At 59.8% G+C, this 230,686-nt stretch carries 189 protein-coding genes and 6 pseudogenes (1 of these 195 cut by a window edge); 92 read left to right on the top strand and 103 right to left on the bottom strand.

Annotated features, from left to right (window positions below; translation table 11 throughout):
• The 11 genes from O9X91_RS18745 to O9X91_RS18695 form a co-directional block, all read left to right on the top strand.
• A protein-coding gene (locus O9X91_RS18745) for an ABC transporter substrate-binding protein (protein ID WP_142913123.1) crosses the window boundary here: on the top strand, positions 1-667 show its 3' portion. Its footprint begins 506 nt before the window's first position; only the last 667 of its 1,173 coding nucleotides appear in the window; its start codon lies off the left edge, out of view; the stop codon is at positions 665-667.
• Between the two features lie 89 nt (positions 668-756).
• Complete coding sequence (locus O9X91_RS18740) at positions 757-1,620, top strand: branched-chain amino acid ABC transporter permease (protein WP_077984042.1); 864 nt, start codon at positions 757-759, stop codon at positions 1,618-1,620.
• A gap of 1 nt (position 1,621) precedes the next feature.
• A complete protein-coding gene (locus tag O9X91_RS18735) occupies positions 1,622-2,629 on the top strand; it encodes a branched-chain amino acid ABC transporter permease (protein WP_269833808.1) in 1,008 nt (335 codons plus the stop codon).
• A complete protein-coding gene (locus O9X91_RS18730; RefSeq protein ID WP_080793880.1) occupies positions 2,626-3,390 on the top strand; it encodes an ABC transporter ATP-binding protein in 765 nt (254 codons plus the stop codon). The genes O9X91_RS18735 and O9X91_RS18730 overlap by 4 nt, the downstream gene beginning before the upstream one ends.
• Positions 3,371-4,087 carry an ABC transporter ATP-binding protein gene (locus O9X91_RS18725; RefSeq protein WP_142913126.1) on the top strand — a complete coding sequence of 239 codons (717 nt, stop codon included), beginning with the start codon at positions 3,371-3,373 and terminating at the stop codon, positions 4,085-4,087. The genes O9X91_RS18730 and O9X91_RS18725 overlap by 20 nt, the downstream gene beginning before the upstream one ends.
• A 173-nt stretch (positions 4,088-4,260) precedes the next feature.
• Positions 4,261-5,076 (top strand): MurR/RpiR family transcriptional regulator, encoded by an 816-nt coding sequence (locus O9X91_RS18720; RefSeq protein ID WP_142913128.1) that lies wholly within the window; start codon positions 4,261-4,263, stop codon positions 5,074-5,076.
• Positions 5,077-5,280: 204 nt separating this feature from the next.
• Positions 5,281-7,197: a bifunctional 5-dehydro-2-deoxygluconokinase/5-dehydro-2-deoxyphosphogluconate aldolase gene (locus tag O9X91_RS18715; RefSeq protein ID WP_142913130.1), complete on the top strand. Its 1,917-nt coding sequence runs from the start codon at positions 5,281-5,283 to the stop codon at positions 7,195-7,197.
• Positions 7,194-9,020: a 3D-(3,5/4)-trihydroxycyclohexane-1,2-dione acylhydrolase (decyclizing) gene (gene iolD / locus O9X91_RS18710; protein ID WP_142913132.1), complete on the top strand. Its 1,827-nt coding sequence runs from the start codon at positions 7,194-7,196 to the stop codon at positions 9,018-9,020. The genes O9X91_RS18715 and iolD overlap by 4 nt, the downstream gene beginning before the upstream one ends.
• Before the next feature lies 1 nt (position 9,021).
• A complete protein-coding gene (gene iolE, locus O9X91_RS18705) occupies positions 9,022-9,930 on the top strand; it encodes a myo-inosose-2 dehydratase (RefSeq protein ID WP_142913134.1) in 909 nt (302 codons plus the stop codon).
• Between the two features lie 101 nt (positions 9,931-10,031).
• Positions 10,032-10,844: a 5-deoxy-glucuronate isomerase gene (gene iolB, locus O9X91_RS18700; RefSeq protein ID WP_077984050.1), complete on the top strand. Its 813-nt coding sequence runs from the start codon at positions 10,032-10,034 to the stop codon at positions 10,842-10,844.
• Positions 10,845-10,880: 36 nt separating this feature from the next.
• A complete protein-coding gene (locus O9X91_RS18695) occupies positions 10,881-12,008 on the top strand; it encodes a Gfo/Idh/MocA family protein (RefSeq protein ID WP_142913136.1) in 1,128 nt (375 codons plus the stop codon).
• 134 nt (positions 12,009-12,142) lie between these two features.
• Here O9X91_RS18695 and O9X91_RS18690 read toward each other — a convergent pair whose 3' ends face one another.
• The 3 genes from O9X91_RS18690 to O9X91_RS18680 form a co-directional block, all read right to left on the bottom strand.
• Positions 12,143-13,105, bottom strand: coding sequence for a 2-hydroxyacid dehydrogenase (locus tag O9X91_RS18690; RefSeq protein ID WP_142913138.1), 963 nt, complete (start codon positions 13,103-13,105; stop codon positions 12,143-12,145).
• Positions 13,106-13,512: 407 nt separating this feature from the next.
• Entirely contained in the window at positions 13,513-14,535 is a 1,023-nt protein-coding gene (locus tag O9X91_RS18685) for a LacI family DNA-binding transcriptional regulator (protein ID WP_142913140.1), read from the bottom strand.
• Between the two features lie 134 nt (positions 14,536-14,669).
• Positions 14,670-15,179, bottom strand: a complete 510-nt coding sequence (locus O9X91_RS18680; RefSeq protein ID WP_142913142.1) for a MarR family winged helix-turn-helix transcriptional regulator — start codon at positions 15,177-15,179, stop codon at positions 14,670-14,672.
• A gap of 79 nt (positions 15,180-15,258) precedes the next feature.
• Between O9X91_RS18680 and O9X91_RS18675 the strand changes: the two genes are divergently transcribed.
• The 3 genes from O9X91_RS18675 (at position 15,259) to O9X91_RS18665 (ending at position 18,500) form a co-directional block, all read left to right on the top strand.
• Positions 15,259-16,062 (top strand): creatininase family protein, encoded by an 804-nt coding sequence (locus tag O9X91_RS18675; RefSeq protein ID WP_142913144.1) that lies wholly within the window; start codon positions 15,259-15,261, stop codon positions 16,060-16,062.
• Between the two features lie 109 nt (positions 16,063-16,171).
• Positions 16,172-17,284, top strand: coding sequence for a CobW family GTP-binding protein (locus tag O9X91_RS18670; protein WP_142913146.1), 1,113 nt, complete (start codon positions 16,172-16,174; stop codon positions 17,282-17,284).
• A gap of 223 nt (positions 17,285-17,507) precedes the next feature.
• Positions 17,508-18,500 (top strand): WD40 repeat domain-containing protein, encoded by a 993-nt coding sequence (locus O9X91_RS18665; RefSeq protein ID WP_142913148.1) that lies wholly within the window; start codon positions 17,508-17,510, stop codon positions 18,498-18,500.
• A 42-nt stretch (positions 18,501-18,542) separates the two neighbouring features.
• Here O9X91_RS18665 and O9X91_RS18660 read toward each other — a convergent pair whose 3' ends face one another.
• Complete coding sequence (locus tag O9X91_RS18660) at positions 18,543-19,724, bottom strand: MFS transporter (protein WP_142913150.1); 1,182 nt, start codon at positions 19,722-19,724, stop codon at positions 18,543-18,545.
• A 33-nt stretch (positions 19,725-19,757) separates the two neighbouring features.
• On the opposite strand from O9X91_RS18660, the gene O9X91_RS18655 reads away from it, so the two are divergent.
• Complete coding sequence (locus O9X91_RS18655; protein WP_269833807.1) at positions 19,758-20,162, top strand: hypothetical protein; 405 nt, start codon at positions 19,758-19,760, stop codon at positions 20,160-20,162.
• Here the strand turns inward: O9X91_RS18655 and O9X91_RS18650 are convergent.
• Positions 20,119-20,406, bottom strand: coding sequence for a hypothetical protein (locus O9X91_RS18650; protein WP_077984058.1), 288 nt, complete (start codon positions 20,404-20,406; stop codon positions 20,119-20,121). The two genes, O9X91_RS18655 and O9X91_RS18650, sit on opposite strands and share 44 nt — an antisense overlap.
• A gap of 270 nt (positions 20,407-20,676) precedes the next feature.
• Here O9X91_RS18650 and O9X91_RS18645 point away from each other — a divergent pair, with 270 nt between their 5' ends.
• From O9X91_RS18645 to O9X91_RS18635, 3 genes are all read left to right on the top strand, one after another.
• Positions 20,677-21,855, top strand: coding sequence for a hypothetical protein (locus O9X91_RS18645; RefSeq protein ID WP_137411967.1), 1,179 nt, complete (start codon positions 20,677-20,679; stop codon positions 21,853-21,855).
• A 107-nt stretch (positions 21,856-21,962) separates the two neighbouring features.
• Positions 21,963-22,604 (top strand): DUF1007 family protein, encoded by a 642-nt coding sequence (locus tag O9X91_RS18640; RefSeq protein WP_165691265.1) that lies wholly within the window; start codon positions 21,963-21,965, stop codon positions 22,602-22,604.
• Complete coding sequence (locus O9X91_RS18635; protein WP_077984061.1) at positions 22,598-23,647, top strand: nickel/cobalt transporter; 1,050 nt, start codon at positions 22,598-22,600, stop codon at positions 23,645-23,647. Before O9X91_RS18640 ends, O9X91_RS18635 begins: the two co-directional genes overlap by 7 nt.
• On the opposite strand, the gene O9X91_RS18630 is transcribed toward O9X91_RS18635, so the two are convergent.
• From O9X91_RS18630 to O9X91_RS18615, 4 genes are all read right to left on the bottom strand, one after another.
• Positions 23,644-23,889 (bottom strand): hypothetical protein, encoded by a 246-nt coding sequence (locus O9X91_RS18630; protein ID WP_269833805.1) that lies wholly within the window; start codon positions 23,887-23,889, stop codon positions 23,644-23,646. The genes O9X91_RS18635 and O9X91_RS18630 overlap by 4 nt on opposite strands.
• Complete coding sequence (locus O9X91_RS18625) at positions 23,876-24,568, bottom strand: GNAT family N-acetyltransferase (protein ID WP_269833804.1); 693 nt, start codon at positions 24,566-24,568, stop codon at positions 23,876-23,878. Before O9X91_RS18625 ends, O9X91_RS18630 begins: the two co-directional genes overlap by 14 nt.
• Before the next feature lie 292 nt (positions 24,569-24,860).
• Positions 24,861-25,556, bottom strand: coding sequence for a tellurite resistance TerB family protein (locus O9X91_RS18620; RefSeq protein WP_077984064.1), 696 nt, complete (start codon positions 25,554-25,556; stop codon positions 24,861-24,863).
• A 108-nt stretch (positions 25,557-25,664) separates the two neighbouring features.
• Complete coding sequence (locus O9X91_RS18615; protein ID WP_080819086.1) at positions 25,665-26,303, bottom strand: 2-dehydro-3-deoxy-phosphogluconate aldolase; 639 nt, start codon at positions 26,301-26,303, stop codon at positions 25,665-25,667.
• A gap of 171 nt (positions 26,304-26,474) precedes the next feature.
• Here O9X91_RS18615 and O9X91_RS18610 point away from each other — a divergent pair, with 171 nt between their 5' ends.
• The 3 genes from O9X91_RS18610 (at position 26,475) to trhO (ending at position 28,964) form a co-directional block, all read left to right on the top strand.
• Complete coding sequence (locus O9X91_RS18610) at positions 26,475-26,963, top strand: CYTH domain-containing protein (protein ID WP_077984066.1); 489 nt, start codon at positions 26,475-26,477, stop codon at positions 26,961-26,963.
• Entirely contained in the window at positions 26,947-27,855 is a 909-nt protein-coding gene (locus tag O9X91_RS18605) for a CHAD domain-containing protein (RefSeq protein ID WP_269833803.1), read from the top strand. The genes O9X91_RS18610 and O9X91_RS18605 overlap by 17 nt, the downstream gene beginning before the upstream one ends.
• A 164-nt stretch (positions 27,856-28,019) precedes the next feature.
• Positions 28,020-28,964: an oxygen-dependent tRNA uridine(34) hydroxylase TrhO gene (gene trhO, locus O9X91_RS18600; RefSeq protein WP_173991517.1), complete on the top strand. Its 945-nt coding sequence runs from the start codon at positions 28,020-28,022 to the stop codon at positions 28,962-28,964.
• A gap of 112 nt (positions 28,965-29,076) precedes the next feature.
• On the opposite strand, the gene O9X91_RS18595 is transcribed toward trhO, so the two are convergent.
• From O9X91_RS18595 to O9X91_RS18560, 8 genes are all read right to left on the bottom strand, one after another.
• Positions 29,077-31,320, bottom strand: a complete 2,244-nt coding sequence (locus O9X91_RS18595) for a bifunctional diguanylate cyclase/phosphodiesterase (protein WP_269833802.1) — start codon at positions 31,318-31,320, stop codon at positions 29,077-29,079.
• 196 nt (positions 31,321-31,516) lie between these two features.
• Positions 31,517-32,296 (bottom strand): MetQ/NlpA family ABC transporter substrate-binding protein, encoded by a 780-nt coding sequence (locus O9X91_RS18590; RefSeq protein WP_077984069.1) that lies wholly within the window; start codon positions 32,294-32,296, stop codon positions 31,517-31,519.
• A gap of 33 nt (positions 32,297-32,329) precedes the next feature.
• Positions 32,330-32,998 (bottom strand): methionine ABC transporter permease, encoded by a 669-nt coding sequence (locus tag O9X91_RS18585; protein ID WP_077984070.1) that lies wholly within the window; start codon positions 32,996-32,998, stop codon positions 32,330-32,332.
• A complete protein-coding gene (locus O9X91_RS18580) occupies positions 32,988-34,028 on the bottom strand; it encodes a methionine ABC transporter ATP-binding protein (protein WP_077984071.1) in 1,041 nt (346 codons plus the stop codon). The genes O9X91_RS18585 and O9X91_RS18580 overlap by 11 nt, the downstream gene beginning before the upstream one ends.
• A 368-nt stretch (positions 34,029-34,396) precedes the next feature.
• Positions 34,397-35,026, bottom strand: coding sequence for an NAD(P)H-dependent oxidoreductase (locus tag O9X91_RS18575; RefSeq protein ID WP_269833801.1), 630 nt, complete (start codon positions 35,024-35,026; stop codon positions 34,397-34,399).
• A gap of 364 nt (positions 35,027-35,390) precedes the next feature.
• The gene (locus O9X91_RS18570) at positions 35,391-36,770 is read right to left on the bottom strand and encodes a GH1 family beta-glucosidase (protein WP_269833800.1); all 1,380 of its coding nucleotides are present in this window, start codon (positions 36,768-36,770) and stop codon (positions 35,391-35,393) included.
• A gap of 655 nt (positions 36,771-37,425) precedes the next feature.
• Entirely contained in the window at positions 37,426-39,276 is a 1,851-nt protein-coding gene (locus O9X91_RS18565) for an ABC transporter ATP-binding protein (RefSeq protein WP_142913167.1), read from the bottom strand.
• A gap of 48 nt (positions 39,277-39,324) precedes the next feature.
• On the bottom strand, positions 39,325-40,488 hold the full coding sequence (locus O9X91_RS18560) for a M20 aminoacylase family protein (RefSeq protein ID WP_077984141.1): 1,164 nt from the start codon (positions 40,486-40,488) through the stop codon (positions 39,325-39,327).
• A gap of 305 nt (positions 40,489-40,793) precedes the next feature.
• Here O9X91_RS18560 and O9X91_RS18555 point away from each other — a divergent pair, with 305 nt between their 5' ends.
• From O9X91_RS18555 to O9X91_RS18545, 3 genes are all read left to right on the top strand, one after another.
• Complete coding sequence (locus O9X91_RS18555) at positions 40,794-42,503, top strand: peptide ABC transporter substrate-binding protein (protein ID WP_077984076.1); 1,710 nt, start codon at positions 40,794-40,796, stop codon at positions 42,501-42,503.
• A 144-nt stretch (positions 42,504-42,647) separates the two neighbouring features.
• Entirely contained in the window at positions 42,648-43,658 is a 1,011-nt protein-coding gene (locus O9X91_RS18550) for an ABC transporter permease (RefSeq protein ID WP_077984077.1), read from the top strand.
• Positions 43,651-44,571, top strand: a complete 921-nt coding sequence (locus O9X91_RS18545) for an ABC transporter permease (RefSeq protein ID WP_077984078.1) — start codon at positions 43,651-43,653, stop codon at positions 44,569-44,571. Before O9X91_RS18550 ends, O9X91_RS18545 begins: the two co-directional genes overlap by 8 nt.
• Positions 44,572-44,700: 129 nt before the next feature.
• Here the strand turns inward: O9X91_RS18545 and O9X91_RS18540 are convergent, their stop codons facing one another.
• The 14 genes from O9X91_RS18540 to O9X91_RS18475 form a co-directional block, all read right to left on the bottom strand.
• Complete coding sequence (locus O9X91_RS18540; RefSeq protein ID WP_142913171.1) at positions 44,701-45,051, bottom strand: ribbon-helix-helix domain-containing protein; 351 nt, start codon at positions 45,049-45,051, stop codon at positions 44,701-44,703.
• A gap of 70 nt (positions 45,052-45,121) precedes the next feature.
• A complete protein-coding gene (locus O9X91_RS18535; protein ID WP_003523156.1) occupies positions 45,122-45,688 on the bottom strand; it encodes a DJ-1/PfpI family protein in 567 nt (188 codons plus the stop codon).
• Positions 45,689-45,785: 97 nt separating this feature from the next.
• Positions 45,786-47,183 (bottom strand): amidase, encoded by a 1,398-nt coding sequence (locus tag O9X91_RS18530; protein WP_142913173.1) that lies wholly within the window; start codon positions 47,181-47,183, stop codon positions 45,786-45,788.
• 52 nt (positions 47,184-47,235) lie between these two features.
• Positions 47,236-48,057 (bottom strand): ABC transporter permease, encoded by an 822-nt coding sequence (locus O9X91_RS18525; RefSeq protein ID WP_003499034.1) that lies wholly within the window; start codon positions 48,055-48,057, stop codon positions 47,236-47,238.
• Positions 48,054-49,004, bottom strand: a complete 951-nt coding sequence (locus O9X91_RS18520; RefSeq protein ID WP_142913174.1) for an ABC transporter permease — start codon at positions 49,002-49,004, stop codon at positions 48,054-48,056. Before O9X91_RS18520 ends, O9X91_RS18525 begins: the two co-directional genes overlap by 4 nt.
• Positions 49,005-49,250: 246 nt before the next feature.
• Entirely contained in the window at positions 49,251-50,786 is a 1,536-nt protein-coding gene (locus O9X91_RS18515) for an ABC transporter substrate-binding protein (protein WP_269834362.1), read from the bottom strand.
• Between the two features lie 208 nt (positions 50,787-50,994).
• Complete coding sequence (locus tag O9X91_RS18510) at positions 50,995-51,897, bottom strand: LysR family transcriptional regulator (protein ID WP_077984146.1); 903 nt, start codon at positions 51,895-51,897, stop codon at positions 50,995-50,997.
• Positions 51,898-52,164: 267 nt separating this feature from the next.
• Positions 52,165-52,914 carry an ABC transporter ATP-binding protein gene (locus O9X91_RS18505; RefSeq protein ID WP_142913178.1) on the bottom strand — a complete coding sequence of 250 codons (750 nt, stop codon included), beginning with the start codon at positions 52,912-52,914 and terminating at the stop codon, positions 52,165-52,167.
• Positions 52,911-53,747: an ABC transporter ATP-binding protein gene (locus O9X91_RS18500; protein ID WP_020813225.1), complete on the bottom strand. Its 837-nt coding sequence runs from the start codon at positions 53,745-53,747 to the stop codon at positions 52,911-52,913. The genes O9X91_RS18505 and O9X91_RS18500 overlap by 4 nt, the downstream gene beginning before the upstream one ends.
• Positions 53,744-54,676, bottom strand: a complete 933-nt coding sequence (locus O9X91_RS18495; protein WP_142913180.1) for an ABC transporter permease — start codon at positions 54,674-54,676, stop codon at positions 53,744-53,746. Before O9X91_RS18495 ends, O9X91_RS18500 begins: the two co-directional genes overlap by 4 nt.
• The gene (locus O9X91_RS18490; protein ID WP_077984083.1) at positions 54,673-55,740 is read right to left on the bottom strand and encodes an ABC transporter permease; all 1,068 of its coding nucleotides are present in this window, start codon (positions 55,738-55,740) and stop codon (positions 54,673-54,675) included. Before O9X91_RS18490 ends, O9X91_RS18495 begins: the two co-directional genes overlap by 4 nt.
• A gap of 18 nt (positions 55,741-55,758) precedes the next feature.
• Positions 55,759-57,399 carry an ABC transporter substrate-binding protein gene (locus O9X91_RS18485; protein ID WP_269833797.1) on the bottom strand — a complete coding sequence of 547 codons (1,641 nt, stop codon included), beginning with the start codon at positions 57,397-57,399 and terminating at the stop codon, positions 55,759-55,761.
• Between the two features lie 50 nt (positions 57,400-57,449).
• Complete coding sequence (locus O9X91_RS18480; protein WP_269833796.1) at positions 57,450-58,505, bottom strand: dipeptidase; 1,056 nt, start codon at positions 58,503-58,505, stop codon at positions 57,450-57,452.
• Positions 58,506-58,710: 205 nt separating this feature from the next.
• Positions 58,711-59,418, bottom strand: coding sequence for a phosphoribosyltransferase (locus O9X91_RS18475; protein ID WP_077984086.1), 708 nt, complete (start codon positions 59,416-59,418; stop codon positions 58,711-58,713).
• Between the two features lie 210 nt (positions 59,419-59,628).
• On the opposite strand from O9X91_RS18475, the gene O9X91_RS18470 reads away from it, so the two are divergent.
• The gene (locus O9X91_RS18470) at positions 59,629-60,801 is read left to right on the top strand and encodes a M20 aminoacylase family protein (RefSeq protein WP_162520523.1); all 1,173 of its coding nucleotides are present in this window, start codon (positions 59,629-59,631) and stop codon (positions 60,799-60,801) included.
• Between the two features lie 134 nt (positions 60,802-60,935).
• Positions 60,936-61,484, top strand: a complete 549-nt coding sequence (locus O9X91_RS18465; protein WP_269824837.1) for a Panacea domain-containing protein — start codon at positions 60,936-60,938, stop codon at positions 61,482-61,484.
• 412 nt (positions 61,485-61,896) lie between these two features.
• Here the strand turns inward: O9X91_RS18465 and O9X91_RS18460 are convergent, their stop codons facing one another.
• From O9X91_RS18460 to O9X91_RS18420, 9 genes are all read right to left on the bottom strand, one after another.
• Positions 61,897-63,687: an adenine deaminase gene (locus O9X91_RS18460; protein WP_269833795.1), complete on the bottom strand. Its 1,791-nt coding sequence runs from the start codon at positions 63,685-63,687 to the stop codon at positions 61,897-61,899.
• The gene (locus O9X91_RS18455) at positions 63,684-64,604 is read right to left on the bottom strand and encodes a nucleoside hydrolase (RefSeq protein WP_142913194.1); all 921 of its coding nucleotides are present in this window, start codon (positions 64,602-64,604) and stop codon (positions 63,684-63,686) included. The genes O9X91_RS18460 and O9X91_RS18455 overlap by 4 nt, the downstream gene beginning before the upstream one ends.
• 2 nt (positions 64,605-64,606) lie before the next feature.
• Positions 64,607-65,632 carry an ABC transporter ATP-binding protein gene (locus tag O9X91_RS18450; RefSeq protein ID WP_142913196.1) on the bottom strand — a complete coding sequence of 342 codons (1,026 nt, stop codon included), beginning with the start codon at positions 65,630-65,632 and terminating at the stop codon, positions 64,607-64,609.
• Positions 65,625-66,404 (bottom strand): ABC transporter permease, encoded by a 780-nt coding sequence (locus O9X91_RS18445; RefSeq protein ID WP_065655279.1) that lies wholly within the window; start codon positions 66,402-66,404, stop codon positions 65,625-65,627. Before O9X91_RS18445 ends, O9X91_RS18450 begins: the two co-directional genes overlap by 8 nt.
• Complete coding sequence (locus O9X91_RS18440; protein WP_142913198.1) at positions 66,401-67,228, bottom strand: ABC transporter permease; 828 nt, start codon at positions 67,226-67,228, stop codon at positions 66,401-66,403. Before O9X91_RS18440 ends, O9X91_RS18445 begins: the two co-directional genes overlap by 4 nt.
• Before the next feature lie 161 nt (positions 67,229-67,389).
• Positions 67,390-68,412, bottom strand: coding sequence for an ABC transporter substrate-binding protein (locus O9X91_RS18435; RefSeq protein WP_269833794.1), 1,023 nt, complete (start codon positions 68,410-68,412; stop codon positions 67,390-67,392).
• Positions 68,409-69,470: a LacI family DNA-binding transcriptional regulator gene (locus O9X91_RS18430; protein ID WP_269833793.1), complete on the bottom strand. Its 1,062-nt coding sequence runs from the start codon at positions 69,468-69,470 to the stop codon at positions 68,409-68,411. The genes O9X91_RS18435 and O9X91_RS18430 overlap by 4 nt, the downstream gene beginning before the upstream one ends.
• A gap of 127 nt (positions 69,471-69,597) precedes the next feature.
• Complete coding sequence (locus tag O9X91_RS18425; protein ID WP_269827371.1) at positions 69,598-70,524, bottom strand: LysR family transcriptional regulator; 927 nt, start codon at positions 70,522-70,524, stop codon at positions 69,598-69,600.
• A 188-nt stretch (positions 70,525-70,712) separates the two neighbouring features.
• Positions 70,713-71,585 (bottom strand): hypothetical protein, encoded by an 873-nt coding sequence (locus O9X91_RS18420; RefSeq protein ID WP_269833792.1) that lies wholly within the window; start codon positions 71,583-71,585, stop codon positions 70,713-70,715.
• Positions 71,586-71,962: 377 nt separating this feature from the next.
• Here O9X91_RS18420 and O9X91_RS18415 point away from each other — a divergent pair, with 377 nt between their 5' ends.
• Positions 71,963-73,078, top strand: coding sequence for an acyl-CoA dehydrogenase (locus O9X91_RS18415; protein WP_236760909.1), 1,116 nt, complete (start codon positions 71,963-71,965; stop codon positions 73,076-73,078).
• A gap of 81 nt (positions 73,079-73,159) precedes the next feature.
• Here O9X91_RS18415 and O9X91_RS18410 read toward each other — a convergent pair whose 3' ends face one another.
• On the bottom strand, positions 73,160-75,259 hold the full coding sequence (locus tag O9X91_RS18410; RefSeq protein WP_269833791.1) for a TonB-dependent receptor: 2,100 nt from the start codon (positions 75,257-75,259) through the stop codon (positions 73,160-73,162).
• 270 nt (positions 75,260-75,529) lie between these two features.
• On the opposite strand from O9X91_RS18410, the gene O9X91_RS18405 reads away from it, so the two are divergent.
• The gene (locus O9X91_RS18405; RefSeq protein ID WP_077984098.1) at positions 75,530-76,306 is read left to right on the top strand and encodes an IclR family transcriptional regulator; all 777 of its coding nucleotides are present in this window, start codon (positions 75,530-75,532) and stop codon (positions 76,304-76,306) included.
• A gap of 2 nt (positions 76,307-76,308) precedes the next feature.
• On the opposite strand, the gene O9X91_RS18400 is transcribed toward O9X91_RS18405, so the two are convergent.
• The gene (locus tag O9X91_RS18400; protein ID WP_142913203.1) at positions 76,309-77,610 is read right to left on the bottom strand and encodes an NtaA/DmoA family FMN-dependent monooxygenase; all 1,302 of its coding nucleotides are present in this window, start codon (positions 77,608-77,610) and stop codon (positions 76,309-76,311) included.
• Positions 77,611-77,824: 214 nt separating this feature from the next.
• On the opposite strand from O9X91_RS18400, the gene O9X91_RS18395 reads away from it, so the two are divergent.
• From O9X91_RS18395 to O9X91_RS18365, 7 genes are all read left to right on the top strand, one after another.
• On the top strand, positions 77,825-78,625 hold the full coding sequence (locus O9X91_RS18395) for an ABC transporter ATP-binding protein (protein ID WP_142913205.1): 801 nt from the start codon (positions 77,825-77,827) through the stop codon (positions 78,623-78,625).
• Positions 78,622-79,635, top strand: a complete 1,014-nt coding sequence (locus tag O9X91_RS18390) for a FecCD family ABC transporter permease (protein WP_142913207.1) — start codon at positions 78,622-78,624, stop codon at positions 79,633-79,635. The genes O9X91_RS18395 and O9X91_RS18390 overlap by 4 nt, the downstream gene beginning before the upstream one ends.
• Positions 79,632-80,696: a FecCD family ABC transporter permease gene (locus O9X91_RS18385; RefSeq protein ID WP_142913209.1), complete on the top strand. Its 1,065-nt coding sequence runs from the start codon at positions 79,632-79,634 to the stop codon at positions 80,694-80,696. Before O9X91_RS18390 ends, O9X91_RS18385 begins: the two co-directional genes overlap by 4 nt.
• A 23-nt stretch (positions 80,697-80,719) precedes the next feature.
• Positions 80,720-81,673, top strand: coding sequence for an ABC transporter substrate-binding protein (locus tag O9X91_RS18380; protein WP_142913211.1), 954 nt, complete (start codon positions 80,720-80,722; stop codon positions 81,671-81,673).
• A 235-nt stretch (positions 81,674-81,908) separates the two neighbouring features.
• Entirely contained in the window at positions 81,909-82,748 is an 840-nt protein-coding gene (locus tag O9X91_RS18375; protein WP_142913212.1) for a siderophore-interacting protein, read from the top strand.
• Positions 82,741-83,019, top strand: coding sequence for a phosphopantetheine-binding protein (locus O9X91_RS18370; RefSeq protein ID WP_142913214.1), 279 nt, complete (start codon positions 82,741-82,743; stop codon positions 83,017-83,019). Before O9X91_RS18375 ends, O9X91_RS18370 begins: the two co-directional genes overlap by 8 nt.
• 61 nt (positions 83,020-83,080) lie before the next feature.
• A complete protein-coding gene (locus O9X91_RS18365) occupies positions 83,081-85,918 on the top strand; it encodes a condensation domain-containing protein (RefSeq protein ID WP_142913216.1) in 2,838 nt (945 codons plus the stop codon).
• A 79-nt stretch (positions 85,919-85,997) separates the two neighbouring features.
• Here the strand turns inward: O9X91_RS18365 and O9X91_RS18360 are convergent, their stop codons facing one another.
• Positions 85,998-87,344 (bottom strand): condensation domain-containing protein, encoded by a 1,347-nt coding sequence (locus O9X91_RS18360; RefSeq protein WP_142913217.1) that lies wholly within the window; start codon positions 87,342-87,344, stop codon positions 85,998-86,000.
• 60 nt (positions 87,345-87,404) lie between these two features.
• Positions 87,405-91,853, bottom strand: a complete 4,449-nt coding sequence (locus tag O9X91_RS18355) for an amino acid adenylation domain-containing protein (protein WP_142913219.1) — start codon at positions 91,851-91,853, stop codon at positions 87,405-87,407.
• Positions 91,854-91,934: 81 nt separating this feature from the next.
• Between O9X91_RS18355 and O9X91_RS18350 the strand changes: the two genes are divergently transcribed.
• From O9X91_RS18350 to O9X91_RS18325, 6 genes are all read left to right on the top strand, one after another.
• Positions 91,935-93,110: an isochorismate synthase gene (locus O9X91_RS18350; protein WP_142913221.1), complete on the top strand. Its 1,176-nt coding sequence runs from the start codon at positions 91,935-91,937 to the stop codon at positions 93,108-93,110.
• Between the two features lie 18 nt (positions 93,111-93,128).
• Positions 93,129-94,754: a (2,3-dihydroxybenzoyl)adenylate synthase gene (locus O9X91_RS18345; RefSeq protein WP_142913223.1), complete on the top strand. Its 1,626-nt coding sequence runs from the start codon at positions 93,129-93,131 to the stop codon at positions 94,752-94,754.
• Between the two features lie 95 nt (positions 94,755-94,849).
• Positions 94,850-95,719 (top strand): isochorismatase, encoded by an 870-nt coding sequence (locus tag O9X91_RS18340; protein ID WP_142913225.1) that lies wholly within the window; start codon positions 94,850-94,852, stop codon positions 95,717-95,719.
• Positions 95,720-95,732: 13 nt separating this feature from the next.
• Positions 95,733-96,488 carry a 2,3-dihydro-2,3-dihydroxybenzoate dehydrogenase gene (gene dhbA, locus O9X91_RS18335; RefSeq protein ID WP_142913227.1) on the top strand — a complete coding sequence of 252 codons (756 nt, stop codon included), beginning with the start codon at positions 95,733-95,735 and terminating at the stop codon, positions 96,486-96,488.
• 30 nt (positions 96,489-96,518) lie between these two features.
• On the top strand, positions 96,519-97,232 hold the full coding sequence (locus O9X91_RS18330) for a 4'-phosphopantetheinyl transferase family protein (RefSeq protein WP_269824822.1): 714 nt from the start codon (positions 96,519-96,521) through the stop codon (positions 97,230-97,232).
• 126 nt (positions 97,233-97,358) lie between these two features.
• Positions 97,359-99,272 (top strand): PhoX family protein, encoded by a 1,914-nt coding sequence (locus O9X91_RS18325; RefSeq protein WP_269833997.1) that lies wholly within the window; start codon positions 97,359-97,361, stop codon positions 99,270-99,272.
• 202 nt (positions 99,273-99,474) lie between these two features.
• Here O9X91_RS18325 and O9X91_RS18320 read toward each other — a convergent pair whose 3' ends face one another.
• From O9X91_RS18320 to O9X91_RS18310, 3 genes are all read right to left on the bottom strand, one after another.
• Positions 99,475-100,779, bottom strand: a complete 1,305-nt coding sequence (locus tag O9X91_RS18320; RefSeq protein ID WP_077984114.1) for an HlyD family type I secretion periplasmic adaptor subunit — start codon at positions 100,777-100,779, stop codon at positions 99,475-99,477.
• 2 nt (positions 100,780-100,781) lie between these two features.
• Positions 100,782-102,533, bottom strand: a complete 1,752-nt coding sequence (locus O9X91_RS18315) for a type I secretion system permease/ATPase (protein ID WP_269833998.1) — start codon at positions 102,531-102,533, stop codon at positions 100,782-100,784.
• Between the two features lie 107 nt (positions 102,534-102,640).
• Positions 102,641-108,562, bottom strand: a complete 5,922-nt coding sequence (locus tag O9X91_RS18310) for an Ig-like domain-containing protein (RefSeq protein ID WP_269833999.1) — start codon at positions 108,560-108,562, stop codon at positions 102,641-102,643.
• A gap of 263 nt (positions 108,563-108,825) precedes the next feature.
• Between O9X91_RS18310 and O9X91_RS18305 the strand changes: the two genes are divergently transcribed.
• Positions 108,826-109,686, top strand: a complete 861-nt coding sequence (locus tag O9X91_RS18305) for a LysR substrate-binding domain-containing protein (RefSeq protein WP_269834000.1) — start codon at positions 108,826-108,828, stop codon at positions 109,684-109,686.
• Between the two features lie 346 nt (positions 109,687-110,032).
• Here O9X91_RS18305 and O9X91_RS18300 read toward each other — a convergent pair whose 3' ends face one another.
• Positions 110,033-111,061, bottom strand: a complete 1,029-nt coding sequence (locus O9X91_RS18300; RefSeq protein WP_031234048.1) for a LacI family DNA-binding transcriptional regulator — start codon at positions 111,059-111,061, stop codon at positions 110,033-110,035.
• A gap of 140 nt (positions 111,062-111,201) precedes the next feature.
• Here O9X91_RS18300 and O9X91_RS18295 point away from each other — a divergent pair, with 140 nt between their 5' ends.
• From O9X91_RS18295 to O9X91_RS18260, 8 genes are all read left to right on the top strand, one after another.
• Positions 111,202-112,236, top strand: a complete 1,035-nt coding sequence (locus O9X91_RS18295) for a Gfo/Idh/MocA family protein (RefSeq protein ID WP_269834001.1) — start codon at positions 111,202-111,204, stop codon at positions 112,234-112,236.
• Between the two features lie 12 nt (positions 112,237-112,248).
• Positions 112,249-113,151, top strand: a complete 903-nt coding sequence (locus tag O9X91_RS18290) for a sugar phosphate isomerase/epimerase family protein (protein WP_077984119.1) — start codon at positions 112,249-112,251, stop codon at positions 113,149-113,151.
• A gap of 62 nt (positions 113,152-113,213) precedes the next feature.
• Positions 113,214-114,446, top strand: coding sequence for an ABC transporter substrate-binding protein (locus O9X91_RS18285; RefSeq protein WP_142913236.1), 1,233 nt, complete (start codon positions 113,214-113,216; stop codon positions 114,444-114,446).
• Between the two features lie 111 nt (positions 114,447-114,557).
• The gene (locus O9X91_RS18280; RefSeq protein ID WP_137411885.1) at positions 114,558-115,460 is read left to right on the top strand and encodes a carbohydrate ABC transporter permease; all 903 of its coding nucleotides are present in this window, start codon (positions 114,558-114,560) and stop codon (positions 115,458-115,460) included.
• A complete protein-coding gene (locus O9X91_RS18275; protein ID WP_077984122.1) occupies positions 115,457-116,284 on the top strand; it encodes a carbohydrate ABC transporter permease in 828 nt (275 codons plus the stop codon). The genes O9X91_RS18280 and O9X91_RS18275 overlap by 4 nt, the downstream gene beginning before the upstream one ends.
• The gene (locus tag O9X91_RS18270) at positions 116,281-117,366 is read left to right on the top strand and encodes an ABC transporter ATP-binding protein (protein WP_137411884.1); all 1,086 of its coding nucleotides are present in this window, start codon (positions 116,281-116,283) and stop codon (positions 117,364-117,366) included. Before O9X91_RS18275 ends, O9X91_RS18270 begins: the two co-directional genes overlap by 4 nt.
• 54 nt (positions 117,367-117,420) lie before the next feature.
• Positions 117,421-117,642, top strand: a complete 222-nt coding sequence (locus tag O9X91_RS18265; protein ID WP_142913238.1) for a hypothetical protein — start codon at positions 117,421-117,423, stop codon at positions 117,640-117,642.
• A gap of 92 nt (positions 117,643-117,734) precedes the next feature.
• Positions 117,735-118,721, top strand: coding sequence for a LacI family DNA-binding transcriptional regulator (locus O9X91_RS18260; RefSeq protein WP_142913240.1), 987 nt, complete (start codon positions 117,735-117,737; stop codon positions 118,719-118,721).
• A gap of 31 nt (positions 118,722-118,752) precedes the next feature.
• On the opposite strand, the gene O9X91_RS18255 is transcribed toward O9X91_RS18260, so the two are convergent.
• A complete protein-coding gene (locus O9X91_RS18255; protein ID WP_142913242.1) occupies positions 118,753-120,438 on the bottom strand; it encodes a metallophosphoesterase family protein in 1,686 nt (561 codons plus the stop codon).
• A 155-nt stretch (positions 120,439-120,593) separates the two neighbouring features.
• On the bottom strand, positions 120,594-121,433 hold the full coding sequence (locus O9X91_RS18250) for an inositol monophosphatase family protein (protein ID WP_142913244.1): 840 nt from the start codon (positions 121,431-121,433) through the stop codon (positions 120,594-120,596).
• Positions 121,434-121,774: 341 nt separating this feature from the next.
• Between O9X91_RS18250 and O9X91_RS18245 the strand changes: the two genes are divergently transcribed.
• Positions 121,775-123,748, top strand: a complete 1,974-nt coding sequence (locus O9X91_RS18245; protein ID WP_269834002.1) for a putative bifunctional diguanylate cyclase/phosphodiesterase — start codon at positions 121,775-121,777, stop codon at positions 123,746-123,748.
• A gap of 157 nt (positions 123,749-123,905) precedes the next feature.
• Here O9X91_RS18245 and O9X91_RS18240 read toward each other — a convergent pair whose 3' ends face one another.
• The 8 genes from O9X91_RS18240 to tssH all read right to left on the bottom strand — a co-directional run bounded on the left by O9X91_RS18240 (position 123,906) and on the right by tssH (position 133,724).
• Positions 123,906-124,343, bottom strand: a complete 438-nt coding sequence (locus O9X91_RS18240) for a tetratricopeptide repeat protein (protein ID WP_077984127.1) — start codon at positions 124,341-124,343, stop codon at positions 123,906-123,908.
• Entirely contained in the window at positions 124,336-124,785 is a 450-nt protein-coding gene (locus O9X91_RS18235; protein WP_162854291.1) for a hypothetical protein, read from the bottom strand. Before O9X91_RS18235 ends, O9X91_RS18240 begins: the two co-directional genes overlap by 8 nt.
• A gap of 8 nt (positions 124,786-124,793) precedes the next feature.
• Positions 124,794-126,365: a PAAR-like domain-containing protein gene (locus O9X91_RS18230; protein ID WP_142913246.1), complete on the bottom strand. Its 1,572-nt coding sequence runs from the start codon at positions 126,363-126,365 to the stop codon at positions 124,794-124,796.
• Positions 126,362-127,423, bottom strand: coding sequence for a DUF2169 family type VI secretion system accessory protein (locus O9X91_RS18225; protein WP_077984129.1), 1,062 nt, complete (start codon positions 127,421-127,423; stop codon positions 126,362-126,364). The genes O9X91_RS18230 and O9X91_RS18225 overlap by 4 nt, the downstream gene beginning before the upstream one ends.
• Before the next feature lie 6 nt (positions 127,424-127,429).
• Positions 127,430-129,757: a type VI secretion system tip protein TssI/VgrG gene (gene tssI / locus O9X91_RS18220; RefSeq protein WP_269834003.1), complete on the bottom strand. Its 2,328-nt coding sequence runs from the start codon at positions 129,755-129,757 to the stop codon at positions 127,430-127,432.
• 158 nt (positions 129,758-129,915) lie between these two features.
• Complete coding sequence (locus O9X91_RS18215; protein WP_142913250.1) at positions 129,916-130,416, bottom strand: hypothetical protein; 501 nt, start codon at positions 130,414-130,416, stop codon at positions 129,916-129,918.
• Positions 130,417-130,535: 119 nt separating this feature from the next.
• Complete coding sequence (locus O9X91_RS18210) at positions 130,536-131,012, bottom strand: Hcp family type VI secretion system effector (protein ID WP_003504561.1); 477 nt, start codon at positions 131,010-131,012, stop codon at positions 130,536-130,538.
• A gap of 57 nt (positions 131,013-131,069) precedes the next feature.
• On the bottom strand, positions 131,070-133,724 hold the full coding sequence (gene tssH, locus O9X91_RS18205) for a type VI secretion system ATPase TssH (RefSeq protein ID WP_077983121.1): 2,655 nt from the start codon (positions 133,722-133,724) through the stop codon (positions 131,070-131,072).
• Between the two features lie 220 nt (positions 133,725-133,944).
• On the opposite strand from tssH, the gene tssA reads away from it, so the two are divergent.
• The 14 genes from tssA (at position 133,945) to O9X91_RS18135 (ending at position 152,614) form a co-directional block, all read left to right on the top strand.
• The gene (tssA, locus tag O9X91_RS18200; protein WP_269834004.1) at positions 133,945-135,000 is read left to right on the top strand and encodes a type VI secretion system protein TssA; all 1,056 of its coding nucleotides are present in this window, start codon (positions 133,945-133,947) and stop codon (positions 134,998-135,000) included.
• 67 nt (positions 135,001-135,067) lie between these two features.
• Positions 135,068-135,577, top strand: coding sequence for a type VI secretion system contractile sheath small subunit (gene tssB, locus O9X91_RS18195; RefSeq protein WP_077983123.1), 510 nt, complete (start codon positions 135,068-135,070; stop codon positions 135,575-135,577).
• 95 nt (positions 135,578-135,672) lie between these two features.
• Positions 135,673-137,154 carry a type VI secretion system contractile sheath large subunit gene (gene tssC, locus O9X91_RS18190; protein ID WP_077983124.1) on the top strand — a complete coding sequence of 494 codons (1,482 nt, stop codon included), beginning with the start codon at positions 135,673-135,675 and terminating at the stop codon, positions 137,152-137,154.
• A 55-nt stretch (positions 137,155-137,209) separates the two neighbouring features.
• The gene (gene tssC / locus O9X91_RS18185; protein WP_142913256.1) at positions 137,210-138,604 is read left to right on the top strand and encodes a type VI secretion system contractile sheath large subunit; all 1,395 of its coding nucleotides are present in this window, start codon (positions 137,210-137,212) and stop codon (positions 138,602-138,604) included.
• Complete coding sequence (locus tag O9X91_RS18180; protein WP_269834360.1) at positions 138,601-139,425, top strand: type VI secretion system accessory protein TagJ; 825 nt, start codon at positions 138,601-138,603, stop codon at positions 139,423-139,425. The genes tssC (O9X91_RS18185) and O9X91_RS18180 overlap by 4 nt, the downstream gene beginning before the upstream one ends.
• A complete protein-coding gene (gene tssE / locus O9X91_RS18175; protein ID WP_077983194.1) occupies positions 139,418-139,927 on the top strand; it encodes a type VI secretion system baseplate subunit TssE in 510 nt (169 codons plus the stop codon). The genes O9X91_RS18180 and tssE overlap by 8 nt, the downstream gene beginning before the upstream one ends.
• Positions 139,920-141,701, top strand: a complete 1,782-nt coding sequence (gene tssF / locus O9X91_RS18170; protein ID WP_142913260.1) for a type VI secretion system baseplate subunit TssF — start codon at positions 139,920-139,922, stop codon at positions 141,699-141,701. Before tssE ends, tssF begins: the two co-directional genes overlap by 8 nt.
• Before the next feature lie 9 nt (positions 141,702-141,710).
• Complete coding sequence (tssG, locus tag O9X91_RS18165; RefSeq protein WP_142913262.1) at positions 141,711-142,715, top strand: type VI secretion system baseplate subunit TssG; 1,005 nt, start codon at positions 141,711-141,713, stop codon at positions 142,713-142,715.
• Between the two features lie 4 nt (positions 142,716-142,719).
• Positions 142,720-143,925: a type VI secretion system-associated FHA domain protein gene (locus O9X91_RS18160; RefSeq protein WP_162520526.1), complete on the top strand. Its 1,206-nt coding sequence runs from the start codon at positions 142,720-142,722 to the stop codon at positions 143,923-143,925.
• Positions 143,915-145,255, top strand: a complete 1,341-nt coding sequence (gene tssK / locus O9X91_RS18155; RefSeq protein ID WP_142913266.1) for a type VI secretion system baseplate subunit TssK — start codon at positions 143,915-143,917, stop codon at positions 145,253-145,255. The genes O9X91_RS18160 and tssK overlap by 11 nt, the downstream gene beginning before the upstream one ends.
• Complete coding sequence (gene tssL, locus O9X91_RS18150) at positions 145,252-146,754, top strand: type VI secretion system protein TssL, long form (protein ID WP_269834005.1); 1,503 nt, start codon at positions 145,252-145,254, stop codon at positions 146,752-146,754. Before tssK ends, tssL begins: the two co-directional genes overlap by 4 nt.
• On the top strand, positions 146,751-150,230 hold the full coding sequence (gene tssM / locus O9X91_RS18145) for a type VI secretion system membrane subunit TssM (RefSeq protein WP_269834006.1): 3,480 nt from the start codon (positions 146,751-146,753) through the stop codon (positions 150,228-150,230). The genes tssL and tssM overlap by 4 nt, the downstream gene beginning before the upstream one ends.
• Positions 150,231-150,312: 82 nt before the next feature.
• Positions 150,313-151,716 (top strand): type VI secretion system-associated protein TagF, encoded by a 1,404-nt coding sequence (tagF, locus tag O9X91_RS18140; RefSeq protein WP_269834007.1) that lies wholly within the window; start codon positions 150,313-150,315, stop codon positions 151,714-151,716.
• Positions 151,709-152,614 (top strand): protein kinase domain-containing protein, encoded by a 906-nt coding sequence (locus O9X91_RS18135; protein ID WP_269834008.1) that lies wholly within the window; start codon positions 151,709-151,711, stop codon positions 152,612-152,614. The genes tagF and O9X91_RS18135 overlap by 8 nt, the downstream gene beginning before the upstream one ends.
• 11 nt (positions 152,615-152,625) lie before the next feature.
• Here the strand turns inward: O9X91_RS18135 and O9X91_RS18130 are convergent, their stop codons facing one another.
• The gene (locus O9X91_RS18130; RefSeq protein ID WP_077983134.1) at positions 152,626-153,762 is read right to left on the bottom strand and encodes a polysaccharide biosynthesis/export family protein; all 1,137 of its coding nucleotides are present in this window, start codon (positions 153,760-153,762) and stop codon (positions 152,626-152,628) included.
• 274 nt (positions 153,763-154,036) lie between these two features.
• Here O9X91_RS18130 and O9X91_RS18125 point away from each other — a divergent pair, with 274 nt between their 5' ends.
• Entirely contained in the window at positions 154,037-154,333 is a 297-nt protein-coding gene (locus tag O9X91_RS18125) for a PRC-barrel domain-containing protein (RefSeq protein WP_003522015.1), read from the top strand.
• A 95-nt stretch (positions 154,334-154,428) separates the two neighbouring features.
• On the opposite strand, the gene O9X91_RS18120 is transcribed toward O9X91_RS18125, so the two are convergent.
• The 9 genes from O9X91_RS18120 to O9X91_RS18080 all read right to left on the bottom strand — a co-directional run bounded on the left by O9X91_RS18120 (position 154,429) and on the right by O9X91_RS18080 (position 164,378).
• The gene (locus O9X91_RS18120) at positions 154,429-155,154 is read right to left on the bottom strand and encodes an SDR family oxidoreductase (RefSeq protein WP_173991466.1); all 726 of its coding nucleotides are present in this window, start codon (positions 155,152-155,154) and stop codon (positions 154,429-154,431) included.
• 59 nt (positions 155,155-155,213) lie between these two features.
• Complete coding sequence (locus tag O9X91_RS18115; protein WP_269834009.1) at positions 155,214-156,824, bottom strand: FGGY-family carbohydrate kinase; 1,611 nt, start codon at positions 156,822-156,824, stop codon at positions 155,214-155,216.
• Positions 156,825-156,912: 88 nt separating this feature from the next.
• Positions 156,913-157,644 (bottom strand): SDR family oxidoreductase, encoded by a 732-nt coding sequence (locus O9X91_RS18110; protein WP_269834010.1) that lies wholly within the window; start codon positions 157,642-157,644, stop codon positions 156,913-156,915.
• 39 nt (positions 157,645-157,683) lie between these two features.
• Positions 157,684-158,661, bottom strand: coding sequence for an ABC transporter permease (locus O9X91_RS18105; protein ID WP_269834011.1), 978 nt, complete (start codon positions 158,659-158,661; stop codon positions 157,684-157,686).
• On the bottom strand, positions 158,651-160,153 hold the full coding sequence (locus O9X91_RS18100; RefSeq protein WP_269834012.1) for a sugar ABC transporter ATP-binding protein: 1,503 nt from the start codon (positions 160,151-160,153) through the stop codon (positions 158,651-158,653). Before O9X91_RS18100 ends, O9X91_RS18105 begins: the two co-directional genes overlap by 11 nt.
• A 69-nt stretch (positions 160,154-160,222) precedes the next feature.
• A complete protein-coding gene (locus O9X91_RS18095) occupies positions 160,223-161,134 on the bottom strand; it encodes an ABC transporter substrate-binding protein (RefSeq protein ID WP_077983139.1) in 912 nt (303 codons plus the stop codon).
• A 97-nt stretch (positions 161,135-161,231) separates the two neighbouring features.
• Complete coding sequence (locus tag O9X91_RS18090) at positions 161,232-162,116, bottom strand: AraC family transcriptional regulator (RefSeq protein ID WP_077983140.1); 885 nt, start codon at positions 162,114-162,116, stop codon at positions 161,232-161,234.
• Positions 162,117-162,485: 369 nt separating this feature from the next.
• A complete protein-coding gene (locus tag O9X91_RS18085) occupies positions 162,486-163,538 on the bottom strand; it encodes an NAD(P)-dependent alcohol dehydrogenase (RefSeq protein WP_269834359.1) in 1,053 nt (350 codons plus the stop codon).
• A 246-nt stretch (positions 163,539-163,784) separates the two neighbouring features.
• Positions 163,785-164,378, bottom strand: coding sequence for a TetR/AcrR family transcriptional regulator (locus O9X91_RS18080; RefSeq protein ID WP_162520527.1), 594 nt, complete (start codon positions 164,376-164,378; stop codon positions 163,785-163,787).
• A gap of 121 nt (positions 164,379-164,499) precedes the next feature.
• Between O9X91_RS18080 and O9X91_RS18075 the strand changes: the two genes are divergently transcribed.
• Positions 164,500-165,729 carry an MFS transporter gene (locus tag O9X91_RS18075; protein WP_269834013.1) on the top strand — a complete coding sequence of 410 codons (1,230 nt, stop codon included), beginning with the start codon at positions 164,500-164,502 and terminating at the stop codon, positions 165,727-165,729.
• A 76-nt stretch (positions 165,730-165,805) separates the two neighbouring features.
• Here O9X91_RS18075 and purU read toward each other — a convergent pair whose 3' ends face one another.
• From purU to O9X91_RS18045, 6 genes are all read right to left on the bottom strand, one after another.
• On the bottom strand, positions 165,806-166,690 hold the full coding sequence (purU, locus tag O9X91_RS18070; protein ID WP_269834014.1) for a formyltetrahydrofolate deformylase: 885 nt from the start codon (positions 166,688-166,690) through the stop codon (positions 165,806-165,808).
• A 121-nt stretch (positions 166,691-166,811) separates the two neighbouring features.
• Positions 166,812-168,080: a serine hydroxymethyltransferase gene (gene glyA / locus O9X91_RS18065; protein WP_269834015.1), complete on the bottom strand. Its 1,269-nt coding sequence runs from the start codon at positions 168,078-168,080 to the stop codon at positions 166,812-166,814.
• 15 nt (positions 168,081-168,095) lie between these two features.
• Positions 168,096-168,650, bottom strand: coding sequence for a sarcosine oxidase subunit gamma (locus tag O9X91_RS18060; RefSeq protein WP_269834016.1), 555 nt, complete (start codon positions 168,648-168,650; stop codon positions 168,096-168,098).
• Between the two features lie 13 nt (positions 168,651-168,663).
• Positions 168,664-171,654, bottom strand: coding sequence for a sarcosine oxidase subunit alpha (locus O9X91_RS18055; RefSeq protein WP_269834017.1), 2,991 nt, complete (start codon positions 171,652-171,654; stop codon positions 168,664-168,666).
• On the bottom strand, positions 171,651-171,971 hold the full coding sequence (locus tag O9X91_RS18050; RefSeq protein ID WP_269834018.1) for a sarcosine oxidase subunit delta: 321 nt from the start codon (positions 171,969-171,971) through the stop codon (positions 171,651-171,653). Before O9X91_RS18050 ends, O9X91_RS18055 begins: the two co-directional genes overlap by 4 nt.
• A gap of 40 nt (positions 171,972-172,011) precedes the next feature.
• Complete coding sequence (locus O9X91_RS18045) at positions 172,012-173,265, bottom strand: sarcosine oxidase subunit beta family protein (RefSeq protein ID WP_077983148.1); 1,254 nt, start codon at positions 173,263-173,265, stop codon at positions 172,012-172,014.
• A gap of 86 nt (positions 173,266-173,351) precedes the next feature.
• On the opposite strand from O9X91_RS18045, the gene O9X91_RS18040 reads away from it, so the two are divergent.
• Positions 173,352-174,398 carry a GlxA family transcriptional regulator gene (locus O9X91_RS18040; protein WP_162520529.1) on the top strand — a complete coding sequence of 349 codons (1,047 nt, stop codon included), beginning with the start codon at positions 173,352-173,354 and terminating at the stop codon, positions 174,396-174,398.
• A 16-nt stretch (positions 174,399-174,414) separates the two neighbouring features.
• On the opposite strand, the gene O9X91_RS18035 is transcribed toward O9X91_RS18040, so the two are convergent.
• The 10 genes from O9X91_RS18035 to O9X91_RS17990 form a co-directional block, all read right to left on the bottom strand.
• Positions 174,415-174,747, bottom strand: a complete 333-nt coding sequence (locus O9X91_RS18035) for a cytochrome C oxidase subunit IV family protein (RefSeq protein ID WP_173991455.1) — start codon at positions 174,745-174,747, stop codon at positions 174,415-174,417.
• A 14-nt stretch (positions 174,748-174,761) separates the two neighbouring features.
• Positions 174,762-175,487 carry a heme-copper oxidase subunit III family protein gene (locus tag O9X91_RS18030; protein WP_269834019.1) on the bottom strand — a complete coding sequence of 242 codons (726 nt, stop codon included), beginning with the start codon at positions 175,485-175,487 and terminating at the stop codon, positions 174,762-174,764.
• A 12-nt stretch (positions 175,488-175,499) separates the two neighbouring features.
• Positions 175,500-176,204 carry a cytochrome c oxidase subunit 3 gene (locus tag O9X91_RS18025; RefSeq protein WP_077983149.1) on the bottom strand — a complete coding sequence of 235 codons (705 nt, stop codon included), beginning with the start codon at positions 176,202-176,204 and terminating at the stop codon, positions 175,500-175,502.
• Positions 176,201-177,979 carry a cytochrome c oxidase subunit I gene (locus O9X91_RS18020; RefSeq protein WP_077983150.1) on the bottom strand — a complete coding sequence of 593 codons (1,779 nt, stop codon included), beginning with the start codon at positions 177,977-177,979 and terminating at the stop codon, positions 176,201-176,203. Before O9X91_RS18020 ends, O9X91_RS18025 begins: the two co-directional genes overlap by 4 nt.
• A gap of 55 nt (positions 177,980-178,034) precedes the next feature.
• A complete protein-coding gene (locus tag O9X91_RS18015; protein ID WP_269834020.1) occupies positions 178,035-178,850 on the bottom strand; it encodes a cytochrome c oxidase subunit II in 816 nt (271 codons plus the stop codon).
• Between the two features lie 278 nt (positions 178,851-179,128).
• Entirely contained in the window at positions 179,129-179,944 is an 816-nt protein-coding gene (locus O9X91_RS18010; protein WP_077983152.1) for a DUF2189 domain-containing protein, read from the bottom strand.
• A gap of 170 nt (positions 179,945-180,114) precedes the next feature.
• A complete protein-coding gene (locus O9X91_RS18005) occupies positions 180,115-181,077 on the bottom strand; it encodes a hypothetical protein (protein WP_269834021.1) in 963 nt (320 codons plus the stop codon).
• 81 nt (positions 181,078-181,158) lie between these two features.
• On the bottom strand, positions 181,159-182,844 hold the full coding sequence (locus O9X91_RS18000; protein ID WP_142913302.1) for an ABC transporter permease: 1,686 nt from the start codon (positions 182,842-182,844) through the stop codon (positions 181,159-181,161).
• On the bottom strand, positions 182,841-183,926 hold the full coding sequence (locus tag O9X91_RS17995; RefSeq protein WP_269834358.1) for an ABC transporter ATP-binding protein: 1,086 nt from the start codon (positions 183,924-183,926) through the stop codon (positions 182,841-182,843). Before O9X91_RS17995 ends, O9X91_RS18000 begins: the two co-directional genes overlap by 4 nt.
• 114 nt (positions 183,927-184,040) lie before the next feature.
• Complete coding sequence (locus O9X91_RS17990; RefSeq protein ID WP_077983154.1) at positions 184,041-185,033, bottom strand: ABC transporter substrate-binding protein; 993 nt, start codon at positions 185,031-185,033, stop codon at positions 184,041-184,043.
• A gap of 290 nt (positions 185,034-185,323) precedes the next feature.
• On the opposite strand from O9X91_RS17990, the gene O9X91_RS17985 reads away from it, so the two are divergent.
• The 5 genes from O9X91_RS17985 to O9X91_RS17965 all read left to right on the top strand — a co-directional run bounded on the left by O9X91_RS17985 (position 185,324) and on the right by O9X91_RS17965 (position 191,209).
• Complete coding sequence (locus tag O9X91_RS17985; RefSeq protein ID WP_269825282.1) at positions 185,324-186,457, top strand: ROK family transcriptional regulator; 1,134 nt, start codon at positions 185,324-185,326, stop codon at positions 186,455-186,457.
• A gap of 327 nt (positions 186,458-186,784) precedes the next feature.
• A complete protein-coding gene (locus tag O9X91_RS17980) occupies positions 186,785-187,711 on the top strand; it encodes an MYG1 family protein (RefSeq protein ID WP_173991577.1) in 927 nt (308 codons plus the stop codon).
• Positions 187,712-187,955: 244 nt separating this feature from the next.
• On the top strand, positions 187,956-188,504 hold the full coding sequence (locus O9X91_RS17975; protein WP_077983156.1) for a TRAP transporter small permease subunit: 549 nt from the start codon (positions 187,956-187,958) through the stop codon (positions 188,502-188,504).
• 18 nt (positions 188,505-188,522) lie between these two features.
• Entirely contained in the window at positions 188,523-190,028 is a 1,506-nt protein-coding gene (locus O9X91_RS17970) for a TRAP transporter large permease (protein WP_162520530.1), read from the top strand.
• 68 nt (positions 190,029-190,096) lie between these two features.
• A complete protein-coding gene (locus tag O9X91_RS17965; RefSeq protein ID WP_077983157.1) occupies positions 190,097-191,209 on the top strand; it encodes a TRAP transporter substrate-binding protein in 1,113 nt (370 codons plus the stop codon).
• A 62-nt stretch (positions 191,210-191,271) separates the two neighbouring features.
• On the opposite strand, the gene mctR is transcribed toward O9X91_RS17965, so the two are convergent.
• From mctR to O9X91_RS17950, 3 genes are all read right to left on the bottom strand, one after another.
• Complete coding sequence (gene mctR, locus O9X91_RS17960; RefSeq protein ID WP_077983158.1) at positions 191,272-191,904, bottom strand: two-component system response regulator MctR; 633 nt, start codon at positions 191,902-191,904, stop codon at positions 191,272-191,274.
• Positions 191,901-193,298, bottom strand: a complete 1,398-nt coding sequence (gene mctS / locus O9X91_RS17955; protein ID WP_077983203.1) for a two-component system sensor histidine kinase MctS — start codon at positions 193,296-193,298, stop codon at positions 191,901-191,903. The genes mctR and mctS overlap by 4 nt, the downstream gene beginning before the upstream one ends.
• A 179-nt stretch (positions 193,299-193,477) precedes the next feature.
• A complete protein-coding gene (locus O9X91_RS17950) occupies positions 193,478-194,761 on the bottom strand; it encodes a cystathionine gamma-synthase family protein (RefSeq protein ID WP_077983159.1) in 1,284 nt (427 codons plus the stop codon).
• 123 nt (positions 194,762-194,884) lie between these two features.
• On the opposite strand from O9X91_RS17950, the gene O9X91_RS17945 reads away from it, so the two are divergent.
• The gene (locus O9X91_RS17945) at positions 194,885-195,343 is read left to right on the top strand and encodes an Lrp/AsnC family transcriptional regulator (RefSeq protein ID WP_080794082.1); all 459 of its coding nucleotides are present in this window, start codon (positions 194,885-194,887) and stop codon (positions 195,341-195,343) included.
• Positions 195,344-195,398: 55 nt separating this feature from the next.
• Here the strand turns inward: O9X91_RS17945 and O9X91_RS17940 are convergent, their stop codons facing one another.
• Positions 195,399-197,087: a dihydroxyacetone kinase family protein gene (locus tag O9X91_RS17940; RefSeq protein ID WP_142913305.1), complete on the bottom strand. Its 1,689-nt coding sequence runs from the start codon at positions 197,085-197,087 to the stop codon at positions 195,399-195,401.
• 236 nt (positions 197,088-197,323) lie between these two features.
• Between O9X91_RS17940 and O9X91_RS17935 the strand changes: the two genes are divergently transcribed.
• The 3 genes from O9X91_RS17935 (at position 197,324) to O9X91_RS17925 (ending at position 199,150) form a co-directional block, all read left to right on the top strand.
• On the top strand, positions 197,324-197,686 hold the full coding sequence (locus O9X91_RS17935) for a hypothetical protein (protein ID WP_142913306.1): 363 nt from the start codon (positions 197,324-197,326) through the stop codon (positions 197,684-197,686).
• 76 nt (positions 197,687-197,762) lie between these two features.
• Entirely contained in the window at positions 197,763-198,068 is a 306-nt protein-coding gene (locus tag O9X91_RS17930; protein ID WP_077983164.1) for a hypothetical protein, read from the top strand.
• 269 nt (positions 198,069-198,337) lie between these two features.
• The gene (locus tag O9X91_RS17925; RefSeq protein ID WP_137411836.1) at positions 198,338-199,150 is read left to right on the top strand and encodes an alpha/beta fold hydrolase; all 813 of its coding nucleotides are present in this window, start codon (positions 198,338-198,340) and stop codon (positions 199,148-199,150) included.
• 80 nt (positions 199,151-199,230) lie between these two features.
• On the opposite strand, the gene O9X91_RS17920 is transcribed toward O9X91_RS17925, so the two are convergent.
• On the bottom strand, positions 199,231-200,604 hold the full coding sequence (locus tag O9X91_RS17920; RefSeq protein ID WP_142913307.1) for an FAD-containing oxidoreductase: 1,374 nt from the start codon (positions 200,602-200,604) through the stop codon (positions 199,231-199,233).
• Positions 200,601-200,819, bottom strand: coding sequence for a hypothetical protein (locus O9X91_RS17915; protein WP_269834357.1), 219 nt, complete (start codon positions 200,817-200,819; stop codon positions 200,601-200,603). The genes O9X91_RS17920 and O9X91_RS17915 overlap by 4 nt, the downstream gene beginning before the upstream one ends.
• A 1,252-nt stretch (positions 200,820-202,071) precedes the next feature.
• Between O9X91_RS17915 and O9X91_RS17910 the strand changes: the two genes are divergently transcribed.
• The gene (locus O9X91_RS17910; RefSeq protein WP_142913325.1) at positions 202,072-203,685 is read left to right on the top strand and encodes a BCCT family transporter; all 1,614 of its coding nucleotides are present in this window, start codon (positions 202,072-202,074) and stop codon (positions 203,683-203,685) included.
• 84 nt (positions 203,686-203,769) lie between these two features.
• On the opposite strand, the pseudogene O9X91_RS17905 reads toward O9X91_RS17910, so the two are convergent.
• Together O9X91_RS17905 and O9X91_RS17900 are read right to left on the bottom strand one after the other, a co-directional pair.
• A pseudogene (locus tag O9X91_RS17905) lies at positions 203,770-203,935 on the bottom strand (IS3 family transposase); the annotation flags it as partial.
• Positions 203,936-203,949: 14 nt separating this feature from the next.
• Complete coding sequence (locus O9X91_RS17900; RefSeq protein WP_077983168.1) at positions 203,950-205,275, bottom strand: aminotransferase-like domain-containing protein; 1,326 nt, start codon at positions 205,273-205,275, stop codon at positions 203,950-203,952.
• A gap of 100 nt (positions 205,276-205,375) precedes the next feature.
• Here O9X91_RS17900 and O9X91_RS17895 point away from each other — a divergent pair, with 100 nt between their 5' ends.
• From O9X91_RS17895 to O9X91_RS17875, 5 genes are all read left to right on the top strand, one after another.
• Positions 205,376-206,338: an ABC transporter substrate-binding protein gene (locus O9X91_RS17895; protein ID WP_142913309.1), complete on the top strand. Its 963-nt coding sequence runs from the start codon at positions 205,376-205,378 to the stop codon at positions 206,336-206,338.
• 57 nt (positions 206,339-206,395) lie between these two features.
• A complete protein-coding gene (locus O9X91_RS17890; RefSeq protein ID WP_077983170.1) occupies positions 206,396-207,286 on the top strand; it encodes an ABC transporter substrate-binding protein in 891 nt (296 codons plus the stop codon).
• Positions 207,283-208,206 (top strand): amino acid ABC transporter permease, encoded by a 924-nt coding sequence (locus O9X91_RS17885; protein WP_137411816.1) that lies wholly within the window; start codon positions 207,283-207,285, stop codon positions 208,204-208,206. Before O9X91_RS17890 ends, O9X91_RS17885 begins: the two co-directional genes overlap by 4 nt.
• Positions 208,206-208,982 carry an amino acid ABC transporter ATP-binding protein gene (locus tag O9X91_RS17880; RefSeq protein ID WP_162520532.1) on the top strand — a complete coding sequence of 259 codons (777 nt, stop codon included), beginning with the start codon at positions 208,206-208,208 and terminating at the stop codon, positions 208,980-208,982. The genes O9X91_RS17885 and O9X91_RS17880 overlap by 1 nt, the downstream gene beginning before the upstream one ends.
• Before the next feature lie 69 nt (positions 208,983-209,051).
• Positions 209,052-210,233: a M20 aminoacylase family protein gene (locus tag O9X91_RS17875; protein ID WP_142913311.1), complete on the top strand. Its 1,182-nt coding sequence runs from the start codon at positions 209,052-209,054 to the stop codon at positions 210,231-210,233.
• Positions 210,234-210,611: 378 nt separating this feature from the next.
• Here the strand turns inward: O9X91_RS17875 and O9X91_RS17870 are convergent.
• A pseudogene (locus tag O9X91_RS17870) lies at positions 210,612-212,537 on the bottom strand (efflux RND transporter permease subunit); the annotation flags it as partial.
• A pseudogene (locus O9X91_RS17865) lies at positions 212,503-212,975 on the bottom strand (transposase family protein); the annotation flags it as partial. The pseudogenes O9X91_RS17870 and O9X91_RS17865, both read right to left, overlap by 35 nt.
• Positions 212,976-213,028: 53 nt before the next feature.
• On the opposite strand from O9X91_RS17865, the pseudogene O9X91_RS17860 reads away from it, so the two are divergent.
• A pseudogene (locus O9X91_RS17860) lies at positions 213,029-213,241 on the top strand (hypothetical protein); the annotation flags it as partial.
• A 181-nt stretch (positions 213,242-213,422) separates the two neighbouring features.
• Here O9X91_RS17860 and O9X91_RS17855 read toward each other — a convergent pair.
• From O9X91_RS17855 to O9X91_RS17820, 8 genes are all read right to left on the bottom strand, one after another.
• On the bottom strand, positions 213,423-213,875 hold the full coding sequence (locus O9X91_RS17855) for a Wadjet anti-phage system protein JetD domain-containing protein (RefSeq protein WP_161596363.1): 453 nt from the start codon (positions 213,873-213,875) through the stop codon (positions 213,423-213,425).
• Complete coding sequence (locus tag O9X91_RS17850) at positions 213,862-215,028, bottom strand: acetyl-CoA C-acetyltransferase (protein WP_142913313.1); 1,167 nt, start codon at positions 215,026-215,028, stop codon at positions 213,862-213,864. Before O9X91_RS17850 ends, O9X91_RS17855 begins: the two co-directional genes overlap by 14 nt.
• A 37-nt stretch (positions 215,029-215,065) precedes the next feature.
• Complete coding sequence (locus tag O9X91_RS17845; protein WP_269834023.1) at positions 215,066-215,752, bottom strand: hypothetical protein; 687 nt, start codon at positions 215,750-215,752, stop codon at positions 215,066-215,068.
• Positions 215,753-215,766: 14 nt separating this feature from the next.
• Positions 215,767-216,918, bottom strand: a complete 1,152-nt coding sequence (locus O9X91_RS17840) for an MFS transporter (RefSeq protein ID WP_142913314.1) — start codon at positions 216,916-216,918, stop codon at positions 215,767-215,769.
• A gap of 91 nt (positions 216,919-217,009) precedes the next feature.
• Positions 217,010-217,396, bottom strand: a complete 387-nt coding sequence (locus O9X91_RS17835; RefSeq protein WP_204814848.1) for a MerR family transcriptional regulator — start codon at positions 217,394-217,396, stop codon at positions 217,010-217,012.
• An 81-nt stretch (positions 217,397-217,477) separates the two neighbouring features.
• Complete coding sequence (locus tag O9X91_RS17830) at positions 217,478-217,993, bottom strand: DUF2165 family protein (RefSeq protein WP_142913315.1); 516 nt, start codon at positions 217,991-217,993, stop codon at positions 217,478-217,480.
• Entirely contained in the window at positions 217,990-218,682 is a 693-nt protein-coding gene (locus tag O9X91_RS17825) for an HAD family hydrolase (protein WP_161596364.1), read from the bottom strand. Before O9X91_RS17825 ends, O9X91_RS17830 begins: the two co-directional genes overlap by 4 nt.
• A 5-nt stretch (positions 218,683-218,687) precedes the next feature.
• Positions 218,688-219,452 carry an AfsA-related hotdog domain-containing protein gene (locus O9X91_RS17820; RefSeq protein ID WP_142913317.1) on the bottom strand — a complete coding sequence of 255 codons (765 nt, stop codon included), beginning with the start codon at positions 219,450-219,452 and terminating at the stop codon, positions 218,688-218,690.
• Positions 219,453-219,667: 215 nt separating this feature from the next.
• Between O9X91_RS17820 and O9X91_RS17815 the strand changes: the two genes are divergently transcribed.
• Both O9X91_RS17815 and O9X91_RS23905 read left to right on the top strand, forming a co-directional pair.
• Positions 219,668-221,206, top strand: a complete 1,539-nt coding sequence (locus tag O9X91_RS17815; RefSeq protein ID WP_142914332.1) for an IS3 family transposase — start codon at positions 219,668-219,670, stop codon at positions 221,204-221,206.
• Between the two features lie 628 nt (positions 221,207-221,834).
• A pseudogene (locus tag O9X91_RS23905) lies at positions 221,835-221,936 on the top strand (chemotaxis protein CheW); the annotation flags it as partial.
• A gap of 431 nt (positions 221,937-222,367) precedes the next feature.
• On the opposite strand, the gene O9X91_RS17805 reads toward O9X91_RS23905, so the two are convergent.
• Complete coding sequence (locus O9X91_RS17805; protein WP_142914321.1) at positions 222,368-222,574, bottom strand: hypothetical protein; 207 nt, start codon at positions 222,572-222,574, stop codon at positions 222,368-222,370.
• A 268-nt stretch (positions 222,575-222,842) separates the two neighbouring features.
• Here O9X91_RS17805 and O9X91_RS17800 point away from each other — a divergent pair, with 268 nt between their 5' ends.
• The 6 genes and pseudogenes from O9X91_RS17800 (at position 222,843) to O9X91_RS17775 (ending at position 230,573) form a co-directional block, all read left to right on the top strand.
• Positions 222,843-223,835, top strand: coding sequence for a helix-turn-helix transcriptional regulator (locus O9X91_RS17800; protein ID WP_142914320.1), 993 nt, complete (start codon positions 222,843-222,845; stop codon positions 223,833-223,835).
• Positions 223,836-224,402: 567 nt separating this feature from the next.
• Positions 224,403-225,068 (top strand): annotated as a pseudogene (locus tag O9X91_RS17795) (EAL domain-containing protein); the annotation flags it as partial.
• Entirely contained in the window at positions 225,065-227,158 is a 2,094-nt protein-coding gene (locus O9X91_RS17790; protein WP_244614311.1) for a pilus assembly protein TadG-related protein, read from the top strand. The pseudogene O9X91_RS17795 and the gene O9X91_RS17790, both read left to right, overlap by 4 nt.
• 29 nt (positions 227,159-227,187) lie before the next feature.
• Positions 227,188-227,757: a TadE/TadG family type IV pilus assembly protein gene (locus O9X91_RS17785; protein ID WP_142914318.1), complete on the top strand. Its 570-nt coding sequence runs from the start codon at positions 227,188-227,190 to the stop codon at positions 227,755-227,757.
• Positions 227,754-228,191 carry a TadE/TadG family type IV pilus assembly protein gene (locus O9X91_RS17780; RefSeq protein ID WP_142914317.1) on the top strand — a complete coding sequence of 146 codons (438 nt, stop codon included), beginning with the start codon at positions 227,754-227,756 and terminating at the stop codon, positions 228,189-228,191. Before O9X91_RS17785 ends, O9X91_RS17780 begins: the two co-directional genes overlap by 4 nt.
• A 414-nt stretch (positions 228,192-228,605) precedes the next feature.
• Positions 228,606-230,573 carry a HAMP domain-containing methyl-accepting chemotaxis protein gene (locus tag O9X91_RS17775; RefSeq protein WP_142914316.1) on the top strand — a complete coding sequence of 656 codons (1,968 nt, stop codon included), beginning with the start codon at positions 228,606-228,608 and terminating at the stop codon, positions 230,571-230,573.
• Positions 230,574-230,686: the final 113 nt, after the last annotated feature.

Here is a 230,686-nt window from a genome sequence, read left to right as displayed (position 1 = left end):
CGTCGACGCCGAAAACGCCTTCAAGGCAGCCTTCACCGCCGCTGGCGGCGAAGTGGTGGAAACCATCCGCATGCCGCTTTCCACCAATGATTTCAGCCCGATCATGCAGCGCGTGAAGGATTCCGGCGCTCAAGGCGTCTTCGCCTTCCTGCCGTCGGGCCCGACCACGCTCGGCTTCGTCAAGGCCTTCAACGATAACGGCCTGAAATCTTCAGGCGTCAAACTTTTCGCACCGGGTGATCTGACACAGGAATCCGATCTGCCGGCGCTCGGCGAGGCAGCACTCGGCATGCAGACGACCTTCCATTACGCTGTCTCGCATGATTCCGCTGAGAACAAGACCTTCGTGGAAGCCGCCACCAAGGCGATCGGCAATCCGAAGGAACTGTCCTTCCCTTCCGTTGGCGCCTTTGACGGCATGTACGTCATCAGCAAGATGATCGAGGCCACCGGCGGCAAGCAGGATGCGGAAAAGGCGGTGGACGCGGTAAAGGGTCTTTCCTGGACAAGCCCGCGTGGCCCGGTCAGCATCGATCCGGAAAGCCGCCACATCACGCAGAACATCTATCTGCGCGAAGTGGCCAAGGGCGATGACGGCAATTATTACAACAAGGAAGTCCAGACCTTCGAAAAACAGGGTGATCCGGGCCTCGCCGCCGCGAAGTAAAGAACAGTTTTGACGACGTTGTCGGGTCGCCAATAGCGGCCCGTCTCCGGCCCGGATGGGCATTGCAGCACCGGGAGGAGCTTTTCAGCATGCAGACGGTCTTCAGCATCCTTGTCGATGCGCTTGCCTATGGCATGGTCCTGTTCATCATCTCCATCGGCCTTTCGGTCACGATGGGGCTGATGCGGGTGGTCAATCTGGCGCATGGCGCTTTCGCCATGATCGGCGGTTACCTCGCCTCCTATGCCGCCCACGGCCTCGGTCTCGGTTACGCCGTGGCGATCCTCGTCGCCATCGTCGGCACCATCGTCATCGCCATTCCGCTCGAACGTTTCCTCTATCGCCGCATCTATGGCGCGCCGGAGCTGACGCAGGTGCTAATGACCATCGGCATCACGTTTTGCATCATCGGCATCGCCAATTTCGTCTTTGGCCCAACGCTGAAGACCATTCCCTTGCCGCAGCAACTAGCCGGCCCCACCGATCTCGGCTTCCGCACCATCGCCACGCACCGCATCTTCGCCATTGCCTGTGGGCTGGCCGTGGCCGGAGCATTGTGGTTCACCTTCGAAAAGACGGCCTTCGGCATCAAGCTGCGCGCAGCCGTCGATAATGCCGCCATGGCGGCCGCACTCGGCGTGCGCACCGAAATCATCTACGCCGTCAGCTTTGCCATCGCCGTCGGCCTTGCCGCCATGGGCGGCGTCATCGGCGCGGAACTTTTGCCGGTCGAACCCTATTATGCGCTGCGCTACATGGTGACCTTCCTAGTGGTGGTCTCGGTTGGTGGCGCAGGCTCCATTCCCGGCGCGCTGATCGCCTGTCTTCTGCTCGGCGCGATCGACACGACCGGGCGGTATCTTGCTCCTGAATATGGCGAATTCTTCTTTTACCTGGCGGTCATCGTGATCATCACGCTGTTCCCGCGCGGCCTTCTTGGAAGGGCGAAATGAGATGGCGGTGCTCATGAACGACGTGACTGAAACGGCAGAGATCCCGAAGGCGCGCTCACCGCTGCGCACGCTTGCGGGACCGCTCCTCATCATTATGGCCGCGATTGCCGGTTATTATCTGTTTCCGGATAACCTGGCGCTTCTGACCCGCATCATCGCCATCGCGCTGCTGGTGCTGTCGATTGATCTTGTTACCGGCTATTGCGGCGTCGCGACACTTGGCCATGCCGCGCTCTTCGGCGCGGGCGCCTATGCCGCCGGCATTGCCGCGGCCCATTTCGAGATCACCGATCCGCTACTGATGACCTTGGTCGGCGCAGGCGCGGGCGGCGTGGCCGGGTTGGTCTCCGGCACCGTTCTCTTGCGCGCCCACGGCCTGCCGCAGCTCGTTCTTTCCATCGCCGTCATTCACCTGTTCCACGAGGCCGCCAACAAAGCCTCCGGCTGGACCGGCGGCAGCGACGGGCTATCGGGCGTCTCTCCCGACGCCCTGTTCGGCACTTTCGAATTCGATCTTTTTGGCCGCACCGCCTATATCTATGGCGTCTGTCTGCTGCTCCTCGTGTTCCTCGCCCTCAAGGTGGTGGTCAATTCGCCCTTCGGCATGCTGTGCCGCGGCGTCAAGCAGGACAGCATCCGCATCCAGGCCATGGGCGGTTCGGTCAATGGCACTATTTTGAAGATGTTCGTCATATCGGGCATCGTCGCCGGCATTGGCGGCGCGCTGAACGCCATCTCCACCCAGGTCGTCGGTCTCGACAGCCTCAGCTTCACGCTTTCAGCCGAAGGGCTGGTCATGCTGGTGCTCGGTGGCGCAGGTTCGCTTTACGGGGCGCTGATCGGCACCGTCACATTCATGTGGTTCGAGGATGTGGTTTCCGCCGCCAACCCGTTCCACTGGCTCACCATTGTCGGCCTGCTGCTGATTGCCGTCGTGCTGTTTGCGCCGCGCGGGCTTTATGGCGCGGGTGAAGACATCATTGCGCGCATTCGTGGAGGTCGCAAATGAGCGCCATTTTCGAAGTCTCCGGCCTCAAGAAAAATTTCGGCGGCCTCGTCGTTACCAATAATGTGTCGATGTCGCTTTCGCCGGGAGACCGCACGGTGCTGATCGGCCCCAATGGCGCCGGCAAGACCACCTTCGTCAATCTTGTCACCGGCAATATCAAGCCCTCGGCCGGAACGGTGCGCATCGCCGGCGAGGATGTGACCGGCCTCAGCGCCAGCCAGCGGGTGAAGCGCGGCCTCGTCCGTTCGTTCCAGGTCACAAGGTTGTTTCAGGACATGACGCCGGAGGAACATGTGGCGCTTGCCATTCTCCAGCGCGAAGGCAAGACGGGCCGGATTTTCGGCCGATACCGCGCCATGCCCTCGGTCATGAGCGAAGCCCGCGACATTCTCGGCACGCTCGGCCTTTTGGCGCTTGCCGAAACTCGGGTGCGCGAAATCGCCTATGGCCAGCAGCGTCTGATCGAGATCGCGCTTGCCATGGCGCTTCGCCCGAAAATCCTGCTGCTCGACGAACCCGCCGCCGGCGTGCCTTCCACGGAAACGGCGCGCATCGAACAGGCGCTCGACCGGCTGCCGGCTGATCTCGCCATATTGATGATCGAACACGACATGGATCTGGTTTTCCGGTTTGCCAAACGTGTGGTGGTGCTCGCCGCAGGCGCCGTCATCTTCGACGGCTCGCCTGATGACGTCACCAGCAATGCGGAAGTCCGCCAAGCCTATCTGGGAAGTTACGCCGATGCCCGCAGCGCCGCTTGAAATCACCAATCTCACCGCCGGTTACGGCCCGACAAGGGTCATCGAGGGCCTGTCGCTTTCCGTGCCGTCGGGCTCGCGTTTTGCCGTGCTCGGCCGCAATGGCGTCGGCAAGACCAGCCTCTTTGCCACGCTGGCCGGCCAGACGAAACGCTTCACCGGCGATATCCGCATCGGTGGGCAGGACATCGCCGCTTTGCCGAGTGCCGCCCGCGCCAAAGCCGGCCTCGGTTACGTGCCGCAGACGCGGGATGTATTCCCGACGCTTACCGTCGAGGAGAACCTGTTTGTTGGCCTCAAGTCTCGGCCAAAATCGGCCATCGAGGAAGCCTACACGCTGTTTCCGCGCCTCAAAGAGCGCCGCCGCAATCTCGGCTCGCAGCTCTCCGGCGGCGAACAGCAGATGCTTTCCACGGCCCGCAGCATTCTTGGCCAGCCGCGCGTGCTGCTGCTCGACGAACCGCTCGAAGGTCTCGCTCCCGTCATCTGCGAGGAGCTGATGGCGGCCTTCTCCAAGCTCGCCCAATCCGGCGAAATGACCATCCTCCTCGTCGAACAGCGCATCCAGATGGCCATCGACTTCGCCGACCACGCCATCATCATGGAACGCGGCCGCATCGTCTGGGAAGGGCCATCCAGCGATCTTGCGGAAAACCCGGATATTATCGATACGCATCTCGGAGTTGGCGGGCTGCACTAATTTGAAACGCTATTCACCCTCAGCCCGTCACTCCGGCTTTGCATCGGAATGACGGAAGCAATGCCACGCGAGCACCACCCGGCCTCATTTACCGTTTCCTAAAAAACCCAATGGAATAAAAATTCCACTGCAGTTAAAGTGCACACGATTTCAGTCCGCACGAAGGAACGACAATGACGGCAATCGAGGCGCCAGAATCCGTAAAGGCTTTTGAGGAGCGGCTGCTCCAGGTCGCGGAGGGTTTGCCGAAACGATTGCGGCAATGCGCCGATTATGTCGCTTCCAATCAGGATCGCATCGCCGTTTCCACCGTCGCCGAAATGGCGGAAGGGGCGGGCGTGCAGCCTTCAGCCTTCATGCGGTTTTGCCAGATCATGGGCTTTTCCGGCTTTTCTGAAATGCAACGGCTGTTCCGTGATTCCTATGTCGGCGGTTGGCCGGATTACGCCACGCGGCTCGACCATCTGCGTGAAAAGGGCGATGAAAGCGCTTCCGGCCTGCTGGCGGAATTCGTGGAGGCCGGCCGTTCCTCGCTGGAAATGCTGCTCAAATCGGTCGACACGAAGCAGCTTGATGAGGCGGTTTCAGCGCTCTCCCAGGCGCGCACCGTACATATCATCGGTTTGCGCCGCTCCTTCCCCATCGCCAGCTATCTGGCCTACGCCTTCGAGAAGATGAAGGTGCCGGCGGTTCTGCACAGTGCGGTTGGCGGGCTCGGCAACATCAGCGCCATTTCCCGCGACGACGCGCTGATCGCCATCACCTTCTCGCCCTATTCCACTGAGACGCTGGAGCTTGCGGAAAACGCCCGCGCCAACGGTATTCCGGTCGTGGCGCTTTCCGATTCCGCGGTCAATCCGCTCCGGAAATCCGGTGCAACACTTCTGACGGTGACGGAAATCGATTTCGGCGCATTCCGATCGCTTTCGGCCACGCTCTGTCTCGCCATCACGCTGGCGGTTGCTGTCGGAACACGCAAGACGGCCTGAATATTTTTATTGAAAATGGAAAAAATAGAATTTATGATCCAAATCCATGAAACGGGCATTCCACGACTGTCCGTCTCGTGACGGGACAAGTGAGCGGAGGAGGCTCACCCGAGCGGGATGGCGACAACTGGCGGCATGGTTGCCTGATCCGCTCGACACATATGAGGCAGACCGCGCCAGCGTGCGGTGCTAAGGAGGAACCTTTTGAAAAAACTTGATCTTATCACGATCGGGCGCTCGTCTGTCGACCTTTACGGTTCGCAGGTCGGCGGCCGTCTGGAGGACATGGCCTCCTTTGCCAAATATATCGGCGGCTCTCCCACCAACATTGCAGCCGGTGCTGCACGCCTTGGATTGAACAGCGCGGTCATTACGCGTGTGGGTGACGAACATATGGGCCGTTTCATCCGCGAACAGCTGGTGCGCGAAGGCGTCGATGTGCGCGGCGTGAAGACGGACCCGGAGCGGCTGACGGCGCTCGTGCTGCTCGGCATTCGCGACCAGAACCAGTTTCCGCTGATTTTCTATCGTGAGAACTGTGCCGACATGGCGCTCAGCGAAGACGACATCGATCCCGCCTTCATTGCCGAGGCTGGCTGCATCTGCGCCACCGGCACGCATCTGTCGCATCCGAAGACGGAAGCAGCCGTGCTGAAGGCGCTGAAACTCGCCCGCGAAAATGGCGCGAAGACCGCGCTCGATATCGATTACCGGCCCAACCTCTGGGGTGTCGCCGGCCATGGCGATGGCGAAAGCCGCTTTGTGGAATCGCAGAAGGTCACCGCCAAGCTGCAATCCACCCTACATCTCTTCGATCTGATCGTCGGCACCGAGGAAGAATTCCACATTGCCGGCGGCTCCACCGATACGCTGACCGCACTGAACGCCGTGCGCAAGGTGTCCAACGCGACGCTGGTATGCAAGCGCGGTCCGATGGGGGCTTCAGTCTTCACCGGCGATATTCCCGCAAGCCTGGACGATGGCGAGACGGGCGAAGGTTTTCCGATCGAGGTCTTTAACGTTCTCGGCGCGGGCGATGGTTTCATGGCCGGGCTGTTCCGCGGCTGGCTGCGCGGCGAGGATTGGCCGACGACGCTGAAATACGCCAATGCCTGTGGCGCCTTTGCCGTTTCCCGCCACGGCTGCACGCCCGCCTATCCGAGCTGGGAAGAGCTGCAATATTTCTTCAAGGCCGGCATTCGCAACAAGGCGCTGCGCAAGGACGAGGCGCTGGAGCAGGTGCATTGGTCGACCAACCGCAAGGGCGACTGGGACACGATGCGCGTCTTCGCCTTCGATCACCGCATGCAACTGGAGGCCATCGCCGACGAGCTTGGCGTCAAGCACGAGCAGATCGGCGCTTTCAAGAAGCTATGCCTTCAGTCCGCGCAGCAGGTTGCCGGCGACAGGCCGGGTTACGGCATTCTCTGCGATGGCCGCCTCGGGCGCGATGCACTCTTTGCCGCCAGCGGCTCCGGCCTGTGGATCGGTCGCCCGGTGGAATGGCCGGGTTCGCGCCCGCTGACGCTGGAACCCGAACTCGGCAAGGATTTCGGCGGGCTTTCCGAATGGCCGCTGGAAAATGTCGTCAAGGTTCTGTGCTTCTATCACCCGGATGATACCGACGAGATGCGTGCCGCGCAGGAGGAGACGGTAATGCGTCTGTTCCAGGCGACCCGCCGCAACCGGTTGGAAATGCTGCTCGAGGTCATTCCCTCCAAGGTCGGCCCGACAGATGATCTGACCGCCGCGCGCATCATCGAACGCTTCTACGAGATCGGCATCTACCCCGACTGGTGGAAGCTGGAGCCGATGAAGACTCGCGCGGCATGGAAAAATGCCTGCGACGCCGTGCACAGCAACGATCCTTACGTGCGGGGCATCGTCGTTCTCGGCCTTGACGCACCGCAAAGCGAGTTGGAGGAGAGCTTCCGCCTTGCCGCCGGTTTCGATCTGGTCAAGGGTTTCGCCGTTGGCCGCACGATTTTCGCCGACGCCGCGCGGGGTTGGCTCGGTGGCAAGATCACCGATGAGGAAGCGGTGAAGGACATGGCGCAGCGCTATACCAGCCTGTGCCGTATATGGGATGAGGCGCGCGCCAAAAAGGGAGAGGCAGCGTGAAGACAATCAGATTGACGGCTGCGCAGGCTATGGTTCGTTACCTCGCCGCGCAGATGAATGAACATGGCGAGACCTATATTGCCGGTGTCTGGGCCATCTTCGGCCATGGCAATGTCGCCGGCATCGGCGAGGCACTTTATGGCATTCGCGAGGAACTGCCGACTTATCGCGGCCAGAACGAGCAATCGATGGCCCATGCGGCCATCGCCTATTCCAAGCAGCTGCGCCGCCGGCGCGCCATGGCGGTCACCTCCTCCATCGGCCCCGGCGCTGCCAACATGGTAACGGCAGCAGCGCTTGCGCATGTCAACCGCCTGCCGGTTCTGCTGATCCCCGGCGATGTTTTCGCCAATCGCGGTCCCGATCCGGTCTTGCAGCAGCTCGAAGATTTCGGCGACGGCACGATGACGGTCAATGACTGCTTCCGCCCGGTCAGCCGTTATTTCGACCGCATCATGCGCCCGGAACAGTTGCTGACGGCGCTTCCCCGCGCCATGCGCACCATGACGGACCCGGCCGATTGCGGCCCCGTCACGCTCGCGTTCTGCCAGGATGTGCAGGCGGAAGCCTATGATTACCCTGTCAGCTTCTTCGAAAAGCGAGTCTGGCGTCAGCGCCGCCCCGAGCCGGATATGGTGGAATTCGAAGAGGCCGTCGCCGCGCTGAGGGCCGCGAAGAACCCGATCATCGTTGCCGGCGGCGGCGTGCATTTTGCCGGCGCAACCGACACGTTGAAGCGCTTTGCCGAAACCCACTCCATTCCTGTCGTCGAAACGCAGGCCGGTAAATCGGCATTGGCGTGGGATCACGATCTCAATTTCGGTCCCGTCGGCGTGACCGGTGCGGAAAGCGCTAATATCATCAGCGAAAAAGCCGATCTGGTCTTTGGCGTCGGAACGCGTTTTCAGGATTTCACCACCGGCTCCTGGGCGCTGTTCAAGAATCCGAACCGCAAAATCCTGGCGCTCAACGTTCAGCCCTATGACAGCGCCAAGCACGATGCGATCAGCCTGACGGCCGATGCCAAAATCGGGCTTGAAAAACTCTCCGCAGCGCTCGGTAGCCATCGTTTTGCGGCGCCCGATGCGGGCCTCAAGGCAGCATGGTTCGAAAAGGCCGATGCCGATACCGCCGCACCGGGCGAGGACCATGCCAACAGCCTGCCCACCGACATGCAGGTGATCGGCGCCGTCCAGCGCCAGTCGCGTGACAATACCGTCGTCATGTGCGCGGCCGGCACCATGCCGGGCGAGCTGCACCAACTGTGGAAATCCAAGCTGCCGCTTTCCTATCACATGGAATACGGCTTCTCCTGCATGGGTTACGAGGTGGCTGGCGGCCTTGGCATCAAGATGGCGGAACCGGACCGCGACGTGATCGTCATGGTCGGCGACGGTTCCTACATGATGATGAATTCCGAGCTTGCGACATCGGTTGCCATGGGCGTGAAGATCACGCTCGTCATCACCGACAACAGGGGCTATGGCTGTATCAACCGGCTGCAGATGGAAACCGGCGGCGCGGAGTTCAACAATCTCTACGCCCACACCAACGTCAATCCGATCGCTATCGACTTTGCCGCCCATGCCGGCTCGATGGGAGCGGATGCGCGCAAGGTTTCCACCATCGCGGAGCTGGAAGACGCGCTCGCAGCCGCGCGCGCCTCCACCCGCACGACTGTCATCGTCATCGATACCGACCCTTATCCGACCCCGCAGGCCGGCGGTCACTGGTGGGATGTGGCGGTACCCGAAGTTTCTGACCGCGCCGAAATCGGACCGGCGCGCGCGCGCTACGAAAACCATATCAAGGAAAGACAGTAAGATGATCCGTTACGGCACCAACCCGATTGCCTGGTCCAATGACGACGACCGGACGCTGGGTGCGCATATCAGCCTGGAACAATGCCTCGATGAAACCGCAAAGATCGGCTTTGACGGCATCGAAAAGGGCCACAAGTTTCCGACCGACCCGGAGGGTCTGAAGGGCGTGCTTTCGCCGCGCGGCCTCTCCTTCGTCTCCGGTTGGCATTCGCTGAACCTCCTGACCGACGACATCGAATCCGAAAAGAAGGCAATGCAGCCGGCGCTCGATCTCCTGAAGGCCATGGGCTCGAAGGTCATCATCGTCTGCGAAACCTCCAACGCCATCCACGGCGCCGATGACACGGCGCTGGTCGACCGTCCGCGCCTTGCCGCTGAAGATTGGGCCAAGTTCGGCGCGGGTGTCGAGGCGCTGGCCACCTTTGCCGCGGAACAGGGCATCACCCTCGTCTATCATCACCACATGGGAACCGTGGTCGAGAGCGAAGAGGAGATCGATCTCCTGATGAAGCATACCGGTCCGAAGACCCATCTGCTGCTCGATACCGGCCATTGCCTGTTCGGCGGCGGCGACCCCGTCCGCGTCGCGCAGAAATACATGGGCCGCGTCGGCCATATCCACGCCAAGAACGTGCGCCCAGTCATTGCCGAGCAGGTTCGGAACGAGCGGCTTTCCTTCCTCGAAGGCGTTCGCCGCGGCGTATTCACCGTGCCAGGTGACAGCGAGGGCGGCGTGAACTTCTCAGCCGTGCTGAAAATTGCCGCCGAGCACAATTACAGCGGCTGGCTGGTGATCGAGGCCGAACAGGACCCTGATGTGCGCAATCCATTTGAATATCAGAGCCTCGGGCTGAAATCGCTGAAGGCTTTTGCACGCGAGGCGGGGCTGGACAAGGCAGAGGCTGCTTGAAGCCTTTTCTCCCTCATTCCTGTGCTCGTCACCGGGATGAGCGAAACGCGGGAATAGCCGCCCGATAAATTGAACGACTGACCAAAAAAGGGAACACCACCATGACCTCACTTCTGCGCAAGCCGGTCGCGACCAGCGGCAAGGTGCACGATATCACGCCCCAAAGCGCGGATTGGGGTTATGTCGGTTTCGGCCTTTACCGCCTGAAGCCGGGCGAAACGGCGGCGGAAAACACCGGCGATACGGAAGTCATCCTCGTGCTGGTCGAAGGCAAGGCGACGATTTCCGCAGGCGGTAAGGACTTCGGCGAACTCGGCGACCGCATGAATGTATTCGAGCGCAAGCCGCCGCACTGCGTTTATGTTCCCGCCGGCTCCGAATGGTCGCTGACCGCCACGACGGACTGCACAATCGGTGTCTGCACCGCGCCCGGCGAAAAAGGCAACCGCGAGGCGCAGCAGATTGGCCCCAATGGCGTGCAGCTGACCGAGCGCGGCAAGGGCGCCAACACGCGTTACATTTTCCCCATCGCCATGGAAGAGCGCGATGTGGCCGACAGCCTGCTGGTGACGGAAGTTTTCACCCCGTCGGGCAACTGGTCGTCCTATCCGCCGCACCGGCATGATGAGGATAATTACCCCGACATGACCTATCTGGAAGAAACCTATTATCACCGGCTCAACCCGGCGCAGGGTTTCGGCTTCCAGCGCGTCTTCACCGAAGACGGCTCGCTTGATGAGACCATGGCGGTATCGGATGGCGATGTCGTGCTCGTTCCCAAGGGCCATCACCCCTGTGGTGCACCCTATGGTTACGAGATGTATTACCTGAACGTGATGGCCGGGCCGATGCGCAAATGGCGGTTCAAGAACCATCCCGATCATGACTGGATTTTCAAGCGCGATAATCCCTGACCGCTATTTTCACTTTAAATTTTGGGAGGAATGACCATGGCCGCTCTTGGCGTGGGCCTTATCGGCACCGGTTACATGGGCAAATGCCACGCGCTTGCGTGGAACAACGTCACCAGCGTCTTCGGCGATGTGGAACGCCCCCGCCTCGTGACGCTCGCGGAAGTCAACCCGGAGCTTGCTGCCAAAAAAGCAGCGGAGTTCGGTTTCGTCCGTTCCACGGGCAACTGGCGCGATCTGCTGGCAGACCCGGAGATCGACGTCATCTCCGTCACCACACCGAACGCCTTCCACCCCGAAATGGCGATTGCCGCCCTTGAGGCTGGCAAACATGTCTGGTGCGAAAAGCCGATGGCGCCTGCCTTTACTGACGCGGTGAAGATGCGCGATGCCGCTCGCCGGTCCGGCAAGGCAGCGGCGATGGGCTACAACTACATCCAGAACCCCGTCATCCGCCATATCCGCCGCCTGATCGACGAAGGCGCCATCGGCAAGGTCTATCACGTCCGGGCCGAAATGGACGAGGACTTCATGGCAGACGCGACCCAGACCTTCTACTGGAAGAGCGAGGCATCCTCCGGTTACGGTGCGCTGGATGATTTCGCCGTGCATCCGTTGTCACTGCTCTTCGCCCTCTTCGGCCACGCGCAAAGCGCCATCACCGACATGGTCAAACCTTACGAAACCCGCCCGCTTGCCGGCGGTGGCGAACGTGCGGTCGAGACGCATGATCTTGCCAGCGTTCTCTTGAAGCTGGAAGGCGGCATTTCAGCCGTGCTGATCGCCAACCGCTCCGCGTGGGGCCGCAAGGGCCGCATCGCCATCCAGATTTACGGCTCCACCGGCTCCATCCTGTTCGATCAGGAGCGAATGAACGAATTCCAGCTCTACACCACGGACGGACGCCCGGAAGAACAGGGCTTTAGAACCATTCTCACCGCCCCCCACCACAAGCCCTACGACCGCTTCATCCCAGCCCCCGGCCACGGCCTCGGCTTCAACGATCTGAAAGTGATCGAATGCCGGGAACTGATAGCGTCCATAGAAGGCAAGAAGGCCCATATCATCGATTTCGACGAAGGGCTGAAGATCGAGCGCAGCATTCACGCCATGGCCCGGTCATTTGCAGAAGGGCGCTGGGTGGCGACGGAGGAAATTGCGGAATAGGGGCAGATAGGGGGTGAGCGCTACGCTCACCTCCTTCGTCATGCTCGGACCTGTCTCGAGCATCTGCAACATCTTGATTTTATTCGACGTGATTAGATCCTCGGCACAAGGCCGAGGATGGCACTGGAAAAGGATTACGCCTTGACCGGCGTCTCCGGCACCGGCGTCAGCACCTTGCGGTCCCTGAACCAGCCGAGAATATTGTCGGCCACCAGATCGGCCATGGCGTTGCGGGTGGGAACCGAGGCGGAGGCGACATGCGGCAGCAGGGAGACATTCGGCAGCGACAGGAAAGCTTCCGGCACCTTCGGCTCGGCATAGAACACGTCGAGACCGGCAGCCCCCAAAGCGCCACTTTTAAGCGCCTCAAGCAGTGCGTCCTCATCGACGCTGGAACCGCGGCCTACATTGATGAACACGCCCTCAGGCCCGAGCGCGGTCAGCACGTCGGCATTGATCGCCTTGTGTGTCTCTGGTGTGCCCGGCACGATACAGATCAGCGTATCGACGGTCTCTGCCATTTCCTTCAGCGAGCCATAATAGGTGTAGGAGAGTTCGTCGCGCTTGCTGCGGGTGTGATAGCCGATCTCCACCTTGAAGGGTTCAAGCCGCTTGGCGATTTCCTGGCCGATGCGGCCCATGCCGAACAGGCCGACCTTGCGGCCGCGCAGCGAAAACGGCGACAGTGCGAACGGGCCTTCGCCAACCCATTTGCCATCCCGCAGCCAGGTCTCGGCCTGATAAAGACGGCGCACGGTGTTAATCAACAGCGCAATCGTCGTATCGGCCACTTCGTCATTCAGCACATCAGGCGTATTCGTCACCACGACGCCACGGGTGGCGGCGTGTTTGGCGTCGACACCATCATAACCCACGCCGAAATTGGCGATGATCTCGAGCTTCGGCAGCGCATCGATCCACTTTGCGTTGACGACGCCGGAAACGGCTATGGCATTGATGCGCTCCGCCGCACCCTCAGGCAGAACCGGCTCGGCGCCGGCAGGCACGGTCACGATCTCGACCTTGCCTTCAAGGCGTTCGAGAACGCGTGGGTTTATCTTGCCGGGGACGAGAACGACGGCCTTTTTGTCAGACATGAGCGGATATTCCTCCAGATAACATTCCGATATCAGGAGTGGTCGTCAAGCGAACCGCTTGCCATCCCACTCCTCATGGCGGCGATCTTTTCAAACAACGACCGCCGTGAAAAGGCCAATAAGGGGATGTTGTGGGGGCAGAGGGAGGTTTCATGCCGATTTTTTGCCGGCGCCTCGCACCGTCGTGCCGGGCTGTTTCATCGCTGCAGGGTGTGACTTTCTAAAAAGAGCACACATCACGGCATTGAGCGCGATGGATACAGCTTTTCGCAACGTCACCCTTGGGCTTGTCCAAGGGTCTAACCATGCCAACAAAATCAATAGGTTGCGGATCCTCGGGACAGGCCCGAGGATTGACCTCGGCGCGGCTGGCGTCGCCAAGACCACTTCCTGACGTAGGGTCAAGCTCACACCCGCGGCCGCACCGGCCCAGTCGATTGCCGGATGCGCATTTCCGGTTTGATGAGGTGAATACCATCAGGTTCATGGCTGCCCGCCAGCCTGTCCAGCAGCGCGCGGGCCGCCAAGCGCCCCACCTCGGCCTGGCCGTTGGAAACGGTGGTCAGCGCCGGGGTGGCGATGGCAGCTTCCTCCAGATCGTCGTAGCCCGTTACCGAAATATCGACACCCGGCACCAGACCGGCGCGGGAAATGCCGTTCATGAGACCGATGGCGACGAGATCGTTCCAGCACACGGCGGCGGTCGGCTTCTGCGGCAGCGAGAGGAAATGCACCGCCGCCTCGAAGCCGCCCTGTTTGGAGCGCGGGCCGGGAATGCGCAGGTTCGGATCGACCTCGATGCCCGCCTTGCGCAGCGCATTGACATAACCCTGATAACGGTCACGCCCCGTCGAGGTCTGGTCGGTACCGCCAACCATGGCGATGGTGCGGTGGCCGAGGCTGATGAGGTGGTTGGTGGCGAGCGAAATGCCGTAGCTGTCATCGCCGCGATAGGTTGGCATGTCAACGCCGTCCATGGAGCGGGCCACCAGAATGGCGGGCATGCCGTTTTCTTCGGCGAGCGTCATATCCTCGACCGGCGTGCCGATCGCCGGAGACATGATGATGCCGTCAGAGCCGAGCTGCAGCAGCGTTTCAATGAAGGTGCGCTGTTTTTCCACCGAATCGTAGTGGTTGGACAGGATGAACGTCTGTCGGCTGCGGTCCAGCTCGCTTTCAATGGCTTTCAGGATTTCGCCATAGAAGGGGTTCATCACATCGTGGAACACCACGCCGACAATACCGGAGCGGGAGGTGCGCAGGCTGGCGGCGCGGCGGTTATAGATATAACCCAGCGCCCGCGCCTGTTCCTTGATCTTTTCCCGCGTATCGGCGGCGACCAGCGGGCTATCGCGCAATGCAAGAGAAATGGTGGCGGTCGAAAGTCCGAGGCTTTCGGCAATCGTGGACAATTTGACCTTTTGGGCCACGGCATTCCTCCCCAAACGCACGTCGATGACGGATAGCCCCGTTTAAATTGCAATTAAACAATTTAAACAAAATCCGCAACCCGTTTAAGGAATACCCACAAAACAGATGGTTCTTTTAAAAATTTCAGCAAAAATTATTGAAGATTGGCGTCTATCGCCTTCAAGAGTTTAACGATGTTACGCACATCCTTGGCCGAAAGCCCCTCGACGGCTCTTGCGCCGCAATTGGCGATGGAAACATTGATGTGTTCAACGCTTTTCAGACCCGCTTCCGTCAGCTTCACCAGCGTCACACGGCCATCCTCGTCGTCACCGCTGCGCTCCACGAAGCCCTGGGCTTCCATGCGGCCGATCGTGCGCGTCATGGTGGGCGCCTTGACGCCGAGTTTCTGGGCGATCTGCCCGGGTGTCAGGCTGCCTTCCTGCGCCAGCGCCAGGATAACGCCGTCCTGTCCGGCATAAAGGCCGCTTTCGGCAAGACTGTGGCTCAGCGCCGTGCGCATGGAGCGGGCGGCCTGAGTGATGGATTGCGCCAGTTCCTCGGGGTTGAAATTCTCATCCCTTTTTTTGGCGTCCTTGGCCTTCTTGCCGCCCTTTTCCTTCTTGGCGGTTTTGTCCTTGTTCCCGGATTTGTCCTTGCTCATATGCGAGTGCCTTTTACCCTGTGGCGGAACCGATATATGTTGCTGGAAATCCTTATCGAATGCACGCGCGGACTGCCAGATGCCAAACTCATACACGCATTATCACGACGAAAACGTAACAGAGCCTCATCTTCGCGCAACAGGAGCAATCTCCGTCCTGCCGCTCGGTGCGCACGAGCAGCATGGTCCGCACCTGCCCTTCGAGACCGATACGCTGATTGCCGAAGGCATCGTCTCCCGCCTCGCCGCCGTTTTGCCGGCCCATCTGCCGGTCTCGTTCCTGCCGGTCGAGCCGGTCGGTTATTCCATCGAACACATGGACGTGCCGGGCACGAAGACACTGCGTTACGATGAAGCCATCGAGCGCTGGCTCGGCATCGCCGAGGCGGAATATAAAAAGGGCGTGCGCAAATTCGTGATGCTGAACGCTCATGGCGGCAATTCACCGCTGATGACCGTCGTCGCCACCGAGGCCCGCGTCCGTTTCGGCATGCTGGCGGTCGCCACAAGCTGGACCCGTTTCGGCGTGCCTGCCGATATCGTGAAGCCGCAGGACAAGGCAATCGACATTCATGGCGGCGATATAGAGACATCCGTCATGCTGGCGCTTCACCCCGAACGGGTGGCGATGCAAAAGGCCAAAAACTTTCCCTCCCGGCAGAGCGATTTCGCCAGCCGCTTCAAACACCTGCGCGCCTATGGCCCGCATGCCTTCGGCTGGCTGATGAGCGATCTGAACCCCGACGGCGTGGCCGGAAACGCCACCGCCGCCACCGCAGAAAAGGGCGAAAGGCTGATGTCCCATGCGGTCAACGGCCTTGTCGAACTGCTTGAAGATGTCCACGCTTTCGACATAACGTTATTTCATAACAAAATTGAGTGACCTGGCCGAATTCGGCCAAAATCTCTTTGAACTGCCCGAGCGTCGCGCCTATATGGACGACGACACATCTTCCTGAGGCTTGATAGCCTCTCTCCACGCGGGGTTTTTCATGACCGAAACAGCTATAGCCAAGCCCATTCCAGTCACCGTCCTGACGGGATATCTCGGCGCCGGCAAGACGACGCTTCTCAACCGCATTCTCTCCGAGAACCACGGCAAGAAATACGCTGTCATCGTCAATGAATTCGGCGAGATCGGCATCGACAACGATCTGATCGTCGAATCCGACGAGGAAATCTACGAAATGAACAATGGTTGCGTGTGCTGCACGGTGCGCGGAGACCTTATCCGCGTCGTGGAAGGCCTGATGCGCCGTCCGGGCCGTTTCGACGGTATCATCGTCGAGACCACAGGTCTTGCCGATCCCGTTCCCGTCGCCCAGACCTTCTTCATGGATGACGACGTGCGCGCCAAGACTGAGCTAGATGCTGTCGTTGCCCTCGTTGACGCCAAGCATCTGCCGCTGCGCCTGAAGGACAGCCGCGAGGCCGAAGACCAGATCGCCTTTGCCGACGTCGTTGTCGTCAACAAGACCGATCTCGTTTCGCCGGAGGAAGTCGCCCGCATCGAAGATATCGTGCGCGCCATCAATCCTTCCGCCCGTATCTACAAGACCACCCGTTCCGGCGTCGATCTCGCCCGGGTTCTCGATCAGGGCGCCTTCAACCTGGAACGCGCGCTGGAAAACGACCCGCATTTCCTCGAGCACGGCCATGACGACCACGTTTGCGGCCCCGATTGCGATCATCATCATCACGACCACGGCCATGATCACCATCATCATGACCACGATCACGATCATGACCATGCGCACGACCATGGCCACGATCACCACCATGGCGCGGTCTCCCCGATCCATGACGTGACGGTACAGTCGGTTTCGCTGCGCGGCGGCGAGATGAACCCCGAGCGGTTCTTCCCGTGGATCCAGAAAGTCACCCAGACAGACGGCCCGAACATCCTGCGCCTCAAGGGCATCATCGCCTTCAAGGGCGATGCGGAACGTTACGTGGTGCAGGGCGTGCACATGATCATCGAGGGCGATCACCAGCGCCCGTGGAAGGAAGACGAAAAGCGCGAAAGCCGCCTCGTCTTCATCGGCCGCGAACTGGACCGCGAGAAGCTGGAAAAGAGTTTTAACGCCTGCCTCGCGACGGCCTGAGGTTTTCAAGGGAAGGCACCGAGACGCTCATGCTCGGTGCCTCCCCACGCGCGACGTCATCCTCGGGCTTGACCCGAGGACCCATTGCCGCCAGCATGTGGATGGCCGGGTCAAGCCCGACCATGACGCAACGGGTTGAAACCGCACCAACGGGTCTTCCCGACCTTTGTCAGCGACCGAAATCCACCAAACAAAAAACACTGATACGAAAGACCGATGCCCCATGCCGACTGTTGCCCCGCTTGATATCGAAGGCCACGTGGTCTCGACCCATTTTCTCGGCGACATTCCCCTGTTTGCCACCGCCGCCGGCACCATTCACCGGCTGGATGGCGGCGAGAAGGTGACCGAGGCGCATGACGGTCTTTTGACCTGCATTCGTGACCCCTATAGCGCCACGCTGCTTTCCGGCGGCGAAGACGGGCGCGTGCTGCGCATCGGCCATGATGGCAGCATCAGCGAGATCGCCAATGTACCGCGCAAATGGGTGGGCGTCGTTGCCGGCGGCCCGCAGAAGGCGGTCGCTTATGGCGTCGGCAAATCCAGCTTCGTGCGGCTGTCGGACGGCACGGTCAAGGAATTCAAGGAAGAACGCACGGTGGAGGCAATCGCCTTTGCCCCCAAGGGCCTGCGCATCGCGGTGGCGCGTTATAACGGCGTGACACTGCACTGGGTGGGAACATCGGGCGATCCCGTCGATCTGGAATGGAAGGGTGCGCATACCGGCGTCACCTTCTCGCCCGATGGCAAGTTCCTTGTGACCACCATGCAGGAAAACGCCCTGCACGGCTGGAAGATGGAAGCCACCAAGGGCGGCATGGAAGCCCGCCACATGCGCATGACGGGTTATCCCGCCAAGGTCAAATCCGTGTCATGGTCGGCAAAGGGCAAGTGGCTCGCCTCATCGGGCGCCCCCGCCGCAATCGTCTGGCCCTTCTCCGGCAAGGATGGCCCGATGGGCAAGGCCCCGGAAGAACTCGGTAGCCGCGCCAATATCATGGCCACCAATGTCGCCTTCCATCCGGTGGAAGATGTACTCGCCATCGGCTTCATCGACGGCATGATCCTCGGCGTGCGCCTCGCCGACGGCAAGGAAGCCCTGCTGCGCCGCCCCGGCAAGGGCGCTATTACGTCCATGGACTGGAGCGCTACCGGCAAACTGCTCGCCTTTGCGTCCGAAGCGGGCGATTGCGGGATCATCGATATTTCGGCTTGAGGGATGGCGTAATGGGTTGCTCCGCACTTTCGCCGGAACGCCCTATTCCGCCACCTGCCGCCGCGTCAGAAACAGCAGCAGCAGCGCCGCACCCGCCCCGACTGAAGCAAGGCGAATAGAGGTGCCGAAGCTGGCATATTGCGATACGAACCCCATTAGCGGCACCGCAAACAGCGCGGCGAGAAAAATCGAATTCATATAGAGCGCCGTCGCCCGGGCCGTGCGTCCGCGGGCAAAGCCCTGCACGAAGGTGAGGCAGGTGCCGGCAAAAAGGCCGTAATAGGCGCCCTCCATCGCAGCGCCCAGCAGCATTGCGGGCAGGGTCGTGACGGAAGCGATGATGTTGAAGGCGATTATCGCCGTTATCGCCGCGCCGCTCAGCAGCAGCCGTGCGCTGATCAGGCGCATGATGCGCGGCGCAAGAAGAATGAGCAGGACTTCCATGGCGCATTTGACGCTGAGCGAAAGGCCCGGCGCATAGTCCGGCAAGCCCACCTCACGCACCAGAAACACCGGCAGGGCCGAGGCGCAAAGAGCGTGGGCGAAAGACATGCAGAAACTCGCTGCCGCCGCCATCAATAACGGCAAGTTGCGCCCCGTATCGACCCCGCCTTCATCTCGCCGCTCCATCGGGCAGGTCTGGCCACGCGGCACGATTGTAAACGCAAGCGCTCCCCAGGTGGCCGCCATCAGCATCGCGTTCACGAAGACGGCCTTTGCACCGGCGAGATCGACAATCAGAAAGGCGGCAGCCGGCAACAACATCCATGCCAGCGATACCATCATCCTGAGGAAAGCATTATAAGAGATGGTATCGAGCGCCTCGATCCGGCCATGATAACGGCCGTAACTGAAGACAAGTGTGGTGGCCGCGTTGGAAAGCCCCATGCCTGTCGCCGTGACCGCCACCAGCAGCGCCAGATGTCCGAAGCTCGCCGCCGCCGCCGCCACGAAAGCCCCGGCGACGGAAAGCAGCAGCAACGGCCTCACCCGCACACCGGCATCCACCCGCTCGCCATAGATACGGCTGGCGATGATGGAGGCAAGCGCTGCCGTCACGCTGTAAAGGCCGAGCGTTGCCGGCGGATGGCCAAGCACCTGGATGATGTAGAAACCGATAAACGGCACAATGGCAGCATTGGTGCTGCCGGCGATGAAAACCAGCAGCGCGATCATATAGGCCTGACGATCGAAAGCGCCCGGCAAAGTGCTTTTCTGTGGCATGGGAATCGAGTGAAGGCTGGGAGGCGGCACGGGATGACGGCGACCACCATCACACCAAAATGCTCTGTGGTTCAAGCCCGTCCGAAAGAACGAATGCGGTTTCGCTTCTCGAAGAAAACAAGTCGTCTTCCCCATCCGGTACACCGGCTCGGTTTCAATGTTGTGAAGAAACCGGACAAAAAAGAGGGCCGCGAGGCCCTCTTCCAGTCATGCGATGCGCCGTTTGTTCTTGCCGGAAACGCCATGCGTCAAACACACGCAACTCGAGGATCGTTGCCGGCTTATATGCTGCGCGCATCGTCTGCGTCGAAAATCCCTGATGATTTTCGAGCTGTTCCTTTGGAGCGGGATGGGGAAAAGCCCGATGGTTTCGCCATCCCGTTCCACGGTTCAGTTAGTGCCGGCGCTTTTTGCCGCCGCCGTTCTTGTTGTCGATGACATCGACGGACGTCTTGTTGCCGTTCAGCACACCGTTCAGAATGCCGGTCTTGTTGCCATTCAGAATCCCGTTATTGGACAGGATGCCGTTGACACCGAGATCGATGCTGGGCGAGACGACGACAAGGGCGCCGCCCTTGTTGCTGTTGCCGGACAGGATGCCTCCCAGAAGACCGCCCGCATTGGCCTGACCAACGGAAGCGACAGTAAGAATAGCGGCTACACAAGCGAACTTTGCAATCATTTCTCTCTCCTCTTTTGTTTGATCACGCCATCTGGCGTAACTGAACTGTATATTTAGAGGATTCTAATTCAAGCATATGCTAATATTACAATGAAAAATTAACTTTAATACTGGTGATTTTAATAGAATTTTACACATCATCTTTTCGAGCCCACCATCTCTACTTCGGCATAGACGCCATGAATTTCGGCTCCGAACGTAAAATGGTGCGGGAGACTTTATTAACCATCCAAATATAAGATATTGCTTAATTAGCGACCGGAGATGCGAATGCGGCTGGGGGGATATATCGCGCTTGTTCTCGGGCTTGCCTGCGCCTGCGGCGCGCAGGCGCAGCAAAAGGCCGAGGAGCACAATGTCACCTATAAATCCGGCATTGCTTATGACAGCAATTATTTCGCCGACACCAACCGGCTGAGCGCGATATCGCTGCGCACCGGCTTCGGGCTCAATGGCAAGATAACGCTGGAGGGGGCGGAGCTGCGTTATTCGCTCGAGCAGGAAGAGGTTCGCCTACCCCGCTATCGTTTCGCCAATGAACATAACACCATCGCTACACTGGGTCTGACGAAGCGCTTTTCCGACAAGCTGGAATGGGCTGTTGAGCTGCGCGGTACCCGCAGCGATGCCGGCGATATTTTCCTGCATCTGCCGGAAGAAGACATTGGTTACCGACAGCTGGATCACAAGCTGGAAGCGTCTTCCCAGCTCGGCATCCTCGCCCTTGGCGGCAAGAACACGCTGACGGCAAGCATCGCCAGCCTGATGAAAGGCAAGGCGCGGTTCCGCCCGGCCTATTTCCTGCCCACCCGACTGGAAGCCAACGAGGCGCTTTTATCGCTGAAGGCCGAACATGCACGATCGCTCGGCGGTGGCGAGGCGGGGCTGACGCTTGTTTACGACCGTATCGCCGTGCCTGAGGGGCAGCAGGAAAAATATGAACGTTTCCCGGCCCAAACGCTGCGCGGCTCTCTGGCCTATGGTTACAGGTTCTCCGACCGTTTCGCGGTTCTGGCCGAAGCGGGTTTCACATCCATTTCCGGCGATGAGATCAGCGACAAGGTAAAGCACACCCGCCCCTATCTGCGGGCCGAGGCCGAGGTGAAGGCCACCGATCGCATCGCCTTCGGCGTCGGCTTTTCGCAGGACTATGCGCTTTTCGATCCGGATGATCCGATTGCGGAATTCCATCGCCGCTTTCAATTCGTCATGAAAAGCAGGCTCACCGAAAAGGTGGGGCTCGATCTTGCGCTGCATCGCGTCCACAAGGACTGGATCTATTATAATTACGATACCAGCGAGCGCAGGCTGGTCGCAACGCTGTCCTTCGATACCGGCAAGAACAGCAAGCTGGAGCTGGAGTTCAACCGCCTGCTGCATGGCGAACGCGACACCGATCTTGCCTATAGCGGCTCCAGCATCACCTCGCGCTTCAGCGGCACCTTTTGAAATTCCTTGGCGGCCCGCGCGAAGGATCAAACCCATCAGGTCGAAATTCGGTCCCAATTTCTGCTAGAGTCGGGCCTTCAAGATTCGAAGGCAGGACAGACCGGATAATGAACAGACGCATTTTGCTCCTCGCGGTCGGCCTCGCCTGCGTTCCAGTCGCGGCGGTTGCGCATCCGCATATCTTTGCCGAAGCCCGCATGGAAATCGTTGAGGGGCCGAACGGCACCGTTCAGGAAGTGCGCAACATCTGGCGTTTCGACGAGATGTTTTCCGCAAGCGTGGTGATGGATTACGACAAGAACAGCGATCTGAAGCTCGACAAGGACGAGCTGGCGGAAATCGGCAATACGGTCAAGGAATCGCTTGCCGAATATTCCTACTACACCTTCATCACCGCCAATGGAAAACCGGTGGAGTTTGGGAAGCCCGACGCCATTCACGTGGACTACAAGGACAACCAGATCCTGATGTTCTTCTCCGTGAAGCCGACCAAACCGCTCGCAGTCAAGGGCAAGCTCTCCTTCGGCGCCTGGGATCCGACCATGTACACGGCGATCGATTTCGCAAAGGACGGCGATATCGCGACCGAGGGCAAGGACCTGAATGCCTGCAAGCATCATGTCGTCCGACCCGATCCGGACGAGGTGATCTCGCAAAACCAGAGTTCGCTGACCGATGCCTTCTTCAACGATCCGACCGGAACCGACATGACCAAACTCTTCGCCACCCGGCTGGAGATATCATGCTGAGCCGCAGGGCAAGCCTCGTCGCTGTCGCCATCGGCCTCGTTGCCGTGGCCGGTGCGGCCCATGCGCAGTCGCCGCTCGGCATCGGTTCGGCCGAGCCTTCCTTTTCCGTTGGCGGGCCCTTCGCACCGCTGATGCAATGGATCAACGTGCACCAGCAGATGTTCTACCGTGCGCTGACCGGCGCGTTGAAGGCCATGCGCGAGGATGGCTGGGCGCTCAGCTCGCTGATCGGCCTCTCCTTTGCTTATGGCGTTTTTCATGCCGCCGGCCCCGGCCACGGCAAGGCGGTCATTTCGTCCTACATGATCGCCAATGAAACGCAGTTGAAACGCGGCATTCTCATTTCTTTCGTTTCGGCGCTCATTCAGGGTTTGATGGCCATCGGCCTTGTCGGTGCCGCGTGGCTGGTGCTGCGTGGCACCTCCATCACCATGACGAAGGCCACGCAGGCGATGGAAATCGCCAGCTTCGCCATGGTGGCGCTGTTCGGCGCCTGGCTGCTTGTGCGAAAGCTCTGGTCGCTGCGCATCCGGCGCGAACCCGTTCCCGTTTTCGCCACGGCAGGTGAAACCGCCATGCCGCGAACGACCGGCATGGGCACGGGCCTGCGCTTCCAGGGTAAGCCGGTTTTCGCAGATCATGAGCATAATGGCGCGGGCGACCTGTGCACCGCCTGCGGCAAATCCCACGCGCCCGACCCGATGTTGCTGAAGGGCAAGAACTTCAGCCTGCACGAGGCGTGGTCCGCCATTATCGCAGTCGGGCTCAGACCCTGCTCGGGCGCGATCATCGTCATGAGCTTTGCACTTCTGAACGGGCTTTATCTCGGCGGCGTGCTCTCCGTGCTCGCCATGTCGCTCGGCACGGCCATTACGGTATCGGCTCTCGCCATCATGGCCGTCTCGGCAAAGGGCCTCGCCGTGCGTTTCGCCGGCCCCGGCAGCCGCAGGGCGGCCGGCATCAGCCATGCGATAGAGATCGCCGGTGCGCTGTTCGTGCTGATCATGGGACTGCTGCTGCTCGGTGCGTCGCTTCAGCTCTAACCGTCACGGCGGCGCTGGTAACGGGCGCGCAGCCAAAATAGCAGGAAGAAACACAGCACAGCCACCGAACCGAAGGCAGCGGCGAGCCAGGGCGAATAATCGCCCAGCCACAGCATGATCTTCGGCATGACGAAGAAGACCAGCCCGAAACCGACGATGATGAGGGCGGCGGCGAGGGCCGGAGACCAATCCTTCTTACCGTGGCTCGGCTTTTCAGGCGCCTGGTTTTCAGGCAATGGCATCGGCAAACTCCGCACGGATATCCTCAAGCTTGCGTTTCTGCGCGCCATCGGCCGCGAAATTCTCCGGCGAAAGCCAGGCTTCGAAGGCCTTGCCGATCAGCGGCCATTCGCCGTCGATCATGGAAAACCACGCCGTATCGCGGTTCCGGCCCTTCGAGACCATATGCTGGCGGAAAACGCCCTCGAAGGTGAAGCCATAACGCTTCGCCGTTATCTTGGAGGGCTCGTTTTCATTGTGGCATTTCCACTCGTAACGGCGATACCCCAGATCCTCGAAAACATGTTTCGCCATCAGGTAATGCGCCTCGGTGGAAAGAGGCGAGCGTTTCATCTTCGCGCCATGGGCGACGGAGCCGACCTCGACCACCCCGTTGGCGGGATCGGGCCGCATATAGCTCGCCATGCCGACGATATCGCCGGTGGCGTTTTCAACGAAGACCAGCGTGACCCAGTTAAGCTTCTGCCCTGCGCCGACAAGCCAGTCGCCGAAAGCGCTGGCATCGGGAAAGGCGCTTTGCGGGAAATATTTGAGCAGCGCATTCACGCCCTCGCCGCCAAGGGCGGTCCAGAGTTTTTCCAGATGCTTTTCGCGGTCGAACGGCTCGGCGGTCACATAACGACCCTTCAACACCACCGGCTGCGGCGGCGGACATCCCTTGAAATCACTCAGATCGCGCATTCTCTTCCCCATTTGCTGGGAGAAGGATTAGGGCAAGCGGGGCGGGATGACAACAGGGGATGTGGGGCGGGATGCGGTGGTCTAGGGTGGGTGCTTACTACCCTTAGCGGGTGTGGCTCACCCCCCTCTGCCCTGCCGGGCATCTCCCCCTCAAGGGGGGAGATCGGCAAGACACTCTTTTGCCACTTCCTTCTCAAAAGTTGAGATGGGCGGAACCTAGCCGCAAGTCGATCTCCCCCCTTGAGGGGGAGATGCCCGGCAGGGCAGAGGGGGGTGAACCCCAAACTCCGACTTACACCTTCGCCGCCACCACCGTCGCCTCGATATGATCCACCAGCGCATCCGGCAGCCCAAGCCGCCCGGCAAGAAGATCGAGATAGCCCCGCTCCGCTCGCGTATCGGCCTCGATGGCCAGCCGCGAGGCGGTGTAAAGCTCCACTTTCTGCTCTTCCGTGCGGGCGGCTGCCACCAGCGCGTCGATGTCGAGAGGATCGGCCAGTTCCTTTTCGAGGAACCGCTCGGCTTCGCTATCGAGGCCGGAGACCTGCACCTTGTCCATGATATTGGCGCGCTCCTTCTCATCGATATGACCGTCAGCCTTGGCGGCGGCGATCATCGCCTGGATGAGCTTCAGCGCAAAATCATTGGAAAGGGCGGGAGATTGCGGATGGAAGGCGGAATCGGCGGGCGGTGCGAGCAGCTCCGGCTCGGGTTTCGGCGCGACTTCAGGCGCCTGGCCGGACTTGTAATTCTTGTAGGCAAGGTACCCGAGACCGGCGATGGCGGCCACGCCGCCGATGGTGGCGACATTGCCGGCAAGCTTGCGGCCGGTCTTGGTGCCCAGAATGGCGGCGGCGAGCGCACCGGCTTTCAGGGGATTGTTCCTGGCGATATCGGCGGCCTGCCCGGCTCTGTCACGGACGCTTCCCGAAAGGCCCGGCACCTGCGAGCCGAGGAATTGTTCAAGAAGCTTCTTGGCGTCGAACATCAAAATCTCCTGTAGAGGTCAAATCTACAGGGGAGATAGGGAGCCGTGGCCCGAATACAAATGTCAAACCCGCTCACGCCTTCGTGAACGGGTTTGACCGATTGCAAATCAGGCGCGCAATGCGGCGGCTTCGGCCGCAAGCCTGGTGATACCCGCCCAGTCGCCGGTCGCCACCAGCTCGCGCGGGGCGACCCAGGAACCGCCGACGCAAACCACGTTCGGCAGGGAAAGGTAATCATTGGCGTTCTTGAGCGACACGCTGCCCGTCGGGCAGAAGACGGTGCCGGCGAGCGGCGAGGACAGCGCCTTGAGATAGGGTGCGCCGCCGGCCTGTTCGGCGGGGAAGAACTTCAGCACCTTGTAACCCTCGTCACGCAGCGCCATGACTTCACTGGCGGTGGCAGCACCCGGAAGCAGCGGCACCTTTGAACCGCGTGCGGCTTCCAGCACGCTTTTGTTGATGCCGGGGCTGACGATGAAGGTGGAGCCGGCTTCCGCCGCCGCTTCGAAATCCCGGGCGTTGAGAATGGTGCCGGCGCCGACATTGGCGCCTTCGACTTCCGCCGCAACCGCGCGGATGGCGTCCAGCGCCGCCGGCGTGCGCATGGTGATCTCAATCGCCTTCAGGCCGCCCGCGACCAAAGCGCGCGCAAGCGGCACGGCGGAAGCGGCATCATCCACGATCAGCACCGGCACGACCGGCTGGAGCTTGAGGATGGAGAGCAGTTTTTCGGAGTCCTGGGCCAAGATGAGCCTCCCTTGCGCAATTGAAACGATTGAAATTCCGTCTACCGATTAGCCTGCCTCGGCATTTATGTCGAGGCGCGCCAGCCGCATTTTTATCCAGATACTTCAATCAATTCGCTTCATCACACTATCATATTGCGATACTCTAGCGCCCCAGTTCGCGGAGACAGCATGGCCAAGGAAATCGAACGGAAGTTTCTTGTTGCAGGCGGTGAATGGCGCAATGAGGTCACGCATAGCATGGCTTTCCGGCAGGCATATGTCGCCTCGATGGAAAACCGCTCGGTCCGGGTCAGGATCGTCGATGAGCGCGATGCGACCCTGACCATTAAGATCGGCGCAAGCGCGCTTGTCCGCGACGAATATGAATATTCCATACCCCTCAAGGACGCCGAAGAGCTGATGGCAAGCGCGCCGGGCGTGGTCATCGAAAAAACCCGCCACACCGTCGATCATGGCGGCTTCACCTGGGAAGTGGATGTTTTCGAAGGGAAATATCACGGGCTGGTGGTGGCGGAAGTGGAAATGAACGACGAAAATGCCGACCCCGATCTGCCGTCCTGGCTGGGTCGGGAAGTCACCGGAGACAAGCGCTTCTCCAACCAGTCACTCGCCATGGACTGTCCCAGCGGAGACCTGTCGGATGCCCTTCAGAATTGACCCGAAAAAGCCCTTCGACGATGAAATCCGCCGGGCCGGGCTGGAGCTGATCGACGATACAGTCACAATCCTTCGCGACCAGCCGTCCGGATCGCACGAGGCCGTGCACGACGCCCGCAAGCGGTTCAAGCGGTTGCGCGCCCTCTATCGCCTTATCCGCAAGGCGGCGCCGGATTTCGGCCGCGGGGAAAACGCCCGTATTCGCGATATCGCCCGCTCCCTCGCCTTTGCGCGGGACGCAACGGCACTTGTGGAGACGGCGGAATATCTCGAGGCCTTCGCCCGTTCCGATGCGCAGGGAGAAGCGCTGCGGTCGATCACCGCGATGCTGCGCGCGCGCCGCGACGACGCCATAGAACACGAGGCCGGTCTCGATGAGGCCATTGCCGCCGCCATTACCGGCTGCGGGGAAGCGCGCAGGGCGCTTGAGACCCTGTCGTTGCCGGATGCGTTGAAGGACACGGCGCGGCTGCTAAAAAGCGCCTGGGCGAAACAGAGAAAAAGGGCGCGCAAGGCGCTCGCCGATTGCCACGCGCAGGCCGACGTCGAGCATTTCCATGAATTGCGCAAGTCCGGGCAGGCCTATTGGATGCATCTTGGCCTGATGCGCCGGCTCTGGCCTTCCGCCATGCGCGCCAAGCGCGCCGATACCAAGCGGCTGGTGGATATTCTCGGCCACGAGCACGATCTATCGGTTCTCGCCGCCGTCGCCGACCGCGAGCCGGACCGTTTCGGCAATGGCGAGCGGCTGGCCCTGCTGCTCGATGCCATTATCGAAAGGCAGCAGGCGCTGCGTGCCGAAGCACTTGCGCTGGCGAACGAGGTGTTTTCCGAATCCGCTCGAACCGAAAGCCGCATCGTCGGCCTGTTGTGGCGGCAGGCGGCGAAATAGGTGGGATGACGAAAGAAAGGTCTTGCGGTCGCGCCAAGGCCGGTTTTGTAGCACGAACCTCTTCGCCTTTTGCGCCCTTCCGTCAGATATTTGACGATTTGCAAAATACACGGAACCGCCGATAAATATTGCTTTGCGACCGCCGTCCCTGTATTTCAGCGCCCATGACCGACACGACCATTCTCCCCCGCCCGGAAGTCTCTGGTGATTTCCTTGTGGCCGCGCTTTATCATTTCGCCCGCCTGCCGCGGTTCGAGAGCCTGCGCGAGCCGTTGTACGCACTCTGCCAGGAAAACGGGGTCAAGGGCACGCTGCTGCTGGCCGCCGAAGGCATCAACGGCACCATTGCCGGGCCGGATGCGGGCATTCACGCCGTGCTCTCCTTCCTGCGCGCCCAGCCGGAATTTACCGCGCTGGAGCACAAGGAAAGCCGTGCCTCGCACATGCCTTTCGTGCGCCTGAAGGTGAAGCTCAAGAAAGAGATCGTCACCATGGGCGTGCCGGATATCGACCCGAACCGCATCGTCGGCACCTATGTCGAGGCGCGCGACTGGAACGAGCTGATCTCCGATCCGGATACAATCGTCATTGACACCCGCAACGATTACGAGACGGCCATCGGCGTCTTCAAGGGTGCAGTCGATCCGCAGACGAAAACCTTCCGCGAATTTCCCGACTGGGTGAAGAACAATCCCGGCCTGCACAACAAGCCGAAGATCGCCATGTATTGCACCGGCGGCATTCGCTGCGAAAAGGCCACCGCCTTCATGAAGGAACAGGGTTTCGACGAGGTCTATCACCTCAAGGGCGGCATCCTGAAATATCTGGAAGAGGTCCCGAAAGAAGAGAGCCTGTGGGAAGGCGCCTGTTTCGTGTTCGATGAGCGCGTCTCCGTGGTGCACGGCCTTGCCGAAGGCGACCACCAACTCTGCCACGCCTGCCGCAACCCGATTACACCGGAAGTGCGCCTGTCTCCTAAATTCGAGGAAGGCGTGTCCTGCCCGAGCTGTTACGACGAGCGCAGCGAAGAGGACCGCCAACGGTTTCGCGACCGGCAGCAGCAGATCGAACTGGCAAAGAAGCGCGGCGAGCGGCATCTGGGGCGGTAATACCGGCCGGCTATCGGACTGCATTTGCATTTGGATCGAGCGGGTGCCGCATCTTTCTTCTCCCCGCCGGGGAGAAGAAACAGGCCGCGGCGGCGGCAATCCACTGTGACATTCACGCCCCTGCCCGCAACGCAAAAAGCGGCGCGTCCTGCCCGTCCAGCAGGGCAGTGATCTCTTCCGCCGCGACCGGTTTCGAGAACAGGTAACCCTGCAATTCATCGCAGCCGCACAGATGCAGGATGGCCGCCTGCTCTTCCGTTTCCACGCCTTCGGCCGTCACCGGAATATCGAGCGATTTCGCCAGCGCCACGGTGGCCTGCAGCATTTCCAGCGACCGGCCGCCCTTATCGAGCGCGATGATCAGCGAACGGTCGATCTTCATGCGGTCGAAACCGAAACGGCGCAGATACCCGACGCTGGCGAAACCGGCGCCGAAATCGTCGAGCGCTATGTGCAGGCCAAGCTGTTTCAGCTTGTCGATGGCCGCACTCGCCCGTTCCGGATGCTGGATGAAATAACCTTCCGTCATTTCCAGCCGCAGCCTTTCAGGCGGCGTCTGCGTCATCTCGAGAATATCCGCCACATAGCCGGAGAAGGCCGGGTTGCGGAATTGCACGGGTGAGATATTCACCGAGAGCTTGATGGACGGCCATTGCTGGGCCGTCTCGCAGGCCTTGTGCAGGACGAGAAGGCCTAGCCGGTCGATTAGGCCGCTGGTTTCGGCAGCCGCAATGAAGATATCCGGCGGCACAAAGCCATATCCCGGCCGCTGCCAGCGGGCCAGCGCCTCCACCCCGGTAATACATCGTGTGGCGGCGCTGACGACCGGCTGATAAACCACCTGTATCTCATCGTTCACGATGGCGGAGCGAAGATCGGCTTCGAGTTGCAGCTTTTCCTCGCGCAATTCATCCATCTTCAGTTCATAGGACACGTAACGCCCGCGTCCGTTTTCCTTGGCCTGATACATGGCCATATCGGCGCGCCGCAGGAGCTCCTCGCCACTGATGTCGCCGGCGCGGGAAACAGAAGTGCCGATGCTGCAACCGATGCTCGCCACCCTCTCACCGATGCTGAAAGGCTCGGTAAAGAGTTCCAGCAGCGCCAGACAGAGCTTGCGGCCTTCGGCCCATACGTCATTGCCCCGAATGGCGATAGCAAATTCGTCACCGCCGAGCCGCGCCAGAACAGCGCCTTCCGGCGCCAGCACCCGGAGCGCTGCTGCCACGCCCTTGATCAGCCGGTCGCCGGCGGCGTGGCCGTAGGAATCGTTGATTTCCTTGAAACCGTCGAGATCGAGATAGAGCAGCTTGATATCCGTCTTGTCATGGCGGCCTCTTTCGACCATGCGGTTCAGTCTGGCGAAGAGCCCGGCGCGGTTGCTGAGCCCGCTCAGACGGTCGCGCAGCGCCTCCTCCCGCGCGGCCGCCTCATCCGCCTTCAGGCGGTCGAGCGTGGCCGAACCGATGATGAGCAGCACCAGAAAAAACGTGCCGGCGATACCGAGCGCGGTGAAGACCACCGGCCGCGCCTCATGAAAGCTGACGTCTCCCGGCAGGTGCGAGCGCCAGACAAGCCGGGCCAGCACCTCCCCCATCGGATTGACGATATCCACATGGTTGGCCGCAGGCGTGTCGCCATATTGCAGCTCGAGACCATCGATGACGTAATTGCGGGCAAGCTTGTCAACCGTCGCCTGCTTGAGATGGCGGGCAAAAACTAGGTAACGCCGCTCCTCACCGACCGGCGGCAGTGCGCCGGATTTCATCCGCACGAGCGCGACACCCGCGGCGGCGATACCATCGGCGGTTTTGGCAAAACCGGTCACCTGCGAAGTGATGCCCGGGCGCATGGACCGCACGCGCTCGATCATTTCCCTGAGGCCGCCGGCAAAATAGGCCTCCGGCTTCCACTTTACAGGCTTGCCGTCCTGATAGGCCATGCGGACGTTGCCATCCTCATCGATGACCACGGCCGTATCGAAGAGATCGTTATTGACCGTCATCTCGCCATAATTGCTTGCCACCCAGTCAAAACGATCAGGGGCATAAACATATTCGGCAGCGTCGTCCCAGGCGGCGTAGTCGTTCAGGGTCGCGCCAAGCTGTTCTCGAAAAGTGACAAGGGCGCCCGCCGTCGTCTCGCGCGAACGCGCGTTGTCGAGCAGGTTCGCCTTTTCGCGGACCTGGCTCAAGGCGGACAAAACCAGCGCGGTGACGATGACAAGCACCAGGGCGAAGGTGGACAAGACCACGCCCACGGCGGTTCTGCGCCCGACCGGCAAATAGTCCCCAATGTTGCGCGGCGCAATCCGCATAAAATCCCCTTCGAAAGCATCATCTTCCGCAGGAAACATTCAGAAGCCGTTAAGCCGCCTTGTGGCCTTACCCCAAAAAACCACGGGTATAAAACGATAGCCTGACAAAGGTCCTGAAAAATTCTTCCCGAAAACGCCTGGGGTTTTTCAGAAAAGGCGGATGCGCCCGCCTTCAAAACAAAAAAACCTCCCCCGCGAGCGGGAGAGGTCGTTATTTTCGCCATATGGCGGTCTCTTACCAGGACGGGATGACCGTGCCGTTGTACTTTTCCAGAATGAAGGCCTTCACTTCCGGGCTCTGGTAGGATTCAACCAGCGTCTTTACCCACGGCTTGTCCTTGTCCTGCGTACGAACGGCAATGACGTTCGCGTAAGGGGATTTTTCGCTTTCGATGGCGATGGCGTCCTTCTTCGGGTTGAGGCCGGCAGCCGTCGCATAGTTGGTGTTGATGACAGACGCGTCAGTGTCGTCAAGCGAGCGCGGCAGCTGGGCGGCGTCGAGTTCGACGATCTGGATGTTCTTCGGGTTTTCGGTGATGTCGGCAGGTGTCACTTTGAGGCCGGCCTCTTCCTTGACCTTGATCACGCCCTTGGAAGCGAGAACCAGCAGCGCGCGGCCACCATTGGTCGGGTCGTTCGGAATGCCGACGGTTGCGCCGTCCTTCAGCTCGTCAAGGTTCTTCACCTTCTTCGAATAAACACCCATCGGGGTGGTGATGGTGGTGCCGACGCTGACGAGATCGAACTTGCGGTCAGCGATCTGGTTGTCGAGATAAGGCTGGTGCTGGAAGGAGTTGGCCTGCAGCTCGCCATCGGCCAGCGCCTGGTTCGGCACGACATAGTCGGAGAACTCGACGATATCGATATCAAGACCCTTGGCGGCCGCGATCTTCTTCACCTGCTCCATGATCTGCGCATGCTCGGCAGGGGTGACGCCGATCTTGATGGTCTCGGCCAGCGCCTGACCGGCGGTGAAGAGAGCGGCGAGCGAAGCCGCGAGAATGAGTTTCTTCATGGGTGTCTCCTTGGGTTGTTATTATAAAGGCAGTTAATTCTTGCGGGTCCGCTTGTCGAAGCTGCGGGCCAGCCTGTCGCCCGCGCTCTGCACCAGCTGCACCAGCACGATGAGCACCAGAACCACGGCCAGCATCACATCCGGCATGAAGCGCTGGTAACCGTAACGGATGCCGAGATCGCCCAACCCGCCGCCGCCGACCGCGCCGACCATGGCCGAATAACCGATGAGGCTGACCAGCGTGAGCGTGAGCGCCAGCGTGATGCCGGGCTTCGCCTCCGCCAGCAGAACTTTCGTGACGATCTGCAACGGCGTGGCGCCCATGGCGCGGGCAGCCTCGATCAGCCCCTTGTCCACTTCGCGGATCGCCGCTTCCACCAGCCTTGCGATGAAGGGAACGGTGGCGACCGTCAGCGGCACGATCGCCGCGCTGGTGCCGATGGAGGTGCCGGCGACGAGGCGGGTGAAGGGAATGATCGCCACCACCAGAATGATGAAGGGCGTAGAGCGCGCGGCGTTCACAACGAGGCCGAGAATGCGGTTGGTCATCGGCGCGGAAAACAGCTCGCCCTTGCCGCTGGTGGCAAGGAAAACGCCCATGGGCACGCCGATCAGCGAGCCGACGATACCGGCAACGGCGACCATGTGAAGGGTTTGCAGCAGGCCCTTCAGCAGAAGGTTGAAGATCATATCAGGCGACATAACCGAGCACCTCCGTGTGAAGACCGGTCTCAGCATAAAAGCGATTGGCGCGGGCGGTGACATCCGCAGACGCCGGATAGGAGACGACCAGCGAGCCGAAGGGCTGGCCGGAGATTTCCTCGATTGTGCCGGCAAGGATGTTCACGTCCGGGCCGATTTCAGCGACGAGACGAGCCGTCAGCGGCTGGAAGGCCGTCTCGCCGAAAAACACGAGACGCACCAGGACACGGTCGCCTTCCGCCGCCTGCGGTTTCAGGCCCGAAGTGACCCAATGCGGCAGCTTCACACCAACAGAGGATGACAGCAGGCTGCGGGTCGTCTCGTGTTTCGGCGCAGTGAAGATATCGAACGTCGTGCCTTCCTCAACGATCAGCCCCCTGTCGATGACGGCCACCTGCGAGGCGATGGTCTTCACCACTTCCATCTCATGGGTGATGAGCAGCACGGTCAGGCCCAGTTCGGCATTGATGCGCTTCAACAATTCGAGAATGGATTGCGTCGTTTCCGGATCGAGCGCCGATGTCGCCTCGTCGGAAAGGAGCAGCTTCGGCTGGGTGGCGAGCGCACGGGCAATGCCGACACGCTGCTTCTGGCCGCCGGAGAGTTCCGCCGGATAACGCTTCGCCTTGTCGGAAAGGCCGACGAGATCGAGCAGCGGCGCAACGCGGCTTTCGATCTCCTTTTTGCCCATGCCTGATATTTCGAGCGGCAGAGCCACATTGTCGAAAGCGGTGCGCGACGACAAAAGATTGAAGTGCTGGAAGATCATGCCGACGGAACGGCGCAGCGTGCGCAGGCTCTTTTCATCGAGCGCCGCGACATCGACGCCGTCGACGACCACACGGCCGGTCGAGGGCTTTTCAAGGCCGTTGGCGAGGCGGATGAGCGTGGACTTGCCGGCGCCGGAGCGGCCAATGATGCCGGTGATGGAGCCTTTCGGCACGGCGTAGTCGATACCGGCAAGGGCTGCGAAGCCGGGCTTGCCGCCCGTGCCGCCAAAGGTCTTGGTCACGCCTTCAAACGTGACCATAGGCTCCTTTACCGACCCTTCAGGGACCGCCTGTTCTTGGCGTGCGGGGGATGCCGCACTGGATGGAAAACTCATTGTAAACTCTGGGAATGCGTGACGGATCGGGTCTCAAAAAATCCTGTTGCGGTGCTGAACCGCTCTCTTCATGCAGCCTTCGGGCACATTCGATGACAGCTGATTTTCCGGGTCATTTCGTCAGGCTTTCACTCAGAAATGCCGGGTATCGGCAATTCGATGGCGCATACTTGCCCGCACACGCCACCTTTTAACAGGGATGTTTTTTCAATTATCTGAAAAGAGAGAAAAAATCTACCGCAAAGCCGCCACGGCGGCCCTGCGGCAGTCAAGATTTCGCGACGATATGAGAATCAGACGCGGCTGACGAATTCTTTCGCCGGACGGCGCACCTTCTTCAGGTTCACCAGCCAGTCGCCTTCCGGCTGGCGATAGCCAAGCGGCAGGATGGTGACCGAGCGCAGGCCCTTCTCGCGCAGGCCGAGGATTTCATCGAGCTTTGCCGGATCGAAACCTTCCATCGGGGTGGAATCCACGCCCTCGAAAGCGGCCTGCGCCACGGCCATGCCGAAGCCGATATAGGCCTGACGGGCGGCGTGCTCAAAATTCACCTGCTGATCGCGCTGCGGATAGGTGGAAAGCAACATCTGGCGATAGGCTTCCCAGCCTTCATTCTTGATGCCGCGTTCCTCGTTGACAAGATCGAACATGTGGTTGATCCGCTCTTCGGTGTAATTGTCCCACGCCGCAAAGACCAAAAGATGCGAGCCTTCGGTCACCTGCGCCTGGTTCCAGGCGATCTCCTGAATTTTTGCACGGACTTCAGGATCGGTGACGACGATGACTTCAAAGGGCTGAAGACCGCTGGAGGTGGGGGCAAGCCGCGCCGCCTCGACAATGCGCTCGACCTTGTCTTCGGACACCGTCTTGGAAGGGTCCATTTTCTTGGTGGCGTAACGCCAGTTGAGTTTTTCGATAAGCATGTTCGTTTTCCCTGGGAGGACCAACCCGCCCTGCCCCTTGACGGCAGAATGGGCGCTACGCTTCGTAGCCCGTCTGACATAGGGGGCGGCACAGCGGGCGCAAGCAGGCACCACGGGGTAACCGACAAAAAAGTTTGGAAAACTGATAATAAGTGGAGAAAACTTTCTCCGCGCACCCTGACGTCCGTGCTCCTAGCAGGACACGGGACCCGAATTTCACTCGCGGCGGCCTCCCCACCCTCGTTCCTGTGCTCGTCACAGGAATCCAGCCGACACGCGTCCGCGTGGCGGAAAGACTCCCTCAGCCCAAGGACTTGGGCTGGCTGGATCCGTGTGACAAGCACAGGGATGAGAGAGGTAACCGTTACGGTTTCACCAAACCGTGATTGCCCGTGGGAAAGCCCGAAGCCAGCGCGCTGTACCATTTGCCGCTGTTCTTCAGCGTGCGCACCTGCGTATCATAATCCACATGCACAAGACCGAAGCGCATGCGATAGCCCTCGGCCCATTCGAAATTATCCATCAGGCTCCAGGCGAAATAACCGCGCATCGGATAACCGTCGCGGATGAGATCGGCGACGATGCCGAGATGTTCGGCGTAATAATCGAGACGCGGCTGGTCATCCACCTCGCCGTTTTCGACGCCCATATTATAGCAGGCACCGTTTTCGGTGATGTAGCATTCCGGCAGGTCGTAACGTTTATAGAGCGTTTCCACCAGCGACTGGAGCGCCGGGGCATAGACCTCCCAGCCGATATCGGTCTTCACATCGCTGACGGCCGGGGCGGGTGCAGTGGCGGGGAATTCTGCGCCCGGTGACGCATCGTCGGCGACGCGCATCGGCGTGTAATAATTCAGGCCCCACCAGTCCAGCTTCTGGCTGATGATGGAAAGGTCTTCCGCCTCCACGACGGGCATACGATCACCCAGAGCTTCCATCATCTCGACCGGATATTCACCCTTGAAGACCGGATCGAAAAACGCGCCATTGTGGAACTGGAAGGCCCGTTCGGCGGCCTTGAGATCGGCCTCGCTGTCGGTAGCCGGGATGACGGAATGGGCATTCAGCACCAGCCCCACTGGCACCTTCGGCGCGACATGGCGGGAGGCTTCCACGCCGAAACCATGAGCGAGATTGATGTGATGCATGGCGGCAAGGGCCGCCTCCATGTTGCGCTCACCCGGCGCATGAATGCCATACAGATGGCTGAGCCACACCGCGCACCAGGGTTCGTTGAAGGTCGCCACCGCATCCAGCCGGTCGCCGAGGCGGGCCATGACGGTCTTGGCATATCGCTGGAAGGCGTGCGCGGTGGAGCGCGAAGCCCAGCCGCCATCGCCCATCAGAGTCAGCGGCAAATCCCAGTGGTAAAGCGTCGCATAGGTCTTGATGCCGCGCGCCTTGCAGCCATCCACGAGGCGGTCGTAGAAATCGAGCCCCTTCTCGTTGATCGGCCCGAAACCATCGGGGATGATGCGCGGCCAGGCGATGGAGAAACGATAGGCTTCGACACCCATTTCCTTGATGAGATCGAGGTCCTCTTCCCAGCGATTATAGTGGTCGCAGGCAATATCGCCATTGTGCCGTCCGAAGACGTGACCCGGCATGTTGCAGAAGGCATCCCATATGGATGGCTTGCGGCCGTCCGCCCGGGTGGCGCCTTCGATCTGGAACGAGGCGGTCGCGACGCCGAACAGGAAATCGCCGGGGAAACGGGCGGCTAGCGTTTTGGGATCGGTCATATGCGAGGCCCTTCTCTGTCCGTCGAGCTTGAAAAGATCAGCAGCGGTTTAGACCATGTCGGCCGACAGGTACAGTCGTGGGCGGCAGGAATCTACAACGTTTCAGGACAGGCAACTTACAAGTTCAAAGCGCTTTGCATGGGGGATTGCCGCCGCAGCGGTTTGCCGGCGGCGCAAGGCATCGACCCGGCGAATGCGGGTGGGAGATGGGAGATGGCGGAGGTTGTTGCATTCACCGGGCCGTATCGTCAGGGCAGCCAGAGCAGCCCATGGGTTATAGCCTTTTCACGGCACCTATCTGATCGGTCCTTCCCGCCTCTGGCCCGGCGGAACGCCTTTCAAAAACACGGCCTGCCAGAACCATGCTTGTCGATGCCGGCCTCCGGTTCGCGAAAGGCGCCGCGCGTATCGCCCTTCCGTTCCGGTTGCGGGAGGAATGATGCGGCCAAAATGCGGTGATGGGGATGAGAGAGGAAGGATTTTTTCGGAAGTGACTGAAAAAGAAACCGGGGCGGCGCCGAATTGTCCTCGCCATTCAGGCAGATCGCGAGCAGCCCCCCTCACCCGACCCTTCGGGCCGCCTTTTCCCCGAAGGGTAGAAGACAACAAAGGGCAACCGCTCGCTCCGCATCAGCCTGAAGCCGACATTGCTCGATCAAGCCGCTTCCTGCACCAGATGCCCCGCCGAAACCTCGCGGTAACGCCGCTCAGGCGGGACATAGTCCACCGGCCGGATCGGGCTTTTGATCTCGTCCGTCGACATGTTGCGCCGGATCTGCCGGCGCGCCGGATCCGGCACCGGAACGGCGGACATGAGCTTTTTCGTGTAGGGATGCTGCGGATTGTCGAAAACCGCCGCACGCGGCCCGATCTCCACGATCTCCCCGAGATACATCACCGCCACACGATGGCTGACGCGCTCCACCACCGCCATGTCATGGCTGATGAACAGGAAAGCGAGGTTGAGGCTCTGTTGCAGGTCGAGCAGCAGATTGCAGACCTGCGCCTTGATCGAAACATCGAGCGCCGAGACCGCCTCGTCGGCGACGATGACCTTGGGGTCGAGCATCAGCGAGCGGGCAATAGCGATGCGCTGGCGCTGGCCGCCGGAAAATTCATGCGGGAAGCGCCGCATCATATCCGGGCTCAAGCCCACCTTTTCCAGAAGATCGGCCGCCTTTTCACGGGCCTGCTGCTTGCTTCCAAGGCGATGCTCGATAAAGGGCTCCATGATCGCCGTGCCGATACTCATGCGCGGATCGAGCGAGGCGAAAGGGTCCTGGAAGATCATCTGCACGCTGCGGCGCATGGTGCGCAATGTTGTCTTGTCTAGCTTCAGCACCTCGTAGCCGTCGAGCATGACATTGCCGGATGTCGGCTCGATCAGCCGGGTGATGGAGCGGCCCGTGGTGGACTTGCCGCACCCCGATTCGCCCACGAGAGAAAGAGTTTCGCCCTCGGCGAGATCGAAGGATACCTTTTCCACCGCATGCACGGCGCCGGATTTGCGGCCGAAAAGGCCGGATCGAATATCGAAACGGGTGGTGAGGTCCTTTACCGAAAGAATGGGCGTGCGGCCTCCGGAGACCGTGTCCTTCACCTCGGCGACAGGCTGGCTTTCGCCGGTCTTGATATCGATGATCGGGAACCGGGCCGGCAGCACGCGCTCCTTCATCGAGCCGAGCTTCGGCACCGCCGAAAGCAGCGCCCGCGTATAAGGGTGGCGGCCGCGATGGAAGATGTCGTCGGTGGCGCCGGTTTCCACCACATCGCCGCGGAACATGACGATGGTGCGGTCCGAAACTTCCGCCACAACACCCATATCATGGGTGATGAAGAGGACGGACATGCCCTCCTCTTCCTGCAATTGCTTGATCAGGTCGAGAATCTGGCCCTGAATTGTCACATCGAGCGCCGTTGTCGGCTCGTCGGCGATCAGCAGCTTCGGTTTGGAGGCGAGCGCCATGGCGATCATCACGCGTTGCCGCATGCCGCCGGAAAACTGGTGCGGATAATCGTCGAAACGGTTCTTCGCATTGGGAATACGGACCTTCTCCAGCAGGCGGATGACCTCTGCCTTCGCAGCGGATGAGGAAATATCCTGATGCACGGTCAGCGCCTCGGCGATCTGCTTGCCGATGGGGAAGATCGGGTTGAGGCTGGTCATCGGCTCCTGGAAGATCATTGAGATGTCCTTGCCGCGAACCTTGCGCATCTCCTCTTCCGGCAGCGCCAGCAGGTCGCGCCCGCCGAGCATGACCTTGCCTTCGATACGGCTCGTCTTTTTATCGAGGAGCCGCATGATGGAGAGCGAAGTGACGCTTTTGCCCGACCCGCTCTCGCCGACGATCGCCACCGTTTCGCGCGGCGCGATCTCGAAACTCATGTTGCGGACCACCGATTTCCAGCCGCCATCGACGCGGAAGGATGTGGTGAGATTTTGAACCGATAAAACCGGGCTTACCGAACCGCCGGTCTGTTCCATGGACGTCGCCGCCAAAAGCATGCCAATCTCCTGAAAAGCAGAAGGCGGCCATGAAGGCCGCCGGGTGTCTTACGCAGCAAGCGCGGTTTCGGCCATCGAAACCCAGTAGCTGATGCCGTAAGGCAGCGCATCGTCGTTGAAATCATAGGCCGCATTGTGCAGCCCGGCGGTATCGCCGTTGCCGATGAAGATGAAGGCGCCAGGACGCGCTTCCAGCATGTAGGAAAAATCCTCCGCCCCCATATGCGGGTTGGGGTTGGTGTTGACGGCGTTCGCACCGGCCACGCCCATCGCCACGCCGGTCGCGAATTCGGTTTCGTCACTGTGGTTGAAGGTGACGGGATAACCGCGATGATATTTCACTTCGACGGTCGCGCCATGTGCCATGGCGGTGGCGGTCGCCACTTCCTTCAGGCGCTTTTCGGCGAAATCGCGGGTTTCCGGCAACAGCGTGCGCACCGTTCCCGTCAACGTAACGGCGCCTGGAATGACATTGACGGCCGTGCCGCCATGGGTGGTGGCGACGGTGACGACCAGCGATTTCAAAGGGTCCGTCTCCCGCGAAACGATGGATTGCAGGGCGATGATGACATGCGCCGAGGTCAAAACCGGATCGATGGAAAGATGCGGCGCGGCCGCATGGCTGCCCTTGCCGGTGATGACGATTTCGAAACTATCCGCCGCCGCCATGGTCGACCCCTTGCGGATGGCGAATTGCCCGACCGGAATGCCCGGCTCGTTATGCATGCCATAGACCTGCGAAATGCCGAATTTCTCCATCATTCCGTCGTTCAGCATGGCGAGCGCGCCCGCGCCGCCCTCTTCCGCCGGCTGGAAGATCACCGCCACGGAGCCCTTGAAATTGCGGGTCTCTGCCAGATATTGCGCCGCACCCAAAAGCATGGCGGTATGCCCGTCATGACCGCAGGAATGGGCCTTGCCGGGCGTCTTCGAAGCCCAGGGCTTTCCGCTCGTCTCGAGGATCGGCAGTGCGTCCATGTCGGAGCGGAAACCGATGGTCGGGCCATCCCCGTGCCGGCCCTTGATGATGCCGACCACGCCGGTCTGGCCGATGCCGGTCTCGACCACGTCGCAGCCGAAGGATTTCAGCTTTTCCGCCACGAATTTCGATGTTTCGAAGACATCGTAGAGGAGTTCCGGGTGTTCATGCAGATGGCGCCTCCAGCCGGCAACTTCTTCCTGCATTTCAGCCACACGGTTCAATATCGGCATTCTCTTTTTCCCTTTTTTTGTTCCCCGCCGGGTTGTCGGACGCCATATTGCGTTTGGAATTTCTCGTTTTGCAAGCATGAAATTTGCTGCATGAGCGAAAAATAGGCCCAAAACTGAATGGCTCAAAATTTGTTCACCAAAGAGACATTGGGACTTGCATTTCAAAAAAACTGACAATAGCATCGTCGGGAATGGAGGAATATTCCTTAGCAAAGTCAAATAGTTAGCAAAATAGACCTTGCGTGCGACGACGGGAAAAGCGTCAAACATTCAAACAGATAAAATCCAAAAAGGGGAAAACCACAATGAAGAAGCGCAGCGTTCTCTTTGCCAGCACGGTGGCGGCCATGGCCTTTGCAGGCTCTGTCGCCCATGCCGAGCGCGGCAGTGACGGCGAACTGAAAATCCTGTTCTGGCAGGCCGTATCGACACTTAACCCTTATCTTTCCGGTGGCACGAAGGAAGTCTACAGCTCGTCCATGGTGATTGAGCCGCTGGCGCGCTACGACGAAAAGGGCGAGCTGGTACCGATGCTGGTCACCGAAATTCCGACGATCGAAAATGGCGGCGTCGCGAAGGATCTGCTCAGCATGACCTGGAAGCTGAAGAGCGATGTGAAATGGTCGGATGGCACGCCGTTCACCGCCGAGGACGTCATTTTCACCTGGAAATATTGCACCGCACCGGATGGCGGCTGCGCGCAGGCGGCGCAATATGAGGGCGTGAAGAATGTCGAGGCCATCGACGACCACACCGTCAAGGTCAGCTTCACCGAACCGAAACCTTATCCCTACTCCGCATTCGTGGGCGCACAGTCGCCGGTCATCCAGAAAAAGCAGTTCGAAAACTGCGTCGGCGCCGCAGCTCCCGGCTGCACATCCGCCAATTTCGGCCCCATCGGCACCGGACCCTTCGTGGTCAAGGATTTCAAGCCGAATGACGTGATCAGCTTCGTCGCCAACACCAATTACCGCGACCCCGCCAAGCCCGCCTTCGCCACAGCGACGCTGAAGGGCGGCGGTGACGCCGCTTCCGCCGCACGCGCCGTGCTTGAAACCGGCGAATTCGATTATGCCTGGAACATGCAGGTGGAGCCGGAAATCCTCGCCACCATGGTGGCCGCCGGCAAGGGCAAGCTGGAGACCGCCTTCGGTACCCAGGTCGAGCGTATCAATCTCAACTGGTACAATGCCGATCCTTCGCTGGGCGACAAGCGCTCCACCAAGCAGGCCGGCCCGCACCCAGCCCTTTCCGATCCCGCCGTGCGCCGTGCGCTTTCGCTCGCCATCGACCGCGATATCATCGACGAAGCGGGTTATGGCGAAGCGGGCAAGCCGACCTGCAACATCGTACCGGCTCCGGAAGCCGTCGCTTCCACCAAGAATGACAGCTGGTGCCTGAAGCAGGATGTGGAAGGCGCAAACAAGCTGCTCGACGACGCCGGCTGGGTAAAGGGCGCAGACGGCATCCGCGCCAAGGATGGCGTGAAGCTTTCTTTCCTCTACCAGACCTCCACCAACTCGGTTCGCCAGGCCACGCAGGAACTGGTGAAGGATATGTGGTCGCAGATCGGCGTCGCTGCGGAACTGCGCAATGTCAGCGCCTCGGTCTTCTTCGGCGGTGACCCGGCAAGCCCGGACACCTTCCAAAAATTTTATGCCGATGTCGAAATGTACACCAACAATTTCGACGGCACGGACCCGGAAAAATATCTGGCGGAATGGCTGTGCGACAAGATCCCGGCCCCGGAAAACGGCTGGCAGGGCCAGAATATTCCGCGTTATTGCAACCCGGAATTCGACAAGCTGGTGGGCGAACTCTCCAAGACCGCCGAGCTTGACAAGCGCGCCGAGCTCTCCAAGCAGCTGAACGACATGCTGACGGAAGAAGGCGCGCATATTCCGCTCATTCACCGCGGCAGCGTTTCCTCGCATTCGCTGACGCTGGAAGGCGTTCGCATGAATGCCTGGGACTCGGAACTCTGGAACGTCGCGGACTGGTCCCGCAAGAAGTAACACGCGGATGCGCCGGCTTCTCCCCCGGGAGAGGCCGGCCTTCTGCATGCCCCAGGACCATGATCTGAAGACACATTTGCCGCGTTCATGGCGAAAACGATCCCGGTTTTCGTCGCGCCGCGCTCTGGGTCTGGAGAGTTTCAGATGTTTACCTTTACGCTCCGGCGGCTGGCCTTTGCCGTACCGACGCTGCTTGTCATCAGCTTCGTCATCTTCGCGCTACTCGATCTTGCGCCGAACGATCCGACCGGCGACCTGCCGCTCACCATCCCGCCGGAAGTGCGCGAACAGATCCGCGCCTCGCTCGGCCTCGATCAGCCTTTCTTCATCCGCTATCTGATGTGGCTGCAGCAATTCTTCATCAACGAACCGCTGAACCTCCTGGAAAAGCTGACCGGCTGGCAGATCGGCGATGGCAGCCGCATGCGGGTGCTCTCCTGGGCGACACGCAGCCCGGTGGTCGATCTCGTCATTCAGCGCATGCCGCAGACGCTGTGGGTGGTGGGCCTCGCCTATCTTTTCGGTGCGCTGCTGGCGATCCCGATCGGCGTCGTCTCCGCCTACAAGCAATATTCGATCTTCGACCAGATCGGCACCTTCGTTTCCATGGTCGGTTATTCGGTGCCGACCTTCTTTACCGGCGTGCTGCTGGTCGTCATCTTCAGCTCCTACCTGCAATGGTTCCCGTCGGTCTACGACACCAATCTGCAAGTCAGGGACTGGGCGAGCTTCGTGGCACAGGTGAAGCAGATGTTCCTGCCGGTGTTGGTGCTGACGCTCTATAATGTCTCGCAGATCAGCCGCTTCGTGCGCGCCTCCATGCTCGACAATCTGCATCAGGATTATGTGCGCACCGCACGCGCCAAGGGCGTGAAGGAAAAATCCGTGCTGCTCATCCACGTGCTGCGCAACAGCCTGATTCCGGTTGTGACGGTGATTGCGCTCGGTGTGCCGACCATCTTTTCGGGCGCCATCATCACCGAGCAGATATTTCGCGTGAACGGGCTTGGCCAGTTGCTGATCACCGCGGTTCAGGGCGCAGATATTCCGCTGGTGCAAACGCTGACCTTCATTTTCGCGGTGCTGATCGTGCTCTTCAACCTGATTGCCGACGTGCTGTACGGCATTCTCGACCCGAGGATCCGCTATGACTGACGCCACTATAGAAGGGCCGACGGTTGCGGCCACCCCCACACAATCCGCCCTTGCCGACATGTGGAAACAGTTCCGCGTTCACAAGGGCGGGGTGGCGGGCCTCTTCGTCTTCATCTTCATCCTGCTGGCGGTCTATGTCGGCCCCTATATCCACACCGTGGCACCCAACGCCATCAATGTGAAGGCGCGCAACCAGTGGCCGTCGCTCGCACATCCTTTCGGCACCGATAATCTCGGCAAGGACATGCTGGCGCAGGTTCTGGCCGGCGGGCGTATCTCGCTTGCCGTCGGCATCACCGCCATGCTGCTGGCGCTGTTCCTCGGGACGCTGGTGGGTGTTCTATCGGGTTACTTCCGCAGGCTGGACGGCCCCTTGATGCGGCTGACCGACCTGTTCCTGGCCCTGCCGCTTTTGCCGCTGCTGCTTGTCATCCTGATGCTGTTTCGCGATACGCTGCGCGCGGCCTTCGGGCCGGAAACAGGCATCTTCATCCTGATCGTGTTCGTGATCGGGATAACCAGCTGGATGCATACGGCCCGCATCGTGCGCGGCGATGTGCTGACGATCAAAAGCCAGGAATTCATCATCGCGGCGAAATCGAGCGGCATGCGCGAATACCGCATCATTCTCAGGCATATATTGCCGAATGTGCTGAGTTCGATCATGGTCTCGGCCACGCTCGGCATTGCCGCCGCCATCATCACGGAATCGGCGCTGTCCTTCCTCGGCCTCGGCTTCCCCTCCGATTTCCCGACCTGGGGACGGCTGCTATTCGATGGCGCGAACTTCCTGCAATTGACGCCCTCGCGCGTGCTGTGGCCGGGCCTGGCGATTTCGCTGACTGTTCTGAGTGTCAACTATATCGGTGATGCGGTGCGCGATGCGCTCGACCCGCGCTCGCTGAAGAGCTGAGGGGAATCGTCTAACCATTACCACGTCATCCTCGGGCTTGTCCCGAGGATCTAATCACGTCGAAAAAAACGATACGTCGGCAGATCCTCGGGACAAGCCCGAGGATGACGTCGAGTGTACTGTGACCAACTAGTGATAATTCACCTGCTCCGCCTCAAGGATGCTGTCGGCATCCAGTGCCGCAATCGGAACATCTGTCCGTGCCGGAATATCGCCGGAAAGCTGAAGCGCCAGATAACGCCCGCAGCAGACCCGCAGGAACGAGGTGAAGTTGCCGAGATCGTGCCCGGCATCGATCGATTCATTATAAAGCTTGGCGATGAGCTGCACGCTGTTCATGCCGTCACGCCGCGCGATCTCGTCCAGCGTCGCCCAGAAGAAATTCTCGAGCCGCACGCTGGTGACCATGCCATCGATCCTGAGCGACCGCGTATGGCTCTCCCAAAGCGCCGGGTCTGCCTTGATGAAAAGCTTGCACATGGTTTCCTCCCTCACCACGCTTGAAAGATAGGCGGAAAACGGGACCGGAAAAAGCCCCGTCTCCCCGTTCTCATTTGCCAAGCACGGCCATGAATTGCGAAAGCCAGGCCGGATGCGCCGGCCATGCGGGCGCCGTCACCAGTTTGCCGTCGGTAACGGCCGCATCGATGGCGATATCGGCATAGGTGCCGCCCGCCAGTTCCACTTCGGGGCGGCAGGCGGGATATGCCGAACAGGTGCGGCCCTTCAGGACGCCGGCGGCCGCGAGCAATTGCGCGCCATGGCAGACGGCGGCCACCGGCTTGTCGGCCTCGAAGAAATGTTTCACCGCCGAAAGCACATCCGCATTGAGCCGCAGATATTCCGGCGCACGGCCGCCCGGAATGACCAGCGCATCGTAATCCGCAACCTTGATATCGGCGAAGGTGGCGTTGAGCGCAAAATTATGGCCGCGTTTTTCCGAATAGGTCTGGTCGCCCTCGAAATCATGGATGGCCGTGGCGATGGTCTGGCCCGCCTTCTTGCCGGGGCAGACGGCGTGCACCGTGTGGCCGACCGCCAGCAGCGTCTGGAACGGAACCATCGTCTCATAATCCTCGGCGAAATCGCCGGCGATCATCAAAATCTTCTTCGGCATGTCTTTTCCTCCCGTTTTCGAATGCCTTTGGGCACCCTAACAGGCGGGATCGAGATGCGGGTATTATGGCAATACTACAGGACCGATAAAGCTTGGATCAACGGACCTGCGGCGGCTGTGGCCAGCGCCGCACGCCGCCGCCCCAATTCTCGAAGGCTTTTGAAAGCTTCAGCACGAACAAATCCTCGTAACGCGGCCCGACGATCTGCAAGCCGATGGGCATGCCCGATCTGGAGAAGCCGCAATTGATCGAGGATGCCGGCTGTTCCGACATGTTCCACGGGACCGTGAAGGCGATATGTTCGAAGGGACGTTGGGGATCGTTGGTGGGCGAGGCCCAGTCGGCCGGATAGGACACAATAGGATTGACCGGTGAAATCACCGCATCCACCTGCTGCATCAACCGCCCGCACGCCTTACGCATTTCCATGGTCTGGTTGAAACCGAAAACGGCGCGCGCGCCGGAGACATCCGCGCCCTTCTGCGCCCATTCATGAATATAGGGAAGGATAGCGGCGCGACGGTCTGCGCTCAGCGCCGCCATGTCGCCCCAGAACTTCGCCCGCCAGAAATCGTCCAGCCCGTCCAGCATCTCGCGTGTCAGCACCGGCTCGACCGGGATGACGATGGCGCCCGCCGCCTCGAACAGTTTCGCGGCGGAAAGCACGGCGTCGCGCACCTCATTTTCCAGCGGCAGGCCGCAGCCGGCATCCAGCATCAGGCCGATTTTCCGGCCCTTCACATTAATATCGAGGTTCATCCAGTCGATATCGTTGGGCGGCAGCGCCGTGCCGTCGCGCCAGTCGGGCCGCGAAAGCGTCGCCATGGCATAGGCGGCGTCGGCAACGCTGCGGGTCATCGGCCCGGCGCAGCGGCCGGTATAAAAGGGATCGACCGGGATACGGCCTTGGCTCGGCTTGAAACCGAAGAGGCCGGTCCACCCCGCCGGCAGCCGCACCGAGCCGCCAATATCCGTGCCGATATGCAGCGTGCCGTAACCCGCAGCCCCGGCCGAGGCCGCACCGGCGCTGGAACCGCCGGGGTTCTGGGTGGGGTCCCACGGATTGCGGCTGAGCTTGTGGAAACTGGAAAGGCCGGAGGAAAGCATGCCGTAATCCGGGCAGGTCGTCTTGGCGTAAATAATCGCGCCATCCTCACGGCAGCGGGCGGCCACCGGCGCGTCCTCAACCGCCGGCACCAGTTCCACCGCTTTGGTGCCAAGCGGCACGGGATGGCCTTTCGTGGCGATCAATTCCTTGAGCGAGACCGGAATGCCATCGAGGGCCCCGAGCGTTTCGCCCTTTTGCCAGCGCTCCGTCGAGGCCAGCGCCTGCCTTCGTGCATCCTCTGGATCATAGGCGTAAAGCGCGTTCACCACCGGTTCGAAAGCATCGATACGCGCTTCCACCGCCTGCCAATATTCGGATGGTGAAAGCTTCTTATCCGAGTAAAGCGCCAGGATTTCGAGCGTGTTGAGGTCTATGAGATCGGTCATGGCATCGTCTCGTCAGAAAACAGGAAATAGGGGCGATATCGGCTTGAAACGGTCAGCTTGTATCGCGCGGGTCCAGCAGGTCGCGCAGGCCATCGCCGAGAAGATTGAGGCCGAAGACGGCGAGCGCAATCGCAAGGCCGGGCATGATGGCAAGCCAGGGTGCTGTTCCGAGATAGGTCTGGGCATCGGCCAGCATCCGCCCCCAGGTAGCGGCGGGCGGCGGCATGCCGAGACCGAGGAAAGAAAGGCCGGCTTCCGTCAATATCGCAAGACCGAGCTGGATCGTCACCTGCACGATGATCTGGTTGGAAATATTCGGCACGATATGGAAAAGCGTGATCTTGGCGCGGTTCTGGCCAATGCTGGTGGCGGCGGTGACATATTCCCGCGACCATATCTGCAACGCCGCCCCCAGCGTCAGCCGGGCAAACACAGGCACCATGAAGGTGGCGATGGCGATGATGGCGGTGAAACGGCCCGTGCCGATGAAAGCGCCGAGCATCATCGCCGACAGGATGGGCGGCACGGCGAAGATGATGTCGCAGATGCGCATGACCACGGTTTCGGTGAAACCGCGCAGCGCCGCAACCGCAACGCCGATGGTCGTGCCGATAAATGCGCCGATGGCGACGGCGGCGATGGAGGTCGACAGCGAGTTCCACGCACCGGCCATCAGCATCGACAACACGTCGCGGCCGAAATGATCCGTGCCGAGACCCCCGTAAACGAAGGGCGATTTCAGCTTCTGAACGATCTGCATCTTTGTTGGGGACACCGGCGTCCAGACCAGCGACAGCAGGGCGACTGCGACCAGAAAGACCGTGACGGCGATGCCGACGGCAAAGGCGGGGCGGCGGCGGATCAATCGCATCATCGCGCACCTGCCCGCAGTCTCGGATCGATGAAGAGATAGGCGATATCGACCACGAAATTCATGACGATCACCAACGCCGAGAAGAACAGCACGACGGATTGCATGACGACGATGTCGCGCTGGGTCAGCGCCTGATAGGCAAGCCGCCCGAGGCCCGGCAGGTTGAAGACATTCTCCACCAGCACCGCGCCGGCAATGAGGAAGGTGAATTGCAGGCCGATCATGGTGACGACAGGGATCATTGCATTCGGCACCGCATGCCGCCACAGCGCCACCCGCTCGCTCAGGCCCTTGGCGCGTGCGGTGCGCACGAAATCCTCATTCATCACTTCCAGCACGGCGGAGCGGCACACACGCGTGAGAACTCCGGCCTGCGACAGCGCCAGCGCGACCGCCGGAAGGATGAGCGCCGTGAGACCCGCTGAAAAGTTCGGCGTCCAGCCGGGAAAACCGCCGGCCGGCATCCAGCCGAGCGTGGTGGAAAAGACGATGATGAGCAGCAGCCCGACCCAGAAGCCGGGCACGGCAATGCCCACATGCGAAAATAGCCCGGCCGCAAAATCCAGCGCCCCGTTGCGGCTCCTCGCCGCGGCCACGCCGAGCGGAATGGCGGTGGCCACCGAAAGGCAGACTGCCAGCAGCGCAAGCGGCAGGGTAACGGCCAGCCGCTCCAGGATCAGCCCCGCAACCGGCACGCCATAGGTATAGGATTGCCCGAGATCGCCATGAAACACGCCGGCCAACCAGTGGAGATAACGCAGCGGCAGCGGCTGATCGAGGCCCATCTGCTTCTGCAGCGCCGCGAGCGTATCGGGGCTCGCCGAGGTTCCGAGCATGATGGCCGCCGGATCGCCCGGCAGCAGGCCCATGACGATATAGATGATGAGGGAAACGGCAAACAGCGTGATGACGAGGCTTAAAAGACGCCGGATGAGGACGGCTAACATCTGGCATCTTCTCCTTGCTTGGTTTTGTAGCCGGATATCGTGGAGAGATTTGCTGTCATCCCGCGCATTCCTCCCTCATCCCTGTTCCCCGGAACATGCCCGAGGATGTCACAAGGATCCAGTCGACGCGCGTCCGTGCGGTGGAAAAACTCCCCTCAGCCCAAGGACTTGGGCTGGCTGGATTCCTGTGACGAGCACAGGAGTGAGGTGGATGGGGAAACTGCGCCCTACCCCTCACAACAAACCCTATTCTTCCCAATGCACATCCGTCAGCACATTCGAGGGAATCGGCTCGTTTTCCCAAAGCCCCTTCACCTTCTTGTCCCAGACGCCGAGTTTCGGCATGACGAAAAGAAAAAGAGCGGGCACATCTTCCGCGAGGATTTTCTGGGCTTCGCCATAGAGCTTCTCCTGCTCGCCGGCATCCGCCGTCTTTTCGACATTCGCCACGACCTCATTGAAGGCCGGGTTCTTGTAATTGAAGTAGTACGGGTCGCGCGCGTAGATATCGATATCCATCGGCTCCGCATGGGCAACAATGGTCATGTCGTAATCCGCGCCTTTGAGAACATCCGCAACCCATTTCGCCGGAAATTCGGTGGTCTCGATGGTCATGGTCACGCCGATTTCGGCAAACATAGCCTGCAGGATCTGCGAGGTGCGCTGGGCATAGGCCATTTGCGGCGCCTTGATGGTGAAGCTAAACCCATCCGGATAGCCGGCTTCGGCAAGCAGCGCCCTGGCCTTGTCGATATCGTAGGGATGTACCCCGGTCGTATCGATATAGCCGCGATCATTCGGCGTGTAATGACTGCCGATGGCCGTGCCGAAGCCGGACCAGGCGCCTTCGATCACCGTGCCGCGATCCACCGCCATCATCAGCGCCTGACGCACGCGCTTGTCGTCGAAGGGCTTGCGGGCATTGTTCATGCCCGCCACGACCTTGAGTTCGGTATTGCCGACGAAGGTGCCAAGGCGCGCATCGCCATCGAAGGAGGTCATCAGTTCCGGTGCGCCGAATTCCGGGAAGGCATCGATATCGCCGGACTTCAGTGCCGCGGCCTGCGCCTGCGGGTCGGAGACGAAACGGAAGGTCGCTTTCTCCAGCTTCACCGCCACGGCCTTGTCCCAATAGGCGTCGTTCTTCTGCAACTCGACCTTGTCGCCCTTGGCCCAGTTCACGAATTTGAACGGGCCGGTGCCGACCGGCGTGGTGCGGTTATTCTCGGCGCTTTTCGGCGCCACCATCATGGAGGCCGGCCAGCCGAGCCAGTAGAGAAGGCTGCCGGCCGGCTGCTTCAGCTTCAGCACCAGCGTTGCGGCATCCGGCGTCTCGATACTGTCAATGGCAGCGAAGAAGCGTTTCTGCGGATTGACCGAGCTTTCGCCACGCGCCCGATCCAGCGAAAATTTCGCGACAGAGGAATCGAAAGCCGCGCCATCATGGAAGGTAACGCCCTTGCGCAGCTTGAATGTATAGGTCTTGCCATCAGGGGAAATTTCCCAGCTTTCGGCAAGCTGAGGCCTCACCTTGCCTTCGCGGTCGATCTTCACCAGACCTTCAAAGACATTCTGCCAGGTGACCTGGCCGATGGCCACGGGCGCGGCGATGGTTGGATCGAGGCCGGCCGGCTCGACGGCCATGCCAAGCGTCAGCGTGGTTTTTGGCGCGGCTTCGGCCACCGTTACCGAAAGCGGCAACCAGAGCGCCGTGCCTAATGCGAGGGTCAGCGCGGCGCGGCGCGAAAACGTTGCCGCCTGCGAAAGATAAGTGCGTGGCATCATTGTCCCCTGTCTGGCGGCCGGGGCATTTTTGCCCTTCCGAAGACCGCCCGTTGCAAAAAGAGTGTCATGTTGCAGGCGCACACACAATCTCGATTTTTGTGTGCTCCGTGTAGCTGAAATGGCTACACGGAAATGCGGATGGAAATCAACCTTGGTGGGCAATTCTCCATGCTGGCTAATTCCTCTCCCCGGCGGGGAGAAGAAACTACCCTGCCGTCGCCTCGCGCATGAAGCGCTCAATGAAGTCCGCAAGCTTGGAGGCGGCGAAGGACAATTGCCGGTCCGGCGCAACGCAGAGATCGATCTGGGTGTGGATACCTTTCTTGCCGGAGAGCGGAACGGCGACCATCTGTCCGCTGCGGATTTCACGCGCCACCGAAAGCGCCGGCAAAAGCGTGGCGGCGGCGTGGCCCAGCACCAGTTCCTTCAGCATTTCCAAAGAGCTGGTGATGAAGACGGGATCAAGCTCGATGCCGGCATCGGCAAACATCGTGTCGAAGGCCTGACGCGCAGCGAAACTCTTGTCCGGCAGGGCGAGCGGCAGCCCGACCAGCTCTTTGAGCGAAACTTCCGCCTGCCCGGCAAGCGCATGACCGGCGGGAAAGATCGCGTCATAGCTGATACGGGTGCGCGAGCGCACTTTCACACCGGAGACTTTCGGCGCGAACAGGCTGACGACCAGGTCCGCTTCCGCCGCCCCCAGCGCCTCCATTGCCTGGCGGGCGCTGGTAATATGCACCTCGAAACGCAGCTTCGGATATTTCAGGCTGAACTGCGCCAGCACCGGCGCCAGAAGGTTCGCCACCGTCGCACCATTGGCATAGACCGTGACCCGGCCGCGTTGCAGGCCTTTCAGATCGTCTATCAGTTGGTGCACATGGTCGAGTTCCCGCAGCGTCTTGCCGGCGCGGGCGGCGAGCAGCTCCCCCGCAGCGGTCAACTTCACGCCACGGCTGGAACGCTCCACCAGAGGCGAGCCGAAATAATATTCGAGGTTCTCTATCTGCCGGCTCACCGCTGTCGGCGCCACATTCAGGTTTTCCGCCGCGGCGCGCATGGAATTGGTGCGGACCAGTTCGTCGAAATACATCAGTGCGCGCAATTGCATGGGGTGGGTACCTTTTTCGGGTGGGTCGGCGTTGGCGGCCAGCATACCACCGCGGCGGGGAGAGAGAATACATCGGCCGGGACGTTGACGGCGCATAAGAAGCGAGAGGTTGCAGGTCGTTTCTTCTCCCCGCCGGGGAGAAGGTGGCGCGTAGCGCCGGATGAGGGGGCGACGGCAGAGAGATGCGGAGAGCTGGCCCCCTCATCTGCCCCTTCGGGGCATCTTCTCCCCGGGCGGGGAGAAGAAAGGGAGGCAACGCCTCGCCAATCAAACGCGCTTGAAACCCTCGCTCGCCACAAGCAGCTGGCGGGTATAATCCGCGCTGAATTCCCGGCTTTCCAGCGCCTTAGCCTCCAGCATTTCCACCACCTTGCCACTTTTCATCACAGCAAGGCGATCGCACATGTGGCTGATGACGCCGAGATCGTGGCTGACCATGACGAAGGTGAGATTGCGGTCCTTGCGGGCCTGTTCCAACAGGTTAAGAATTTCCGCCTGAATGGAGGCGTCGAGCGCCGAAGTCGGCTCGTCCAAAAGCAGGATTTTCGGCTCGACGATCAGCGCACGCGCAATGGCGATGCGCTGGCGCTGGCCGCCGGAAAGCTGGTGCGAATACCGAAAGCGGAAGCCGGAACCGAGCCCCACCTCGTCCAGTGCGCGGGCAATGCGCTGTTCGCGATTGTCGAGACCGTGGATGACCAGCGGTTCGAGCAGCAGCGCATCCACCGTCTGGCGCGGGTGCAGCGAACCATAGGGGTCCTGGAATACCATCTGCACATCGCTATAAAAGCTCTTGTCGCGGTGCTTCCCGGCATAGGAGCGCCCTGCCACCATCAGCGAGCCTTCGTCGAAATGGTTTAGGCCGGCAATGGCGCGCAGCAGGGTCGACTTGCCGGAGCCGGACTCGCCGACGATGCCGAAGGATTCACCCTCGGCCACATCGATGCTGACGCTGTCGAGCGCGATGTAACCGTCGAAATCGACCACCATGTCTCTGATAGAAAGAACCGTGCTCATGCGCGCCACTCCGGCTTACGTTCCAGAACCGGCAGCGGATGCCGGTGACCGCCAATTTCCGGCAGGCAGTTCAGCAGGCCCTGCGTATAGGGATGTTTCGCTTCCTTCAGATTGGCGGAAGCAAGCTCTTCCACCACCTTGCCGGCATACATGACGAGAACACGGTCGCAGAACGAAGAGACGAGGCGCAGATCGTGGCTGACGAAAATCAGTCCCATGCCGCGATCCCGCACCAGTTTGTCAAGGATATCGAGCACTTCCAGCTGCACCGTGACGTCCAGCGCCGACGTGGGTTCGTCGGCGATCAGAAGCTCCGGGCCGCAGACCAGCATCATGGCGATCATGACACGCTGGCCCATGCCGCCGGAAACCTCGTGCGGGTAAAGATCGAAGACGCGCTCGGGATCGCGTATCTGCACCGCTTCGAGCATGGCAAGCGTGCGCTGGCGCGCCTCGCTGCCGCCGATCTTTTCGTGGGTACGCAGCGTTTCCATGATCTGGCGACCGATGGTCATGACCGGGTTCAGCGAATATTTCGGGTCTTGCAGGATCATGGCCATGCGCTTGCCGCGCATGATCCTTCGCTCTTTTGCAGAGGCCTTGAGCAGATCGATATCGCCGAAGCGAAGGGCGTCCGCCTCGATACGCGCGTTTTTCGGGGTCAAGCCCATGATGGCGCGGCCGGTCTGCGATTTGCCCGAGCCGGATTCGCCGACGATGCCGAGACGCTCGCGGCCGAGCGTGAAGGAAACCCCGCGCACAGCCTCCACCAGCCCGGTGCGGGTGGGGAAGGATACGCGCAGGTTCTCAACGGTCAGAAGCGGCGCGCTCATTGGCCCGCCTCCTTCGGATCCAGCGCATCGCGCAGGCCGTCGCCCAGAAGGTTGAAACCGAGGCTGACGATGAGGATCGCGATACCCGGCATGGCAGCAACCCACCATTGATCGAGAATGAACCGGCGGCCGGATGCGATCATCGCGCCCCATTCCGGCAACGGCGGCTGGGCACCGAGGCCAAGGAAGCCGAGACCGGCTGCGGTGAGGATGATGCCGGCCATATCCAGTGTCACGCGCACGATCAGCGACGACATGCACAGCGGCATGACATGTTTTAGCACGATACGGAACGGCGACGCGCCCATGAGTTTGACCGCCGCGATGAAATCGGAATTGCGGAAGGTCATGGTTTCGGCGCGCGCGATGCGCGCATAGGGCGGCCATGAGGTGACCGCGATGGCGAGCACCGCATTTTCAATGCCCGGCCCGAGGGCCGCGACCAGCGCCAGCGCCAGAACAAGCTTCGGGAAGGCAAGGAAAATATCGGTGATGCGCATCAGAACCGCATCCACCCATCCCCCGGCATAACCCGAAACGGTGCCGACGATCAGTCCGATAGGAGCGGCGATGATGGCAACCAAGAGCACAACGAACAGGGTCAGCCGCGAACCGTGGATGAGGCGCGAAAGAATATCACGCCCCTGATCATCGGTGCCAAGCAGATAACCGGCCGTGCCGGGTGGCAGAAGCCGGGCATTACGCAGGTCCCCCTGCACCGGGTTATGCGGGGCCAGAACATCGGCAAACAGCGCCACGAATAGCAGCGCGATGATGATGCCGAGCCCGAGCAGCGCCAGCCGGTTTTCTGAAAAGCGCCGCCATATGACATAGGCGCGCCCAAGCCGCGCCTGCCTGCGCGAGGCCGGCCGGTCAGAGAGCAGCCATTCGCGGCTATAGGGTTTGATCGTATCGGTCGAAAGGGTCATCGGCTGCGCGTCCTTGGATCGAGCGTCCGGTAAAGCAGATCGGAGAAGAGATTGATGCCGACGAAGATGGCGCCGATCACGATCGTGCCGCCGAGAACAGCATTCATATCCGCATTCTGCAACGAATTGGTGATGTAGAGGCCGAGCCCCGGCCAGGCGAAGATGGTTTCGGTCAGCACCGAACCTTCCAGCAGACCGGCATAGGAGAGCGCAATCACCGTCACCAGCGGAACGGCGGCATTGCGCAGCGCGTGGAACCAGATGATGCGCGTTTCCGAAAGCCCCTTGGCGCGGGCCGCGACGATATATTCCTGGGCAAGCTCGTTCAGCATGAAGGAACGCGTCATGCGGCTGATATAGGCCAGCGAGAAATAACCGAGCAGAGAGGCCGGCAGGATGATGTGGCGGAAGAGATCCCACAACACGTCCCATTGCCGCTGCCAGATGGCGTCGATCAGGAAGAAGCCCGTGACCGGCGTGAAGGTGAATTCATAGACAATGTCCATTCGCCCGGGATAAGCCACCCATTGCAGCCGGGCGTAAAACACCAACAGCGCCAGAAGGCCAAGCCAGAAGATCGGCACGGAATAACCGATAAGGCCGATGACGCGCACCACCTGATCGGCAAAGCTGCCGCGTTTCACGGCGGCAAGCACGCCAAGCGGAATACCGAAGACGGCTCCGATGATCGTGCCGATGGTGGCAAGCTCTATCGTCGCCGGGAACACCCGCTTGATATCCTCCATGACAGGATTGGTGGTGAGGACAGAGGTGCCGAAATCACCGGACAACGCCTGCTTCAGATAAAGGAAGAACTGCTGCCAGAGCGGCAGGTTGAGGCCGAGCTGCTCACGCACGCGCTCGACCACATGCGCAGGCGCGCGGTCGCCGACGATCGCCAGCGCGGGATCGATCGGCACCACACGGCCAATGAAAAATGTGACCGCCATCAACCCCAGGAAGGTGGTGATGACGGTGACGGCGAAGCCGAGAACGGCTTTCACGCGGGCGTTGGCACGGCGTTTGCCCTGCCTCGCCCGGCTGTTTGCTTCAACGATGCTCAAGAGACCGATCCTTCCGGATCATTCCTTGGAGATGTTGTAGACATAGTTGGTGTCGAAGCTCGGACCGAGCTTCAGGCCTTTGAGCTTTGCGGAATAACCGGCAACTTCCGTCTGCTGGAAGATGATGACGAAGGGACCCTTCGCCAGGACTTCTTTCTGCAGGTTCTGGTAGATCGCCGCGCGTTTGGCACTGTCCTTCTCCAAAAGCGCCGATTGCGTTTCCTTGGTCAGCTCCGGAACGTCCCACGCGTTGCGCCAGGCGAGCGTCTTGTTCTTGCCTTCATCGGAATTATCGTAGTTGATCGTGAAGGTTTCGGCATTCGAGTTCGGGTCGAAATAGTCCGAACCCCACTGGCCGATGTAGATGTCATGCGTGCGGGCGCGATATTTGGTCAGCGTCTGCTTACCGTCGCCGGGGATGATTTCGAGCTTGATGCCGGCCTGTGCCAGCGTCTGCTGCACGCTTTCGGCAATGCCGGTCACCGGCTGGGTGTTGCGCACATCCATGGTCACCGTGAAGCCGTCCTTCAGACCGGCCTTGGCGAGAAGTTCCTTGGCCTTGGCGACGTCGAGCTTGTAGGGGTTCTCGTCCAGCGCACCCAGCTGGCCCTTCGGCAGGAACGTCTGGTGGACTTCGCCGATGCCCTTGATGATGGTCGCGCCGATCGCGTCATAATCGACGAGATATTTGAAGGCTTCGACGACTTCGGGCTTCTTCAGGTTCTCGTTCTTCTGGTTGAGGCTGAAGTAATAAACGGTGCCCTTGGGCGCGGAGGTAATCGCGAGACCTTCCTTCTTGGAAACGGCTTCCATGTCACCCGGCTCAAGGTTGCGGGCCACGTCGATATCGCCGTTTTCAAGCGCCAGACGCTGGCCGGAGCTTTCCTTCATATGGCGATAGACGACACGCTTCAGCTTCGGCTTTTCACCGTAATAATTCGGATTGGCTTCCATGATCACGGCCTCATTGGCCTTCCAGCCGAGGATCTTGTAAGGGCCGGAACCGGCATAACCGGTCTTCAGGTAGTCGTTGCCAAAATCCGTATCATATTTGTAATCGGCGCTCGGGGTTACGGATTTCGCCTTCTCCATGACCAGTTTCTTATCGACCACCGAAGCGACGGTCGCGGTCAGCACGTTCAGCACGAAGCTCGGCGCATAGGGCTTGTCGACCGTCAGAACGAAGGTATTCGCATCTGCAGCCTTCGCCTTCTCGGTGACGTTGTCACCGCTGAGGCCGAACTGCGTCAGCAGGAATGCCGGCGACTTGTCGAGCTTCACGGCGCGTTCGAAAGAGAAAGCCACATCATCGGCCGTGACCGGATTGCCGGAGGCGAATTTCAGGTCGGATTTCAGCTTGAACGTATAGGTCAGGCCATCGTCGGATGTCGTCCAGCTTTCGGCCAGATCGCCGACAACCTTGGATGTGTCGTTGATATCGATGGAAACCAGCTTGCTGTAGGTATTGCCGGTGACTTCGGCGGCGGAGAGTTCGAAAGCCTCACCCGGATCGAGCGTGATGATGTCGTCGATGGCAAAACCTTCGACCAGCGTATCGGCCGGCGTGGCGGCAAAGGCATGCGGTGCAGACAGCATCATCAGCGACAAGGCGGCACTGGTGCTGAGAATACGCATGGATTTGTTGAGCGATTTGATCATAGGATCTCCCCTTTTGTTATAAGATTGATTTGGTTCGCTTAAAACTGTTCTCAGGCCGCCTCGCGCCAGGCCTCAGACAAAACACGCAGCCAGTTTTCCCGGCATATTTTAGCAAGTTCTCCATCACCGTAGCCCGCCGATTTCAGCGCCGCAACCAGATTGTGGTTGCCGCTGGCATCCGCAATACCAACGGGTACAGTCGCGCCGTCGAAGTCCGATCCAAGCGCCACGCAGTCGATGCCCATACGTTCCACCATGTAATCGATATGGCGCACCATGTCGGAGAGCGGCGTATCGGCAATGTCACGCCCATCGGGCCTGAGCATTGTCACGGCATAGTTGAGGCCGACCAGACCGCCGCTTTCCCTGATAGCGTCCATCTGCCTGTCGGTGAGATTGCGGGCGACGGGAGTGAGCGAATGTGCGTTGGAGTGGCTGGCGATCAAAGGCTGGTTGGTGGTCTTCGCCACATCCCAGAAGCCTTTTTCGGTGATATGCGCGAGATCGATGAGAATGCCGAGCCTGTTACATTCCTTCACCAGCGCGAAACCGGCATCGGTGAGACCGGGCGCGGTATCGGGCGACATGGGATAAGAGAAAGGAACACCGTGGCCGAATATATTGTGCCGGCTCCAGACCGGGCCGAGCGAACGCAGGCCGGCGGCGTAAAAAACCTCCAGCGCGTCGAGATCGGCCCCGATAGCCTCGCAGCCCTCCATATGCAGCACGGCAGCGAAAATATCGTCGGCAAAGGCCTTGCGGATATCAGCCGTGGAGCGACAAAGCCGCCAGGCGCCGGCGCGGTCCAGCCTCAGCGCAATCGCCGCCTTTTCCATGGCGATATCCAGTGAGGGCTGGCGCTCCAGCGGTGAAGCGAGCGGCGTGTTGTAATGGCCGCTGTCGTCCGGTTCCTGAAGAATGAGATCGCCGGAGGGAATATAGATGGCGCAGATACCGCCGCCAAGACCGCCTGCCCTTGCACGCGGACCGTCTATATGGCCTTCGCGTGTTCCGTTCTTGAATTCGGCCACCGGATCGGCGCCGGCCTTGCTGTTGCGCCACAACCGAAGCAGCACATCATTATGACCGTCGAACACTGCATGCATGGGAAGAAATTCCAGTAACCGGCAAGAACAAAGGGAGCGGGCAGACGCCGGGATGACACCGAGCGAAAGCAAACCGACGCACCATTCGCCGACCGCTATTGTCTGTCGGCGTTGATCTTAGGCCGATCTCACAAAGCTTCGCAAGACACAAATTAGGCAGCGGTGAAATTATCACCACTTGCCTTTTGGCGGAATTTGCGTTTCGTCAGGCGCGCCAGCCGCCTTCCGCTTTGGTGAGCAGCGGCGTCGAAAAAACACCCCTCACCCGCTCCGGCCACTCCGGCCCGAAAGCGGCGATTTTTTCCCGCCAGCGATCCGATTGCAGCATGGCTGCGCCGATGACGGCAGGCCGAATGCCGGAGGCGGCGAGAAGCGAAAGACCCGATATGATGGAACTGCCGCTGGAGATCACGTCATCCACCAGCGCCACGCGCCGGTTCTCGATGAGCGGCAGCATGCGCGGATCGATATAGAGCCGTTTTTCCTGCCTTGTGGTGATGGAGGACATCGGCACCGACAGTTCCTCCAGATACCAGAATTTGCGCGAGGTGCCGAGCGGCACGTAACGGGAATGGCCGAGATGCCTGGCGACAGCGGCGGCAAGCGTCAGCCCCAGCGTCGGCAGGCCGATGACGACATCGGGCTTGAAGGGAAGAAGTTTTGCAGCCAGATCGGCCGCCAGCACCTCCAGCACCTCAAAAGAAGCCTGATTGACGATGAGCGAGGCAAGCGCATGTTCGCCATCCGCCAGCGGCCTTATCGGCAGGCAGATCTGCCGGCCGTCATCCAGCTCCGCCGGAAAGAAGGTGGAATGCGGACCGGCCGTATCGAAGGTGGCGGGCGGAAGTATATCCTGCCAGAACTCATGAGGCGCGGCGGGGGATGGGACGACGGGCGACGCGGATGACGGCATCGTTCTGTTCCTTTCAGGAGCGGGGCGGCGAAAAGCGCTCACATTTTTCAGCCACGCCAACCCGGTTCTTCACATCAGGCATTTTAACAACCGCAACATGCTGCGGGTTCATTTCATTGGCTTTTTCAGCTAGAAGGAAACAAAGCAACAGGCATTCGGACGAACCCACCTATGACGCGGGTTTTTCCCATATTCAAGGACAAGCCGCCCATGAGACTGCTGGACCGCATCGGCGAGGACCTGCCATTCCTGACGGAGCTTCGCCACGACCTGCACGCGCACCCGGAACTGGGCTTCGAAGAGGAAAGAACCAGCGCCATCGTCGCCGATCTTCTCGAAAGGGCCGGGTTGAAGGTGCATCGCGGTCTTGGCGGTACCGGCGTGGTCGGCACATTGCAGGTGGGCAACGGCACCCGCAGCATCGGCCTGCGCGCCGACATGGATGCCCTTGCCATGCCGGAAGTTCCCGACCGGCCCTACAAATCGAAATTTCCCGGCAAGATGCACGCCTGCGGGCATGACGGCCACACCGCCATGCTGCTGGGTGCGGCGCGTTACCTCGCAAAGACCCGTGATTTTTCCGGCGCCGTACATTTCATTTTCCAGCCCGCCGAAGAAGGCCGCGGCGGCGCGAAGAAGATGGTGGAGGACGGGCTTTTCACCCTGTTTCCCTGCGATGCGGTCTATGGCCTGCACAACATGCCGGGGCTGGGCGTTGACGAAATGGCCGTGGTGGAAGGCCCGCAGCTCGCCTCTTCCGATAGCTGGCGCGTCACCTTCAAGGGCATCGGCACCCACGGCGCCAAGCCGCATCTCGGCCGCGACCCGGTAACGGCGGCCGGCGCCTTCCTCGCCTCGCTGCAAACCATCGTCGGCCGCGTCGTCGATCCGCTGCAGCCGGCCGTCGTCAGCGCCTGTTCGGTGCAGGCGGGTGACCCGAAGGCGCTCAACGTCATTCCCGATCTCGTCGAAATCGGCGGCACCGCGCGTGCTTATGCGGCTGATGTGCGCGACCAGCTCGAAGCGGAAATCGGCCGGCTGGCAAAGGGCACGGCGGCAATGTTCGGCATCGAGGCGCATTACGAATTCATCCGCCGTATTCCACCCGTCATCAACGAGGCGGACGCGACGAAACGGGCGCTGCGCGCCGCAAAAACCGTCTTCGGCAACAAGACCCGCACCGCCTTCCCGCCTTCGACCGCCGGCGACGACTTCGCCTTTTTCGCGGGCGAAGCCCCTGGCTGCTACGTCTGGCTCGGCAATGGCCCGGCCGTGGACGGCGCGCTGCACCACAACACTTCCTACGACTTCAACGATGCGGCCATCGTGCCGGGCGTGGCGTTCTGGGCGACGCTGGTGGAGCAGGAACTGGCGGCGGAGTGAGATTTGTTGAAATTCTCTCACGTCTTCTAGACCGTACCATTCGTCACGAATACATTGCTGGAAAGTTCGTGCTTTGGTCACAAATTTCATATAATAATCGGCCTGGCGCATGATCTGCGTTATCAGGTGGAAAAATGATACGTTTTAATTTCGACTGGCAAAAAACAGTTGATGCAATTGAGTTTCTGGCCCAGCAAAAGCCAGGAATGACGCAATATTACATCGGCAAGCTTCTGTTTTTTGCAGATCGCGAACACATCATGGATTATGGACGTCCCATAACTGGGGACAGATACGTAGCGATGGAACACGGTCCCGTTCCATCTGCCGTGCGTAATCTATTGAATGGCGAATATCCAGATGAAGTTGCAGATCGCCTAGAAGAGCGAGTCGTCATTGAAGTAAATGGCAACAAGCAGCATGTGTATCCTAAAGGAACAGAGCCGTCACCTCTACTATCTGGAAGTGATCGTGAATATCTTGCCGATGCAGTCAACAAATACGGCCATCTGTCTTTTGGCGAGCTTAAAGAAATTTCACACGAAGATCCCGCATATATCGAGGCTTGGGAACGGGTCGGCACAGCAGCGAACGAGATGAATGTGGAAATCTGGCTAAACGACCTAGACAATCCAGAAATCGCAAAAAAACACCTGATTGCAACTTCGAGTTGCACAGGTTGAGATATGCAGAAATGGGACGTTTTACGTATATATTGCGATTTTATACCCAATCCCCATGATAAGTTTTGCATATGCATTTGTCCGGCAACGAACCGGTTTTATTTTGTAAATAGTGAACCGCCTCAATTCCGCAAAGCGCGCGAACTCGCCGTATCTATTACGAATTTCGAAGCGCATTTTCTGAATCACACCTCGTTTGTTGACACAACGAATCTGTTGACAATCCGTTCGACGCTGGTGAGTGGAGCACTGTTAGATGAAGAGCGACATCATGGGAGTATCGCTCCGTCGCTACGACAGAGGATTAAAGACGCCGCTCAAAGCCATAACGTTTTGACATCCGATGATTTGGCACTTGTAGTTGATTAGGCTCCAAAATCAGCTTTGAAATCTAACTCGAACAGCCAAAAGGTCATCGCACCTGTATCACCGGACTCTCCATCACCCTGCCCGTCAACACATCGGCAATGCCCATATCCGTCTGGTGCGGGCCGATATTGCAGGCGAGCGTGGCGCCGAAGCAGGCCTTGAAGACAAGATAGGGTGGCTGCCATTCCACGACCCTGCCGACGGCTTCGCGCAATACTTCGAAAGCCTTTGCCACGTCTTCAAGCGGGGCGTCGGAAACGAGGCCTGAAAGCGGCAACGGGAGAACTGCGGTGACCTTGCCTTCGGAAGCGACAGCCATGCCGCCACCTGCCGTTATCACCGCATTGGCGGCGAGCGCCATGTCATCGGCATTGCCGCCGAAAACGGTGAGGTTGTGGCTGTCATGCGAGACGGTGGTGGCGAAGGCACCGTTCCAGTTTCCCCAGCCGGTGAGGAAGCCGGTTCTGGTTATCGGCTCGGCCATGCCGTGGCGATGGGTGACGGAAATCATCGTCGCGCCTTCGGGCGGAACGATGAAACCGTCCTTCACTTCGGCATCCGCCTCGCCCCACTGCGTAAAGCGCGGGCGGTCGATGGTGGCGAGGCGCACCTTTGCCCCTTCCGAGGCGACCCGGAAATCATCGGCCTTGCGCAGCAGCAGCTTCATCGAACCTTTGAGGGCTGTCGCATCGCAGGCCTGGACATCGGCGAGCATGTGGCCACCTGCCGCAACTGCTTGGCCATTGGCGAGAACATGACGGGCTGAAAAGCCGCTCAAATCCTCAAAGACGGCGATATCGGCACGGCGACCGGCGGCGATGAGGCCGAGATCGGGGCGGCCCAGCCGTTGGGCGGCATTGAGGGTGGCAGCACGCAGCGCCCATTCGGGCCTCAGCCCGTAACCGACAAGGCGGCGCACCACATCATCAAGCCCGCCGCCCTTCAGCAGATCGTCAGGGAAAACATCGTCGGTGCAGAGCGTTACCGTCTGCGGAAGATGCCCGAGCGCATTCAACGCTTCCACGAATTCCGGAAGCAGGTGATCGTGCGAGCCACGCAGCTCGATGGTCAGCCCTGCCCGCAGCTTCGCCAGAAGGTCTTCAGCGGAGACAAGCTCGTGATCGGAGGAGACGCCCGCCGCCATGAAGGCGTTGAGATCCGCATCTTTCAGGCCACGCGCATGGCCACAGAGCAGCTTTTGCGAGACAAGCCCGGCCTGCACGATGCCGCTCATGCGCGGATCGCGCTCGATGACACCGCGCATGTTCATGATTTCCGCGACACCGCCGACCTGCGGCCATGTCAGGATATCGGCAAGAATGGCAGCATCGAAATCCGCCCCGCTACATTCCAGACCGGGCGCAGACGGCACTGAAGACGGGGCAAGCAGAATGGCGCGCAGCGGCAGGTTCTCGATTGATTTCGCCGCCCAGCGCACGCCATCGACACCATGCACATTGCCAAATTCATGTGGGTCCCAGACGATGGTGGTAACGCCGCGGGCGACAACCGCCGTCGCATAGGCGGCCGGCGTGATCATCGAGCTTTCGATGTGCATATGTGTGTCGATGAGGCCGGGCGAGACATAGGCCCCTGCCGCATCGATGATCCCAGCGGCGTCGCTTCGGCTTGCCCGCTCGTGCACGCTGGCAATCAGCGGGCCGACGATGCCGATATCGGCGGCGCGAAGCTCTCCCGTCACCACATCCACCAGAGTTCCACCGGTGACGAGAATGTCGAAAGGCGCATCACCGCGTGCGGCGCCGACCGCACGGGCGCGCAGCGTGTCGTCGTTGAGATCGGCAGGCTCGGATGTCAAAGAGTTCGCACTCATCGGGCGGCCTCCCGGCGCAGCGCCTCGAGAACCGCCGTCTTCGTACCTTCGGCATCCACCGTCTCGGCGAAATGCGCGTTGAAGGCCTGAGCTTTCTGAGCGCGCGTCTCGACCACGGTTCGCCCGCGCGTCAGCGCCGCCTGAAGCTCGACATCAATCCGCGCATGACGCCAACCGATGAGACCGGAGGTAAAGCCGACGGCGGCCACGGGATCGTAGAGCGCCATGGCGGCTCTGCCACGGCTGGCGGCGATGCCGATGAAACCTTCCAGCAAATCGGCGATCAGCCCGGCATTCTTGCCGCCGGCGTTACGGATCGGCGCTACATCGGCCGCTCCCGCGGTGACTTTGCGACAGGCGTCCAGATCGACCATGCGCAACGGCAGGCCGTGCGAAAGAACGATGGCCAGCGCTTCCGGATCGGCAAAGGCGTTGAATTCGGCCGAGGCCGTGTGGTTGCCGCTCGTCACGCCACCGCCCATCCAGGTGAGTTCGGAAATTCTGGCGGCAAGATCCGGCCGGGCAAGGCACAGGGCGGCGATATTGGTGAGCGGGCCAAGCGCGAGAATACGCTTCTCGCCTGTCCCCTCCAGCCAGCCGCAGAGTGCTGCAAAGGCATCGCTTTTCGGCAGAGCCGGCGCCTCCGGCAGGCTTTGCCCGACGGTCGGAATGCCGCTTTCGCCCAGGATCGATTGCGCTGTTTCCAGCGCACCCAGCACCGGCATGGCGCGGCCCTGATGGAACGGCATCGACCAGCCGAAGGCCGCAACCGCACCCGCGGCATTGCCGGAGACCGCTTCCAGCGTGGCATTGCCGAAGACCAGCGAGATGCCGTCGATGGCAAGACCTGCCGACTGCACCACCATGATGGCAGCGATGTCGTCAAAGCCCATATCGGTATCGATCCACACACCCATGGTCAGCTGAACACCTTGAGGCTCGCCGCCTTGTCAACCGGCAGGTCGAAGGCGAGCGTATCGCCGATGGCGTGGGCGGCCAAGGCGGCGTCCGTTTCCGCCTTGATGGGGCCGAGCGGCGTATCGAGCAGATATTCGCGGCTGTTGCCGGCAAAGGAGGTGCCGCGCACGGTTCCCTGGAAAGGACCTGAACCGAGGGTGACCATGCGCGGCCGCCAGGCCAGTCCAGATGCTGAAGGGACTGGTCCGGTAAGCGGTGTTGTGCCGTTTGCGGTTTTCAACGCGCCGCCATCAAGCGCGAAGATGTTTTCAAAGCCGACGAAATCCGCCACGAAGGACGAAACCGGCGCGTTATAAATCTCTTCCGGCGTGCCGATCTGCTCAATCTTGCCGCCCTTCATGACGACAATACGGTCGGCAAGCGCGAGCGCCTCGATCTGGTCATGGGTGACGAAGATCATCGTCACGCCGGTTTCCTTTTGCACGCGCTGCAATTCGGTGCGCATTTCAAGGCGCAGGCGGGCATCGAGGTTGGAGAGCGGCTCATCGAGCAGAAGCACCTTTGGTTCCATGACCATGGAGCGCGCCAGCGCAACGCGCTGCTGCTGGCCACCGGAAAGCTCCGCCGGCTTGCGCGACGCGAAGCTGGACAAGCCCACCGATTTCAGGCCGGAGGCGACCTTGTCTTCCAGCGCCTTGCCGCTCATGCCCTTGAGTTTCAGGCCGAAGGCGACGTTTTCGTAAACCGTCAGATGCGGGAAGAGCGCATAGGACTGAAACACCAGCCCGACGGCGCGCTTGTTTGCGGCAACGCGAGTGATATCGGCGCCATCGAGATCGATGCGTCCGCCGGCCACCGGCATCAGCCCGGCAATGGCGCGCATCGTCGTGGTCTTGCCGCAGCCGGAAGGTCCCAGAAGCGCGAGCAGCTCGCCCTTGCGGATATCGAGATCGAGGTCCTTGACGGCGACATTGCCGCCATAGGCGAGCGAGACTTTTTGGAGCGAAAGATAATTTGCGTCAGACATAACGGGAGAACCCCAGAAAACGTTCGGCCATGAAGACGATGCCGATGGAAAGGAAGGCGAGCAGCGAGGAGAGTGCGGCCACCGAAGGATCGAAGACGATTTCCATGTAACCGAGCATGTCGATGGGCAGCGTGCGCACACCGGGACCCGACAGGAACAGCGACACCGGCACCTGATTGAAACTCGTTACGAAACCGAGAATAAAGGCTGAGAGAATGCCGCCGCGAATATTCGGCAGCACGACGCGGAAAAACGCCCCCACCCGCGACGAGCCGAGCAGCACCGCCGCCTCTTCGATATCGGAGCGCAGATTGTTGAGGCTGGCCGATACCACCCGCACCGCATAAGGCAGGATGAGCGCTGTGTGGGCGAGAAACAGGGCAAGCGTGATGCCGATGCCGAAGGGCACGACGAAATAACGCAGCAGGGCCAGACCCACGATGATGCCGGGCACGATGATCGGCGCGGAAACGATGGTGCGCACTGTCTCGGCAAAAGGCAGCTTGTAGCGCGACATGGCGTAGGACGCCGGAATGCCGAGGATGAGCGCCGCAAAGGTGCCGCCGATGGCAAGGAACATCGACATGGCGAAACTTTCGCGGAAGCTTTCGACGGTGAAGACCTTGGCGATCCATTTCAGCGAAAAGCCCTGCGGCGGAAAGGCGAGCGTATCGCCGGCCGAAAACGAGGCCGCAACGATGATGAGAAACGGCCCGATCAGGAAACCGACGACAAGAAGGAGCGTGAGCGGAATGAAGAGCTGCCGGGTCATTTCTTATTCCTCGCGGTGGCGATGCGCTTCAAGAGGATATTGGCGGCAAAGCTCATGACGATCAGGATGAGGGCGATGACGCTGGCGGCAACGAAATTGTTGGAGACCGTCACCTGCTGGTAAAGCAGGGTCTCCAGCATCAGCACCTTGGAGCCGCCGAGAATGGCGGGCGTGATATAGGCCGTCAGCGAACCGGTAAAGACCAGCGTACCGCCAACGACCAGCCCTTCCTTGGTGAGGGGCAGGATAACCTTCCAGAACACCTGAAACCAGTTCGCGCCGAGAACGCGGGCGGCCGAGATCGTATCCTTCGGCATATTCTCCAGCGCGCTGATGAGCGAGATGATCATCAACGGCAGGAAGAGTTGCAGAAGGCCGATGAAGACAGCCGTTTCGGAAAACAGGATGCGGATCGGCGCATCGCTCAGCCCCACCGCCTGCAGCGCCTGATTGACGATGCCGGTTCTGCCGAGAATGACGATCCAGGCATAGGTGCGGGCGACCGGCGAGATCATCAGCGGCAGCACGACGAGATTGACCACATGGCCCTTCTTGCCCGACGACAGGTTGACGATGGCAAAAGCCGCCGCATAACCCACCACCGCCGACACGACGGTGACAAGCGCGCCGAGCTTCAGCGTGCGCAGGAAAACCGTCTGGTTCAGCGGATCGGAAAAGAAGGCGGCATAGGCCGACAATGTCCAGCCGTCAGTGGTGCGAAACCCCTCAGACAGCAGGATGAAGACCGGCACGAGAAAGACCGCCGCCGCGAAAATTGCGGCGGGCAAGGCAAGCGCCAGCGCTTCGGCCCGGTTCTGAAACATTGGTTTATTCCCTGAACGGCCTCAAAGCCGGTTGTTACGGCAGCCGGACGCACCGGCCTGAGAAATTGGAAGGTGGAAAAGCGGTCAGGGGACGACCGAACCGCTTTTCCGGGAATGGAGCCGCCCTTCCGGACGATGCCCCATTCCAAACGGTGAAGGCCTTACTGACCGACCTTCGCGTTCCACTCCGACAGCCACTTGTCGCGGTTATCGAGCGTTACGTCGGAAGGAATGAGCTGCAGGCTTTTTGCTGTTTCGTCGCCATAGGTGATGTTGTTCGCCACCTCGTCGGAAACCTTGACTTCCCTGTTGGTCGGGCTGTCCACCAGCTTTTCGGCCAGCGCCTTCTGAATATCGGTCGAGAGCCAGAAATCCATGAACTGCAACGCTAAATCTTCGTTCTTCGTGCCCTTCGGCACCACGAGCACATTCATGCCGCCGGTCTGGCCTTCCTTGGGTGTTGCCCAGGCAAGCGGCAGATCGAGCTTGGTGAAAGGCGCCCAGGAGAAGCGGCCGATGGGGGCTGCCCAGATTTCTTCCTGCTGCATCAGCTGCACGAGCTGCGACGACTTGACGTAGAAGGTGACGATATCGTCCTTCTTTTCACCCACGGCCTCGATAGCGCCGGAAAGATCGGCCGTATCCTTGCCGATGGCCTTGCCGAGCATATAGAGCGCCGGCGGGCCCTGGTTGGTGGTGACATTCGGGAAAGCGACGTGGTCGACGATATCGTCCTTCAAAAGATCGGCCCAGCTGTCGATCTTCATCTTGTCGGTGCGGTAAACGATTGACGTGGCGTAGAAATTGACGCCGACGCTCATGCCGTCGCCATTCGGATCCTTGGCGATGTCATAGAGCTTTTCGATATTCGGAACCTTGGACGCGTCGATCTTCTGGATCAGGTCCTTGCGGGCGGCCGACAGCGCATCCGCCATGGAAACGATGGCGAGATCGACCACCGGATTGGCCTTGTTGGCCTCCATCTTGGCCAGACGCTCAACGCTGTTGCCGGTCTCGACGACCAGCTTGCAGCCGCATTGCTTTTCGAACGGCGTATAGACCAGTTCCTTGAATTCGTCCTGCGCGAAGGCGTAGACGGAAATCGTCAGCGCCTTGTCCTGCGCCTGCGCGGCGCCCATCGTAAACATTAGGGCGGCGCCCGATGCAAAAATGATCTTTTTCATGGTGTGAGTTCTCCTGCTGTCGTTTTTTTGGCTTCAATCGCATCATGCTTTGCCTTGCCGGTGGAGCCGCGCATGATCAGCGCCATCGGTACTTTCGAGATGTCCGCCGCCACATCGACGGCGACGCCGTTTTCGCCCGCGCCGTCGATCGCGCGCAGCAGCGCGCCGACAGCGAGATCGGCGATGCGGCCCATATCCATGCGCATGGTCGTGAGCGGCGGGGTGACAACGGCGGAAAAGATGAGATCGTCGAAGCCGGTGACACTGGCCTCTTCCGGCACCTCGATGCCCTCGCGCTGCAATTCGGTGAGCACGCGCAGCGCATGCAGATCGGAGACGGCGGCAAAGGCGGTGAACCCTTCGGCAACCTTCTTTGCAAGACCAAGCCGGCAACCCGCACCGTCAGCCTTTTCAATAGCGTCCACCCAGAGCGTCTGCGTCACGCAAGCCTTGCCAAGACCATCGCGAATGCCGCCGAGACGGTCGTTCTGCACGTTGGAATCGCGGTTCTTGCCCACCAGCACCACCTTGCGATGGCCAAGCCCGGCCAGATAGTCGCCGACCTGCCAGCCGCCATCCCAATGGTCGGCGGCGACCGTGTTGCCGGGCGTCGAGGGGCTGTCGATCACCGCGACGGGGCAATCGACATCGGCAATGCGGGTGCCGCGGCGGGGAACGATAACCATGCCATCCACACCGCGTTCGACCAGCCGGTTGATCGCATCCGTCTGCATGGCGATTTCACCGCGCGAGTCGGCGATCAGCACACCGTAACCGGCAGTGACGGCCGCCTTCTCGATGGCCTGCGCGATCTGCGGAAAGAGAGGATTGGCAATATCCGGCAGCACCAGCCCCAGAACACCGCTTTTGCCGGTGCGAAGCGCCCTGCCCGCTGAACTCGGCACGTAGCCCAGCTCGCTTGCCGTCTTGCGAATGCGCTCCACCAACTCCGGCGAAACGCGGCCCTTGCCCGACAGCGCATTGGACACGGTTGCCGCCGACACGCCGAGTGCCGCTGCTATCGCGCTCAGATTGGTGGCAGGCCGTGACGACGCCATAATGTTCCGGAAAGGCTGATTAAACGTTTAATCACGATAATAGAGCAAGGCCGCCCTGTCGAGTCCGGTGGAGGACAAAATCGGCGAAAACCCGGGCATAAAGTCTAACTGCCCGAAAAAAGTGCGATTATTTTTGTGGGTCGTCGCTATTCGCTGTGCGGTAAGCTTCCACCTGCCGCACCAGCCAGTCACGAAACAGCACGACCGGAACGTGATTGGCGCGCGAAAGCGGCGCCACCGCATAATAGGAGCTGGGGCTTCTGGCCTGATGATCGAAGGCTTTCACCAGTTGTTTCGATTTCAGCTCGTTATCGATCAGGAAAAGCGGCATCAGCGCCACGCCCAGTCCGGCGATACAGGCCTGCGCCACGCTGGAAAACTGTTCGAACCGCATGCCCTGCGGCAAGGCGAGTGACAGGCCGAGGCTTTCGAACCAGTGGCCCCATGCGCCCGGCCGCGAGGCCATGTGCAAAAGCGGCAGGGCGGCGATATCCTCTCCCTTTTCCACGGGATGGGCGCTGAGGAATTGCGGGCTGCACACCGGCGCGACCATTTCATGCATCAGAAAGGTGCTTTCCGCCCCCGGCCAGTCGGCCTGACCGATATGGATCGCCATATCCAGCTGCTCGCGCTCGAAGTCGAACTGGCCGATGCGTGTGGCGAAATTGATGGTGATTTCGGGGTGGCTCGTCACGAAATCCGGGATACGCGGCAAAAGCCAGCGGGTGCCGAAGGTGGGCAGCATGGCAAGATTCAGCGTATTGCCATGCGTTTTGGTCATGATGTGCAACGATGCGGAGCGTATCTCGCCAAGGGCTGCGGCAATCGATTTTGCATAGGCGCGGCCCTCGGTCGTCAGTGCAACCCCGCGTGCGCCGCGTTCGAACAGGCGCACGCCAAGCTGTTCTTCCAGTGACATAACCTGCCGGCTGATCGCCCCTTGCGTCAGGGCAAGCTCATCGGCGGCGGCGGAAAAGCTGCCGAGCCGGGCCACGGAATCGAAGGCGGCGAGCGCGCTGGTGGAGGGCAGGAGTTTACGGCTGAGAGACGTCATGAGCCATTACTATATGTAATGTAGATAATATTCCACTTCGGAGCATGAGGTCCGCAGAATCTTTTTTTAAAACCGAACAATCATCACCTCAACACCCCCCTAAGGACAACGACATCAACTATGCATGAAGCAAGCCGCAACCTGAAGAGAGCTGTGGCGCAATTGTCCCCAGCGAAATAATGTAACGTCTATCGCGTTAAAAATATTCCGGCGATCTGCCCAATGAAGGGAATATCCAATACGCTTGCTGTAAAAGTACTAATAACAAACACACCGACGCCACCCAAAATTGTACGATGTGTTTTTGACGGAGTAGCTTGATCGACAAGCTCGACTTTGGGAAATGCCCATCGAACATAAGCGAAAGCTATCCTGTATAACCACAGCGAACAAAATGCGATGTATATATAGGCACCGCCAACGACGACGGAATTCATGCCGCTGAAGACTTTCTCGACGAGAGGGGCAAGACGCCAGCAAGCGTAAAGAGCAAAAGGAAGGCCTATAACCGCCAGAAATAGATCATAGGTGAATCGTCCGTGGAACCACGTCCACAACCTATTTCGCTCCTTAATGTGCTTTCTTACTGCACTATCAATACCCGCGCGCCAACCGGATCGATTACCACCTAAATGAAATCCGCTCGCGTTGGCAGTGGGTTCAGAATGAGACGCGGAAACCTCAACGAGACTCGGCGTCGTGAAGTCGAGAAGTATCTCAAATTGATGGAACGGCTCTCCTCCGTTCATCCGTTGGCGATAGGGTAGAATGTTGGTAAGTATAATCTGAGAAATCTGAGCACCCTCATGCGGCGTAGACAACTCGTCGGTGCTATAAAATATTTCTCGAGCGTTATCAGAGTAGTTTACAATACACGCCACCCGATACGCTTCGTCCAATTCCGGCGAACTTTCACCCACTGGGATGTGAACATTTGCGTCGTGCTGCTCAATCTTTCTCTGCTCTTGGACCTCAGCATTCAAGTCAAGCCAAAGGCGCCGTACCGCGCTGAGAGTTATTTTTACAGAACCGAATTGAACGCGAATGGGTAGTGCGGCCATGACTCACTCTTCGAGTTGATACACAATCTATAAGGCAAGACATTGGAACTTTCTCTCGCGCAGTACATGAATCCACAGCAATACCGGCAGAACTCCTTTATTAACCTCCAAACACAGTCAACACCTCGCGTTCATCGCGTAAACAAACGCGGCCTTCTGGAGCCACTATACATTGTCAAGCTATTGAAAAATAACATTTCTGATATTTTCAGTTATTACTATATGTAATGCAAAAATGAGTAAACATGGCTTGTGCCGACTGGCTCGAATACCAATAATCCGGCCAGCAAATCCGGAGGCATCACGTGAGCGAACACGCAGCATTCAATTGGCAGGACCCTTTTCTGCTCGAAGACCAACTGAACGACAACGAGCGGATGATCCGCGACGCCGCGGCCGCCTTCGGCAAATCAGAACTCTTGCCGCGTGTCTCCGAAGCCTATCTTTCCGAGACCACCGAACCGGAACTGTTCCGCCTGATGGGCCGCACCGGCCTTCTCGGCGTCACCCTGCCGGAAGAATACGGCGCGGCCAATGCAAGTTACGTGGCCTATGGTCTCGTCGCCCGTGAAGTTGAGCGGATCGACAGCGGATACCGCTCTATGATGAGCGTGCAGTCCTCGCTCGTCATCCATCCGATCTTCGCCTATGGCTCGGACGAGCAGAAGAAGAAATATCTGCCCGGCCTCGTCTCCGGCGAGCTGATCGGCTGTTTCGGCCTCACCGAGCCGGATGCCGGCTCCGATCCCGGTGGCATGAAGACCCGGGCTGAAAAGATTGCCGGTGGCTATCGCCTGCGCGGTTCGAAAATGTGGATTTCCAACGCGCCAATCGCCGATGTCTTCGTCGTCTGGGCGAAATCGGAAGCCCATGACAATCAGATCAGGGGCTTCGTGCTCGAAAAGGGCATGAAGGGCCTCTCGGCGCCCAAGATCGGCGGCAAGCTGTCGCTGCGCGCCTCCATCACCGGCGAGATCGTTCTGGACGGTGTGGAAGTGGGCGAAGACGCGCTGCTGCCCAATGTTTCTGGCCTGAAAGGCCCGTTCGGCTGCCTCAACCGTGCGCGTTACGGCATTTCCTGGGGTGTCATGGGTGCGGCGGAAGATTGCTGGTTCCGCGCCCGGCAATATGGTCTCGACCGCAAGCAGTTCGGCAAGCCGCTCGCCGGCATGCAGCTTTACCAGAAGAAGCTCGCCGACATGCAGACCGAGATTGCGCTCGGCCTTCAGGCGTCGCTGCGCGTCGGCCAACTGATGGACGAACACAAGATGGCGCCGGAAATGATCTCCATCGTCAAGCGCAACAATTGCGGCAAGGCGCTGGATATCGCACGCCAGGCGCGCGACATGCATGGCGGCAACGGCATCCAGATCGAATATCACGTCATGCGCCACGCCCAGAACCTAGAGACGGTCAACACCTATGAGGGGACCCATGACGTCCACGCGCTGATCCTCGGCAGGGCGCAGACGGGCATTCAGGCGTTTTTCTAAGGCTTTCTCCGCGTCGTTTCATCAAAAAAAGGCCTTCGAAGATCACTTCGAAGGCCTTTTGCTTTCAAATCCGGCAATCGCTCAGAACGTGCCGCGAATACCGACGCCGAACATGCGCGGTTCGGTCATGCTGGCCTCGATGCCGCCAATGCCGCGGTTCTGCTGCATATAGGTGGGCGCACGCTCGTCGAAGATGTTCTTGACATAGGCATAAACCTCCATCTCTTCCTGGAACCTGTAGCTCGCGCGCACATCGGCGATCGTATAGGGATCGATGGCATAGGCAGCCGTATTGGCCGTGTCGGAATAATAGCCGTCAATATGGCGCACCTGTCCCGAGACGGTGAACTTGTCTGTCACATCCCAACTCGCGCCGACGCTGAACATGAAGCCGGGCGATTTCGCGAATTCATTTCCGGCATAGCTGTTATTGCTGGAAATCTCATCAATCTCGGTCTTCAGCACGCCCGCGCTCGCCTTCAGCGTCAGATTGTCGAGAACGTGATAGTCGGCGCCGAGTTCCAGACCATAAGCATGCGCCTTCTGCGCATTGATGGTGTAGGACTGGGTGATGCCGGATGAGATGACGACCGGAATATTGTACTGGGCGTTCTTGTAGTCCATGTAGAACAGGTTGCCGTTGAGCGTCAGCCGGTCATCCAGTATTTTCGCACGTGTATAAAGCTCGTAATTCCATATGGTTTCCTTCTCGAACGGCAACCATTGTCCCGACGAGATGTTCAGCGAAATACCGCCGGGATTATAACCACGGCTGATCATGCCGCCGACGGTCCAGTCGTCATTGATCGCATAAGCGAGAGATGCCTTGGGCAGCAGTTCGGAAAAGGTCTCGTCAAAATCCACCGCACGGGCTGAATAAACCGAGCGACCCGAACGCTGGATGCGGTCGGTCTGGTAACGCAGGCCGCCGGTCATTGTCCACTGGTCCGTAAGACGATAGCTCAGCTCGCTGAAGATGCCGAGATTGTCCTTGGTGTCGTCGAACGTCGAAAGACTATTGTTAAATCGCCCTGTAAGTCGAAGAAGCTCGTCAGCCTGACTATGCGCGTAATAAATACCCGCGACACCGCTCAGCACGTCTTCCTGGTCACCGAAGGTCACGCGTGTTTCGTGAGAAGCGTTCGTCTGGTCGATATCCGCATCGCCGTTGTTCACGACACCAACCCGGCGTCTGGCGTCCGAAGCGGAGAACTGCGTCTGGTTGAAGAGTTTCACGCCGTTCTCGAAATCATAATTGATGTCGAGAATACCGGTGTGGGTGTTCTGGCTCCAGCTTGGCATGGTGGTGGTGACGTGATTGAGATCCTCGAAAGGACGCGACGCCGCTTCCTGGCTCGGTCGGTTGGCGGCATTATAGGAATAGGTAAGCTTGGTCGTCAGCCCGGGAATCTCCGGCGGTTCCCACAGAAGCTTGAAACGCGCGTTGAACTCCTTGAAGTCCTGATCCGTGCCCGCATGCGCGAATCCCGAATTGATATAGTCGATGAAAGTGTCGCGGCCGGAATAATCAACCGCCAGACGCGCCGCCAGCTGATCCTCGACGAGCGGACCCGAAAGCGCAAATGAGGCCCGCTTCTGGTGGTAATTTCCGATTTCTGCCTGATAGGAGGCTTCCGGCGTGAATGTCGGATCCTTCGTGTTGACGACGATCGCGCCGGCAATGGCGTTGGCGCCCTGCGAGGTGGTTTGTGGGCCACGGAAAACTTCGATGCTTTCAACGTCCCAGATGGAAGTCGCGCCATAGATGAATTCGTTATAACCGAGATAGTGGCCGTCCACATTGATGGTGGCGCGTGGCACGGTGCCGGCGAAAAATGCCGTCGCGCCCGTATTCGGGCCCTGCGTATCCAGACCGCGAATGATCGGGGCGCTGACATTGTCGGTGTAAACGACGTTCGGAATATCCTTGATCGCTTCCGATACGGTCGGGTCGCCGGTCTTTTCTTTTCTGATTTCCTCGGCGGATTTGACAGAGACGGACGACGCCGTGTTCTTCATGTCGCGCGCCACTTTTTCACCGGTCACCACGATCGGCTTCAAGACGGTGGTGCCCGCCGCATCAGCCTGCTGATCCTGACCGAGAACCGGCGTCACAAATAATGTCGCCAGCGTCAGAGCGCTGACCCCGCTCATCAAACGACCGTTAGAACTGAACCCCATCACAAACCCCTAATAAACATGAGTATTAAAGTCATCTTCAAGTAACGGAAGCGTTATCCGTTTCGCAATAGAGAATGCGTTCTGTATTGCGGACAAAAAGGCTTCCGTAACGGGATGTGCCATATTTACAACAAAGTTTACCCGCCGCCGCTTGTGCACCCGCAGCGTTTCGAAAGGGAACAGCATAATTCCGTCCGCAGAAATCGATTCCGATTTCCGGCCCGATGCGTTAGGCATGCTCAACAAAACGGGGGAACGGGCTTGAACGCCATGGATGACGATACGGACAATCTGCCGGAAAACGAGGGCGAAAAGCGCTCGGCCCTCATCCAGTCAGTGTCGATCGCGGCGCGTTTTCTCAATCTGCTTGCCAGATCGGATACGGCGCTTGCCCTGGGCGAACTGGCCAAACGCGCCGGCACCGGCCGCTCCACGGCGCATCGCTATATGCAGAGCCTCGTGCGGGAAGGACTAGTGATACAGGATCCCGCAAGCGGTAGTTACGATCTCGGACCCGCGGCGCTCGGAATAGGCATCAGCGCGCTCAGGCGAATCAATCCGGTCGAAACCGCCGGCCGCCAGATGAATGCGCTTGCCTCCAGGATCGGCGCCAGCTGCGGCGTGGCGATCTGGACCGAACGCGGCCCGACCGTGGTGCGATGGGCGAGAAGCGCTAGCTTTTCCATCAGCACCGTGGCGCTCGGCGATGTTCTGCCGCTCGACAACAGCGCCTGCGGGCTGGTTTTCCAGGCCTACCTGCCGCCGGACAGGATCGCCGCCGTGCGCAGGTTGCAACCGGCCGCTTTTCGCGGCTCCCGTCCCGATGCCGGCATTCTGGAAACCATCCGTGAAGCGGGTGGCGCGGAACTCAATGAACATCTGTTCTCCGCCCTGACGGGCAAGGCCGCGCCGGTTTTCGACGCACAGGGCGAACTCTGTTGTGTCGTCACCACCGTATCCTTTGTCGCAACCGCTGAGACCGAACGGCATTTTTCCCGGCTGATCGAAGCCGCCGGACAGGCGACGGCCGAATCCGGCGGCGCGTAAGCCTATTCGGCCAGATGTTCCGCAAAGGTGCGGCCGGAATAGGCCGTGCGGAAAAGCCCGGCATCGGCGAGCTTCGGCAACAGCCGCTCCAGCACCAGCCGCATGGACGCCACCGAACCTCCGGGCACCGCGACGAAACCGTCGATCGCCCCGGCAGCCGCCCATTCACGGATGGCCTCAAAGGCATCTTCAACGGTGCCGATGATCTGCCAATGGCCCGACCCCATCACTTCCGGACGCCGCAATAATTCCGCAACACTCAGCGTCTCCCGCTCGATCAGCCGGCGCAGCAGGCCGGCATGGGTGCGGCTTCGCGGTGTCTCGGGCGGCGGCGGCAGGTCGGAGGCGGTAACGATCCGCGTGAGCGGCCAGTCCGTGAGATCAAGACCCGTCATATCGCGAATGGAGGCAAAGGCGCGGGAGCGGTTGGCGCGGGCGTGGGTCTCCGTAAAGAGTTCCAGCGCCTCCCTGCCGGTCTCCGCCAGATAGAGGCTGAGGCCCGGCATCATCTTCACCCCGTCGGGGTTGCGGCCGTGGCCCTCGGCACGCCGCCGCAAATCCGCCCTGAGTTCGATGGCCGCCTGCATGTCCGGTGTGGAGGCAAAGACAGCATCGGCCACCGACGAAGCGAAATCGCGGCCCTCGGGAGAGGCGCCCGCCTGCACGAGCGGAATACGGCTGGCATGGGCCGGCAGGTTGAGCGGGCCTTTGACGCTGAAATGCCTGCCCTCATGCGCCACCGGATGCACCAGCGAAGAATCGGCGAACCGCCCGCTTTCCCGGTCGAGTTTGAGAGCTTCGTTCGGAAAACTCGCCCATAGCGCTTTCACCACCTGCGTGAATTCGGCGGCGCGCTCGTAACGCTCCTGCGGCGAAGGCATCTCTGTCAGACCGAAATTTTCGTGCCCGTCAAGCGCCGTGACGATATTCCACCCCGCCCTGCCATTGCTCAGCCAGTTCAGCGACTGGATCTGGCGGGCGACCACATAGGGCGGCAGAAATGTGGTCGAAACGGTGGACAACAACCCGACATGGCTGGTTTCCCGTGCAATGGCCGCAAGAAGCATGGTCGGGTCCATGCTGGCAAATCCTCCGCCGGTCTCCAGCCCCTCGGTGCGCAGAAAAAGCGTATCTGGCCGAAACACGAAATCCACATGCGCGGCTTCAGCGCGCTGCGCCAGATCGACGAAATAATCGCTGGAAAACACCCCGCTTATATCACTGTCCGCGCGCCGCCAGGCTTCGCCGCTGAGCCATGTTGGGGCCAGCGACATGCCGACATGAAGCTTGGCTGTGACTGACATGATGCACCTCGACTGAAATAACCGGCAGGAAATCCGCGCGTTGAATCGGCAAATTTCGATTTGTGGAGAGTTTTACTATAGTTTAGTGTCGCTTCAAGACCACACCGTCGCGCCCGCTGGAAAGAAATGCTTTTTCCACGGGTTCGATATTGAAATTCAAATACTTATAACGACCGTGCGGCGTCTCGACGCATGGGCGCATGAATAACAGGAGTTGTATCCGGTGCTTGACGCCACGGACCTTCACGCCAGCTATGGACATGTTTCCGCCCTGCGGGGGCTTTCCGCCCGTTTCAGAGCAGGCCGCGTCACCGCGCTGGTCGGCCCCAATGGCTGCGGCAAGTCGACGCTGTTGAAGACCATCATGGGTTTCGTGCCTTTGTCGTCGGGGGCAATAAGACTTGGCGAGCGCTCGATCGGCGAGATCGGACGCCGGAAACTGGCGCGGCGCGTCGCCTATCTGCCGCAGGAGTGCCATTGCCCTGACTATATGACGCTCGGTGAGCTGATCGAGCTTGCCGGTTACGCCCGTTACGGGCTTGCGGGCGGACCGACCGAACGCGACCGCGCGCTTTTTGCCGAGGCGCTGAAGACCGTCGGGCTGGAAGACAAGGCGAAAGCGCAGGTCAACACGCTGTCCGGCGGCCAGCGCCAGCGCGCCTTCATCGCCATGGTGCTGGCGCAGGATACGGACGTGATCCTGATGGACGAGCCGGTCAATCATCTCGACATGAAATATCAATATGCCGTTCTCGGCCTCGTGCGCGAACTGTCGGACAGGCATGGCAAGACCGTCATCGTCGTGCTGCACGATCTCAACCTCGCCGCCACTTTCGCCGACGATGTCATCATGCTGAAAGCCGGGCGGGTTGTGGCGTCGGGGCCGGTGGAAAGAACGGTCACGCCCGAAAATGTCGCCGAGGTCTTCGATCTCGAAGCCGATATCTTCTCCCGGCAGGGGCGGCTCATCTGCGTGCCCCGGCTGGAGCGGCAGGAACAGGCCATTCCGGCATGACCCCGAAAATAACGCTGATTTTCGCCGCCGCGCTGCTGCTGGCCGCCATCCTCGCCATCAATCTGCTGGTCATGTCTGGCGACATGCCGCCGGCCGAAATCGTGGCGACGCTCTGGCGCGGCGAGGCCGATACCTATGAGCAGTCGGTGCTTCTCTATCAGCAGATCCCACGCTCGTTGATTGCGATCTATGTGGGGGCGACGACGGCCGTCAGCGGCTGTGTGCTGCAGGGGCTTGCACGCAATCCCCTCGCCTCGCCCTCCACCTTGGGACTGAATGCCGGCGCGACGCTCTTTGTGATTGCCGGCGCGCTGGTGTTCGATGTCTCTCCGGAAATACAGGGCCTTGCGGCGCTTGTTGGCGCCGGCTTCGGTTTTGCCGCCTGCTTCGTCGTCGCGCGTCTCGCCGGGCGGGCAAACGATCCGCGCGGCCTGTCGCTCATCCTTTCCGGCGCGCTGGTTTCCATGCTGCTGATCGGCGTGACCAACGCCCTTCTTCTTTCCAACCCCACACGCCGTGCCGAATTCCTGAGCTGGGTAGGCGGCAATATCAACCACGTCTATGCCGAGCGGCTCACCGATTTCTGGTGGGTCGGTGCGATTGCGCTCGTCATGTTGTGGGCGATCGCCCGGCCGCTGACGCTGGTTCTGCTGGGCACCGAAAAGGCCGCTTCCGCCGGTGTGAATGTCACGCGCATTTCCCGGGTCGCGCTCTTCGCCACCATGCTGGCCTCGGGTTCGGCGGTGGCGATCTGCGGCCCCATCGGTTTCGTCGGCCTCATCGTGCCGCATATGATCCGGCCGCTGGTCGGCGTGAATTTCACGCTTGCCCTGCCGGCCTCCGCGCTTGTCGGCGCGGGCCTCTGCATGCTGGCCGATCTTGGCGCGCAAACCCTTTTTGCACCCTATGTGGTCAATACCGGGCTGTTCATGGACCTGCTCGGCGGCCTCGTCTTCATCGTCATAGTCAAGCGCTTCTATCTGTCGCCTTCGGCAAGGGGGCTGTCATGAAACGGCATTTCGCCACCGACGGCAAAGCGGTGCTGCGGCTGCCGAGTGGCCTGCAGATCAGGATCGGCAATCTGAAAGTCGGCCTTGCGCTGATGGTGCTGGCACTGGCGCTGGCCGCCCTGTCCGTCAGCCTCGGCAATACCGAAACGGGCCTCGCCGATCTCCTGCGCGGATTGGTAGGCGGGCATCTCGGCGACGATCAGGCCTATGCGCTGTGGACGGTGCGGCTGCCGCGGATCCTCATCGGTTTCATGGCCGGCTGGAGCGTGGCGCTGGCGGGCGCGATGCTGCAATCCGTCGCCCGCAATCCGCTCGCCGATCCCGGCCTGTTCGGTCTGAGCCAGGGGTCGATGACCACCATCATGCTGCTTCTGGTGCTGGTGCCGACGGCCCCCAAGACGCTGGTGGCGCTTGCGGCGGTCGGTGGCGGTCTGGCTGTCGCCTTCCTTCTCATCGCGCTCGTCGGGCGGGAACGCTCAAGCGGCCTTGCCATATTGCTGATGGGCATTGCAATTGAATCGGCGCTCTCCTCCGTCTCCTCCGTGCTTCTGCTCTACACGCCGGCCGAAACCTCGCTGTCGCTGGCCGACTGGATGGCGGGTTCGCTGTTTCAGGCAAGCTGGCCGACCATCACCGTTTTCGCGCCGCTCTTTGCCGCAAGCCTTGCCGGCATTTTCCTCATCGGGCGCGCACTTGCCGTCTTCGATCTCGGAAATGAAATGGCCATGGCACTGGGGGAAACGGTCAGGCACTCGCGTCCGCTCGTCATTGTTTTTGCGGTGATCCTCAGCGCTTCCTCCGTTACCGCGGTTGGCCCGCTGACCTTTCTCGGTGTCATCGCCCCGCATCTCGCCACTTTCGTTTCGCCCGCCGTCGGCCGCGCCAGGCTTTTCCTGTCGGGGCTGACCGGCGGCATTCTGGTCGTCACCGCCGATACGCTGTCGCGCGGGCTTGTCGCCGATACACCGATGCCGATCGGCCTTGCGCTGACGCTGATCGGCGTGCCGCTTTTCATCCTCACGCTGCGCCTACAGGCGCTGCGCAGAACCGATAGCCACTGAAGACATTAAATAAAGGGAATGCCATGCGAATTGCCATCCTCATCGCCGCACTTCTGGCCGCCGGAACGAGTCTCGCCGCCGAGCGCAGCGTGACCGATGCCGCCGGCCGCACCGTCTCCGTTCCGGAAAAGCCGCAGCGTATCGTCGTCATGCACGAGCCGCTGCTCGGCGTGCCGCTGATGGATCTCGGCGCCAATGTGGTTGGCGCCTATGGCCGCAACAGCGACGGCAAATTCGCCACCGCCGTCGATTTCGTCGACACCGTTCTCGGTGAAGGCCGCACGAAACCGAAGGGTTTCGGCGCTGTCGGCCAGATCGATCTCGAGAAGCTGCGGGCGCTGCAACCGGACCTGATCGTCGCCACGGAAATGGATGGCGGCAAGGCCGAACAGCTTTCCACCGTCGCACCCGTCTATCTGCAAAAGGCAAGCGCCGGTAAAGCCTATGGCTTCAGCGTGGAGGAGGATCTTGCGGGTCTGGTCGGGCGAAGCGATGTCTTTGCCGAGCGCCGGAAGACCTATGACACGAAGCTTGCCACGGTCAAAAAGACGCTGGGCGACGATATCAAGGGCAAGACCTATCTCGCGATCCTGCTGACCGACCAGATCAATGCGGTGGGTGACATGTCCGGCGCGGTGCAGGCGCTGGAGGATCTGGGATATACCCGCCTGAAGATCGACAACGCCGCCTCTTCGGGCGGAATGGGCTCGACCCTGATGATGCCGCTCAGCGCCGATGCCTTCGGCAAGCTCAATCCCGACTTGCTGGTGGTGATGAACAGCTATACCAGCCCCGCCCGCGGTGAGGCCGGAACGCGCGCCGCCCTTGAAAAGATCATTCCCGGCTGGGAGCGTTTCGTAAAACCCGCGCGCGAGAAAAGGATCGTTTTCCTCGATTCCACCAAGGTCACGACGCCTTCCATTCCGAGCGCCCTGCGCACATTGGATGAAGTGGAAAGCTGGGCCAGCCGCCGCTGAACGGCGTTATCCAAAGCCAATCCCGGCACGATTTATGTGCCGGGTATAAACTTGAGTTTTTCGAGAAAGTTATATTGCCGGGGCCGAAACCGCCTGTTATGGTTCGCGCATCTTGACGCAACGACGCCGGAATATCGCGCCGGGCGAGACTCCCCAATGCGCGATCGTCCGGCACGCCGACCCGGGACAGCGATACCGCCGACCCCGTCGGCGATATCCCAGGAAAGACAACAGCATGAGCATGCCAGAAACGATAGGTTCCGCAGCACCGGACCGCACGCCAAAACGCCATCGCCACGCCGTCGCGCTGCGCGCACTCAATGTCGCGCGCGTCGAAAAGCTCAGCCGGTCCATGGTCCGCATCGTCCTGATCGGGCCGGAACTGGAGGGCTTTGTGAGCCTCGGTTTTGACGACCACGTCAAGATGTTCTTCCCCCAGCCCGGTGAAACCGAACCGAGCCTGCCGGTGATCGGCCCGAACGGCCTTGAGTTCCCGCAAGGCGCGCCGCGCCCGCTGGCGCGTGACTACACGCCGCGCAGCTTCGATGCCGAAAAAGGCGAACTCGCCATCGATTTCGCCACCCATCACGACGGCCCCGCCAGCAATTGGGCGAAAGCCGCCAAAGCGGGTGACAAAGCGTGGATCGCCGGTCCGCGCGGCTCTTTCACCGTTCCCTTCACCTACGACTGGCACCTGCTGATCGCCGACGATACCGGCCTTCCGGCGCTGGCGCGGCGGCTGGAGGAAATGCCTGAAGGCACCCGCGTCGTGGCGCTGATCGAGGTCGAAACGGATGCCGACCGGCTGGAGCTCGCGACGAAGGCGGATGCGTCTATCGTCTGGGTGACACAAAAGACGGAGAACGGAACCGACCACGACGCGCTGGCGGGCGCTCTGCGCAAGCTTGACCTGCCGAAGGGCGATTTTTTCAGCTGGGTCGCCTGCGAATCGAAGGCTGCTAAGGAGGTTCGCGCCCTTCTGGTTGAAGAATTCGGCGCCAACCCAAAATGGACCCGCGCTTCCGGTTACTGGCGGCGCGGCGCCAGCGGCGTTCACGATCATTTCGATGAATGAACCGGTAATCGCGGCGGACGCCATGCCGGAGGCGGAAACGATGATGACGGAACTCAAGGCCCTTATCGCCAGGGTTCTCGACGATGAGGTGCGCGACATCGAACCGGAGGACAACCTGTTCGGTCGCGGGCTTCATTCGCTTGCCCTCATGCGGCTGATGCCGCCGCTTTCACAACTTGCGGGAACACGGCTCGATTATGAGGATCTGACCCGGCGGCCCACGCTTGCCGCATGGCAGGCGCTCATCGAACGGTCGCGCGCGGGACGTTGATCTCACGACACAGCACGTTTCGCGCCGGAGCGCGATTCCCGTATATTCCAAGGAGAGGACCATGGCAGCAGACAATACGCGTATGCTCGCACGTCGCATCGAAGAGAGTTTCGACAGGGGGGATGCAGCCCCGCCGAGCCAATACGAAGAACGGGTCTGGTTCGAGCAGTTTCAGGATCCCGATCAGGTCTTCCGCGCCCTTCTCGCCTATCGCATCGGTGAAGAGTGCGATCTGCTGCGTCTGACCTCGGCGCTGAAGACGGTTTGCGAGGTCTGGCCCGAGCTTCGTGCACGCTTTGCCTTCGGCGAGGACGGCACTCTGGCGAAGAGCATCGAAGCCCCGTCCGCATCCATCGTGCAACTGCTGCATGTTCCATCGGCGGGCGAGGCCCTGACCTTGCTGCACGACCTGCAGGCAAGGCCCTTCGATGCCGAAACCGATCCGCCGTTTCAGGCCGTCGTGCTTTTAAGCGAGGGAGAAATCCTGCTGGCTTTTCTGGTCCACGGCCTGCTCGGCGAAGTCCTCTCGCCGCAAATCCTTCTGGAAGGTATTTCCGCCGCCTACGCCGGGGAAGCGCCTAAGCCGCTTTCGCCGCGCGCGGTCGAAAGTGACAGCGTCGACCCGCTTCCGCTCCACTGGCTGCAACGTCCGGCCTCCGGCTCGACCGTCGTGGCGCTGCGGCAAAACGGGATCGACAGGCCGGTGAGCCACAGCCACGGCGTCGATCTTCCCGCCACCCTGCTCGGCCTCAACAGCTCCACGGCGACGAACGCGCTTCTGGCCCGCGCCGGATCGCGTTTTGCCCTTTTCCTGGCAAAAACCGGCGGTCCCGAGACAGTGACCCTGCGCCTGCAGCCCGGCGTCGGCACTTCAATGCCGATGTCAGCCGAGGCTGCGGCACGGGTAGCTGTCTCGCGCGACCAAACGCCCGAACGGGCTGAAAAAGCCGTGCTGTCCGGTCTGGAGCAGCGAAACGACAATGAAGGCGGAACTGCCACCTTCACGCTGCACGCGCTTGCGACACCCGTTCAGGCCACATCGGAGCATGGGATCCAGTTTGAGCACCTGCCCCTGCCCTCCCTGCAATCCGGTCTCGGCCTGACGCTTGCCGCCGGTCCGACAGCCGCCGGCGATATCCGCCTCGAATTGACAGGCGGCAGGGAGACGTCGCCGCATGCGACGGCCTTCCTGCTGGAGCGTTTCGTCAGCCATCTCGAAGGTGGGGCGGATTTTTCCGGCATCGTCCCTCAAAACGCCGCGGCGACACCGCAGCAGGCGACCCTTTCGCCCGCTGCTTCCGGTGAGAACGACGACGACACCGTCGCAACGATCCTTGCGGAATTCCGTGAAGCGCTCGTCTCGCCCGAGATGGGGCCGGATGACGATTTCTTCGATTTCGGCGGCCATTCGCTGATTGCGACGCGCATCATCGGACGTCTTCTCAGCAATCACGGCATCGAACTGCGCTTCAACGACCTGTTCAGCTACCCGACCGCCGCCTCTCTCGCAAGACAGGCGACCCGGCTCGAAACCGCAGCACCCGCGCAGGCGCAGGCAACGGCGAGTGGCTCGCTCACCGCACCGCTTTCGCTGGCGCAGATGTCGCTCTGGAAGGCCTATGCCGCCTTCGGTTTCGGCGAAATCTTCAACATTCCCTTCGCGCTCGATTTCCTCGATCCCGTGGATGAGAATGCCTTCGAATGCGCCTTCCTCGACATTATCGAGCGCCATCCCGGCCTGCGGACCCATTTCTACGTCGAAGAAGATACGGTTCTGCAGAAGATCGTGCCGATGCACGACCTGCCCGGTTACAAATGGTTCTGGACTAGCGAAGAAAGCCAAGGTGTGGACCGGCACGCGGAAGCCGGCTGGCGCTTCGATCTTGCGCGCGAACTGCCGATGCGGCTGCGTTTCCTGCGCGATGCGCAAACCGGCCGCCAGGTGCTTTCCTTCCTCTTCCATCACATCGTGCTCGACGAATGGTCTGTGAACCTGATGATGGACGAGCTGACCGAGGCCTACCGGGCAAGGGCGGCGGGCAAGGCTCCGGTCTTTGCCACCAGGCCGGCACCTTTCCATGAATTTGCGAGAAAACAGGTCGCCTCAGGCGTCAATGCCGGCCACCTTGCCTATTGGACCGATATGCTGCGGGATGCGCCAAAAGGCCTTACCCTCAAGGAACAGGGCGGCACGCCGCACGCGGCATCGCAGGACGAAGCACCGGCAGGCGGCTGGATCGAGTTCAAGCTGGAAAAACATGTTAGCGACGGGCTTTACGCCATTGCCAAGCAGAACAGCGCCTCGCTGTTCAACGTGGTCTATGCCGCCATCGCCGCATCGCTGCGCCATCTCGGCGGGCTGAGCGATCTCGTGGTCGGCACCTCGGCTTCGGGCCGCACCGATAGCGGCTATTTCGATACGATCGGCTATTTCACCACGGTTGTCGCCCATCGCGTGCGTTTCGGCGAGACCATGACCGTCGGCGACCTGATTTCTTCGGTGAAGAACACCATCAACGGCTCGCTGGAGCATAGCGAAATCCCGATCGATCTCGTCGAGGAGGCACTGGGCATGACACCCGGCCGCGACCATCTGTTCGAGGTCTTCATCCAGATTCACGCCAAAAACAAGCTGAATGGCACCCTTGCCGGGCCGGATGGCAAGCCGGTGGAGTTCCGCCAGATCGACCCCGACAAGCATGAATCCATGCTGGGGCTGCAATTCGAGGTGATGGAAGAGACGATCGGCGGCGAGCGTTCCATTCGCGTCTTGATGAGCTACCGTTCGGACCGCTACGGCCCTGACGATGTCGAGCGGCTGCGCCACACCACCAGCCGCATCTTTGGCCGTTTCGCTGAAAACGGCGCTTCGAACCGTGTGTTGACGACACTCGCCTGAGCTGGACTTGGGGCAACGAAAACCCGGCTTTGCGTCGCAGAGCCGGGTTCAGATTGTTGACAAAGTCCGTTGTCTGCCCTCAAACCGCCAGACGCAATGCCGTGGACACCTGAGCCGCCGCAAGCGTCAGCGCCTCCTCGCGCAGCATGGCATCGAGGAACAATGGCAACTCCTCGCGGTAGCGGGCGAAATCCTCCGCTTGCGTCAGCGCTGAATCCGCATCGATATGCAGGTTCAACTCGCTGCCGTCATCCTCGCCACGGAAGGTCAGGTTGAACCCGTCGCCGGGACCGTTAGCAAGGATGTGCCTGATAACGGTAAGCCCGGCAAATACCGGCGCACTGAAGGGCAGGACATTGATAAGCGGCGAGAAGAAGAAGCGCCGACCCTTCGGGATTTCGCGGTCGGCGGCGATCTGCTCGATGCGGTAGCGGCCATGCAGGCGCTGCTTTCGCAGATTGGCGGCGTTGCGCGTCAAAAATGCGCCGAGGCTCTCCCCCGGTTCGATGGTGAGATGGAAGGGCAAAATATTGACGAGCATGGCCGGCATATGCGCGCCGACGCTGCCCCAGCGGCTCATGAAAGGCAACCACAAGGTCAGCACATCGCAGTCCGGCCGCGGCAGAACACGGTGGAGATAAAGGCCGGAAAGCAGCACCAGAAGGTCCGGCCAGCCGATCTCCATTGCGCCCGCCACCTGTTGCAACCGTGTGCTGAAACCCTGCGGCAAGGCCGCATCCGTATGCAGGCCGCCGCCGCCATAGTCCTCGCAATCCTTGTCCAGCACCGGCAGATCGGCGGGTGCGGCAAGATAGGCCGCCCAGAAATCGCGATCCTTTTCAAAACGCCGGCTTTGCTTGTAAGCTTCCTCTTCGGCAAGGAAATCACCGAAGGGGTGGAAATCCGGACCCGCTTCGCCCTTGCCGCAATAGTGCCCGTAAAGCAGCCCGCAGCGCTGTTCGACCAACGTCAGGCCATAACCATCAACAACAATATGATGGGCGCGGATGTACCAGAGATAGCGGTCATCGGCGATACGGTAGAGTAGCTGCGCCGAAAGCCTGTCGGTTCTGAGATCGAGCCTTGCTTCCACATCCGCGTTCATGCGCCGCAGCGCCTCTTCCAGAGGAGCGGAATCGCCACGGAGATCGACGAGCTCCACCACCGGGGCATGGCTTGGATCGCAGCGTTGCTGTGGCGTCTCGCCATCGTCGCCGATGCGGAAACGGATCGACAGGACTTCGGATTCGCGCACGGTGCGTTTGATCGCCTGGAGGAGCGCGCTTTCATTCACCGCACCGGAAAGATCGATGTAATGGGCGACGGTGGAAACCGGCTCGTCGGGATGGAAGGAAAACTCCTCCCAGAAATCGAGTTGCGGCTGCGTCAGTGGAAGCCAGCCGCCGGCAGGATCGATATGCGCCATCTGTTTTTCCTTGCACAATTTCCGTTATCGGGCGCGAAGTGCCACCCGAAATGATTGGGTTCACACCGCCCGGGCGGCCAGCAGCGAAGTCACCTGTCTGGCGTTGCGGCACCGCAAAAGCTGCTGCGGTGTCAAGTCCACGCCGAAGGCAGTGCGGATTTCAGCCGAGACGATTTTCAGATGCGAAGGCAGAAGACCGAGCGCCAACAGGTCGCTGTTCGCATCCACATTCGCCGGTTTTTTACCCAGCACGCCGAGATAGATATCCAGCACCCGGCGGTCGCCTTGATCGACGGCAGGAGCCGCAGGGGCGGAGATTTTTGCCGGCTCCATAGCACCGTTCAGCAATTCACGGGCGCGACGGCGATCCGGCTTGCCATTGGCCGAAAGCGGCAGATCGTCGACCTTGAGAAACCGGCCGGGCACATGCGATTCCGGCAGATGGCTCCGTGCAAAATTGCGCAGATCGGCGGTCGGGAGTTCAAGGCCCGGCGCCACGACGTAAAGCACGCCGATAGCCGCCTCGCCCTTTTGTTCGACGCCGTAATCCACCACCAGAACCCGCTGGATGGAAGGATGGCGGATAAGCTCGTTTTCCACATCCGGCAACGAAACGCGCACGCCGCGCACCTTGACGTAACCATTGACGCGGCTGGCAAACATGATCTTGCCATCCGGCCGGTAACGGCCCCGGTCTCCGGTGCGGAAGGCCCGCACGGGGTTTCCTTCCGGATCGGCAACCGTTACGAAATCCGTCTGGGAAATCGCGCCATCTTCGAGATAGCCGATTGCCACATTCACGCCGGCCGTATGGATGCGGCCGACGACACCGGCCGGGCAATGGCCGCCCTGATCGTTGAGGACGAAATATCGATTGGCGGGCAGAGGGTGGCCATAGGGCACGGCCGCCACATCTTCCGCAACGATCTCGTGCCAGATGCTCCAGATCGTCGTTTCCGTCGGTCCACCGAGCGATATCAGCCGCAGGTCGGGCTTCAGCCTGCGAAGCTCTTCGATGATCATCGGCTTGATGTAATCGCCGCCCTGTGCCACGAGCCGCAGCGATGAGAGCTGGTCACCACGGCGGCAGGAGAGAAGCATTTCGAGGATGGCCGGCACCGAGCACCAGAGCGTGACGCCATGTTCGGCCACCAGCTCGTTCCAGCGCACCGCATCCTTTTCCTCGCCCGGTTCCGGCAACACCAGCGTCGCCCCTGCGACGAGCGCGCCGAAAACATCGAAGACGGACATGTCGTGATGCAGCGGCGTGACGGAGATGAACACATCGCTATCCGTCACCGCCCATTCCGCAAGCGTGCTGCCGATGACATTGGCCGTTGCGCGGTTGGAAAGCACGACGCATTTAGGTTTGCCAGTCGTACCCGACGTGTAGAGATAAAAGGCGGGCTCTTCGCTTTGGGAAAGCGCCGCCACCTCCGCCATGGTAACGGGTGTGCCAGCCGGTGCGGGCGCGGACATAAGCTCTGCCGGATCGACGGCGTCGAAACCCTGCGGAACGCTGCGGGCGACGATGATCGCCGGGCGGCAATTGGTCAGCAGATAGCGCAGGCGATCTTCCGGCGAGCCAGCATCGACAGGCACCCAGACCGCACCCATCAGCGCTGCGGCGAGCGTGATGGCCGTATGGTCCGGGCTGCGTGGCAGGCACACGGCAACGACATCGCCACGCCCGATGCCGCGCGCCTTAAGGCCCGCCATCGCCCCTGCCACCATCTGACCGAGTTCGCCATAAGCGATGCGCCGCCTGCCGCTGACGAGCGCCGTGCACGACGGGTCGCCCTCGAAAAGATGGCCGGCGATCCGTTCCAGAAATGGCGGGCAGACGAAGTTTTCTTCGTCGCCGTTCAGCCGATAGTGAGACAGCTCGACAATGTCGCGTGCATTGACGGAGAAAGCGCCGCTATTGGCGATCCCGGCAATCGCGCGTTCGATTGCCGCGAGAATATCCGCCACCGTCGCCGCATCGATCGCCTGCTCGGCATAGTCGATATCGAGCACGAGATCGCCCTGCGGATTCTGCGAAAAGCGGAAATCCAGCGCCACCTGCGGCGTCTGCGTAAGCCCGCCGGTCCATTGCATCGTCGAGCCGGATGAAAGCGTCGGCCAGGTCAGACCGTTGGTAATCACCACCGGCAAGGCGAGCCCGCCCGGATTGGCATTGAGAAGCACACGATTGAGATCGATACCCGAAAAGGCGAGATGGTTCAGCCCTTCCAGCACATCCGTCTGGAGACCCGCCGCCCGCTCCGCAAAGCAGTTCCTGGCCGCATCCCATTGGACGGCGATGAAGCTGGAGCGGTTGGCGAAGGCACCTTCCACCTGCGGTGCGACGGGAATGCCGACGACGAGCGCACCGTCGTTGAGCCAGAGCGAGAGCACATCGAGGATAACAGCCGTCAGCGCCGAATTCTTGAACAGCCGCTCTTTCGCACCGATGCGTGAAAAGGTGGTGAAGTGCTGTTTTTCCACGATCACGCTCTGGCGGCTGTAACGCGAGGTGGGAATGGTTTCGAGCGGTGCTTTCCACGGCAGTTGCGAGGGCACCTCGGCATCTTTCAACTTTTCAACCCAATAGGCGGCATCACTGACGCGGGCAGCCGAGATATCCTCCTTCGGCGTTCCGATCGTAGCGGCGGATTCCGGCGGCACGACACCATCGAAGAGTTCCGCCGCGAGGCTCGCAATGGCCCGCCCGTCAAGGATGAGCGCGTCGAAACGCAGAAAGACCACGACCGTATGTCCCGTCGGCCCTGCATCCGGCATAAGAAACACAGTGACCTGCCATGGAGAGGTTGCAAGATCGAAATGCGCATGGGAAAAATCCCGTCGCACCGCGTCGATCCTTGCCTCGGCTTGCGGATTAGACAGGGCCGAAAGATCGACGAGATCGAGATTGATCTTCGCTTCGTCGGAGACCACCTGCACCAGCCGTCGCTCATCAATGCGGGTGCGCAGGCTTTCATGTCTGCCGACCATTGCGGCAAGCCGCGACCGCAGCAGTTCCGGGTCGATATCGCCGCGATATTCGCGAAACTCCTGCATCGCAACGCCGCTCAGCGGCAGATGGGTGCCGCGCCCGAGCAGATAGGCCTGTTGCAGCGGAGAGAGAGGACGTTCCATGGGTTTTCCTTTTGCCTTGGCCATCGCTTCCGACTGCCGTGCGACAAATCGCTCCACGCTTTCACAAGCGAGATGGGGGGTTTCGGCGAGCCGGCGGAGAAGAGCGACATAGGTTTCGAACAAAGTGTGCAGCCAGCTTTCCGGCAACGCATCGAGCCGCACATCCCAGTTGATCAGCAAGCCGCCATCCACCGCCGCCACCTGCGCATCCAGCGCCACCCCCGGCCCCTGCGAGACGGTGTGGACCATCGGACCGAACACCCGCCCGACCCGTTCCGAAAACAGATCCCCCCCCGGAAGATCGACCCCCGCGGTGAAAACCACCGGCGAGGTCTGCAAACCACCGCGCTGGCGGGAGAGATCGCGCATGACGCTGACGCCCGGATAGGACTGATGTGCGAGAAGCCCGTTCATCTCATCGAACAGCCTGCCAAGCAGCGCCTCGAGCGTTTCTTCAGGCCTGATATCGACGCCGAGCACGAGCACGTTGGAAAATTCGCCGACGATCTCATCGACCCATTCCACCAGCGGCGCGCGCCAGAAACCCGGCACGGAAAGCCGGAATTTTTCCGCCCCCGCCGCCTGCGACAGCGCCAGTGCGAAAACACCGAGCAGAAGGGTCGATGTCGTCACGGAAAAACGCCGCGCTGTCCGCTCCAGGCTGCTACGCTCGGCCGCTGAAAGCAGCGTGGCGAGCCGGTCCGTGTGAACGGCGCGCGGGGGGGCATCGGACAGAAACGGCAGCGGCGGCGCGTCCGGAACATCGGCAAGCCGTTGCCGCCACCACAGGCGGTCCCTTTCGCGCAAGCCCCTCAAGTCCGGATCGGACATGAGACGTTCCGCCCAGTTGAAAAACGACGGCCTCACTGATTCGAAAGTCCGGGTTTCGTATGCGCCTGACTCCGTCTCGTAAAAGCGGGCAAGGTCTTCCATCACGATCCGCATGCTGGCCGGATCGATAGCCAGCATGTCCGTGTCCACATGCAGACGGCAACGCCCTTCCGGCAACAGGCTGAGCGAGATCGCCGCCGGTGCGGCAACGCGAAGATCGGCCCGGCGATGGCTCCAGTCCTCGCGCTTCGCCTCAAGACGGCGTGCCAGCGCCTCCGAATCGAGCGCGGCCATGTCCTCCACATCGAGACGGAGCGGCCGGGCGGCAGGATCGACGGACTGATGGCCTTCAGCATCGATCCTGAGGCTCAGCATGGGATGACGCCGGCAGAGCCTTTCCACGGCAACGGCCAGTTTTTCCGCATCCACCGCCTGCCCGTCGAATTCGAGGTAGAGATGCGGCGTAACTTTCCCGAGTATTCCATCCGCCTCGCGGCCGACCCAATAGGCCACCTGCATGGGGGTTAAATTTAGCATGTGAATTTGAACCGGTTGACAAAACATGATTAGCATACTCAAGTATAAGCCATCGTCAACCACTCGCACAGGAGGCATCCCATGAAAACGGGAGCACTCAGGACGAATGACGTCGAATCCGACGAAATTACTGAATTTAATAGAGAATTTCTGTTTACTTCCGGCAGCGGGCAATTGCGCGCCAAGGGCATTCGCGAAAAGATAGCGATTCCCGCCCGCGGCGGCGAAGACATTGCCAGCCCACTGCAGCAGGCACTGGCCGGCGCCTTTGAGCGTGCGCAGCGGGAGGGCGAGCAGAACCCCATCGCCATCGGCGCGATCCCCTTCGATGTCAGCGAACCTTCATGCCTGTATATTCCATACAACCATGAATGGAACTCCAAGGATGCGGAACCGATCGTCGCCGATTCGGCCATGCCCGCCCTTGTCGGCCAGAACAGCCTGCCGGACGAGAGCGGTTTCAAGCGCGCCGTCGAACATGCCATCGTCAATTTCCGCCATTCCGAAGTCCGCAAAGCGGTGCTTTCCGTCATGCGTGAACTGACTTTCGCCTCCGAGGTCAATGTCGAAAGATTGCTGGCGAGTCTGGCCAAACAGAACCGCGAAGGTTACCAGTTCCGCATCCCACTGCCCGATGGCGGCGACCTGATCGGCGTCAGCCCGGAACTCCTGATCCGCAAGCAGGGCGAGAACATCATCTCGAACCCGCTGGCGGGATCGGCAAAACGCATGGTCGATCCGGCAGCGGACAAGGCCAATGCGGATCGGCTGTCGGCTTCTGAAAAGGATCATTACGAACATAGCCTCGTCATTGAGGATATCCGCTCGCTGCTTTCGCCGGTCTGCGCCGAACTCGATGTTCCAGAGAAACCCTCCCTCATCAGCACGGCGGCGCTCTGGCATCTTTCGACCCGCATCGAAGGCCGTCTCGCCGATCCGGTAACCAATGCGCTGCAGCTGGCCTGCCTGCTGCACCCGACGCCAGCCGTCTGCGGTTTCCCTACCGAGCGCGCCCATCGCCTCATCCGCTTCGTCGAGCCTTTCGAGCGCGGCCTCTTCACCGGCATGGTCGGCTGGACGGATTCTGAAGGCAATGGCGAATGGGTGGTGACCATCCGTTGCGGCACCGTGCAGCGAGAAACCGTGCGGCTCTTCGCCGGCGCCGGCATCGTGGAGGCCTCCGAGCCCGAATCCGAATGGGCCGAGGTGCAGACCAAGCTCAAGACCATGCTGAACGCCTGCGGTCTTTCTGCCTAATTTTTCCAGGGACAAACCATGACAATCGAATTTGAACGCTGGCCCGAGGATTTCGTTCGCCGATACCGCGAACGCGGCTACTGGATCGACCGGCCGCTGAGCGGCATTCTCGCCGAACAGGTGCAGCGCCGGCCGGATGCGACGGCGCTGATCTGCGGCGACCGTCGCTTCAGCTATGCCGATCTCGACAGGCAATCCTCCAATCTGGCTGGACATCTCTCCGCCGCAGGCATCGGCAGGGGTGATACGGTGCTGGTGCAATTGCCGAACATAGCCGAGTTCTATCTCGTCTTTTTCGCGCTCATCAAAATTGGCGCCGCCCCCGTCAATGCGCTTTTCAGCCATCGCCGGCTGGAAATGACCTCCTATGCGGAACAGATCGCGCCGAAGCTGGTGATCGCCTCGCGCGGCCACGAGCTTTTCGCCGATGACACATTTGTGGAGGCGCTGAAGGCGGTCTCTCCAAAGCTTGCCGTGACCCTGCTGCTCGGCGAAACCGATCCGCAGCGCAGCCTGGAGCAGAAGCTGGCCGCCCCGGCGGAAAATCCACCGGCTTACGCCCCTTCCGCCGCCGATGAGGTGGCGCTGTTCCAGCTTTCCGGCGGCAGCACCGGAACGCCGAAACTGATCCCCCGGACGCATAACGACTATGACTACAGCGTCCGGGCCAGCGCGGAGATCTGCGAACTTTCACCGCAGACCCGTTTCCTCTGCGCCATTCCGGTGGCGCATAATTACCCGATGAGCTCGCCCGGCGCGCTCGGCGTGTTCCACGCCGGCGGTGCTGTGGTCATGGCCGCCAATCCCGAGCCGCTTGCCTGCTTCGACCTCATCGAAAGACACGGCGTCGATATCGTGCCGCTTGTGCCGCCGGCGGTGGCCCTGTGGCTGCAGGCAGCTCCCGCCCATCGCGAAAAGCTGAAGTCGCTCAAGCTTCTACAGGTCGGCGGCGCAAGCTTCGCCGAAGCGCTCGCCCGCCAGGTGCCTGAGGTCTTGGGCTGCGACCTGCAGCAGGTGTTCGGCATGGCGGAAGGTCTGGTGAACTATACCCGCTTCGGTGATCCCGACCATATCGTCTTCACCACGCAAGGCAGGCCGATCAGCCCGGACGACGAGATCCGCATCGTTGACGAGGACGGCAACGACGTGCCGGAAGGTGAAGCCGGCATGCTGGCGACCCGTGGTCCCTATACGTTCCGGGGCTATTACCGCGCGCCCGACCACAGCGCCCGGGTCTTCGATAAGGATGGCTTCTATTATTCCGGCGACGTCGTGCAGCGCACGCCCGAAGGTTATCTCAGGGTCGTTGGCCGGGTGAAGGATCAGATCAATCGCGGCGGCGAAAAAGTCGCTTCGGAGGAGGTGGAAAACCTGATCCTGCGGCATCCCGATATCACCCACGCCGCACTGGTGGCGATGCAGGACGAGCTTCTCGGAGAAAAGAGTTGCGTCTTCGTCGTGTCGCGTAATCCCGCGCTCAAGGCGCCAGCTATCCGCCAGCATCTCGCCGGTCTCGGCGTTGCGGATTACAAACTGCCGGACCGGGTGCGCTTCATCGAGGCCATGCCGCTCACCGCCGTCGGCAAGATCGACAAGAAGCGCCTGCGCGACCTGCTGACAGTCCCCGTCGCCATCAGCGCCTGACAAGCAGCACCAATCGAAAGGGACGTTCAAAAGAGCGTCCCCATTCCAAAGATTACGCGCCGCCCGAGCCGGCGCAGCAAGAAACCGAGGTCATCATGACGATCCCCACCATTTCCGACTATCCGATGCCGGTCGCCGCAAGCTTTCCGGCCAACAAGACAAAATGGCAGCCCGATGCGAAACGCGCCGTGCTTCTCATCCACGACATGCAGCGTTATTTCCTGCGGTTCTACGAAGCCGACGGCAAGTTGATGACCACCCTCATCGACAATCTCGCCAAGGTGAAGGCATGGGCCGTTCAGAACGGCGTGCCGGTCATCTATACCGCCCAGCCGCATAACCAGCCGCCCGGCGACCGTGCGCTGCTGAATGACATGTGGGGACCGGGGCTTACGGTCGTCGATCCCGAATTGCAGAAGGTGGTGGACAAACTTGTGCCGACACCTGACGACGTGGTGCTGACCAAATGGCGTTACAGCGCCTTCCAGCGTTCCGACCTTGCGGAGCGGATGAAAGGCTGGGGCCGCGACCAGATCATCGTCGGCGGCGTTTACGCCCATATCGGCTGCATGATGACGGCGGTGGAAGCCTTCATGAAGGATATTCAACCCTTCATGATCGGTGACGGCGTCGCCGATTTTTCCGAGGCCGAGCACCGCATGGCACTGCAATATGTGGCGACGCGCTGCGGCGTGGTGATCGACACCGCAAGCCTTGTCGGCGCGGGCGAAGCCACCGGCACCCGCGAGTGGCTGAAAGCCCGTGTCCTGCAAATGGTGGAGGATGAAAGCGATATCGACCCCGACGAGAACCTCATTTTCTATGGCCTCGATTCCCTGCAGGTGATGAAGCTCGCCGGCGAGCTGAAGGAACGCGGTGTCACGGTCGGCTTCGATGAGCTTGCGCGTGTACCGACACTCTCCGCCTGGTGGGCGCTGATCGACCAGAAGCGGCTCGCAGCCTGAGCGGACGGACAAGATGACGCAACAGAGATTTACCGGGCGGCGTGCGCTGGTGACGGGCGCGGCCCGGGGCATCGGCCGCCGTATCGCCGAACGCTTCATCGAGGAAGGGGCCGAGGTCATAGGCCTCGACCTTCTGGCCGACACAGTGGAGTCCCCCTTCCGCCAGATCGCACTCGACATCACCCAAGCGGAAGCAGTGGAGACGACCTGCAAGGCAATCGAAAGCGAATGGGGCGGGCTCGATATTCTGGTCAATGCCGCCGGCATATTGCGGCTCGGTGACAGCGAAAGCCTGACGCCAGCGGACTGGAAAACCTGCATGGACGTCAACGCGGCCGGGCCGTTCTATATGCTGCGGCAATGGAGCGGCACCTTCAAACGGCAGCGGCGCGGCGCGATCGTCAACATCGGCTCCAATGCCGCCGTCGTGCCGCGCATCGGCATGATGGCCTATTGCGCTTCCAAGGCGGCGCTGGTCAGCCTCAGCCATTGCGCCGCCCTTGAGCTTGCGCCCTATGGCGTGCGCTGCAATGTCGTTTCACCGGGCTCCACCGATACGCCGATGCTTGCCGGCATGCTGAGCGACCCCGCCGGCAAGGACCGGCTGGTCGCCGGCCTGCCCGAACAGTTCAAGCTCGGCATCCCGCTCGGCAAGATCGCAAGGCCGGACGATATCGCCGATACGGTGCTGTTCCTCGCCTCCGATCAGGCCGGTCATGTGACGATGCAGCAGATCGTCGTCGATGGCGGCGCAACGCTCGCGGCTTAAATTCGAGCCGTTGGATTGAAGGTGAAAAATATGGCCGTCGCAACGGCGTTTCATCGCAAAGCCTTCTCCGGCGATCCACCGGAGGCCATCTGGCCTTGGCCGGACGACAGTTGCGATTGCCATTGCCTCACCCTTCGTTACAACGCCGATGAAGGCTGCGGCGGAAAGGTCCCTCCCTTGCCGCCGCAGCTTTTGCGCGCAACGCCAAAACGCAAGGCGGAGTTCATCGCCGGGCGCAGATGCGCGGCAGAAGCCATCCGCCACCTCACCGGCCGTTCCACCTTTCCCGGTATGGGTAAGGACCGCGCGCCCCTCTGGCCCGAAGGCGTGATCGGCGCGATTTCCCACAGCCATGAACGCGCGATTGCGATTGCCGGCTCTTGCGAGCGGTTCCGCGGCATCGGCATCGATATTGAAAAGCTCCTGAGCGAGGAGGAAGCCCGCGATATCGCCACACAGGCCCTAACCGCTCGTGAACGCCACAGCCTCGGCAACACCATCGACCCCTTCATGACCGGCCTGATTTTCTCGGCAAAGGAGAGCCTGTTCAAGGCGCTTTATCCGACAGTGAAACGGTTTTTCTTTTTCGAGGCGGCGGAATTATCCGGCTTCGACGACAACGGCTCGGCCTCGCTGCGGCTGACCGCAGACATTGGCGGCAAATGGCGCAGGGGAACGGAGATTCCCTTCCGTTTCTGCCGCTTCGACGGCTTTCTCGTCACCCGCATCCTGATCGGGCGCTGACGAAAAAGCCGCCCTGGCACAGGGAAAATGACCGCCGATACTGCCCTTTCCGTCATCCTCATGAAATATTGGGACGGTAGGCACCTTGCTGGAATGATTCCAAACAAGCAACGGTGGAGACAGACTATGACCGACATCGATACGAGCAAATTGTCCTGGGACGAATGGGACGAACTGCAGAACCCGCCGCCGGCCGAAACCGATTTCGACCGCGTGGTCGAAACCGCGATTTCCCGCCGCGGCTTTCTGGGCGGCGTGCTTGCCTTCGGTTCGGCCGCGGCCGCCATGGGCACGCTCGGCAACCTGATGAGCAGCACCTCGGCCGAGGCACAGGAAGCCGCCATCGGCCGTTTCCCCTTCAAGCCGGTTGCCGCCGCCACCGACCACACCATCCATGTCCCGGAAGGTTATAACTGGAAGCCGCTGGCGAAATGGGGCCAGCCGCTGTTCTCCAACGTTCCCGATCTCGACCCCACCAAGGGCGTCAGCGTTGAAAACTCCGACAAGGTCTTCGGCGAAAACACCGACGGCATGGAACTCTTCGTCGTCGGCAGCCACCAGCTGATCGCCGTCAACCATGAATATGTGAACCCGGAAACCAACCTGCCGCACACTGACAAGGGCAACCCGAAGACGGCCGACGATGTGAAAATCCTGCAGAACATGCAGGGCGTCACCGTCATGGAAGTCGCGGAAGATGAGGACGGCTGGAAGATCGTTCTCGACAGCCCCTTCAACCGCCGTATCCACCACAATACGCCGATGAAGCTTTCCGGCCCGGCCGCAGGCTCCGATCTCGTCAAGACCGCCGCCGACCCTGATGGTGTCGACTGTCTCGGAACCTTCAACAATTGCGGCGCCGGCCGCACGCCCTGGGGCACCTACCTCACCTGCGAAGAAAACTTCAACGGCTATTTCGGCACCACCGACGCCGCCTTCAAGCTGCCTGACGATTACAAGCGTTACGGCATCGTCGCCGAGACGCGCTATGCCTATGAGAAGTTCGACGAGCGTTTCGACGTTGCGAAGAACCCCAACGAACCGCGCCGCGCCGGTTACGTGGTCGAGATCGATCCTTCGGACGCCTCCTCCACCCCGATCAAGCGCACCGCGCTTGGCCGCGTCAAGCACGAAAACGCCGCCGTGGTCATCGCCCGCGACGGCCGTGTCGTCGTTTACATGGGTGACGACGAGCGTGGCGAGTTCCTCTATAAATTCGTCTCCAACGGCATCTACGTGCCGGGCGGCGACACCTCCAAGCTGCTTGACGAAGGCACGCTTTACGTCGCCAAGTTCTCTGACGACGGCGCCGGCGAATGGCTCGCCCTGACGCCTGAAACCACCGGCATGAAGATCGACGAAATCTGCGTCTTCACCCGGCAGGCCGCTTCCAAGGTGGGCGCGACGACCATGGACCGCCCGGAATGGGTCGCCATCAACCCGGTCGCCATCGAAGCCTATTGCGCGCTGACCAACAACAGCCGCCGCGGCGAAATGAAGGACGGCAAGCTGCGCGCAAACGCCGGCGGCGACGCCATGGCGATCAACGCCGCCAACCCGCGCGAAAAGAACGAATACGGCCAGATCGTGCGCTGGTATCCGGAAAATGACGACCATGCGGACGGCAAGTTCAAGTGGGACCTGTTTTGCATGGCCGGCAACCCCACCGTCCACAAGGACGCCTATGCGGGTTCTTCGAATATCAACGAAGGCAATATGTTCAATTCGCCTGACGGCATGATGTTCGATAGCACCGGCCTGCTCTGGATCCAGACCGACGGAGAGGACAGCAACGAAGGCGCCTTCGCCGGCCAAGGCAACAACCAGATGCTGGCGGGCGACCCGGCCACCGGCCGCATCGAGCGCTTCCTCACCGCCCCGAAGGGTTCCGAAGTCACCGGCCAGACATGGTCCGGCGACAAGCGCACCCACTTCGTCGGCATCCAGCACCCCGACGCCCCCTTCCCGGATGGCGAAGGCAAGCTGCCGCGTTCGACGATCATCGCCATCAAGCGCGATGACAATGTGAAGATCGGCTGATCTCCCGTAAAGACTCCGGGCCGCGGAAAGTCGCGGTCCGGTTCGATAAAGAAAATGCCGTGCGTGAAGACGCACGGCATTTTCTTTTGCGATAATCGGAGCGGCGTTTTTCAGGCAGTTCCGGCCCGCCGCAACAGCTGTTTCGGCCCGCCCTGAAACACAGGGCGGGCCTTGGCAACCGGCAGGCCGGAATATGAAAATCTCAAACCGCGCGGAAGGAGCGGCTGGCCTGATCCATCAGCGGTTTGAGGAAATAGGAAAGGACGCTTCTTTCTCCTGTCGTGATGAAGGCTTCCACCGGCATGCCCGGCATCAGGTGGAATTCACCCAGCCGCTTTATCTGCTCCTGCGAGGTGGCGACACGCACGAGGTAATAGCTGGCGCCCGTGCGCTGATCCACCGTCACGTCAGCCGAAATCCGCTCCACCGTGCCGGTGATTTCCGGTGTCGTTTTCTGATTGAAGGCGGAAAAACGCAGGTTTGTCGCCTGGCCATAATAGATCTGGTCGATATCCTGCGGCGCGACCTTGGCCTCCACCACCAGCTTGTCCACCTCCGGCACGATCATCATGATCTGTTCGCCCGGTGCGATGACACCGCCGACAGTGTGCACGGCAAGTTGATGCACCACGCCATCCTGTGGCGCGAGAATATCGACACGTTTCAGCTGGTCTTCTGCCGCCACCCGCCGTTCGACATATTCGCCGATGCGGGCGTCCATCTCACGCAGATCGGAACCGACCTCCTCCGACCATTGTTCATCGATCTGAAGGATTTGCAGCGCGGTTTCGCTGATCTTCGCCTCGACCCCGGCAATACCCGCCATCAGCCGGCCGATATCGCCATCAATATCCGTGGCCTGACGCTCCAGCGTGCTAAGGCGGCTTTTTTCCATCAGGCCCCTTTCGTGCAGGGATCGAAAACGGATCAACTCCTCATCGACCATGCCCTGTTCGCGAAAATTCGCCGCACGCTCGGCTTCCATGCCGGCGATCTCGTCGCGAAGCTGGCGCACGCGCTGTTCGAGCTGACGCTTCTTACTTTCACGAACGGCACTGCGGGTTTCGAAAAGACGCTGTTCGGCATCCAGCATCGCGACGATATCGGTGTCGTTGCTCCGGTCGAGCAAAGCCTTCGGAAACACAACCTTGCCCGCCCGGTCACGCTCGCTCTCCAGCCGCGCCTTGCGGGCGGTGAATTGATCGAGGCTTTTGACGATGATGGCGAGGTTGGCCCGCGTCATCGTCGCATCGATGCGCATGACGATGTCGCCGGCCTTCACCCGGTCGCCATCGCGCACCATCAATTCGCTGACAACGCCGCCGACCGGATGCTGGACCTTTTTCAGGCTGGTTTCCACCACCAGCGAACCCTGCGCGATGACCGCGCCGACGATCTCGGTGCCCACCGCCCAGCCGCCAAGCAGGCCCGTCAGCGTGAGAAAGCCGAGCCCGCCAACGAGAAGGTGGCTGCGGATCGAGCGTTTGAGTGTCTGCCATTCGTCCATCTTCATGCCTTTCCTGTTTCCACGGCCTGCACGACCTTGAGGGCGCCCGCCGCGCCGCCGACCGGCCGCAGCACCTTGGCGAGAACCTCTTCCTTCGGACCGAAAGCCTGCTGGCGGCCATCGGCGAGCATCAGCACCTTGTCCACAGCCAGAAGCGCGCTCGGGCGGTGGGCGATGATGACGGCCACCCCGCCGCGTTCGCGAACGCCGAGAATCGCCGCCGTCAGCGCATCCTCACCTTCGGAATCGAGGTTGGAATTCGGCTCGTCGAGCACGACGAGGAAGGGGTCGCCATAAAGTGCCCGCGCAAGGGCGATCCTCTGTTTTTGCCCCGCCGATAATTGCCGCCCCGTCTCGCCGACTTCGGTGGAATAACCATCCGGCAGGCTGACGACGAGATCGTGAATGCGCGCCGCGCGCGCCGCCGCGATGATCTTGTCCGAACTCGCCTGCCGGTCGAAGGAAGCGATGTTTTCGGCAATGGTGCCGTCCAGCAATTCGATCGCCTGCGGCATATAACCGATGTGGCGCGCCAGCGCCTCGGCAGGCCATTGCTCCAGCGTCGCGCCGTCCAGCCGGATGGAGCCTTTGAGCGGCCGCCACAGGCCAACAAGCAAGCGCGCCAGCGAACTCTTGCCGGAACCGCTCGCCCCGATCACGCCAAGGCCGCTGCCGGCCGAAAGCGTGAAGGCGATGTCCTGCAGCACCGGCTCCGCCATCTCCGGCGGAATGGCGCTGACGCGCTCGACCGACAGGAGCGCCTGCGGCGCGGGCAGGTCCATGCGCATTGCTGTCTCGGGCAGCAGCGCCAAAGTTTTTTCAAGCCGGCGGCGGCTTTGCCGGGCCGCGATGAAACCTTTCCAGTTGGCGATGGCGAGATCGACCGGCGCAAGCGCCCGCGCTGACAGGATGGAGCCGGCGATGATGATGCCGGGCGTCGCCTGCTCGTTGATGACCACCCAGGCCCCGACAGCCAGAATGCCGGATTGCAGAACCATGCGCAGCACCTTGCTCGCTACGCCGAAGCCGGAAGCGATATCGCTTGCGGAGCGCTGCTCGCGCACATAAGCGCGATTATCCGCCTGCCAGCGATCCCGCAGCGGCGCGCCCATGCCCATGACGGCGATGATATCGGCGTTGCGCCGGGTGGCTTCGATCAGTCTGTTGCGCCTGGAAACATGTTGCGCAGCCTCTTCGACGGGACGCTTGGAGACCAGCTCCGTCATCAGCGTGAACACGGTGAGAATGACAGCGCCGGTAAGCGCCGTGACGCCTAGCCAGAAATGAAAAGCGAAACAGATGGCAATGTAGAAAGGCAGCCAGGGCAGGTCGAACAGCGCGGTTGGCCCGCTTCCCGACAGGAAAGAACGGATCGTGTCGAGATCGCGAAGCGGCTGCGCCTGGCGACCGCTCACCGGCATGCGCAATTGCAGGCCGATCACCGCATCGTAAACCCGTGAGGACAAAAGCTGATCGAGCCGATCGGCGATGCGCACCAGCAGACGCCCGCGCACCGCATCGAACAGGCCCTGAAACGCATAAAGCACCACAACGATTGCGAACAGCGCCACAAGCGTCGGCAGGCTGCGGCTCGGCAGAACGCGGTCATAGACCTCCATCATGAACAACGAGCCGGTGAGATATAGAATATTGACCAGAGCGCTCATCAGGCCGATGCCGATGAAAGCGCCGGCGCAGCCGGCGAAAACGCCCTTGATCTGGCGAACATTATTATTGGCGGAACGATGACGCATTTTACTATCCGTTGAGATCGTGGCGACAGCACCCGGCGATGACATGCCGGTGACAACCGCCCGCGAACGAAAAAAGGGCGCATCCCGGAGAATGCGCCCTTTGCGGGTCAGGCGAAGCGGAAGTCGTCGATGACGAACTGCTCGGTCTTGACGCCGTCGAAGGTGATGGTCGAGCCGTCCTTGAAGGCGATCTCGGCGCCGTTCACACCGTCGGTAAAGGCGCCGGAGGCGATCAGCGTCTGGTAATCGGCAAAGACATCCTTCGAGAGCTGGACGACATCCTTGCCGTCAACGCCGGCCTGGAAATCCGTCACCACGTCCTGACCGCTGCCGGCCGCGAAGACGAAGGTATCCGCACCGCTGCCGCCGGTCAGGACATCGTTGCCTGCCCCGCCGCTCAGCGTGTCGTCACCGGAACCGCCGCTGATCTCGTCGTTACCGTCGCCGCCATAAAGCACGTCATTGCCGGCACCGCCCATCAACACGTCATTGCCGGGGCCACCGTCGACCACGTCGTTGCCCTCGCCGGCAATCACACGGTCGTTGCCGGAGCCGGCATCCACCATGTCGTTGCCGGAGCCAGCCGACAGCCGGTCATCACCAGCGCCGCCTTCGATCATGTCCTTACGGCTTGTCCCGATCAGCACATCGGCGCCATCGCTGCCTTCTACGATGTTGTATTCTGTATAACCATCGACAGTGACGGTGGTCGTGCCCGTCGATTCACCGCCATTGGCGTCGCGCACGGTATAGGTGAGTGTGACAGTCGCCTGCTGATCGTCTTCCAGCCTTGCAAAGGCGGAGGAGGGATCGACCACCAGCTTGCCATCGACCACCGAGAAGGCAGCAGCAGCCTGCTCGTTCGTCAGGGAGAGACCGGCAACCGCCGTCACCGCAAAACCGACCAGCGCCAGACGGTCACCCTCGATATCCGTATCGTTGGCAACGAGATCAAAGACGCCCTTGTCCTTTTCCCCGATGGCAATCAAGTCGGCAACCGCGACCGGAGCGTCGTTGACCGCCTTGATGGCGACGGTAACAGTACTCTCGGTCGCGGCTCCCTTACCGTCGGAGACGACGACGGTAAAACTGCCGGTTCCGTTGACGTTTGCATTCGGCGTATAGGTCCAGGCGCCGGTTTCCGCGTCGATCCGGGCGACGCCGTTAGTGGCATCGGCCTTCAGCGCGAAGGAGAGCGTGTCACCGTCGACATCGGCCGCAACCATCCTGCCGCTGACGGCCGTGTCTTCGTCCGTTTCGACATTGACCGACGAGGCCACCGGCGCATCGTTGACCGGCTTGACGGTGAAGGCGGCCGTCGCTTCGCTTACGCCGCCGCGACCATCGGCGATGGTGTAGCGGAAAGCCGCCTCGCCATTAAAATCGGCCGAGAGAGTGAAGCGAATGCCGGTTTCCTCCAGCACCGCCGTGCCGCCGACCGGGGCCGAGACGCCAGTGACCGTCAGGTCGTCGAGATCAGCGTCGCGATCATTGCCAAGCAGCGTGGCGAAGGAGATCACGAAGGACGGCGCGTCCTCGTTTACCGCCGCAAGCCCGTCATCCACTGCGGCCGGGCCGCGATTGACGAGACCCTTGACGATATCGTCGCGGTTCAAAACCTTGCCATCGGCGAAAGACAGCCTCTCAATGCCGCCATCGGCCAGTTGGTTGCTCAGCGTCAGCGTCTCACCATCGGCCAGTTCGACCACAACGGACTGGCCGTATTTTCGCAGAACCGCTTCGCTGCGGGCGATGTCATAGAGAGAAAGGCGGTCAACCGAACCGGTTGCCGATGCCGTCTCCACGATGACATCAGACCCGTCGCCACGCCCATAACGATAGCGGTCCGATCCGTCGCCGCCGATCAACAGGTCATTGCCCCGGCCGCCTTCGATGAAATCATCGCCGAGACCGCCGGCGATCATGTCGTCGCCATCATCGCCCCACAGCTCGTCATTGCCGGCGCCGCCGGAAAGGGCGTCATTGCCCTCACCGCCCGAAAGCGCATCGTCACCCGCGCCGCCATCCAGCCGGTCATCGCCGCCAAAACCCTGCAGCTCATCATTACCGTCAAGGCCAAGGATGGTGTCCGCGGCTGCAGTACCCACGAGCATGTCCGCACCGCTGGTTCCGACGATCCGGTGTGCCTCGAGACCGGATTTGAGATCGACCACGGTCAAATTGTCGAAGGTCAGGCCGGCATTACCCCAGGAATAGAGGCCGAATGTACCGGCAGCGAGCCCACGATCACCGATCGGATAGGCAAACAGCGCTTCGTCATTGAGGAAGGCTGTGATCTTGTCGCCGATAACCTCGACGCGCAGCTTCATCTCCTGCCCCTGTTCATATTTGCCCGGCACCTGCGCCAGAATTTCTTCGATCCCGTTTTTCATGCGCACGAGATTAAAAATACTGCCAGCACCGTTGCCGGGGTTGCGATCGAGAATACCGTCAGCGTCGAGTTCGAGCTTGTAGTAGTTCTTGCTGTCCTTGTAACGGAACAGGAAGCCGAGACCATCCTTGTCCGGCGTCTGGAAATTCGCCTCGATGGCATAATCCGTCCACGCCAGCGCCGCCGGATCGTTGAACAGGGCATAGGTTCCGAGACGCAGCACGTTGACGCCGTCGCCCATCGGGCTCCATCCGCGCTTGTACTTGTCGGAATTGGTTGCACCGCTCCACGTCAGTTCGCGGCTCATAAGTCCCGTCGTCTGGAGAAGCTTGCCATCGGAAATCAGCCATTCCGACGACTTGCCGTCCGCACCGATGCCACCGAATTCGCCTTCATCGACGATCTTGAACCGCGCCATCGCTTCGGCTGTCGAGAAGTCCTCGGCAACGAGGATCTTCGTCTTGTCGACCACTGTCACGTCAATCCGGTCCGTCGAAACCGAGCCTTTAGCATCGGTAACCTTCAGAAGCAGCCTGTTGATGCCGACATTCAGATCGACATCAACTTTCTTGCCCGTCGCAACGACGTTGCCCTCAAGGTCTGTCCAGACGAAATCGTTCAATTGCCCTGCCGCAAACGAACTTGAGGCATCGAGCCTGACGGACGCCTTGCCATCGCCGTCAAAGTCATAGACCCGCTGATCGATACCCGCTTTCGCGGTGGTGCCGACCTTCGTTACGACAATATCATCGAAAACCGATGCGCGTTGGCCGCTTGAATATAAACCGATCGTACCGCCGGAAAGCGGCGACGTCGCATCCACCACCGGTCCGCCGAAAACGTTCTTGTCTCCCACGAAAACATTGATCGCGCCACCAACGATGGCAACGGTCAACGGAATATCCATATTGTAAGGCGAACCTTCATTCACCGAGGCAAGAAGCGTCTCGACACCATTCGAAACCTTGACCAGTTGACGACGGTTAGTCTCGCCATCCATCGTAAAGCGGTAATAATTCTGCGCATCGCTATAATAGAAATAGACACCGATCGCGTCGTTATCGAGTTGCGTCAGCGTCGCCTCGAAGACGTAATCGCTCCAGCCGGATGACTGAGCGCCGACATAAACCAGCTTGTTATTGTTTGCATCGCTCTGGTCGAAAAGGGCAGCTTCAGGCGCAGCAAGGCCGTCGCCCGTTGTAGACCGCGAAAACACCGTGCCCTTCAGCAGGAAATTTCCAGTGTTGCCGTCGGTCGCGCCAAAGTCTGTCGCCCAACCATCCGCCTTGCCGTCGTTGAAATTTTCAACTAGCAGCGTGCGGTCGCCACGAACCAGTACATCGAGTTTGTCGCTGGTCTTGACACCGTCTACGTCCGTCGTGGTCAGGGTCAGCTTATGTTTGCCAAGCGAAAGATCGGCGATCGCTTCCTTGCCTTCGGCGACGACATCACCGTTGCTGTCTGTCCAGACGAAACTCCGGATGTCCTGCGAACGCAGCGATTTTGCGGCTGAAAGAGCGACATTGGCGAATGACGCGCCGCTTTCGGCGCTGGCGACGATATCGTCACCGGCATCGGCCATGGCGCGGGCCTTCCCCTGCCCGACATAGATGTTCTCGAACACTTCCTGATGGCCGCGATAATAACCGGTGAGACCATCGCGATCGAGTTCCGGCTTCGTTCGGTAACCATCGAGGTAATCGTCAAAGGCCGTGAAGTAGGTTTCAGTGGTGATGCGATTGTTGTCCGGATCGATGGTGATCAAGCGGATTGCACCGTTGCCGCCATTATTGCCACGCGACTCGACGCCATTTCCGGTGATTTCACGCGACACGCCGTTCTGGTAGTTGACCAGAAACTGGAAGACCGGTTCGCCGTACTGGTTATAGGTGATGTCCGTTTCCGCACCGTCGCCGAAAATATGGCCGGAGAAGGTCATGACGATGTTGGGATAACGTGCAAGAAGGGCACGGGCAACATATTCGCCGTCATTTGCGCCGCGCTGGTCTGTGCGCATGCCGTAATCGTAGCCCGCACCCTCGTCATAAAGCGGCAGGGCCAGATTGTCCTGACGTGTTGCGTAGCTTGTCAGCGAATGAGTGGCGAGCATGACACGATGATCGGGGAACTTCTCGATGACGTCACCCGCCCAGCGGATCACGTCGTCGCGCGGGCCGAATTCCAGCGAGATTGACAACCATTTCGTGCCATCGGGTGCGGTAAAGGTGCTGTAGGTGTTGCGGGCGGCAGCCTGTTCCTGATCGTAAGCGCCACCAAAGGTGCCGGCATTGGTCGCGGCCTGTTTTGCAGCCGAAAAACGGCTGTCCAGCTGGTCGGAAGAATGGTTTGCGGCGTTGCCATAGGCGCCCTGGTCGTGATTGCCGGGAAGCAGTGCATAGGGCAGCTTGCCATCGAGCTTGCGGAGCGCAGCTTCGGCAATATCCCATTCGGAAGGCTGGTTGTTCTGGGTGATATCGCCCACATGGCTCATGAAGACGATGTTATGGCTCTGACGATTGTCGACCAGCCACTGCGTCATTTCGCCGAACAGATGCTTGATGCCGTCGTTCGAGGTGTAGTCCTGTGTGTCGGGGAAAACGGCGATCGTATAGGCATTCGGACCGGCCACGCGCACGCGGAAGTCATCGGCGATGCTTTTGCCGGCGGCGTCCGTTGCAGTGACACGGACATCGGAGTGCCCGAGCTCGGCGAAGTCGAGCGTCAGCTTGTTATCGACGAGCACCGCATTGACGACCTTGTTTTCGCTGTTCTGCACGGTGAAGGTAAGCTTTTCACCGGAGAAGTGCTTCGACAGATCAATCGTCACATTGTCCGCTTCGGGCGTCACCATCATGTCCTTGATGGCGGACGTCTTGACGACGGCGACCGGATCGACGACGGGTTTTTCACCAATGGCGAGAATGCCGGCCTGGGCCGGAGTCAGGAATTCGAGTGCCGTACCGTTGCCGGTGACTTTGCCGGAACCCATGACCGGCGCGGCCGAACCCTGGGCAAAGCCGACTTCGAGGACGCCGACCTTTTCGGCCGCGGACTTCATCTCGACCGGCAAAATGCCGGAGGCCTTGGCCTCGCCAAGATAGGACATTTCCTCACTTGTCAGAGCCTGTTTGAGGAACAGGAAATTGCTGAGATAGCCGGGTGAGGTTTCACCGTTCTCATCGGAAAAGATCAGGAAGCCCTTGGCCATGTCGATGGCGAAGCGGCTCGCGCCGCCATTGATCTTCTGGTTGGCGACGAATTCGCCGTTGATGTATTTATTCATCGAAACCGCGCCATCGGCGTCCGTTTCGATCGTCAGGCCGATGCGGTTCCAGGCGTCCAGCTTCGCCGCACCGCGATAATTGCCGCTGATGCCGACGCCATAGCTGTCGCCGCTCGCCTTGCCGAAAATATCGCCGTCGCTGAGGTTGGTCAGGTCGGTCTGCAAAAAGGGCATCCAGCCGGTGGAGCCGTTTTTCGGGAAATAAACGTCGTAGACGAGGCTGTAGGAGGTCGCCATGCCGGTACCGTTCGGCGCAACGAGAATGCCCTGATTTTGCGACAGGCGCGGAATGGTCAGCAGCCAGTCGGAAGAGGTTTCGATGGGATTGGCGATCGCGTTTTGGGTGGTCGTCATCTCTTTGGCCTTTACAAAAAATTTTTACAAGAAATGGAGTGGCCGATGGGCCATGGCGGCACGACTAGAGACTGGAACTAACGCCCCGATGACGAATTCCTAACAAATCGTAAACACGCCATAGCGATTTCCGATGTCGCCCATCGGTTTTGTCGCATGGTTAATGAAGCTGTCCCGCTAACGTCATGGAATTGTCAGCTTTTTCGCCGATAATCCAATCGCACCGGCGCCTTTCGTGTCGGCCGGCGGCAGAACAGGATCCCATGTCGACCACGCAGCTGAAGGCCTTCCACATCGTCGCGCAATCGGGCGGCTTTTCTCAGGCCGCGCGCGACATGGCGATCAGCCAATCGACCCTTTCGGCCCATGTGCGGGAGCTGGAAGCCGTCAGCGGCGTCAACCTTCTGGAACGAAAACCGCGCGGGGTGAGCCTCAGCCCGCAGGGTGAGCGCCTGTTCGAAATTACCGCACGCCTGTTTCAGGCAGAGAACGAGGCCAAGGCCTTCCTGCGCGGCGATACGGGTTTTGCCGGCGGGCATTTGCGGGTCGCGGCGGACGGTCCCGTCTTGCCGCTGCCGATCCTTTCGCGGCTGAAGGCCGAGCGGCCGCAACTCACCTTCTCCCTTTCTGTCGATAATTCGGCACGCGTGGTGGAACAGATCATCGACTACCGCGCCGACGTCGCCATCACCGCCCGCACTCCGGACGATCCGCGTCTTTACGGCGTCAAATTTCTCAGCATGCGGCTTGGCCTGTGCGTGCCCGCCGCCCACCCGCTGGCGGAACGTGAGGGCGTCTTCATGACCGAACTGGAGGGCTTATCCTTCGTCATGCGCGAGCGGGGATCGCGCACCCGCGAAATCTTCGAAAAGAACCTTGCCGATCACGGCATTTCTATCCAGCCGGCAATCGAGATTTCCTCACGCGAGGGCGTGCGCGAAGCTATCGCCAACGGCGTCGGATGCGGCGTGGTGGCCGATCTGGAATTCGGCCACGATGCGCGCCTTTCCTTCGTGCCGCTGCGCGACGCCAACGAACTCATCGACGAATATGCGATCTGCCTTGCCGAAAGACGGCATCTGCCGCTGGTGCGCCGGTTCATCGAAGAAGCGGGCGGGGTCTGATTGCAGCATTGCAGGCTGTCACCGGCCTTCGGCCAACGCAAAGACATGATGATTTCCGGCGCGAAGTCGTAAAAATGTATACATATCAAATACTTACCAGAGAATGAGGCCATCGGTGTCCGATATAAGGATCAAACGGATTTCTGAACCCGCCAGCGACGATGAAGGCGCGCGCATTGTGGTAGGCGCGGCATTCGCAAGCAAGCCGCACAGCTTTCCATCCGGCTGAAGGAAATCGCGCCGAGCAACGAATTGCGCACGAGTTTTTCCCATATGCCGTCGCGCTTTACGAAGTGCGCCGCCATTATGACGCGGAGTTCTCAGCCCGTCGCGCCACCCTGCTGTCTTATGGGGCGGGGTCACTCTCGCCGGCCACCAGAAGCATGGGCCAAACGCAATGGCGGGCCTGATCGGGATAAAACGGCGCGTAGGCCGGCATGGTCGATAACAGTGTCTGAGCCACAGTCACGCCGAGATCATGCAGGGACATGCGGAAACTCGTCAGCCGTGGTTCCAGAAATTGGCCACGCGGGCCATCGCGGAAGCCGATGACGGCGAGATCGCGCCCCGGTTTTAGGCCCACTTCCGCAAGCCGGCGATAAAGACCGACCGCCATCAGTTCGTAGATCAGCACGATCGCCGTTGGCCGGGGCCGCATCTGCAGCCATTCGCTGGCGGCGTGATAACCGCCCTGCTCGCTGGATTTCGCGCGGATGACCAGTGAGGAATCGTAAGCAATGCCATTGTCTTCCAGCGCGCGCCTGTATCCTTCCAGAAAAACATAACCGAGATTGATGTCGCTGTCGGGTACCGCCACCGCAATCGAACGATGCCCGGCAGCGGCAAGGCGGTCGACCGCGTTTTTCGCGACGCCCTCGAAATCGAGGTCGATCCAGGCGTGGGTGTCGCTGGAAGCGGTCCGACCGAGCGCCACGAAAGGCAGGCGGGTCTGCTTCAGGAAATCCACACGTTTGTCTATCCGCCGCGTCGCGGAAATGATCATCGCATCCACCATGCGGCGCGCCACCATGCGCTTTAAATATTCATCCGGATCCTCTTCCCCCGGGCAGGGCAGAACGATGAGATCGAGATTATGCCCGGAAAACACGCTTTGCAGACCGTCCGTAACACCCAGGAAGAAGTTGTCGGAGTTCTCCACGGTCTGCGCGTCGCTGCCGGTCATGAGGCCGATGACATTGGTGGTTCCCTGCCTGAGGCTGCGGCCGGACTGGTTGGCGACATAACCCAGCTTTTCCGCCGCTTCGAGAACACGCCGCCGCGTTTCTTCGTTCACATCCGGCTTACCGTTCAGGGCACGGGAAACAGTGCCTATCGATATCTCCAGATAATCGGCAAGCTGACGAATTCCTTTCATTCATTCCCCTCCCAGGCCCGGCGCGCAGTCAACGCGTCCCTTAACGGTCTTGACATATCTAACACCATTGGCATAGTCTCGTAAACGTTTACGACGCTCTGCGCAAAGAGGAGTTTGCAAAAGAGCCCCGGGGAGATGAGATGACATTTAATGCCGTTTTATGCGGATGCGGAGCAATGGCCAAGGGCTGGTTACGCGCCATTCAATCCACGCCGGAAATCGCCGGCGCGATCAGGATCGCCGGTCTGGTCGACCTGAACGAGAACACAGCCCGCGCGCTTGCCGAAGAATTCGCCCTCACGGATGCGGTCATCGGCACCGATCTGCGCGAGGTTCTCGCTAAAACGAAAGCCGACATCCTTTTTGATATCGTCATCCCGCAGGCGCGCTTTGCCGTGGTTGAAGCCGGTCTCGAGGCGGGGTGCCATGTGCTGAGCGAAAAGCCGCTTGCCGCCTCGATGGAGGAAGCCGCCAGGCTGGTGGAACTGGCAAAAAAAGCCGGCAAAATTCATGCCGTAGTGCAAAACCGGCGGTTTGTGGTGGGTATCCGGCGGCTGCGCCGCGCGCTGGAAGACGGCGCCATCGGCGATTTGACGGCCATCCATTGCGATTTCTTTCTTGGGCCGCATTTCGGCGGCTTCCGTGAAGAAATGAAGAACGTCCTGCTTCTCGACATGGCGATCCACACCTTCGATGCGGCCCGTTTCGTCGCCAATGAAAAACCCCTCTCCGTCTTTTGCGTGGAAAAGAACCCGGCCGGCTCATGGTATGCCCATGGGGCGAGCGCCAATGCCATTTTCGAGTTCTCAAATGATGTCGTCTTTACCTATCGTGGTTCCTGGTGCGCCGAAGGTGAGCGGACCAGCTGGGAAGCGCGCTGGCGGCTGATCGGCTCGAAGGGCATGATCCTCTGGGACGGTGAAGACAATTTCTCCGCCTCCGTGGCCGGTGACGAGCAGGGACTTTTGCGTGGATTTAAAACCGTAAACGTTTCCGATGCCGTTTCCGAGAAGGATACGCGTGGCCATGCCAGCGTCATTCTCTCGTTCCTTCATTCCATCCGCACGGGTGAGATGCCGGAAACTGCCTCCTTCGACAACATCAACAGCCTTGCCATGGTGATCGGCGCGATTGAAAGCGCCCGCCTCGGCCAGCGTGTTTCCATTGCAGCATAAGGACTGAAAGACGTGAGCAATCCGGCAACATCCATCCGCATCGGCACCATGGTCAGCGCCACCAAGGGACAGGCGGCCGAACGCATCGGCCAGATCGCCGATCTCGGCTTTGAAAGCTTCGAGCCGTTCTTCTGGCAGACCACCAACGGTCAGGACCTTGCCGAACTCGGCAAGCGCTGCCTTGACGCGATTGGCGACCGCGACATCACCGTCAGTACGCTCGGCATGTTCGGCAATCCGCTGGAGGAGACGGACATTGACCTTGAGACACTGCAAGGCTGGAAAGACTGCATCGACAATGCTCACCATTTCGGCGCGACCTGCGTTGCAGGTTTCACCGGCAGGCTTCGTGGCAGGCCGCTGCCGGAAAGCCTGCCGCGGTACAAAGAAATCTGGAGCGAGCTTGCCAAGCGCGCCGCCGACAAGGGCGTGAAGATCGCCTTTGAAAACTGCGCCATGGACGGCAACTGGCAGACCGGCGACTGGAACATCGCGCACAATCCCGATGCCTGGGAGATGATGTTCAACGAAACGCCGGATGACAATATCGGCATCGAATGGGAACCCTGCCACCAGATGGTCTATCTCATCGATCCGCTGCCGCAGATCCGCAAATGGGCGGACAAGATTTTCCACGTTCACGGCAAGGACGCGACCATCCGCTGGGATGTCATTCGCGAGCACGGCATTTTCGGCAAGGAAAAATTCGTCTTCATGCGTACGCCGGGTTTCGGCGACAGCAACTGGACGGACATTATTTCCGAACTACGCCTCGCCGGCTGGTCCGGCTCCATCGACATCGAAGGCTGGCATGACCCTGTCTACCGCGATGCGCTGGAAATGACGGGACAGGTGCATGGCCTGAATTATCTGAAAAAATGCCGCGGCGGCGATTTCGTCGTCGACCCCGCATAACGGAAGCCTTTTGGGAGAAGGTTTTTGAAAATTGCAGAGACGATAACCAAGAGGAGGAGATTATGGGTATCGCGAAATGCATGATGGCCGGCGCATTTCTGCTGGCGGGCGTGTCCGCCGGCGCTATTGCGGCGCAGGCAGAAGATGTGACGTTGACGCTGTGGTCGCTGGATCGCGATATCCAGCCGGCACCGAACCTCATCAAGGAGTTCAACGCGCTCAATACCGGCATCAAGATCGAATACCGGCAATTGCAGTTCGATGATGTGGTGAGCGAATCCATGCGCGCCTATTCCACCGGCAACGCGCCCGACATCATCGCCATCGACAACCCCAACCACGCCATGTTCGCCGCACGCGGGGCCTTTCTCGACGTGACGGACATGATTGCGAAGTCGGATGTCATCAAGACGGAGAATTATTTTCCGGGACCGCTGAAATCGGTGATGTGGGACGGCAAATATTTCGGCGTGCCCAAGGCCACGAACACGATTGCGCTTTATTACAACAAGGACCTGTTCAAGTCCGCTGGGCTGGACGCGGCAAAACCGCCGCAGACCTGGGATGAGCTGGTGGATGCTGCCCGCAAGCTGACCGACCCCTCGAAGAACATCTATGGTATCAGCTTCAGCGCCAAGGCGAATGAGGAAGGCACCTTCCAGTTCCTGCCCTGGGCGCAGATGGCGGGCGCGACCTACAAGAACATCAATACCGAGGGCGCCGTCAAAGCGCTCGAAACGTGGAAGCTGATGCTGGATGAAAAGCTGGCATCGCCCGATACGCTGACGCGCAGCCAGTGGGACTCCACCGCCACCTTCAACGCCGGCAACGCCGCCATGGTCATTTCCGGCCCTTGGGAAATCGACCGCATGCTGAAGGACGCCAAGTTCGACTGGGGTGTGGCTTTGCTGCCGGTGCCCACGCCCGACGCTCCGCGGTCTTCAGCCATGGGCGACTATAACTGGGCGATCTTCTCCAAGACGAAACATCCGGAAGAAGCCTTCAAGGCAATCGAGTTCTTCGCCTCAAAGGACAAGGACATGTTCAAGAACTTCGGCCAGTTGCCGGCGCGCTCGGATATCCCCGTTCCGCCGACCGGCAATGCGTTGAAGGATGAGGCGCTGAAGACCTTTGTGGAACAGCTGAAATATGCGCAGCCGCGCGGCCCCTCGCCCGAATGGCCGAAGATTTCCAAGGCTATTCAGGATGCCATTCAGGGCGCGCTTTCGGGTCAGATGACGCCGAAAGCCGCGCTCGACCAGGCCGCTGAAAAGATAAAGCTGGTCGAAGGCTGATCCGGGCGGGCGGCCGGCTTTCTCCGGCCTCCACCCAAGGGGTTCCTCCCGGTGGGGCTGCCTGCCGCGACAAGCGGCGGCGGCCCCGACTGGAGCTTGCGAGGATGTTTCATGAAAAAACTGTTTTCCAGCGTCAGTGACGGTCGCGGTTTCGATATCGTCCTTGTCGCCTTTCCTTTGGGCTTCCTGTTCGTCATGGCGGGGCTGCCGCTCATCTACAACATCGTCATGAGCTTTCAGGAAGTCGACATGTTCAGCCTGGGCACCTTCGTGCGCCCCTTCGTCGGCTTCAAGAATTATATCGACCTGTTCCGGCAACCGGAAACATTGCCGATCCTTTTCAACACGGTCACCTTTGTCGTGGCCTCGATTGCCGGGCAATTCGCCATCGGCTTCGGTCTGGCGCTGTTCTTCTGGGTCAATTTTCCCGGCGCAACCTGGATGCGCGGCCTTTTTCTCGTGTCCTGGGTCATGCCCGGCCTCGTGGTGGGCGCGATCTGGAACTGGATCCTCTCGGGCGATTTCGGTGTGTTGAATTTCTTCCTGCGGGAAAGCGGCCTGATATCGGGCAATATCTTCTGGCGCTCAGATGCGAATTTTTCGCTCTGGGCCGTCGTCATTGCCAATATCTGGCTCGGCACTTCCTTCAACATGATCCTGCTTTCCGTCGGCCTCGCCTCCATTCCCGGCGACCTGTACGAGGCCGCGGAACTGGACGGGGCGAACGCCTGGCAGCGCTTCTACACCATCACCCTGCCGATGATGCGCTCCACCATCGGCGCCATCGTCTCGCTCGGGCTGATTTTCACGCTGCAGCAATTCGATCTTTTCGCCGCCATTACCGATGGCGGGCCGAATAACAGCTCCAACGTGGCGCAATATTGGGCCTGGGATCTGTCCTTCCGGCAATATGATTTCGGCAAGGGCGCCACGATCTCCGTCATCATGATCGTGTTCGTCATGCTGGCTTCCATCGTTTATGTGCGTTCCACTCGGCATGAGGTGCGCGGATGAGCATCACGACCCGCAACCGCCTGATGCTGGCCATCGCCATCGTACTCGCCATCATCTACCTCTTCCCGCTTTACTGGATGTATCTGACCTCGCTCAAGAGCGGCTCGGAAATGTTCGCCAATCCGCCCTCCTTCTGGCCCAGCGATCCGCAATGGCAGACCTATGCCTATGTCTGGAACAGCCGCAATATGGGGCGCTACCTGTGGAATTCGGTGCTGATCGCCTCCAGCGCGGTGCTGCTGATCACCATTCTCGGCGTCGGCTGTGCCTATGTCCTGGCGCGGTATCGCAATGTCTGGGTGGATATCGGCCTGTTCCTCATCCTTATGCTGCAGGTTCTGCCGGCATCTTTGATGATCACGCCGATCTTCGTCGGTTTCTCGCAATTTGGGCTTCTGGATTATCCGCGCTTGTCGGTCATCCTCGCCATTGCGGCGAAAAGCATGCCCTTCTTCGTGGTGCTTGTGCGCGCCACCTTCATGGCAGTGCCGCAGGAGCTGGAAGAGGCCGCACTTGTTGATGGCAATTCCCGGGTTGGCGCCTTTTTCAACATCGTGCTGCCGCTTGCCAGAAACGGCATTCTCGTCAGCGCCATCCTCATCTTCATGCAGGCCTTCGGCGAGTTCGTCTACTCGAAATCGATGATACAGGCGGCCGATTTGCAGCCGGCGAGCGTCGGCCTCAATTCCTTCATGGGCCCCAACACCAGCGAATGGAACAACATCATGGCCTATGCGACCATGTATGTGACGCCCATTCTTGCCCTTTTCATTCTCTTGCAGCGCCGCATCGTATCCGGCCTGACCTCAGGAGCGCTCAAATGACCCTTCAGATCGAACTTTCCGGCGTCAACAAATATTACGGCGCCTTTCATGCGCTGAAGAACATCAACCTTTCCATCGAGAAGGGCACTTTCGTCGCGCTTGTCGGCCCGTCGGGCTGCGGCAAATCCACACTTCTGCGCTCGCTCGCCGGGCTGGAAACCATATCGGCCGGCGACATGCGCATTGCCGGCACACTCATGAACGGTGTGCCGCCGCGCAAGCGCGACGTGGCCATGGTGTTCCAGTCCTATGCGCTCTACCCGCATATGACCGTGGAGGAGAACCTCACCTATTCGCTGCGCATGCGCGGCGTCGCCAAGGCGGAAGCCCGCAAGGCGGCGGAAGAAGTCGCCGCCACGACGGGACTTTCAAAGCTGATGAAGCGCTATCCCCGCGAACTCTCCGGTGGCCAGCGCCAGCGTGTGGCCATGAGCCGGGCGATCATCCGCAACCCGCAGGCGTTTCTGTTCGATGAGCCGCTTTCCAATCTCGATGCGGCGCTGCGCGTCCACATGCGCAAGGAAATCCGCGCGCTACACGATCGCCTGCATGCAACCTCGGTCTATGTCACCCATGACCAGATCGAAGCGATGACCATGGCCGACCATGTCGTCGTCATGCGCGATGGCGTGATCGAGCAGCAGGGCACGCCGCTGGAACTATACGACCGCCCGGTCAATCGTTTCGTTGCGGGCTTCATCGGCTCGCCGGCCATGAATTTCATTCCGGCGACCGTCAGCCCGGATGGCGCGTCCCTTCAGCTCAGCTTCGGCGAAGGCGAGCCGCAGCAATCGATTGGGAATCCGGCCTCTCTGCCGCCCGGCAAAGATGTGATTGTCGGCATCAGGCCGGAACATATCCGGCCGGTCGCAGCAGCCGGAGCGACATTGGCGCTGCCGGTTTCCGCGGTGGAAACAACCGGTTCGGCGACCTTCCTCACGACGGGAACCTCCACCGAACTGGTCATCGCGGTGCAGGGACGCAGCGCAGTCAAGGCCGGTGAAACGATCGGCCTCGACATCGACCCGTCCGATATGCATTTGTTCGATGCGGAAACAGGCGTCGGCCTCCTGACCCGCTGAGCGGCGGTTTTGCCGGCTGTTTCCTCCGCCGGCAAGCACGAAGCGTGGAGTCGAATGACCATAAACGGGAAAACAGCATTCCTTATCGGCGCGGCCATCCTCGCCGGTCTTGTCATCGTCCAGCTCAAGGATGTCCGCATCGCCATCGGGGAACGCGCCATGGGAGGTTATGACGGTTTGAGCAACCCGGAAGCGGCCTCCCGCGCCGAGCGAGAAGCAAATCAGGCAGCCGCGCGTGCCGAGGCTTCGGCAAGCGCGCTTGGGCCGCAAAACTGACCGCGACCACAGAAGCTGAAATATTTCGATTGGAATAGTCGCTGCAATCTGACCTGTGCTATCAGACATGTGGATTGGCAACGGGGGATTGAATGGCGAAAGGGTTCGTGACAGCCGAAGAAGTGGCGAAAAAGGCGGGTGTCTCACGCTCCGCCGTCTCGCGCACCTTCACTCCCGGCGGCAGCGTATCCAAGGCCGTCCGGCGCAAGGTACTGAAAGCCGCACAGGAACTCGGCTACCGCGTCAACCGGCTGGCGCAGGGCCTCAACAATGACCGTTCCAACCTCATCGGGGTCGTCGGCGCCAACCTCGGTTCTCCCTTCATTTCAAAGCAGCTCGATCTCCTCAGCATCGGCCTTCTGCGTCGCGGCCTGCAATGCCTGCTTCTGAATGCCGCAGATGCGCGCAAGGACATTGCACCACTCATCGAGCGTCTCTTCGAATTCCGCGCGCAGGCTATCATCGTTCTTTCCGGTGAACCTCCGGCCTCTATTATCGACGAATGCATCGCCAACGGCGTGCGTCTCATCCTCATCAACCAGCATCTGGACCGCACCGATACGAATATGGTGCTGAGCGACGATTCCCACGGCGCCAACCTGGCCGCCATGCGGCTTGTGGCAGCCAGGTGCAGAAAGGTTGCGGTTGTCTCCAGCGGCAGCCGGACGCCCGCACAGTTGCGCCGCGTCAACGCTTTCACCGAGCGCATGACCATGGAGGGTATCCAGGTGGTTCCATGGTGCGGCGGTCCCACCAGCTATGACAGTGGCTATCAGGCCGGTCGAGAACTGCTCGCGGACAGGACCATTGATGGCGCCTTCTGTGTCACTGATCTGCTGGCACTTGGTTTCATGGACGCCGCCCGGCTGGAAATGGGCCGCCGGGTGCCGGAAGATATCTCGATTGTCGGTTTCGACGATATTCCGCAGGCCGGCTGGAAAAGCTACCAGCTGACGACCGTTGCCCAGTCTTTCGACGCATTGACAGAGAAGGTTTTGACCGCGCTCGATAGCGATGAGCCGGAAACCCGGCTTCAGATCGTACCCGTGTCCATGGTCGAGCGCATCACCGCGCGCTAGACCAAATGTCTTTCCGGCCAAAATCTTCACATCAAACCGCAACGCGTTCACGCTGCGGTACAAGCCCAAGCTTCAGATCGCGCGGACTGCCTTCGGCACGCTCGAGAAACAGGCCGAGGGCTCCGAAGAAGATTTCGAGAAAGCTTTCGACCGAACCATCGTGACGATCCGGCTCCCGGCCGAAGCGCTCCGCCAGCGTTCGGTAAAGGGAAAGCCGTTGCGGCGCGATGTGCGGCAGCGCCAGGCCTGCGCCCTGGCGCAGGCAATACCAGTCGGCAATCAGCTCGAACATCGGCAGGTCCAAGGACAGGACAGTAGCATCAGAAGAAAAAAGGCCTTTCCCTCCAAGCAGATCGAGAACCTCCCGAACGCTTTTATCGGCGATTGCCGTGACGACCTCGGCCGGCCATTCCCTGGGGAAATAACGGTGCCTGATCAGCGCCCGCTTGTGGCCCAGCAGAAATTCACCGTAATTGCCGGCGGCAAAAGCCGGGTCGTTCGCCTCGCCCGCCAGTTCTGTCTCCTGTGCATAACCATCGGAAATACGACCATTGACCGGCAGGGCGACCATCTCCACCGTCTCCACAAGGATTTCCTGCCGCGACGGGTGGACGACCTTGAAGGCGGGCGGAAAGGCGACGAGCGACGGCACGGCGATATTGGTGAGCGAGTTTTCGCCTTCCCCGCGCCGGGTCACGCCTTCCACGTGCAGGTGCCCGCTGAAATGGACGGCAAGCCCGGCCTGTAACAGCGCATCCTCCACCGCCTTGCGCGGCGTGCGGCGCACGACATTGGTTTCACCGAACAGGGCGCCTTCTGCACCGCTTGCGCCATCGAAGGGATCGAGCGCCGGATAATGGGAAAAGCCGAGCAATGTCTTACCATGCAGCTCCGCCCTGCGGCGCACATCGGCGATCCAGTCGATGAGGAAGGGCTTGCAGCGCAAAAGCGCATTCCATCCACCGGAGGTGCTGTCGATGAAAGCCGCCTCCTCGCCCGCTTCGAACTTGCCATCGAGCGGCTCGAAAATATTGGCGTCGATCATCAGCAGCCACAGGCCCGGTTCCGGTTCGACCAGATAGGAGGCATCCATCAGGCGGTAGACATTGCGCCCATCGGGTGAGCGCACCGCGTACAACCGGTCCTCCGGCGCATCGGAAACACCGAAAGGGGTTTCCCAATGCAGATAATCCGGCTGGCGGAAATAACCGAAAGCCGCCATCGGGCCAAGGCCTGCAGGATAGCCTTCGCAATACATCCCGTCGCTTACGACGACGCGCTCACCGGCCCGCCGCGCATCGCTTGAAACGGAAAGGCATTTGCCGTTCTCCGTCAGAAACTCCTTGGTATGGTGCCGGCCGCGGGGTCCGAAAATATCGTGGTTTCCGGGCAATGCGTAGAAGGCTGTGCCGTGGGCGTCGCTGTGGCGTTGCAGGATGTTCTTCAGCGTTTCAGTCGTCACCCGCTGGCCATCATCGGTATAGTCGCCAAGCAGCACCACATGGCGAATGCCGCGCTGCCGCACCTCCTCCAGCGCCGCATGCAATGCATCGGCGCTCTCGTTGAAAACCCGGGTGGATTCACGGGTATCCGACCAGCTGCGCATGGTGATGCGCTGACCATCGATTTCAATGCCGGGAAATCCGAAATCGGCTGCCGTGTCATGGAAATGCGCGTCGGCGATGACGGCAACGGAGGGAAGCGTGCGTGTCAGCATGGTTGAGCGGTCTTTCTGCCCTCGACCATCTGCCCTCGACCCTGTCGATCCAGTCGGAAGCACGGCAGGGGCCGAGCATAAACGGGTCCATCCATTTCATTCCTCCACATGCATGAAGCACGAGGCCCCCTCTGCGAAAGGGCCTCCGCCTTAAATCACGCCGATGCCGCCCGCGGACGATCCGACAGCTGCCGGGCGGCCAGCGCTATATTCGATGCCTGGCTGACGCCTTTGGCAACACCGGCTGCTGCGGCCAGCACCGGCCCGCCATCCCTGAGACTGCCGATCTCCAGAAAAGGGCAAACATCGCCGCCAGCTTCGCTGACGAGTAGCAGCCCCGCAAGACAATCCCATGAATTCATGTGCAATTCGAGATAGCCATCGGAACGGCCGTCAGCCACATAGGCAAGCGCCAGCGCGCCGGAGCCGGCGCGGCGGACATTGGCGCCCATGTCGAGCAGATTCCTGACGACATCGAGATAGGTCGCATTCGCGATACGGGTGGACCACCCCATCTCGATTGAAGCAGCATCGAAGCGCTCCGTTTCCGCAGTCTGGATCGGTTGCCCGTTGCGCGTCGCTCCCTCGCCGCGGCGGGCGAAATAAAGCTCGCCAAGGGCGGGATTATAGATCGCCCCGATTTCGGTCTGCCCGTTTTCGACATAGGCGATGGAGATGCAGAAATGCGGAATGCCACGGGCAAAATTGGCGGTGCCGTCGATGGGATCCACGACCCAGACGCGGTCACCGATCTCGCCGCCGCCCTCTTCCCCGAAAAAACTGTCTTCCGGGAAAGCGGCCGCGATCGCGCCGCGAATATGCGCTTCGGAGGCAGCATCCGTCACTGTCAGAAAATCCTGCGGCCCCTTCATCGAAAAGCTGCGCGTCGCCTCGCCCTGAAAACCTTTCAGCACCAGCTCCCCGGCGGAAAGAATAACGCTGCGGCACAATTCGGCACGCGCTGCCAATGTATCGGGATAGTGGATCGAATCCATGCGCAAGAACCATTTCTCAAAATTTGAACACGCGTTCATATTGCACGCGCGTTCAAACTTTTCAAGGGGCGTTGAAAAGGTGCTGATGAACATTGGGAGTGGGCGGGCCGCCCATGCCAAGTGAACAGCTTCGCAGAAACAGGCAGTTTGAAGCAAAGGACTTATTTCCAATCAAAAACCCCCCACCCGGAAACATAAAATACTGAAAACAGTGGAATGTTGCGAAGCGAAGCGCCTGCATCTTGCGGTTGATACAATTGTCTGTCGGTTAACCCTGTGTATTTCCAATGACGTAACAGGAATTATGTTACAAATGTCGTTCTGTACTTGAAGAGCCATGAATGAAAATACTGACCACCACGCAAAAACTGCATGATTTCATGTCCGTCCGGTCCGACAATCCTGATCTGCTGAAAGCACAGTATCGCGCTTTCAGCCGACAGATGCCGATGATGTATTTCATCCTGCTTTCAAGCACATGGGCGCTTGCAGTAACGCATATGCAATTGGCGCCGCTTTGGCTCACCGTTGGAGTTCCCACCCTGTTCACGCTCGGCTGCACGCTCAGGATCGCCTTCTGGTGGAGGACGCGCGGCATGGATCCCGAACCGCAGGTGGCGCATGCAGCCCTTCGGCGCACGAACCGCCTCGCTGCCGGCATCGCCATGGTATTTACGCTCTGGTCTTTCCTTCTGGTGCCCTATGGGGATGCCTATATGCAATCCCACGTCGCCTTCTATATGGCGATTACTGTCATTTCCTGCATTTTCTGTCTGATGTATGTGCGCTCGGCCGCCTTCACGGTGACGCTCATCGTCAATGGCGCCTTCATCGCCTTCTTTCTGGCCTCGCAGCAACCGACCTTTGTTGCCATTGCCATCAATGTGCTGCTGGTCTGCACCGGCATGATGTCCATTCTGCTGACCAACTACCGCAATTTCGAGCGCATGGTCATTTCACAACAGCGCACGGAAGCGCTCAGCAACGAAAACCTGCTTCTTGCCAATATCGACAGCCTGACGGATCTGCCCAACCGCCGCGCCTTTTTCGCCCACCTTGAAGCCGAACTCGAAAAAGCCAGAGCCAACGGAACCCGACTGGCGCTGGGTGTCATCGATCTGGACGGGTTCAAGCCGGTCAACGATCTTTACGGACACTCCGTAGGAGACAGGCTGCTGGTCAATGTCAGCAAACGCCTCACCGCCAATCTGAAAGCCAGCAGGGCCTTTCGGCTCGGCGGGGACGAATTCGCCATCGTCGCCCCGATCATACCCGATGACGCGCAACTCGTCGCGAATGCCAATGCGATCTCCGAGCAGTTGAGGGCGCCTTACCATATGCCGGAGGGCACCGTGCATGTTTCCGCATCCATGGGAATTGCCGTGTTTCCGCACCTCGCCTCAACGCTTGAACAGCTATTCGACAGGGCGGATTATGCCCTTTACCACGCCAAGAAAACCCGGCGAGGCGATGCCGTTCTGTTCGATGCGGAGCACGAAAAGCAGATCAATATCGAAGCCCGCGTCGAGCACCTGCTCAGACAGAGGGATATGGAAAACGAGCTTTCGGTCGTGTTTCAGCCGATCGTCGATATACGCGACGGAAGAACGGCAGGGTTTGAAGCGCTGGCGCGCTGGCACAGCCCGGTTCTCGGACATGTGCCGCCTTGCCAGTTCTTCCCCATCGCGGAACGGGCCGGCATCGTCGGTTCGCTGACACGACCGCTTCTCAAGATGGCGCTCGCCTCCGCCGCCACATGGGAACCCTCCCTGCGCCTGTCGTTCAACCTTTCGGCCCAGGACCTCAATTCCCATGAGGGCGTGCTTTCCCTTCTCGGCATTATCGAAAACAGCAACTTCGATGCATGCCGGCTGGACCTTGAAATTACCGAGACGGCTTTTGCCCATGATTTCGAACAGGTGAGGCAATCGGTCGAAATGCTGCGCCGCCTCGGCTGCGGCATATCGCTGGACGATTTCGGCACCGGCTATTCCAGCCTGACGCGACTGCATGCATTGCCGCTGACCAAGATCAAGATCGACCGCAGCTTCGTCACGGACCTGCACGAAAAACCGGCCAGCTACAAAATCGTGAAATCCCTTCTCACCCTCAGCCGCGACATGGAACTGGAATGCGTGGTGGAAGGGGTGGAAACACCAGCCGAGCTAACCGCACTCGAAGGCCTCGGCGCCACGCTGGTGCAGGGCTACATCTATGCGCCGCCGCTTCGGGAAGAGGATGTCGGTGCGTTTCTTTCGGGCCAGGCGACTAGAAGCGGAACTTCCGCTCGCAAACGCAGAAACAGGCTCCGCTAAATCAAACCGGCGAAGCCATTTCACGGCCTCTTCCAAACCGCCACATGGCTCCGGTCAAGACTATGAGAGATGACCGAAATCACAATGATCATAGTCAAAGACATGCAACCGATCGTCTCCGGCAAAAACTACGAACAAAACGAGAATTAACTCGGATTTATATTAGCTTCTCTTTTTTCAAGAGCGATAAATATTTGGGGTCCGCATCCGCAAATAGATCGTAGCCTTCCAGCATGTATGCGCGCAAAAGATGTTCTTTCGCCGCAAAAGTATCGCCTAGCTCGAAAAAGGAAACTCCGAGTCCGAATTGGACAAATGCATTGGAGAAGCCGTTCCCACTATTTTCCGCCTCCCGAAAGGCACGACAAGCGTTTTCCCAGTCACCAACCTGTAGGAATGCATCACCAATAGAAGCGTTCAACCATACCGATGCATCCCATATCCGCTTCGGAGTTGGCAAAAGAGCGAGAGCTTGCCGCCACGAAGTTATCGCTTCCACCGGCAAACCGCGCTCATCGAACTCGTCACCTATGGATGAGAGGCGAACTACTTCACGGTAGATATCGTCGGGGAGTTCCTGCTCGTTATTATTCACGGCTTTCTTTCCGTTTGAGGTAGAAATCCAGGTACTGTTTTTGATCCCCTGCGAATCCTTTCTGCCCATATATTTCGAATATTCTACCAAATACGTAGTACGCTCGCTCTCTATCGCCGAGTTTGTACATTGCTTCCCCTTCCGTCATAAGAACAAGGTGGTCCTCATGATTTGGATCGTCATACATTTTCGCCATGACTTCGATCCATTTGGAGGCGTTGTCCTTATCTCCCAGATCGACATAGTCTTGGACAAAGCCTGCTGATAGGCTCTGCGGGTAATAGTCCCATTTTTCTTTAGGTTCAGGTATCAACGCCCAAGCCTGGAGCCCCAGTTCGACAGATCCCGCCAAATCTCCGGCCTGAAATTTCTGACCAGATAAATCCAGCAATTTGTCAATCTGTGCCTTCAGGCTTGCTTCGATTTCAGGCTTTCTAGTCATTTTTTTCCTCAGTTGGCAGGCGGCAGATAACGGGAGCGAGTTTGCCCCCCTCGACTCGAGTTTGATGGCCCCCATTCAAACCGATAATTGTCAGAGTTCAACATCCAATCTCGCACTTCTTGTGATCGGGCGCCATGGAAGCGTCCCGTAGAATTCCAATAGTCGACAGCGTCAACCGGGTGGTGACCCATATGCGTTTGAGGTGAATCGACCGGTCTCCAGACATTGTTTTCGTCAAGAAATTCATCCTGCCCCCTACGGTTCGTCCGCAACAGGCCTTCTTCACGCATCCGTTCACGAACCTCGTTGCCGGTGCGTGAGGTTTTGGAAGGAGTATTGCCCAGATACTGCCTGCGAAGGCTTATGCGCCGAGTACTTCTTGCACCTTGCTCACCTGTCTCCACCGCCGTTCGGCCAGCTGTCTGTGTCTGACTTCTCGCCAGAGCACCAGCCTCAGCCGTTGCGGCAGTTCTGCCTGCGACTTTCATGCCTGCAGCAACAGCTCCGGTACCACCCGCAACACCTTGGACCATTCCGACGGTGTTTTCGACCTGTTGTGCAGTCTGTTCGGATGCACCGGCAAGCCTAGCGACATCGCCGGAGGCGCTTGCAATGGCGGTTGAAGTCGCTTCACCCGTCCACGCCTGACGCAGGCCAGCCTGGAAATTGTCATAGCCGTTAGCAACAAGAAGGCCACCGCCGATCATGGCCGGGATACCCGGTGCTGCACCGACACCCGTGCCGGTTGCCGCGCCTCCAACCCCGGCAAGGGCAGCGCCGGCAACTGCCTCCGCAGCACCGCCAACCGCCTGCAGACCACCTACCGTTCGAGTAACAATCCTCCCATTGTTTTCATCGAATTCGCTGATCGCCTTTCCAGCTTCATCAAGTTTTTGGCCGGTCCAGTCCAACGCTTGTTCATACCACGCCTTATCCTGCTCATCATTCGCGTCTGGCGGCGTACTTGTCTCGGTCGATTTGACGTTGACGTATTCGCCTGGGCAATTTCCGTTGTTGAGCGTGCAGCGATCTGTGTGCCGTTGAACAGGTATTCCGTTCGCCCTTACGATAGTGGACGAAGTGACAGGTTCAACGATATTGCCGACGGTTCCTGACTTTACACCAAGGCCTACGCCGGGCTCATCGCCATACGAGCAACGGAACTGCGAATTCTGGCGCTTTATGACGAGGCCGTTTGATCGCACATCGGGCGAATAGTTGTTCTTGTCATCTCCTTTGCCCCAGCACATGTAAGGAACCGGTTTGTCCGGCGATTTGCAAACATCTGGGGACAGGCATACAGCCAACGCTGAAGCATCATCTGGAATAAATTCCGGCGGGCTCGGATCCGCGGTCGTTGGCGGCGGATGATATTCGTCTCCCTCTTCGGGGTCATTGAAATATGCGCGCTGCTCCTCCGCATCAAGGCTGCTTTTGTAATCTACGTACCCTGCAGCGCGGTCGGGTTCGTGGAAGAGGGTGGTCTGCGGCAGGTTCAGTTCTTTCGCCAAGGCGATGTTCGGCGAAGGATCTGAGCCGTAAACAGTAATTGGCTCCAGAACGGTGACATCATCGCTCATGCCATCGTCTCCGCGTGCCTGTCGGCGATTGACAGTATCGGAACACCGCGCCGTTCGGGCCAAGGAAATCCTATCCGCCACGTGAGAAATACTCGGCCAATTCCGGGCCTCATGTCGAAGTGGACACCGTCGAGAACAAGAGGGGACCACTGAACGCCCCGTCCCTGGTCGAGCTCCACCCGCAGCGAGATGTCAGGTAAAAACCCTTCCAGAGTTTCAAACTGCGGCAAGAGTCTGTGAAGTTCAAATGCTTCGTTCCCCGTCAACCAAGGCTCGGCAACCTGGTCTTTCGGTGCAGCCTGCCAAAACGAGAAATTGAAATCCGTCGGAAGCAGGGGATGCCGCTTCTCCAACCATTCGTCATCATAGGTTCCTGCGAGATCGGCGCGATCCAGCCAGAAGGGTGAAATCGGAGCAAGACCTGCAGGCGTCGGCCTGTCGCTTACCGCGCGAATTGGCAGGTTTTCGTCTTCAATCTGCGGAGCGGGCCATTCGGATCGTTCCCTGAACCGCGACTCGTCTACGAGGCCTATGCCGACAGGATTTGCCTCTATAGCCTCATGGCCCAGCCGTCCTCCAAATGCCAGCCGCCAGTCCAACGGGACGTGAGGTACCGGTTGGCCTTCTGTGAGTTCCCAACCATCCAGGGCATCCTCATGCGCCCGATCCATCAAACCACGCCAAGTCTTGCGCGTTTTTGCCCGCCAGAAACGTGGACCGTGAACGCGGAGACGCTTCTCGATAGAGCCTACCCGTAAACCGCAAGTCCACGAGGATGAAGGCTCTCCACCCGGTGAAAATGTTGCGCCTATAAATGTCACGTCGGTTCCGGGCTTGAATGGCGCAAGATCGGTGCATGCCATCTGAGGTGATTGATGCGGGTCACCGTCATAGATATCTGACATGACGAGGGGCGATTGCTTGTCCGAGAGTTGGAGAGGCCCTCCATTTGTCAGCTTGAAAGTACCCCTTGCAACCACGACTCCCATCAGCTCCCCGAGCAAGTTGTATTGTCGGAAAGCAAGGGCGGGAAATGGCGTCCTGTTATCGACGGACATTTCAGATCAACCTTTTGCTGATGAGTCCGCCGATGTCGGCGCGGCGTCTGAAAAACCGCCACCGGGTTTGTTCAAGTCAACGACCACGCCATTGATCTGTGTCGGGCCGGATGCGGTAAAGTTAAAGTTCGTGCCGAGAATAATGACGGTGCCGTCTTTTCTCATGATGAATTTCGAAGCGCCGCACTCGATGACAAACTCCTCGCCGACGATTGTTTTTTTGAATTTCCCAACATTTTCCAGCGACGTCTGGCCGACATTCGTGACCTTGCTGACCCCAACCTGCTCGGTTTTCGCCACCCCGACAGATGTAGACTGAAACGAACTGACGATCGTGTTCATGATGCCCGGCAGCGGAAACAATCCCGAAGCATCGGAACCGACGCCCGAGCCGGAGCCAGCAAGCGCCGTACCCGCATCCGCGCGCGGGCTCGGGCCGGAGACGACACCCTCACGCGACGACAGACCGCCCGCGCCGAGAAAACCGAGTGCGGATGAGGCAAGCGTGGTGGCGAAGGCCGCGACACCGGGGCCACCGCCGCCGGCGATCTGGGCGGCCTGCGAAAGCAGCCCCGCCGTCTGCCCGGAGAGCGCCTGCACGCCCGCCATGGCCATCATCGCCATCGGCCCCGTGCCGCCGACGACGGTGTTTACCGAGCCGCCGATCTCGTGTTTCTGGTTGCCGGAAACTTCCACCGCGCGGTTGCCGCCGACTGAGGCGACCTCATGCCGGTCGATGCGCTTGGTCCGGTCATTCAGAACCCGCGTCGTCTGGTCCTTCTGGGCGTGGAAGAACTGGTTCTCCTTGCCGGCCTCATCCTCGAAGGTGATTTCGTTGAAACCGTCGCCCTTGTGACTGTTGGAGCGAAGCACCATGCGCGTCTTGTTGGCGGGCAGATCGTAGGGCACGGAATTGGCGGGATTGTTGACCACGCCGATGACCAGCGGTTTGTCCGGGTCGCCATCGACAAAGGCGACCATCACCTCCATGCCGATGCGCGGAATGACCTGCGCACCCCATGTACCACCGCCCCATGCCTGGCTCACCCGCACCCAGCACGTATCCGTGCCATCCTTCTTCGCCTTGCGATCCCAAGGGAACCACAGCTTGATGCGGCCATATTGGTCAGGATGGATTTCCTCGCCTTCAGGTCCGGCGACAATCGCCACCTGCGTGCCTTCGATGCGCGGGCGTTTTGTTGACCGGTGCGGCGTCAAGGGAACGCGCGCCGGAATTGCCTCGAAGTGGTTGCGATATTCCGGCTCGTTGCTGTTTGTCTCATAGGAGAGATCGACGATGCTGTGGCTTGCCCTGATGATCACATGTTCTTCGTAAGCATGCTCTGGATGGGCAACCTCGTAAGGCGTAAAACGGCGACCGGCTTCCAGAATGCGCGAGGTCGATGAACCGAACACCCGGTCATGATCGGCCTCAATGGCCTGGGTACGCAGTTTTTGCGCGCGCTCGGCCTCTTCCACCGTCCTGATGCGGGCCGGATATTCGTAGAGCTCGCGCTTCGTCGCATCCGGCATTTGCACCAGCGATGGCGTCATCGTGCCCGGCACCATGCCCGGCGTCTCGAAATTCCAGTCCGCACCCGCACGCTGGCCCGAGACATAGGAAAAACGCCGCGCCCAATCGTTGATGTGGTTGCGATCCGACGACCCCTGCGCCAGCCGCACCGTCCCCTCCCCCTGCGCGGCCGGTGATGGCCCGAGCCAGCCGCTGGCGCTGTCGGCCACATGCAGCTTGTGGGAACCGTCCTCGTGGCTAAACCAGTAAAACAGGCCGTCCTCTTCGAAACGGCGTGTGAGATAATCGAGATCGGTCTCATTCCATTGAACACTGTAGTGCTGTGCAGGCGGCGGCGAGATGATGCCCGATGTGTCCGGTGCCGGAATGCCGTGCTCGGAAAACAGCGTCTGGACGATCTCGACCGCCGTCTTGTCCATCCAGATACGGCAATCCGACCGGCGTGACAGAAGCCACATCTGCGGGCGGATGGTCATGGCATAGGAGCGAAGGCCCCGAGTGATAGGCGGACCCTCATGCAACTCGGTAACCAGGCCATTGAAGGGGCGGCGCACGCCGCTGCCCTCTTCGCCATCGCCCTGTTGCACCTCGACTGAAACATCGACCAGCCGTCCGATCAGTTCTTCGGGCTTGACCGCTTCCTTCTTGGCCCGCACGGTCAGGCGAATGTCGAAGAGCTGCGACACGCCTTCCTCGACCTTCAGACGCTCCGGAAGAAGCAGATCTTCACCCAACGGGGACGTGACCTTCAGAACGCGGCTCGCCTGAATGAAATCAGACGACGAGGGCTGGTCGCTCATTGTCTATCTCCGCAATGTACAGAATGAGAAGCGGCATGCATGGGCTATCGCCTTCAACTATTGCTAATCGTGAAGCGAGGGCGCTCGGCGCCGTCACTCATCACCTGAATTCGTTCGTGCCAGAAAGAGAGCCAAGGGTCTCCATGCTCGAACTTCCGTCAGCGTCGCTCCCCAACCAGATAAGCGTATTGGAGTTTCGTTGCATAGTTGGTCGTCACATCCATCTTTGGGCCAAACATCACATCCGGGGTAAGAACGGTCCCGATCTCTTTCGCCGTGGGTGCGGTTCCGAGAAGATAAATGTCTCTCGATAAGAACATCTGATTGCCGAACGAATTAGCGACGGCATAATTCACCTGCAAGGCGAACGCACTGTGCCGGTGCTGCAGCAAAGCCTGGCCAATCTTTGTTTCATTTGCTCGCAGCCACTTCCGCAACCAGACGGAAATTGCGCCCTCGTTGAGAGCGGCGGCAGCCTGGCTGAACGCGGCTGCCGCCGCTCCACCGACAGCTGCGCGCTGATTGAATTGCCTCGGGCCGTCGGGAAGGCTCATATACGAAAGATCGGGTCCTCGACCCATCTTCTGAGGTGCCAGGACTTCGTCCTGCCGAACGGGACGGACGGTGAAACTGTCTGTAGAAACGGAAAAATTAGGCATTCAACACGCCTCCCTCTGGACGACATAACGAAAAATGCGGCACCGTCAGCGTTACGAGCTGTTGGTCCGCAAGCCCGGATATATGGTCCGGTGCCCGCTAAGGCACCGGACCTTTGTCATCAGGCGGCCTTCGTCGTCGCCAGATCGTAAGAGGCGATCATCGGAGACTGCGGCGAGTTGTTGTCGTCGAACGGCGTGTACTTCACTTCCATCTTGGTGAAGTTGAGCTTGATCGTTTCCACCGGACGGTCACCGCTGGAATCCACCGAGTAGCTGGCGATGAGTGTGTTCGTCAGCAGATACTCGATATAGGTGTTGCCGGGATTGCCCGTGGTCACCAGATGGATGGTTGCGAGCTTGCCAGTGCGGCCGGCGCAGGCTTCCTGGAAAAGCTTGGTGGAAGAAGAATCGCTAACCTTGGTCAGAATGACTTCCGAGATCGTCGGCTCGGATGCTTCGCGGTTTGCAGCAGAACCAGCAGAGGTGTTCATGTTGCGGGCCACGTTCCAGTGAATGGCTTCAATATCCATCCACTTGCGGTGCTCCTCATGCGTGGCGTCGCCCTGGATACCGTCAATCTGCAGATAAATTGGCATGCTGTAAGCTCCTGTAGCTGAAATGACCTCTTGCTCCGAGGCCGAGTTACCCTTCGTTTAATGCCGCATGCGTCGGGTAGCCCCATCCGACGCGGCAACTTTATCCACCCCAACCTCTTCGGTTACGGCGAATTCATCTGCTTCCCCAGCCTCTTCGGCACGAATGCCGAACCCGTTTTCACCAAAATCGACAATGATCGTCCCGACACGCTCTCCCGCGATGACCTTCTCGAGGAAAAAGCTGGAAAGAGGCGGCAGGAGATCCCTGCCGATCATGATTTCGATGGCGCGTGCGCCGATTTCACTTGCACCGGCACGCGCCACCAACGCGTCGCGCGCGGCATCGGAAAGGGTCAGGTCGGCGCCGTATATTGCGAGCACGCGTTCCCTGATCTTGCCGATCTGCATATCCACAATCCTTGCGAGTTCTTCCGCACCGAGCGGCATGAAAGGCAGGATGATCGTGCGCCCGAGGAATGCGGGCTTGAACTGTCTGGTCAGCTCCGGCATCAGCAGCGCTTCCAGCGCCTCGCCTTCCGGCATCGTATCCGGATCGGCGGAAAGCGCGGCCAGCAGTTCCGAACCGGTATTGGCCGTCATGAAGATCGTGGTGTTCTTGAAATCGACGTCGCGACCTTCGCCGTCGCGCAGCACGCCCTTGTCGAACACCTGATAGAAAATATCCTGGACGCCGGGATGAGCCTTATCGATCTCATCGAGAAGGAGAACGCCGAACGGCCGGCGGCGAACCGCTTCCGTCAACACGCCGCCTTCGCCGAAACCGACATAACCGGGCGGCGAACCGAGAAGCAGCGAAACCTTGTGCTCCTCCTTGAACTCCGACATGTTGATCGTCGTCAGATGGCTGTTGCCGCCATAGAGCAGATCGGCGAGCGACAGCGCCGTCTCGGTCTTGCCCGTTCCGGACATGCCGACGAGGAAGAACACGGCAGGCGGGCGGCGTGGATCGGACAATCCGGCACGGGCGGTGCGCATGGCATCGGCGATGCGGCCGATTGCAGCATCCTGCCCCACGACTCGCTGGCGCATGCGCGCATCCAATGTGCGCGCGCTTTCGATCTGGTCGGCCAGAAGCTTACCGAGCGGAATTCCGGTCCAGCGCGATACGACGGATGCAATCGCTTCACGATCGACCATCGTCGGCACTAGTCTTTCGGCATTTGCCGGTTTGGTCTCAGCCGCAGGCCGCAGGCGCGACACATTCGACGCGCCGGTTTCAACGGGCTGCTCTTCGCTGAGTTCAGCCATTTCAGCATCGTAACGGCCACGCAGATCGTCGATCCCGCTCTCAAGCTTCTCGACTTCGTCGCGTATCGACTGGATACGGCCCTGCATCTCGTCATCCTGCGGTTCACGCAGGAGCCAGTTGAACTCATCGGTCAGAAGACGCCGCTCGCTTTCCATCGCGCGCAGCCGTTCCGGCAGGGTCTGCCGCGCCAACGAAACGGCCGCCGCCGCCGTATCGAGAAGGCTGACGGCCTTGTCCGGCAATTGCCGCGCCGGCATGTAACGCGCCGATAATTGCACCGCCGCCACAATCGCCTCGTCACGAACGATAACGTTATGATGGCTGATGAAGCTATCGGCGACACCGCGCAACATGCGGATCGCGGTCGTTTCATCCGGCTCGCGCACATGCACGGGCTGGAAACGACGCGTCAGCGCCGCATCCTTTTCGAAATATTTCTTGTATTCGCTCCAGGTCGTAGCCGCGACGGTGCGGACTTCGCCGCGCGCGAGAGCAGGCTTGAGAATATTGGCCGCATCGCCCTGTCCGGCCGCACCACCGGCGCCGACAAGCCCGTGCGCCTCGTCGATGAACAGGATGACCGGCTCGGCCGAGCGTTTTACCGCATCGATCACGCCATGAAGACGGCGCTCGAACTCACCCTTCACGCCGGCACCGGCCTGCAGCAGCGAAATATCGAGGTTCAGCAGGCGAACGTTGCGCAATTTTTCCGGCACATTTCCGGAAGCGATTTCGAGCGCCAGCGCTTCGGCGACCGCCGTTTTGCCAACCCCGGCTTCACCCACCAGAATGGGATTGTTCTGACGACGGCGCGTAAGGATATCAACGAGTTGGCGCAATTCATCATCGCGCCCGATCACCGGATCGACCTTGCCGTTCCGGGCGTCGGCGGTCATGTCCTGGGTGTAAAGACGCAGAAAATCGTTCTGGCCGGCGGCCGGCGCGGCGCCCGCCGTCGCGGAAGGAACCTCTCTTCCGCTGCTGTCTTCAACCGAACTGCGAAGGCGTTCGAGAGCCGCGCGATCCATCGCCTTCAGCGACGGAAATGCCGAGCGGACAAAAGAGCGGAGCGAGGTTTCCTCGTCCATCGCCAGAAGCAGATCGCAAAGCGTCACGCGGTCGCGCCCGGCCTCCAGCGACGCGAGAACCCATGCCTCACGGCCCACCGTCAGAATGTTCTGGGAGAGCGACAATGCCTCTCCATCGCCGATAACAGCCTCTTCCAGGCTGCGGCCGATTTCCGTCTGCAATACCGGAAGTGGAATTTTTAATTCTTCGAATGTTTTCGCATAGATGCCGGCATCTACAACCGCTAGCAGCCAATGCGGGATATCCACGTACCTGTGCCCCATACGCACCGCAACAGAAGCCGCAGCTTCAAGCGAGACGCGCAGGTCAGGCTCAAGCGCTTCAACGAGGCGATTGAGATCGATATGCGACATGCAATGAGCCTCCTGCCCGGGTTCATTCCACAACGTGACGTGGAATAACTATGATGATGAAACCGGGTTGTCCACCCCGAAGTTTATTTTTTATCGGGTTAGATTAGGTGGTATGCGCCACAATTTAGACACATTTTGAATAAGTCTGTCTGAGGAATAGCCTTACGTAAGGGAAGTAACTACAAAAAATCAATTACTATTTTCTGGAGATAAACTGCTCTTGAACGCGCCGCATGTTAAAAGAGATACAGAATTTTTTGGCGATTGCGGAGAAAATATCCGGATCGATTCAAGAACGCGTGAAATATACTACAGAATTAAGGATGAAAGAAATCAGGCACGCACAGAAGAGCGTGCCACGTCCCCACAGGATAACTTAAAGATCTCCAGTAGCTGGGACAGTGTCAGCAATCTTGGATTGCAGATTATATATTCCGAAAGCAAGGACATAGAAATATTGGCGTGGCTTGCCGAAGCAAGCCTGCGGCTGCGCGGCTTTCCTGGACTGCGAGAAATCTATGAGCTTTGTGGCGATCTTTTCTACAACCATTGGGACTCATTGCGCTCCATCAGCGATGATAATGATGAGGAAAAATTTGCACCTTTTGCGGGATTGAACGGCATCGGCGCCGAGGGGACGCTTGTGCAGCCGCTTCGGCTTGCGCCGCTGATCCCCGGTAGGAAATTTGGAGAGCACAGCCTCTGGGATTTCCAGCTGGCGCAGCGACCGAACGAGAGCAAACGGCGCGAAGAACTGTATCGGCTCGCATCAGAAGCAGGCGTTGCCGCCATGTCTTCCCATCTGGCCGAGGTAAATGCCTGCCTCTCCTCTTTTGATGCCATCACGGCCGTTCTTTCCGAACGTTGCGGCCAGGCCGCCCCGCCGAGCTCCAATATACGCAACACGCTTATCGAAGCGGCTGCGGCGCTTCGCACGCTGGGTGGGCGCGACGAGGAAACGGCACCGCTCGAACGGGCTACGGCTGCGGCTACCAGTGCGGATGAAAGCGGCCAGCCCGCCATGCGGACACCCGCAACTTCTCCGGAAGGCATATCTTCACGCGATGAAGCGTTTGAAACTCTTCTTTCGGTTGCGCGTTACTTTCGCCGGACCGAACCGCATTCGCCGATTTCTCTTTCCATCGAAACGCTGGTTCGCAGGGGGCGCATGGATTTTTCCGAACTGCTGGCGGAGCTTCTGCCCGAGGCACAGGCCCGCAATGCCGTTCTGACGGCCGCCGGGATCAAGCCCGGCGGAGACAACAACGGAAAATAACGAGGCAAGGGACGGAGACGCCGTCCCGTAACAGTCAGCCATGCCAAGGGGCATCAAGGAGGTTGAAATGGCAAGTGTACACGAAAAGCTGGAACGGGTTCGCAAGCCCCGCGTCCACATCAAATACGAAGTCGAAACCGAAGGCGCGATGGTGGTCAAGGAACTGCCCTTCGTTGTCGGCGTTCTCGGCGATTTCTCGGGCAATCCAACCCAGCCGCTGAAGCCGTTCGGCGAGCGCAAATTCGTTCAGATCGACCGCGACAATTTCGACGAGGTGATGCGCCGCATGACGCCTGGCCTCAACATTGCCGTTGCCAACACGCTGCAAAAAGACGGCACGGACATGCAGGTCAACCTGAAGTTCGAAAGCATGGACGATTTCGAACCCGGCGCCGTCGTGCAGCAAGTTCCCGCCCTCAAGGCGCTTCTGGACGCCCGCAACGAACTGCGCGACCTGTTGTCCAAGGCCGACCGCTCGGAAGATCTGGAACGGCTGCTGGAAGATATTCTGCAGAACAAGACCGACCTCGCAACGCTGGTTTCCGAACTCAAGGAAAAGAACGGCGCGAGCGAATAATCGCCTGTGCGGAGGAAAACCTCCCCGAACGGCCCCGCTCCGGGGCTTCAACTGTTCAAGCGGCATTTAAAAGCCGCATGTGGAAGGACTGAAACATGAGCGCTGAAAGCCTGCTGAAAAGCGAAGCCCAGGCAACGACCGCCGAAGATCAGGGACTGCTGTCCAAGGTGGTTGCCGCAACCCGCCAGACCGAACCGGACCGCGCGCAGAACCTCCTGCGCACGCTGACAGACCAGGCGCTGAAGGGAACGGTCAAATATGACCGCAACCTTACCGTCACCCTCAACCATGCGATTGCCGAGCTGGACCGGACCATTTCCGAACAGCTCGCCGCGATCATGCAGGCGCCGGAATTCGCCAAGCTGGAAGGCACCTGGCGCGGGCTGAACTACCTCGTCAAGAATTCCGAGACGAGCGTCAACCTGAAGATCCGCGTCATGAACGCCGGCAAGCGGGAACTGGCGCGCGATTTGGAAAAGGCCGTTGAATTCGACCAGTCCCGCCTCTTCAAGGCGATCTATGAAGACGAATTCGGCACCCCCGGCGGCGAGCCGCTCGGCGCCATCATCGGTGACTACGAATTCGACAATTCCTTCGACGATGTGCAGTTGCTGCAGGGTGTCTCGTCGATTGCGGCGGCCGCTTTTGCGCCGTTCATCTCGGCGGCCAGCCCGCACATGTTCGGCTTCGAGGACTATCGCGATCTTGCACGCCCGCGCGATCTGGAGAAGATTTTCGATACGGTGGAATACGCCAAGTGGCGCAGCTTCCGCGAAAGCGACGATTCCCGCTTCGTGACGCTCGCTCTTCCGCGTGTGCTGGCGCGCATGCCCTATGGCCCGAAGACCAACCCGATCGACGATTTCGCCTATGACGAGACCAAGGGTGCGGTGAATGGCGACCTTCAGCATGACGAATATTGCTGGATGAACGCCGCCTACGTCATGGGCACCAAGCTGACCGACGCTTTTGCAAAGAGCGGATGGTGCACGGCGATCCGCGGTGCGGAAAATGGTGGCCGGGTGGAAAATCTGCCCATGCACGTCTTCTCCAGCGATGACGGCGATCTTGATCTGAAATGCCCGACGGAAGTGGGCATTACCGACCGTCGCGACGCTGAACTGGGCAAGCTCGGCTTCCTGCCGCTCTGCCACTACAAGAACACAGACTATGCAGTGTTCTTCGGTGCCCAGACCGCGCACAAGCCCAAGCTTTACGACAAGCCGGAAGCAACGGCCAACGCCGCCGTTTCGGCCCGCCTGCCCTACATCATGGCCACGTCGCGCTTCGCGCATTATCTCAAAGTGATGGGCCGCGACAAGATCGGCTCCTTCATGGAAGCGTCCGATTGCGAAGTCTGGCTCAACCGCTGGATCGCCAACTACGTCAACGCCAATGACGAAGCGGGTGAAGAAAGCCGGGCGAAATATCCGCTGCGCGACGCCAAGGTGACCGTGCAGGAAGTGCCGGGCAAACCCGGCGCCTACAATGCGGTCGCATGGATGCGGCCCTGGTTGCAGATGGAAGAACTGACGACCTCGCTGCGCATGGTCGCGCGTATTCCGTCCAAGAACTGAACCTGTACCGGGGTGGTCCACCACCCCGGCCCCGTTCGTCACCCGGAGCCCGCTCATGGCGCATCAGTCCTTTCCGGACGCCCGCATTTTTGCCGATCAGCTCATCGCCCTCATCGACGATGCGCTGACCGGTCAGGTTAACGCCATTCTCCATCACCCTGAATTTCAGGCGATGGAAGCGAGATGGCGCGGGCTTGCCATGGTCGTTCGTGAGGCTGGCCGCGGCGCCGACGTTAAGGTGAAGCTGCTGAACGCCAGCTGGCGCGATCTTGCCCGCAACACGGAACGGGCCACCGACTTCGACCAGAGCCATCTTTTCGAAGTCGTCTATAATCGCGAATTCGGCATGCCGGGCGGCGAGCCGGTCGGCCTGTTGATCGGCGACTACGCCTTTTCCCCCGATGATCTTCAGGGCGCCGATTCCATCACCACGCTGTCACAGATCGGCATGGTGGCTGCGGCCGCCTTCTGCCCCTTCGTCGCAGCGGCAGCACCTTCCGCCGTCGGCCTGCAGGATTTTTCCGAACTCAGCCGAGTTCACGACTTTTCCTCGCTGAAGCAGGACAAATCGCGGCTTCGCTGGCATGCGCTTCGCGCACGCGACGATTCCCGCTTTGTCGGCCTTGTTGCGCCGCGCGTTTTGATGCGCTCGCCATACAGGCCCTACGCGCGGGGGCGCGATGACGGATTTCCATTCCGCGAGCATGTGGCGGAAAGCGGCGAGACCCTGCTGTGGGGCAACGCCGCTTTCGCCTTTGCAACGGTGGTCGTGCGCAATTTCGTCGATTCCGGCTGGTTTGCGGATCTGCGCGGTGTGACGCAGGATGCCGTGGATGGCGGCATGCTCTCTTCCCGGCAATTGCCACCGCTCGATCTCGGCATCGAAAGCAACGGCCTTTCCGCACAGCCGCCCGTCGAAGTGCAGCTGACGACCGGGCAGGAGCAGCAATTTTCCGATCTCGGCATCGTGCCCGTCTCCACCACCTATCTCTCCGGCATGGCGATCTTCAACGCCAACCAGTCCCTGCATGCCCCCGGCCATTATTCCAGCGAAGCCGCAAGACAGAACGCCCGCCTCGCGGCCATGCTGCAATATGTGCTGTGCGCCTCCCGGTTCTCGCATTACCTCAAGGTCATCATGCGCGACGATATCGGCCAGCTGAGCGATGCCTCGACGATAGAGCGCAAGCTGGAAGGCTGGCTTTCCTCCTACACGCTTGGCAATGACGATGCGGAAGCGGCGCTGCGCACGCGCTACCCGCTGCGCTCCGCCGGGATCAAAGTTTTCGAGGTTCCCGGCAAGCCGGGAACATTCTCCTGCACCGTGCGCCTTCAGCCGCATTTCCAGCTCGATGACGTCTCCACGAGCTTCCACCTCATTGCCGAAACCGTGATGCCGCCCGCCGCCGCATCCCGGTCTTCAGCCGAGCCGCAAAGGATATCCGCATGACACTGCGCGACGATATTTCCCACCTCCTGGACGACAACCGGCTGCAAGACGCAATTGGGCTCGCGCGGGACCATGTGAAATCAAAGCCGACCGACAAGGATGGCCGTCATTTCTACATCGACCTGCTGGTCCTTGCCGGCGACTATGAAAAGGCCGATGCACAGTGCAATCTCGCCGCAACATTTTCGCCGCAGGACAGCGTCGGGTTCTCCCTCTTTCGCCACCAGCTGCGCGCCATGGCCGCGCGCAATGCGTGGTTCGAAACCGGCGCGGTGCCAGATTTTCCCGGCGGTCCGTCCGAACTCGACCAACTGGCCATCCGGGCGAATATCGCTGCACGCAGCGGCGATGCGGATGCCGCCAGAACCGCACTGGCTGAACTCGATGAAAAACGCGGCAACGTACCAATCAGCCGCAACGGCAAGAGCGCCGGCGATATTCGCGATCTGGACGACCGGATTCCGCATGCACTGGAGGTGCTGACCAATGGCGGCCGCTACCTGTGGATCGATTACGATCGGATAGAAAGCCTCATCATCGACCCGATGAGCCGCCCGCGCGACCTCGCTTTCCGCGGGGCTGAGCTGACATTGCGCGACGGCGCGGTCGCATCCGTGCTGCTCCCGGCGATCTATCACGGTGCGAAGGACGATGTCGGCCTCCTCCTCGGCCGCGAAACCCGATGGAGCGAGGATGACCGGCCTCTGGCAACCGGGCAAGGCCAGCGCTGCCTGCTCATTGGCGACGATGTGGTGCCGTTCCACGAGAGCGGTTCCCTTTCCGCCGCCTCCGACGATGAAAGGCAGATCGCCCGTGGTTGACCCACTCGAGCAATATCGCGCGCGGCAGAGAACGCTGTCACGCTCCGTTCTGGACCGGCTTCTCGATGACGCGCCGGATGCGGAAACGGATATGCTCGTCAGCCTGAAGGATCAGGCACGCGAGATGCGCGAGGTGATCCGCCGCGATCTCGAGGCATTGCTCAATACCCGCCGCAATCCTGCCGGCCCCCCGGCAGCGCTGAAAGAGCTTACCGATGCGCTGGTGAGCTATGGCGTGGACGGCATTCTTTCGGCCAATCTGGTGACGGATGCCTCCAAGGCGCGGCTCGCACGCAGCATCGAGCGACGGATTTCCCTGTTCGAAACCCGTCTTGCCGATGTGCATGTGACGATCCTGAAAAACCGCACGGATGGCGACCGGGCGCTTCGCATGCGCATACAGGCAAGTTTCCGCCTTCAGGAAGGCATGCCGCCGATCAGCTTCGAATCCCGGATCGATCCGTCAACGCAGCTTTTTCTGGTGGAGGCGACGAATGGCTGACGGCTTTCTCGAAAAATACAATGACGAACTCTTCGCGCTGCGAAAACGCGCATCGCGTTTCGCGGCGGCGTTTCCGAAGATTGCCGGCAGGCTGCGCATGACGGGCGATGTCGCCGACGATCCCCATGTCGAACGGCTGATCCAGAGCTTCGCCTATTCCGCCGCCCGTGTGCGCCAGAAGCTGGACGACGAGTTTCCGGAACTGTCGGACAGCCTCTTGGAAACGCTTTACCCGCATTATCTTGCGCCGATCCCGTCCATGAGCGTGGTTCAATTCACCCCAAGCACGGCGCTCGCCACCGTGCAGACACTTCCCCGACACAGCGAAATCCTTGCCGAGCCGGTAGGTGGTGAAAACTGCCGTTTTCGCACCACGCAGGCAGTGGAAATCGCGCCGCTGCAAATCGCAGCCGCAACGCTGTCCGGCCAGCCGATCGACGCGCCTTTTTCGGCCTCGTTTACCGGCGCCGCCAGCTGCCTGCGGCTTTCGCTGCGCAGCACGGCGCCGCGCGGCGGCACTTTCCCGGAAATGGGCCTGACGAAGCTTCAGGTTTTTCTGTCCGCCGCATGGCAGCAGGCCACGGCGCTTTACGAGCTTTTGACCAATCATTGCGTGGGCGTGGCGCTTGCGCGGCACGCCGAGGACAAGGAAGCCATTTTCCTGCCCGCCGGCAATCTCACGCCATCGGGCTATACCCGCGATCAGGCCATGTTGCCCTATCCGGCCAACAGTTTTGACGGATACCGGCTTCTCACCGAGTTCTTCGCGCTGCCACAGAAATTTCTCTTTCTCGACATCGACGGGCTGGACAAATGGAGCGGCGGCGACTGCGAACTTTACATTTATCTGGATGCAGCGGACACACAGCTTGAACGCATGGTATCGGTCCGGGATTTCGTGCTGAACGCCTCGCCGGTCATCAACCTGTTCAAACAAAGCTGCGAACCGCTCAGCCTCGATGGCACGCGCACGGAATACCGGCTGCTGCCAGATGCACGGCGGCAGCGGACCCGCGAAATCTATGCCGTCGAAAACGTTCAACTGACAAGCCGTTCCGGACAGACGGAAAAGACCTCCCCGTTTTTCGGCCGCACCCAGCGCAACAACGGTGCAAACGTTTTCTGGCAGATACAGCGCCGTTTCGACGACGATGGTTCTTCCGATACGGACATCGCCTTCGTCGATCAGAAGCGCGGACCGCTTGGACCGCTCGACATGGTGGCGAGCATTGATACGCTGTGCATCAATCGCGAGCTGCCAAGCCAGCTTCCCTTTGGCGGCGGCCACCCCTTCCTGCAGCTTTCGACCGGTAACGAGGCTATAAAATCCATCCATGCGCTAATGCCGCCGACCGCGGCGATCCGCGTCAACGAGCGCTCGGCGCGTGAATGGCGGCTGATCTCGCATCTCCTCCTCAACCATCTCTCCCTCACCGACAGCGGCGGCGCGGCACTGAAAGACATTCTGTCGCTCTATTCCTTCAGGGACAGCCCGGAGACCCGGCAGCTCGTGGAGGCGATCAGCAATGTCGAGGCGCAGAATTCCCATGCCCGGATCGGCTCGGCCATGGTGCCGGGAACGGATATCACCGTGGAGTTCGACCCCGCGCTGATCGCGCGGCCTGCCGCATTTGTGTTCGCCAATGTCCTCAATCATTTCTTCGGGCTCTACACCTCGATCAACAGTTTCACGCGGCTGACCGCGACGATGCGCGGCCACTCCAAACCGATTGCCCGCTGGCCGGCCCGCGCGGCCGACCGGCCGCTACTCTAGGAGACCGGGATGGAACAGCAGACGCCAACCATGAAAGACCGGCAGGCCGCGCTTCTCAGCGACGATCCCGGCCGTTTTGAGCCCGCCACCGCGTTTCGCGTCGCCCAGCTGGTTTCGGCGGATGATGGGATTGTCGTCGGCGCTCATGGCGGAACACAGCCGACCCCGCTGGCGATCAGCGGTTTCAACCGCAAACGCGGCCAGGCCGAACTGAAATCCGCCTTCGCGCCCATTGTCGGGCCGCTCGGTTCGCTGCCGCCGGTCTATGGCGAATTGCTGCAGCGGGAAGAGCGCAGTCGCTCCGGCGCGCTGGCAAGCTTCTTCAATCTGTTCGCGGTAAGGTTCAGCGAACTGTTTGTATCCGCGACCGAAAAATACCGCCTCGCAAGGGGATTGCGCTGGTCGGCCGAGCAGCGGGAGAACGGGTTTCGCAAAACCCTGCTTGCACTCACCGGGTTCCGCACAGCCGGTCTGGTGGAAAAGGCAGGCGTGAGCGAAGATGCGCTCCTGCGTTTCAGCGGCCTTCTGGCCGGCCGCAACCGCAATGTTTCGGCCCTGACCTCCATGCTTTGCGAATTCACGGGACTTCCGGTGAATGTCGAGCAGTTTCGTCGGCGATGGGTGGCTTTGCCGCTTCACGAACAAAGCCAGCTCGGGCAGGCATCCGGGCTGAGGCTCGGACAGAACACGACGGCAGGAAGCGCTGTCGAAGATATGAGCGGCGGCTTCCGGATCGTGATCGGTCCCGTCGCCTATGCGGATTATCTGGCCCTGACGCCCGGATCGAAGCGGCTTGCGGAGATATTTTCGCTGACACGCCTGTTCGTCGGAAGCGCCTTGCATTTCGATGTGCAGGTGATCCTGAAAAAGGAGGACATTCCCTTTTGCCGCCTCGGCCAGTCCGATGCCCCCGCCCGCCTCGGCTGGAATAGCTGGGCTCGCGTGGCGCCCGCAGAAAAAGACAGCGCCGATGCTGTAGTGACCGAGCGCGAAGGCTCGGCGATTTCCGCGTGAGGGCATGAACATGAAGCTTGCACTCAAGGACACACGAAATATCGGAGCCGCAAGAGCCAGTCAGTGGAGCTTCGAGCGCGGCCGCCGCGTCATCGGCCGGTCTCGCGATTGCGACTGGCAGATCGATGACGATGAGCGGCGCGTTTCCAAGCTGCACTGCACGCTCAGCCGCGATGGCGAAGGTTTCACGATACTGGACCAGAGCGCGAACGGCACGCTGGTCGATGGCCGCCTGCTTCTGGAAGGCGAAAGCGCGCGTCTCCGCGACGGTTCGCAAATCAACATTGGCGGGCAGGTTTTTCACGTTGCCATCAGCGGCGATGCCGAGCTGGATTTTTCCGATCCCGATGCTTCCCTGCGCATGAGTGACGAGCCGCTGACCATTTCGGCGATACTTGCCGACATCGCCCCGAATGGCCGCTCGGCCGGCGGCGTGTTGGGCAACACCGCCTCCGCCGACGACTGGTCCGAAACATGGCGCGAGGGCACGAAGCGGAAGGCGAAATCCATTTCGCGAAATGTCGAGATCGGCTGGAGCGAGCCGCCCGCGGCGCGTAGAACAGGCACCGTTCTGCCGGATAACTGGGACGAGGAGCCGGTTGCAAGCAGCGAGCACGAACATACCGACGCCCTGAACACGCCGGTGATGATCTCTCGTCCGGTTTCGGCCTCAGGTAACGAGGATTTCGACAGCGTTTTCCCGGAAACGGGTGAAGACCTGACACCAGAGGGTGCATCGGCTGCGGGCGCTTCGACTGCGCAGGAGATCGGCGATCTTCTGACCGTGCTGGAGCAGGAAAGCGCCGACTGTCTGGCCATTCTCGACGTTGAAGGCGAGAGCGCCGGCCACGGTTCGTCAGCCTCCCTGAGCGAACGGATGGAAACGCTCATCCGCCAGCAGCGGCGGCTCGCCGCCTCGCTTGAAACGCTGATCCATGGCTGCACGCAAAAACTCGAGCCGAGGCTTCTCGAAGCCTCTGTCGATGCCGGCAACGATCTTCGTGCCAAAATCGAGCGCCGCGACTGGCAGGGGCTGATCATGAAGACCGACTACTGGTCCACTTACAAAAAGCAATTTGAGGAAAACGGCCGTCCATTGCCGGTCAGGCAGTTCCTGCAGCGGGCAGCGCGCGGTGAGGCTGCGCCCACGCAGGAACCTGACGCGATAAAGGCCCATGCAAAGGGGGTAAACAACCACGATGAGACATGAGAACCGTGTTGCCTGGAGCGAGGGCATGTTTCTTCGCGTTCAGCATTTTCAGCAATCCGACCGCTGGACCGAACGCTTGGTGCGCAACGCCACACGCAACCTCTCGCCTTATCCGTGGGGCATCGCCGAAATCGGCGTTGACCGCAGCGCGTTGTCGATAGGTCAATTCGCCCTGTCGAACCTGCGCGGCGTTCTTCCCGATGGAACGCCCTTCGAAGCGCCTGAAGATGCCGACCTGCCGCCGCCGCTCGATCTCGATGAAAGCGTCAAGAACGCCGTTATCTATCTCGCCCTGCCGGCCCGGCAGCCGGGCAAGGCGGATATGTCCGCCAGCGGCCGCAACGATGCGAACAATGTGCGCTTCACCGCCTCCAGCTATGAGGTCTCCGACACCAATATCGAGACGGATTTCGTGGCGCCCATCGATGTCGGCCGTCTCAGCCTGAAATTCCTCAAAACCGGCGACGATCTCTCCGGTTACGATCTCATCGGTCTTGCAAGGGTCATCGAGGTCCGTTCTGATCGCGCGGTCATTCTGGACCCGGATTTCATTCCTCCGAGCCTGAGCTGCGCGGCGGCACCCCGCCTCAACGAATTGCTGACGGAGCTTCTGGGGATCGTGCGCCACCGCGCCCAGGCAATTGCCGAACGCATCGGCGATCCGACGATCAGGGGAACGGCGGAAGTGGGCGATTATTTCCTGCTGCAAATCCTCAATCGGGCCGATCCGCTGCTGGCGCATCGCTGCGCCAACGCCACGCGCTTTCACCCCATCCGTTTTTACGAAGACTGCATCCAGCTTGCCGGCGAGCTTGCAACCTTCACCACGGACAGAAAGCGGGCGACGGATTTCCCGCCCTATCGGCACGAGGACTTGAAAGCCACCTTCGGGGCGGTTTTCGACGATCTGCGCACATCGCTGTCAGCGGTCCTGGAACAGGCAGCCGTGGCGATCGAACTGGTGGAGCGCCGCCACGGCGTCCGCGTCGGCACCATCCACGATCGCACGCTGCTGCGCGATGCCGGCTTCGTGCTCGCAGTGCGCGCGGATATGGCCGCCGAAGACATTCGCCGCCGTCTGCCGGCACAGATCAAGGTCGGGCCGGTGGAGCGGATTTCTGAACTGGTCAATGTGGCTCTGCCCGGCATTCCCGTGCGCTCCCTGCCGGTCCTGCCGCGGCAATTGCCCTATCGGTCCGGCACCGTCTATTTCGAGATCGACACGCAATCGCCCCTCTGGAAGCAGCTTGAGACCTCCGGCGCGATTGCCCTGCATCTGGCAGGCGAGTTCCCCGGACTTGAGATGGAAATGTGGGCGTTACGCGAATGAGCAAGGAAAACCCCTCCTCCTGGCAGGATTTGCCAACGGTGGTCGAAATCACCGAGGAAAGCCGCCGACGCAACCAGAACGCCCGCAACATGGCGGCGATCCTCGAAGACATTGTCGAGACCGACGCGTCGGCCGGGCAACCGAAGGCACACGCGGCCGCCATGCCGGTCGATCAGCTGCTCTCCGGTTTCCATTTCGGCGGCGGCGATGTGCCGACGCTCGTGCAATCGGCCGCTCCCCTCCTCAACCTCGCGCATCTGCTGCGCTTCAGCGATGCGGAGCCGGATCCCGATCAGCTTCGCCGCGCCTGCATTGAGGCGATCACCCGCTACGAGCGCGATCTCGCTTCCGCCCGCATCAGCCCCGAGCGGGCAAGAGCGGCGCACTATGTCGTCTGCGCCACGGTGGATGATGTCGTTCTGAGCAAACCCTGGGGCGTGCGGGCAGGCTGGGCGCGCTCCGGCCTTGTCTCCACCTTCCACAACGATGTCACCGGCGGCGACCGGGTTTTCGACATTCTCGACCATTTCCACCAGTCGCCCGGCGCCAGCAAGGATCTGCTGCTGCTGATCTATCTCTGCCTGTCGCTGGCTTTCGAAGGGCGCACCCGCGTTTCGCCAAAGGGGGCGCTGGAGCTTTCGCGCATCCGCGACAGCCTCTACAAGACGCTGATTGGCCAATACGGCACCTTCGAACGGGAGCTTTCGCCGCACTGGAAAGGCGTGGAAGCCCGTCATACGCCATTGCGCACGATGGCCGCGCTGTGGACCCTGCTGTCCCTGATGGCGCTTGCCTTTGCGCTTGGTTATCTCTTCTTCACGCTGTCGCTCAACAACGCATCAGATGTCACATTCGAGAGGCTCGCCCATCTCCCACCGATCGAGACGCCGAGCGTGCTGATCGCAAGCCCGCCCCAGCCGCCGGCGCTCGTCGAAACGCCCAAGGTCGTGGAACCGCCGAAGCCGTTGGAACCACGGCAACCCTCCCGGCTTGAAAAGCTGATGGCCTTCCTTCAGCCGGAAGTCGAAAAGAAGCTTGTCACGCTGGCGGATGTAAACGGGCGGCTGCGCATTCGCATCAACAATTCGGGCCTGTTTTCTACCGGCAGCGCCGATGTCAGCCCGCAGTTCCGCGATCTCATCCAGCGTATCGGCGGCGCGCTTGCGGCTGAGAAATTCCGCGCCGTTGTCATCGGCTATACCGATACGGTGCCGATCAAGACGGTGGAATTTCCGTCCAACTGGCACCTTTCCGAAGCCCGCGCCAAGGCCGTCGGGGACATTCTTTCACAATTCACCGGCCCGGAGGCGATCCTGACGGAAGGCCGTGCCGACAGCGACCCGATCGCCGACAACAAAACGGAGGAAGGCCGCCAGATCAACCGCAGAACGGAAATCATGGTCCTGACCAATCCCGATGAAAAACTGAGCGACGCCGGCATTCTCTCGCCGACCATCCAGAACAGTTCGGGACAGCAGTCGCAAGAGGCACAGCCATGAATCCATTGAGCTATTTTTATACGATCCGATCCTATGTCGAGAGCTATGCCGCTCTCATCGGCCGCCGTTTCCTGTCGCTGTTATGGGTGGTCGCGCTCTGCATCGTCATCTGGTTTTACGGCTATCTGGTCGTGCTGGGTGATTTCAAGCCCTTGGGAACGACGCAGGCCCGGCTCATCGCCATCGGCATTGTTCTCGCCATCTGGCTGCTTTATATCTCCGTCACCATTTATCGCGGGCGCAAGCAGGACAAGGACCTTGTCGACAGTATCGAGCGCGAAGCCCTGGCCAACCGCCAGGCCGAGGTCGGCGAGATCCAGATGCGTCTCAAGGAAGCGCTGGCGCTGCTGCGGCGGGTCACGAAAAAGCGTTTCGGTTATATTTACGACCTTCCCTGGTACGTGATCTTTGGCGCACCCGGCTCCGGCAAGACAACGGCGCTCACCAATTCCGGCCTGCAATTTCCGCTTGGCGATGCGCTCGGCGAAAACGCGGTGAAGGGCATTGGCGGCACGCGCAACTGCAACTGGTGGTTCGCCGACGAAGCGATTTTGATCGACACCGCCGGCCGTTACACCACACAGGATGACCTCGATGGCTCATCCAAAGCCGGCTGGGAAGGATTCCTCGGCCTTCTGAGACGCTATCGCCGCTCACAGCCGATCAACGGCGCGCTGGTGACATTGTCCATCCCCGATCTTCTCACCCGCGATCCCGAAGAACAGCGGCAGGAACTGCGCTCCATCCGCCAGCGGCTTTCGGAACTGGATGAATATCTGCACGCCCGCGTTCCGGTCTATATCGTTCTGACCAAGGCCGATCTGCTGCATGGTTTCGTCGAATTCTTCGACGGTTTCAACAAGACCGACCGCCAGCAGGTATGGGGCACGACCTTCAAGCTGGATGAGAGCTATACCGCCGAGGATCTGCCGCAACGCCTGACGGAAGAGTTCGAACTGCTGCAACAGCGGGTCGATGCGATGCTGATCGAGCGCCTGCAGCAGGAGCAGAATGCCGAGACGCGCGGCCGCATCTTCCGCTTCCCCGCCGAACTCGCGCGGCTGAAAGACCGGCTCCATGAGGCTCTGACCGAACTTTGCGCACGGTCCCCGCTGATCGAAGCGCCGCTTTTGCGTGGCGTTTATCTCGCTTCGGGAACGCAGCCGGAAACGGAAAGGTCTCCCGCAGCGCCCCGAACCCGCCGAAGCTACTTCCTGTCGCGGCTTTTCAAGGATGTCATCTTCCCCGAAGCCGCGCTGGTGATGCGCGACAAGCGCCTTTCCGGACGGCAATTGCTGGTGCGACGCATCGCCTATGGTGTTTCGGCCGCAGCAGTCGCCATCGTCTTCACCGGCTGGATTTTCACCTATTTCGCCAATACACAGGCGCTTGCCGAAGCGGATCGCAAACTTGGCGCTTATGAACAACTCGTTCAGGGCATTCCCGTGCGCGATGTTTCAGACGCCGATTTTCTCCGCATCCTTCCCGCGCTCGACAATCTGCGCGATGTCAATTCCGGCTTTGCCCGCGAGAGAGTGTGGAACGTCAGTTTCGGGCTCGATCAGGAAGGCAAGATCGTGGGACGGCAGCGTGACGCCTATCAGCGCGCGCTCAATGCCCTGCTCCTGCCGCGCATGATCGTGCAGCTGCAGAAACAGCTCAAGGATGAAAAGGATGTCACGCGCACCTTCAATTCGCTGAAGCTCTACGGAATGCTGGGCGGCTTGGGTGCGCTGGACCCCGATTTCCTGACCGTGCAGACGCACCAGATGTTTGCCTCCCTCTATCCCGGCGATGGAAGGGCGGCGGCGAGAGAAGCGCTCGACCAGCATGCAAAAGCGCTGGCGGACGGCGTACTCGCCCCGATTGAGCTCGACGCACGGCTCATCGCAACTGCCCGTGAAACCATTCGCAACCAGGCTGTCGGCATGCGCGCCTATGATATTCTCGCCGGTCTTCCGCAGGCGCGGGAATTGATGGAATGGACACCCGCCACGGCCTTCGGCCCGCTGGGAGAGCGCGCCTTCGAGCGGCGCAGCAAAGCGCCGATGGCGGAAGGCATCGAAGGTCTTTTCACGGCGGAGGGATATCGCAGCGTCGTCATTCCGCAGATCGCCCATGCGGCGCGCATCGCACTTTCCGAAGGATGGGTGCGCGGTTCCGATGATGCACTCCGTGGCGCAACCGTCGAGCAGGTGGCGCAGGCCGCGCTGCAAATCTATTTCGACCGTTTCGAGAAAAAATGGGCCGATACGCTAGCCGACCTTCGGGTCAAGCCGTCCCAGACCCTTGGCGACGCGGTGGAAACAACCCGCGCGCTTGCCAATGAACGCAATATCGTGATGGAGGCTGCCAGATCGATCGCGGAGGCGACCGATCTGCGCCCCGGAGCAGACCCCGCCGCCCTCGCCTCCGCCGCTGAAGACGACGCAACATCGGCCGTTCTGGCCGCCACGGTGAACGCAGCCGATCCCTATGCGAGACTGCGGGACATGCTGGCGGCGAAGGGCGCTGCCACAACGGGCGAGCAGGCCAATGGCGGCAAGGCCGGAGGTTCGCCATCGGAACAGTTGCTCGCGCATTTCAAGATGTTGAACGAGCAGCTTGCCCGTTCGGCAACCACCTCCGATGAAGTCGCCAAGGTGTTCGACGTGGATAGTCAACTCACCAAGGCCAATCAGGATCTGTTGCAGCAGGCCCGTGAATTGCCGGCGCCCCTCGATGTGTGGGTGGCGGGTGTGGCGGCTGATGTCGGCTCGCTTGCGGTCAAATCCGCCCGCAGCCGCATTGCCGAACTCTGGGCGGCCGATGCGGCATCCCTTTGCTCTTCCATCGTGACCGGGCGTTATCCTTTCGACAGGTCATCTTCCCGCGATGTCGCCATCGCGGATTTCACCCGTCTCTTTGGGCCGACCGGTGTTTTCCAGTCCTTCTTCAAACAGCGAATGGAAGCCTTTGTCGACAAGACGACCAACCCCTGGAGCTGGAAAGGCACCTTCGGCGCCGCGGGCATTCCAAGTAGCGCCGTTGCCCAGTTCGAAAATGCCGACAAGATTTCGCGCGCCTTTTTCCCGAACGGCAGCGAGACGCCGGCGGTGTCTATCAATGTCAAACCCGTTTCGCTCACCAATGCCTCCAGCGCGGTGATGCTGGAAATCGAAGGCGAGCGGGTGGTTTATTATCACGGCCCCATTCAGGCGAAATCGATCACCTGGCCCTCGCGCGAAAACACGGCGAGCCTGTCGCGCATCGCTTTCCAGCCGGGCGGCTGGCAGCAGGCGAAAACCGAAAACGGCGACTGGTCGCCATTCCGGCTGTTCGACGGCGCCGACATCGAAAACCAGTCGGGCGATCTGCTGCGGGTGCGATTTGCAAATGGCGGGCAGGCTGCCGAATTCGATATTCAGTTCGGCTCAGTTCTCAACCCGTTCAGGCTGGAAGCCATCGCCGGCTTTGCCTGCCCCGCGCAATTTTAGCGGCGGGGCAGCGCACCGTTTTTTTAAGGAGGGGATCTATGATGAAAACAACGATGAAAAGCAACGCGGTCAATAACGACTGATGGCCAATCAGGCATCGAGGCCCGCCGAAACCGCGGCGGAAAGCGACCGTATCGGCTTCTTCGGCAAGGTCCCCAGCCATGGCGACTTCATCTCCGATGGGCTTGAACGGGAGCTGATCGGGACATTTGACGACTGGATGCGATCCGGCCTGCACGCCTGCGCGGACACCTTCTCGAGCCGATGGCCCGAAATATTTGCGTCATCGCCGCCCATACGCTTTATCATCGAAAACGGCATATGGGGAAACTGCGCCTATGCCGGCGTGCTGGTGCCCAGTGCAGACCGGGTGGGGCGCAAATATCCGCTTGCCATCATCGCGCAGCTCAATAGCTTCCGGAAACACCCGAGAACGCTCTATCTAGACGATACCTGGTTCATGGCCGCCGAGGCGCTGGCCGAAACATCCATGACGGGCGATTTCGACATGTCCCGGTTTAATACCTCCGTCAAGAAACTGCGCCTGCCGAAACCACGGGAAGACGATGATGATGCGGCGGACATGGTGCGTGGCCGCGTACCGACGAGCCTCTGGTGGCGCATCGATCCCGTCAGCCGCCGCGCCCGCGGCCTCAAATTCGACGGCAAACCGAAAGCTTCCGATTTCTTGCGCCTCTTCAGCGACATGGCAGGCAAGGGCGATGAGGACGGCTCGACACACGTACAGGCGCAGGAAAGTGCGAAACACAAAACTCCGCCCGTGATGACGTCCGCGCCCGCACCGCCAACCGAACAGCCGTCATCGGTGATCTACAGCTATGCCACGCACCCGGGAACACGGCTTTCCCTGAACGCGGATTCGCTCTTCGTTTCCCAGACCCCTGCCCTCTTCGCCATAGCAGATGGACAGGGCGATACGCACAGCGCCGTGGAAGCAGCACGTCTGGCCACAAATACTCTTGCCGAGACACCCGATGCCGAAAGCCCCGGGGTGATGGCGCAGCAGATCAGGGGAAAGCTCGGCACCGTCAACAGCCTGCTTCTTTCCCGACAAGCCCTGGGCGCCGACGGCAGGCCGATGGCGAGCGTCATCATTGCCTCCATTATCGGCCGCAGACTGAGCGTCCTGTGGTCGGGCGATGCGCGCGCCTATCTCCTGAAAAACGGAACCATGCATCAGCTTTCGCGCGATCACGTCGTTGTCGGCATGAAAAGGCAGCTCGCGCAATGTGTCGGCCTTTCCCAGCAGTTCCGCCCGGATATCGTCGGGGAAGACTGGGGGGCGCAGGACAGGCTGCTCCTGTGCAGCTATCCGCTGGTACAAATCCTGAGGGAGCGAGCCATTGCCGAGATTGTCGGCGACACTGCGATCAAGGATTGCGCCAGCGCCCTGATCCAGGAAGCGTTGATCGAGGACGCACGCGAGAATGTCAGCGCCATCGTGATTGGAAACCGGCTTGAGTAAGGGTAAACAAACGGGCGACGGGCCTGCCTATCCGCAGGTTGCCGAGCGCTTTTCCGATCTATGGCAAAGCATTCGCCATGACGGCATGCGGGAAAGGCCTGCCGAAGAACAGAAAGACCTGATCGATCAGGTCAGAAATGCGCTGGACCGGAAAATCTCGTATTTTTCCGATGCGAAACCCGGCTGGATCGCCGACAGTTTTGCCCTTGAACGGATTGCCTACGAAAGCGAAAACACGCTGCTGCTGCAGGTGCGGCACCGTGATCTCGCCTCCCTTCATGCCCTGAAAACCACGCCGCCGGCGTTGAGAAACGACGCGGCGCTGCTGCAAAGATTACGCGAGGAGGCGCAGCTCGGCCTGACATTGCGCCATCCGTTTCTGGTGGAAACATCGGCGCTGCTGAGACTGGCCGATGGCCGGCCGGGCCTGTTGCAGCCATGGTTTCCGCAATCATTGGCATCGCTTGCATCGCAGCCGCCGGTTACCGCGCCGCAGGCGATCGCAATCCTTCGCCGGCTCCTGGAAGGGCTGAGCGCCATGCATGCACGGGGGTACGTCCACTGCGATGTCACGCCAGCCAATATTCTGCTGGAGGATGGCGATTTCGAAAGGGGCAGGCTTGGCGATTTCGGCATTGCTTTGGAAATCGGCCAAAAACACGCGGACCGGGGCATGCGCTTTGCCGCCTCGCACGAATTTGCAGCACCGGAACGGATGCGGGACGCAACCGCAAAGCCGGATCAGGATATATTCTCCGTGGGGCGGCTTGCCCGGCGGCTTATCGCGACGGGCGAGGTGCGAACAACGCAAAGGCTGACGGATTTTGCGGACGCCTGTTGTCAAGGCGAACCCGCGTCGCGTCCGCAATCGGCGATGGAAGCGCTACAGCTTTTGTAGCGCTTAATTGGTCAGTTGCCGCCGCCGGGAAGCGGTGCTGCGGCCGTCGGCACGCTCTTCTGGAACACGGTCAGGAGCTTGGCCGAATCCACCAGCGGCGCGTTGCTGGCATAGAGCACATCGCCCTTCTGCATCTGGAAGAGCTGCATGAGGGCAATGCTGGAAGCATCGCGCATATTGACGTGATAAATCACCGGCCGCACGGTCGTGGCCGTCGCAACCGGGCCTTTCGCGCCCGATGCAGCTGCCGACGGCACCTGAATGATCTCGTTGCGGAAAACATAGACATTGCGTGCGTCCGCACGGTCATCAAGCAACCCGCCGGCGCGGCCGACAGCCTGCGCCAGCGTGAGTTTTCCGGCTTCGAACTGGAATTCGCCGGCGCTCTTGAAAGCGCCGAGCGCGGTGTAGCTCGCCGCATCGCCATCGATCATGATCTGATCGTCCGGCGACAGGCGGATATTCTGGCGGTCTTCCCGCATGACGCGGTCAAGCGGCGCGCTCGCCCTGTGCGAGCCGCGAACGACGGTAACCGTGGCAGCGCCCGGAGCGACGGTCGGGCCGCCAGCCTGATTGAGCGCATCGAGCACCCGCTCCTGACGGGCGGTAAGCATTATTTTTCCGGGGTTTTTCACCGCACCGCTCAGCATGACGGCGCTCGTCGGCTTGTCGACGACAGTGACGACGGCCTGCGGGTTCACGGCTGATCCCTTGAGCCCGGCGACGACCTGCGATTGCAGCCCCTCGGGTGTCGAATCCACCACCCTCTGTTTGCCTACGAAGGGGATATTCACCGATCCGCTCTGGTCCACCGTAAAGCGTCCGAGATTGAGCGTCTTGCTTTGCGTCGGGGAGAAAAGCCCGTCTTCGCCGGTATCCAGCACGGTGATGTCGATCACGTCGCCGCGACGCAATCTCTGGGCGTTGTAGCCGGTGTTGCGAAGCGCTGTGAGGCCGGGGCCGGAAGCATTCTGCAGGCTTCCGGCGGAAACCGTAGCCGCCGGCGCATTCGCGAGCTCGATGACTGGGATTTTTTCGTTGGTTCGAGGAAAAGTCGCAGATCGGATATTGCCTGCGGTCGGTCCGTCAGATGGCTTTGCACATGCGCTCAAAAGAGCCACCAGCAAAACCGCCCCCAACTTTTTCATCCCTCATCCCCTTGATGATTCAACCTGACGCAGAGATAACATCCAGCCACGTCATCGCAACAACTTTAGCGGTTGCAATTTAGCGAAAACTTGTCTTCCAGAGAAAAGGTGTGACCATTCCGCAACCTTTTCGAAACCGCCTGCCGCAAACCCCAACAATGTACCGATGAGAAATCACCAGACCTCACCGGCTGACGCCGGCCAGCGCCATTCGATGGAACGGTTTTGCGTTGGAGGAGTTTGTTTTCTGCAAACCACGACAGGAGCAAGAACAATGGATCACACCAATCACGTCCGCCTGGTTGAAACCGAATTGACGCCGTCCGTTCTTGAAGGCGCCACCGTTTATGGTGCAGACGATCACAAGGTCGGCAAGGTCGATCATGTTCACGGCGTCGGGGCAGGCAGCACCGCCATCATCGATGTCGGCGGCTTTCTTGGTATCGGCGCAAAGCCCGTCGCAGTACCGCTTAGCGATCTTGATTTCATGCGGGATGAGGACGGCGATGTCCACGCGGTCACGTCATGGACCAAGGACCAGCTGAAGGACATGCCAGAACATCGTCATTAATAGCATTGTCATTCATTAAGAGGAGCGCCCGGCGGTTTGTCGGGCGTTCTTTCATTGTCGGGCAGGCGTTTGCACGTCAGACTTCCCCGCGCACATCAAACGGCGAGGAAACCGCCGTCAACAGGCAATACGGCGCCGGAAATCATCTTGCTGTCATCGGAAAGCAACAGCGCGATGCTCTGCGCCACCTCTTCTGCTTCCGCAAAGCGGTTGAGCGGATGACGAACCATCATCGGCTGGCTCTTTGCGGGGTCGTTCCAGGCTTCCGCTGCGAGTTCAGTCAGCGTAATGGTTGGGGCGACGGCGTTGACGCGAATACCGTGGGGGCCGAGCTCCTTGGCGAGAACGCGCGTTGCGCCCTCTAGACCTGCCTTGGAGGCCGCATAACACAGGTGATCCTGAAAACCGCGATGACCGGCGATTGAGGTGATGTTGACGATGGCGCCGCCGCCGCCATTTGCGATGCGGGCGCGGGCAAATTCCTGGCAGGTGACGAGGGCCGCACGCAAGTTAATGCCCAGCACGGCTTCATAACCCGCATCGCTCATGTTGAGCACGCTTTCCAGCACGTTGATGCCGGCGCTGTTGATGAGGAAATCGCAGGGCCCAGCCTCCGCCATCGCAGCGCGGGTGGCGGCGACATCGGCAAGATCAACGCGGATCGCACGTCCGCCGATTTCGCTTTTCAGGCTGTCGAGATCGGACTGCGTGCGGCTGATCGCCACCACGTCCGCACCGCGGGCGGCCATCAGTTGCGCGCAGGCACGGCCGATGCCTTTTCCTGCGCCGGTGATGATGACGGATTTTCCGGAAAACTGCATGGAATCCTCTTTATTTCTTGCGGCCATGACGGCCGGATGATGTGAGTTCTTGGAGCCGCTCAGGAATGACTGGAGGCGCGAATGGCGCGGGCAGCGCTCTGGAGCGCCAGGAACGCGTCGTAACGCACCTGATGAACCTTTTGAAAATCAGGATCGGGCGTTGCGCAGCTTACAATCCGCGACATCGCCGGCATGGCGGCAATGAGGTCGGGATAGGTTCCAGCGGCAACGGCGCCCAGCATGGCCGAGCCGAGAAGCACCGGCTCTTCGCATTCGGTCAGTTCAACGGGAAGCCCCGTCGCATCGGCCAGCAACTGCCGGGCAAGCGGATGAGCGCCTGCCCCGCCGCTGACGCTGATGGTTTCCACCGGCGCGCCGTTGCGGGCCTGCGTTTCGATGATCTGGCGAAGCCCGTAACCGAGGCCGAGAAGACCCGCCACATAAAGCGCCACGAGGGAATCCACGCCCGTCTCCATGCCGTAACCGGCGATGACGGCGCGTGCATGGGGATCGGCAAACGGCGCGCGGTTACCGAGAAATTCCGGCACCACGTGAAAATCCTCGGTGATCTTTGCAGCAGCGGAAGCGGATGCGGCAAGATTGAGCGCCCGGTCAGCGAGCCATACCGGCAAGGCTTTGCCTTCCTTGTCGGCAAGCGCGTTCGCCTCTGCATAGGCCGGGTGCAGTTGCACGAGATAATCGATGGCAGCGCCGGCAGCGGACTGGCCGCCTTCATTCAGCCAGGCGCCCGGAACCATGGCTGAATAATAGGGTCCCCAGACGCCGGGCACGAAGGCGGGTTCGGTGGTGGTCGTCATCGTGCAGGACGAAGTGCCGAAAACATAACCGAGGCATCGCGACGCATCGCCGCCCGCAGCCACCGTGCCGACGCCGCCGGCATGGGCGTCGATCAGACCTGCCGCAACGGCTGTGCCCGCAACCAGACCCATGGCTTTTGCCGCGTCTTCCGTCAAACCGTTACCCAGCGCCGTGCCGGGATGGACGACGCTTTGACCGATGCGGCGAAAACCCTGCTCGGCGAGATCGCCAAGCCCGATACCGGTGAAATACTCCGCATCCCAGCGCTTTTCGTGGGCGAGATAAGTCCACTTGCAAGTTACCGTGCAGGCGGAACGATCAAGCGCGCCGGACGCCTTCCATGTCAGAAAGTCCGTGAGGTCGAAAAAATGCTCGGCACGGGCATAGATATCCGGCCGGTTTTCGCTGAGCCACAGCAGCTTGGGCGTCTGCATTTCCGGGGAGATGCGGCCGCCGACATATTTGAGGACCGCATGTTTGCCGGCATTGATGCGTTCAGCCTGCTCGACGGCGCGGTGATCCATCCAGACGATGATATCGCGCTCGGGATGATCGGGTGCGCCCACCGGCAGGATCTCATCTTCCGGTCCACGCACCACCAGCGAGCAGGTGGCATCGAAACCGATGCCGGCGACCTCGGCCGGATCGATACCGGCGCGGGAAACACTTTCCCGGACGCTGTCGCAAACGGCCTGCCATACTTCGTCACTCGATTGTTCGGCAATGCCGCCATCCTCGCGATGCATGCCGATCGGGCGTTTGGCGGTGGCGAGAAGCTTGCCCGCGACATCAAAGACACCGGCCCGCGCCGAGCCGGTCCCGACATCGACGCCAACAAGATAGGAAGCCATTTGCGATACTCCTCGGAGCGGATCATCCGGTGCTTGAACAGGTTGAAGCGGCGGCACCGGTTCCGATTTCCCCGCCGCTCCTGAAGTCTTAGACGCGGTCGAAGTTGGTCGGCAAGACCAGCATATCGCGGATGGTGACGGTACGTTTGCGCGTCAGCATATAAACGACGGCATCGGCCACTTCGCTCGCATCGATAAGGCTACCGGATTCCTTGGCCTTGCGAAGATTTTCCTCCGGCCAGTCCGCCAGAAGTGCGGAAACGACCGGGCCGGGAGAGACCTGCGCGACGCGCACGCCGTGCGGAATCATCTGGCGACGCATGCCCTGCACGAAGCTGGTGATCGCCCATTTCGAGCCAGAATAGACCGGCTCCCAGTAGGTTGGGAAATGACCGGCGATCGAGCAGGTGACGACGATATCGCCGGTCTTGCGCTCCGACATATGCGGCACGACGGCATGAACATTCTTCATGACCGCGTTGACGTTGAGATTCAGCATCTTGTCGATGGCTTCGGGCGTCGTTTCGGTGAGATCGCCGCCGATATAGGTGCCGGCGTTGCAATAGAGAATATCGATATGATCGACCTTCTTGAGGATCTCAGGGATCATCGCGTTGCAGCTGCCGGCGTCCAGCAGGTTCGTCACCTGCGGGATGGCGCGCTCGCCGAGCTTGGCGGCCAGATCATTCAAGGCTTTCTCGTTCCAGTCGACCATGACCACGGTTGCGCCCTGTTCCAACAGCGCTTCGGTGGTGGCAAGCCCGATGCCGGATGCGGCGCCGGTGATGACCGCGATCTTGCCTTGCAGCGATTCAGACATTTAATTCTCCTGCGTTTATGAAGATGTTTCCGGGCCGGCTCAGCGCCATTCGCGCCCGATATAGATGGCCAGCAGAATGATGCCGCCCTTGATGACATCCTGCAGATAGGGGTTGATGCCCATCAGGTTGAGGCCGTTATTGAGAATGCCGAGCAGCACCGCGCCGATGAGCGTGCCGAGGATGAGGCCCCTGCCGCCGGCAATCGCCGTGCCGCCGAGAACGACGGCCGCGATGGCGTCCAGTTCGAAGCCGACACCGGCATTGGGCTGACCGCTCATCAGGCGGCCGGTGAGGATGAGGGCGGCAAAAGCGGCCGTCACACCGGAGATGCCATAGACGGCAAGCTTGACGCGCTGGGTCTTCACACCTGAAAGACGGGCGGCCAGTTCGTTACCACCAAGTGCATAGACGTGGCGACCAAAGGCCGTACGCTGCAACAGCAACCACGCCACCGCATAAATCACCACCATGATGATGACGGGCACCGGAACGATGCCGACACGGCCGACGCCGAACCAGGAAATCCAGCTCGGAATGCCGCTGACCGGGTAACCGCCGGAATAGATGAGGCCGAGGCCGCGCGCCATGCCCATGGTGGCGAGCGTGACGATGATGGCCGGCATCTTGCCCCAGGCGACCAGCGCCCCGTTGAAGATGCCGATACCAAGCCCGATAAAGAGGCCAGCCGGCAGGGCAACCGCGGGAGACAGGCCGGTATTCACCATCAGGCCAGCCGACAGCGTGCCGACCAGCGCCATGACAGCACCGACCGAAAGATCGATGCCGCCGGTGAGGATGACGAAGGTCATGCCGACGGCGAGAATGCCGACGACGGAAACCTGCCGCAGCACGTTCATGATGTTGTTAACGCTGAAGAAATTGTCGCTCGCGAGCCCCATGAGGATTGAGACGACAATCAGGCCCGCCAGCGGCAGGGCGAGCGGCGAACGCAGCATGGCGCCAAGACTGAAGCCGCCCGTTTTCGCGGCGGTGCCGGTGTTTGCATCAAGCGACATGTTCAACTCTCCCGGTGGTGGCGTTTGTCATTATTGTTTCTGAATTGATGTCTGCGCCTTCGACGGTGGCGACGATGCCGCCGGAACGGAAGACGCAGACCCGGTCGGACATGCCGATCACTTCCGGCAGCTCCGAGGAGATCATGATGATCGAATGGCCCCTGGCGGCAAATTCGCGCATCAGCGAATAGATTTCCGCCTTTGCGCCGACATCGATGCCGCGTGTCGGCTCGTCGAAGATCAAGACGCGCATGTCATGGTTCAGCCAGCGGGCAATCACGATCTTCTGCTGGTTGCCGCCGGACAGCGTGTCGACGCGGGCGTACGGCCCCTGCGCCTTGACCTGCACCTGCGCCATGGCCTTCGTCGTGTGCTCCAGTTCCTTTTTGAGATCGAGGAACCAGTGGGCCTTGCGGTATTTGCGATAGTTGTTCAGCGAAATATTCTGGAGGATGGAGAAGCTGGTAATCAGCCCCTCCTCCTTGCGGCTTTCCGGCAGCAGGCCGATGCCGCGCATCAGCGCCTCATCAGGGCCGGAAAAGCGCGTGTCCACACCGTCGACCCTGATCTTGCGGCGCGAGGCGGAATGTGCCCCGAGCATGGCGAGAACGGTTTCCGTGCGGCCCGAGCCAACGAGCCCGGCAAAGCCGAGGATCTCACCCTTGCGCAAAGCAAAGCGCGAGACGGGACCGCCCTTCTTCAATTGCAGCTCTTCGACTTCGATCACCTTTGCGGCGGCGGGATCAAGTTGCGGTTTGGGCGGAAAGCTGGCTTCGATGCGCCGACCGACCATCATCTCCACCAGGCGGTCATTGTCGACTTCCGAGGTCAGGCAGGAGCCAATCAACTCGCCATCGCGCAGAACGGTGATGCGGTCGCAGATCTCGAATATTTCCTCGAGGTGGTGCGAAATGAAGATGATCGCCACACCCTGACGGCGCAACTCGCGCATGACCGTGAATAGATGCTCCGTCTCGGAAGGCGTCAGTGTGGCGGTCGGCTCGTCGAGCACGAGAATGCGGGCATCGAGCGACAGTGCCTTGGCGATCTCGACAAATTGTTGCTGGGCAACGGAGAGGCGATGCACCGGCACGTCAAGCGGAACATCAACCGCCAGCCGGCTCATGATCTCCGCGGCGCGCTTGCGCATCGCGCCCTTGTTCAAAAAGCGCAGCGGCCCGCGGATTTCGCGGGCAAGAAACATGTTTTCCACGGCGTTGAGATAGGGGATCAGGCTGAATTCCTGAAAAACGATGCCGACGCCGGCGGCAATCGCCTCATCATAATTGGCGAAGCGGCGATCCTTGCCATCAATGCGGATCGTCCCTTCCGAGGGCTGCAGAATGCCGCACAGGATTTTCATCAGCGTCGACTTGCCTGCGCCGTTTTCGCCCAGAAGCGCATGCACCTCGCCGGCGCGCGCCTCAAGGTCGACGCCACGCAGGACTTCGATCTTGCCAAAGCTTTTTCTTATTCCATTCAGTTCCAGCATTTCACCCTCCTCAATGGTCGGGACTGCCCCGCCCCCGCATGAAGCGGGGACGGGACGTGGGAGGCGTTCTTACCAGCTGAACTCGCCGGCGTTCTTGCTGTCGACGACCATGACGTCGATCGGTACTTCCTTCGGCACAACGCGAGCACCCCACTTCTGGGCGAGCGCCATGGCAAGGCCGACACGGACCTGGTCACGCGGGAACTGCGCGGTGGTTTCGATGAACGGACCACCGTCTGCAATTGCCTTCACCGCTTCCGGGGCGCCGTCGACCGAGGTCAACTTGATGTCCTTGCCGGAACCCTGGATAGCAGCCAACGCTCCCATGGCACCGCCGTCATTCACCGAGAAGATGCCGGCGAGGTTCGGGCGCGACTGGATCATGTTTTCGACGACGCCGAGAGCAACGGAGCGGTCCTGACGGCCGTTCTGCGTGTCGACGAGCTTGATCTCGGGGAATTCCGCGAGAGCAGCCTTGCAGCCTTCGACGCGCTGCAGGATCGGAACGACCGGGATACCGTCGAGGATGGCAACCTCACCCTTGCCGTTCAACGACGTACCGAGATATTTGCACGACTGATAGCCAGCATCACGGTTCTTGGAACCGACAAAGGTATCGACCGGGCCGTTGGCGTTGGCGTCGACAGCAACAACGATCACGCCGGCAGCTTTCGCGGCGTGTACGGCGGCTTCGATGCCGGCGCTGTCGGTTGGGTTCAGAAGCAGAATGTCGATCTTCTGCTGAAGCATGTCTTCAACGTCGGAAATCTGCTTTGCCACATCGTGGCCGGCGTCGGTGACCACGACGTCAGCGCCGATACTGGCGGCAGCTTCCTTCAAGGCTTCCTGCATCGATACGAAATAGGGATTGTTCAGTTCCTGGAAGGTCATGCCGATCTTCAGCTTTTCCTGCGCCAGCGCCGGAGCGGCCATCATTGCAATTGCGGCTGTCGCCATCAGAAACTTGGATTTCATTTTCATCTCACTCTTCCTCCCGTTTGGAAAGTTGGGGCAACAGGTGCCCGTTTCCGGACAGACCTCTGCCCGAATTCTTGGAAATCGGCGATGTGTCGCTGGTTTACTCCGCCATCACAGCTGCCTTCTGGGCCGCAAAAATGGTTCGGAACCTCGACGGCGACATTCCCTTCAATTTCAGGAAATGCCGGTTGAAATTGGAAAGGTTGGAAAAGCCCACATCGTAGCAGACCTCCGCCACTTTCACGTCCTGATCCGCCAAAAGCATCTGGCAGGCAAGATCGATGCGCAACTGATTGCGATAGCGCACCAGCGTCGTTCCCGTATGGCGCTTGAAGGCGCGGGAAAAGGCGCTCGGGCTCTGGCCCACCATGTCGGCGAGATCGATTTCCTCAACCTGTTCCGTCAGATGTTCGCGCAGATGCGAGAGTGCACGGTTGATGCCGCTATCGCCTATACCGGTCAGATCGAGCTCGTAACTCAGGCTCGCCAGCACTTCTGAAGACGGCGCGTTGACCAGGAGATCGAGAATTTCCCAGAAGAGCGCCAGACGGGTCAGGCCCTGCGCCTCGATAAGCCTAAGGATGAGCGGGCGAACGCGGTCGCTCGTCTCGTCGTCAAACAGGATACCGCGACGGCTACGATCAAGGAGGCCGCGCACGACCTCCATTTCCGACATGGAGGCGCAGGCATCTTCGATAAAGCTCTCCGGAAACTGGATCACGAGAGAGCGTGTCGGCACGATTTCGTCCGGCTCGATCTCGCTGATCCAGTTCTGGGGGAGATTGGGGCCGGTCATGATGAGCTGACCGGGGCCGAAGCGGCCGACGAAGTCACCAATATAAAAGGTGCCTGACGTCGCCACGACCAGATGAATTTCGTATTCGGGATGATAGTGCCAGCGCACGGTACGGAACGGATAGCCATGCCGCCAGGCAGCGAAAGATTCGCCCTTGCGGATGTGCACCAGTTCCAGATCGGGCTGCATCATAGTTCCTCCCATCCTTACGTCCGCCGTATTCACGGAGCGGGCCATTCCTCTTTATGGCTCGTCCAAGGCGTTGATGAGAGCATATGGCGTGCGGCATCTCTGCATCCACATCACGCCGAAGAAATTGCCGATACTTTTTTGACTCTTTTTTGTCGAGAATTGAAGAGTCGTCTGAAAGGGCTGACTATAAACGCGGCGGGCGTGGCGATTTTTCCGCTCAATTTGGCGTGATGCGCCCAGACAATGCGCAGCCGAAGACGATTTCAGGTGAAATTTTGACGTGTGGCCTGCCGGATGCCGGCAGGCCACACTCATACTTTTCCGCAACGTCCCTGCCGCTCAATCATCAGCGGCAGGCTTCAGTCGTTATTGCGGCATGACGATCTGCAATTTCACATCCGTTTCCCGTGCTTCGACCGCGCGGTCGAAACCGGCGATACTGTCTTCGAAGGGAATGGTCGCGGAAATCAACGGGTTCAGGTCAACCTTGCCGGAGGCGATGAGCGCAACGGCCCGGTCGTAAACATTGGCGTAGCGGAAGACCGTTTCGACCCGCAGTTCCTTGGCCTGCAGGCCGACAATATCGACCGGAACCGGATCGACGGGCATGCCAACAAGCACGATGGCACCGCCCGGCCGCGCCAGCTTCGCCATGCCAAGCACGGCGGGTGCAGCACCCGAGCATTCGAAGACGATATCGCAACCCCAGCCATCCGTGGCGGCCGAAACCGCTTCGGCAAGGTTGCGCTCGCGGATGTTGACGGTTTCGATGCCGTCATAGGCGGCGATGATATCGAGCTTCGGCTGAGCGAGATCGGCAACGATGACCTTGGCACAACCGCCGGCCAATGCTGCCAGGGCAACCATCATGCCGATCGGGCCGGCGCCCGTGACAACGGCGATATCACCGGGCTGGATGCGTGCCCTGAGGGCCGCCTGCATGCCGATTGCGAAAGGTTCGACCATCGCGCCTTCGGCGAAGGACACATTGTCCGGCAGCTTGTAGGTGAAGGCTGCGGGGTGAACGACTTCCGGCGTCAGGCAACCATGGATCGGCGGCGTCGCCCAGAAGCGGACAGCCGGATCGACATTGTAGATGCCGAGCTTGGAGGCGCGTGAAGTGGGATCGGGAATGCCGGGCTCCATGCAGACGCGATCACCCGCCTTCAGATGGGTGACATCAGAACCGGTTTCGATCACCGTCCCGGAAGCCTCGTGGCCGAGGACCATGGGCTCGTTGACGACGAAATGACCGATCTTGCCATGGGTATAATAATGGACGTCCGAGCCGCAGATGCCAACCGTATGGGTGCGGATGCGCACATCCTTCGGTCCGAGCTCACCTGAACCCGCTCCACCGGGAATATCAAAATCCCTGAGCGAGAGCTTGCCCTTTTCTTCCAGCACCAGTGCCTTCATCTCATCCTCCGTGGTTTTGCGATACGCCTGGCAGCGAATTCAGCAAGCGTGATGGCGTGCAATTTCGGCAAAAGTAAACAGAAATCGGCTGGATCGGACGGTTTTTCTTTGCGTCGGAAAAACTGTATCGAGATGTCTCGAGTTTCTCATCATCCGCCGCCGGAACAGGCCGTCGGACGCGTTCAACAAGCCTCCGATGCGCCGGAGCAATCGACACCCGCGAGACCAAACGATAGCCCGGATCGATCAACCTTTCCTGATCCGTAGTCCCTCCAGAAAGGCCCGGAAACTCTCAACCGCCCGCTTCGAGGTGGCTTCGGGATCGTCGGAATTGGCGATCCATTGGGCGGCGCTGCTGCTTGCTGCATTGATGAAGCGGGCGCATGCCTCCGGATCGATGTCACCGATGGTGCCTTCCTCCCGGAGCGCCTCCAGACTTCGGGCGACAGCGGAAATACAGCCATTGGCATTTGGCCAGCGCGATGGATCACCCAGCACCGCCGGTCCGTCGCGAAACATGATCCGCTGGATTTCCGGTTCGAGAGCCATGCGCACATAACCGAGATTCTCCTCGACAAAACCCTCCCACCGGGAATCGGCCCTCGAAGAAATATCACAAAGCCTTGCGGTCATTTCCGCGTCGATTTCGGCCACAACGGCCGAAAGCAGGCCTTTTTTATCGCCGAAATGATGGTAGAGCGCGCCACGGGTGAGACCGGCTTCGGCGGTGAAGTCGTCCATAGACGCTTCAGCATAACCGATGCTGCCAAAGGCCTTGCGGCCCGTAGCCAGAAGCTTCGCCCGCGTCTCGGCAATCATTTCACTGCGAGGTTTGCGCATTTCTTCTCCATTTTTCTCATACGTCACGTATATTAGTTGACATACGCACCGTATGCAATTATCTCATTAACATACGCCACGTATGTATGTGGTGGACACCCTTCGAACAAGGTGCATCCCGATGTCTAATCCATACAGAGAAATTTTCCGGGCTCCAGGCGCAAAAGGCTTTTCCGCCGCCGGCTTCTTCGCCCGCCTCCCCATTGCCATGGCCCCGATCGGCATCGTCGCCATGCTTTCCCAGACCCATGGCGAATATTGGCTGGCCGGCGCCGTCTCGGCAACCTTTGCATTGACCAATGCCGCCCTCTCCCCGCAAATCTCCCGGCTGGTGGACCGCAAAGGGCAGAGCAAGGTCCTCATCCCCGCCACCATCGTCTCGGTCATCGCCTTTGCGCTACTGATTATCGCGACAAATCAGAAATGGCCTGCCTGGACGCTGTTCCTTTCCGCCTTCCTCGCCGCCGCCATGCCAAGCATTCCCGCCATGATGCGCGCCCGCTGGACGGAAATCTTCCGCGACCGACCTGAACTGAACACCGCCTTCGCCTTTGAATCCGCCGCAGATGAACTCGTCTACATCTCCGGCGCCTCGCTTTCCGTTGGACTTGCGGTTTCGCTCTTTCCGGAAGCGGGCATGATGATCAGCACCACCTTTCTGGCGTTTGGCACCTTTGCTTTCCTTCTGCAACGCTCGACCGAGCCCAAGGTGCGGCCGGTTGAAAGCGGCCGCCGGCAGCGTTCGGCTATCTTCCTGCGGCCGGTCCAGATCATCACGCTTGCCCTGATCTTCGTCGGCTCGACTTTCGCCACGGCCGAGGTGAGCGCCGTCGCAATCACCAAGGCGCTTGGTCAACCGGAAGCCGCCAGCCTCGTCATCGGCGTTTACGCAATCGGCTCCTTCGTGGTCGGCCTCATCCTTGGCGCGCTCAATCCCAAAATGCCCCTGCAACGACAATTGCTGATTGCCGTCAGCGTGCTTGCGCTCACCGCCCTGCCGCTGCTTGTCGCCAACACCTCCGTTGCGCTTCTCGCTTTTGCCGTTTTCCTCAGCGGCGTTGCAATCTCGCCGATCTTCATCACCTCATTCGGCCTGATCGAGCGCCGCGTGCCGGAATCGATGCTGACGGAAGGTGTAACCTGGGTGATGACCGGCATCGGTATCGGCATGGCGCTCGGCGCCTTCGTCTCCGGCTGGGTGATCGATAATTTCGGCCCGGATAACGGTTTCTGGGTGTCCGTCGCCGCCAGCCTTTCGACCGTCGTCATCATTGTGCTCGGCCAGCGCGCCCTTTCCGGAAATCGCGAACGATCCGGCCCTGCGGCCGCAATGCAGCAACCTGCGGAGTAAGAACAAAGGCTCGAGGTCATCCCGGGCGAGAAGCCGCTCGGGATAAACCTGAATTGCATGGGCTGGGGCTCTGCGCTCAGCCCATGCGCTCGGACACATGTTCTCCGGGGGACGCGGGAAAGACGACAGTCCGGTTTCCGTTCAGAAAGACCCGGTGATGAATATGGGCGTGGATGGCCCGCGCAAGAACCTGGCTTTCCACATCACGGCCAAGGCTGACATAATCCATCGCGCTCTGGGCATGGGTCACGCGGATCGTATCCTGCTCGATGATCGGTCCTTCATCGAGATCGGCGGTGACGTAGTGGGCGGTCGCGCCGATCAGCCTCACGCCGCGCTCATAGGCCTGCTTGTAAGGGTTGGCACCCTTGAAAGACGGCAGGAAGGAATGGTGGATATTGATGATACGGCCGGACATTTCCTGACACAACCGGTCCGACAGGACCTGCATGTAACGCGCCAGCACCACAAGCTCCGCTCCGGTATCCCGCACCACCTGCAAGATCGCGGCTTCCGCCTCGGGCTTCGTTTCCGGCGTGACACGAATGTGGTGAAAGGGAATATCCTCGTTCACCACCTGCTTCTGGTAATCCAGATGATTGGAAATCACCGCGACGATCTCGACCGGCAGCGCACCGATGCGGGAGCGATAGAGCAGATCGTTGAGGCAATGGCCGAAACGCGAGACCATGATCACGACTTTCGTCTTTCGCGAGAGGTCGTGAATGTCATAATCCATATCGAAATCGGCCGCGATGGGACCGAAGCCGTCGAGCAGCCCATCGCGTCCCAATCCCTGTTCGGAAACGAAACTCAACCGCATGAAGAAGCGGTCCGTCTCCTGGTCGGTGAATTGCGAACTGTCATTGATGTTGCAGCCGGACCGGGCGAGGTAACCGGATACGGCGGCGACGATGCCACGGCGCGCCGGGCACGAGACTGTCATGATATAGGTTGTCAAATTCTGCTCCCTGGGTCTTTGCCGCACGGACGGATCGCCTGCGCTTTCCCGCCGATTGCCGATGAACCGCCGGCCATGGTCAGGACGGCGATTGAGACTTGCCGAAGCCCGGCGAGGCGGCTTACGAACCGTAGATCGGAAAGGCCTCGCAAAGCGCAGCAACCTCTGCCCGCACCTCGGCCTCGATTGCGGCGTCACCCTCGGCATTTTTGGACAGGGCATTGATGACACGCAGGATCAGCGCACCGATCTGTTCGAATTCGGCGACACCAAAGCCGCGTGTGGTGCCGGCGGAGCTGCCGAGCCGGATACCGGAGGTGACGAAGGGCTTCTCCGGATCGTTGGGAATGGCGTTCTTGTTGCAGGTGAGACCTGCCCGCTCCAGCGCGATTTCGGCAACCTTTCCGGTGACGCCCTTCGGGCGCAGATCGACCAGCACCATATGGCTGTCGGTTCCGCCAGAGACGATCCCCAACCCACCATCGGTCAGTACCTTCGCCAGCGCCTGTGCGTTGGCGATGACCTGACCGGCGTAATCGGAAAATTCCGGGCGCAGTGCCTCGCCGAAAGCCACAGCCTTGGCGGCGATGACATGCATCAGCGGGCCGCCCTGATTGCCTGGGAAGACCGCCGAGTTCAACTTTTTGGCAAGATCGGCATCGTTGGTCAGGATCACGCCGCCGCGCGGGCCGCGCAGGGTCTTGTGGGTGGTGGAGGTGACAACATGTGCGTGCGGCACGGGGTTCGGATATTTGCCGCCGGCGATCAGGCCGGCATAGTGGGCCATGTCGACCATCAGATAGGCGCCGACTTCATCGGCGATCTTGCGGAAACCGGCAAAATCGATCTGGCGCGGATAGGCCGATGCGCCCGCCACGATCAGCTTCGGCCTCGTTTCCAACGCTCGCGCGCGCACCTTCTGCATGTCGATCAGATGCGTCTCGGCATCGACCTCATAAGAAACGACATCGAACCACTTGCCAGACATCGTCACCGGCGAACCGTGGGTCAGATGACCGCCATGGGCGAGCGACATGCCCATGATCCGGTCGCCCGGCTGCAGCAACGCCAGGAACACCGCCTGATTGGCCTGCGCGCCGGAATGCGGCTGCACATTGGCAAATTCCGCGCCGAAGAGCTGCTTCAGCCGGTCGATGGCGACCTGTTCGACCTTGTCGACGAATTCGCAGCCGCCGTAATAACGCTTGCCGGGATAACCCTCGGCATATTTGTTGGTCAACACCGAGCCTTGCGCCGCCAGAACATCGGCGGAGACGATGTTTTCCGAAGCGATCAGCTCGATCTGCGTCTTCTGGCGATCGAGTTCCTCGGCGATGGCGTCGGCGATCACCGTGTCCGAAACGGTATTATGTGACAGTCGGTTGAGCATTTTTTCTCCTCCAGATCAGGCGATGTCCGCCGCAAGTTCCTTGCAGCCGGTTTCAAGCAGATGGCCAAGATGCGATACGAAACTGTTCCAGATATCCATACGGAAACGGTTTTCCGCATCGCGCCAGAGCACCACGCTGACGCCGTCGAAAATCGTCCGGCGCCCCTCGCCCACCGCAATGGTGTCGATGTCGCGGGCGCAGCCCAGCGTCAGCAACTCGGCGGCCTGCGCACCTTCGATCAGCAGCGTCACTTCCCGTCCGGAAATATCGACGAGACTATGCGGATGGCTGGCGTAAACGCCTGCGCAGGCGGCAATCAGCCCGTCAACCGCGCTGACAGGTGCAAGCACGGTCCATTCGTCGGGGCCAAGGCGCAGGACCTCAATCTCGCCCGAAGCGGCGCGGAGGCCGATCCGGTCGGGCAAGGTCAGGCCAAGGGCGGCGTTGAGCGGGGCGAGATCGCCGCGCGCGCGCAGCGACAGCCGCGCCTGCGCGGCCAGAACGCTGATCCGGGCAGCTTTGCTCTCGGCCAGCGTGCCGGGAACAGGGGAGGAAACGCGCATATTCATTGTCATCTCCAGGTCAAATCTTCAGACGGGTATTTTCGGGATCGACGAAGACCATCCCGGTGATTTTTGCGGCAATGGTGCGGTCCAGCATCGGAATGTAGACGGTCTCACCCATCCGATCATGGCCGCCCTCAACCAGCGCCAGCGCAATCGGCTGGCCAACCGCATCCGAGTGATAGGAGGAGGTGACGTGACCCACCATTTTCATCGGTATCGGCTGTTTCGCATCGAAAACGATCTGCGCGCCCTCTTCCAGCTTGGAGCGGTCTTCGGTGAGAAGGCCGACGAGGTGGCGGCGGCCCTTGGCGACGAGATCAGGGCGGGCAAGGCCGCGCTTGCCGACGAAATCGGGCTTTGATTTGCCGACCGCCCATCCCATCGCGGCGTCATAGGGCGTCACCGTGCCGTCGGTATCCTGGCCGACGATGATGTAGCCCTTTTCGGCGCGCAGCACATGCATGGTCTCCGTGCCGTAAGGCGTGATGTCATATTGCCGGCCGGCTTCCCACAGGATTTCCCAGAGCTTGCGGCCGAGAGGTGCCGGCACGTTGACCTCAAAGCCGATCTCGCCGGTGAAGCTGACGCGGAACAGCCGCGCCGGCATGCCGGCCACCGTGCATTCCACGCAGGACATATGCGGGAAGGCCCCCTCCGTCAGCTCGACGCCTTCCACCAGCGGCGCAAGCAGCTTGGCCGCATTCGGACCGTTGAGCGCAATTGTGGACCATTGTTCGGTGGTCGAGGTCAGCCAGACATTGAGATCGGGCCATTCCGTCTGGAGGTAATCCTCCATCATGTTCAGCACGCGGGCGGCACCGCCTGTCGTGGTGGTGACGTGGAAACGGTCCTCGGTCATGCGGCCGATGACGCCGTCATCACGGATGAAGCCGTCATCGCCGAGCAGCAGGCCATAACGGCAGCGGCCGGCGGCAAGCTTCGTCCAGGGATTGGTATACATGCGGTTCATGAACTCGACCGCATCGGGACCGACCACCTCGATCTTGCCGAGCGTCGAGGCGTCGAAAATGCCCACACTCTGGCGCACTGCCCGACATTCGCGGCCGACGGCCGCATCCATGTCTTCGCCCGGCTTCGGGAAATACCAGGCGCGACGCCATTGCCCGACCGGCTCATAGACCGCGCCATGCTCCTCAGCCCACCCGTCGATCTGCGTCTTGCGCGTCACTTCGAAATGCGCGCCGCGGTGATAACCGGCGAAGGCACCAAAGGTTGTCGGCGTGTATGGCGGACGGAAGGTGGTCAGCCCCACCTGCGGCTGGCGCTTGCCAAGCGCTTCCGCCGCGATGTTCAGGCCGTTGATGTTGGACATCTTGCCCTGATCGGTGGCCATGCCATTGGTGGTGTAGCGCTTGACATGCTCGATGGAGCGCATGCCCTCGCGCACGGCGAGCCTCAGATCCTTGGCGGTCACGTCGTTCTGGTAATCAACGAAAGCCTTGGCCTTGCCAGCGTCGCGGTCGCTCGGCAGTTCGGTGTGGGAAACGCCGCTGCCGGTACGATCATGATCCACCGCATGGCTGGAAACGTTAGTGGTCTTGCCAAGTGCTGCGACGACTTCACGACCCCGCTCCGCGCCATCCCTCAGCGCGGCCTCGATGCCCCAGAGCCCGCGACCGGCACCAGCAATCACACAATCCTCGTTGGTGAAGGCGGGCAGGAAGGTCGTGCGCTCATCGTCCCAGGCGATCTTGCCCTGCGTGTGAGAGAATAGATGCAGCGACGGCGTCCAGCCGCCCGACATCAGCACCGCGTCGCAGGCAATCTCCTGCCCCGCACTGACCGACGCGCCACTAACCGCATTGACGCGGACCGACTTGACGCGCAGCCGCCCCGACGTCGCCGTGACCGTATGCGACAGCTTGACGGGAATGCCGAGCGCACGCGCCTCGTTCACCAGCTCCTCGCGCACCTTGGCGCGGGTATCGACAATCGCCTGGACGCGCGCGCCGGCGCCGTGAAGATCGAAAGCCGCATACCAGGCGCTGTCATGGCTCGTCACGACCACCGGCCGGTTGCCGACCTTGACGCCATAGCGGTTGAGATAGGTCTGGGCAGCACCCGCCAGCATCACGCCCGGCCGGTCGTTGCCGTGGAAAACCAGCGGCTTTTCCAGCGCGCCCTGCGCCAGCACCACCTGACGCGCCCGAACGCGCCACAGGCGCTCGCGCGGCGTATCCTTCGGCACGGTTTCCAGATGATCGGTCAGCTTTTCGCAAAGGCCGATCATGTTCTGGTGGTAATAGGCAATCGCCGTCGTGCGCGTCATGACCTTGACGCCCCGATCCTTCAGGGCCGTCAATTCATCCGCAAGCCAGGTCCACGCTGGCTTGCCGTCGATCTTCGCCTGGGGTTCGGACAAAAGCGTGCCGCCGGCTTCGGCATTTTCATCGACCAGCACGACCTTGAGACCATCGACCGCCGCCGCACGCGCCGCTGCAAGACCGGCAGGACCGGCGCCGACAATCAACACATCGCAATGCAGGTTGCGCGAGGCGTAGGTATCAGGATCTTCTTCCGTCGGCGAAACGCCGAGACCGGCCGCTGCACGGATGAAGGGCTCATAGACCTTGTTCCAGAAGCTCTTCGGCCACATGAAGGTCTTGTAGTAGAAGCCCGCCGAAAACAGCATATAGGCCATGTCATTGACCGCGCCGATATCGAATTTCAGGCTCGGATATTTGTTCTGCGAGGTGGTTTCCAGCCCGTTCCAGATTTCCTGCACCGTGGCGCGGGTGTTCGGCTCGAAACGTCCGGTGCTGCGGCGAGTGCCGATCAGCGCATTGGGTTCCTCGGAACCCGCCGCCACCGGGCCGCGCGGGCGGTGGTATTTGAACGAGCGGCCCATCAGATGCACGCCATTGGCCAGAAGTGCCGAGGCGACCGTATCGCCCTTCACGCCGCGATAGGTCTTGCCGTCGAAAGTAAAGCTGACCGAGCGGGCGGCATCCACACGGCCACGGCCGGAAACGCGATAGGAGTTCATTTCGACACCTCGGAGCTTGCGGTCAAGCGGGTCAGGGAAGACAGTTCAGGACGCGGCTCACCCGCTCGATAGGTCGTCAGGAAACGGTCGCTCACCGTGTCACGCACGGCGTTGAAGAAGCGGCCGCAGCCGTGCATGTGCCGCCAGCGCTCGAAATGCGGACCCTTCACGTTTTCGCGGATGAACAGGAATTCCTCCCATTGTTCATCGGTCTGCGACGAAGGATCGGCGGCGCGGACGATATGGGCCTGGCCGGCATAGGTGAATTCGGCTTCGGGCAGCGTTTCGTTGCAATAGGGGCAGCGGATCAAAAGCATGGTTCAAATCCTCGGAGCATTTCCGGAAAATGCGTGGAAATTAGTGCGCCACGGCGGCAGCGGCGGCCTCGTCGATCAGGCGGCCGGAGCGGAAGCGTTCCAGCGTGAAAGGCGCGTTGATCGGATGCGGTTCGTTTTTGGCGATGGTCCAGGCGAACGTGTGGGCGGCGCCCGGTGTTGCTTTGAAGCCACCGGTGCCCCAGCCGCAATTGACGTAGAGCCCGTCGACCGGCGTCTTGCCGAGAATGGCCGAGCGATCCGGCGTCACATCGACAATGCCGCCCCATTTGCGCAGCATCCGCATGCGGTTGAAGATCGGGAAGATTTCGACGATGGCCGCGATCGTATGTTCGATCAGCGGCAGGCCGCCGCGCTGCGAATAGGAGGTATACTGGTCCGTGCCCGAGCCGATGACCAGCTCGCCCTTGTCGGACTGGCTGATATAGGCGTGGACGGCGTTCGACATGACCACGCAGGGGAAAATCGGCTTGATCGGCTCCGACACCAGCGCCTGCAATGGATAGCTTTCAAGCGGCAGACGCACGCCGGCCGTGTCCATGACGACCGAGGTGTGACCGGCGGCCGAGACCGCAACCTTCTTCGCCTTGATGAAGCCCCTCGCCGTCTCGACGCCCGCGACGGAGCCATCGGCGTTACGGCGAATGGCGGTGACCGGGCAGTTCTGGATGATATCGACACCACGGGCTGCGGCGCCGCGCGCATAACCCCAGGCGACCGCATCGTGTCGCGCCGTGCCGGCCCGTTCCTGAAGCGCGCCGCCCATGACGGGGTAACGCGCATTCGGCGCAATGCTGAGCGGCGGGCAATAATCCTTGCACTCTTCCGGGCTGAGCCAGCGATTGTCGACGCCGTTCAAACGGTTGGAATGGATGTGGCGCTTGAAGCTCTGCACATCGTGCACATTATGCGCCAGCATCAACACGCCGCGTCTTGAATACATGACGTTGTAGTTCAATTCCTGGCTCAGGTTCTCCCACAGATCGACGGCGTGATCGTAAAGACGGGCGCTCTCGTCATAGAGATAGTTCGAGCGGATGATCGTGGTGTTGCGGCCGGTATTGCCGCCGCCGAGCCAACCCTTGTCGATGACGGCGACATTGGTGATGCCGTGCTGGCTGGCCAGATAATAGGCAGCGCCCAGACCATGGCCGCCGGCACCGACGATGACCACGTCATATTCGGCTTTCGGCTGACTGTCGGGCCATTGCTCGTCCCAGTTCTTGTGGCCGGTCAGAGCATTCCGCAAAAGATTGAAGGCATTAAAACGCGTCATGAGCGGGACCCGATGGTTGGAAAATCTCGTGTCGCAAAAGCTAGGAGCATTTGCCGCGCCCCGGCTGGACAATCGCGTCTGTTTGCATGAATATTTGCGTCATGACCTCACACCGCGCCAGAAAACGCCTCAGCGTCGCCTTCCTGCTTGCCGACCGCTTCACGCTGTCGGCCTTCGCGAATTTCGTCGATGTGCTGCGCCTTGCGGCCGATGAGGCGGACCGTTCACGGCCTATCCTGTGCGAATGGTCGGTGCTCTCGGCAAGTTTGAGCAGCGTGCAGTCGAGCTGCGGCGTGAAGGTGCAGCCGGACACGCGGCTGATGGACGCTGCGCATTACGACTATATCGTCGTTGTCGGCGGTTTGATCAGCGATCACAGCGCCCTGCCGCAGGAAGCGCTGCGCTTCCTGAAAGAGCGGGCAGCGGCCGGCGTTCCCATCGTCGGGCTCTGCACCGGCGTTTTCATCCTGCATGAGGCCGGCCTGCTCGATGGCTATCGCTGCTGCGTGAGCTGGTTCCACCGCCAGGACTTTCTCGACCGTTTCGATACCGTCCAGATGATTTCCGACCAGATCTTCGTCATCGACCGCGACCGGCTGACCTGTTCCGGCGGCCATGGAGCAGCGCATCTGGCGGCGTTCCTTGTCGAGCGCCATGTCGGCCAGTCCGCCGCCATCAAGAGCCTCAACATCATGATGATCGACAGTGCGCTGAGCGGCGAAAAACCTCAACCCGGCCAGCAGAGCGCGCGCAAGGCCAACGATCCCCTCATCAAAAAAGCGATCCTGCGGATGCAGCAGAATATCGAAGTTCCGAGAACCGTGCAGGAACTGGCGAATGATCTCGGCCTTGGCCGCCGCAGCCTCGAACGGCGTTTCCTCACCGACCTGGGCGCAACGCCTTCCAAGGTCTATCTCGAACTGCGGCTTGATCGCGCTTTGTCGCTCCTGCGCACGACGCGTGACAGCATCACCCAGATTTCGCTCGCCACCGGTTTTTGCGATGCGCCGCACCTTTCCCGCACGCTCAGAGCCGAGCGCGGTTTCACCCCCAGCGAATACCGCAAGACTCAGGTCGGCCACGTCGCGACCGACGAGGAATTCGCCGTCGGCGTGCTGCTTCCACAATCCTGAAAATCTTGCGTCGGTTCTAGGAACCCGCCCCCATGAAGGTCAGCCGGGTAAGAGCCGTATAGCTGGATTCCGAGGCCATCAGGGCTGCAAAGACGAGCACGAGAACCGGCGGTAACAGGATGGCGTAGATCAGGACCAGCCGTTCCCAGGCCATGTGCATGAAAATCGCCATGATCAACCCCGCCTTCAGGATCATGAACAGGATGATGAGAGACCATCTCGGATAACTCTGGATACCGAGATAATCGATCATATAGGATAAGGCGCTGAGAACGAAAAGCAGCCCCCAGACCACCATGTAAAGTCTTATCGGATGCTGCTGTCCCTGTTGTGACTGTTGCTGCGCCATGATGCCATCCTCACTCACCACAGATAAAAGAATGCGAAGATAAAGACCCACACCAGATCCACGAAGTGCCAATAAAGCCCCGTTATCTCGACGATCTCGTATTGCCCCTTGCGGCTGGTGAAGAACCCCCGCCTTTCCTGATCGAAATCTCCCCGCCACACCTTGCGCGCGACGATGAGAAGAAACAGGACGCCGATGGAAACATGGGTGCCGTGAAAGCCCGTGATCATGAAGAAAACCGAACCGAACTGCGCTGCACCCCACGGGTTGCCCCAGGGACGAACGCCCTCTGCGATCAGCTTGCTCCATTCGAATGCCTGCATTCCCACGAATGTCGCGCCAAGCGCTGCCGTCGCCACCATCAGCGCGGCGGTTTTGCGACGGTCGCGGCGATATGCGAAGTTGACGGCCATGGCCATCGTGCCGCTGCTGCTGATAAGAACAAAGGTCATGATGGCAATCAGGATCAGCGGAATGTGCCTGCCGGCAATCGTGAGCGCGAAAACCTCGCTCGGATTGGGCCAGGCCGCGGTGGCCGACATGCGCGCCGCCATATAGGCCAGCAGAAAACAGCCGAAAATGAAGATATCGCTCAGAATGAATATCCACATCATTGCCTTGCACCAGGAGACGTTCTTGAACGCCCGCTGGTCCGATGACAGATCGGCGGCGACGCCGCGCAGTCCAGCCGGCCGCAGATGCGGATCACTTATCGGTCTTTCCTCCATGGATGCGGCCATGATCGACACTCCTCAGGTGACCAATTGACGGCAGAGATCGGCAAAACTATTCGCCCAGCCGGCGAAAAGCGCAAAAAGGATGAGCCAGACGACCAGCATGAAATGCCAGTAGATCGCGCACAGCTCCACACTCAGGCGCATTCTTGCCGACAAGGGCTCTCTCCGGGCACGGATTGCGGTGCGCCCAAGTACGAGGAGCCCGCCCAATATATGCAGGCCATGCAGACCGGTAATCATGTAGAAGAAGCTGTTCGATGGGTTATCCGCCAGAATATAGCCTGCGGAGATAAGTTGCCTCCACGCCAGGAATTGACCGGCCACAAAGAAAACAGCCGTCGCAAAGGCTGTCACAAGAGCCGCATTCAGCCTGTCGCGATGATCCGGACGGGTTTCGGTTTTCGCCCATTGCAGCGCCAGACTGCTGGCGGCGAGCGCCGCGGTGTTCACCCATAACAGTCCGGGGAGCGGAATACCCCACCAGTCGGCGCCGCCCATGCGGCCGAGATAGGCGCTGATGAGCAAGGTGAACAATGCACCGACCACCGCCAGAAATATCCCAAGTCCGAGTTTCGCAATTGTCACCGACGATCCCTGCATCTCCGGCGCATCGCCTGCAAGACCAACTTCCAGCCAGGGCTTCGAGGCCAGCCGCTGCCGCGCCATCCACCAGCCGATGATGCCGGCGATACCGGCCATGAAGACAAGGATGGCGCTCATGACAAGGCCCTCTCGGACGACCCGGCCGAAGCCGGCTGGTTTTGCGGCAGGAAGTCCTCAGCCGCGCCGGGCACGCTGTAATCATACGGCCAGCGATAAACGACCGGCAGTTCCTTGCCCCAGTTGCCATGAACCGGCGGCGTCTGCGGCGTCTGCCATTCCAGTGTCGTGGCCCGCCACGGATTGCCGACGGCCTTCTTGCCCCACCGCAGGCTCCACTCGAGATTGAACAGGAACAGCAATTGCGCCGCACCGACGATGAGCGCGGCCACGGTGATGAATATGTTCAACGTGTGCGCCGAATCTGGAATGAAGGCGGTTTCGCCCAGCTCGTAATAGCGGCGCGGCACGCCCATCAGCCCGAGATAATGCATCGGGAAGAAGATGGCATAGGCACCAAGGAAGGTGATCCAGAAATGGACGTGCCCCATCGCCTCGTTCAGCATCCGGCCCGTGACTTTCGGATACCAGTGGTGAATCGCACCGAAGATCACCATGATCGGCGCGACCCCCATCACCATATGGAAATGGGCGACCACGAACATCGTATCCGAAAGCGGCACATCGACGACGACATTGCCAAGGAATAGGCCGGTCAATCCGCCATTGATGAAGGTGACGATGAAGGCGAGCGCAAATAGCATCGGCAGGGTGAGATGAATATCGCCGCGCCAGAGCGTCAGCACCCAATTATAGACCTTGATCGCCGTCGGCACCGCGATGATCAGCGTCGTGGTTGCAAAAAAGAACCCGAAATTCGGGTTCATGCCACTGACATACATGTGATGCGCCCAGACGACAAAGCTCAGCGCCGCGATGATGACGATCGCCCAAACCATCATCCGGTAGCCGAAGATATTCTTGCGCGCATGGGTGCTGATCAGATCCGAGACGATGCCGAAGGCGGGAAGTGCGACGATATAGACTTCCGGATGGCCGAAGAACCAGAACAGGTGCTGGAACAGGATGGGACTGCCGCCCTCCTGCTTCAATTGTTCCCCCATCTCCACGATGGCCGGCATGAAGAAGCTCGTGCCGAGCAGCCGGTCGAACAGCATCATGACGGCGGCGACGAAGAGCGCCGGGAAAGCGAGTAGCGCCATGGCGGTCGCCGTGAATATGCCCCATATCGTCAGTGGCATGCGCATCAGCGTCATGCCCCGCGTGCGTCCCTGCAACACGGTGACGACGTAATTCAGCCCGCCCAAAGTAAAGCCGATGATGAACAGGATCAGCGATGACAGCATCAGGATGATGCCCCAGTCGCGCCCGCCCGGCGTTCCAGAAAGAAGCGCCTGCGGCGGATAGAGCGTCCAGCCGGCGCCCGTCGGCCCGCCGGGTGCGAAGAAACCGGCCACCAGCACAAGGACGGCGGAGAGGTAGAGCCAGTAGCTCAGCATATTGGCATAGGGAAACACCATGTCGCGCGCGCCGAGCATCAGCGGGATCAGATAGTTGCCGAAACCGCCAAGAAACAGCGCGGTGAGCAGGTAAATCACCATGATCATGCCATGCATGGTGATGAACTGATAATAATGCTCCGCGTCGATGAAGGAGAAATAGCCGGGAAAACCGAGCTGCAGGCGCATCAGCCAGGAAAGCACCAGCGCCAGCATGCCGATTGCGATGGCTGTCAGGAAATATTGAATGGCGATGATCTTGGCGTCCTGGCTGAAAACATATTTCGTCCACCAGCTTTTCGGGTGATAAAGCTCGACGTCCTCGACTTCAGCGGGCTGAATGACCTGCCCGGCGCCGGATCCAATCTCGACCATGTTCCATCCTCCCTGTTCCCCCGATGCGGTCTTCCCCTCTCAATATGCACGACGCTCATCTGGCCGCCGACGTTTCCGCCGAGGCCAGCAATTTCGAGAAAGTCGGCTGCTGCTGCAGCCAGGCTTGATAATCGGTGTCGGTATCAACGACGACGGTGCCACGCATCTGCGGATGGCCCACACCGCAAAGTTCCGCGCAGAGAACCTCGAATGTCCCCGTCCGGGTCGGCGTGAACCAGTAATAGGTGACCGAACCGGGGATCATGTCCATCTTTGCCCGGAACTCCGGCACGTAAAAATCGTGCACGACATCGACCGCGCGCAGCAGCATTTTCACCGGCCTGCCGGCGGGCAGATGCAACTCGCCGCCTTCAACGATGACATCGTCCATTCCGGCGGGGTCGTTCCTGTTCAGGCCGAGCGGATTGTTGGGTCCAATAGCGCGCGTATCCGCCCGCCCGAGCCGTCCGTCCGCTCCCGGCAGCCGGAAACTCCATTGCCATTGCTGACCGACGACCTCCACCTCGCTCGCACCGTCAGGGACGGTTACGAACTGGTTCCATACGAAGAGGCCCGGCAAAAGCATCGCCGCCACCCCAACCCCGGTCCCGCCCGCCAGCCACCATTCCAGGCGCTTGTTTTCAGGCTCATATGCCGCCCGGTTTCCGCCGCGGTGCCTGAAGCGGAACACGCAATAGGCGACGAACAGCACGATGGCGGAGAAAACGAAGCCGGTGATCCAGAAAGTGATGATGATCGTATTGTCGATATAGCTCCAGTTCGACGCTATCGGCGTCCACCACCACGGGCTCAGCAGGTGGAACACGATCGATCCCACTACCAGCAGAACGAGAACCACAACGACAGCCATCGTCTCCTCCCGTGACCCGGCCACGACTGCTTCCAAAACCCATCGCAAAATATATTAGCATTATCTCATAAATGAGTCGGGCGAGCAATTATGGTAGCGGCTCCTTCCTGTGCGCCTGCATCAATCGGGAAGGCAATCGCGAAAAGCAGACGGATATGAAGAAAACGATACCACATGGCGTCCCCGCACTCTGCGTGGCCATTCCAACCGCCGCGGCTCCCCTCAGCGGGGCCGCAACGGCAGGAAGGATGATCTACGGATATATTTCCTCTATCAATTCAAGGCGTACGGCTCGGATAATCGGACACGATCAGTTTCCGATAGAGGTGCCAGGTCGAGTGGCCGAGGATGGGCATGACGACCGCGAGGCCGATAAAAACCGGGATCGTGCCGACAACGAGCAAGGCCGCGACGATCAATCCCCAAAGCGCCACGGGAACCGGGTTGGCAAGCGTGGCGCGGATGCTCGCATCCACCGCCGCGACTGCGCCGACATCCCGGTCGAGCAGCAGCGGGAACGCCACCACCGTTGTCGCCAGCACGACGACCGCGAAAACGAAACCCGCGAGATTCCCCCAGATGATGAGGGAGAGACCTTGCGAGGTCGTCAATACGTCCGACAGAAAGGTAGAGAGCGAAACCGGACCGGTCGCATCGAAAGTCGCAGTGTAGATGCTCTGCGCAACAATCAGCCAGACGACGAAAAGCACCAACAGCATGACGGCGACCGCGATGATAGACGGCAGGGCCGGAGAGTGACGAACCTCCAGTGCATGCCGCCAGGAGCTATCCAGCCCCTTTTCGCGCCGCCGACTGATTTCATAAAGCCCGATGGCCGCGATCGGACCAATCAGTGCAAAACCCGACATCAGCGGATAAATAACCGGCAGCAAATTGGCGCCGGAACTCCACATCACCAGAAAAACACCGGCGATCGGATACATAAGACAGAGAAAAACATAGTGGGACGGCTTTTCTTTAAAGTCCTCAAGTCCCAGCTTCAACGCATCCACGATATCCGGGATGCCAATCTTACGGACTTCCGGGCGGGCAAATTCACCACTTGCACCGGACATGACATGGAATGCCGTCATAGCACTTCTCCTCCTGCGCCATGATCCGGCTGGCGGTACAGGAACGCTCGGTGACTTCTATCGAGGCGTAAAACCGCAACCGGCTGTTTTGTAATTTATCAAATTCTGGCGCCTTTGTCGCCTGTTGTTTAAATTGGAGACATCAGATGCCCGCCGTCGGCACAACTGGACTACCCTTGAGCCAGGTTGAGGCAAATGACGGTCCTGTCATCACTGAACTCCGCCGTTGTCGAACCTTTGACGGACGGATACTCGCCCAGCTTGTGAAAATCCGCCGCCTCGACACGCGCGAATTCCGCTTCCCAGGCCGCAACACCCGTCCCTGCCGGCAAGGACAAATAGCCGTCGGAGAATATTTCAACGCTCGAGAGCCCGTCTTTGGCAATGCGGAGGTCAACCGTCCCCTCCTGCATGACCGTTCCGCCATTCACCGAGGCGTAACCCAGCACATGCCCATGCCGGTTTGCGAATTGCGGCTGGATACGGATGCCGCCCATCAGGAATTCCTCGACCGTTTCAACGTCGTTCTCAAGACCGCTCATCCCGGCTGCGGCTGTGACGGCATTTTCCGCATCCCGCGCCGTCATGATACCGTTTGCGACCGCCGAACGCAGGCCGGAGAAGATCGTCGCACGCGTTCTTGCTTCGGCCGCATCACCGTCACCGATGACGGCAAGAAGCTGTTTGAATACGAATATACGCGCCGAAGTACTTACCGTATCGATCAGCTTCGTGTGCTGAAACAGATGGGTGCCGTTGATCCTGACGCCGGAATCGCCGGCAAGCAGCAGGCGGAAGCTGTCGCCCATATCCGCCACGATCGCCAGGGTGGTCGATGGCGGATGGCCGGCATTGATGCGCTGCGCCTCCTTTTTCAGGATATCGCTGATATTCTGAAAAAGCGCGGGCGCGGCGAGCGTTTCCAGCCTGCCGTCAAGGCTCATCTCAGCCACGGCATTGGCGGCGGCGAGAGCCGCAATGCGGCCGGAAGTCAGCCCGCCGTAATTTGCTCCGGTCGGGTCGGTCGCGCCGTCGAAAACGGCCAGAACCCGTCCGGGAATGAGAAGCGCCACATCGTCCCCCGGCTTTGCGGCGTTCTTGTATTTCGATTGCGAAAAGCTCGCGATATTCATCTTTCCGGTGTCCTTGCAGAGGGAGGCTGGCGGCGACACATGGGTCGCCGCTGCTGCAGTTTTGAATGATGTTTGATGGCTTCAGACGAAAGAGGCTTCCTTGTCTTCCGAAAGCCGGAAGACGACGAAGACGCAAAGTCCGGTGCTGACGAGAAGCAAGGTGGAAAGAGCCGCGGCCGTGCCGAACTCGCCGTCAATAACCTGAATATAGATCAGCACGGGCATCGTAATCGTCCGCGCCGTGTAGAGGATCAGCGTCGAGGACAATTCGTTGATGGCGGTGATGAAGCTCATCAAGGAACCGATGATGAGACCTGGCAACATCAGCGGCACCGTCACCGATATGAACGTCTTTGCCGGAGAAGCGCCGAGATTGACCGCAGCCTCCTCGATGGAAGGTTTGATCTGCCGCAGGATCGAGGTCGTGGAGCGGACGCCGTAAGGCAGGCGGCGGATAAACACCAACAGGATGATGATGAGCGCCGTGCCAGTGATGTCGAAAGGCGGATAACGGAACGTCGTGACGTAGCCGATTGCCATGACGACGCCGGGTATCAGATAGGGTACCATCAGCAGAAGATCGAGCGAACCCGATACTGCATTGTCCCGCCTGACCACGATGAATGAGAGCAGGCCGGAAACGATGGCGATCAACACCACGGCTGCAATCGCAAAGGTGAAGCTGTTGGCAATCGCCTGCGGTGAATCGCGAAGAATGCGGGCATAGCTGTCCAACCCGAAACCGCCTGTGAAGACAGGGCCGTTCGTCGCAAGGAACGATGTGTAGATGACCGTAAGGGACGGTAGCATGGCGACAAAGACGACCAGATAGCAGAAGCCGTGCACGATGAACGATTTCAACGGGCGCATGGGCTGTTTAACCGGCCGGTTCGTCAGAGAACTGGCGTAACGGCGTTTGGCGAGAATGTGCCGCTGCAACAGAAGTGCGGCCATGGAAATAGCGATCATCACCATGGAAATCGTGACTGCCATGGTCGGCGTGCCCGCCATTTCGGAGGTATATTGCGCATAGGCTATGGTCGAGAGCGTCCTGATGCCCTTGCCGAGGATTGCCGGCGTTCCGAAATCTGCGATGGACAAGACGAAGCAGATGATCGCGCCGGTGCTGACTGCCGGAAAGACCAGCGGCAAGGTGATCTTGCGGAACCGTTGGAACGCCGTGCAACCGAGGTTTTCCGCCGCATCCTCATAAGATTTGTTGATGGTGTTCAGCGCATTTTCCGTCATCAGGAAAATATAGGGAAAGAACTTCAGGCTGAAGACCATCACGATGCCGGGTATCCCGTAAATGGTCGGCAAGGAAATACCGGCGAAAGACAGGAGATTGGTGACTGCGCCGTTGGCGCCGAACAGCATGATCCAGGCATAGGCGCCGATGAAGGGCGGTGCACATAGAACCAGCACCGCGAAGGTGGCAATGAATGTACGGCCCTTAATGCGGTAACGCGAGGTGCAGAAGGCAAGCGGAATACCGAGCAGGCAGGCCCCCAACATGCCGAGCACGCCGATGACCAACGTATTCCACAATGCCACGGTATAAAAACGTCGCGTCAGCACCTGCACATAGTTGCCGAAACCGAAAGCACCCGTCTTGGCGTCGAAGAAACTGATGAAGAATACGCTAAAGATCGGCAGGACCAGGAAGACAGCCAAAAGGATAACGGCAAGCACCGTCACGCTTGTCCAGAAACCCGGCAGCCGCAAACGAAAACCTCCGGGCATTGAAGTCGCGGTCAAATCCGTCATGACAGGCGCTCCCCGGTAACGCCTTCACCGAAGAGCTTGGTATCACCGGCAGACCAGGAGAAAACCGTTTTCTGGCCGGGCTGAAGGGCGATGATGTCAGGCGACGGCTTGGTGATCGCCTCGATTTCCTCTCCCGACGACAGCACCGCGGCGACATTCATCTCGCGGCCGGTGAAGCTGACCTGCCTTATGGTGACAGGCAGTTCGATGCGGCCTTCACCATCTGTCGCAGGCGAACCGACGGTAATGGCTTCGGGACGGATGGCGGCAACGACCGTTCGTTGCGGCGCAATGGCGTCGACCTGCGGCAACCCTACGCCGTGCCCGGAAATGGAGGTCCGCCCACCCGCACGATCCAGCGTCAGGAAATTGTTTGCCCCCACAAAGGAGGCGACGAAACGATTGGCGGGGTTGTTGTAAACCTCCCAGGGGGCTGCGGCCTGCTGGATGACGCCGCCATACATCACACAGACGAGATCGGACATGGCAAGCGCCTCCTCCTGATCATGGGTCACATAAACCGTGGTAATGTTCATGGCTTGCTGGATTTCGCGCAGCTCGCGCCGCAGATCCACACGCAGTTTCGCATCGAGGTTGGATAGCGGCTCGTCCATCAGCAGCACTTTGGGATTGATGACGAGCGCACGCGCAAGGCCGACACGCTGCTGCTGACCGCCGGATAATTCATGCGGCATGCGCTTGGCGTAGGGAGCGAGCTGCACGATGTCGAGAATCTTGCCGACCCGTTCGCGAATCTCGGAGGAAGACGCCTTGCGCTGCTTCAAACCGAAGGCGATGTTGTCGAAGACGGAAATATGCGGGAAGACCGCATAATCCTGAAAAACCATGCCGACATCGCGCTTGTGTGCGGGCACATGTTCGATCGCCTGTCTTTCGATGCTGATACTGCCGCTATCCTGCTGGTGAAACCCCGCAATCGTGCGCAGGAGGGTCGTCTTGCCGCATCCGCTCGGACCGAGAAGCGTAAAGAACGATCCCGAGGGGATGGAGATATTGATGTCGGAGAGAGCGACGACATCCCGGTAACTTTTCTTGATGCTGGTAATTTCCACGGCGGCCATGTGCTGCTCCATGACAGATCCTGCACGGCCCGTGACCACGCTGGACAAACGAAAAGCGAATTGTGAATGAAATAAAGGGGGACGGTCGCCGCTGCGCCGTCCCCGGCAATTATCTTACTGAACGTCGAGCAATGTCTCGTTCCACTTTTCCATCAGACGCGCGCGATTGTCTGCAGCCCATTTGAAATCGTATTTCGCATCGGGAACATCGGCCAGCGGAACAAGCGCCGGATTGGCGGGAACATCGGTTCGAACCGAGCGACGACCCGCCTTCACTACGATTTCCTGCGCTTCCTTGGAGACGATGAAATCGATGAAAGCCTTGCCATTGTCAGCATTCGGCGCTCCCTTGACGAGCGCCATGCCGTCAGGCGCGATTGCCGTACCCTCTTTCGGATAAACGATCTCGACCGGCGCGTTGCCGAGCTTGTAGCGCAGCGCGGCATCTTCCAGCGTAATGCCAACGGCCTGTTCGCCATCGTTGACGAAACGCGGCACCGCGCCTGAAGAGGTGGAAAGAACAGAGTTGGTGAGGATGCCGGTATAAATTTCCCAGCCTTTTTCCTCACTGTCGAAATCCTGCAATACCGTTGCCATCTGAATATAAGCCGAGCCGGACTGATCGGCGCGGGCCGAAGAAATCAGGCCCTTATATTCCGGCTTTGCCAGATCGGCCCAGGACGTCGGAACGGGAGCGCCTTTCAGGGCCTCCTTATTAACGATAAAGGCCGTGACGACAGCCGTGAAAGGCACCCAATTCGTGCTCGGTGAGAAGGCCGGGTTGATCGATGCAGCCTCAACCGGCTTGTATGGCTCGAAAAGGTCGGCGGAGAAATCGATAACCGTCCCGTCGACGCTCCAGATCACGTCGCCCGCCGGCTTGCCGCTCTCCGCCTTGATGCGGTTCATCAGCTCGCCCGATCCGGCTTTGACAAGCTCGACCTTGGTGCCGGTTTTCTTTTCGAACATGGGCAGCAATTCGTCCATGAGCTGCTGCGGGGCAGCGGAATAGACCACGACGCTGCCTTCGGCATGAGCGAAAGCCGCGCTGGCAAGGAAAGTGGCGCCGGCAAAAAGGCGCGCGAAAATAGTGCATGATTGACGCATGAGGGGGCTCCGTTTTTTTGTTCCCTGACAGACCGGCCCTGCGACATGATTTTTTTTGGTTTTGCCTGTCGCTACCCGTTGTCTGCTATTTATTTTCTTTACGTAAATTAATTAGTCAAGCCGAAATTTATTTCGATTATGACAATAAAATATCCTATTGAAAAACCACATTATTTCCTGTTTTTGACTTACAGCCGCCCAATTTCAATGCCAGTTTTTGCGGTGAAACGCGGTATACAATCGCGTAATTTTCGCTAATCATCAGGCATAATTTCTCGCGGGAGACTTGTTTGATCGATCTCGGCTACAATGAGCGGCGTCTGCTCGAGATTCTGCGCGGCAAGGGAGGCATGTCGCGCATCGAACTGGCGCGCGAAATGGATGTTTCCGCACCGACCCTTACCCGCCTGACGGCCAATCTGCTGGAATCCGGCCTCATCATCGAAGCGGAGGAAGCCCGCAATGACGGCAAACGGGGGAAACCCTCCACAGCCATCGAAATCAACCCGAACGGGCTTTTCACGCTGGGGGTCTACTTCAATCCTGACGATCTGCGTGTCTGCGTGGCCGATCTCAATGGCACGATAAGACAGGAAATCAGATCGGAACTGGAGGGGCACAGTTTCGAGCACATTATGGAGATGGCCGAGGCGGCCGCCCGGCAAGTGCTTGAAAAAGCGAAGATAAGAAAAAAAGATGTGCTAGGCTGCGGCATCAGCTTTCCCGGCCATTTCAAGCGGGATCGCGGCCATGTCTTCCGCATCAAGCAGTTCGAAAGCTGGCGCGATATCGACGTCGACAAGGACTTTCAGCCCTATTTCGATTTCCCGGTCTTTCACGAAAATGACGGCAATACCGTCATTCTTTCCGAACTCTATTATGGTGCAGGCCGCAATATCCGAAACTTCGCGATGATCTGGCTGACATATGGCATCGGTGGTGCGCTGGTGGTGCAGCGCCATCTCTATCGCGGCACCAATGGCAATGCCGGCGAATTCGGCGGACTGTTTCCAAAATCCCATCCCCGCCCCTCGGGACAGGACTTGTGCGACACTCTGGCTGCTCAGGGCGTCGCCATTCGACGTCTGAAGGATATTGACGAGAGTTATGCCGACCATCCCGCCGTGGCGTCCTGGCTTGAACGGGCAACGGATCAGCTCCGCCTGCTTTCTTTGACAGTCGCCCGCACGATGGATCCGGCAGCCATCATTTTCGGTGGATCGCTGCCGGACTGGATTGTCGAACATATCGTGCGGCGTATCGGCTCTCTGGATATACTCGGCGAGGATTTTTTCGTCGAGCCGCCGGAGATACGCAAATCGATCATGAGCGACTTGCCTCACCTGGGCGCCGCCAGCATACCGATCTACCGCGCCATCACGCCCAGCTATTATTCCGGGCGGGCGCTGAAGGGCTGGGCATGACGCCTCATGGCCGTTACGTGCCCCAGTGTATTGTCCAGAAGAGCCTCCATCGTCCAGAAACGCCCCTGAATATAGAAGTCACCGCGCGATTCCGCTCCCTTTGTGTTAAATGAAATCGCCGCGTTGGCGTCGAAGATGGCGAGCAGGGCGCACGACCCGGCAAATTCTTTGGCGCTTTCGCAAACCACCCTTCCCACACATCACCACATCCAGCATGTCATTGCTTTTAGCCTCCATGGCGAATAGCGGGTTGAGATGACCTCCGGCAAAGGTTATCAGGTGCCACTCTCAGGCGGACCTTCCGCAAACAACAAGGCGCATCCTGACATGATACCGGACTTCCTCGTCACCCATTCCGGTGGCTTCCATGCCGACGAACTGCTGTCGAGCGTTGTGCTGACGCGGCTTTTCCCACAGGCACGCCTGATCCGCAGCAGGGCGCCCGAATGGATCGCACCCGGCGCAGATCGCATCGTCTACGACGTCGGCGGCTCTTATGACGCAGCAAAGGGAGCCTTTGATCACCACCAGCGCGGCGCGCCGTTGCGCAAGGACGGTCAGCCCTATAGTTCGTTCGGACTGATCTGGAAGCATTTCGGCCGCGATTATCTTGCCGCCTTTGGCGTTCCGGAAGACCATATCGAAACCATTCACGCCTCTTTCGACGCCAGCTTCGTGCTGCCGGTCGATCTGGTCGACAACGGTGCGCTCAGCCCCTCCACAGCCGGGCCGCTCGCGGGACTGACCCTGCCCGTCCTGCTCGAAACTCTGAAGCCTGTTTTCGACGAGACAGATCCCGAAGCGGACAATCGCAGTTTCCACGCGGCGTTGGCCATCGCCCGCAGCTTCGTGGAGGCAAAGATTGCCAACAGCGCCGCGAAATTGCGGGCCGAGACGCTGGTAAACCGGGCTATCGCGGATGCCGGCGAGGGACATATTCTGGAACTGCCGGTGGGCATGCCGTTCCGGCCCGCCATCGTGAAGGCGGGGGCGGACCATTTGCTTTTCGTCGTTCATCCACGTCACAACGACTGGTGCCTTACCGGCATTCGTCGCGCGGATGAAGGTTTTGAGCTGCGGGCGGATTTGCCGGCCGCCTGGGCAGGCCTGACGGATAAGGATCTGGAAGCGGTTTGCGGCGTCGAAGGCGCAAGCTTCTGCCACAACGGCCGGTTTGTCGCAGCGGCGAGAACCCGCGATGCTGCACTGGCCATGGCGGCGTTGGCGGTAAAGGAGGCGACCGCAACCAAATAGTGGCATGGTCGCCAATCGCGATACCGACCGTACGCGCCGCAAAAACGCCTCCTGGAACGAACAGCGGGAGGCGAAACATATGCCTGGATGTGGGTTTTGATCTTGCCCATACCCAGTTCTTGGTACGTCCTGAGAAGTTCGCCGGCGCGCGCCCTTGAGCATCGGGCCGCCGTGGTTATCCTGCCCGAATTATGGCGGTCACACACGTATTGAGGAATACGCGACCGCTTTCGGGGAGGATGTCATGAAATTTCTGTTGGCCGCTTCGCGTGCCATTGATGCCGCCAATGCAGCCATTGGCAAAGGTGTTTCCTGGCTGCTTCTCGCGGCCATTTTTATCAGCGCCGTCAATGCAGCCATGCGCAAGGCGTTTTCGATGAGCTCCAACGCCTGGCTTGAATCGCAGTGGTATTTGTTTTCCGCCGTGTTTCTGATCGCCGCCGCCTATACGCTTCTCAACAACGAGCATGTGAAGGTGGATCTGGTCTATGGAAGTCTTCCGCGCAAGGGGCAGCTGTGGGTCGATATTCTCGGGACCATCTTCTTTCTCATGCCTTTCTGCCTCATCACGGTCTATCTTTCCTGGCCGGTGTTTCTGCAGAAACTTGCGTCCGGTGAGGTTTCGAACAACACGGGCGGCCTCATTCAATGGCCCGTCTGGGCGCTGATACCGATTGGCTTCAGCCTGCTGGCCATTCAGGGCGTTTCGGAACTCATCAAGCGTGTCGCGATCCTGCGCGGCGATATCCCCGATCCGGTTGCAGCGGCTGACGCCGCCGCCGCACTGCTCTGATCGAAGGAAACAACAACAATGGCATTCATTGCGGAAAATCTCGCGCCCATCATGTTTGCGGCGCTCATCATCGTGCTTTTGCTCGGCTACCCCGTCGCCTTCGCCCTGGCCTTCGTCGGCTTTTTCTTCGGCTTTGTCGGAATAGAGCTCGGCCTGCTGCCAGTGACGCTGTTCCAGGCCATCCCCGATCGCATATTCGGCCAGATGTCGAATGAAACGCTGCTGGCCATCCCGTTCTTCACCTTCATGGGGCTCATTCTTGAAAAGAGCGGCATGGCGGAGGACTTGCTGGACACGATCGGCCAGCTGTTTGGACCGGTCCGCGGCGGCATCGCCTTCGCCGTCATCTTCGTCGGGGCAATTCTGGCCGCCACCACCGGCGTCGTCGCCGCCTCGGTTATTTCGATGGGCCTCATCTCGCTTCCCATCATGTTGCGCTATGGATATGACCGCAAGGTCGCCGCCGGCACGATTGCGGCTTCCGGCACACTGGCGCAGGTCATCCCGCCCAGCCTCGTACTGATCGTGCTGGCTGACCAGCTCGGCCGTTCAGTGGGCGACATGTACAAGGGCGCGCTCGTTCCGGGTCTCATGCTCGTGGCCGCCTATACGGTCTATATCATCGTGACCTCGATCATCAGTCCGACGAAAGTCCCGGCCCTGCCGCCGGAGGCGCGGACCCTGCGCGGCACCAAGCTCTTGCTCAAGGTCATAACCTCGCTGGTACCGCCGCTCGTCTTGATATTCCTCGTGCTTGGCACGATCTTCCTCGGCATCGCCACACCCACGGAAGGCGGCGCCATGGGTGCTGTCGGCGCGCTCGCCCTTGCGCTTGCCAACCGCAAGCTCAATTTCGGGCTGATCCAGCAGTCTCTGTACGCCACGGCAAAGCTGTCGTCCTTCGTTCTGCTCATCCTGCTCGGCGCGCGTGTCTTTTCCCTGACCTTCTATGGCGTGAACGGCCATGTCTGGGTCGAGCATCTGATGACGTCGGTTCCGGGCGGCGAGATCGGCTTTCTGATCGTCGCCAACCTGCTGGTCTTTTTCCTGGCCTTCTTCCTCGACTATTTCGAATTGGCCTTCATCATCATCCCGCTGCTGGCGCCGGTCGCCGATGCGCTTGGCATCGATCTGATCTGGTTCGGCGTGATGCTGGCCGTCAACATGCAGACGTCGTTCATGCACCCGCCCTTCGGTTTTTCGCTGTTCTTCCTGCGGTCCGTTGCACCCACGCGCGCCTACAAGGACCGGATCACCGGACAGACCATCCAGCCGGTCACCTCGTCCCAGATCTATCTGGGCGCCATTCCCTATCTGTTCATCCAGCTGACCATGGTCATCATCATCATCGCCTTCCCCGGCATCGTGATGCACTACAAGTCAGGCGTGAAACAGGCCGATCCTTCCGCCGTCCATATCAATGTACCGATGCCGGGCGCAGGTACGGACGCCGATCCTTTCGCCAATCCTTTCCTGGCGCCGGGCAACAGCGCACCGAGCTTTGGAAAGCCGGGCGCGCCCTGACAATCGGCCGGGCGCGGAAGCGCCCCCCGTAACAAACATCGCTGACATTCAATAGGAGGAGGTAATCTATGAAGGTCAACCCAGGTCGCAGACAACTCTTGTCGGGCGGCGTACTTGCAGGAGCGGCTGCGGCTGCTTCGGCACTTGCGACACCCGCCATAGCCCAGTCATTGCCAACTATTCGCTGGCGTCTCACGTCCGGCTTCCCGAACAATCTGGACACGATCTATGGCGGCGCCGTGGTCATGGCCAATGCATTGAAGGCCATTACGGGCGGCAAGTTCGAAATCCAGGTCTTTCAGGCTGGTGAAATCGTTCCAGGAGCCCAGGCCATCGACGCCGTAAAAGCCAATACCGTCGAGATTTCCCATACCTGCGGCTACTATTTCACGGGGAAAGATCCGACATTCGCCATCGGTTCGACCATCCCCTTCGGCCTGAACGCCCGCCAGCAGAACGCATGGCTCTACCATGGCGGCGGCAACGAGGCTTACAACGAATTTCTTTCCGACTACGGCGTCATCGGCATTCCCGGTGGAGCGACGGGTGCCCAGATGGGCGGCTGGTATCGCAAGGAGATCAAGAGCCTCGAGGATATCAAGGGCCTGAAGATGCGTATTGCCGGCGTCGCCGGACAGGTGCTCGCCAAGCTTGGCGCGGTGCCGCAGCAGCTTCCGGGCGGCGACATCTATCCGGCGCTGGAACGGGGCACCATTGATGCCGCGGAGTGGGTCGGTCCCTATGACGACGAAAAGCTCGGCTTCTACCAGATCGCGCCATACTACTATTATCCCGCGTTCTGGGAGGGTGGACTGACGATCCACTTCTTCATCAACAAGGACCAGTATGCAGCACTGCCTGATGAATACAAGGCAGCGCTCGACACCGCCTGCAAGGCCGCCAACATCAACATGCAGGCGCTGTACGACGTCAAGAACAAGGATGCGATCCGCTCGCTGGTTTCCAAGGGCACGCAGCTTCGCCCGCTGCCCCGCGATGTGCTCGACGCCGCCTATAAGGCGACCTTCGAGCTTTATGACGAGTACACCCAGAAGCATCCCGCATGGGCCAAGATCTATCCGGGCTGGAAGAAATTCCGCGACGAGAGCTTCGAATGGTTCCGCGTCGCCGAATATACCTATGACAGCTACGGCTATGCCATGCAGACGGCCGGCAAATAAGCAGGCATAGACTTTACGAGGCCCCTGGATGGCGACATTCCGGGGCCTCTGGCCTTTGGCGGCTATTCTTTGATAAGCCCGTTATCGATCGCATAACGGATGAGACCGGCAGTCGTCGCTATATCCAGTTTCCTCTTGATGTTCTTGCGATGGGTTTCCATCGTGCGCTCGGCAATGTCGAGCGCCAGCGCAGCGTCACGATTGCTCTTTCCGCGCGCGATCAGCAGCAGAACTTCCTGTTCGCGTGTCGTCAGCGCCTTCAGCCTGCCGGACGCCCCCTCCATTAGCACATCGCGAACGCCAGAGGAAAAATAGGTGCCGCCGGCAGCCACGGTTTCGATTGCGGCGACTATTTCTTCGGTCGCCACGTCCTTCAGAATGTAACCGGCCGCACCATACATCACCGATGTCGATATATATTCCCGGCTGTCATGCATCGACAGCATCAGCACCCGGGCGGAAAGCTGCTTTTCCTTGAACAGTTCCAGGGCATCGATGCCATTGATCTGCGGCATATTGATATCCATCAGCACCACATCGGGCCGCGTGGCGACAGCCGCATCGATACCGGCCATGGCGGATACCGCGGTTCCAACGACTTCGAGATGCTCGTAAGTCTCAAGGACGGCCCTCAACCCGTCCAGAACCAGAGGATGGTTGTCGATCAACAACACACGGATGGGATGAACGGTCACTCGGCGGCCTCCTGTAAGCCGTCATTGCGATCCTTCATGGCAGTGATGGGCAGCACCGCGCGCAGAACGGTTCCCCTGGCGGAGCTTTCGACATCCAGCCTGCCGCCGAAATGCGTCATGCGTTCCTGCATGTTTCTCAAACCGAGCCCCTTGCTTGCCGGCATCCCGTTCTCCTTCCGAACGGCCGGAAATCCACGACCATTGTCGCTGACATCCATCTGGACCCGTTCATCGCGGCTGGAAAACCGGATGGCGACCTGCGTCGCGCCGGCATGGCGCTCGATATTGGTCAACGCTTCCTGTGCGACACGGTAAAGCGCAACCCGCGCCTCCGGGACAAGCATATGCTTGAAGGCCACGGATTCAAGCGTCGCCGCAATTCCCGTGCGTTCGGAAAAACTCGAGATCAGGGATTCCAGAGCTGCCGTCAGCCCCAGATCGTCGAGGACACGCGGGCGAAGATCGTGCGAGATGCGGCGGACTTCCTTGATCGCTTCGTTCAACGCAATGGCGCCTTTGCCGATCGCCTCGACAGCCCCGACATTATCCGGTGTAACCTTGCGCCGCGCGAGATCGATCGCGAAACGCACGCCGACGAGATTTTGGGAAATGCCGTCATGCAGTTCCCGGGCAATGCGAAGGCGCTCCTCCTCCTGCGTATCGATGATCCTTTGCATCAAGTCCTTGAGCCGGCCATCCGCCAGCCGCTGCTGGCGCAGATTGAGCAGCATGCAGGTGGCGAACACCAGCAATACGGCGGGAACCGCAAACAGGGCGACGATCAGGAAGTTCCAGGTGATTGAATGCCGCAACTCCTCCTTCGCCGCCGCCGTTGTCGCAAAAACGTCGTCGAGGTAAACGCCGGTACCGATCATCCAGCGCCATTTGTCGAGGCCGGCCGCAAAGGAAAGCTTGTCGGCCATTTTTTTGGTGGAGGGTTTTTCCCACTTGTACTGGACCAGCCCTCCCCCCTTTTTCGCCTCGACGATCAGATCGTAGATCACCCGGTTGCCATCGGGATCGTGGAGATCCAGCCAGTTGTTCCCCGGACGGAAATTCTGTCGTGGATGGACCACGTTCAGCCCGTCATAGTCATAGACGAAGAAATAGCCGTCAGTGCCATAGTCGAGACCGGTCAGGATGCGCTTGACCTCTTCCTTCGCGGCCTCGTCATCCGGTCCTGCCCTGTCATAGACCGAGCGGATCGCCGAAAGGGCGAGATTGGTGAGGTTGAGGAGTTCAGCCTCCTTTGCAGCGAGCATGTTTCGTTCGAACGCATCGATGCTCGTGCGCGCCAGCGTCATAGACTGCCACGTGATCAGTGCGGTAATGACGATAATCGCAAGAACAAGTGGCCCGATGGCCAATGCGAGAATCTGGCTCCTGAGTTTCATGCCCCCTCCCGACACATCCATCTTGTGCTCTTTACTTCACAAAACTTAATGCCGCAAATGAGAGACATTGGAAAGCGACCCGCGCGACGCGACCATGAGTGACCTATTAAGGCCTGTTCCTGAAGAGCGGCTTTCAATCAAGTCCGGAGAGCGCCCGGCAATCGGCGCTCCCGTTTTCGTCAGGCCTGATCCAGGGCAAGGGTCAGGTCGGCGACAAGATCGTCGGGATGTTCGATGCCGATTGACAGCCGGATCGTGGAATCCAGCACACCGATGCGCTGGCGGATATCGGCAGGAACTCCCGAATGTGTCATCGTTGCGGGGTGAGATGCGAGAGACTCCGTGCCGCCGAGGCTGACCGCGAGTTTGAATATGTTGAGCGCATTGAGGAATTTGAAAGAGGCGGCCTGCCCGCCGGCGATGTCGAACGAGAAGGTCGATCCCGCGCCGGAGCATTGAGCGGCAAACACCTTGCCAGCGGCAGATGCCGGATCGCTGAACGGAAGGTAGTGGATTTTCTCGACCTTGGGATGCGCATTCAGGAATTCCGCCACGACCCTGGCGTTGCTGTCCGCCCGCTCCATCCGGATCTGCAGCGTCTCAAGGGAACGTCCGAGCATCCAGCACGAGTGCGGATCGAGTTGCGTGCCGATTGCTCCACGCAACGCCTTCACCTGCTTCATGACATTCTTCCGACCGAGCGCCGCCCCGGCAATGAGATCGGAATGCCCGCCAACATACTTCGTCAACGAATAGAGCGAGATGTCCGCGCCATGCTCGATGGGCCGCTGGAACACCGGGCCGAGGAGCGTATTGTCGCAAGCGATGATCGGCCTGTGCCCCTGCCTCTCGCTGATCGCGTCGGCGACCCGGCTCATCATCGCGACATCGACAACGCTGTTTGTCGGATTGGCCGGCGTCTCGATGAGGATGACGGAGACCCTGCCTTTCGCCATCGCCTCTTCTGCGGCAGCCATCACCGAAGTCTCGCTGACGCCATCGGCAAAACCCACTGCCGAGACGCCGAAATTATGGAAGGTCTTGGCCAGCAGCGTCTCCGTGCCGCCATAAAGCGGTTGGGAGTGGAGCACAGTATCACCGGGCCGGACGAAGGCGAAAAGCGTCGTCGAAATGGCGGACATGCCGGACGAAAAGAGCGCGCAGCTCTCCGTTCGCTCATAAACGGCAAGACGATCCTCGACAATCTCGCTGTTTGGATGGTTGAAGCGCGAATAGACGAGGCCCGCGCCCCTGCCTTCGGGCGGCTCCTTGCGGCCGGAGACGTAGTCGAAGAAGTCACGCCCGTCTTCCGCCGACTTGAAAACGAAGGTCGATGTCAGGAACACGGGAGGCTTTACGGCGCCCTCCGACAATTCCGGATCATAACCGTAATTGAGCATCTGGGTTTCAGGATGGAGGGCGTGGTTGCCGATGTGGGTTTTGGACGGATGCGGCGCGGTCATTTCCGATGATCCCTCAGCTGGTGTTGAACTACCTGCAGGTTACACGCAGTGAAACCAAAATACCTTGCATTCTGAAGCGTCGAGTTGTCTCATAAAGCAATATATTGCGGAGAACGGTCATTTATGTCGCAAAAAATTGCAGACCCGATCGACAGGCGGATACTCAGGGAATTGTCTGCCGATGCGCGGATCACGAACAACGAACTTGCCGAGCGGGTTGGACTGTCAGCATCGGCGTGCCTGCGGCGGCTTCGACGCCTGGAAGAGATAGGCGCCATCAAAGGGTACTCCGCGATCATTGATCCGGCAATCGAGGGATGGACCATGACCGCCCTTGCGTCCGTCCGCCTCAGCCGCCAGCACGATGACGAAATCCGGATGTTCGAGGCGGCCGTTCTTGACTGGGACGAGGTTCTCGAATGTCATCTGGTCACGGGTCCGAGGGACTACATGCTCAAGGTCATGTGCGGTGGGCTGGAGGACTACGAGCGTTTCATCAAGGACAAGATTGCAAAGCTGAAATGCGTCGAGACCATCGAGACCAGCTTCGTCATGAACACGATTAAAGCGCGGCGCATCTGAACGTCATGGCCACGGCGGCAATCCGCTTTCTCATCAAGCCTTCCGCCCATCGGCGCTAATCGTTCCCGATTGCTTCAAGCCAGATGCTGACGGCGACCGCTCCCGCATCGGGATGTCCCATAGCCCGCTCGCCAAGATAGCTCGCGCGCCCGAGCCGCGGCTTCATCGACGTCGTCGCCTCGGCGCCTGCGACACCTGCCGCCAAAGCGGATCGCCAGGCGTCGTCGGCCGACGCTCCGGCTGCGAGCTTATCCCGGAACGTTGCTGCCGCCGGGTGAAGCGCATCTATCATCGTACGGTCTCCCGGCTTCGCACCGCCGAGTTCTGAGACCGCGAGAACGGCCGCCACGAACGCTTCCGCCATCTGTTGGGCCGTCGGCTTTTCGATCCCTGCAAGATGGCGCGAAGCGCGCATCAGGCCCGTGGCGTAAAAGGGGCCCGAGCTTCCGCCGATTGCCTTCCGCATCGCATTTGCCATCTCCATCAAGCCGCCGGATATATCTGCGAAGCTCCGCCGTGGCAGCGCCAGTATTGCTTCGGCGCCGCGCACCATGCTTGTTCCAAGGTCACCGTCGCCCGTAACACTGTCCAGTTGCGTCAGTTTGGGCTCCGCAGCGATCAGTGCACCGGCGACCCGCTCCGCGGCGGAACGCAGTCGTTCACCGGCGACCGTGACGCTGCTTTGCGCGGTCACGCTCGTCTTGACGCCTGCCGAAGGCAAGACGCGGTTGCGGTTCACCACACCGCCGCGCGGCCATGCACCGGCGTCGGTTGGCGCATCCATGAGATTGAGCATTGCGTCGTCCACCTGCATGACCGACAGAGAAAAGCCGGGCATATCGAGGGCGGAGAGAAACGTGCCGGCCCATGCCCTTTCGACCACGACGCGCTTTGTCTCCAGACGTGTGACGGCGGATCGCGCCACGACCGCAAGTTCCATTGGCGGCGTCGATCCCAGTCCGTTGACCAGAAGCGCAACCCGGTCGCCGCTCTTCAGCCTGCCATCGGCTTCGATCGTTTCGAGCACCAGCTTCACGAGCTCGTCCGCCGGTGCGATGGGCATCCGCCGAACGCCCTGTTCTCCATGGATGCCGAGCCCGACTTCGATTTCAGCGTCGCCAAGGACGAAGCCCGGCCTGCCAACGGCAGGGAGCGTGCAGGAGCCCAGTGATATTCCCATGGAAGATAAGTTTCCAGCGGCTTCCCGGGCGATGCGGGCCACCTCTTGAAGGGAAAGTCCCTGCTCCGCGGCCGCGCCAGCGAGCTTGTGAACAAGCACTGTACCTGCAATACCCCGGCGGCGATCGTCGAGAACTGTATCCTTCAACGCAACGTCATCGGCAACGACCACTATCTCGACCGGAATTCCTTCAGCCCGCGCCAGCTCGGCCGCCAATCCGAAGTTCAGTCGATCACCCGTATAGTTCTTGACGATAACCAGAGCGCCGGCCGGTCCGGCCGCAGCCCTGATGCCGGCAAGAACCGCATCGGTGCTCGGCGAAGTGAAGACATCGCCTGCCACCGCAACGGTCAGCATACCCGCGCCGACATAACCCGCATGAGCTGGTTCATGGCCACTGCCGCCGCCCGACAGGACCGCCACCCTGCGCTTTTCCGGGTCCGGAAGGCCAGAGCGGATGACGACATTCTCATCCGCAAGCAGGACCGTCGCGGGGCTGAGGGCCACCACGCCCTCAAGCATGTCCCGCACAACGGTGGCTGGATCGTTGATGAGCTTCTTCATGCCTTTACTCCTCGATGCAGTTCGTCGACCGGCGGGGACGCGAACGTGCCCTCCCGAAGGTGAACAAGCACGATCTCCCGGTCAATTTCAAGTTCCGGGCATTGGAACTGGTAACATCGATTGAGGGTATGCGAGGCAAGCACAGGTGCATATCCGCCATTGCCTCTCGCGGCGGAGACGTTATCATGATGGCGCTGTAGGACGGTAAGCTTTGGGAGGAGCGATACGTGAGACGGATGTGGCCAGACGAATTCACCTTTCTGCTGGACGGTGCAGAAGAAGTTGACCTACATATTCCATCGGCGGCGCATGACGATGGTTCGCCCGGGAAAACAATATCCAGAAAGGCCTTGAAAGCCCGTATCAGCCAACAGGATTTTGAGAATATCTGGCATCTCGCAGAGGCCCGCTACCGGCTGGGCGGCAGATTGTCAGGCAAAGCGATTACGCTGATCGCCAACAACCCCCATTACCAGAACTGGCACCCCGCCGACGGCGGCAGCATCGAAAGCGTCTCCGATAGCGGTCATAAATACACGACACGCTATGTGATCGTGCACTTTCTTCTGGATGATGTCAGCGAAGCTGTCGAAGCCTGAAATCCGGAAAGGCGGCTCTTTTGTGCGGGCGCAGCCCGCAAGCCGTTGAGGGCCGAGCGTATTACGGGGGGAGACGATGGACAAGCCACACCCATGGCGACATATGGCGAGCGCGCCGAAAACCGGAGATCGGATCCTCATCACGATACGGTCGTCCGAACAAGGGCCGTCCCAGGTAGACCTCGCCTATTGGTCGAAGGGCGACCAGTACGGCTCAGAGGGCTGGCGCGCTTCGGACTCTTCGCCGGGGCGCATCATCGAATATTCGGAGTCGGAATTGAAGTGCTGGATGCCTATGCCTTCAGCCAATATCGATGGTCTTACGATGCCCGCTCCCTGGGAGGGCGAGGACGACCGGGAGCTTGATGGGTCTGGGATCTGAAAGTCCGGGTTCGATCAGTGCTTGCCCGAGCCAACGGTTCATTCCAGCCTCAATCCGCCGCGACTATCGAACTGTTGCCGAATGGGGACATGGCGTCGCAGGCCCGTCGATCTGGCTCCGCCAAAATGGGCGATGGCGCCGGCGGCTCAAGCGGACTGATCCTTATCCTAAAAATTATGAACTGGTGATTTTGTTCTCTCAAACTGATGCTTTCCCAAATCAAGGCAAGGGCGTCGCGTCACTCGGTTCGAGAGAGGATAGGATTTTTCATGCTGGAACTCCCGAATACGTCAACAATCGAAGGCAATGCTGTTCGGTGGGGGAAGATCGGCAGCGGCCCGCCGCTGGTCGCCGTTCACGGCACACCCTTTTCTTCTCAGGTCTGGCGTAAGATCATCCCGCATTTTGCCCATGATCGGACCATCTATTACTTCGATATGGTTGGCTATGGTCAGTCTGAAATGCGCGAAGGACAGGATGTTTCGCTCGGAATACAGAATAATGTTCTGGAGAACTTGTTTAAAGAATGGAATATTGAACGGCCAGAGATGCTGGCCCATGACTTTGGCGGGGCAACCGTCCTTCGTGCCTACTTTCTCAACGGGTTGCGCTATTCCGCCTTAACGATCTTCGATGCTGTCGCTTTTGCCCCATGGGGGTCCCCTTTTGTGCAGCATGTTCGTCAGCACGAAATGGCGTTTTCCGACATGCCAGCCTACATGCATCGTGCCGTGTTGCGCGCCTACCTACAATCCGCCGCGCGCAATCCATTGTCGGAAGAGGCGCTGAAAATATACAGCGCGCCTTGGACTGGTCCTGTCGGGCAGCCTGCATTTTACCGGCAAATCGCGCAAATGGACCAGCGTTTCACAGATGAAGTCGAAACTCTTTATACCCGAATGGACTGCCCGGTAAGCGTACTTTGGGGAAAGAATGACGAATGGATTCCACATCACATGGGCGAGCGTCTGGCGGCGTTGATTTCCGCTAAAGACTGTATTTCGCTACCCGAGACCGGCCACCTTGTTCAGGAAGATTGCCCGGAAGCAATTGTCGCCGCAGTCTTGAGGAGTTTCAGGTGACCGTAAAAGTACCGAACAAGGCCACTTTAACGGTATAATTTCGCAGAACAAAGGCCACCGAATAAGTCTTCAGCCCTCGGTCACATCGCTGAAATTGTTACCTTCAGGTCGTTAATCAGTGTCGGCACCAGTTCTCCGACAGTCGGATGGATAGGCACCGCCCAGCGGAGTTTTTCGGTCGTCGCCCCCAGGTTCATGGCTTCCAGCACCCCGTAGATCGCTTCGTCACCCCCGACCCCCAGAAAGGCGGCGCCGAGCACCCGGTCGGTGTCAGCGTCGGCGACGAGCTTCATGAGGCCGAGTATTTCACCTTTCTCGACGGCTCGACCGACACGGCTCATAGGTCGGGTCGAGACCTTGACCCGGTGGCCGGCCTCCTTCGCCTGACGCTCCGTCATGCCCACGCGCCCGAGAGGCGGATCAATGTAGAGGCCATAACCGAGGATGCGATCGGACAATTTGCGATCGCCGCCGTCGAGGAGGTTCGCGGCGGCGATCTCGAAATCATTGTAGGAGGTATGCGTGAAGGCGCCTCGTCCGTTGCAATCGCCAAGCGCCCAGATACCTTCGACATTCGTCTGAAGTCGCTCATCCACCTGAATGAATCCATGACGATCAGTCTCTACGCCCGCGAGATCGAGGCCGAGATCGTCGGTATTCGGCTGGCGCCCGAGGGCGACCAATACATGGCTGCCCCGGACTTCGCCTTGATCGGACCGCACGACGACGTCTGAGCCGTCCATGGCGACTGACAACAGTTTCTGGCTGAGAAGAACGTTGACGCCGTCTCTTTTGAGGATATCCGCAATGGCTTCCGAGATATCTCTGTCCTCCCGGGGCGCAAGGTGCGGTCCGCGCTCGACGACAGTGACCGCCGCGCCGAAGCGCCGATACATCTGGGCAAATTCCAGTCCGATATAACTGCCGCCGAGGACAACCAGGTGTCTTGGCAATTCAGCGAGTTCGATCATCGAAGTGCTTGTGAGATACGGCACGTCGGTCAACCCCTGCACATCGGGGATGTGTGGTCGCGCGCCCACGTTGATGAAAATCTGCGGCGCCGTGTAGCGTGTACCGTTCACATAAACGTCCTTCGCACCGGCGAATTGGGCCTGGCCATAAACCACATCCATCGTTTCGAGGCTATCGAACCAGGACGCCAGGCCGCTTCTCGCATCGAGGGTCACCTTCCTGGCGCGGGCCGCCACGGCCGACATATCCATCGTCGGCTCACCAGGAATAGTGACCCCGAATTCGGATGCACGCCGCGCCATCTGGGCGGTCTTGGCACAGGCGACCAAGGCCTTGGTCGGCATGCACCCGGCGTTAACGCAGGTTCCGCCGAGATACTTCCGTTCGATCAGGACCACCTTGCGGCCCATCGCCGCCATACGAGCGGCGAGAAACGGCCCGGCCTGTCCGGCCCCGATGAAGATTGCGTCGTACTCTCTCATGACACGGCCACCACGACGAGAAGCGCGAACGCTATGATAACGGTGTCTTCGACCAGCGCCACGGGGAGCTCAAGCCCGAAACGTTTAGCGAGCCAGAAGCGACTGATCGCACCGCCCAAGGTTTCGGTGACAGCGCCGATGACGCCCGTGAAATGCCTCGGAGCCACCATTCCTGCAGTTGCGGCGGTCATCGGGCGGCCGGTAGAACCCGTCACGGCCCGGAGCAATCCAGTGAAGAAAAGAGCGTTCCGGAAGATATCGAACCACCCAAGATACCTGCCCCAGGCGATTGTGAAGGGAGTGGCCCTGGTGGGCGGGTCGACGGCGATTCTTGAGGGAACTGGGAAAAGAACGAGCATTCAAGTTCCTCTGAAAGTTTAGTAAATCAAGAACGTGCCGCTGGCATGCTCGGCAGACACATGGTGACAACCCCGCGGCGGCCAGCAACGTGCGAGGGCGTCATTTCAAGGGAAAGCGTGCCTCCATCCCGAATCCTCCACACCTTCTCAGTACTGGCTCAGTACTGTCTCAGTACTGGCTCAGTGGTCAGGCTCGTCAGGATACCACGTTCCATCTACGACGGCGATTGCAACATTTCGCGCGCTGCCACCCAAAAGGGCGACATAATTTTATCAAAGCAGAGATATTTTTTTGCCCGCCTCCCTGCGCTTGATCGAACAGGCTTGCTTGGGCCTGACATTTCCAGTCAAGTCCCGCCGCGTTGTTTCCGGCGTCTAGCCACGATCACCTGATCTATAAGGGCGCTCCCGGCGCGACCCCGCAAGAAGGATCTACCGGGCTCTGACCGGAGAATGGAATTTTTCCGGTTAAAGCCGCAACGGTTGCGCGTTGTACCGGCAAAATCGGAGAATAACCGTTCACGAACGTTTCGCATTCCGGCATATGGTAAAGGAGAAACGGGGAACCGAGCGAAACATATATGGTCGGAAGATAGTCCCACAATCTTTCCATCGATGCGGGAAACGGCCCGTGCAAATCTGCCCACCGCGGACCAAGGTGTTCCCTGGCGGACATCTCTTCTTCAGCGAGAACATAGACGCCAACGTCATATAGCGCCGCTTCTATTTTCTCGCCAGGCCGCAGAATTGTCACATCAAACCCCGCCTCTCGAAGAAGCTGGTCAAACTGAAGTTGTGCGATCGGACCGGAAGGGGTCGTTCGCAGCAGGGCACACGACCAGGCAGACACGCTTTTAAGCAACCGGTCGGCTGTTTCGCGTTCCGCAATTACGGTTCAGGGTGGAACATGAAAGATATGGAGGTCGCATATAGACCAAATCTGGTCGATGCATGATCCATGCCGCGTCTTCCTGTCAGCAATACTGCATTATGCGGGCAAGATGTTCCAAACTTTCAAAGAAGCTACGGGGATTTTCTCCGTCCTGATTTGCTGCCGTCCGCAGCTCGTGTCACCCAGACGGAAAACTCGTTATCATTGGAGAACACTATGAGCGACAGCGGCATTCCCGTTCCCGAAGGTCCAACCGAACTGATCGATACAACTTACATGGTTGGACAAGACAACATCACACCCCGGATCGGGCCGTTCGGCCTCGACGTGCATAACCCTGTTTTCCTGATCTCGGGTCTGACCATCGTTGGCTTCGTCCTGCTGACGCTCGCTCTCCAGCAGTATGTGGGACCGCTCTTCTCCGCCCTGCGCGACTGGCTGACAGCGACCTTCGACTGGTTCTTCCTGGCTGCCGGCAATGTTTTCCTGCTTCTTTGTCTATTCTTGATCGTCTCGCCCTACGGCAGGGTCCGCATCGGCGGGCGCGATGCTTCGCCGGATTATTCCTATTCCGGCTGGTTTGCGATGCTCTTTGCTGCCGGTATGGGGATCGGCCTGATGTTCTATGGCGTCTCCGAGCCAATATCACATTATTCCTCCGCCGTCGCGGGGAATGCCGGAAGTCCCGAGAGTTGGGCGCCACTCGGAGGCGCGGCAGGGGACACGGCGACCGCCCGGCATATCGGCATGGCCGCGACGATCTTCCATTGGGCCCTCCATCCTTGGGCGATCTATGCGGTGGTCGCGTTGGCGTTGGCGCTGTTTTGCTACAATAAGGGCCTACCGCTCACAATACGCTCGATCTTCTATCCGATTTTCGGCGAGCGTGTCTGGGGTTGGGTGGGCCACATGATCGATGTGCTCGCTGTCTTCGCCACGCTTTTTGGCCTTGCCACCTCCCTTGGTTTCGGCGCGGAACAGGCAAATGCCGGCCTGAATCACCTGTTTGGGATGCCGGTCAACGACATCTCGAAGGTCGTCCTGATCGGTGTTATCACCGCTGTGGCCCTGACCTCGGTAGTGGCTGGGCTCGATGCCGGCGTCAAACGCCTTTCGGAGATCAACATGATCCTGGCCGCGCTGCTCCTGGCCTTTGTCGTGGCAGTCGGTCCGACGCTGGCCATTTTTACGGGCTTCTTCACCAACCTCTACGAATACATTCGCTACCTGCCCGAACTGTCGAATCCCTTCGGTCGGACCGACGACAATTTCCGCCAGGGCTGGACCGCTTTTTATTGGGCTTGGTGGATCTCCTGGTCGCCCTTTGTCGGCATGTTCATTGCACGCATCTCGCGCGGGCGGACGGTACGCGAGTTCCTCATCTGCGTGCTCATCATTCCCTCGCTGGTATCGGTCTTCTGGATGACGGCGTTCGGTGGGACGGCGATCAGTCAGATCGTGAACGATGGTTACCAGGCCGTGGTCGATGCTCCCCTGGAGCTTAAATTGTTCGCCATGCTGGAAGCCATGCCCCTGCAGGCAGTCACAAGCTTCATCGGCATCGTACTGGTCATCGTATTCTTCGTCACCTCGTCTGATTCCGGCTCGCTCGTCATCGACACCATCACCGCCGGCGGCAAGGTGGACGCACCGGTTCCCCAACGGGTCTTCTGGGCGACATTTGAGGGCCTCGTCGCCATTGCCCTTCTGCTTGGTGGTGGACTGGGAGCACTTCAGGCAATGGCCGTATCGACAGGCTTTCCGTTCACCATCGTCCTCTTGCTCGCCTGCTTCGCCATCCTGAAAGGACTCGCAAACGAACCGCGCTAAAGATTTGGAGATCGAGTACGCCGAGCATTGCTCTGCAAGAATTCACGAGCTTCGTGACCTGCTGCCGGTTTTTCGGACACGAAATTAAGCTAGTCCCACCTTGTTTTCAAATTCCATCGGGCTGAGATAGCCCGGTGTCGAGTGGCGACGTTTCGGATTGTAGAGCGCTCGATGTAATCGACCACGTCTGCCTTTGCATCGTCTCTGGTCCGGTAGACAGCATTCGTACCGTTTTCTCTGTTTTCAGTGAACAAGACGCTCTCTTTATCTCTGGTGCGCGAGCGCGATGGACTCGGCAACCTGCCCATGTCCGGAATCCAGCTTGCTGGTAGCAACTCGGATATGGGAACTTGGCAGGATGGAGAACTTGTTGCCTGGCACGACCGCAATATTTCGTGCCGCAAGCGTTACCAGAGCGAAAGATTCCGATTCCACCGGCACCCAAAGGCAAAGGCCGCTGCCGGGCATGGTGGTAACGCCACGCTCAAGCAGTTCGCGCGCCAACGCATCGCGTCGTTTCTGATAAATGGCGCGTGCGTTCGCGACGATTTCGGAGGTTTCCTTGTCTCGGATGAGCCAGGCCACCGCAGCCTGTAGGACGCGGCTTGTCCAACCGGCGCTGAACGCTCGGTAGGATTGGATCTGTTCGACAATGGCTTTTGATCCTGAGAGAACCGCAAGCCGCAGATCAGGTCCTAATGTCTTCGAAAAAGACACAATACGCACCGTTCTGTCTGGAAAGCGCGAGCCGAGCGACACCGGCTGTGCAGCCGAGATATCAGCAATACCATCATCTTCGATAATCAAAGTGTCGCTATCTGCCAGAACATCGGCCAGCGCCTGCATTCGCTCTGGGGTAACGGTCTGTCCCGTTACCGAATGCAAGCGCGGCTGAAAAAGAAACGCAGCGGGCCGCTCCGTCATCGCCTGTTTCAGCGCAGTGGGCATAGGGCCTTCTTCATCGGACAGCACGGGAACGATTTTCACGCCCAGATCCTCGAGGATATCGAGAAGACGCATAGCGGTCGGGTGCTCGACGGCAACCACCGAGCCCGGACGCACGAGCGCGCGGATGGTGGTGTAAACGCCATTATATCCACCATTGATGGCAAGAAAGGCTTCGGCGGCATAGGGCCAGTCGTCAGCAAGCGCATCTTTCAACTCAGGCACGATGCGGCTGCGCTCGTAGCTGTTCAGATCACTGACAGACGTTGCATGCACCATGGCCTTTGCAAGCGGCGGCAGCAATGTCCGATCAGGAACCGCCATGGAAAGATCGAGAACATTCGCGCCATAATGGCCGGCACTCGCCAACCGCTCCGGCTTTGCGACGAAGCGTTCCGCGCAGACCCAGGTTCCGTTACGCCCGCGACCGCTGACGATCTTCTGCTGGCGCAATTCGCTCCAAGCCTCGGAGATCGTAGCCGGACTAACCCCAAGCTCATAAGCCAGATCGCGAATGGCGGGTAACCGCGTTCCCACCGGCAGCAATCCGGCTCTTACGAGCGCACTCGTTTCCAGCGCAATGCCACGAATGGTTTTGTTGGTTATTTTTTCAGCAAGCCAGCGGGCTTTCACAATCTCGCTCAATTTTTTCTCACTTTAAATGTTCAATAACGTAATAACATTTGTACGAGTTCAAGTGTACATTTACTCTCGAGGCATCAAAAAAACAAACGAGTAAAAAATCATGCCCTTGAAACTTCGTCTTGCCCTTCGAGATTGGGACTATATGACACCGCTCGTTCTGGGAGATGTCTCGTCTCCAAAACTCCAGATCGAGGTCGATCGGGTCAGCACTCTCATTTCGAACATCGCTGAAGACGAGGCTCACGACGCTGCCGAAACCTCCTTCAGCCGCTACGCGCAGATGCGTTACGATGGCGATGAGAGCGTTATCGGTATGCCGAACTTTATCATGCGCGGCTTCCGTCACCGCTGCATCATCACCACCAAGGATAGCCCGATCCGCACGCTTGCCGATCTTGCGGGCAAGAAGATCGGCGTGACCGGCTGGCGCGATTCCGGCAATATATGGACCCGCGCGGCCTGCCGTCGCGAAGGCGTGGGGGTGGAAGACGCCATGTGGTATGCTGGCCGTCTGACGGAAGCCCATCCCATCACCGACCGTCTGGATGGTTTCGGTCGTCCAGGCCGCATCGAGGCGGCGCCGGGCGAACGCCCGATGGTTGATCTGCTGAAGGATGGCGGGCTCGACGCCGTGTTCACCCCCTTCATGCCGAAGGGCTTCTTCGATCAGGACTCCCCTTTCCGACAGGTTCTGACGGATTACCGGGCTTCTGAAGTCGCCTATTTCAACGAAGTCGGTTATGTGCCGGGCATGCATCTTATCGGGTTCAAGGCCCATATCGTGCGCGAAAATCCATGGATCATGGATGAGCTCAGCGAGCTTATCGACGCCTCCCAGCGCATGTGGCTCGACAAGCGCGAAAAATACGCCGACACAACGCCATGGATGATCGACGAGTTGCGCCGTTGCGCTGCGGATCTGCCGCCGGACTGGAGTGCCAGCGGCTTTAACAAAAACGAAGTCATGATCGTCGATTTCGCTAATGAGCTTCACGCTCAAGGCATTCTGCCGCGGCTTTTGACGCCCGCGGAGCTGTTTCCGCTGCACGCCGCAGGCAACTGACGACAACAGACAGACCTTGGCAATTCAACCGTTGCAAACAAGAAGGGGAATACCAAAATGCAAACGAAATTCATTGCTTCCGTCGCCCTTGCCGGGCTCATTCTCGCTGGACCGGCTCTTGCCGAGACGGCGCCCGCTCCAAAGCAGAGCGTGAACGAGGAACTTCGCGCCCGGCTTCCGGAAAAAATCCGCTCCGAAGGAAAGATGGTCTCCGTCAACAATGGATCCTTTCCTCCCTATGAGATCGTAACCGGCACCAAGATGGAAGGCGCAAGCGCCGACCTGACCGATGCGCTGGGCGAGCTGCTCGGCATCAAGATCGAGCATGCAACCGTCGGCGGCCTGCCAGCGCTTCTGGCAGGCGTCAATTCCGGGCGGTACCAGTTTGCATTTGGTCCTGTCGGCGATTTCAAGAGCCGCGAAGAAGCGAATGACTTCGTCGACTGGGTACAGGAATTCGTCGTCTTCGCTGTTCAGAAGGGCAATCCCAAGGACATCGTCTCGCTCGACACATCCTGCGGCCAGCGCATCGCCGTCATGGCTGGCGGCTCGGCTGAGCGCGTGATCCAGGCCCAGGCGGAAAAATGCAAGGCCGATGGCAAGGCCGCGATCGAGGTTCAGTCCTACACCGACCAGCCAAGCTCCATTCTGGCGGTTCGCTCCAAGCGCGCCGACGCCTTCTTCTCCTCTCAGGCGCCGTTGACCTATTTCGTATCCCAGGCCAATGGCCAGCTGGAACTGACGGGCGTCGGACAGAAGAACGGTTTCGATGACCTCTATCAGGGCGCTGTCGTTCCCAAGGGCTCTGAACTCGGCCCGGTTCTTCTCGATGCCATCAAGGTGCTGATGGACAACGGGACCTATGCGGCCATCATGAAGAAGTGGGGTCTTGAGAATAACATCCTCACGCAGCCCGGCATCAATCTCGGGGGCCAGTTGCCAAAATGACGAGCTCTGTTGAAATGAAAGTGCCGCTTTCGGGTGGCGCTGATCTGCGGGATGTGGCGACAGCCCATACCCCGTTTCGTACGGGAAGACTTGTGCTGTGGGTCGTCATCGTCCTCGTCGTCGCCAATTTCGGCTGGATCGTCGCCAACAACGAGAACTTCGGCTGGCCCGTCGTCGCTCAATATTTCTTCGATCCGACCGTCATCAGCGGTCTCTATGTCAGCCTCGGGCTAACCGTCATCGCCATGATCCTTGGCATCATTCTCGGCCTCATCATCGCGATTGCCAGAATGTCGAAAGACGGTCTGGCGAACTCTTTCGCTTCGCTCTTCATCTGGTTCTTCCGCGGCACGCCGCTGCTCGTCCAGCTGATCTTCTGGTACAATATGTCCACCCTCTTTCCGCAGCTCTCCATCTCGATCCCCTTCGGGCCGACGCTTGCAAGCTGGGACACCAATTCCGTAATTACGCCAATGACCGCTGCAATCGTTGGTCTGGCCCTCAATGAAGCGGCCTATATGGCGGAAATCATTCGCGGTGGTCTTCTTTCAGTCGATCGCGGGCAGGCGGAAACGGCAGAAGCCTTCGGCATGACCAAGGCACGCGCACTCTGGCGCATCATCATCCCTCAGGCCATGCGTTCCATCGTTCCGCCCACCGGCAACCAGCTGATCAGCATGATCAAGGCAACATCGCTTGTCAGCGTCATTGCCATGGCCGATCTTCTTTACTCGGTTCAGTCCATCTACAACCGGACCTTCGAGATCATCCCGATGCTGCTCGTGGCAGTAATCTGGTATCTGCTGATCACATCTGTCCTCAATGTGGGTCAGAACTATATAGAGGCCTATTACGGCCGTAGCGACCGCCGCAATACCGGCGTTACAAAGCCAGCACGGGAAGAGGAGGCTAGTCATTGATCTCAGCTACAGACCAGAAGCCTCTCGTGCAGGCCCGCAACGTCCACAAGTCGTTCGATCATCTGGAGGTTCTGAAGGGTATCGATCTGGACGTGATGCCAGGCGAAGTCGTGGTCATCCTCGGGCCGTCCGGCTCAGGCAAATCCACCTTCCTTCGTTGTATCAACCACCTGGAGACAATCCAAAAGGGATCGATTGCCGTCGATGGTGAACAGATCGGCTATCGGGTGAAGAACGACCGGCTGGAGAAGCTCTCCTCCAACAGCATCGCACGCCAGCGTCGCAAGATCGGCATGGTGTTCCAGCAGTTCAATCTCTATCCGCATATGACGGTGCTGCAGAACATCATCGAAGCGCCGGTGGGCGTCCATGGCGAAAGCCGCAAGAATGCAACCCTAAACGCCATGCGCCTGCTGGAACGGGTTGGCTTGTCAGAAAAAGCATCCAGCTATCCGCGCCAGCTTTCCGGCGGGCAGCAGCAACGTGTGGCGATTGCACGAGCTCTGGCAATCAAACCGAAGCTCATGCTGTTCGATGAACCGACTTCCGCGCTCGACCCGGAACTCGTCGGCGAAGTTCTCGCCACGATGCGCGACCTTGCAAGCCAGGGCCTGACCATGATCGTCGTGACGCACGAGATCGGTTTTGCGAAAGAAGCGGCAGATCGGGTCATCTTTATGGATGGCGGCAATATCGTCGAGATGGGCAAGCCGGAGGACGTTATCGGCAACCCGCGACATCCGCGAACACAGGCTTTCCTCTCCCGCTTTCTGTAAGCGAGACGTTTTCTCCCCAACCTGACGCCATTTAACGGCTGGCGTCCTTTTCAAGACCCTGGTGGACCCATGCTAAACGACAACCAATATGCCCGCGTTTCCGATTTCGAGCCCATGGAGGCGGAACTCAAGGCCACGCGCCAATATCTGCACGCCAATCCCGAGCTTTCACAGGAAGAGGTAGAAACCGCTCGCTATGTGGCGGAGAAACTCGAAGCCTGGGGCTTTGAGGTGACCCGCAATGTCGGCGGTCACGGCGTCGTCGCCCGCCTGAAAAACGGCAGCGGGAGCAAGAGCATCGGCATTCGGGCCGATATGGATGCACTGCCGATCATGGAAGAGACCGGGCTTGCCTATGCCAGCAAGACCCCCGGCAAGATGCACGCCTGCGGCCATGATGGCCATACGACCGTTCTGCTCGGCGCTGCCGAATATCTGGCACGCACGCGCCGCTTCGATGGCACCGTGACCCTGATCTTCCAGCCCGCAGAAGAAAACGGCAAACCCTCCGGCGCGCAGAAAATGATTGCGGACGGCCTTTTCGAGCGCTTCCCCATCGACGCGATTTTCGGTCTGCACAATCATCCCGGCGCACCGGAAGGCACAATTTTGACGCGCTCCGGACCGATGATGGCGTCTTCCGACACGGTTAAGATCACGGTCAGGGGCAAGGGCGGCCACGCGTCCCGCCCACATCTGACGGTCGATCCGATCGTCGTGGCCTGTAACCTCGTCGTTGCACTCCAGACCGTCGTTTCGCGCAACATCGACCCCACCCAGACGGCGGTAGTCACCGTCGGTACCATCCATGCGGGAGAGGCGGTCAACGTCATTCCGGAATATGCGAAACTGGCGCTCAGCGTGCGCTGCTTCGAACCCAAGGTGCGCGATCTGCTGGAGCGTCGCATCATCAAGCTCGCGCAGTCCATGGCGGAAGCCTATGACGCCGCCATCGATATCGAGTATGAGCACGGCTATCCAGTCGTTGCCAATTCGGAAGCCGAAACCGCCTTTGCGCGGTGCGTGGCGGAGGAACTGATTGGAAGCGACAAGGTCACCACCTGCCCGCTCATTCCCGGCAGCGAGGACTTCTCCTATTTCCTCGAAAAGAAGCCCGGGAGCTTTCTGCGCCTTGGCAACGGCATGAATTCCGCCATGCTGCACAGCGCCAAATATGACTTCGCCGACGAAACTCTCACGGTCGGAGCAGCCCTATGGGCGCGCTTAGCCGAGCGATTTCTGCAACAGTGATCTGCATTTGGCGAGCCCACGCCACCACTCAACCCCGCCTGTTCGCGGAGCGCCCTGATTGGCATGGTCTGGAGCGATATGGATCCTGGAGGCCGGTGCGCTGAAACCACAGGGATTGGAGAAAAGGTGCCAAGAGAAGGCTTGCACCGGACGGAGCAGGAAATCGTTCGCGGCGCCGTCAGTTTTTTACTGAGTTCGGGTTCGAAGGCCGGACTTGCGGGCGTGCCAAGCGGCTGGGTATGACTCAACCGTTGCCCTGCACTTGTTCCCCAAACAAGGAGACGCTGGTTGAAAGGATATAACACGAAGGGTTCGTCCGGCGATGGATCCCCTCCAGGTCATTATGAGGGCGCCTGCGCACCCTCATAACTCCTCTTTTCAGGGTCGTCTCACCGACGCCACGATGACGTAAAACACAGGGACGAACAAAACGGCAAGGACGGTTGCGGAAATCATCCCGCCGAAAAGACCCGTTCCGATCGCATTTTGTGTTTCGGAACTTGCGCCCCTGGCGATAACGAGCGGAACGATGCCGAGCGTAAAGGCGAGCGAGGTCATGACGATGGGCCGCAGTCGAAGTCGGGAGGCTTCGATGACGGCGTCCTTGAGGGATTGTCCATCCTGCTGCCTCTTTCGCGCAAACTCCACGATCAGCACCGCATTTTTCGCCGACAGGCCGATGAGTGTGATGAGGCCGACTTTGAAGAACACGTCGTTTTCCAACCCGCGCAGATGAACCGCGATGACGGCCCCAAGGATGCCAAGCGGCACGACCATCATGACGGAGAGCGGAACGGTCCAGCTTTCGTAAAGCGCGGCGAGCACCAGGAAAACGATGAGGAATGAAAAGGCCATCAAAATCGGCGCCTGCGCACCGGACTGGCGTTCCTGCAACGATTGACCGGTCCACTCAACCGCAAAGCCTTTCGGTAATTTCGCGGCGAGCCGCTCCATTTCCTGCATCGCCTTGCCGCTGGAGACGCCTGGTGCGGCGGAGCCAGAAATGCTGCTGGATGGATACCCGTTATAGCGGGTAAATTGCAGCGGCATTGTTGACCATTCGGGTGTGACGATTTCCGAGAGACGGACCATCTTGCCGGCATCGTTGCGGACGTGGAGGTTGAGAACGTCATCCAGCTGCATCCGGCTTGAGGCCTTTGCCTGCACGATCACCTGCTGCAGGCGTCCATCGCGTGGGAAATCATTGACGTAGGTCGAGCCGACCGCGCCGCTCAGCGCATCGGCGATGGTTGAATAGGGCACGCCGAGCGCGCTTGCTTTCTGCCGGTCGACGTTCAAGGTGACGCTTGGACCACGGGGAAGTCCATCCATGCGTACATCGCGAACGAGCCTGCTCTCAGCCGCAAGCTGCGTGAGCTGGGCGACAGCCTTGGCAAGCGCCTCTGCCCCGTGGTTGGCACGGTCCTGCAACCTCAACGCAAAACCCGATGTCGTGCCGAGTTCATCGATTGCCGGTGGCTTGAGGCTGAAAACCTGTCCCTCCTCTGCCGTAGCCATCGCGACCGTCGCGGCATTTACTTCTTCATCGACGGTTGTCTTGCGTTCGCCCCACTCCTTGAGCGTGGTGAAGGACATGGCGGTGTTTGGTCCCGAGCCCGAAAAGCCGAAACCCGTAATCGTCAGATTATTGGCAATATCCGACCGGGTCTTGACGTGTTCTTCGAACAGATCGACGACAGCGCGCGTCCGTTCCGCCGTGGCATCCGCCGGTAGAGTGTAGGATGTCATGAACGAGCCCTGATCTTCATCCGGCACAAAGGCCGTTGACACAGTCGCATACCCATAGGCGACCGCGCCGATGATCGCGAGGTAGACCACCATGGTCCGTCCGGTCTTGCGCAGGAGGATGGCGACCCAGCCGGCGTACCGCTCGGTCAGGCGTTCAAAAGCACGGTTGAACCAGCCGAAGAATCCCTTTCTCTGATGGTGATCGGGACTGATCGTCTTCAGCAACGTTGCGCACAGCGCGGGCGTGAGGCTGAGCGCAAGGAAGGCCGAGAACAGAATCGAAACGGCCATCGACACGGTAAACTGCCGGTAGATTGCCCCAACCGAACCGGAAGCCATGCCCATCGGTAGGAAAACCGCCGTCAGAACAAGCGTGATGCCTATGACGGCGCCGGATATTTCCGTCATCGCTTTGCGGGTCGCTTCAAGAGGCGAAAGCCCTTCCGTTGCCATCAGACGCTCGACATTTTCTACGACGACGATGGCGTCGTCGACAATGATGCCGATTGCGAGAACCATGCCGAACATCGTCAGCGCGTTGATCGAATACCGGACGCGGTGAATAGTAGATGCTGCCACGGGTGAAGCCGAGAAGCCTTGGCCTGACGTGCGACCGACAGTTTGTGTGTTCGGTCGATCATTTCTTTCTGCCCAGCAATCCCGCCTTGCCGAGCGCTCCGGCTAAAAAATCGTTCTCCAGTGTCAGCTTACCGATCTCCGTGCAAACGCAGTTTGTCACATGGCGTGAAGCGTTTTGACGTCGACGGTTGGACCCGCCGGTTCTGCCTTGGCTTCATCGCTGAAAACGCCGGTCGCGCCTTCAAGGAGTTGGTCTTTCCACTGTTTGATCTGGTTGGCATGCACGTCGAACTGGTGGGATAATTCCACCAGCGTCTGCTCACCTCGGATCGCGGCGAGCGCCACTTTTGCCTTGAAAGCCGGGCTGTGGTTCCGGCGCGGTCGTCTCGTCATGGTATCTCCTGTTCCCGGCATCTAAGCCGAAGTCAGGCGGAAACTCCACTTATCCTAGCTGTGCGGATTTCCCGAGCCACCTCGACAACCTGATCTATGGGAACATCATCAGCGTTGTGACCGGAGATGACGAGAGTACACCCGCTCTGACAGACGATGGCATTGACGAACTCAGGCAAATGCTGGCCGACGCGCGTAGGTCTGCCAAAAAATGGCAGGAGTTCTTCGATTGCTTCGTCCTCGACGAGGAGATCGTCGCACGCGTCAAGGCATATTCCCCGCGGTAGCAATCGGGCCGTACCTTGAGGCAGAATACCTGAGGGCCAGAAACGCAAAAAGCCCTTGCGTGGCAAGGGCTTGGCGCAATCACAGGGATCGTTGGCTGCGGGGGCCTGAGTACGCCGAGACTTGTTAATTCAAAGATATGGCCGCCTTCAAATCATCAGCGCCGTCAAAGACAACAGTTCCTCAAGACGAAGAAGGCAGCCGATTGACTACATCTGGACATAAAGCTGCAAGCGGACTTCGCGGATCAAATTCCTCCTGTTCGTGCACGAGTCCTGCCTGCTCAATCAACGAAGCGAGCTCTGCGATTGCGCGCTCCGTCATATCGCCACCGATGCGATTTGCACGCTGCGCTTTCGAACCGACTTGCCGAAAAAGGTCTGTACTCATCATGTGTGGCTGCAAGCTTACTCCGATCGATGCAAGATGTTGCTCGATATAACGGAAGATGCGCACACCGCCCCCATCCATGTCTCCCCAATGGTAGGCCGGTGCGCAAGCCTGCCCCGTTAGTCTCACTATCGTCTCCAACACGGGCCGCGACGGGAAACCGCCTGAATAAATCACCAGTCCGTTTTCGCTTTGCCCGATCTCACGGACATACCGAACAAAGGAGGCAATATCAACCGCGCTCAACACACATCGCGACACCCATTCCACCGCCTATACAAAGCGTGGCCAGCCCTTTTTTTACGCTCCGGCGCTTCATTTCGTATATCAACGTATTGAAGATACGTGCACCAGACGCGCCGACCGGATGGCCGAGGGCGATGGCGCCACCGTTGACGTTCACAATGTCGGGGTCCCACCACATGTCGTTGTTGACCGCGCAGGCCTGAGCAGCGAAGGCTTCGTTGGCCTCGACAAGATCAAGGTCGGACACTGACCATCCCGCCTGCTTTAGGGCCTTGCGCGCAGACGGGATTGGTCCTGTTCCCATAATTTGCGGGTCAACACCCGCGGTAGCCCACGATACGATTCGCACCAGCAGTGCGGCGCCTCGCCGCACGGCCTCTTCCTCACTCATCAGCACAACCGCGGCTGCCCCATCATTAATTCCTGATGCATTGCCGGCCGTTATCGTGCCCTCCCTATCGAAGGCGGGACGTAGCTTTTGCAATCCGTCGAACGTTGTATCGTGACGAATATACTCATCGTCTTCCACCACCGTGTCGCCCTTGCGGCCCTTCACGATTACCGAAATGATCTCTTCCTTAAAGCGACCGGCTTTCTGCGCCGCCGCCGCCTTGTGCTGTGAGGCAACCGCGTATTTATCCTGGGTCTCTCGCGTCACATTCCACTGGCGCGCCACATTCTCTGCGGTGGCACCCATGTGGTAGCCGAAGAAGGCATCGGTGAGGCCATCCTTGATCATGGTATCGATCATCTTGAAGTCGCCCATTTTTACACCGCCGCTCAAATGCGCGCAGTGAGGAGCCAGGGACATAGATTCCTGTCCTCCCGCCACCACTATCCGAGCATCGCCATTCTTGATCTGTTGCAGGCCAAGCGCGATGGCACGAAGGCCTGAACCGCATAGCTGGTTAAGTCCCCAAGCCGTGGTTTCGGCCGGGCAACCCGCGGCCATCGAGGCTTGACGTGCCGGGTTTTGTCCTTGTCCGGCCGTGAGGATCTGGCCAAGGATCACTTCGTCCACCTCCGCGCCTTCGACATGCGCTCGAGCCAAGGCTTCTCGGATAGCGACAGCGCCCAATTCATGCGCAGCAACGCTCGCAAAGGCTCCATTAAACGCTCCCACCGGTGTTCGGGCGGCACCCACAACAACGATTGCAACCCATCTCCAGTATTCCTTTCTTCTTTATCTGTTAGGAAGGACGCACCTTGTGTCCCTGTTCGACCAACCAGGAATCATGCAGCCATTTTTCAGTCTTGCGGTGGCCTGGAAATGTCACCCAGACAATGTCGCGCTCGAACACCATGACCTTGCGGTCGGCTCCGACGATCACCCACATCCAGCGACCATCGGCACTGTTGCGCATCTTTACTTTCATGCCGGTGAGAGTGAGGTTTTTGGTGCGTCCGTTGCGCGTGGCGCGCAGCGGTTCGTCATGCGGTTCGATCCAACTGATTTTCATTCCTGGCAGGAGGTCTGGCGCAGAGGCCCGCAGGAAATCCATGGCGATGTTCTGGGTGTCCTCACGTGACGGCAATCGGCCGCCGACCAGATCAAGGTCCATGCGGGCGAAGCCTTTCAGGCGGCCATTGTCTGCAACGACGACGCTGAAGTGCTCGCCTCCAAGTTCGGCGTTACGGCGATCAGCCCTTTCGTAGCGGACAAGCTGCGCGCCTTCGCCGTCTACCGTCACGCGTCGTCGTGCGATTTCGGCATAACCGGCTGGCATGATTTTGGCGACGGTGGCATCGCCAGATTCGATTACGGGACTTGCGGCGGTCATGGCATTTCCTTTCTTGGTATCCGCCAGGGAGGTGGCGGCGCTACCGGCAATGAGACCGAGGACTGTGGCGGTTATCGCTGACAGGGTACGGGGCACAACAATCTCCTCTTTCAGTGCTGAGTTGCGTTTTGTGAACGGCGGTTCGTGACGGTGATGCCGATAGCGGCTGCGAGCAGAAGTCCGGCAGGTAGGAGCCAAAGTGGTAACAAGCCGAAACTGACGAGCGATTGCGTGGCGGGCGGCGCAAAGCTCGCACCGAGGAACAGGCAGAAGCTGTAGATGGCGAGCGCCAGCCCGCGGTTAACGTTCGTGGCACGCCCCGCGACCGTGGCGATCAGTCCCGGCACGGCCAGAGCCACGCCGCCCGACAGGACCACCGACGCAACAGTCAGTGCCACCGCTCCGCCAACTGCGGCGACCACAAGGGCTAACGCTGCGATAATCAAACCCAAACGTGCCGTCAGCGTGGGGCCGAAGCGCCGCGTCATCGGAGCAGCCGCGAAAGCCAGAAGCAGGGGAGGTAACCCGACCAGGCGCATTGTCTGAAGGTCAATACCAGCCCCGCCACCAAGCGCCTGAGCGCCAGCATGGAACACGACAAAACCGAACAGCACCGTAATCGCCGCCGCCCATCCCGACACAACGAGAGGATTGCGCAGTAACTGCATCAATCTGGATTCCGCGTTCCTCGTTTGCACTGCTTGGGCATTGCCACCGCTCTTTGCGGCAAAGAACAATCCAACGGCACCGATCAGGTAGAAAGGGCTTAGTTCAAACATGATCGTTGGCATACCACCACTCCACCGCGCGGCGAAGAATTGTGCAAGGGGCGCCGCGCCGAGGAAGGCGAAACTCATCAGCGAGACGCCCAGGGGCCGATGTTGCGGGGGCAGCTCTTCGGCTACCAACGACAGTGCGGCTGGTGGAAATGTTGAGGCGGCAAAGCCCTGAATTGCGCGAGCGCTCAATAACATGGCGAAATTCGGCGCTAACCCTACCAGAAACGTCGATAGGGCGGTTGCGATGAGACCCGCCAGAATAACCCTCTTACGCCCATAGCGATCGGACAACGGACCAAAGATCAGAAAACCTGCCGCGTAAGCGAATCCGAAGGCCGAGCCGGACAAGACAGCGTTCGCTGGCGTTATACCGAACCGGCCTGCAATATCGGCCACAAGCGGTATCGTCACGTAGAGCTGGCCGACGACCATAAAGCCACATGACATCAAGAGCATGAGAAGGCTGGCGTGCCGGACTGTCATAAATTGAACTCCAGTTTGGGGCTGTTTCCCGATAATATCAACTTAACGTTAGGTGTAGATTTATGTTACGCCTATTCGCGCCATGGCTTAATTAGGCGCGGGCCTCTGCAATCAACATCTTCATCCGCTCGATATTCGCTTCAAGATCGGCTTTGAACGAGTTGAGTTCTACGAGTTGAGCGTTCGTTTTCGTCAGTTGCCCTTCGAGAATTTCCAGAACTTTCGTCTTTCCACGAATACCGTTCCCATCTGAGAAATACAGGTCGATGACACTGGCGATCTCATCAAGACTGAGGCCCAGGCTTTTCAGAACTGCGATTTTTTCTAAGCGCTTGACCGCCGTCTCATCGTAGTAGCGATAGCCAGCTCCTTCCCGCTCGGTGGGGGCCAGAAGTCCTATCCGTTCGTAATAGTGGATCGTGCGATGGCTGACACGTGCACGCGCCGCCAGTTCGCCAATCTGCATCTTGTGGGGCAATATTCGGTCCTTCGTGTGTGCTATCTACACCTGACTGAAGCTTTAACTCCTTTGCCGATTTCGCTCAATGGTTCAAATCGCTTATTCGGGTCTTGGCTGTTCCAGCAGCCGGTTGGCAACAAATCCTGTGGAAATAATACTGATTATCAAAAGGGTCATGTGAACCTGCTGAATTGGACCCTGTTTGATCCAGTATCCGAACCAGAAGCCACCGACCATGAACGCGAGCCACAACGCCATAAAGCCACTTAGTGCCCTTACCGCAGTCGCTCTTGCTGCCTCAATCGGTTCTTGGGCTTTGTGAATTGTTGCAATGGCCAACTGCAGCGCTGCCTTCCAAAGGTAGATCGCGATTGCAGCCTGAACCGTGACGATACCCCAAAGCAGTGCGGTTGCCACCCCAGGTATCGCCCAGGCTCGCCATAAAAGGCCGCTTCCCAAGCCGGCCGGTTCGTTTTCAAGCAGGCGCATTTCAAGCATCGCCCCGAGAAAGAACCTGTTTGTTGACGAATCCGTCGCGTTGTTAATGACAGCAACAGTCATCCAGCTTGCAATACCGAGCATGAGTATGCTTTTAGAAATGAGAACCGGGTTCATGCTGCAGCCCCTGCGGTTGAAAACTCACGTGTCGATAGTACCAGCCACCCAAGACCGCGAGCATGGTCCCCGAGAGCTCCCTCTTCGCCAACGGCCACTGGATGTCCGACGATATTGAGAAGTGGTAAATCGGAAATATGATCGCCGTAGGCAAAGCAGTTTCGAAGCTCTGCCTTCAGTTGCACAGCCAATGTCGATGCCGCCTGCGCTTTGCCCTCGCCAATCATGACTGGAAGAGCGATCTCGCCGGTATATCGCCCGTCCAATTCTTTCAATCTGGTCGCCAGAGTGAAGTCCGCCCCGATGAGGGACGTTAGAGGTTGGAGAATATCTATCCCCGAACCCGAAACGAGCGCTATCCGGTGGCCAGACTGTTGGTGTGCCCGAAGCCGTTTCATTGTGACCGCGATTAAAAACTCGCGGTCGGCCCCGCGAGCTTCGTCCAGCCAGCGGCGTGCCGCACTTCTGATGTCTTCAGCGTCAAGGCCTCGATAAGACATCCAGTACAGGCGATTGATTTCCGAACGGTCCACGCCGCTCTCACTTAAACTATATAAGCGATCGATAGTCTCTTCCGTGTCCTTGGCCAGACCGTGCTGGCCAAGGAATCGCAGGAATGAGAACATGCTTTTGGTGCGGATCAAGGTTTCGTCCACATCGAAGAAAGCTATGATCGGTGAGGTCCCCATGACATTCATCCAACGAGCGCTTGCGGATACAGGGCTTCTTCGACGGTGGCAGCGTAGGCTGCGACTGCCGCTTTGCCCTTGGCAATCTCTTTCGGCTTCAGCATCGCTGGTTCGAAAAGAGTATAAGCGACATTAAGTTCGGTGGTCACTGAACCGTTCTGCCAAACGCTCAAAGCTGATGAAATCCCGATCCTGTCCGATCGTGTATCGTCGAGGTTTACTAGGCGATACTCAACCTGCGCCGGCAGGGCGAAGGTGAAGTTGACGAATTTGGCTGCGATTTGATTGAAAACCACGTAGGATTTCCGGGGTTCGCCGCCCATGTAAGCAAGTTCGCTCACGGCAATGAACATCTGCCGGCAAGCTTCGACCAAGACCATCCCTTGCACATGCTGACCAGTCACATGATCGAGCAAAAGCTCGTTTTGGGCGGACAAGATGAGGTGCGAGCGGTAGTGGTCGGTTCCGATCAGCAGTGGCGTCGAAATCAGTGTGTTTTCTGGTCGATGTTTATGGGTGAGCTTGGAGGTTGCCGGTTTGGGACGATCGTTTCCTGCCCAAAAGACAAGTGATTTGGTCGCATCATTAAGATGAGCAGTAGCTTCAAAAGATATTACTTCATTTTCACTGAGCCCTTGCCCCTGAATGAAGATATCATCGGCAACACAAGTGCGGGATTTCAGCATTGCGCAAGCACTTGAAAATGACAAAACTCCGCAATTATTGGAAAAATCTGAAAATTGATCTGGTACGACAATGAATATAGTCATCTTGTCCCCAATATATGATGAATGCTTAAATTAACTCACTTCCTTATCCTCCCGTAGCAATAAGGGATTAAATTAAACCTTACGTCAAGTGTAGATTTCTTGAGTCATCCATATTCTGCACAACCACTTCATAAACTGCATGTCCTGTTGGTTTCCGCGCAGAACTGAGCCGGTGGGGGTGCGGACGAAAACTTGGACCACCAAGGAGGTAGTTCATGTATTCCTACGCAGACAGACTTCGAGCGGTTGAGCTCTATATCCGGCTTGGCAAGCGGCTTAACGCGACCATTCGCCAGCTGGGATATCCCACCAAGAATGCGCTGAGGGGCTGGTACCGCGAGTACCTACAGCATCTCGACCTGCGTACTCAGCCGGTAGCGCGAGCGCCAAAATATTCAGAGGCTCAGAGGCAGGCGGCACTTGAGCACTTTCGCACCCATGATCGTTGCATCTCTGCGACGATGAGGGCGCTCGGCTATCCCGGTCGAGGAACTCTAACCGCATGGGTTCGTGAGACGTTTCCGGAGGCGCGGACATCGATGGTCGGTCGATCGTGGCATCCTGGCTACTGCGAGGAGGTTCGGCAAGCAGGCGTCATCGGGCTATGCAGTGGAGATGAAACCTCTCAACAGGTCGCTGACCGACTGGGCGTTTCAAGACCGACATTGTATGGCTGGAAAAAGCAGCTACTCGGTCATGAGGGTTCTTCATCCATGAAACGCCGCAAAACCAACTCCAAAGTGCCAGAACGTGAGGAACTTGAGCGACAGCTTGAAGCCCTCCAGCGTGATGTCCGCCAGTTACAACTCGAGCATGATCTCCTGAAGAAGGCCAACGAACTGCTAAAAAAAGGCCTGGGCGTCGATCTGCAGATCCTGAGTAATCGGGAGAAGACCCAGCTGATTGACGCCCTTAAGGAAGTTTATCGCTTGCCAGAGCTGCTTGCCCAGCTTCGGATTGCCCGCAGCTCCTACTTCTACCATCGCGCCCGCATGTGCCTGGCAGACAAGTATGCCGCCGTCCGCCACAGCCTAGCTGAGATCTTTGAAACGAACCGTCGTTGCTACGGTTATCGACGACTGCAGGCGTCGCTGGCCAGACAAAGCGTGGTAATCTCGGAAAAGGTTGTCCAGCGATTGATGAAGCAGGAGCAGCTGGTCGTTGCCAGGCCGCGTCGACGGCGGTTTGGATCCTATCTGGGAGAAATCAGTCCAGCGCCCCAGAACCTGATCAATCGCGACTTCCATGCAGAAGCGCCGAACGTGAAGTGGCTGACAGACATCACCGAGTTCCAGATCCCAGCAGGCAAGGTGTACCTTTCGCCCATCATCGACTGCTTTGACGGCATGGTCATCAGCTGGTCCATCGGAACCCAACCGGATGCAGGTCTCGTCAACACCATGCTGGATGCGGCCATCGGAACCGTCGCCAACGGCGAGGAACGGCCAATCATCCATTCTGATCGCGGAGCCCATTATCGATGGCCCGGCTGGTTAACCCGGATCAGCGAAGCAAGACTGGTCCGCTCGATGTCTCGAAAGGGTTGCTCGCAAGACAACGCCGCGTGCGAAGGCTTCTTCGGCCGGTTGAAAACCGAACTCTTCTATCCACGAGATTGGAAGGCCATGACAATCGAACAGTTCGTCGGGGAGGTAGATGCCTACATCCGCTGGTACAACGAAAAGCGCATCAAGATATCGCTGGGATCGCTCAGCCCGGTCGAATATCGTAAGAGCCTCGGCCTGAGCATTTAAAACAGTCCAACTTTTTATCCGCACCCCCACCGGCTCAGTTCCGCGTGGAAACCAACAATGGCTGGACCTTTCGGAGAGAATCATGCACTTCATACGCCATGCCAGCATCGTTAAGCGAGTGGCCTTGCGCTTCGACGAGTATAGAAGCATCGCGTGGCTGACAAACCAAGCCGGTCGGATCCAGGCCAACCTGCTTGAAGCGCGGCTCGCCGTTAAGAACTTCATCATCTCTTCTTCTGACGATGCCGTTTCCGCTGTGCGAGCGCGCGTCGACCAGACAAAGAAGCTTGCCGTCGAAATGCGCGTGCTTGCGACTGGCGAGGGTCAAATCAAAACCGCAGACTCTACCATTTCAGCAATCGGCGATGACGAGGCAGCCTTCGAGGACGTAGTAGAGCTGCAAACGAAGCGCGACGGGCCGGTCGAAGGCACAGTGAACACGCTGGGCCCGCAGATGGAAGAGGCGTCTGAGAAAATCGTGGCCAGCGTTGCATCGGGCGACAGGCGTGAAGATACGCACCATGCCGCGAACCTGCGCGCCGATCTGATGGAAATGCGTGTCGCCACAAAGCGATTCCTGCTCCTCAACAACGCAGAGAATTTCGATGAAGCCATCGCGGACAGCAATTTGCCCCACGCGCCGCCACATATGCTGGGCGTGATGAACCTGCGGGGCGTAGTCATCCCGATCATCGATCTTGCCGAGCGCCTGGGCGTGCATGGCTCTGTCGACACGCCTCTGCGATTGACTGTCAGTAACTGTAGCTAGGCACGCGCGTGCAGCATTGTTCCAGACGTTGAGGATGCTGAAGGCCTTCTTCGCGATAGCTGCGACTGACCCCGGACGTTTGTTCTTCGCGCCGAAGCAGGGTTAATACAGACCGACGGAATAATCACGGATTTACTGGCCGCTGCACACGGCGTCCGAGGTTAAGCTTACTGTCATCGGGATCATAGGGAACTCCTTCGCGATTTCACGGGAGGCTTTTCAAGATCGACACTTGCCTATAGAGAGGCCCGGTTGTTTTGAACGGCCCTGAGGCGAGGGGATTTTATTTCGATTACGAATGGTCTTGGCTGCATTTGGTTTGGTTGCCTTATTGGTAGCGAGACGAGAGCAACAAAGAGATTTCTCCCGGTTGTACGAGTGACGGCTTGAGTTCAGGCTGAGATGGCGATTTCGGCCATGGTCGTGACGGGTCGTGAGCTGGTCAGTACCAAGAGATCTTCATCCTGAACGATGACCGTTTCGTTTGAACTACTGAATTCTGGTTTTGAAGGCTTCGATTTTAGAGGAGCCTTCTTTGGAACCCGCATCACAGCATCAAGCGCGATAGCTGCCGCGCGCAAAAAATCATGATTGCTCATTGTTGTCTCCGTATTCAGAGATGAACGTGCGGGCCGCAACGGCAGCACGCGAACGGCATCATGCCGCCCGTATAAGCACCTACACAGGTCAGTCTGGCGCGAAACTTGCTTAATATGCACTGAGTTTGTCGGCCCGTGTCCACAATTGGAAAGCCCTATACGATACGCGCAATAATTAAACTTGGGGCATTACCAGATCGTCCTACTGTCACTTTCGGTCGCAATGGTGAAGCCGATAGCTGCACCTGCATATTTTAGAAGCAAATGAATGACTGCAATACAGGCAACTGATTTCAAGTCTTCCTACTCCGGCACGACCTTTGAAGATATGGTTGAGACTTTCTCCAGCCGGTTTGGTCCTTTTAATGCATCACCAGAAGGTTTGGGGCGTGACTTTGAGTGGAAGTCCGGCCTCTGGAGCGATGGTACGGCAACCCTGATCATCAGTGAATTTCAGACTGAGTGGCAGGCACACGCGGTCCAGGAGACGCCTGAGTGGTTATCGATCCTGCTGGCGCAAACGGGTGCCATTGACGTCACACTTGGTGGTCACAGGGTCGAAGGCCCACCGGGTAAGGTGCTCGTCGTGAACAATCATGAAGCTGAGCGCTTCCATATCCGCGGAGCCCCACATCGTTCGGAGGCCCTGCGGCTCGACTGGGGCGTCATGGTGCAAGCGGTCGCTGCGATTTTTGAGAGGCCGCTGGATGGATCACTCGCGCTGATGCCGGTCCTGGATTTCTCCCTCCACTCGGGTGAGTTGATCGGCAATCTTGCAAGAGCCATCTCGTTTGGCATGCGCGACAACGGACCACTATTTCGCTCTCCTATCGCGATGTCCAACCTGACCAATGCGCTGGCTGACCTAATTGTACGAACGGTTCCCCATCGGCTCTCACATCTGCTGGACAGAAAAGTCCATCTGATTGCACCGAGGCACGTCCACCGTGCGGTTGATTTCATGCATGAAAATATTGACCAGCCGATATCCATGTCGATGATCGCAGAGGCGGCCGGCGTTTCCGTTCGCACGCTTGAGAATGGGTTTCGTGCTTTCAGGGAAACGACGCCCGCCGCTTATCTTCGCAGCATCCGTCTGAAAGCGGCCCGCGAAGACCTTCTCGATCCGTTCAACAACCAGTCCGTGAAGGGTATCTGTCTGAAATGGGGTTTCTTTCATTTCGGGCGGTTTGCTCTCGCCTACCGAGCCGCTTACGGCGAGAGCCCATCGGAAACAAGGAAGCGCCTGCCAACGATTTGAGGCTGTTATCGGGATGTCGGTAAAGTGTCCGTTTTTCGCGAATACTATCCCGTTTGCGCAGCCGTTTTAGTTCGCGGCTCACGAGGCAAGATATTGTTAATTTTATTGACGTTTTGGTTGGCCCGACGATGCCACTCATCAGTGACCAGCGGTCGCGATGTCTTAGAAGGCGTCTTCTCCGCTCGAATGATTTGAAGCGGTCCTTTTCAAACATGATCCATATCCTTGTTGACGCCCGCGCAGGTAAAGGGAGCGTCCGTGAGCCCGCGCGGATCTGCTTCTCACTGCCTGTTAATCTCTTCCAGAGGCACGCTTTATATGTCCATGAAATCCCTGAAAATTGGCACGAAATTGCTGGGTCTGACGCTTCTCACAGTTGCCACTGGCTCGGGAGTCAGCTTCTACGAGGCAAGGAAGCTTCGGTCGATTGACACTACCTACAGCGCGGTTATCGATACCGACGTTAATGGCGCACTCACCATTGCGGCGATCGACAACAATCAGGAGGCGATCGGCCGTCTTCTGTACCGGATGATTGCGGAGCAGACGCAAGAGGAAATGCGGAAGTCCAGGCAGGAAATGGAAGAGACGTTCGTTCAAACGGCCAAACTCATCGAAGAACCGTTTCGCATTGACGGACGTACGATCGAAGTCGGAGCAAGCATCGGTGTCGTTGCCCGGACAGGCAACGAGGAGCCGATGGAACTACTCTGGAGAGCCGATGTGGCGCTCTGTCGCGCCAAGGAAAACGGCAAAGGTCATGCCGTTGGGTATGTTCCTGAGCTTGATCAGGAGCGTCAGCGCATTTCCGACCTCGAAGGTGAATTGCGTCAGGCCATAAACAGCGGATCCGTCCAGCCCGTGTTCCAGCCCCTCGTATCCGCGTCGACTGGCACGGTTCTCGGCGTGGAAGCCCTGGCGCGGTGGCAAACCAGCGCTGGGAGCATCAGCCCGGAGGTGTTTATTCCCCTTGCGGAGAAGTCCGGCCTCATCGATGCACTCGGAATGCATATGTTGCGCGCGTCGATCCGGCATGCCAAGGGCTGGCCGGGGCTTGCCCTGTCGGTCACGGCCCTCGACATCCCCGTTACTGCCGAGGGAATCGAGAACACGCACCAGGCGGAAATCCTGCGGCAGACGGGATGCGACCAGTTCCAAGGTTTTCTCGTCGGCAAACCGATGTCAGCGGCTGAAATAGCCGTGAAGCTTACTCAACAAGGTGTCGCTGCATGACGACGAATAAGAAAATACAATGGCGTGCCGATGCTACTCATCCCAAGATTGATGACCACGACGCGCGACTACACGACGAGCGAGCGCATTTCACCATGCTTGGAGGGCGAATTCGGTACCATAATTCGCTTCTGTCAAGATTGAGATCGCTAAGCCGCAATCGCGATGGCGGCATTGCAATCATGGCGGCGTTTTGCTTGCCGATCGTCATCGGATTTGCAGCTCTCGCAGTGGAATATGGTTACGGCCTGCTGGTTCGAGACGAGAACCAGCGGGTTTCCGATCTTGCCTCCTATGCCGGCGCGCTCGCCTACAGCACCACAAAGTCGGAAGATAAGATGAAGGTCGCGGCACTCGCGGTGGCGAAGCTCAACGGCGTCGATGGCGCCGATGTTAAGGTCTCCCTGACCGCCTCCCCGAAGGATGCCCGTGTTCAGGCGGTGCACGTTGCGATTACCACCACGAACACGCTCGTTCTTGCGCCCGTTCTCGGCGTCAGTCCGAAGCTCGAAATCGGCGCCCAGGCCTATTCGTCTATTGGTGCGGCAGAAAATGGCTGCATTGTCGCCCTGGACAAGTCCGCGTCGGGCGTCACCCTTTCCGGCGGCGTACAGGCGAATGCCGGTAAATGTTATGTCGCCTCCAACAGCGATATCGTGGCCCCGTGCGGAACCAAAATCACGGCCAAAAGCGCCACCTATTACGAAGGCGCATCGGAGCCGTGCCAGTGGTCAAGCAACATCGTCCAGGCAGACGGCAGTCCAGCACCCGTTACCCGGCAATATACGAGTGATCCTCTCGCAGAAAATAAAGGGGTCGCGACGCTTCATGACCGTTTCGATATCATCCGCAAGGCGTCATGGCCATTTGCGGTCAAGGTCGGCAAAGGACCCGATATAGAATTTGGCGACAAGGCGACACCGGTGCAGACCGCCGCGGCGATAGAGGCTGTTGGGTGTCGCTACGACTCGTCCAATTTTAATCAGTACTGGATGTCCAGATGGGACATCACCTGTTCAGGCTCCGAGGTTAATATCGGGTCACTACGGGTCCATGGCGACATTCAGGTAAAGTTCAATGTCACTGGCAGCAAGAACACGACCTATAATTTCTCCGGTAGAATCCAGAACGCCCAGGGCACGAAACTGGAATTCGGTGACGGGACGTTCAATGTCGCCGGAGGTATTATCGGTGCTGATCTTACATTTGGTTCCGGTATCTTCCACGTCGGACAGATTGTACCGAAAGCGGAATGGAACGAATCAAAGCAGGCGCTCTGCAGCGGAAATGCCCTCTACAGCCTGTGCAGCGATGGTAAGCTGACGATTGATGGCCCCAGCACTTTCGTTCTTGACGCGGGCCTCCATACCGGCGATGGCGCAATGATGAAGCTCGGCGCGGGAACCAGCAACAGCTACATCATCGGCAAGTCGAGCGGTGACAATGCGATCGGAGTGGGCGGCGGCTCCGTGACTGCTTTGGCGGACGCCAGTTCCGGCAAGGGTGTCTTTCGTGTCGATGGCGACGTCGACGGAGGTGGCGGCGGGAGTTGCATCACATTCCCGGCCAGCGCACAGCACGATATCTCCGGGAACGTCAATCTCGCCGGGGGAGCGAAGCTGGGCGCCGGCGTCTATGCGGTGGACGGGTATTTCTCGGTTCATACCGGTGGAGCCAATTGCAGCGACACCGCAGCCGTTTCCGGGACGAATGTCACCATCGCCATCTCTGGTACCGAGACACCGTCCGATTGGGAGTGTAAGGATAAGGCCTTCTGTCTGACCGGCGGCAACGCCATCACCCTGACGGCGCCCTCCAGCGGAGACCATGCCAACCTCGCGGTGATTGGTCCGCAGTCCTCAAAACGAACGGCGGGCGCAGAGATTACTTCGGGCGGACGCGGCAGGATCTCCGGGGCATTTTATTTCCCGAATGGCGCAATTGACTTCGGTGGCGGCGGGCAAATCGGCGACGCGGCGACCGGCTGCCTGCAACTGATCGGCGCCAGCATATCCCTGTCTGGCGGTTCGCAGATGATGTCCGAGTGTAAATTACAAACCGGCAGCGGCAAGGTGGCTTTGGTCCAATGATATTCAATCAACACGCAACCGGAAGGGATATGAGCTCTCCTGTCGAGAACAGATGGTGTCGGCTGATCGAAGACGCCAGGGGTATTGCTGCAATCGAGTTTGCGCTCGTTGCGCCGCTCTTCGCGCTTATCCTTGCAGGCAGCCTTGATCTTGGATTGCTGCTTTTCTCCCGCTTCCAGTTGGAAGCGGCAGTCTCGGACAGCGCAAGCTATGCCATGGTTCATACCGATCAGGTCGACAGCACAAACGGTGACGATTTGGCCGCAAAAATGGCGACAATCATCGCGGGCGGAATAGCCTCCAGTGAAACGCATGCCGAGATTGTCGTGAACAATGGCGCCAAAGCGGACTACGACGGGACGAAGATCAAGTTGAGCGGAGCAGCAAGCCAGTCCAATTCCTGTTATTGCCCGACCGGGGGAGCCTGGACGCTGAATTGGGGAGGCGTCCGTTCTTGCGGGACATCCTGTCCTGGCGGCACCATCGGCGGCAAGTATGTCGTGATTACCGTGAAACAGGCTTACGCTCCGTTGTTTACGAGCTACGGCATGGTCAAAGACGGCTTTTTGTACGCCAGCGCCGTGGTGCAAACGAAATGAGCGGCGGCTTTCAAAAGCTCTGGCGCTCAAATTCCGGCGCAACTGCCGTCGAATTCGCCCTCGTCATGCCGGTATTTTTGCTGCTGCTGTTCGGCATCATGGAGTTCGGTCGGATGCTCTGGACCAGCCACGCGCTTCATGACACTGCGATCGCCACGGCACGGTGCATGGGAGTGCCACAGCTCGAGTGCGAGGAGAATGGTGTCTATAGCGCCACCAAGGCGATGGCGTTTGCGAAGAACACGGCGGCAGGCTGGTACGTCAGTTTGGATAGCGCGTCGGTTACCCTCGATCATGAGGCCGATTGTTACGGATTGGCGGGGTTTTCGCATGTTAAGATCAGTCATCAGTTTTCCACCGTCGTACCCTCCCTGTTGACATCCCTTGCCGGGGGCACTGGTCTCAGAGCGGAAGCCTGCTTTACAAATCACTGACGAAGAGACGAAATTCTGTCCCGGACGGGTCCGAAGCTCAATCGAGTTCATGTAAATTCGTGGGGCAGCAGCCATCACGCGAATCCGCACGACAAAACGTGCCACCCTGTTGACCGTGACCCGGATTTCGAACTGCTCTTGTCCATACCCGACAAGCCTTAAATCACTCAGGAGAATCGCGCTCTGCAGCAGGGAAATATGAGCGCGAGTAAAACTAAGATACAAACCATGGATTTGCGTTGTGAATGGAGAAAGTACTGCGATTTTCAATAAAAATTCTCATAAAATTAACACTTATATTTTAGAATCGAAGTCGAATTGCGTTTGCATGTGAAAGTACAGAGCGATTTTTCCCGCTTTCGCATTGTCGCGTGTCAGATCGGCCATTAGGTTGCTTCAAAGGATGTATGGAAGATGGTAAAGTTTAGGGTGTTCGGCGTAGTTGCGCGCCTTGTAACAGGTTTTGGGGTCCTGCTCGTTCTGATGATGGGCTTGACGCTTTACTCCACGAAACAGGTGTCAGAGATCAACGACAACCTCGGCGTGATCAATGACGTGAACAGCGTCAAGCAGCGCTATGCCATCAACTATCGGGGTAGTGTCCATGATAGGGCGATCGCGATCCGGGACGTAACCCTTGTCGCAACTGCAGAGGAGCGGCAAGCTACCATCGATTTGATTGTAAAGCTTGCCGCAGCTTACGCCGAAAACGAGAAAAAGATGGCGGACATGATTACTTCGTCCGTCGGCGCAACTGCCGACGAGCGTGCAATCCTGAACGAAATTGCGGGCATACAGGCTAAAACCAACCCGCTTGTCACAGAAATCATCTCGCTTCAGACAAAAGGGGCTTCTGATGAAGCTCGGAAGATTCTTCTGGAACAGGCGCGGCCACTATTCGTTACCTGGTTAGGGGCAATCAACAAGTTCATCGACTATCAAGAGAACCTGAACAAGGCGACTGGCGCAGAAGTGCGTGGAGCAGTCAGCGGGTTCAACTCGCTCGCATTCATGGCTTTAGGAGGCGCGGTCTTTATCGCTTTGATCGTCGCGACCTTGACTGCACGCTCGATCGTTGCCCCGATGGGTAGGCTGCAAGGGTCGCTGGAATCCATGGCCGAAGGCAACATGGAAGGGGATCGATATCTGGAGCAGCGCGGCGACGAAATCGGAAAGCTGGCGCGCGCAGTTGCCACGCTACGAGATGTAATTTCCGCAAAGGCTGTGGCGGACACGGAGCGGGAGGCAAAACGCTCCAGCGAAGAGCGCACGCGGCTGGAAGTAGACGCCCAGGAGCGGTCCAATCTTGCCGAGCAGACGAGCGCTGCTGTAACCCAACTCGCAGACGCCCTGCAGGCATTGGCGAACGGCGATCTCACCCGGAGCATTACAACCCCCTTTATTCCTTCGCTCGACCAGTTGCGGACCGACTTCAATCAAGCTGTCGAACGGCTGCGCGGTGCCATGCAAAAAGTGGCTGAAAATGCGAGCGCCATTGCATCCGGCGCACAAGAAATTCGTTCTTCTTCCGATGATCTTGCAAAGCGCACGGAAAACCAGGCGGCTTCCATTGAGGAAACTGCGGCAGCCCTGGAAGAGATCACGACGACCGTTTCCGATTCGAGCAACCGTGCCCAAGAAGCAGGACAGCTTGTCCGTCGAACAAAGGAAAGCGCCGAGCATTCCGGCCGCGTCGTGCGAGATGCCGTTGACGCAATGGGGAAAATAGAGGCTTCAGCCTCCGAGATCGGTAACATCATCGGCGTTATCGACGAGATCGCGTTCCAGACAAACCTGCTGGCGCTGAACGCAGGTGTTGAAGCTGCCCGCGCCGGAGACGCCGGAAAAGGCTTCGCAGTGGTTGCCCAGGAAGTGCGCGAGCTGGCGCAGCGGTCGGCCAAGGCGGCCAAAGAAATCAAGGATCTGATCAATACCTCCAACGACCATGTTAAGCGTGGCGTGAACCTCGTCGGGGAAACCGGGAAAGCCCTCGAAGAGATTGTCGTCCAGGTCCAGCAGGTTGATGGCAATGTCAGCGCGATCGTGGAAGCTTCCAGGGAACAGGCGACAGGTCTCAAGGAGATCAATACGTCTGTCAACACGATGGATCAGGGCACGCAACAAAATGCGGCTATGGTGGAGCAATCGACCGCGGCAGCCCATAATCTGGCTTCCGAAGCCGGGGCACTGTTTCAACTGCTTGCTCAATTCAACATCGGAACGCAGGGGGCAGCAAATCATAGCAAAGCGCCCAGCATTGTCGCACCTGCCGCCGTCAGGTCAAATCCGGTTGCTTCGCCAGCCCGCCAAATGAGGGCGAGACTTGCGTCTTCCTTCCACGCCAACGCTGCTGTTTCCGATGCAAGTTGGGAAGAATTCTAGGCGCAGGTGAGACTGACGCGGTAGGGCGCATGCCCTGCGGCCGTGCTGAACTGATGGGGTGGATGCCCCCATCGGAGTATGATGCCTGCCCAGCGCCATGGTGGCGCTCACGG

It is taken from the genome of Agrobacterium salinitolerans, assembly GCF_027498475.1.
Classification (GTDB): domain Bacteria; phylum Pseudomonadota; class Alphaproteobacteria; order Rhizobiales; family Rhizobiaceae; genus Agrobacterium; species Agrobacterium salinitolerans.
The sequence above is the reverse complement of the archived record's forward strand: the minus strand, read 5'-3'. Positions and strand labels throughout refer to the sequence as shown.

Bases quoted from the DNA above. Each gene is read 5' to 3' on its own strand.
- O9X91_RS18610 (WP_077984066.1), top strand. From the start codon at position 26,475: ATGGCCAAGGAAATCGAACGGAAGTTTCTTGTTGCAGGCGGTGAATGG.
- O9X91_RS17980 (WP_173991577.1), top strand. From the start codon at position 186,785: ATGATACCGGACTTCCTCGTCACCCATTCCGGTGGCTTCCATGCCGAC.
- O9X91_RS18410 (WP_269833791.1), bottom strand. From the start codon at position 75,259: ATGGGGTTCAGTTCTAACGGTCGTTTGATGAGCGGGGTCAGCGCTCTG.
- O9X91_RS18510 (WP_077984146.1), bottom strand. From the start codon at position 51,897: ATGCAATTGCGCGCACTGATGTATTTCGACGAACTGGTCCGCACCAAT.
- O9X91_RS18005 (WP_269834021.1), bottom strand. From the start codon at position 181,077: ATGAATATCGCGAGCTTTTCGCAATCGAAATACAAGAACGCCGCAAAG.
- tssM (WP_269834006.1), top strand. From the start codon at position 146,751: ATGAATCCATTGAGCTATTTTTATACGATCCGATCCTATGTCGAGAGC.
- O9X91_RS18730 (WP_080793880.1), top strand. From the start codon at position 2,626: ATGAGCGCCATTTTCGAAGTCTCCGGCCTCAAGAAAAATTTCGGCGGC.
- O9X91_RS18475 (WP_077984086.1), bottom strand. From the start codon at position 59,418: ATGCCGTCATCCGCGTCGCCCGTCGTCCCATCCCCCGCCGCGCCTCAT.
- tssC (WP_142913256.1), top strand. From the start codon at position 137,210: ATGGCGCATCAGTCCTTTCCGGACGCCCGCATTTTTGCCGATCAGCTC.
- O9X91_RS17840 (WP_142913314.1), bottom strand. From the start codon at position 216,918: ATGACAGTCCGGCACGCCAGCCTTCTCATGCTCTTGATGTCATGTGGC.
- O9X91_RS18420 (WP_269833792.1), bottom strand. From the start codon at position 71,585: ATGGCCGCACTACCCATTCGCGTTCAATTCGGTTCTGTAAAAATAACT.
- O9X91_RS18085 (WP_269834359.1), bottom strand. From the start codon at position 163,538: ATGAAGGCACTGGTGCTGGAAGAAAAGGGCAAGCTCTCGCTCAGGGAT.
- O9X91_RS17945 (WP_080794082.1), top strand. From the start codon at position 194,885: ATGTCGCAAAAAATTGCAGACCCGATCGACAGGCGGATACTCAGGGAA.
- O9X91_RS18160 (WP_162520526.1), top strand. From the start codon at position 142,720: ATGAACATGAAGCTTGCACTCAAGGACACACGAAATATCGGAGCCGCA.
- O9X91_RS18735 (WP_269833808.1), top strand. From the start codon at position 1,622: ATGGCGGTGCTCATGAACGACGTGACTGAAACGGCAGAGATCCCGAAG.
- O9X91_RS17885 (WP_137411816.1), top strand. From the start codon at position 207,283: ATGACGAGCTCTGTTGAAATGAAAGTGCCGCTTTCGGGTGGCGCTGAT.
- O9X91_RS17930 (WP_077983164.1), top strand. From the start codon at position 197,763: ATGGACAAGCCACACCCATGGCGACATATGGCGAGCGCGCCGAAAACC.
- iolE (WP_142913134.1), top strand. From the start codon at position 9,022: ATGATCCGTTACGGCACCAACCCGATTGCCTGGTCCAATGACGACGAC.
- O9X91_RS18665 (WP_142913148.1), top strand. From the start codon at position 17,508: ATGCCGACTGTTGCCCCGCTTGATATCGAAGGCCACGTGGTCTCGACC.
- O9X91_RS18015 (WP_269834020.1), bottom strand. From the start codon at position 178,850: ATGGCTGTCGTTGTGGTTCTCGTTCTGCTGGTAGTGGGATCGATCGTG.
- O9X91_RS18670 (WP_142913146.1), top strand. From the start codon at position 16,172: ATGACCGAAACAGCTATAGCCAAGCCCATTCCAGTCACCGTCCTGACG.
- O9X91_RS18310 (WP_269833999.1), bottom strand. From the start codon at position 108,562: ATGACGACCACCCAAAACGCGATCGCCAATCCCATCGAAACCTCTTCC.
- O9X91_RS18230 (WP_142913246.1), bottom strand. From the start codon at position 126,365: ATGAGCGATGATGTCACCGTTCTGGAGCCAATTACTGTTTACGGCTCA.
- O9X91_RS17995 (WP_269834358.1), bottom strand. From the start codon at position 183,926: ATGGCCGCCGTGGAAATTACCAGCATCAAGAAAAGTTACCGGGATGTC.
- O9X91_RS18105 (WP_269834011.1), bottom strand. From the start codon at position 158,661: ATGTCGCTTGATGCAAACACCGGCACCGCCGCGAAAACGGGCGGCTTC.
- O9X91_RS18635 (WP_077984061.1), top strand. From the start codon at position 22,598: ATGCTGAGCCGCAGGGCAAGCCTCGTCGCTGTCGCCATCGGCCTCGTT.
- O9X91_RS18095 (WP_077983139.1), bottom strand. From the start codon at position 161,134: ATGAAAATGAAATCCAAGTTTCTGATGGCGACAGCCGCAATTGCAATG.
- O9X91_RS18330 (WP_269824822.1), top strand. From the start codon at position 96,519: ATGGCCGTCGCAACGGCGTTTCATCGCAAAGCCTTCTCCGGCGATCCA.
- O9X91_RS18090 (WP_077983140.1), bottom strand. From the start codon at position 162,116: ATGCAGCCCGATCTGGAACTGGTGCACATCCGCAAGGGCGAATCTTTC.
- tssI (WP_269834003.1), bottom strand. From the start codon at position 129,757: ATGAGCGACCAGCCCTCGTCGTCTGATTTCATTCAGGCGAGCCGCGTT.
- O9X91_RS18465 (WP_269824837.1), top strand. From the start codon at position 60,936: ATGATACGTTTTAATTTCGACTGGCAAAAAACAGTTGATGCAATTGAG.
- iolB (WP_077984050.1), top strand. From the start codon at position 10,032: ATGACCTCACTTCTGCGCAAGCCGGTCGCGACCAGCGGCAAGGTGCAC.
- O9X91_RS18375 (WP_142913212.1), top strand. From the start codon at position 81,909: ATGAGCATGCCAGAAACGATAGGTTCCGCAGCACCGGACCGCACGCCA.
- O9X91_RS18055 (WP_269834017.1), bottom strand. From the start codon at position 171,654: ATGAACTCCTATCGCGTTTCCGGCCGTGGCCGTGTGGATGCCGCCCGC.
- O9X91_RS18605 (WP_269833803.1), top strand. From the start codon at position 26,947: ATGCCCTTCAGAATTGACCCGAAAAAGCCCTTCGACGATGAAATCCGC.
- O9X91_RS17830 (WP_142913315.1), bottom strand. From the start codon at position 217,993: ATGAACCCGGTTCTCATTTCTAAAAGCATACTCATGCTCGGTATTGCA.
- O9X91_RS18320 (WP_077984114.1), bottom strand. From the start codon at position 100,779: ATGGACGAATGGCAGACACTCAAACGCTCGATCCGCAGCCACCTTCTC.
- O9X91_RS17780 (WP_142914317.1), top strand. From the start codon at position 227,754: ATGAGCGGCGGCTTTCAAAAGCTCTGGCGCTCAAATTCCGGCGCAACT.
- O9X91_RS18235 (WP_162854291.1), bottom strand. From the start codon at position 124,785: ATGACTAGAAAGCCTGAAATCGAAGCAAGCCTGAAGGCACAGATTGAC.
- O9X91_RS17775 (WP_142914316.1), top strand. From the start codon at position 228,606: ATGGTAAAGTTTAGGGTGTTCGGCGTAGTTGCGCGCCTTGTAACAGGT.
- O9X91_RS18565 (WP_142913167.1), bottom strand. From the start codon at position 39,276: ATGCTTTTGGCGGCGACGTCCATGGAACAGACCGGCGGTTCGGTAAGC.
- O9X91_RS18225 (WP_077984129.1), bottom strand. From the start codon at position 127,423: ATGTCCGTCGATAACAGGACGCCATTTCCCGCCCTTGCTTTCCGACAA.
- tssK (WP_142913266.1), top strand. From the start codon at position 143,915: ATGAGACATGAGAACCGTGTTGCCTGGAGCGAGGGCATGTTTCTTCGC.
- O9X91_RS18650 (WP_077984058.1), bottom strand. From the start codon at position 20,406: ATGATTGCAAAGTTCGCTTGTGTAGCCGCTATTCTTACTGTCGCTTCC.
- O9X91_RS18300 (WP_031234048.1), bottom strand. From the start codon at position 111,061: ATGAAAGGAATTCGTCAGCTTGCCGATTATCTGGAGATATCGATAGGC.
- O9X91_RS17825 (WP_161596364.1), bottom strand. From the start codon at position 218,682: ATGGGGACCTCACCGATCATAGCTTTCTTCGATGTGGACGAAACCTTG.
- O9X91_RS17895 (WP_142913309.1), top strand. From the start codon at position 205,376: ATGCCCTTGAAACTTCGTCTTGCCCTTCGAGATTGGGACTATATGACA.
- O9X91_RS18115 (WP_269834009.1), bottom strand. From the start codon at position 156,824: ATGGCTTCCTATCTTGTTGGCGTCGATGTCGGGACCGGCTCGGCGCGG.
- O9X91_RS18495 (WP_142913180.1), bottom strand. From the start codon at position 54,676: ATGACCCTTTCGACCGATACGATCAAACCCTATAGCCGCGAATGGCTG.
- tssH (WP_077983121.1), bottom strand. From the start codon at position 133,724: ATGTCGCATATCGATCTCAATCGCCTCGTTGAAGCGCTTGAGCCTGAC.
- O9X91_RS18445 (WP_065655279.1), bottom strand. From the start codon at position 66,404: ATGACCCGGCAGCTCTTCATTCCGCTCACGCTCCTTCTTGTCGTCGGT.
- O9X91_RS18680 (WP_142913142.1), bottom strand. From the start codon at position 15,179: ATGAGCAAGGACAAATCCGGGAACAAGGACAAAACCGCCAAGAAGGAA.
- O9X91_RS18250 (WP_142913244.1), bottom strand. From the start codon at position 121,433: ATGGATTCGATCCACTATCCCGATACATTGGCAGCGCGTGCCGAATTG.
- O9X91_RS18720 (WP_142913128.1), top strand. From the start codon at position 4,261: ATGACGGCAATCGAGGCGCCAGAATCCGTAAAGGCTTTTGAGGAGCGG.
- O9X91_RS18415 (WP_236760909.1), top strand. From the start codon at position 71,963: ATGATCCGCGACGCCGCGGCCGCCTTCGGCAAATCAGAACTCTTGCCG.
- O9X91_RS18425 (WP_269827371.1), bottom strand. From the start codon at position 70,524: ATGACGTCTCTCAGCCGTAAACTCCTGCCCTCCACCAGCGCGCTCGCC.
- O9X91_RS18405 (WP_077984098.1), top strand. From the start codon at position 75,530: ATGGATGACGATACGGACAATCTGCCGGAAAACGAGGGCGAAAAGCGC.
- O9X91_RS18555 (WP_077984076.1), top strand. From the start codon at position 40,794: ATGAAGAAGCGCAGCGTTCTCTTTGCCAGCACGGTGGCGGCCATGGCC.
- O9X91_RS17805 (WP_142914321.1), bottom strand. From the start codon at position 222,574: ATGAGCAATCATGATTTTTTGCGCGCGGCAGCTATCGCGCTTGATGCT.
- O9X91_RS18580 (WP_077984071.1), bottom strand. From the start codon at position 34,028: ATGGTCACGTTTGAAGGCGTGACCAAGACCTTTGGCGGCACGGGCGGC.
- O9X91_RS17815 (WP_142914332.1), top strand. From the start codon at position 219,668: ATGTATTCCTACGCAGACAGACTTCGAGCGGTTGAGCTCTATATCCGG.
- O9X91_RS18515 (WP_269834362.1), bottom strand. From the start codon at position 50,786: ATGCCACGCACTTATCTTTCGCAGGCGGCAACGTTTTCGCGCCGCGCC.
- O9X91_RS17875 (WP_142913311.1), top strand. From the start codon at position 209,052: ATGCTAAACGACAACCAATATGCCCGCGTTTCCGATTTCGAGCCCATG.
- O9X91_RS18645 (WP_137411967.1), top strand. From the start codon at position 20,677: ATGCGGCTGGGGGGATATATCGCGCTTGTTCTCGGGCTTGCCTGCGCC.
- O9X91_RS18100 (WP_269834012.1), bottom strand. From the start codon at position 160,153: ATGCTGGAACTGAATGGAATAAGAAAAAGCTTTGGCAAGATCGAAGTC.
- trhO (WP_173991517.1), top strand. From the start codon at position 28,020: ATGACCGACACGACCATTCTCCCCCGCCCGGAAGTCTCTGGTGATTTC.
- O9X91_RS18315 (WP_269833998.1), bottom strand. From the start codon at position 102,533: ATGCGTCATCGTTCCGCCAATAATAATGTTCGCCAGATCAAGGGCGTT.
- O9X91_RS18575 (WP_269833801.1), bottom strand. From the start codon at position 35,026: ATGCTTATCGAAAAACTCAACTGGCGTTACGCCACCAAGAAAATGGAC.
- O9X91_RS18045 (WP_077983148.1), bottom strand. From the start codon at position 173,265: ATGACGCGTTTTAATGCCTTCAATCTTTTGCGGAATGCTCTGACCGGC.
- mctS (WP_077983203.1), bottom strand. From the start codon at position 193,298: ATGAAACTCAGGAGCCAGATTCTCGCATTGGCCATCGGGCCACTTGTT.
- O9X91_RS18400 (WP_142913203.1), bottom strand. From the start codon at position 77,610: ATGTCAGTCACAGCCAAGCTTCATGTCGGCATGTCGCTGGCCCCAACA.
- O9X91_RS18035 (WP_173991455.1), bottom strand. From the start codon at position 174,747: ATGGCGCAGCAACAGTCACAACAGGGACAGCAGCATCCGATAAGACTT.
- O9X91_RS18360 (WP_142913217.1), bottom strand. From the start codon at position 87,344: ATGGCGCATATCGATCCTGCCGGCGGCTGGCTTCCACTGACGCAGCCG.
- O9X91_RS18560 (WP_077984141.1), bottom strand. From the start codon at position 40,488: ATGCCGATATTGAACCGTGTGGCTGAAATGCAGGAAGAAGTTGCCGGC.
- O9X91_RS17925 (WP_137411836.1), top strand. From the start codon at position 198,338: ATGCTGGAACTCCCGAATACGTCAACAATCGAAGGCAATGCTGTTCGG.
- O9X91_RS18550 (WP_077984077.1), top strand. From the start codon at position 42,648: ATGTTTACCTTTACGCTCCGGCGGCTGGCCTTTGCCGTACCGACGCTG.
- O9X91_RS18275 (WP_077984122.1), top strand. From the start codon at position 115,457: ATGAGCATCACGACCCGCAACCGCCTGATGCTGGCCATCGCCATCGTA.
- O9X91_RS17965 (WP_077983157.1), top strand. From the start codon at position 190,097: ATGAAGGTCAACCCAGGTCGCAGACAACTCTTGTCGGGCGGCGTACTT.
- dhbA (WP_142913227.1), top strand. From the start codon at position 95,733: ATGACGCAACAGAGATTTACCGGGCGGCGTGCGCTGGTGACGGGCGCG.
- O9X91_RS18640 (WP_165691265.1), top strand. From the start codon at position 21,963: ATGAACAGACGCATTTTGCTCCTCGCGGTCGGCCTCGCCTGCGTTCCA.
- O9X91_RS18435 (WP_269833794.1), bottom strand. From the start codon at position 68,412: ATGAAAAAGATCATTTTTGCATCGGGCGCCGCCCTAATGTTTACGATG.
- O9X91_RS18535 (WP_003523156.1), bottom strand. From the start codon at position 45,688: ATGCCGAAGAAGATTTTGATGATCGCCGGCGATTTCGCCGAGGATTAT.
- O9X91_RS18695 (WP_142913136.1), top strand. From the start codon at position 10,881: ATGGCCGCTCTTGGCGTGGGCCTTATCGGCACCGGTTACATGGGCAAA.
- O9X91_RS18525 (WP_003499034.1), bottom strand. From the start codon at position 48,057: ATGATGCGATTGATCCGCCGCCGCCCCGCCTTTGCCGTCGGCATCGCC.
- O9X91_RS18455 (WP_142913194.1), bottom strand. From the start codon at position 64,604: ATGGGTGTGTGGATCGATACCGATATGGGCTTTGACGACATCGCTGCC.
- O9X91_RS18210 (WP_003504561.1), bottom strand. From the start codon at position 131,012: ATGCCAATTTATCTGCAGATTGACGGTATCCAGGGCGACGCCACGCAT.
- O9X91_RS18030 (WP_269834019.1), bottom strand. From the start codon at position 175,487: ATGGCCGCATCCATGGAGGAAAGACCGATAAGTGATCCGCATCTGCGG.
- O9X91_RS17970 (WP_162520530.1), top strand. From the start codon at position 188,523: ATGGCATTCATTGCGGAAAATCTCGCGCCCATCATGTTTGCGGCGCTC.
- O9X91_RS18675 (WP_142913144.1), top strand. From the start codon at position 15,259: ATGCCAAACTCATACACGCATTATCACGACGAAAACGTAACAGAGCCT.
- O9X91_RS18010 (WP_077983152.1), bottom strand. From the start codon at position 179,944: ATGACGGCATTCCATGTCATGTCCGGTGCAAGTGGTGAATTTGCCCGC.
- O9X91_RS18500 (WP_020813225.1), bottom strand. From the start codon at position 53,747: ATGAGCGCGCCGCTTCTGACCGTTGAGAACCTGCGCGTATCCTTCCCC.
- O9X91_RS18380 (WP_142913211.1), top strand. From the start codon at position 80,720: ATGCGAATTGCCATCCTCATCGCCGCACTTCTGGCCGCCGGAACGAGT.
- O9X91_RS18280 (WP_137411885.1), top strand. From the start codon at position 114,558: ATGAAAAAACTGTTTTCCAGCGTCAGTGACGGTCGCGGTTTCGATATC.
- O9X91_RS18370 (WP_142913214.1), top strand. From the start codon at position 82,741: ATGAATGAACCGGTAATCGCGGCGGACGCCATGCCGGAGGCGGAAACG.
- O9X91_RS17990 (WP_077983154.1), bottom strand. From the start codon at position 185,033: ATGCGTCAATCATGCACTATTTTCGCGCGCCTTTTTGCCGGCGCCACT.
- O9X91_RS18060 (WP_269834016.1), bottom strand. From the start codon at position 168,650: ATGAATATGCGCGTTTCCTCCCCTGTTCCCGGCACGCTGGCCGAGAGC.
- O9X91_RS18520 (WP_142913174.1), bottom strand. From the start codon at position 49,004: ATGTTAGCCGTCCTCATCCGGCGTCTTTTAAGCCTCGTCATCACGCTG.
- O9X91_RS18130 (WP_077983134.1), bottom strand. From the start codon at position 153,762: ATGAAAAAGTTGGGGGCGGTTTTGCTGGTGGCTCTTTTGAGCGCATGT.
- O9X91_RS18620 (WP_077984064.1), bottom strand. From the start codon at position 25,556: ATGTTCGACGCCAAGAAGCTTCTTGAACAATTCCTCGGCTCGCAGGTG.
- O9X91_RS18270 (WP_137411884.1), top strand. From the start codon at position 116,281: ATGACCCTTCAGATCGAACTTTCCGGCGTCAACAAATATTACGGCGCC.
- O9X91_RS18345 (WP_142913223.1), top strand. From the start codon at position 93,129: ATGACAATCGAATTTGAACGCTGGCCCGAGGATTTCGTTCGCCGATAC.
- O9X91_RS17950 (WP_077983159.1), bottom strand. From the start codon at position 194,761: ATGACCGCGCCGCATCCGTCCAAAACCCACATCGGCAACCACGCCCTC.
- O9X91_RS18110 (WP_269834010.1), bottom strand. From the start codon at position 157,644: ATGTCTGAATCGCTGCAAGGCAAGATCGCGGTCATCACCGGCGCCGCA.
- O9X91_RS18355 (WP_142913219.1), bottom strand. From the start codon at position 91,853: ATGCTAAATTTAACCCCCATGCAGGTGGCCTATTGGGTCGGCCGCGAG.
- O9X91_RS18630 (WP_269833805.1), bottom strand. From the start codon at position 23,889: ATGCCATTGCCTGAAAACCAGGCGCCTGAAAAGCCGAGCCACGGTAAG.
- O9X91_RS18025 (WP_077983149.1), bottom strand. From the start codon at position 176,204: ATGAGCGCCATCCTTGTCTTCATGGCCGGTATCGCCGGCATCATCGGC.
- O9X91_RS18545 (WP_077984078.1), top strand. From the start codon at position 43,651: ATGACTGACGCCACTATAGAAGGGCCGACGGTTGCGGCCACCCCCACA.
- O9X91_RS18255 (WP_142913242.1), bottom strand. From the start codon at position 120,438: ATGCTGACACGCACGCTTCCCTCCGTTGCCGTCATCGCCGACGCGCAT.
- O9X91_RS18050 (WP_269834018.1), bottom strand. From the start codon at position 171,971: ATGCTTTTGATCCGCTGCCCCTATTGCAACGAAACGCTGCCCGAAGCC.
- O9X91_RS18305 (WP_269834000.1), top strand. From the start codon at position 108,826: ATGTCGACCACGCAGCTGAAGGCCTTCCACATCGTCGCGCAATCGGGC.
- O9X91_RS18540 (WP_142913171.1), bottom strand. From the start codon at position 45,051: ATGTGCAAGCTTTTCATCAAGGCAGACCCGGCGCTTTGGGAGAGCCAT.
- O9X91_RS18120 (WP_173991466.1), bottom strand. From the start codon at position 155,154: ATGCAGTTTTCCGGAAAATCCGTCATCATCACCGGCGCAGGAAAAGGC.
- O9X91_RS17800 (WP_142914320.1), top strand. From the start codon at position 222,843: ATGACTGCAATACAGGCAACTGATTTCAAGTCTTCCTACTCCGGCACG.
- O9X91_RS18245 (WP_269834002.1), top strand. From the start codon at position 121,775: ATGAAAATACTGACCACCACGCAAAAACTGCATGATTTCATGTCCGTC.
- O9X91_RS17940 (WP_142913305.1), bottom strand. From the start codon at position 197,087: ATGAAGAAGCTCATCAACGATCCAGCCACCGTTGTGCGGGACATGCTT.
- O9X91_RS18530 (WP_142913173.1), bottom strand. From the start codon at position 47,183: ATGACCGATCTCATAGACCTCAACACGCTCGAAATCCTGGCGCTTTAC.
- O9X91_RS18385 (WP_142913209.1), top strand. From the start codon at position 79,632: ATGAAACGGCATTTCGCCACCGACGGCAAAGCGGTGCTGCGGCTGCCG.
- O9X91_RS18725 (WP_142913126.1), top strand. From the start codon at position 3,371: ATGCCCGCAGCGCCGCTTGAAATCACCAATCTCACCGCCGGTTACGGC.
- O9X91_RS18075 (WP_269834013.1), top strand. From the start codon at position 164,500: ATGTCTAATCCATACAGAGAAATTTTCCGGGCTCCAGGCGCAAAAGGC.
- O9X91_RS18295 (WP_269834001.1), top strand. From the start codon at position 111,202: ATGACATTTAATGCCGTTTTATGCGGATGCGGAGCAATGGCCAAGGGC.
- O9X91_RS18040 (WP_162520529.1), top strand. From the start codon at position 173,352: ATGAATATTTGCGTCATGACCTCACACCGCGCCAGAAAACGCCTCAGC.
- O9X91_RS18655 (WP_269833807.1), top strand. From the start codon at position 19,758: ATGACGGCGACCACCATCACACCAAAATGCTCTGTGGTTCAAGCCCGT.
- O9X91_RS18000 (WP_142913302.1), bottom strand. From the start codon at position 182,844: ATGACGGATTTGACCGCGACTTCAATGCCCGGAGGTTTTCGTTTGCGG.
- tssL (WP_269834005.1), top strand. From the start codon at position 145,252: ATGAGCAAGGAAAACCCCTCCTCCTGGCAGGATTTGCCAACGGTGGTC.
- O9X91_RS17790 (WP_244614311.1), top strand. From the start codon at position 225,065: ATGACGACGAATAAGAAAATACAATGGCGTGCCGATGCTACTCATCCC.
- O9X91_RS18460 (WP_269833795.1), bottom strand. From the start codon at position 63,687: ATGAGTGCGAACTCTTTGACATCCGAGCCTGCCGATCTCAACGACGAC.
- O9X91_RS18690 (WP_142913138.1), bottom strand. From the start codon at position 13,105: ATGTCTGACAAAAAGGCCGTCGTTCTCGTCCCCGGCAAGATAAACCCA.
- O9X91_RS18080 (WP_162520527.1), bottom strand. From the start codon at position 164,378: ATGCGCAAACCTCGCAGTGAAATGATTGCCGAGACGCGGGCGAAGCTT.
- O9X91_RS18340 (WP_142913225.1), top strand. From the start codon at position 94,850: ATGACGATCCCCACCATTTCCGACTATCCGATGCCGGTCGCCGCAAGC.
- O9X91_RS18625 (WP_269833804.1), bottom strand. From the start codon at position 24,568: ATGCGCGATCTGAGTGATTTCAAGGGATGTCCGCCGCCGCAGCCGGTG.
- O9X91_RS18660 (WP_142913150.1), bottom strand. From the start codon at position 19,724: ATGCCACAGAAAAGCACTTTGCCGGGCGCTTTCGATCGTCAGGCCTAT.
- tssG (WP_142913262.1), top strand. From the start codon at position 141,711: ATGGAACAGCAGACGCCAACCATGAAAGACCGGCAGGCCGCGCTTCTC.
- glyA (WP_269834015.1), bottom strand. From the start codon at position 168,080: ATGCTCAACCGACTGTCACATAATACCGTTTCGGACACGGTGATCGCC.
- O9X91_RS18470 (WP_162520523.1), top strand. From the start codon at position 59,629: ATGAGACTGCTGGACCGCATCGGCGAGGACCTGCCATTCCTGACGGAG.
- tssF (WP_142913260.1), top strand. From the start codon at position 139,920: ATGGCTGACGGCTTTCTCGAAAAATACAATGACGAACTCTTCGCGCTG.
- O9X91_RS18180 (WP_269834360.1), top strand. From the start codon at position 138,601: ATGACACTGCGCGACGATATTTCCCACCTCCTGGACGACAACCGGCTG.
- O9X91_RS18430 (WP_269833793.1), bottom strand. From the start codon at position 69,470: ATGGCGTCGTCACGGCCTGCCACCAATCTGAGCGCGATAGCAGCGGCA.
- O9X91_RS18480 (WP_269833796.1), bottom strand. From the start codon at position 58,505: ATGCATGCAGTGTTCGACGGTCATAATGATGTGCTGCTTCGGTTGTGG.
- tssC (WP_077983124.1), top strand. From the start codon at position 135,673: ATGAGCGCTGAAAGCCTGCTGAAAAGCGAAGCCCAGGCAACGACCGCC.
- O9X91_RS17785 (WP_142914318.1), top strand. From the start codon at position 227,188: ATGAGCTCTCCTGTCGAGAACAGATGGTGTCGGCTGATCGAAGACGCC.
- O9X91_RS18125 (WP_003522015.1), top strand. From the start codon at position 154,037: ATGGATCACACCAATCACGTCCGCCTGGTTGAAACCGAATTGACGCCG.
- O9X91_RS18325 (WP_269833997.1), top strand. From the start codon at position 97,359: ATGACCGACATCGATACGAGCAAATTGTCCTGGGACGAATGGGACGAA.
- O9X91_RS18585 (WP_077984070.1), bottom strand. From the start codon at position 32,998: ATGTCGCCTGATATGATCTTCAACCTTCTGCTGAAGGGCCTGCTGCAA.
- O9X91_RS17820 (WP_142913317.1), bottom strand. From the start codon at position 219,452: ATGACTATATTCATTGTCGTACCAGATCAATTTTCAGATTTTTCCAAT.
- O9X91_RS17975 (WP_077983156.1), top strand. From the start codon at position 187,956: ATGAAATTTCTGTTGGCCGCTTCGCGTGCCATTGATGCCGCCAATGCA.
- O9X91_RS17920 (WP_142913307.1), bottom strand. From the start codon at position 200,604: ATGAGAGAGTACGACGCAATCTTCATCGGGGCCGGACAGGCCGGGCCG.
- O9X91_RS18740 (WP_077984042.1), top strand. From the start codon at position 757: ATGCAGACGGTCTTCAGCATCCTTGTCGATGCGCTTGCCTATGGCATG.
- O9X91_RS18365 (WP_142913216.1), top strand. From the start codon at position 83,081: ATGGCAGCAGACAATACGCGTATGCTCGCACGTCGCATCGAAGAGAGT.
- O9X91_RS18215 (WP_142913250.1), bottom strand. From the start codon at position 130,416: ATGCCTAATTTTTCCGTTTCTACAGACAGTTTCACCGTCCGTCCCGTT.
- O9X91_RS18570 (WP_269833800.1), bottom strand. From the start codon at position 36,770: ATGACCGATCCCAAAACGCTAGCCGCCCGTTTCCCCGGCGATTTCCTG.
- O9X91_RS17910 (WP_142913325.1), top strand. From the start codon at position 202,072: ATGAGCGACAGCGGCATTCCCGTTCCCGAAGGTCCAACCGAACTGATC.
- O9X91_RS18390 (WP_142913207.1), top strand. From the start codon at position 78,622: ATGACCCCGAAAATAACGCTGATTTTCGCCGCCGCGCTGCTGCTGGCC.
- O9X91_RS18260 (WP_142913240.1), top strand. From the start codon at position 117,735: ATGGCGAAAGGGTTCGTGACAGCCGAAGAAGTGGCGAAAAAGGCGGGT.
- O9X91_RS18485 (WP_269833797.1), bottom strand. From the start codon at position 57,399: ATGATCAAATCGCTCAACAAATCCATGCGTATTCTCAGCACCAGTGCC.
- O9X91_RS18350 (WP_142913221.1), top strand. From the start codon at position 91,935: ATGAAAACGGGAGCACTCAGGACGAATGACGTCGAATCCGACGAAATT.
- tagF (WP_269834007.1), top strand. From the start codon at position 150,313: ATGGCCAATCAGGCATCGAGGCCCGCCGAAACCGCGGCGGAAAGCGAC.
- O9X91_RS18285 (WP_142913236.1), top strand. From the start codon at position 113,214: ATGGGTATCGCGAAATGCATGATGGCCGGCGCATTTCTGCTGGCGGGC.
- O9X91_RS17890 (WP_077983170.1), top strand. From the start codon at position 206,396: ATGCAAACGAAATTCATTGCTTCCGTCGCCCTTGCCGGGCTCATTCTC.
- O9X91_RS18020 (WP_077983150.1), bottom strand. From the start codon at position 177,979: ATGGTCGAGATTGGATCCGGCGCCGGGCAGGTCATTCAGCCCGCTGAA.
- O9X91_RS18265 (WP_142913238.1), top strand. From the start codon at position 117,421: ATGACCATAAACGGGAAAACAGCATTCCTTATCGGCGCGGCCATCCTC.
- O9X91_RS18590 (WP_077984069.1), bottom strand. From the start codon at position 32,296: ATGAAGAAACTCATTCTCGCGGCTTCGCTCGCCGCTCTCTTCACCGCC.
- O9X91_RS17935 (WP_142913306.1), top strand. From the start codon at position 197,324: ATGTGGCCAGACGAATTCACCTTTCTGCTGGACGGTGCAGAAGAAGTT.
- tssB (WP_077983123.1), top strand. From the start codon at position 135,068: ATGGCAAGTGTACACGAAAAGCTGGAACGGGTTCGCAAGCCCCGCGTC.
- O9X91_RS18440 (WP_142913198.1), bottom strand. From the start codon at position 67,228: ATGTTTCAGAACCGGGCCGAAGCGCTGGCGCTTGCCTTGCCCGCCGCA.
- O9X91_RS18450 (WP_142913196.1), bottom strand. From the start codon at position 65,632: ATGTCTGACGCAAATTATCTTTCGCTCCAAAAAGTCTCGCTCGCCTAT.
- O9X91_RS18595 (WP_269833802.1), bottom strand. From the start codon at position 31,320: ATGTTTCCTGCGGAAGATGATGCTTTCGAAGGGGATTTTATGCGGATT.
- O9X91_RS18505 (WP_142913178.1), bottom strand. From the start codon at position 52,914: ATGAGCACGGTTCTTTCTATCAGAGACATGGTGGTCGATTTCGACGGT.